Origin of the sequence: Qipengyuania sp. (assembly GCF_048550555.1) — a bacterium.
Classification (GTDB): domain Bacteria; phylum Pseudomonadota; class Alphaproteobacteria; order Sphingomonadales; family Sphingomonadaceae; genus Qipengyuania.
The window spans coordinates 1-221763 of record NZ_JBLYYF010000039.1 but is presented as its reverse complement, the minus strand read 5'-3'; the positions used below and the strand labels follow the sequence as shown (position 1 = coordinate 221763).

At 65.1% G+C, this 221763-nt stretch carries 204 protein-coding genes and 6 tRNA genes; 92 read left to right on the top strand and 118 right to left on the bottom strand.

Going from position 1 to position 221763, the window contains the following annotated elements:
• Nucleotides 1-159: 159 nt before the first annotated feature.
• Nucleotides 160-942, bottom strand: a complete 783-nt coding sequence (locus ACN4E0_RS10540) for an NAD kinase (RefSeq protein ID WP_419567641.1) — start codon at nt 940-942, stop codon at nt 160-162.
• A gap of 128 nt (nt 943-1070) precedes the next feature.
• On the opposite strand from ACN4E0_RS10540, the gene ACN4E0_RS10535 reads away from it, so the two are divergent.
• Nucleotides 1071-2393 carry an EAL domain-containing protein gene (locus ACN4E0_RS10535; RefSeq protein ID WP_419567640.1) on the top strand — a complete coding sequence of 441 codons (1323 nt, stop codon included), beginning with the start codon at nt 1071-1073 and terminating at the stop codon, nt 2391-2393.
• On the opposite strand, the gene mfd is transcribed toward ACN4E0_RS10535, so the two are convergent.
• Both mfd and ACN4E0_RS10525 read right to left on the bottom strand, forming a co-directional pair.
• Nucleotides 2390-5881, bottom strand: coding sequence for a transcription-repair coupling factor (gene mfd / locus ACN4E0_RS10530; RefSeq protein WP_419567639.1), 3492 nt, complete (start codon nt 5879-5881; stop codon nt 2390-2392). The genes ACN4E0_RS10535 and mfd overlap by 4 nt on opposite strands.
• Before the next feature lie 116 nt (nt 5882-5997).
• On the bottom strand, nt 5998-6276 hold the full coding sequence (locus tag ACN4E0_RS10525; protein ID WP_419567638.1) for a succinate dehydrogenase assembly factor 2: 279 nt from the start codon (nt 6274-6276) through the stop codon (nt 5998-6000).
• A gap of 140 nt (nt 6277-6416) precedes the next feature.
• Here ACN4E0_RS10525 and recG point away from each other — a divergent pair, with 140 nt between their 5' ends.
• Nucleotides 6417-8480 (top strand): ATP-dependent DNA helicase RecG, encoded by a 2064-nt coding sequence (recG, locus tag ACN4E0_RS10520; protein WP_419567637.1) that lies wholly within the window; start codon nt 6417-6419, stop codon nt 8478-8480.
• On the opposite strand, the gene ACN4E0_RS10515 is transcribed toward recG, so the two are convergent.
• From ACN4E0_RS10515 to acs, 4 genes are all read right to left on the bottom strand, one after another.
• On the bottom strand, nt 8477-9283 hold the full coding sequence (locus ACN4E0_RS10515) for a fructosamine kinase family protein (RefSeq protein WP_419567636.1): 807 nt from the start codon (nt 9281-9283) through the stop codon (nt 8477-8479). The two genes, recG and ACN4E0_RS10515, sit on opposite strands and share 4 nt — an antisense overlap.
• Nucleotides 9270-9743 carry a low molecular weight protein-tyrosine-phosphatase gene (locus ACN4E0_RS10510; protein ID WP_419567634.1) on the bottom strand — a complete coding sequence of 158 codons (474 nt, stop codon included), beginning with the start codon at nt 9741-9743 and terminating at the stop codon, nt 9270-9272. Before ACN4E0_RS10510 ends, ACN4E0_RS10515 begins: the two co-directional genes overlap by 14 nt.
• Before the next feature lie 39 nt (nt 9744-9782).
• Entirely contained in the window at nt 9783-10982 is a 1200-nt protein-coding gene (locus ACN4E0_RS10505; protein WP_419567633.1) for a diguanylate cyclase, read from the bottom strand.
• Nucleotides 10983-11071: 89 nt separating this feature from the next.
• Entirely contained in the window at nt 11072-13021 is a 1950-nt protein-coding gene (gene acs, locus ACN4E0_RS10500; protein ID WP_419567632.1) for an acetate--CoA ligase, read from the bottom strand.
• 106 nt (nt 13022-13127) lie between these two features.
• Here acs and ACN4E0_RS10495 point away from each other — a divergent pair, with 106 nt between their 5' ends.
• The 3 genes from ACN4E0_RS10495 (at nt 13128) to ACN4E0_RS10485 (ending at nt 19587) form a co-directional block, all read left to right on the top strand.
• Complete coding sequence (locus ACN4E0_RS10495; protein WP_419567631.1) at nt 13128-15137, top strand: TonB-dependent receptor plug domain-containing protein; 2010 nt, start codon at nt 13128-13130, stop codon at nt 15135-15137.
• 170 nt (nt 15138-15307) lie between these two features.
• Complete coding sequence (locus tag ACN4E0_RS10490) at nt 15308-18823, top strand: PAS domain S-box protein (protein WP_419567630.1); 3516 nt, start codon at nt 15308-15310, stop codon at nt 18821-18823.
• Between the two features lie 119 nt (nt 18824-18942).
• Nucleotides 18943-19587, top strand: coding sequence for a response regulator transcription factor (locus tag ACN4E0_RS10485; RefSeq protein ID WP_419567628.1), 645 nt, complete (start codon nt 18943-18945; stop codon nt 19585-19587).
• 546 nt (nt 19588-20133) lie between these two features.
• Here the strand turns inward: ACN4E0_RS10485 and ACN4E0_RS10480 are convergent.
• From ACN4E0_RS10480 to ACN4E0_RS10460, 5 genes are all read right to left on the bottom strand, one after another.
• Nucleotides 20134-20961, bottom strand: coding sequence for a hypothetical protein (locus tag ACN4E0_RS10480; protein ID WP_419567626.1), 828 nt, complete (start codon nt 20959-20961; stop codon nt 20134-20136).
• Nucleotides 20958-21644 carry a hypothetical protein gene (locus ACN4E0_RS10475; protein ID WP_419567625.1) on the bottom strand — a complete coding sequence of 229 codons (687 nt, stop codon included), beginning with the start codon at nt 21642-21644 and terminating at the stop codon, nt 20958-20960. Before ACN4E0_RS10475 ends, ACN4E0_RS10480 begins: the two co-directional genes overlap by 4 nt.
• A 246-nt stretch (nt 21645-21890) precedes the next feature.
• Nucleotides 21891-22451, bottom strand: coding sequence for a hypothetical protein (locus ACN4E0_RS10470; protein WP_419567624.1), 561 nt, complete (start codon nt 22449-22451; stop codon nt 21891-21893).
• The gene (locus tag ACN4E0_RS10465; protein WP_419567623.1) at nt 22448-23347 is read right to left on the bottom strand and encodes a hypothetical protein; all 900 of its coding nucleotides are present in this window, start codon (nt 23345-23347) and stop codon (nt 22448-22450) included. The genes ACN4E0_RS10470 and ACN4E0_RS10465 overlap by 4 nt, the downstream gene beginning before the upstream one ends.
• Before the next feature lie 88 nt (nt 23348-23435).
• The gene (locus ACN4E0_RS10460; protein WP_419567621.1) at nt 23436-24323 is read right to left on the bottom strand and encodes an exonuclease domain-containing protein; all 888 of its coding nucleotides are present in this window, start codon (nt 24321-24323) and stop codon (nt 23436-23438) included.
• Between the two features lie 991 nt (nt 24324-25314).
• Between ACN4E0_RS10460 and ACN4E0_RS10455 the strand changes: the two genes are divergently transcribed.
• Nucleotides 25315-27708, top strand: coding sequence for a hypothetical protein (locus tag ACN4E0_RS10455; RefSeq protein WP_419567620.1), 2394 nt, complete (start codon nt 25315-25317; stop codon nt 27706-27708).
• A gap of 158 nt (nt 27709-27866) precedes the next feature.
• Here ACN4E0_RS10455 and ACN4E0_RS10450 read toward each other — a convergent pair whose 3' ends face one another.
• From ACN4E0_RS10450 to ACN4E0_RS10440, 3 genes are read right to left on the bottom strand one after another with little or no spacing between them, the layout of a single operon-like run.
• Nucleotides 27867-29141, bottom strand: a complete 1275-nt coding sequence (locus ACN4E0_RS10450) for a Y-family DNA polymerase (RefSeq protein WP_419567619.1) — start codon at nt 29139-29141, stop codon at nt 27867-27869.
• Nucleotides 29138-29539, bottom strand: coding sequence for a LexA family protein (locus ACN4E0_RS10445; RefSeq protein WP_419567618.1), 402 nt, complete (start codon nt 29537-29539; stop codon nt 29138-29140). The genes ACN4E0_RS10450 and ACN4E0_RS10445 overlap by 4 nt, the downstream gene beginning before the upstream one ends.
• A gap of 35 nt (nt 29540-29574) precedes the next feature.
• The gene (locus ACN4E0_RS10440) at nt 29575-29808 is read right to left on the bottom strand and encodes a hypothetical protein (protein ID WP_419567617.1); all 234 of its coding nucleotides are present in this window, start codon (nt 29806-29808) and stop codon (nt 29575-29577) included.
• A gap of 638 nt (nt 29809-30446) precedes the next feature.
• Here ACN4E0_RS10440 and ACN4E0_RS10435 point away from each other — a divergent pair.
• Nucleotides 30447-31142, top strand: a complete 696-nt coding sequence (locus ACN4E0_RS10435) for an SOS response-associated peptidase (protein WP_419567616.1) — start codon at nt 30447-30449, stop codon at nt 31140-31142.
• Nucleotides 31143-31148: 6 nt separating this feature from the next.
• On the opposite strand, the gene ACN4E0_RS10430 is transcribed toward ACN4E0_RS10435, so the two are convergent.
• Nucleotides 31149-31946, bottom strand: a complete 798-nt coding sequence (locus ACN4E0_RS10430; RefSeq protein ID WP_419567614.1) for a S1/P1 nuclease — start codon at nt 31944-31946, stop codon at nt 31149-31151.
• Between the two features lie 77 nt (nt 31947-32023).
• Between ACN4E0_RS10430 and ACN4E0_RS10425 the strand changes: the two genes are divergently transcribed.
• Nucleotides 32024-32959, top strand: coding sequence for a DNA N-6-adenine-methyltransferase (locus ACN4E0_RS10425; RefSeq protein ID WP_419567613.1), 936 nt, complete (start codon nt 32024-32026; stop codon nt 32957-32959).
• 408 nt (nt 32960-33367) lie between these two features.
• Here ACN4E0_RS10425 and ACN4E0_RS10420 read toward each other — a convergent pair whose 3' ends face one another.
• The 3 genes from ACN4E0_RS10420 to ACN4E0_RS10410 are packed head-to-tail and all read right to left on the bottom strand — an operon-like array spanning nt 33368 to nt 38209.
• A complete protein-coding gene (locus tag ACN4E0_RS10420; protein WP_419567611.1) occupies nt 33368-35158 on the bottom strand; it encodes a UvrD-helicase domain-containing protein in 1791 nt (596 codons plus the stop codon).
• Nucleotides 35158-37290: an ATP-dependent nuclease gene (locus ACN4E0_RS10415; RefSeq protein WP_419567610.1), complete on the bottom strand. Its 2133-nt coding sequence runs from the start codon at nt 37288-37290 to the stop codon at nt 35158-35160. The genes ACN4E0_RS10420 and ACN4E0_RS10415 overlap by 1 nt, the downstream gene beginning before the upstream one ends.
• A gap of 34 nt (nt 37291-37324) precedes the next feature.
• Nucleotides 37325-38209 carry a 3'-5' exonuclease gene (locus tag ACN4E0_RS10410; RefSeq protein WP_419567609.1) on the bottom strand — a complete coding sequence of 295 codons (885 nt, stop codon included), beginning with the start codon at nt 38207-38209 and terminating at the stop codon, nt 37325-37327.
• A 330-nt stretch (nt 38210-38539) separates the two neighbouring features.
• Here ACN4E0_RS10410 and ACN4E0_RS10405 point away from each other — a divergent pair, with 330 nt between their 5' ends.
• On the top strand, nt 38540-38851 hold the full coding sequence (locus tag ACN4E0_RS10405; RefSeq protein ID WP_419567608.1) for a hypothetical protein: 312 nt from the start codon (nt 38540-38542) through the stop codon (nt 38849-38851).
• A 251-nt stretch (nt 38852-39102) separates the two neighbouring features.
• Nucleotides 39103-45309, top strand: a complete 6207-nt coding sequence (locus tag ACN4E0_RS10400; RefSeq protein ID WP_419567607.1) for a DUF3320 domain-containing protein — start codon at nt 39103-39105, stop codon at nt 45307-45309.
• A gap of 129 nt (nt 45310-45438) precedes the next feature.
• Here the strand turns inward: ACN4E0_RS10400 and ACN4E0_RS10395 are convergent, their stop codons facing one another.
• From ACN4E0_RS10395 to ACN4E0_RS10375, 5 genes are all read right to left on the bottom strand, one after another.
• Nucleotides 45439-50235, bottom strand: coding sequence for a hypothetical protein (locus ACN4E0_RS10395; RefSeq protein ID WP_419567606.1), 4797 nt, complete (start codon nt 50233-50235; stop codon nt 45439-45441).
• A 104-nt stretch (nt 50236-50339) separates the two neighbouring features.
• Nucleotides 50340-50477, bottom strand: a complete 138-nt coding sequence (locus ACN4E0_RS10390) for a hypothetical protein (RefSeq protein ID WP_419567605.1) — start codon at nt 50475-50477, stop codon at nt 50340-50342.
• A gap of 50 nt (nt 50478-50527) precedes the next feature.
• Nucleotides 50528-51187 (bottom strand): hypothetical protein, encoded by a 660-nt coding sequence (locus tag ACN4E0_RS10385; RefSeq protein WP_419567603.1) that lies wholly within the window; start codon nt 51185-51187, stop codon nt 50528-50530.
• A gap of 97 nt (nt 51188-51284) precedes the next feature.
• Entirely contained in the window at nt 51285-53348 is a 2064-nt protein-coding gene (locus ACN4E0_RS10380; RefSeq protein ID WP_419567601.1) for a hypothetical protein, read from the bottom strand.
• A gap of 109 nt (nt 53349-53457) precedes the next feature.
• Nucleotides 53458-53534 (bottom strand) — tRNA-Pro (locus ACN4E0_RS10375).
• A 108-nt stretch (nt 53535-53642) separates the two neighbouring features.
• On the opposite strand from ACN4E0_RS10375, the gene thyA reads away from it, so the two are divergent.
• The 5 genes from thyA (at nt 53643) to ACN4E0_RS10350 (ending at nt 58982) form a co-directional block, all read left to right on the top strand.
• Complete coding sequence (gene thyA, locus ACN4E0_RS10370; protein WP_419567600.1) at nt 53643-54617, top strand: thymidylate synthase; 975 nt, start codon at nt 53643-53645, stop codon at nt 54615-54617.
• Between the two features lie 79 nt (nt 54618-54696).
• A complete protein-coding gene (locus ACN4E0_RS10365; protein ID WP_419567599.1) occupies nt 54697-55998 on the top strand; it encodes a 3-methyl-2-oxobutanoate dehydrogenase (2-methylpropanoyl-transferring) subunit alpha in 1302 nt (433 codons plus the stop codon).
• Between the two features lie 56 nt (nt 55999-56054).
• On the top strand, nt 56055-57053 hold the full coding sequence (locus tag ACN4E0_RS10360; RefSeq protein WP_419567653.1) for an alpha-ketoacid dehydrogenase subunit beta: 999 nt from the start codon (nt 56055-56057) through the stop codon (nt 57051-57053).
• Between the two features lie 5 nt (nt 57054-57058).
• Nucleotides 57059-58360, top strand: a complete 1302-nt coding sequence (locus ACN4E0_RS10355) for a dihydrolipoamide acetyltransferase family protein (RefSeq protein WP_419567598.1) — start codon at nt 57059-57061, stop codon at nt 58358-58360.
• A 34-nt stretch (nt 58361-58394) separates the two neighbouring features.
• The gene (locus ACN4E0_RS10350; RefSeq protein ID WP_419567597.1) at nt 58395-58982 is read left to right on the top strand and encodes a YdeI/OmpD-associated family protein; all 588 of its coding nucleotides are present in this window, start codon (nt 58395-58397) and stop codon (nt 58980-58982) included.
• Nucleotides 58983-59024: 42 nt separating this feature from the next.
• On the opposite strand, the gene ACN4E0_RS10345 is transcribed toward ACN4E0_RS10350, so the two are convergent.
• Nucleotides 59025-59159 carry a hypothetical protein gene (locus ACN4E0_RS10345; RefSeq protein ID WP_419567595.1) on the bottom strand — a complete coding sequence of 45 codons (135 nt, stop codon included), beginning with the start codon at nt 59157-59159 and terminating at the stop codon, nt 59025-59027.
• 180 nt (nt 59160-59339) lie between these two features.
• On the opposite strand from ACN4E0_RS10345, the gene ACN4E0_RS10340 reads away from it, so the two are divergent.
• Nucleotides 59340-59416 (top strand) — tRNA-Asp (locus ACN4E0_RS10340).
• A gap of 11 nt (nt 59417-59427) precedes the next feature.
• Here the strand turns inward: ACN4E0_RS10340 and ACN4E0_RS10335 are convergent.
• The 6 genes from ACN4E0_RS10335 to ACN4E0_RS10310 form a co-directional block, all read right to left on the bottom strand.
• The gene (locus tag ACN4E0_RS10335; RefSeq protein WP_419567594.1) at nt 59428-60507 is read right to left on the bottom strand and encodes an MBL fold metallo-hydrolase; all 1080 of its coding nucleotides are present in this window, start codon (nt 60505-60507) and stop codon (nt 59428-59430) included.
• Nucleotides 60508-60511: 4 nt separating this feature from the next.
• The gene (locus tag ACN4E0_RS10330) at nt 60512-61936 is read right to left on the bottom strand and encodes an MFS transporter (RefSeq protein ID WP_419567593.1); all 1425 of its coding nucleotides are present in this window, start codon (nt 61934-61936) and stop codon (nt 60512-60514) included.
• A 52-nt stretch (nt 61937-61988) separates the two neighbouring features.
• The gene (locus ACN4E0_RS10325; protein WP_419567592.1) at nt 61989-62204 is read right to left on the bottom strand and encodes a DUF2842 domain-containing protein; all 216 of its coding nucleotides are present in this window, start codon (nt 62202-62204) and stop codon (nt 61989-61991) included.
• Nucleotides 62201-62773 (bottom strand): 5-formyltetrahydrofolate cyclo-ligase, encoded by a 573-nt coding sequence (locus ACN4E0_RS10320; protein WP_419567591.1) that lies wholly within the window; start codon nt 62771-62773, stop codon nt 62201-62203. Before ACN4E0_RS10320 ends, ACN4E0_RS10325 begins: the two co-directional genes overlap by 4 nt.
• A gap of 244 nt (nt 62774-63017) precedes the next feature.
• A complete protein-coding gene (locus tag ACN4E0_RS10315; protein WP_419567590.1) occupies nt 63018-63341 on the bottom strand; it encodes a cell division protein ZapA in 324 nt (107 codons plus the stop codon).
• Nucleotides 63338-63544: a hypothetical protein gene (locus tag ACN4E0_RS10310; RefSeq protein ID WP_419567588.1), complete on the bottom strand. Its 207-nt coding sequence runs from the start codon at nt 63542-63544 to the stop codon at nt 63338-63340. Before ACN4E0_RS10310 ends, ACN4E0_RS10315 begins: the two co-directional genes overlap by 4 nt.
• A gap of 179 nt (nt 63545-63723) precedes the next feature.
• Here ACN4E0_RS10310 and tkt point away from each other — a divergent pair, with 179 nt between their 5' ends.
• From tkt to ACN4E0_RS10270, 8 genes are all read left to right on the top strand, one after another.
• On the top strand, nt 63724-65703 hold the full coding sequence (gene tkt, locus ACN4E0_RS10305; protein ID WP_419567587.1) for a transketolase: 1980 nt from the start codon (nt 63724-63726) through the stop codon (nt 65701-65703).
• A 16-nt stretch (nt 65704-65719) separates the two neighbouring features.
• Entirely contained in the window at nt 65720-66727 is a 1008-nt protein-coding gene (gap, locus tag ACN4E0_RS10300) for a type I glyceraldehyde-3-phosphate dehydrogenase (RefSeq protein WP_419567585.1), read from the top strand.
• A gap of 10 nt (nt 66728-66737) precedes the next feature.
• Nucleotides 66738-67937, top strand: coding sequence for a phosphoglycerate kinase (locus ACN4E0_RS10295; RefSeq protein ID WP_419567584.1), 1200 nt, complete (start codon nt 66738-66740; stop codon nt 67935-67937).
• Entirely contained in the window at nt 67934-68389 is a 456-nt protein-coding gene (locus ACN4E0_RS10290) for a PaaI family thioesterase (RefSeq protein ID WP_419567583.1), read from the top strand. The genes ACN4E0_RS10295 and ACN4E0_RS10290 overlap by 4 nt, the downstream gene beginning before the upstream one ends.
• 5 nt (nt 68390-68394) lie before the next feature.
• On the top strand, nt 68395-69474 hold the full coding sequence (locus tag ACN4E0_RS10285; protein ID WP_419567582.1) for a serine hydrolase domain-containing protein: 1080 nt from the start codon (nt 68395-68397) through the stop codon (nt 69472-69474).
• Between the two features lie 12 nt (nt 69475-69486).
• Nucleotides 69487-71010, top strand: coding sequence for a tryptophan halogenase family protein (locus ACN4E0_RS10280; protein ID WP_419567580.1), 1524 nt, complete (start codon nt 69487-69489; stop codon nt 71008-71010).
• Nucleotides 71007-72353, top strand: a complete 1347-nt coding sequence (locus ACN4E0_RS10275; RefSeq protein ID WP_419567579.1) for a tryptophan 7-halogenase — start codon at nt 71007-71009, stop codon at nt 72351-72353. Before ACN4E0_RS10280 ends, ACN4E0_RS10275 begins: the two co-directional genes overlap by 4 nt.
• Nucleotides 72354-72460: 107 nt before the next feature.
• On the top strand, nt 72461-73348 hold the full coding sequence (locus tag ACN4E0_RS10270) for a fructose bisphosphate aldolase (RefSeq protein WP_419567577.1): 888 nt from the start codon (nt 72461-72463) through the stop codon (nt 73346-73348).
• A 3-nt stretch (nt 73349-73351) separates the two neighbouring features.
• Here ACN4E0_RS10270 and ACN4E0_RS10265 read toward each other — a convergent pair whose 3' ends face one another.
• On the bottom strand, nt 73352-73741 hold the full coding sequence (locus ACN4E0_RS10265; RefSeq protein ID WP_419567575.1) for a hypothetical protein: 390 nt from the start codon (nt 73739-73741) through the stop codon (nt 73352-73354).
• Nucleotides 73742-73822: 81 nt separating this feature from the next.
• On the opposite strand from ACN4E0_RS10265, the gene thiE reads away from it, so the two are divergent.
• Genes thiE through ACN4E0_RS10250 form a run of 3 tightly spaced genes read left to right on the top strand, consistent with a single transcriptional unit; the run spans nt 73823 to nt 76425 of the window.
• On the top strand, nt 73823-74458 hold the full coding sequence (gene thiE, locus ACN4E0_RS10260) for a thiamine phosphate synthase (protein WP_419567574.1): 636 nt from the start codon (nt 73823-73825) through the stop codon (nt 74456-74458).
• 54 nt (nt 74459-74512) lie between these two features.
• Nucleotides 74513-75742: a L,D-transpeptidase family protein gene (locus ACN4E0_RS10255; RefSeq protein ID WP_419567573.1), complete on the top strand. Its 1230-nt coding sequence runs from the start codon at nt 74513-74515 to the stop codon at nt 75740-75742.
• 17 nt (nt 75743-75759) lie between these two features.
• Complete coding sequence (locus ACN4E0_RS10250) at nt 75760-76425, top strand: M23 family metallopeptidase (protein WP_419567572.1); 666 nt, start codon at nt 75760-75762, stop codon at nt 76423-76425.
• Between the two features lie 4 nt (nt 76426-76429).
• Here ACN4E0_RS10250 and ACN4E0_RS10245 read toward each other — a convergent pair whose 3' ends face one another.
• On the bottom strand, nt 76430-76798 hold the full coding sequence (locus tag ACN4E0_RS10245) for an elongation factor P (RefSeq protein ID WP_419567571.1): 369 nt from the start codon (nt 76796-76798) through the stop codon (nt 76430-76432).
• A 141-nt stretch (nt 76799-76939) separates the two neighbouring features.
• Here ACN4E0_RS10245 and efp point away from each other — a divergent pair, with 141 nt between their 5' ends.
• The 5 genes from efp (at nt 76940) to ACN4E0_RS10220 (ending at nt 79270) form a co-directional block, all read left to right on the top strand.
• On the top strand, nt 76940-77503 hold the full coding sequence (efp, locus tag ACN4E0_RS10240) for an elongation factor P (protein WP_221603728.1): 564 nt from the start codon (nt 76940-76942) through the stop codon (nt 77501-77503).
• 4 nt (nt 77504-77507) lie between these two features.
• On the top strand, nt 77508-77858 hold the full coding sequence (locus ACN4E0_RS10235) for a hypothetical protein (protein WP_419567569.1): 351 nt from the start codon (nt 77508-77510) through the stop codon (nt 77856-77858).
• Between the two features lie 10 nt (nt 77859-77868).
• Entirely contained in the window at nt 77869-78690 is an 822-nt protein-coding gene (locus ACN4E0_RS10230; protein WP_419567567.1) for an inositol monophosphatase family protein, read from the top strand.
• 93 nt (nt 78691-78783) lie between these two features.
• Complete coding sequence (locus ACN4E0_RS10225; protein ID WP_419567565.1) at nt 78784-79119, top strand: hypothetical protein; 336 nt, start codon at nt 78784-78786, stop codon at nt 79117-79119.
• A gap of 66 nt (nt 79120-79185) precedes the next feature.
• Nucleotides 79186-79270 (top strand) — tRNA-Leu (locus tag ACN4E0_RS10220).
• A 229-nt stretch (nt 79271-79499) separates the two neighbouring features.
• Here the strand turns inward: ACN4E0_RS10220 and ACN4E0_RS10215 are convergent.
• Entirely contained in the window at nt 79500-80303 is an 804-nt protein-coding gene (locus ACN4E0_RS10215; RefSeq protein ID WP_419567563.1) for a hypothetical protein, read from the bottom strand.
• 471 nt (nt 80304-80774) lie between these two features.
• Here ACN4E0_RS10215 and ACN4E0_RS10210 point away from each other — a divergent pair, with 471 nt between their 5' ends.
• Both ACN4E0_RS10210 and ACN4E0_RS10205 read left to right on the top strand, forming a co-directional pair.
• Nucleotides 80775-82574: an SLC13 family permease gene (locus tag ACN4E0_RS10210; protein WP_419567562.1), complete on the top strand. Its 1800-nt coding sequence runs from the start codon at nt 80775-80777 to the stop codon at nt 82572-82574.
• Nucleotides 82575-82697: 123 nt separating this feature from the next.
• Entirely contained in the window at nt 82698-84023 is a 1326-nt protein-coding gene (locus ACN4E0_RS10205; RefSeq protein WP_419567561.1) for an amidohydrolase, read from the top strand.
• Between the two features lie 83 nt (nt 84024-84106).
• On the opposite strand, the gene ACN4E0_RS10200 is transcribed toward ACN4E0_RS10205, so the two are convergent.
• Complete coding sequence (locus ACN4E0_RS10200; RefSeq protein WP_419567560.1) at nt 84107-84295, bottom strand: hypothetical protein; 189 nt, start codon at nt 84293-84295, stop codon at nt 84107-84109.
• 19 nt (nt 84296-84314) lie between these two features.
• A complete protein-coding gene (locus tag ACN4E0_RS10195) occupies nt 84315-85913 on the bottom strand; it encodes an isocitrate lyase (RefSeq protein ID WP_419567558.1) in 1599 nt (532 codons plus the stop codon).
• A gap of 149 nt (nt 85914-86062) precedes the next feature.
• Between ACN4E0_RS10195 and ACN4E0_RS10190 the strand changes: the two genes are divergently transcribed.
• From ACN4E0_RS10190 to ACN4E0_RS10160, 7 genes are all read left to right on the top strand, one after another.
• On the top strand, nt 86063-87445 hold the full coding sequence (locus tag ACN4E0_RS10190) for a helix-turn-helix domain-containing protein (protein ID WP_419567557.1): 1383 nt from the start codon (nt 86063-86065) through the stop codon (nt 87443-87445).
• 84 nt (nt 87446-87529) lie between these two features.
• Nucleotides 87530-87823, top strand: a complete 294-nt coding sequence (locus tag ACN4E0_RS10185) for a hypothetical protein (protein WP_419567556.1) — start codon at nt 87530-87532, stop codon at nt 87821-87823.
• Between the two features lie 138 nt (nt 87824-87961).
• Nucleotides 87962-89347, top strand: a complete 1386-nt coding sequence (locus ACN4E0_RS10180; protein ID WP_419567554.1) for a TIGR03013 family XrtA/PEP-CTERM system glycosyltransferase — start codon at nt 87962-87964, stop codon at nt 89345-89347.
• Nucleotides 89347-91455 carry an XrtA/PEP-CTERM system histidine kinase PrsK gene (gene prsK / locus ACN4E0_RS10175; RefSeq protein ID WP_419567552.1) on the top strand — a complete coding sequence of 703 codons (2109 nt, stop codon included), beginning with the start codon at nt 89347-89349 and terminating at the stop codon, nt 91453-91455. The genes ACN4E0_RS10180 and prsK overlap by 1 nt, the downstream gene beginning before the upstream one ends.
• A complete protein-coding gene (gene prsR, locus ACN4E0_RS10170) occupies nt 91455-92822 on the top strand; it encodes a PEP-CTERM-box response regulator transcription factor (RefSeq protein WP_419567550.1) in 1368 nt (455 codons plus the stop codon). Before prsK ends, prsR begins: the two co-directional genes overlap by 1 nt.
• On the top strand, nt 92806-94566 hold the full coding sequence (locus ACN4E0_RS10165) for a tetratricopeptide repeat protein (RefSeq protein WP_419567548.1): 1761 nt from the start codon (nt 92806-92808) through the stop codon (nt 94564-94566). The genes prsR and ACN4E0_RS10165 overlap by 17 nt, the downstream gene beginning before the upstream one ends.
• A gap of 41 nt (nt 94567-94607) precedes the next feature.
• Complete coding sequence (locus tag ACN4E0_RS10160) at nt 94608-95609, top strand: bile acid:sodium symporter family protein (RefSeq protein ID WP_419567547.1); 1002 nt, start codon at nt 94608-94610, stop codon at nt 95607-95609.
• Here ACN4E0_RS10160 and ACN4E0_RS10155 read toward each other — a convergent pair.
• Nucleotides 95542-96609: a DUF475 domain-containing protein gene (locus ACN4E0_RS10155; RefSeq protein WP_419567545.1), complete on the bottom strand. Its 1068-nt coding sequence runs from the start codon at nt 96607-96609 to the stop codon at nt 95542-95544. The two genes, ACN4E0_RS10160 and ACN4E0_RS10155, sit on opposite strands and share 68 nt — an antisense overlap.
• 16 nt (nt 96610-96625) lie before the next feature.
• The gene (gene panB, locus ACN4E0_RS10150) at nt 96626-97498 is read right to left on the bottom strand and encodes a 3-methyl-2-oxobutanoate hydroxymethyltransferase (RefSeq protein WP_419567543.1); all 873 of its coding nucleotides are present in this window, start codon (nt 97496-97498) and stop codon (nt 96626-96628) included.
• A 129-nt stretch (nt 97499-97627) separates the two neighbouring features.
• On the opposite strand from panB, the gene ACN4E0_RS10145 reads away from it, so the two are divergent.
• Nucleotides 97628-99058 (top strand): sodium-dependent transporter, encoded by a 1431-nt coding sequence (locus ACN4E0_RS10145; protein ID WP_419567542.1) that lies wholly within the window; start codon nt 97628-97630, stop codon nt 99056-99058.
• 105 nt (nt 99059-99163) lie between these two features.
• Nucleotides 99164-100732 (top strand): amino acid permease, encoded by a 1569-nt coding sequence (locus ACN4E0_RS10140; protein WP_419567541.1) that lies wholly within the window; start codon nt 99164-99166, stop codon nt 100730-100732.
• Between the two features lie 78 nt (nt 100733-100810).
• Here the strand turns inward: ACN4E0_RS10140 and ACN4E0_RS10135 are convergent, their stop codons facing one another.
• Complete coding sequence (locus tag ACN4E0_RS10135) at nt 100811-101296, bottom strand: pyridoxamine 5'-phosphate oxidase family protein (protein WP_419567540.1); 486 nt, start codon at nt 101294-101296, stop codon at nt 100811-100813.
• Nucleotides 101297-101444: 148 nt separating this feature from the next.
• Here ACN4E0_RS10135 and ACN4E0_RS10130 point away from each other — a divergent pair, with 148 nt between their 5' ends.
• Nucleotides 101445-102227, top strand: a complete 783-nt coding sequence (locus ACN4E0_RS10130) for a hypothetical protein (RefSeq protein ID WP_419567538.1) — start codon at nt 101445-101447, stop codon at nt 102225-102227.
• A 62-nt stretch (nt 102228-102289) separates the two neighbouring features.
• Nucleotides 102290-103795, top strand: a complete 1506-nt coding sequence (locus tag ACN4E0_RS10125; protein WP_419567651.1) for a DUF6504 family protein — start codon at nt 102290-102292, stop codon at nt 103793-103795.
• On the opposite strand, the gene ACN4E0_RS10120 is transcribed toward ACN4E0_RS10125, so the two are convergent.
• Nucleotides 103792-104139: a PilZ domain-containing protein gene (locus ACN4E0_RS10120; protein WP_419567537.1), complete on the bottom strand. Its 348-nt coding sequence runs from the start codon at nt 104137-104139 to the stop codon at nt 103792-103794. The genes ACN4E0_RS10125 and ACN4E0_RS10120 overlap by 4 nt on opposite strands.
• A 193-nt stretch (nt 104140-104332) precedes the next feature.
• Between ACN4E0_RS10120 and ACN4E0_RS10115 the strand changes: the two genes are divergently transcribed.
• The 5 genes from ACN4E0_RS10115 (at nt 104333) to ACN4E0_RS10095 (ending at nt 112088) form a co-directional block, all read left to right on the top strand.
• Nucleotides 104333-105577, top strand: coding sequence for a putative DNA modification/repair radical SAM protein (locus ACN4E0_RS10115; RefSeq protein ID WP_419567535.1), 1245 nt, complete (start codon nt 104333-104335; stop codon nt 105575-105577).
• The gene (locus tag ACN4E0_RS10110) at nt 105574-107022 is read left to right on the top strand and encodes a UdgX family uracil-DNA binding protein (RefSeq protein ID WP_419567533.1); all 1449 of its coding nucleotides are present in this window, start codon (nt 105574-105576) and stop codon (nt 107020-107022) included. The genes ACN4E0_RS10115 and ACN4E0_RS10110 overlap by 4 nt, the downstream gene beginning before the upstream one ends.
• Before the next feature lie 145 nt (nt 107023-107167).
• Nucleotides 107168-110719 carry an error-prone DNA polymerase gene (locus ACN4E0_RS10105; protein ID WP_419567532.1) on the top strand — a complete coding sequence of 1184 codons (3552 nt, stop codon included), beginning with the start codon at nt 107168-107170 and terminating at the stop codon, nt 110717-110719.
• An 11-nt stretch (nt 110720-110730) separates the two neighbouring features.
• Nucleotides 110731-111366, top strand: coding sequence for a LysE family translocator (locus ACN4E0_RS10100; protein WP_419567531.1), 636 nt, complete (start codon nt 110731-110733; stop codon nt 111364-111366).
• Nucleotides 111363-112088 carry an extensin family protein gene (locus ACN4E0_RS10095; RefSeq protein WP_419567530.1) on the top strand — a complete coding sequence of 242 codons (726 nt, stop codon included), beginning with the start codon at nt 111363-111365 and terminating at the stop codon, nt 112086-112088. The genes ACN4E0_RS10100 and ACN4E0_RS10095 overlap by 4 nt, the downstream gene beginning before the upstream one ends.
• 1 nt (nt 112089) lies before the next feature.
• On the opposite strand, the gene phoB is transcribed toward ACN4E0_RS10095, so the two are convergent.
• The 11 genes from phoB to recJ all read right to left on the bottom strand — a co-directional run bounded on the left by phoB (nt 112090) and on the right by recJ (nt 122911).
• On the bottom strand, nt 112090-112776 hold the full coding sequence (phoB, locus tag ACN4E0_RS10090) for a phosphate regulon transcriptional regulator PhoB (protein ID WP_221603756.1): 687 nt from the start codon (nt 112774-112776) through the stop codon (nt 112090-112092).
• A 70-nt stretch (nt 112777-112846) separates the two neighbouring features.
• Nucleotides 112847-113518 (bottom strand): phosphate signaling complex protein PhoU, encoded by a 672-nt coding sequence (gene phoU / locus ACN4E0_RS10085; protein WP_419567650.1) that lies wholly within the window; start codon nt 113516-113518, stop codon nt 112847-112849.
• A 13-nt stretch (nt 113519-113531) separates the two neighbouring features.
• Complete coding sequence (pstB, locus tag ACN4E0_RS10080; RefSeq protein ID WP_419567649.1) at nt 113532-114278, bottom strand: phosphate ABC transporter ATP-binding protein PstB; 747 nt, start codon at nt 114276-114278, stop codon at nt 113532-113534.
• Between the two features lie 38 nt (nt 114279-114316).
• A complete protein-coding gene (gene pstA / locus ACN4E0_RS10075; RefSeq protein WP_419567528.1) occupies nt 114317-115567 on the bottom strand; it encodes a phosphate ABC transporter permease PstA in 1251 nt (416 codons plus the stop codon).
• A complete protein-coding gene (pstC, locus tag ACN4E0_RS10070) occupies nt 115560-116945 on the bottom strand; it encodes a phosphate ABC transporter permease subunit PstC (protein WP_419567527.1) in 1386 nt (461 codons plus the stop codon). Before pstC ends, pstA begins: the two co-directional genes overlap by 8 nt.
• A 16-nt stretch (nt 116946-116961) precedes the next feature.
• The gene (locus ACN4E0_RS10065) at nt 116962-118008 is read right to left on the bottom strand and encodes a substrate-binding domain-containing protein (RefSeq protein WP_419567526.1); all 1047 of its coding nucleotides are present in this window, start codon (nt 118006-118008) and stop codon (nt 116962-116964) included.
• A gap of 120 nt (nt 118009-118128) precedes the next feature.
• Complete coding sequence (locus ACN4E0_RS10060) at nt 118129-119469, bottom strand: OprO/OprP family phosphate-selective porin (protein ID WP_419567524.1); 1341 nt, start codon at nt 119467-119469, stop codon at nt 118129-118131.
• A gap of 131 nt (nt 119470-119600) precedes the next feature.
• Nucleotides 119601-120788 (bottom strand): ATP-binding protein, encoded by a 1188-nt coding sequence (locus tag ACN4E0_RS10055; protein WP_419567523.1) that lies wholly within the window; start codon nt 120786-120788, stop codon nt 119601-119603.
• A gap of 63 nt (nt 120789-120851) precedes the next feature.
• Nucleotides 120852-120926: transfer RNA gene (locus tag ACN4E0_RS10050), tRNA-Glu, on the bottom strand.
• A gap of 47 nt (nt 120927-120973) precedes the next feature.
• Nucleotides 120974-121048, bottom strand: a tRNA-Glu gene (locus tag ACN4E0_RS10045).
• Between the two features lie 84 nt (nt 121049-121132).
• On the bottom strand, nt 121133-122911 hold the full coding sequence (gene recJ / locus ACN4E0_RS10040) for a single-stranded-DNA-specific exonuclease RecJ (protein ID WP_419567521.1): 1779 nt from the start codon (nt 122909-122911) through the stop codon (nt 121133-121135).
• Nucleotides 122912-122991: 80 nt separating this feature from the next.
• Here recJ and ACN4E0_RS10035 point away from each other — a divergent pair, with 80 nt between their 5' ends.
• The 3 genes from ACN4E0_RS10035 (at nt 122992) to ACN4E0_RS10025 (ending at nt 124915) form a co-directional block, all read left to right on the top strand.
• Nucleotides 122992-123477, top strand: a complete 486-nt coding sequence (locus ACN4E0_RS10035; RefSeq protein ID WP_419567520.1) for a flavodoxin family protein — start codon at nt 122992-122994, stop codon at nt 123475-123477.
• 92 nt (nt 123478-123569) lie between these two features.
• Nucleotides 123570-124376, top strand: coding sequence for a hypothetical protein (locus ACN4E0_RS10030; RefSeq protein ID WP_419567518.1), 807 nt, complete (start codon nt 123570-123572; stop codon nt 124374-124376).
• A 50-nt stretch (nt 124377-124426) separates the two neighbouring features.
• Nucleotides 124427-124915, top strand: a complete 489-nt coding sequence (locus ACN4E0_RS10025; RefSeq protein ID WP_419567517.1) for an AHH domain-containing protein — start codon at nt 124427-124429, stop codon at nt 124913-124915.
• On the opposite strand, the gene ACN4E0_RS10020 is transcribed toward ACN4E0_RS10025, so the two are convergent.
• Nucleotides 124912-125880 carry an NAD(P)H-dependent flavin oxidoreductase gene (locus ACN4E0_RS10020; protein ID WP_419567516.1) on the bottom strand — a complete coding sequence of 323 codons (969 nt, stop codon included), beginning with the start codon at nt 125878-125880 and terminating at the stop codon, nt 124912-124914. The two genes, ACN4E0_RS10025 and ACN4E0_RS10020, sit on opposite strands and share 4 nt — an antisense overlap.
• Nucleotides 125881-125962: 82 nt before the next feature.
• Nucleotides 125963-127012, bottom strand: a complete 1050-nt coding sequence (locus ACN4E0_RS10015; protein WP_419567514.1) for an amidohydrolase family protein — start codon at nt 127010-127012, stop codon at nt 125963-125965.
• 314 nt (nt 127013-127326) lie between these two features.
• Between ACN4E0_RS10015 and ACN4E0_RS10010 the strand changes: the two genes are divergently transcribed.
• Complete coding sequence (locus ACN4E0_RS10010; protein ID WP_419567513.1) at nt 127327-129141, top strand: diguanylate cyclase domain-containing protein; 1815 nt, start codon at nt 127327-127329, stop codon at nt 129139-129141.
• Here the strand turns inward: ACN4E0_RS10010 and leuA are convergent.
• Nucleotides 129138-130820: a 2-isopropylmalate synthase gene (leuA, locus tag ACN4E0_RS10005; RefSeq protein WP_419567512.1), complete on the bottom strand. Its 1683-nt coding sequence runs from the start codon at nt 130818-130820 to the stop codon at nt 129138-129140. The two genes, ACN4E0_RS10010 and leuA, sit on opposite strands and share 4 nt — an antisense overlap.
• Nucleotides 130821-131041: 221 nt before the next feature.
• Between leuA and ACN4E0_RS10000 the strand changes: the two genes are divergently transcribed.
• Both ACN4E0_RS10000 and ACN4E0_RS09995 read left to right on the top strand, forming a co-directional pair.
• Nucleotides 131042-131464, top strand: a complete 423-nt coding sequence (locus tag ACN4E0_RS10000; protein WP_419567511.1) for a PaaI family thioesterase — start codon at nt 131042-131044, stop codon at nt 131462-131464.
• A 2-nt stretch (nt 131465-131466) separates the two neighbouring features.
• Entirely contained in the window at nt 131467-132594 is a 1128-nt protein-coding gene (locus ACN4E0_RS09995) for an epoxide hydrolase family protein (RefSeq protein WP_419567510.1), read from the top strand.
• On the opposite strand, the gene ACN4E0_RS09990 is transcribed toward ACN4E0_RS09995, so the two are convergent.
• From ACN4E0_RS09990 to miaA, 9 genes are all read right to left on the bottom strand, one after another.
• A complete protein-coding gene (locus ACN4E0_RS09990) occupies nt 132591-133739 on the bottom strand; it encodes an alpha-hydroxy acid oxidase (RefSeq protein WP_419567509.1) in 1149 nt (382 codons plus the stop codon). The genes ACN4E0_RS09995 and ACN4E0_RS09990 overlap by 4 nt on opposite strands.
• Before the next feature lie 18 nt (nt 133740-133757).
• The gene (locus tag ACN4E0_RS09985) at nt 133758-134399 is read right to left on the bottom strand and encodes a YceI family protein (protein ID WP_419567507.1); all 642 of its coding nucleotides are present in this window, start codon (nt 134397-134399) and stop codon (nt 133758-133760) included.
• A 99-nt stretch (nt 134400-134498) separates the two neighbouring features.
• Nucleotides 134499-135089 (bottom strand): DUF6151 family protein, encoded by a 591-nt coding sequence (locus ACN4E0_RS09980; protein ID WP_419567506.1) that lies wholly within the window; start codon nt 135087-135089, stop codon nt 134499-134501.
• Complete coding sequence (locus ACN4E0_RS09975) at nt 135086-135436, bottom strand: DUF2200 domain-containing protein (RefSeq protein ID WP_419567505.1); 351 nt, start codon at nt 135434-135436, stop codon at nt 135086-135088. The genes ACN4E0_RS09980 and ACN4E0_RS09975 overlap by 4 nt, the downstream gene beginning before the upstream one ends.
• A gap of 13 nt (nt 135437-135449) precedes the next feature.
• Nucleotides 135450-136484 carry a ketol-acid reductoisomerase gene (gene ilvC / locus ACN4E0_RS09970; protein WP_419567504.1) on the bottom strand — a complete coding sequence of 345 codons (1035 nt, stop codon included), beginning with the start codon at nt 136482-136484 and terminating at the stop codon, nt 135450-135452.
• A 125-nt stretch (nt 136485-136609) separates the two neighbouring features.
• Nucleotides 136610-137125 (bottom strand): acetolactate synthase small subunit, encoded by a 516-nt coding sequence (gene ilvN, locus ACN4E0_RS09965; protein ID WP_419567503.1) that lies wholly within the window; start codon nt 137123-137125, stop codon nt 136610-136612.
• Nucleotides 137122-137421, bottom strand: a complete 300-nt coding sequence (locus tag ACN4E0_RS09960) for a hypothetical protein (RefSeq protein ID WP_419567502.1) — start codon at nt 137419-137421, stop codon at nt 137122-137124. The genes ilvN and ACN4E0_RS09960 overlap by 4 nt, the downstream gene beginning before the upstream one ends.
• Entirely contained in the window at nt 137421-139172 is a 1752-nt protein-coding gene (ilvB, locus tag ACN4E0_RS09955) for a biosynthetic-type acetolactate synthase large subunit (RefSeq protein WP_419567501.1), read from the bottom strand. Before ilvB ends, ACN4E0_RS09960 begins: the two co-directional genes overlap by 1 nt.
• A gap of 107 nt (nt 139173-139279) precedes the next feature.
• Nucleotides 139280-140233, bottom strand: coding sequence for a tRNA (adenosine(37)-N6)-dimethylallyltransferase MiaA (gene miaA / locus ACN4E0_RS09950; protein ID WP_419567500.1), 954 nt, complete (start codon nt 140231-140233; stop codon nt 139280-139282).
• Here miaA and serB point away from each other — a divergent pair.
• Nucleotides 140226-141119 (top strand): phosphoserine phosphatase SerB, encoded by an 894-nt coding sequence (gene serB / locus ACN4E0_RS09945; RefSeq protein WP_419567499.1) that lies wholly within the window; start codon nt 140226-140228, stop codon nt 141117-141119. The two genes, miaA and serB, sit on opposite strands and share 8 nt — an antisense overlap.
• 57 nt (nt 141120-141176) lie before the next feature.
• Nucleotides 141177-142025, top strand: coding sequence for a Coq4 family protein (locus ACN4E0_RS09940; protein ID WP_419567498.1), 849 nt, complete (start codon nt 141177-141179; stop codon nt 142023-142025).
• A 2-nt stretch (nt 142026-142027) separates the two neighbouring features.
• Here ACN4E0_RS09940 and ACN4E0_RS09935 read toward each other — a convergent pair whose 3' ends face one another.
• The 6 genes from ACN4E0_RS09935 to ACN4E0_RS09910 all read right to left on the bottom strand — a co-directional run bounded on the left by ACN4E0_RS09935 (nt 142028) and on the right by ACN4E0_RS09910 (nt 146929).
• Nucleotides 142028-142699 carry a nitroreductase family protein gene (locus ACN4E0_RS09935; protein WP_419567497.1) on the bottom strand — a complete coding sequence of 224 codons (672 nt, stop codon included), beginning with the start codon at nt 142697-142699 and terminating at the stop codon, nt 142028-142030.
• A gap of 27 nt (nt 142700-142726) precedes the next feature.
• Complete coding sequence (locus ACN4E0_RS09930; RefSeq protein WP_419567495.1) at nt 142727-143104, bottom strand: argininosuccinate lyase; 378 nt, start codon at nt 143102-143104, stop codon at nt 142727-142729.
• Nucleotides 143105-143181: 77 nt separating this feature from the next.
• A complete protein-coding gene (locus ACN4E0_RS09925) occupies nt 143182-143589 on the bottom strand; it encodes a hypothetical protein (protein ID WP_419567494.1) in 408 nt (135 codons plus the stop codon).
• 3 nt (nt 143590-143592) lie between these two features.
• Nucleotides 143593-145839, bottom strand: a complete 2247-nt coding sequence (gene purL, locus ACN4E0_RS09920) for a phosphoribosylformylglycinamidine synthase subunit PurL (RefSeq protein ID WP_419567493.1) — start codon at nt 145837-145839, stop codon at nt 143593-143595.
• A 10-nt stretch (nt 145840-145849) separates the two neighbouring features.
• Nucleotides 145850-146530 (bottom strand): hypothetical protein, encoded by a 681-nt coding sequence (locus ACN4E0_RS09915; protein ID WP_419567492.1) that lies wholly within the window; start codon nt 146528-146530, stop codon nt 145850-145852.
• 3 nt (nt 146531-146533) lie between these two features.
• Nucleotides 146534-146929, bottom strand: coding sequence for a DUF2177 family protein (locus ACN4E0_RS09910; RefSeq protein ID WP_419567491.1), 396 nt, complete (start codon nt 146927-146929; stop codon nt 146534-146536).
• 64 nt (nt 146930-146993) lie between these two features.
• Here ACN4E0_RS09910 and ACN4E0_RS09905 point away from each other — a divergent pair, with 64 nt between their 5' ends.
• From ACN4E0_RS09905 to queA, 5 genes are all read left to right on the top strand, one after another.
• Nucleotides 146994-147251 carry an exodeoxyribonuclease VII small subunit gene (locus ACN4E0_RS09905; RefSeq protein ID WP_419567490.1) on the top strand — a complete coding sequence of 86 codons (258 nt, stop codon included), beginning with the start codon at nt 146994-146996 and terminating at the stop codon, nt 147249-147251.
• 5 nt (nt 147252-147256) lie between these two features.
• Nucleotides 147257-148156, top strand: coding sequence for a polyprenyl synthetase family protein (locus ACN4E0_RS09900; RefSeq protein ID WP_419567647.1), 900 nt, complete (start codon nt 147257-147259; stop codon nt 148154-148156).
• Nucleotides 148153-148665, top strand: coding sequence for a pantetheine-phosphate adenylyltransferase (gene coaD, locus ACN4E0_RS09895; RefSeq protein WP_419567646.1), 513 nt, complete (start codon nt 148153-148155; stop codon nt 148663-148665). The genes ACN4E0_RS09900 and coaD overlap by 4 nt, the downstream gene beginning before the upstream one ends.
• Nucleotides 148666-148748: 83 nt before the next feature.
• Nucleotides 148749-149453, top strand: coding sequence for a peptidylprolyl isomerase (locus ACN4E0_RS09890; protein WP_419567645.1), 705 nt, complete (start codon nt 148749-148751; stop codon nt 149451-149453).
• Between the two features lie 37 nt (nt 149454-149490).
• On the top strand, nt 149491-150519 hold the full coding sequence (gene queA / locus ACN4E0_RS09885) for a tRNA preQ1(34) S-adenosylmethionine ribosyltransferase-isomerase QueA (protein ID WP_419567488.1): 1029 nt from the start codon (nt 149491-149493) through the stop codon (nt 150517-150519).
• Here queA and ACN4E0_RS09880 read toward each other — a convergent pair.
• On the bottom strand, nt 150511-151086 hold the full coding sequence (locus ACN4E0_RS09880) for a WHG domain-containing protein (RefSeq protein WP_419567487.1): 576 nt from the start codon (nt 151084-151086) through the stop codon (nt 150511-150513). The genes queA and ACN4E0_RS09880 overlap by 9 nt on opposite strands.
• A 45-nt stretch (nt 151087-151131) precedes the next feature.
• On the opposite strand from ACN4E0_RS09880, the gene ACN4E0_RS09875 reads away from it, so the two are divergent.
• The 7 genes from ACN4E0_RS09875 to ACN4E0_RS09845 all read left to right on the top strand — a co-directional run bounded on the left by ACN4E0_RS09875 (nt 151132) and on the right by ACN4E0_RS09845 (nt 159287).
• On the top strand, nt 151132-152562 hold the full coding sequence (locus ACN4E0_RS09875) for a carotenoid oxygenase family protein (RefSeq protein ID WP_419567486.1): 1431 nt from the start codon (nt 151132-151134) through the stop codon (nt 152560-152562).
• Nucleotides 152563-152568: 6 nt separating this feature from the next.
• Nucleotides 152569-153510: an ABC transporter ATP-binding protein gene (locus ACN4E0_RS09870; RefSeq protein WP_419567485.1), complete on the top strand. Its 942-nt coding sequence runs from the start codon at nt 152569-152571 to the stop codon at nt 153508-153510.
• The gene (locus ACN4E0_RS09865; protein WP_419567483.1) at nt 153507-154271 is read left to right on the top strand and encodes an ABC transporter permease; all 765 of its coding nucleotides are present in this window, start codon (nt 153507-153509) and stop codon (nt 154269-154271) included. The genes ACN4E0_RS09870 and ACN4E0_RS09865 overlap by 4 nt, the downstream gene beginning before the upstream one ends.
• Nucleotides 154272-154328: 57 nt before the next feature.
• Nucleotides 154329-155276: a DUF481 domain-containing protein gene (locus ACN4E0_RS09860; RefSeq protein ID WP_419567481.1), complete on the top strand. Its 948-nt coding sequence runs from the start codon at nt 154329-154331 to the stop codon at nt 155274-155276.
• Between the two features lie 2 nt (nt 155277-155278).
• Complete coding sequence (gene tgt, locus ACN4E0_RS09855; RefSeq protein ID WP_419567480.1) at nt 155279-156403, top strand: tRNA guanosine(34) transglycosylase Tgt; 1125 nt, start codon at nt 155279-155281, stop codon at nt 156401-156403.
• Nucleotides 156404-156428: 25 nt separating this feature from the next.
• Entirely contained in the window at nt 156429-157190 is a 762-nt protein-coding gene (locus tag ACN4E0_RS09850; protein ID WP_419567479.1) for a M50 family metallopeptidase, read from the top strand.
• A 351-nt stretch (nt 157191-157541) separates the two neighbouring features.
• Nucleotides 157542-159287, top strand: a complete 1746-nt coding sequence (locus tag ACN4E0_RS09845; protein WP_419567478.1) for an alpha/beta hydrolase family protein — start codon at nt 157542-157544, stop codon at nt 159285-159287.
• Nucleotides 159288-159380: 93 nt separating this feature from the next.
• Here the strand turns inward: ACN4E0_RS09845 and ACN4E0_RS09840 are convergent, their stop codons facing one another.
• Together ACN4E0_RS09840 and rpsD are read right to left on the bottom strand one after the other, a co-directional pair.
• Complete coding sequence (locus ACN4E0_RS09840; RefSeq protein WP_419567477.1) at nt 159381-159551, bottom strand: hypothetical protein; 171 nt, start codon at nt 159549-159551, stop codon at nt 159381-159383.
• A gap of 123 nt (nt 159552-159674) precedes the next feature.
• On the bottom strand, nt 159675-160289 hold the full coding sequence (gene rpsD / locus ACN4E0_RS09835; protein WP_419567475.1) for a 30S ribosomal protein S4: 615 nt from the start codon (nt 160287-160289) through the stop codon (nt 159675-159677).
• A gap of 204 nt (nt 160290-160493) precedes the next feature.
• On the opposite strand from rpsD, the gene ACN4E0_RS09830 reads away from it, so the two are divergent.
• Entirely contained in the window at nt 160494-160811 is a 318-nt protein-coding gene (locus ACN4E0_RS09830; RefSeq protein ID WP_419567473.1) for a chorismate mutase, read from the top strand.
• Between the two features lie 6 nt (nt 160812-160817).
• Here the strand turns inward: ACN4E0_RS09830 and ACN4E0_RS09825 are convergent, their stop codons facing one another.
• The 8 genes from ACN4E0_RS09825 to rpiB form a co-directional block, all read right to left on the bottom strand.
• A complete protein-coding gene (locus ACN4E0_RS09825; RefSeq protein ID WP_419567472.1) occupies nt 160818-161039 on the bottom strand; it encodes a hypothetical protein in 222 nt (73 codons plus the stop codon).
• 153 nt (nt 161040-161192) lie between these two features.
• Complete coding sequence (locus ACN4E0_RS09820; RefSeq protein WP_419567471.1) at nt 161193-161486, bottom strand: hypothetical protein; 294 nt, start codon at nt 161484-161486, stop codon at nt 161193-161195.
• Nucleotides 161487-161591: 105 nt separating this feature from the next.
• Nucleotides 161592-161903 carry a hypothetical protein gene (locus ACN4E0_RS09815; protein ID WP_419567469.1) on the bottom strand — a complete coding sequence of 104 codons (312 nt, stop codon included), beginning with the start codon at nt 161901-161903 and terminating at the stop codon, nt 161592-161594.
• Nucleotides 161904-161963: 60 nt separating this feature from the next.
• On the bottom strand, nt 161964-162692 hold the full coding sequence (locus tag ACN4E0_RS09810; protein WP_419567468.1) for an RNA methyltransferase: 729 nt from the start codon (nt 162690-162692) through the stop codon (nt 161964-161966).
• Nucleotides 162679-163149, bottom strand: coding sequence for a transcriptional regulator NrdR (gene nrdR / locus ACN4E0_RS09805; RefSeq protein WP_419567467.1), 471 nt, complete (start codon nt 163147-163149; stop codon nt 162679-162681). The genes ACN4E0_RS09810 and nrdR overlap by 14 nt, the downstream gene beginning before the upstream one ends.
• Nucleotides 163150-163374: a hypothetical protein gene (locus tag ACN4E0_RS09800; protein ID WP_419567466.1), complete on the bottom strand. Its 225-nt coding sequence runs from the start codon at nt 163372-163374 to the stop codon at nt 163150-163152.
• Between the two features lie 11 nt (nt 163375-163385).
• On the bottom strand, nt 163386-164663 hold the full coding sequence (gene glyA / locus ACN4E0_RS09795; protein ID WP_419567644.1) for a serine hydroxymethyltransferase: 1278 nt from the start codon (nt 164661-164663) through the stop codon (nt 163386-163388).
• Between the two features lie 37 nt (nt 164664-164700).
• Complete coding sequence (gene rpiB, locus ACN4E0_RS09790) at nt 164701-165138, bottom strand: ribose 5-phosphate isomerase B (protein ID WP_419567465.1); 438 nt, start codon at nt 165136-165138, stop codon at nt 164701-164703.
• A 169-nt stretch (nt 165139-165307) separates the two neighbouring features.
• On the opposite strand from rpiB, the gene ACN4E0_RS09785 reads away from it, so the two are divergent.
• On the top strand, nt 165308-166072 hold the full coding sequence (locus ACN4E0_RS09785) for a right-handed parallel beta-helix repeat-containing protein (RefSeq protein WP_419567464.1): 765 nt from the start codon (nt 165308-165310) through the stop codon (nt 166070-166072).
• Between the two features lie 172 nt (nt 166073-166244).
• Here the strand turns inward: ACN4E0_RS09785 and ACN4E0_RS09780 are convergent, their stop codons facing one another.
• The 5 genes from ACN4E0_RS09780 to ACN4E0_RS09760 all read right to left on the bottom strand — a co-directional run bounded on the left by ACN4E0_RS09780 (nt 166245) and on the right by ACN4E0_RS09760 (nt 172058).
• Entirely contained in the window at nt 166245-166835 is a 591-nt protein-coding gene (locus tag ACN4E0_RS09780) for a DUF2059 domain-containing protein (protein WP_419567463.1), read from the bottom strand.
• Between the two features lie 24 nt (nt 166836-166859).
• Nucleotides 166860-168878, bottom strand: coding sequence for an RNA polymerase sigma factor RpoD (gene rpoD / locus ACN4E0_RS09775; protein WP_419567462.1), 2019 nt, complete (start codon nt 168876-168878; stop codon nt 166860-166862).
• 52 nt (nt 168879-168930) lie between these two features.
• Nucleotides 168931-170778 carry a DNA primase gene (dnaG, locus tag ACN4E0_RS09770; protein WP_419567461.1) on the bottom strand — a complete coding sequence of 616 codons (1848 nt, stop codon included), beginning with the start codon at nt 170776-170778 and terminating at the stop codon, nt 168931-168933.
• 93 nt (nt 170779-170871) lie between these two features.
• Nucleotides 170872-171609: a hypothetical protein gene (locus ACN4E0_RS09765; RefSeq protein ID WP_419567460.1), complete on the bottom strand. Its 738-nt coding sequence runs from the start codon at nt 171607-171609 to the stop codon at nt 170872-170874.
• The gene (locus ACN4E0_RS09760) at nt 171606-172058 is read right to left on the bottom strand and encodes a GatB/YqeY domain-containing protein (protein WP_419567459.1); all 453 of its coding nucleotides are present in this window, start codon (nt 172056-172058) and stop codon (nt 171606-171608) included. Before ACN4E0_RS09760 ends, ACN4E0_RS09765 begins: the two co-directional genes overlap by 4 nt.
• Before the next feature lie 149 nt (nt 172059-172207).
• Between ACN4E0_RS09760 and carA the strand changes: the two genes are divergently transcribed.
• Nucleotides 172208-173386 carry a glutamine-hydrolyzing carbamoyl-phosphate synthase small subunit gene (carA, locus tag ACN4E0_RS09755; protein ID WP_419567458.1) on the top strand — a complete coding sequence of 393 codons (1179 nt, stop codon included), beginning with the start codon at nt 172208-172210 and terminating at the stop codon, nt 173384-173386.
• Complete coding sequence (locus ACN4E0_RS09750; RefSeq protein WP_419567457.1) at nt 173383-173739, top strand: hypothetical protein; 357 nt, start codon at nt 173383-173385, stop codon at nt 173737-173739. Before carA ends, ACN4E0_RS09750 begins: the two co-directional genes overlap by 4 nt.
• A gap of 154 nt (nt 173740-173893) precedes the next feature.
• On the opposite strand, the gene ACN4E0_RS09745 is transcribed toward ACN4E0_RS09750, so the two are convergent.
• Nucleotides 173894-174193, bottom strand: a complete 300-nt coding sequence (locus ACN4E0_RS09745) for an endonuclease domain-containing protein (RefSeq protein WP_419567455.1) — start codon at nt 174191-174193, stop codon at nt 173894-173896.
• A gap of 114 nt (nt 174194-174307) precedes the next feature.
• On the opposite strand from ACN4E0_RS09745, the gene carB reads away from it, so the two are divergent.
• Nucleotides 174308-177634: a carbamoyl-phosphate synthase large subunit gene (gene carB, locus ACN4E0_RS09740; RefSeq protein WP_419567453.1), complete on the top strand. Its 3327-nt coding sequence runs from the start codon at nt 174308-174310 to the stop codon at nt 177632-177634.
• A 115-nt stretch (nt 177635-177749) separates the two neighbouring features.
• Nucleotides 177750-178217: a transcription elongation factor GreA gene (gene greA, locus ACN4E0_RS09735; RefSeq protein ID WP_221603836.1), complete on the top strand. Its 468-nt coding sequence runs from the start codon at nt 177750-177752 to the stop codon at nt 178215-178217.
• Here the strand turns inward: greA and ACN4E0_RS09730 are convergent.
• From ACN4E0_RS09730 to ACN4E0_RS09705, 6 genes are all read right to left on the bottom strand, one after another.
• Complete coding sequence (locus tag ACN4E0_RS09730; protein WP_419567452.1) at nt 178210-178698, bottom strand: GNAT family N-acetyltransferase; 489 nt, start codon at nt 178696-178698, stop codon at nt 178210-178212. The genes greA and ACN4E0_RS09730 overlap by 8 nt on opposite strands.
• Nucleotides 178699-178705: 7 nt before the next feature.
• Complete coding sequence (locus ACN4E0_RS09725; protein WP_221603838.1) at nt 178706-178936, bottom strand: DUF4170 domain-containing protein; 231 nt, start codon at nt 178934-178936, stop codon at nt 178706-178708.
• A gap of 108 nt (nt 178937-179044) precedes the next feature.
• Nucleotides 179045-179575, bottom strand: coding sequence for a hypothetical protein (locus tag ACN4E0_RS09720; RefSeq protein WP_419567450.1), 531 nt, complete (start codon nt 179573-179575; stop codon nt 179045-179047).
• Between the two features lie 60 nt (nt 179576-179635).
• The gene (locus ACN4E0_RS09715) at nt 179636-179944 is read right to left on the bottom strand and encodes a hypothetical protein (RefSeq protein ID WP_419567449.1); all 309 of its coding nucleotides are present in this window, start codon (nt 179942-179944) and stop codon (nt 179636-179638) included.
• Nucleotides 179941-180375 (bottom strand): phage holin family protein, encoded by a 435-nt coding sequence (locus ACN4E0_RS09710; RefSeq protein WP_419567447.1) that lies wholly within the window; start codon nt 180373-180375, stop codon nt 179941-179943. The genes ACN4E0_RS09715 and ACN4E0_RS09710 overlap by 4 nt, the downstream gene beginning before the upstream one ends.
• A gap of 22 nt (nt 180376-180397) precedes the next feature.
• Nucleotides 180398-181042, bottom strand: a complete 645-nt coding sequence (locus ACN4E0_RS09705) for a hypothetical protein (RefSeq protein ID WP_419567445.1) — start codon at nt 181040-181042, stop codon at nt 180398-180400.
• A 161-nt stretch (nt 181043-181203) separates the two neighbouring features.
• On the opposite strand from ACN4E0_RS09705, the gene eno reads away from it, so the two are divergent.
• Together eno and ACN4E0_RS09695 are read left to right on the top strand one after the other, a co-directional pair.
• Nucleotides 181204-182493 (top strand): phosphopyruvate hydratase, encoded by a 1290-nt coding sequence (gene eno / locus ACN4E0_RS09700; RefSeq protein WP_419567444.1) that lies wholly within the window; start codon nt 181204-181206, stop codon nt 182491-182493.
• 113 nt (nt 182494-182606) lie between these two features.
• Complete coding sequence (locus tag ACN4E0_RS09695; protein ID WP_419567443.1) at nt 182607-184685, top strand: M13 family metallopeptidase; 2079 nt, start codon at nt 182607-182609, stop codon at nt 184683-184685.
• A gap of 22 nt (nt 184686-184707) precedes the next feature.
• Here ACN4E0_RS09695 and ACN4E0_RS09690 read toward each other — a convergent pair whose 3' ends face one another.
• On the bottom strand, nt 184708-184959 hold the full coding sequence (locus tag ACN4E0_RS09690) for a hypothetical protein (protein WP_419567442.1): 252 nt from the start codon (nt 184957-184959) through the stop codon (nt 184708-184710).
• Nucleotides 184960-185037: 78 nt separating this feature from the next.
• Between ACN4E0_RS09690 and ACN4E0_RS09685 the strand changes: the two genes are divergently transcribed.
• Nucleotides 185038-186096: a phosphotransferase family protein gene (locus tag ACN4E0_RS09685; RefSeq protein WP_419567440.1), complete on the top strand. Its 1059-nt coding sequence runs from the start codon at nt 185038-185040 to the stop codon at nt 186094-186096.
• Nucleotides 186087-187178, top strand: a complete 1092-nt coding sequence (locus tag ACN4E0_RS09680; RefSeq protein ID WP_419567439.1) for a hypothetical protein — start codon at nt 186087-186089, stop codon at nt 187176-187178. Before ACN4E0_RS09685 ends, ACN4E0_RS09680 begins: the two co-directional genes overlap by 10 nt.
• Here the strand turns inward: ACN4E0_RS09680 and ACN4E0_RS09675 are convergent.
• The 5 genes from ACN4E0_RS09675 to ACN4E0_RS09655 all read right to left on the bottom strand — a co-directional run bounded on the left by ACN4E0_RS09675 (nt 187175) and on the right by ACN4E0_RS09655 (nt 190293).
• Nucleotides 187175-188005: an EamA family transporter gene (locus ACN4E0_RS09675; RefSeq protein ID WP_419567438.1), complete on the bottom strand. Its 831-nt coding sequence runs from the start codon at nt 188003-188005 to the stop codon at nt 187175-187177. The genes ACN4E0_RS09680 and ACN4E0_RS09675 overlap by 4 nt on opposite strands.
• Before the next feature lie 4 nt (nt 188006-188009).
• A complete protein-coding gene (gene ribH, locus ACN4E0_RS09670) occupies nt 188010-188432 on the bottom strand; it encodes a 6,7-dimethyl-8-ribityllumazine synthase (protein ID WP_419567436.1) in 423 nt (140 codons plus the stop codon).
• Between the two features lie 5 nt (nt 188433-188437).
• Nucleotides 188438-189682, bottom strand: coding sequence for a 3,4-dihydroxy-2-butanone-4-phosphate synthase (gene ribB, locus ACN4E0_RS09665; RefSeq protein WP_419567435.1), 1245 nt, complete (start codon nt 189680-189682; stop codon nt 188438-188440).
• Nucleotides 189683-189797: 115 nt separating this feature from the next.
• Nucleotides 189798-189873 (bottom strand) — tRNA-Lys (locus ACN4E0_RS09660).
• Nucleotides 189874-189972: 99 nt separating this feature from the next.
• Entirely contained in the window at nt 189973-190293 is a 321-nt protein-coding gene (locus tag ACN4E0_RS09655; RefSeq protein ID WP_419567434.1) for a hypothetical protein, read from the bottom strand.
• A 212-nt stretch (nt 190294-190505) separates the two neighbouring features.
• Between ACN4E0_RS09655 and ACN4E0_RS09650 the strand changes: the two genes are divergently transcribed.
• Entirely contained in the window at nt 190506-191186 is a 681-nt protein-coding gene (locus tag ACN4E0_RS09650) for a LuxR C-terminal-related transcriptional regulator (protein ID WP_419567433.1), read from the top strand.
• Here ACN4E0_RS09650 and rodA read toward each other — a convergent pair.
• Genes rodA through ACN4E0_RS09625 form a run of 5 tightly spaced genes read right to left on the bottom strand, consistent with a single transcriptional unit; the run spans nt 191183 to nt 196853 of the window.
• The gene (gene rodA / locus ACN4E0_RS09645) at nt 191183-192301 is read right to left on the bottom strand and encodes a rod shape-determining protein RodA (RefSeq protein WP_419567432.1); all 1119 of its coding nucleotides are present in this window, start codon (nt 192299-192301) and stop codon (nt 191183-191185) included. The genes ACN4E0_RS09650 and rodA overlap by 4 nt on opposite strands.
• The gene (gene mrdA / locus ACN4E0_RS09640) at nt 192298-194355 is read right to left on the bottom strand and encodes a penicillin-binding protein 2 (RefSeq protein ID WP_419567431.1); all 2058 of its coding nucleotides are present in this window, start codon (nt 194353-194355) and stop codon (nt 192298-192300) included. Before mrdA ends, rodA begins: the two co-directional genes overlap by 4 nt.
• Complete coding sequence (gene mreD / locus ACN4E0_RS09635) at nt 194355-194906, bottom strand: rod shape-determining protein MreD (RefSeq protein ID WP_419567430.1); 552 nt, start codon at nt 194904-194906, stop codon at nt 194355-194357. Before mreD ends, mrdA begins: the two co-directional genes overlap by 1 nt.
• Nucleotides 194906-195796 (bottom strand): rod shape-determining protein MreC, encoded by an 891-nt coding sequence (mreC, locus tag ACN4E0_RS09630; protein WP_419567429.1) that lies wholly within the window; start codon nt 195794-195796, stop codon nt 194906-194908. Before mreC ends, mreD begins: the two co-directional genes overlap by 1 nt.
• A 13-nt stretch (nt 195797-195809) precedes the next feature.
• A complete protein-coding gene (locus ACN4E0_RS09625) occupies nt 195810-196853 on the bottom strand; it encodes a rod shape-determining protein (protein ID WP_221603856.1) in 1044 nt (347 codons plus the stop codon).
• Nucleotides 196854-197046: 193 nt separating this feature from the next.
• Here ACN4E0_RS09625 and mutL point away from each other — a divergent pair, with 193 nt between their 5' ends.
• The 3 genes from mutL (at nt 197047) to ACN4E0_RS09610 (ending at nt 199946) form a co-directional block, all read left to right on the top strand.
• A complete protein-coding gene (gene mutL / locus ACN4E0_RS09620) occupies nt 197047-198885 on the top strand; it encodes a DNA mismatch repair endonuclease MutL (RefSeq protein WP_419567428.1) in 1839 nt (612 codons plus the stop codon).
• A 122-nt stretch (nt 198886-199007) separates the two neighbouring features.
• Nucleotides 199008-199229 (top strand): hypothetical protein, encoded by a 222-nt coding sequence (locus tag ACN4E0_RS09615; protein ID WP_419567426.1) that lies wholly within the window; start codon nt 199008-199010, stop codon nt 199227-199229.
• A gap of 231 nt (nt 199230-199460) precedes the next feature.
• Nucleotides 199461-199946, top strand: coding sequence for a hypothetical protein (locus ACN4E0_RS09610; RefSeq protein ID WP_419567425.1), 486 nt, complete (start codon nt 199461-199463; stop codon nt 199944-199946).
• On the opposite strand, the gene ACN4E0_RS09605 is transcribed toward ACN4E0_RS09610, so the two are convergent.
• From ACN4E0_RS09605 to ACN4E0_RS09570, 8 genes are all read right to left on the bottom strand, one after another.
• On the bottom strand, nt 199947-200153 hold the full coding sequence (locus tag ACN4E0_RS09605) for a helix-turn-helix transcriptional regulator (RefSeq protein ID WP_419567424.1): 207 nt from the start codon (nt 200151-200153) through the stop codon (nt 199947-199949). It lies immediately after the preceding gene.
• A complete protein-coding gene (locus ACN4E0_RS09600) occupies nt 200146-200568 on the bottom strand; it encodes a hypothetical protein (RefSeq protein WP_419567422.1) in 423 nt (140 codons plus the stop codon). Before ACN4E0_RS09600 ends, ACN4E0_RS09605 begins: the two co-directional genes overlap by 8 nt.
• Nucleotides 200569-200638: 70 nt before the next feature.
• On the bottom strand, nt 200639-201097 hold the full coding sequence (locus ACN4E0_RS09595; RefSeq protein ID WP_419567420.1) for a MaoC family dehydratase: 459 nt from the start codon (nt 201095-201097) through the stop codon (nt 200639-200641).
• 16 nt (nt 201098-201113) lie between these two features.
• Nucleotides 201114-201854, bottom strand: a complete 741-nt coding sequence (locus ACN4E0_RS09590; RefSeq protein WP_419567418.1) for a MauE/DoxX family redox-associated membrane protein — start codon at nt 201852-201854, stop codon at nt 201114-201116.
• 36 nt (nt 201855-201890) lie between these two features.
• Nucleotides 201891-202688 carry a DUF1206 domain-containing protein gene (locus ACN4E0_RS09585; protein ID WP_419567417.1) on the bottom strand — a complete coding sequence of 266 codons (798 nt, stop codon included), beginning with the start codon at nt 202686-202688 and terminating at the stop codon, nt 201891-201893.
• A 63-nt stretch (nt 202689-202751) separates the two neighbouring features.
• Nucleotides 202752-204023 (bottom strand): ectonucleotide pyrophosphatase/phosphodiesterase, encoded by a 1272-nt coding sequence (locus tag ACN4E0_RS09580; protein ID WP_419567416.1) that lies wholly within the window; start codon nt 204021-204023, stop codon nt 202752-202754.
• Nucleotides 204024-204033: 10 nt separating this feature from the next.
• The gene (gene ychF, locus ACN4E0_RS09575) at nt 204034-205134 is read right to left on the bottom strand and encodes a redox-regulated ATPase YchF (protein WP_419567414.1); all 1101 of its coding nucleotides are present in this window, start codon (nt 205132-205134) and stop codon (nt 204034-204036) included.
• Nucleotides 205135-205198: 64 nt separating this feature from the next.
• Nucleotides 205199-206194, bottom strand: a complete 996-nt coding sequence (locus ACN4E0_RS09570; RefSeq protein ID WP_419567413.1) for an SDR family oxidoreductase — start codon at nt 206192-206194, stop codon at nt 205199-205201.
• Nucleotides 206195-206343: 149 nt separating this feature from the next.
• On the opposite strand from ACN4E0_RS09570, the gene ACN4E0_RS09565 reads away from it, so the two are divergent.
• Nucleotides 206344-207375, top strand: coding sequence for a magnesium transporter (locus ACN4E0_RS09565; RefSeq protein ID WP_419567412.1), 1032 nt, complete (start codon nt 206344-206346; stop codon nt 207373-207375).
• On the opposite strand, the gene ACN4E0_RS09560 is transcribed toward ACN4E0_RS09565, so the two are convergent.
• The 6 genes from ACN4E0_RS09560 to ACN4E0_RS09535 form a co-directional block, all read right to left on the bottom strand.
• The gene (locus ACN4E0_RS09560; protein WP_419567411.1) at nt 207372-207878 is read right to left on the bottom strand and encodes an AAA family ATPase; all 507 of its coding nucleotides are present in this window, start codon (nt 207876-207878) and stop codon (nt 207372-207374) included. The genes ACN4E0_RS09565 and ACN4E0_RS09560 overlap by 4 nt on opposite strands.
• Nucleotides 207879-207882: 4 nt before the next feature.
• Nucleotides 207883-208452, bottom strand: a complete 570-nt coding sequence (pth, locus tag ACN4E0_RS09555; protein ID WP_419567410.1) for an aminoacyl-tRNA hydrolase — start codon at nt 208450-208452, stop codon at nt 207883-207885.
• A 38-nt stretch (nt 208453-208490) separates the two neighbouring features.
• Nucleotides 208491-208925 (bottom strand): DUF1330 domain-containing protein, encoded by a 435-nt coding sequence (locus ACN4E0_RS09550; RefSeq protein WP_419567409.1) that lies wholly within the window; start codon nt 208923-208925, stop codon nt 208491-208493.
• A 78-nt stretch (nt 208926-209003) separates the two neighbouring features.
• Complete coding sequence (locus tag ACN4E0_RS09545; protein WP_419567408.1) at nt 209004-209690, bottom strand: 50S ribosomal protein L25/general stress protein Ctc; 687 nt, start codon at nt 209688-209690, stop codon at nt 209004-209006.
• Nucleotides 209691-209813: 123 nt separating this feature from the next.
• The gene (locus ACN4E0_RS09540) at nt 209814-210701 is read right to left on the bottom strand and encodes a TraB/GumN family protein (protein ID WP_419567407.1); all 888 of its coding nucleotides are present in this window, start codon (nt 210699-210701) and stop codon (nt 209814-209816) included.
• 68 nt (nt 210702-210769) lie between these two features.
• Nucleotides 210770-211705 carry a TraB/GumN family protein gene (locus tag ACN4E0_RS09535; protein WP_419567406.1) on the bottom strand — a complete coding sequence of 312 codons (936 nt, stop codon included), beginning with the start codon at nt 211703-211705 and terminating at the stop codon, nt 210770-210772.
• Between the two features lie 197 nt (nt 211706-211902).
• Here ACN4E0_RS09535 and ACN4E0_RS09530 point away from each other — a divergent pair, with 197 nt between their 5' ends.
• The 3 genes from ACN4E0_RS09530 (at nt 211903) to ppdK (ending at nt 217944) form a co-directional block, all read left to right on the top strand.
• The gene (locus tag ACN4E0_RS09530; protein ID WP_419567405.1) at nt 211903-212802 is read left to right on the top strand and encodes a glycine--tRNA ligase subunit alpha; all 900 of its coding nucleotides are present in this window, start codon (nt 211903-211905) and stop codon (nt 212800-212802) included.
• 115 nt (nt 212803-212917) lie between these two features.
• Entirely contained in the window at nt 212918-215164 is a 2247-nt protein-coding gene (gene glyS / locus ACN4E0_RS09525; RefSeq protein WP_419567404.1) for a glycine--tRNA ligase subunit beta, read from the top strand.
• A 113-nt stretch (nt 215165-215277) separates the two neighbouring features.
• A complete protein-coding gene (gene ppdK, locus ACN4E0_RS09520; protein WP_419567402.1) occupies nt 215278-217944 on the top strand; it encodes a pyruvate, phosphate dikinase in 2667 nt (888 codons plus the stop codon).
• Here ppdK and ACN4E0_RS09515 read toward each other — a convergent pair.
• Entirely contained in the window at nt 217941-218699 is a 759-nt protein-coding gene (locus ACN4E0_RS09515) for a class I SAM-dependent methyltransferase (protein ID WP_419567400.1), read from the bottom strand. The two genes, ppdK and ACN4E0_RS09515, sit on opposite strands and share 4 nt — an antisense overlap.
• Before the next feature lie 54 nt (nt 218700-218753).
• On the opposite strand from ACN4E0_RS09515, the gene ACN4E0_RS09510 reads away from it, so the two are divergent.
• From ACN4E0_RS09510 to ACN4E0_RS09495, 4 genes are all read left to right on the top strand, one after another.
• Nucleotides 218754-219506, top strand: a complete 753-nt coding sequence (locus tag ACN4E0_RS09510) for a double zinc ribbon domain-containing protein (RefSeq protein ID WP_419567398.1) — start codon at nt 218754-218756, stop codon at nt 219504-219506.
• Nucleotides 219507-219856: 350 nt separating this feature from the next.
• Complete coding sequence (hisI, locus tag ACN4E0_RS09505) at nt 219857-220231, top strand: phosphoribosyl-AMP cyclohydrolase (RefSeq protein ID WP_419567643.1); 375 nt, start codon at nt 219857-219859, stop codon at nt 220229-220231.
• Nucleotides 220232-220263: 32 nt separating this feature from the next.
• Nucleotides 220264-220722 carry a MerR family transcriptional regulator gene (locus ACN4E0_RS09500; protein ID WP_419567396.1) on the top strand — a complete coding sequence of 153 codons (459 nt, stop codon included), beginning with the start codon at nt 220264-220266 and terminating at the stop codon, nt 220720-220722.
• Nucleotides 220723-220774: 52 nt separating this feature from the next.
• A partial coding sequence (locus ACN4E0_RS09495) for an acyl-CoA dehydrogenase family protein (RefSeq protein ID WP_419567395.1) occupies nt 220775-221763 on the top strand: 989 nt, incomplete at its 3' end.

The following is a 221763-nucleotide window of genomic DNA, read 5'->3' as shown; positions in this document are numbered from 1 at the left end:
TGGATTCGAACCAACGACCAAGTGATTAACAGTCACCTACTCTACCGCTGAGCTATCGGGGAGCAGCCCGCTGGGCAGGGGTGCGCCTATATGGGCGCGATTCCGGTTTGGCAAGCGGGCAATTGGCAAAAATTGTGCGGCGCCGCGCGGAGCGGCCGATCAGACCACGAATTGCTCGGCGACGATGCGTTCGTCGAGCGCGTGGCCGGGGTCGAACAACAGCGTCAGTTCGCTGTCGCGGGCGATTTCGAGGTCGACCTGCGCGACGTCGCGCAGCTCGCGCTGGTCCGCCACGACCGACACCGGCCGCTTGTCTTCCTCGAGCACGCGCAGCGAGACGCGGCTGCGATCGGGCAGGATCGCGCCGTGCCAGCGACGCGGGCGGAAGGGACTGATCGGGGTGAGCGCGAGGAGGTTCGAATCGAGCGGCAGGATCGGCCCGTCGGCGGAGAGGTTGTATGCGGTCGAACCCGCGGGGGTCGCCAGCAGCACGCCGTCGCAGACTAGCTCGGGAATTCGCACCTTGGCGTCGACCATGACCTCGAGCTTTGCCGTCTGGCGCGTTTCGCGCAGCAGGCTGACCTCGTTGATCGCGCAGAAGGTGTGTTCCTCGCCGTCCTGCGTCACCGCGCGCATCCGCAGCGGGGCGATGTGATGCGGCTTGGCCTTGCCGATCCGCTTGACGAGCGTTTCGGGATTGCGGTTGCGGTTCATCAGGAAACCGACAGTCCCGAGGTTGAGCCCGTAAGCGGGAATGATCCGGCCGCTGTCGAGCATGGCATGCAGCGTCTGCAGCATGAAGCCATCCCCGCCGAGGACCACGACGGCCTCGGCCTGGTCGAGCGGAACCCAGTCGGCGATATTGGCGAAATCGCGCTCCGCGACTTCCTGCGCACGCGGGGAATCGGAGGCAAGCAGGGCCAGGCGGCTGAATTCGGACATGGTCCCCTTGCATCGCTCCGCCCCGGCCGAGGCGCCGGGCAAGGCGCTACCTATGATCGCACGTCTCATTTGGCAACAGCACGGAAAAACTGGTAACTCTTTGCAGCCAGCGCGATAAGGACCGTCTCATGGCGAGCATGCCCGACGATACTTTCGACGATATGCGCGACGCGCTGACCGGCCTGGGCAACCAGGCGCTGGCGCGCGAGACGATCGCACGATGGCAGCGCGACTGGCCGCGCGATACGATTGCCTGCCCGATCCAGGCGATGCTGATCACCCTCGGACGGATCGATACCGTCAATGTCGCCTTCGGGGAATCGGCCGGCGACGGCGCGCTGGTCGAGGTCGCGCAGCGGATCAAGCATTTCGCCGCCGACGAGCTGGAAAGCAGCAACGCCTGGCTGGCGGCACGCCTGAACGGCGGCAATTTCCTTCTTGTCGCGCGGCAGCAATGCAGCCGCGAGCGCTGGCAGTGGCTCGCAGAGGCGCTGGCCGATGCCATTGCCGTTCCCATTCCCAATCCCGAAGGCGGCGCAAGCCTGCGGCTTTGGCCGCGCATCGCGCTGATGCGGATGACGCCCGCCGACGATCCCGACAGCGTGCTCGACCGGCTATCCGAACTCGCTACCAGAATGCGCGAGAGCAACCGCCGGAGGATCGACTGGTCGACGGGTGAACAGGCGCGCTCGGGCCGCTCCAACCAGCAGCTCGAGGCGGACCTGCTCGAAGCGATCGACCGCAACGAGATCGAGATCCTGTTCCAGCCGCAATATGCGCTCGATGGCGACCGTCTGATCGGGGCGGAAGCGCTGGCGCGGTGGGACCATCCCGTGATCGGCCGGATCGGCGGGGGCACGCTGTTCCAGATCGCCGAACGCGCCGACCAAGTCGCGCATATGTCGCGGCACATCGCCACGCGCGCGCTCATTCAGGCGGTCCAGTGGCCGGGCGATCTGCGGCTGTCGGTCAATATCACTCCGGCCGATCTCGCGGCGGAGAATTTCGCGATCGAATTTGCGCATCTGGCGGAAATGACCGGCTTTCCGCTCGACCGCATCACGCTCGAAATCATCGAGCAGGTGCTGCTTGCCGATCTCGACCGGGTGAGCCGGGTGCTCGACCAGCTCAAACTGTTCGGCATCCGCATCGCGCTCGACGACTTCGGCGCCGGCTTCTGCAACTTCCGCTACCTCAAGGTCCTGCCGATCGACTGCATCAAGCTCGACCGCTCAATGCTGGACGGCGTCCTCGAGGACGAGCGCGACCTCGCGGTGATACGCGCGATCGTCGCGATGGCCGAGGCTCTCGGCCTCAAGGTGCTGGCCGAGGGAGTCGAAACCGAGGCGCAGCGCGACCTGCTGCGTAGCGAAGGCTGCGAATACTATCAGGGCTTCCTGCGCGCGCAGCCGATGGCCGCGGATGACTTCCTCGCGCTCGCCCAGGGTTAGGCCGCCGCCTTCGCGCCCTTGCTCGCCTTGCGGACGATCCCCGACAGCCCCTTGGTCAGCTGGAAGAGCCCGTTGAGGCGGCTCTCGGGCGAATTCCACGCGCGCGAAATCACCAGTTTCATGTCCGGGCGCAGCTTGGCGGTGCCCTGCAGCCGGTCGACATAGCCGAGCAGGCCGGCCGGATCGGGGAAATCGTCCTGGTGGAAGGTCACCAGCGTGCCCTGCGCACCGACGTCGATCTTGGCGATGTTGGCCTCGATCGCCTGGTGTTTGATCTCGATCAGGCGGACGAGGTTGGCGGTGGCGGGCGGCAGCTCGCCGAAGCGGTCGATCATCTCGGCCGCAAGCGCCTCGATCTCGGCCTTGTCGGCGGCATCGTTGAGGCGGCGATAGAGCGCCATGCGCACCGCGAGGTCGGGGACGTAATCCTCGGGGATCATGATCGGCGCATCGACGGTGATCTGCGGGCTGACGGTCTCGCGCTTGGGCTCGAGGCCCAGCTCACCCGCCTTGGCGGCGAGGATCGCATCCTCCAGCATCGACTGGTAGAGTTCGAAGCCGACCTCGCGGATATGGCCCGATTGCTCGTCGCCCAGGAGGTTGCCCGCGCCGCGGATGTCGAGATCGTGGCTGGCGAGCTGGAAGCCCGCGCCGAGGCTGTCGAGATCGCCGAGCACCTTGAGCCGCTTTTCCGCCACCTCTGACAGCTGCGTGTCGGGAGCATAGGTGAGATAGGCATAGGCGCGCAGCTTCGATCGGCCCACGCGGCCGCGCAGCTGGTAGAGCTGGGCGAGGCCGAAGATGTCGGCGCGGTGGATGACGATTGTGTTCGCGCTCGGCAGGTCGAGCCCGCTTTCGACGATGGTGGTGGCGAGCAGCACCTCGTACTTGCCCTCGTAGAAGGCGCTCATCCGCTCCTCGATCTCGCCGGCCGACATCTGCCCGTGCGCGGCGACGAATTTCACCTCGGGCACGTTCTCGTGCAGCCAGTCGGAGATCTGTTCCATGTCGGAAATGCGCGGAACGACGATGAAGCTCTGCCCACCGCGATGGTGCTCGCGCAGCAGTGCCTCGCGCATCACCATGTCGTCCCATTCCATGACGTAGGTGCGCACCGCGAGGCGGTCGACCGGCGGAGTCTGGATCGTCGAGAGCTCGCGCAGGCCGGTCATTGCCATCTGCAGCGTCCGCGGGATCGGCGTGGCGGTGAGCGTGAGCATGTGCACGTCGGCGCGCAGCTGCTTGAGCTTTTCCTTGTGCGTGACGCCGAAGCGCTGTTCCTCGTCGACGATGACGAGCCCCAGGTTCTTGAACTTGGTCTGCTTCGACAGGATCGCGTGAGTGCCGACGACGATGTCGACCTGACCGCTTTCCAGCCCCTCGCGCGTTTCCTTGATCTCGCGCGCCGGGACAAGTCGAGAAAGCCTGCCAATTTTGAGCGGAAAGCCCTTGAAACGATTGGCGAAGTTTTCGAAGTGCTGGCGGGCAAGCAGAGTGGTGGGGGCGACCACAGCGACCTGCTGGCCGTTCATCGCCGCGACGAAGGCGGCGCGCAGGGCAACCTCGGTTTTGCCGAAGCCGACATCGCCGCAGACCAGCCGGTCCATCGGTTTGCCGCTTTCGAGATCGCGCAGCACGTCCTCGATCGCGCGTTCCTGATCGTCGGTCTCTTCATATTGGAAACGGTCGAGGAACTGGTTGTAGGCGCCGTCTTCGACCTCGAGCACCGGCGCCTTGCGGAGAGCGCGCTCTGCCGCAACCTTGAGCAGTTCGCCGGCGATCTCGCGGATGCGCTCCTTGAGTCGCGCGCGGCGCTTCTGCCAGGCTTCGCCGCCGAGCTTGTCGAGCTGGACGGCTTCCTCGCTACTGCCGTAGCGGCTGAGGACGTCGATGTTCTCCACCGGGATAAACAGCTTGTCGCCGCCGCGATATTCGAGCTGGACGCAGTCGTGTTTCGACTTGCCGACCGGGATCGCTTCGAGGCCGAGATATTTGCCGATACCGTGCTCGGTGTGGACAATGAGGTCGCCGACCGAAAGTGCCTGGAGTTCGGCGAGGAAGGCGTCGGCGTCGCGGCGCTTCTTCTTCCGGCGGACGAGACGGTCACCGAGCACGTCCTGCTCGGTCAGCAGCTCCATCTCGTCATTGGCGAAGCTCGCCTCGATCGGCAGCACCATCGCTGTCGGCTTGCCCTTGGCCGAGAGGCCCAGCGCTTCCTGCCAGGTATCGGCCAGCTGCACGGGCGTGCCGGATTCCTCGAGGATCGAGGCGATGCGCGAGCGGCTGCCCGTCGAGTAGGCCGCGAGCAGCGGCCGCTTGCCTGCCTTGGCGAGCGCATTGAGGTGTGCGGCGAGAACCGGATAGACATTGTCGCCGCGCGCGCGCTCGGGGGCGAAATCGCGGCCCGAGCGGAAGCCGAAACCGACGACACTATCGCTTTCGGGCTCGTCGAAGGGCGTGGCGCGATGCGCGGGGAGGGCGGCGAGTGCGGACTTGAATTCGTCGGGCGACAGATAGAGCGCGTCGGGTTTCAGGGGGCGGTAATTGCCCTTCGCCTGCCCGGTGATCGCCTTGCGCTGCTCGTAATAGTCGGTGACGTCCTTCACCCGCTCGTCCGCGGCGGCGAGCGCGGCCTGGTCGACCACCACCAGGTCGTCCTTGCCGAGATGGTCGAACAGGGTAGCCAGCTTCTCCTCGAACAGCGGCAGCCAGTGCTCCATGCCGGCGAGGCGACGTCCCTCGCTCACCGCCTCGTAAAGCGGGTCCTGCGTGGCGTGCGCACCGAACATTTCGCGATACCGGCTGCGGAAGAGCTTGATGCTGCCTTCGTCGAGCAGCGCTTCGCTCGCGGGCAGCAGCAGGTGCGAGTCAAGCCGCCCGGTGCTCATCTGGGTGGTCGGATCGAAGCTGCGCAGGCTTTCCAGCTCGTCGCCGAAGAAGTCGAGCCGCAGCGCTTCCTCCATCCCGCTGGGGAAGATGTCGACGATCGATCCGCGCACCGCATATTCGCCCTTGTCGATCACCGTGTCGGTGCGACTGTAGCCCTGCTTCTGCAGCAGGAGCGAAAGGCTTTCGCGTCCGATTTCGGTGCCCGGCCCGAACTCGCGCACACTCTCGCGGATACGGAAGGGCGTCAGCACGCGCTGAATCACGGCATTGGCGGTGGTGACGACCAACTGCGCCCTGGCCTTGCCTGCCTGCAGGCGATGCAGCGCCGCAAGCCGCCGTGCGCTGATCGACAGCGCCGGGCTGGCCCGGTCGTAGGGCAGCGAATCCCAGGCCGGGAATTCGATCACTTCGAGCTCGGGAGCGAAGAAGGCGGCGGCGTCGACCACTCCGCGCATCGCCGCATCGTCGGGTGCGATGAACACCGCACGCCCGCTGCTGGCCCGCGCGAGGTCGGCCATCACCAGCGGCTGCGCACCCCGCGCGACCTGCGCCAGCGTGAGCGGATGCTTGGCTTTCAGGATACGGGAGAGGTCTGGCATGGTGTTCCTAGCGTTCGAGCGTGCGCGGCGTTCCGCACACACGGCATTGCCCCCTGCCCGAAGGGGAAGGGGGTGCGGGCGATATGGAACGCGAAATAGGCGCTAGCGCCGGTGCGTCAACGCGGAATGTCGACGTAGTCGAGCTGCTGCATCGCCTCGATGAGCCGGCCCCTGAAGCGCGGCGGGGTCGGCTGGGTCTTCAGCGCCCAGGCCATGACGTCGACATCGTCTTCCTCGAGCACCGCTTCGAACCAGGCGAGTTCTTCCTCGCCCCACTCGGCGTGATAGCGGTCGAAGAAGCCGCCGATCATGTAATCGGCCTCGCGCGTGCCGCGGTGCCAGGCGCGGTACTTGGCACGCTGCTTGCGGCCTTCGATGGTGAGCAGATCGGGCATGCGGCGCGGGTAGTGCAGGCACGCGCGCCTTTCAACCGTCATCGCGAGGAGCCGCAGGCTCCGCGGCAATCCACAGCTCGACAATGTGGATTGCTTCGCTGCGCTCGCAATGACTTTTGAGATTGGGCATAGCGCACGCCATGCGCCCCGAGATCCTCAACCCGCTGTTCGCCGAGACCGAGACGCTCGACGGCGTCGGGCCCAAGCTCAGGAAGCCGCTCGACCGGCTCGGGCTGACGCGGGTACGCGATCTCGTCTACCACCTGCCGGAACGCTTCGTGACGCGCCGCGCGGTGGAGAATGTCGACGAGGCGGGCGAGGGCGAGCAGATCGTGGTCAAGCTGACGGTCACCGAACACCGCGGCGGCCGCTCTCCACGCGCGCCCTATCGCGTGCTGGCGCAGGATGGCGTGGGTAATATCATCGCGCTGACATATTTCGGACGCGCGTCCTATACGGCGAAGAAGCAGTTGCCGGTGGGCGAGGTGCGCTGGGTGGCGGGCAACCTCGAACGCTTCGGCGATATGCTCCAGATCGTCCACCCCGACCACGTCGTCGAGGAGGGCGGCGAGACGCTTCAGCGCCTGTGCGAGCCCGTCTATCGCTTGTCCGAAGGATTGACCCAGCCGAGAGTGGCGGGGCTGATCGAGCAGGCGCTGGCGCGTACGCACGAGCTGCCCGAATGGATCGAGCCGTCGCAACTGGACAAGGAAGGCTGGCCCGTGTGGCGCGACGCGCTGGTGCTGGCGCACAAGGGCGAGAACGCCGGCGCGCGCGACCGGTTGGCCTATGACGAACTGCTCGCCAACAGCCTCGCCCTGATGCTGGTCCGCGCCGACAATCGCAAGCGCAAGGGCCAGCCGCTCGCCGGCGATGGCAGCTATCGTGGCCGGCTTTCGCTGCCGTTCCCGCTTACCGGCGCGCAGCAGCGCTCGATCGCCGAGATCGAGGGCGACATGGCGCAGGAAGCGCCGATGCTGCGGCTGCTTCAGGGCGATGTCGGCGCGGGCAAGACGGTTGTTGCGCTCGAAGCGATGCTGATCGCTGTCGAGGCCGGGGCGCAGGCTGCGCTGCTCGCACCCACCGAATTGCTCGCCCGCCAGCACTACGAAACGCTTCGCCGGATGGCCGCGCCCACGGGGGCGGAGGTCGTGCTGTTCACAGGCCGCGACAAGGGCAGGGCGCGCGAGAGCATTCTCATGGGCCTGCTCGACGGCAGTATCGACATCGTCGTCGGCACCCATGCGATCTTCCAGGACAAGGTCGCCTATCGCAATCTCGCCATGGTGGTGATCGACGAGCAGCATCGCTTCGGCGTCGGCCAGCGGCTGATGCTGGCGAGCAAGGGCCGGCGTGCGCCGCACGTCCTCGCCATGACCGCGACGCCGATCCCGCGCACGCTGACCCTGGCGCAATATGGCGAGCTCGACGTCAGCAAGCTCGACGAACTCCCGCCCGGCCGGCAGGCGATCGACACCGTGGTGATGGGGCAGGCCAGGATCGGCGCGCTGGTCGAGCGGCTGGCAGCACAGATCGCCGAGGGGCGACAGGCCTATTGGGTCTGCCCGATGGTCCGCGAGATGGACGGCCCGGAGGAGATCGCCGCTGCCGAGGCGCGCTACGCGGCCTTGAAGGAGCGGTTCGGGGACGACGTCGTGATGGTCCACGGCCAGCTCGCGCCCGAAGTGAAGGACGCCGCGATGGAGCGTTTCGCGCGCGGCGACGCCAAGCTGCTGGTCGCGACCACGGTGATCGAGGTCGGCGTCGACGTGCCCAATGCGACGCTGATGGTGATCGAACAGGCCGAACGCTTCGGCCTCGCGCAATTGCACCAGCTGCGCGGGCGCGTGGGGCGCGGGAGCGAGAAGAGCTTCTGCGTCCTCCTGCATGGCGAGGCGCTGTCCGAAACCGCGCAGAAACGGCTCGCCCTGATGCGCGAATCGCAGGATGGCTTCTTTCTCGCGGAGGAAGACCTGCGCCTGCGCGGCGGAGGCGAACTGCTCGGCACGCGGCAGTCGGGCGACACGCCGTTCAGCGTCGCCAGCCTCGAACAGATCACCGCTCTGCTACCCAAGGCTTATGACGATGCCCGCCTGCTGATGGAGCGCGACGGGGGGCTGGAGGGCAAGCGCGGCGAAGCGGCACGAGTCCTGCTGTATTTGTTCGAGCGCGATTTCGGCGTGAAGACATTGCGCGGCGGCTAGAAGCCGAGCCGGTCCAGATCGCCTTCGGCCGCCGGGCGATACCCCTCGCCGAACAGGCGGATGTGGATGAGCCACAACCACAGGCGATAGACCGGCAGCCGCTCGCGCCACCCCGGAGCAAGGTCGAGACGATCGAAGAGGGCCTTCGGCGGGCGGTCGAAAACGGTCATCGCCGCGGCATCGACCTCGCGGTCGCCGTAATAGGCGCAGGGGTCGATCAGGCAGGCCCTGCTGCCATTCCAAACCACATTGCCGCCCCACAGGTCGCCATGCACGAGCGCGACCGGCGGATGGTCGGGAATGAGGTCGCCGAGCCGGGCTGCCAACGCCTCCACCCGCCGCGCCAGTTGGGGAGCGAGTTCGGGGAGGTGACACAGCAGCCGGTTCTCCCGCCAGAAGTCGACCCAGCTCGACTGGCGCGCGTTCGATACCCTCACGCGATGGGAGCCGTAGTCATCCGGCCAGCCGAAATCCTCGTTTGGGGGCGCGCCGCGGAGCGGGTCGAGCGCCTCGGCGATCGAATCCCAGGCGGGGCCGTCGAGAGGGCGCGATGGACCGAGGTCTTCGAGCACCAGCCAGTCGTCCTTCTGGCCGACGATTGCCGGTACAGGCGCGCCCAGTGCCCCGATCGCCGTGAGCATCCGGGCTTCGCGATCCACCAGGGGTCCGCCTTTTGCGACCAGTGTGCTTCCGTCGGACAGGATTATCCGGCTGGCTCCCGTGATGTCGCCGCCGACGAGTCTTTCCGAGCCGCGGACCGTTTGTCCGCAGATGTCCGCTATGGCTTGCTCAAGCGTCGGCATCGATCAGGATTGCGACGAGTGCCTCCGCCCCGGCCTTCACGTCGAGCCAGGTCGCCTTGAAATTGTCCTCGCCGCCATACCAGGGATCGGACAGTTCCCGGCCCTGCTGTCCCGGCACGATATCCAGCAGCATCGCGGTCTTCGCTTTCCCGTCGCCCGGGTCGACCCGGGCAATATTGGCCATGTTCTGGCGATCCATGCCGAAGATGAAGTCGAACTCGTGGAAATCCCGCGCGGTGAGGTGCCGCCCCCGGTAACCCGAGATGTCGATCCCGTGGCTCTGCGCCTCTTCGATGCTGCGCGGATCGGGCGCTTCACCGACATGATAGTCGGCCGTTCCGGCGCTATCGACCTCGACCTCGATACCGGCGCGATTCGCCGCATCGCGGAACGCCGCTTCGGCAAGGGGGGAACGGCAGATGTTGCCGAGGCAGACGAACAGGACACGTGGAGTGGGCATGGTGTCGACCTTGTCCGCCTGCGGCGCGAAGCGCAAGCCTCAGGCGGCGCGGCGGACCTGGTTGCGTCCGCCGATCTTGGCTTCGTAGAGCGCCGCATCGGCGCGCGCCATCAGGTGGTCGAGGTCGTCGCCGGGCTTGAAGTTCGCAACGCCCACGCTCGCAGTGAACGGGATGATGGCATCGCCGTGGACGACCGGGCGGTCGGCGATGCCGTGCCGGAGCCTTTCGCACACCATGCCGGCCGTATCCAGATCGGCCTGCGGGAAGATGATCGCGAATTCCTCCCCGCCGATCCGCCCGACGAGATCTCGCTTGCGCAAGCTCTCGCCCGCGCGCCGGGCAACCTCGCGGATCACTCCATCGCCCGCCGGATGGCCGAAGCGATCGTTGATCTGCTTGAAATGATCGATGTCGAAGATGGCCAGGCTGAGGGGGCGTGCAGGGTCGGTCGCTGCCCGTTCGAGCGAGCGCTGGAGTGCGTCGATGAAACTCCTCCGGTTGGGCAGCCCGGTCAGCGCATCCGTGGACGCGCTGCGCTGCAGTTCGCGCCGGGCGTAGGCTTCCGAATGCAGCGCCTGGCGTACATAGATCGTGGCCAGCACGGTAAGGGTCAGCAGCAGGACACCGATAGCGGTAAGTACGTACTGGTAGCGCTCGTTCGCCACTGCGAGTTGCCGTGCTCTCAAGGTCCGTTCCGCCAGCAAACGGCGCTCGTTGTGTTCGATCGTGTCGAGCGTGGAAAGGATCCGGTCGAGAGACGTCTTGCCTGCGCCTCGCCTGACGCGAGCGATCGCCTCGGCCTTGCGCCCACTGGTTTGCAGCGCGACGATCCCTTCCAGCGTGGCGTCGAACGATGAGAGCTCGCGCTTGAGCGCGCCGACACGCAGCTGCTGCTCAGGATTGTCGGCAGTCAGCGCGACCAGCCTGCCGAGGCTGGTTTCACCTTGCTCGACCCCTTCGAAATAGGGTTCGAGGAAACGCCTGTCGTCGGTCAGCAGGTAACCGCCTTCGCCGCGCAGCTTGGAGAGCGAGGCGGTGCGCAGGCGATCGGATTCGATCAGGACTTCGAGCGTGTGAATCTGCCATTGCTCGGCAACCCCGCGCTCGCGCGCGGCGCGCGTTGCACTGACGCTTGCGCCGGCGAGCAGGATCGCCAGCAGCGCGACGCAGGCAATAAGAAAATAGCTCCGCCAGTCCGAACGCTGCGAGCGCCGCGCAACCTGTTTGGCGAGCCACATCAGATGAAGATCCCGGGCATGTCACCGCACTGTGCGCCGCGTGGTTAAAGTCGTACTAATGCCATGGGCGGAAAGCCGGGAGCGGCCGCTCAGCGGTTGCGCCGCCCTTCGATCAGCGCATCCACCACACCCGGATCGGCAAGCGTCGACGTATCGCCGAGCGAGCCGAACTCGTTCTCGGCGATCTTGCGCAGGATACGGCGCATGATCTTGCCGCTGCGGGTCTTGGGCAGGGCAGGCGTGAAATGCAGGTGATCGGGGGTCGCGATCGGGCCGATCTCGCTGCGCACATGCGCGCGCAATTCGTCGGTGAGATCCTCGTGCTCCTCTTCGCCGGCATTGAGCGTGACATAGCAGTAGATGCCCTGGCCCTTGATGTCGTGCGGGAAGCCGACGACGGCCGCCTCGCTGACCTTGGGGTGGAGGACCAGCGCGCTCTCGACCTCGGCGGTGCCCATGCGGTGGCCCGAAACGTTGATCACGTCGTCGACCCGGCCGGTGATCCAGTAGTAGCCGTCCTCGTCGCGGCGGCAGCCGTCGCCCGTGAAATACTTGCCCTTGTAGGTACTGAAATAGGTCTGCACGAAGCGTTCGTGGTCGCCGTAGACGGTACGCGCCTGGCCGGGCCAGCTGCGGGTGATGCACAGATTGCCCTCGGTCGCACCGTCGAGCACCGTGCCCTCGTTGTCGACCAGCTGCGGGCAGACGCCGAAGAAAGGCCGACCCGCGCTACCCGGCTTCATGTCGTGTGCGCCAGGCAGGGTGGTGATCATGCAGCCGCCGGTCTCGGTCTGCCACCATGTATCGATGATCGGCAGCTTACCCTTGCCGACGGTCTCGTGATACCAGCGCCAGGCCTCGGGATTGATCGGCTCGCCCACGCTGCCGAGCAGGCGCAGGCTCGAGAGGTCGTGCTTGGTGACATGCCCGTCGCCCTCGCGCATCAGCGCACGGATCGCGGTGGGGGCGGTGTAGAAGATGTTGACCCCATGCTTCTCGCACACCGCCCAGAAGCGGTCGTGGTCGGGATAGTTGGGCACGCCTTCGAACATCAGCGCGGTGGCGCCGTTCTGCAGCGGGCCGTAGACGATGTAGCTGTGCCCAGTGACCCAGCCGATATCGGCGGTGCACCAGAAGACTTCGCCCTCGCGATAGTCGAAGATGTAGCGGAAGGTGGTCTCGGTCCATACCGCATAGCCGCCGGTGGTGTGGAGCACCCCCTTGGGCTTGCCGGTCGATCCCGAGGTGTAGAGGATGAACAGCGGGTCTTCCGCGTTCATCGGTTCGCAGGGGCAGGTGTCGGAAACGTCGGTGGACAGCTCGTGATACCAGTGATCGCGGCCTTCGGTCATCGCAATTTCGCCGCCGGTGTGGCGCAGGACGAGCACGGCCCTGGCGGAGACCTTCTTCAGCGCGGCATCGACATTGGCCTTGAGCGGAATGCGCTTGCCGCCGCGCAGCCCCTCGTCGGCGGTGACGATCCAGTCGCTCGCGCAATCCTCCACCCGACCGGCGATCGCCTCGGGACTGAAGCCACCGAAAATGACCGAATGCACCGCGCCGATCCGCGCGCAGGCGAGCATGGCGAAGGCGCCTTCGGCGACCATCGGCATGTAGATGGTGACGCGGTCGCCCTTCTCGACGCCCATTTTCTTGAGCGTGTTGGCCATGCGGACGACTTCGGCCTGGAGCTCGGCATAGGTGATCCGGCGGACCTCGCCTTGCGGATCGTCGGGCTCGAAGATCAGTGCGAGGCGCTCGCCGTGGCCGGCCGCGACATGGCGGTCGACGGCGTTGTGGCAGATGTTGAGGACACCGTCCTCGAACCACTTGATCGAGACCGGGTCAAAGGACCAGCCGGCGATGGTGGTCGGCGGGGTGAACCAGTCGAGCCGCTCGGCCTGTCCCGCCCAGAAGGCGTCGCTGTCCTCGATGCTGCGGGCGTAGAGCGCCTGATAGTCCTCGAGCGTGCAATTGGTGCCCTCGATCGCCGCCAAGGGGCGCCGTACCCACTCCGAACGATCCGTCGCCTCGGTCATGCCGTCTTTCTCCTCTTCCGGAAGCCATCTCTAGGCATTCGGCGCCGCAGTGCAAACGCCCAGCTTTGCCTCGCCTTCTGTAAATCGACCCGTTAGGCACGCCCGGATGGCTCGTTCGCAAAAGATTCCCCCCCTCGGTGTACTCGTTCTGGCGGTCGCCCAGCCTGCGCTGGCGCAGGGTGAAGAGCCGGTCATCGTGGTGACGGGGGAGGGCCTCGAGGATACGCCGGCGGTCCCCGCTTATGCCAGCCAGACCATCGACCGCGAGCAATTGCTCACGGTCGCCTCGGGACGGATCGAGGACGCGCTTTCCTCGGTTGCGGGATTCCAGCAGTTCCGCCGCTCGGACAGCCGCTCGGCCAATGCCTCGGCGCAAGGGGCGACGTTGCGCACGCTGGGCGGCAATGCCACCAGCCGCGCGCTGGTGCTGCTCGACGGCGTGCCGATGAGCGATCCCTTCTTCGGCTATGTCCCCTTCAGCGCGATCGCGCCCGAACGGTTGGCGCAAGTCCGCGTGACCCGGGGCGGGGGATCGGGACCCTTCGGGGCTGGTGCGCTGGCGGGCACGATCGAGCTGACCAGTGCCGGGATCGGAGATCTATCCGGGCTTGCCGGGCGGGTTCTTGTCAACGATCGCGGCGAGAGCGAGGCATCCGCCAGCGTTGGCACGCAACTCGGCAGCGGTTTCGCCGTGGCCTCGGTTCGCTGGGATCGCGGCGAGGGCTTCTTCACCACGCCCGAGGCCGACCGTGTGCCGCAGAGCGCGCGGGCCGCCTTCGATGGCTGGTCGGCGCAGTTGCGTGGCGTCGCGCCGCTGTCGGAAGACATCGAGTTGCAGGTCAAGGGCCTTGCCTATCGCGACGAACGGGTGCTGCGCTTCGAGGGGGCGGACAGCAGTATCGAGGGGCAGGATGCGAGCCTGCGGCTGGTCGGCCGGGGCGCCTGGGCCTTCGATGCGCTGGCCTATGTCCAGGCGCGCAACTTCACCAATGTGGTGGTCAGCTCGACGCGCTTCGTGCCGGTGCTCGACCAGCGCAACACTCCCGCGACCGGCCTCGGCGGCAAGGTCGAGTTGCGCCCGCCGGTAGGCGGGGACCATGTGCTGCGGCTGGGCGTCGATTACCGGCGCTCGGACGGCGAATTGTTCGAGACCGCGCTCAGCGCCTTTTCGGGCCAGGTCACCGCGCGGCGCCATGCGGGGGGAGCCAATACCGATCTCGGGCTCTTCGTCGAGGACGACTGGAGCCTCGGTGCGCTGACGCTGACCGCCGGCGCACGGCTCGATCGCTGGACCATCCGCGACGGCTTCTACAGCGAGCGCGATGCGGAGGGGGTGTCGGTCATTTTGGAGACCTATCCGGACAGGGCCGGCTGGGAGGCTTCCTTCCGCGGCGGCTTGCTCTATCGCGCCAGCGATGCGCTCGCGCTGCGCGCTGCGGCCTATACCGGCCTCCGCCTGCCGACGCTCAACGAGCTCTACCGCCCCTTCGTCGTCTTTCCCGTGGTGACGCAGGCCAATGCCTCGTTGCGGAACGAGCGGCTCGAGGGTTTCGAGGCGGGGATCGAGCTCACTCCCGCGAGGCAAGTCACGCTCTCGCTCACCGGTTTCGACAACCGGGTGCAGGACGCGATCGCCAATGTCACGATCGGCCCCAACTTGCGCCAGCGGCAGAATATCGACGCGATCCATGCGTGGGGGATCGAGGCGGGGCTGAAGGCGGAATTCGGCAGGCTGGGCCTGAGCGCCTCGGTCGCCTGGACCGATGCCGAAGCGCGGGGGTCGGGCCTCGCTGCGGCGCTCGACGGCAATCGCCCCGCGCAGACGCCGCGCTTCACGGGTGGGGCGACGCTGACATATCGTCCGGCGCAGGACTGGCTGTTCTCGGCCACGCTACGGCACGTCGGGGCGCAGTTCGAGGACGATCTCGAGACCGATGTCCTCCCGTCCGCGACGACGCTCGACGCCTATGCGCAGCTCCCGCTCGGACGGCAGGTCGCACTGGTGCTGCGCGGCGAGAACCTGATCGACGAAGCCATCGTTACGCGCAATCAGGGCGGATCGATCGACCTCGGCGTGCCCCGCACGCTGTGGGCGGGCCTGACGTTCGGTCTCTAGCCGCGGGTCGAACTTCTGCTCGTATCCAGCGCGAGCGCGTCGCCGGCATCTTGCGACAGCGTCGAAGGCGTGCCACCCGTGTAGCGCCGGTGCCGCTGGGCTGCCGATCTGGCTGTCGTGAACCGTGATCGTCCGGCGGCCATGCGGGACGGACAAGGAGGGGTAGAGGGATGACCGGCTTCGTGCGGCGCGATCTCGTGCCGATCCTCATCGTGGCCGCGCTGTTCGCCGCGACCGCCTATGCGGGGATCGTGCTGACCCGCGAGAACAGCCGTATCGCCCTGCTCTGGCTGCCCAATGCGATCGTTGCCGCGTGGCTGCTGCGCAACGACGGAAACCGCGCGCTTGCGACCGTGGCCGTCTGCGCTCTCGGAAATATCGCGGTGAACCGCATCGTCGGCGATCCCTGGCCGACCGCCCTGAGCTTGGCGTTGGCAAATGCGGTCGAGATTTTTGTGGTCGTTTCGCTGATGCGCCGCACCTGCGGACCACGCCCCGACATGGCGGCGATCGCCAGTCTGGGATGGCTGTTCGTGGCGGCAATCGCAGCCTCGGCCCTGTCGGGCACGATCGCGATGCTGGCGCTCTCTTCGGAGGGTGACTTCTCTTCGCTGACGAGCTGGCAACGATGGCTCCTGGCCGACGCGCTCTCCCTGCTGATCGTCCTGCCGATCATCCTCATCGCGATCGACACCATTCGCACCCGGCGCATGCCGAGCCGTCTGAGGATGGTCGAATGGCTTGGCATGGCGGCATTGGTGACTGCGGGGACGACGCTCGTGTTCGTCCAGTCGCGCTTCCCGTTCCTTTTCCTCGTCGCCCCCCTGATCATCTACGCCGCCTTTCGTACGGGCGTGGCGGGTACAGCGGCGGCGGTGCTGATCGTAACGACGGTTGCAACAGTCGCGACGGCGCAGGGTCACGGGCCGATTACGCTGGTCCGGGGTGACACCGAAGCGGTGCTGATCGCCTTTCAGGTGTTTCTGGCTTCGAATTTCATGATCGGGCTTCCGGTCGCCGCAATGCTGGCCGAGCGGGTCAGGGACCGCGAAGCGCTGAAGCAGAGCCGCGACGAGACGAGGGAGATCCTCGACAATGTCCGCGAAATCATCTTCCGCGCAGACGCGCACGGGCGCTGGACCTCGCTCAATCCCGCGTGGGAGGAACTGACCGGCTACACCGTGGAGGAAAGTCTCGGATGGCCGACCACCCGGTTGCTGCATCCCGAGGATTATGCCGAAACCCGCTCGGTCTACCCGAAGATATTCTCGGGCGAGATCAAGGAAGTGGACCTCGTCCAGAGATTCGTGCGCAAATCGGGCGAATTGCGGACGATCGAGGTTGGGATCAGGCGTCTGGCCGACGACGAGGGCCGGTTCGCCGGAACGATCGGGAATATCCGGGACGTCACCAAGCAGAAGGCGCAGGAACAGGCGCTCGCGGCCAGCGAGTCGCGGTTCCGGATGATCGGCGAGACCGCCCCGGTGGGCATCTTCCTCGCCAATGCGGATGGCGAGCTGACCTATATCAATCCGTGGTGGGCGGAGAAGGTCGGGCGCACGGTCGAACAGATGCTCGGGCGCGGCTGGCTGGAATCGGTCGCGGACATCGAAGACTTCACGAGCGATCCGCCCTTCCGGAATTTCGAGCCCGGGATGATCCGCCGACGCCAGGTCCATTTCCGCGCGGTGGACGGATCCGACCTCTGGATGGAAACCTACAACGCCGCCGAATTCGACGGGGCCGGCCGGGTGAAGGGCTTCGCCGGTGCCGGCGTGGACGTTACCGCGCAGCGCCAGATGAGCGAAGAACTCGCCGAGCGCGGCCGGCAACTGACCGAACTCGCCGACAATGTCACCGACGCCATCATCAGGCTCGCGCCCGACGGCTCCTGCCTCTATGCCTCGCCGTCCACCGAACAGGTCTTCGGGCTGCCGGTCGAGCAGGTCGTGGGGAGCCATCTGGGCGACGCGATCGATCCCGAAGACAAGCCTCGCGTATTCGGCATGCTCGAACGGCTGGTGAGCGGACGGCAGGAGCGCGCGCTGGTCGCGTTTCGTACGCCTGCGTCGGCGGAGGGCAGGGAAGGGCGCTGGTTCGAGGCCAGCTGCGCGGCGATATCGCACCCGGACGATCCCGCGAAGGATCACATACTCGCCTCGGTCCGCGACATTTCGCACACCAAGCGTCTGGAAGCCGAATTGCGCGCTGCACAGCGTGAGGCAGAGGCGGCTGCTCAGGCGAAATCCGCCTTCCTGGCCAACATGAGCCATGAAATCCGCACGCCGATGAACGGCGTCATCGGCTTCACCGACCTGCTCGACCAGAGCGAGCTCGACCCGGACCAGCGCCACCACGTGCAGATGATCGCCGAGTCCGGGCGGACCATGATGCAGCTGCTCAACGACATCCTCGACGGTTCGAAAATCGAATCCGGCCAGATGACGGTGTCCTCCGAACCGCTCGACCTGCGCGAGAAGATCACGGCGATGGGTCGTCTCATGCAGCCGCTGGCGCAGCAAAAAAACGTGGTGCTGGAAACCGAGGTCGATCCGGCCTTGCCAGCCGCCGTTCTCGGCGATCGGCTGCGGCTGCGCCAGGTGATGCAGAACCTCATCGGCAATGCGATCAAGTTTACCGAGAACGGCAAGGTCACCGTGGCAATCAAGGTCGTCGAAGATGCGCGCGGGGTGGAGCTTTCGGTAACCGATACCGGCATCGGCATCGCCCCCGAAAACCTCGAGCGGATCTTCGAATCCTTCACCCAGGCCGATGCCACCGTCGCCCGGCGCTATGGGGGCAGTGGATTGGGCCTCGCCATCACGCGACAGTTGGTCGAGTTGATGGGAGGGAGGATCGAGGTCGCCAGCACGCTCGGAGAGGGCTCGACGTTCGCCGTGACGCTGCCGCTGGTGGCGGCGAGCGAGGAGGCCGCAAGCGATTCTCCCGAACCGCCAGAAGCTGCGGCGATCCGATCTTTCGAAGGTCTGCGCGTGCTCGTCGCCGAGGACAACGAGATCAACCAGCATCTCATCCGCACCATGATCGGCAAGATCGGCGGCAGCTCGCTGATCGTGGGCGACGGCGCGGCTGCGATAGCGGCGGTCGAGCGGGCCTGCGAGGTCGGCGAACCATTCGACTTGGTTCTCATGGACCTGCAGATGCCCGGGCTCGACGGGCTCGAGGCCACGCGGCTTCTGCGCGAGCGTGGGTTCGATGCGAAACGCGTTCCGATCGTGGCGCTGACGGCCAACGCCTATGACGACGATGTCGAGGCGTGCCATGCGGCGGGCATGCAGGGCCATGTCGCGAAGCCGCTGACACTCGGCGCGCTGTCCCGCGTACTCAACCGTTTCGCGAAGCACGGCGATGGGGGAACGCCGGCGCCGGATGCCAATGGCGGAGCCGGATTGGCGCAGGATCATCCGCTGCGTCGGCTCTATGCGGAGCGCAAAATGGGGTTGCGTGAACTCGCGGGGTCGATCGATGCCGGCAATGTCGCCGAACGCTCGGCCGAGATGGCCCGCGCGCTGCACCAGCTGGCGGGAACTGCGGCGGTTTTCGGACAGGAGGAACTGGGGGAATACGCGCGCCAGCTCGAGCATCGTCTCGTCAACGCGGGAAGCGACCGCGAGCGGTTGGACCTCATTTCCGCAAGCTATGCGCGCCTTGCCGGCGCCCTGTAAAGCGTGGCAGCAGCGGGGAAAGCTGTGGGCCGAATGCGCGGCAAGCTTGTGCCCCGGTTCAGGACAACTGCATACGGAATCGATTAGAGGGTTCGGATGCAACCGACGAGAGAGGACCGATGGCCCGGCCAGTCCATATCATTGACGACGACGCCTTGTGGCGCGCAATCGTCGCCGAAATGATTCACGCATCACCCGGCTTCGCGGCGGTCGAATGGGAATCGGGTAATGCATTTCACGATAGCCCTGACAAGGCGCCGGGGATTGCGTTGATCGACGTGAAGATGCCGGGCATGTCCGGCGATGAACTCCTGGTCGCACTCGATCATGATCGCTACCTCCCGATCATGATGTCCGGCAGTGCGGACATCGCGCTGGCGGTGGAAGCGGTCAAGCGAGGGGCCTTCGACTTTCTCGAGAAACCCTGCTCGGCACAGAAGTTGTCGGACACCGTCGGCAAGGCCTCGAAAGAGTTCGAAGGGCGCTATCGCAAATCTCTGGAGCGGGAGCGGGACCGCGCGCGTTTCGAAGCGCTTTCGCAGCGCGAGCGCGAAATCCTTGCAGAGATCGCGAGCGACAGCAGCAATCGCGAGACCGGAGAAAAGTTCGGCATCAGCGTGCGGACGGTCGAGGCGCACCGGGCGCGGATCATGCTGAAGCTCGGCATGTCGAGCTTCGCCGAGGTCGTCAGCCTCGCCCATGGGTGTGGATTTGTGGCGGAGAGACGCAGGCGACCCGACGCGGGCGTGAAAAGCGCAGTCTAACCCTTCGGTATCGAGCGCCGCACCAGGCGCACAAACGGTTCAATCGGCGGAGCACTCGCCGACGATGTGGCTGGCACGGTTGCCGGCGCTATCCGGTCGAGATCGAGGGACGCAGAATCCTGATCGATTGCGGGCTGTTCACGAGCTCAAGCAATTGCGGTGGCGTTACTGGAAGCCGTTCGCCGGTCCGCCCGAGACGGGGACGCGAAACGCGCCGAGGCCGGCCCATGCCCCGCGTGCCCAGCGCGATCTCGCTTGCGCGATAAAATGGTCGGGGAGAGAGGATTCGAACCCAGAATAGCTCTCAGCCGCAACCGCAGATTTCCGCGGGTTTCGCAGGATTGCCTGCATCTTGTGCAGGGGTTGTGTGCGGTTGTCCAGTGTCCGCTTATCGGTGTCTACAACGTCCACAACGAGCAACGGGCTGCTCGCAGTTCCGATGAGCCTGGTCTGCTGTCCGACAGGCGAACGACTGGAACGGGGCTTCGCGAATGCGGACGCAAAAAAGGGGGCGGGGCGGCCGCAGCAGGCCGCCCCAGTATCGTTTCATTCGCCACCGATCTCACGATCGGCGAACGCGAGCTGCATCAGGCGCTCGCTTAGCGCACGGGCGCCCTGCCGGTAGGCAAGCTTGCCCCAGTCCGGCCACCGGTCGATCCGCTCGTGAAGCCAGAACAGCATCCTGTCGCGCGCGTAGTCGTCCGCGAACGTGATGGACCACAGAACGCGTGTGAGGGGGATGTTCGGTCCCAGTTCCACTCCTGCCAGTACGATCGCAGGCTGCCCTGCGATGTCCTTGCGTCCGAACCGGTATTGCAGGTGCAGGGTCGCACGCTCCTGAGCCGCGATCAGGCGATCCCGTTCGTCCTGGTCCGGCGTGCTCGCAAGACCGTGGAACGATTTGAGCGTGGGCAGCCCGATCGCGAGCGGCGCCGCGTCGGGACTACGGGTGGAGGCGAGCATGAGCAGCACCGCGTGGCCCTCGGGGGACAGCTCGGCGTTCGGATCGGCCACCGTCTGCGGCATCAGCAGCTTCTGGCCGGCGAGCCAGCTGAGGTAGTGCCGGCTCCGGTCCCAGCTGCCGAACAGGTCGAGCGCGCGTTCCTCGGTGTGGATCACGCGGCGATCGAGCGAGACCAGCGTGGCGAGCATAAACTCGAGCTCTTCGTTGCGGGTATCGTCGCGCGGGATCGGTGCCATTCCAAGCCGCGAGACCCAGAAGTATTCGCGGACGCTGCGCCACCGCTGGCCCGTGTGGTCGGTCAGCGGCGGCAAACCGTCGAGTTCGCCCTGCGCGACGAGCCAGTAGCCCCAAGGCAGGTTGGGATTGAACCGTTCGGTGTAGGGGATCTCGTCCCAGTCGCGCGCGCTCACCGGAGGCGCTCCGGATCGAGACCGACCGGCGGCGGGGATGCCGGATCGAGCTGGATGTCGCTGTCGCTTGTGCCATCGACGGCGGCCCTGAGCTGGCGGGCGAGCCTGCAGGTCTGTTCGTAGACATAGGCGAGGTCACGGTAGACGCGGCCATTTTCAGCACCAAGGTCGTTCGCATTAACTCGACGACCGGGGATCAGATCGTGGTTCCGGTCGCACAGGAACCCGAACCACCAGAGCGGTTGGTGATTGCTATGGCCGTCATCACCATCCTCGCTCCGGCCGGGGCGTTTCGGAGCAGCCGCGATCGGATGGCAAATGGTGATCTCCGCAGGCCCGTCCTCACAGGGCGCCGCGTAGTCGAGCCCGCCGTGCGGGCTGATGCCAAGCGCACCCGGCACGGCGTCGACCTCAAAGCCGAACAGGGGATGATCCTCGCCCACTCCGACATAGCCTCCCAGCACCCCGTCCTGCTGCCGTAGGATGGTGCATGCGAGACCTGTAGAGCCATCGACCCAGGCGAGCTTGTCCGGCTCCTCCTGCCACGGTCCGTCGCCCGAAGGATGGCGTGCAGGGACATGGAACACCTGCGTTGCATCGATCTGCGTGCTCGCGATGGGGTAGGTTCTGGTTTCGCCGACCGGCACGAGCGCCTGGCTGGCTGTGGTTTTCTTCTTGGCCATTTCGATAAGTCCTTCTGATAAGAAAAAAGCCGCTGTCCCGATTGGACGAGCGGCTGCTGATCGCCCGCCAGATGGTGGGCGCGGATGGCACGGTAGATTGCGAACGACAGGCCGTGCCGGCTCCCGCCGTTCTGCTGGATCAGGTCATCTTTTTTCCTCCCTCTTCATTCCATCGTCATCGTCGTCATCACGGCTGCCGATCTGATCGACGCTCCACCGCTGCGGCGAGGCGATGCTGCTTGGCTTTCAGAGCGGTGCGTTGCGCGCTCGTTCGATCGCGCGCCACGCTTCCCATGCCGAAGCCAGCCAGTCGCGCTGCTGCGACCAGCAATGGGTCCACAGGAAGAGAAGCCAGAGCGCCTGCGCATCGCGTGCGGCTTTGGCTTCCAGCGTCGTCCACATCGGGCCGCTCTCGGCGACGATGTCATAGGCGGCGGCGACCTCTGCGAGTTCGCGTTGTCCGCACGGATGGCAGATCGTCGTCAGATCGGGCCGGTAGCGTGCGGCCAAGCCCGGCGGGTAGGGCGCCAGCGATTCATGTGGCAAAGCGCTGTGCCGCTTCGCGTGGTCCGGCATGCGCCGGGTATGCGACAGCACCGTCGCATCGCGCGGGATCCGCTCGGCGATAGACCGGGTGATCTCGGCTTGCGTCTCGCCGGATCCGAAGGAACGTCGATCGAGTTCGAACCGCGCGCCGTTCGACGGGTCTGTCCTTACCAAGAGCAGGGCGGCGCCCGGCGTCTCGCCGCGCTCGATACAGACCGACACCAGAATGTGGGGATGCGACCTGCGGCGGTTCACGATCATGCCGCCTGCTCCATCCGGTAGACATTCCCGCGCAATGCGGCTTCGCGCAGCCGGTCACGAGCCCACGGCTTGAAGTCGCGGATCACGAATGCGCTGTCCGGACAGACCGCCAGTGCCGCATCGGCGATAGCCATCGCGCTGCGCTCCCGGTCGCAGCAGATCTCGCCCGTTGCCGCCAGCCAGCGTAGGCCGATGATCGTGGTGGTCATGACGTCGGCGAGGACGTGATCCTTAACGTCGTTCCACTTGTCGGCTTCGACCAGTTTCCCGATGGCTTCGGGCGGCGAGGGCTTGGCAGGTATCCCGCACCCCGCGGCATACTCGTCGAGATGGACCGCGTCGGCCTGCACTGCGGTCGAGCGGCACAGGTCGATCCGCTCGCGGGCATGAGGCGAGGTGTCGAGCAGATGGGCCGGCAGGCTAAGGCCGTGGCGGGAGGCCTGGTACCGCAGCACGGCGAGGTCGCGTGCCTCTCCGCCCCAGGTCAACATCCGCGCATCACGCCCGATCGCATCGAGTGCATCGAAGAAGCCGCGCAGGATGTCGGTCTCGGTGTAATCCGCGAGCGTCATGACGACCGGTTCGCTGATTTCGGGAAGGTCGCTCTGGCCGTCGAACCGCACCACCATCCAGGCGGCGGCGGCAATCATGTGAAAGGGCCAGCGGATCTTCTCTTCCTTGCGCCGTCCGCGCTGGTCGTATTTGGGCTCGCGGCCGTAGGCCCATGCCTCGTGTGCTTCGCGCCGGAACTTGTACTCGAAATCGCAGACGAGAAAGACGCGCGGACCAGTTGCCTCGTCCTGCGCCCGCGCGGCGAGCCAGGCGTTTGCCTGCCGCTCGAGCGTGCGCTCCCATGCGGCAAGATCGGTGGCGATGGTGTGGATGTTGTCGGTCATGTGTTTTCTTCCTGTGCAGATGCACGAAGGCCCGCCGGTTCGGGCGGGCCTTCGCGAAGGTCGTGATGGGTGGATTGGTGAGCTGCGATCAGCGGTGCCGTTCGTGCGCGGTCATGGTGCTCAGCGTGGGCTCCGGAAGGCCGCTGCGATAGAACCAGGCCCGTTCGTGATCGACGAGTTCGGGCTCGATCTCCTTCTCCCAGACGCTCGCGCTCGCATTCCAGCGATATTGCCGCGCTTTCAGCAGATCCTTCTTCCCGATCGGCGAGCCGGTCGCGTGCACAAGCGTGGTGGTCCGGTCGGCTCCTTCCAGCAGGCGCTTGAAGTGGGTGCGTTCGGGATCGGCACCCCAACCGCTGCGACGCTGCTGGAGAAGCCAGAAGAGGCTCCAGACATCGTCGCCCGCGCGGTGGGCGGTGCTGTGCCAGCCTTCCTGTGCCAGGAGCCATTGCTGTGCGCGTCCGTCCATACCCGCGCGCAGCCAGTCGATGTCCTTCATCGAGCAGCCCCAGGCGGCACCGGCGATCTGCGGATAGCGTCGTTCCAGCCAGGCGATCTCGAACGACGCATTATGCGCTACGAGCAGGTCCGCACGTTTCAGCATTGCCAGGACCGTATCGTCGGGGATCGACTTGCCGATCAGCTGGTGGTTCGCAAGGCCCGTGAGCCAAGTGATGCGCGGGTCGATCATGATGCCCGGATCTTCCTGCCAGACGCGCGGTGCGGCGTGGTTCACGACCTCGCCATTCTCGTCCACCCAGACGAGCATGATCGCGAGTTCCATGATGCGATCGCTGGCGGGATCGAGACCGGTCGTTTCCAAGTCAATCAGCGCAAGGCAGCGCGCATCGGGAGGCGTGCCTTTTGGCGCATTGAAATAGGGCCGCGGCACCGCGCGCAGGACGCGGTAATTGCAATCGGTTGCGAGGCGATGCGCGAGTGTCTCGCTGTCAGGATTGAGATGTTCGGTTTTCATGTAGACTTGCCTTTCGGTTCGTTGCCGAACCGGCGAGGCGAGAGCCGAGCGTTTACACTCTTTTCCTTTCACCCTGCCGGTTCACCCGACAGGTCTCCCTAAAGCGATCGAAAAATTCCTCCCGGCCCGCAGCTGTCAGCGCAGGGTCCGCAACCTTCCAAGGCGTCGCGACGCCGCCCCAAGGACGATGGTTCGTCCGCACAAAATGCCGCGCAGGATTTGGCCTATCGAATGAATCGATACCGTCGACCGGATGGGAGGCTGGAAGAGGAGGACGGCTGTGGCCGGACGACGTGTGAGCGTAGCGAACTACTCCTTGCAGCCCGGCACGGGCGGAAAGGCGCAACAGACTGGCTGAACCGATAGGTGCGGCAATTCTGTGGTATTGCGCCTCAAACAGGGGTGGCATTTTGCACCCCTTTTTGAGGTATTGCGCCTCGAAAATTCACCGCGATTGTTAACCTAAATCAGGTTCGCGGTGCCGGGTTTCGCCGGTCTCGGTTCAATTTCCATATGCGAGAGCATCTGGGTGCCTTGTGATTTTCGGCATTTGTTCCGCCTGAAACGGTCGGAAACGGGAAGTCGGATGCTCTCGCATACTCCCTGAATACAGCGCATTTGCGTCATTTCCCGTGAGGGTCGACAGAAAGTATGCGAGAGCATCGGGTCTGGGGACACGAACACACCGAAATGCCGATTTTTGGCGGGTGGGGAACTTTATGCGAGAGCATATGGAGAAACACATAAAACCGGGTCTTATGCGAGAGCATCGGGTCTGTGGACACGCATTGAATGGCGGAAAACCGTCGATGAAGATGATATGCGAGAGCATTGGGTAAATTTTTAAATTGCTCGATTTAAATATTGAAACACGGGTGGACCCAATTCCGAGCGGATTGGTGTCGATTCAAGGTGCTTATGCGAGAGCATCGGGTGTTGTGATTCGGTCTGAAGCCCCTCGAACGGGACCGAGTTTGATGCGGGATTGATGATGATCGAAGAGAATTCTGACGAAATTTCCGGAACCGATGAGGGTGCGGAAGACACCTCGGACGCGATGTCGAACAGCAATCCGGAGAGCCTTCTGGAGTCGCTCGAACCCTTTCCGGAGGATGCACTGAACGCGTCTCCGGAGATGGAAGAAGAGGCGGTCCCGGCAGCGGAGAAGCGGCGTGCGAAGCGTCGTCGACAGCGCATGATCGAGGACCTGGCGAATATCTATGGGCTGGATGATGAGGATGCGATCCAGACCATGACGCTCATCGACGAACTGCTGCCGGAAAGGGCGCGCATGTCCACCGCGAAGCATGTGGGCCAGCGTCTCGAACTGGCGATGAAGGGCCTGAAAGACCGTCATCCGAGACTGCTTTTCACCCGGGAGGGGAAGGGGCTCGATGTCACGGATCCCTCGCGATACTTCTATCCGACGGGAGCATTCGCCAAGCTGCTGGACGATGAGGAGGGCATCCTGCGTGCCATCATCGTGAACCGCCGCGCCCGCGCCGGTGCAGAACGCATGGCACGGGAACATGATGCGGTGGAGGAACTGCTTCTGACTGAATACGTCCGGCGTTCCACGCTGGTAGAGCAGTGGCGGTATCTGCTGCCGAAATACATGCTGCCGTTCTTCTCCATGATGGAAGCGGCGGGTGTGAAGGCGGATCAGGCCCGGGTCGACACGGCGCTCTTCAACCGCATCCGGGACGTCATCGTGGAGTGGTCGGGTGGCATGGTCTCGCGTGAGGACATCATGTCCGCGGCGCGTCGGACGGAGGAGGAGTTCCTCCATGCGCTGAAGGATGACGATCCCTCCGAGACGCGTAAACCGGTCGAGGAATCCTTCGATGAATACCGCGAGAGGTTGCGCTTGGCCTTGCAAGAGGCGCGTGCCGACCTGGCGGGTTTGGACGATCTGGGCGCCGAGGAGAACGACATATCCGAAGCGAGGATACGGGTCGATCATCTGATGAGGGCGATCAGTATTGATGCCGGGATGGATGCCGCAGGGCGGCTCGTGTTTCCTTCGCTGGGCACTTTCATGGAAGCGATCGCTGCTCGCTCCCGTGCTGGCCGCGGCATCGTGACCGAGGATTTCGGGCATGCCGATCAAGATGGATTTGTCGCTGACGAGGATGCTGTAACGCTAGTCGCGAACGTGTCCTTGGATGGGGCGGTCGAAGACGGAGGGGATGATGACGTTACCCGGGCACGGGAGCACGTGGTCGATGCCGATGTCGATAATCTGGTTGACGTAGCGATTGATCCGACCGGGGACGTCTATGCGCAGGCGGAGGTCCTGAATGGGCCTTCCGCGGAGGATTACGGTCCCGACATTCCGGACGACCTGTTCGGTCCGGAAGCTCTGGTTGCAGATGATGATGATCCGGATGGGAAGGGTTCGCCGGGGCCCTCGGACGACGATCATTCCTTCGCTGATGCCGGCACCGTAGCCGGAAGCGGTGGTGGTCTGGAGGATGGCGCATCGCGGAAAGAAGAGGGCGGCGAGGTGCTCCCTCCCGTGGGTGAGGGAGCACCAGCATTCGATCTTTCGGGCGTGACGAACTGGCCGTCGGAAAACATGGAGGTGCGGCGTATCGCTCCGGGGTTGGCGAGGTCGACAGGTCTATCCCGCTCGACGTTCGACAGGCCCTTTACGATGTGGCGCCCGTCCACGGAGCCGCCACCGTTCTGCTTCATGGGCTTCCGATTGCAGCCGGATATCTCCGCACGTCAGGGACGGGAGGGCCCGATCGAACCGGTCGATCTGAGTCGCCTGGAGATCGGGGATGGTCAGTGGAAGGCGGCGACGGTGCCAGGGTGTTCACGGATCTTGGGTCAGTCCCATCCGCTTATGCTTCCCCCGCATTCGAGGCTCAGCTGGTATGGTAGGAGGCTGGGCTGGAGCGAGCTCGACATCCGTTCGCTGGACGACTTTGGCTCCCCTGCCAAACCGGAGACGGTGGCCCCCAAGGGTGATGGCGGGAAGCTGGCAGACGCTATGCGAGGGGTGGCCGCTATGCGCCTGGCCGAGCTGGTCCAGAGGGTGCCCGGGCACTTCCTCGCCGACACAGGGGTTGGTGCCGAGCGTCGTGCCGAGGCCGTCGAGGATCTTGCTCGTTACTGGATCTTCGTGCTGCTGGCTCGGCATGATCAGGCGAATTTCGACCAGATGTTTATAGACGGGTTTTTTCAGGGGATCCACGGTCCGGATTTTGTGGTGGATGCTGCGGGTGCCGCCGATTTCGGTGCAGCGGACCGGGGAGGACACATCGGTATCTTCTCCCCTAATCTTATCAGGAAGCTGCCACCAGTTGTTACGGGCGAGCCGTTTCGGGGGGCGATCGGTGCGGGCGTAGTGTCCGGTATGAGGCGTCAGGCTGTGTAAACCATCCTTGCACCTTGGCATGATATTGGAAGGGGCGGACCCGTCTGCTGGGTCGGGCCCTTTTATTTCGTCTCTATTCTGGTGGAGACGAGCTGTTTTGTCTTCCTGCGCTCGGGTTGTATCGGTGCGCGAGGACACCAGTCGGGCGTTCAAGATTATCAAGCCGCCACCCGCGGCACCTCATCGATCCGCGTCGTCCAGGCCGGCGATTTCATATCGGCCCGCGTCGTCCAACTGCGCTTGAATCCCTGCACGCCGGGCACAACCGTGAACTTTCCGTAGCGCGTGTTGATGGCATCGAGCGCATCCATAAGCCGTTCGCGGCGCTCGATACCGTCGGCACATTCGAACAGCGTGCGCGGTCGAAGATCAGCGCGCTCAAGGTGTTCAATCATGATCCCGGCTTTCGTATAGGCGAACCCATCACGCCATGCGGCCTCCGCACCGCGCCGGGCTGCCGCGATCAGCAGGAAGCCGTCATCGCTCATCGGATGTAGGGTGAGCGTGCGGCTGGCGCTGTATTGCGGGCGGTCTGGACGATGGCGGTTGGTGTGGAAGAACACGGTCAGCCGTCCGGCGACCAAGCCATGCTGGCGCAGCTTCTCTCCTGCTCGCATGGCGTATTGCGCAATTGCGCCCATCAACACCTCAAGTGTCGTGATTGGCGTGCCGAACGAGCGGGTCACCGCCATGCCCTTGCGCTGCGGTTCGAGCACTTCCACCACTTGCGCAGGGACGCCGTTAAGTTCAGCGACGAGTCGCCCCAGCACCACTGTGCCGAGCCCGCGAGCCTGCCGAAGTTGCATGTCGCGAAGCTGGCCGGCGGTATGGATTCCGAGCGCGGCCAGCTTGCCTGTAGTAGCGCGACCGACACCCCAGACATCCCCAACCGGGAACCGGTCCATGACCCAGCGTGCAATGGCAGGATCGCGCATGTCGGCGACCCCGCCGAAGATAGGGTTTCTCTTCGCCACGGCGTTGCCCAGCTTCGCCAGAGTCTTGGTCGGACCGATACCGACACAGGTCGGGATCGTCGTCCACTGCTCGACCCGCTCACGCAGCGCCTGGCAGTGGGCGACCAGATCGCGATCCTCGAATCCGGCAAGGTCGAGGAAGTTTTCATCGATCGAGTAGATCTCCACGTCGCGCGCGAAGGGCTCGATCGCGGCGAGGATGCGGCGCTGCATGTCGCCGTAGAGCGCGTAGTTGGACGAGCGCACCGCGATACCGTGCGCCTTCACCTTATTGCGGATCAGATGGATGGGGTCGCCCATGCGGATGCCGAGCGCCTTGGCTTCGGCGGACCGGGCGATGGCGCAGCCGTCGTTGTTCGACAGCACGATCGCGGGGACGCCGCGCAGCGAAGGATCGAACGCGCGCTCGCAGCTGACGTAGAAGTTGTTCGCGTCCTGAAGCGCGATGGCGCCGGTCATGGGTAGCGGCGGGCGAGGCCGACGACCACACCCCAGATCTCGACATACTCGTCCACCAATGTGTGCGGATAGCCCTCGGCCTCCGGCACCAGCCAAAGCCGGTCGTCCATCTTCCGCAACCGCTTCAGCGTGCGTTCGCCATGGACCAGCGCAACCACGATCCGGCCCGGCACCGGCCGCTCCGCGCGGCTGACAACGATCAGGTCACCGTCGGCAATACCCGCGCCTTCCATCGAATGACCATCGACCCGCATGACATAGGAGGCGGCCGGCTTCTCCATGAGCCAGGCACCCAGATCGATCGGCTCCTCCATGTCGTCCTGCGCGGGCGATGGGAAACCGGCCGGAGTGCTGACCAGCAATAGCGGCATCTCGCGCGGGACTGCGGTCCAGTCCAACTGGGTTAGGCGAATGGCGGGCACGGGGACTGCGCTCAGTCGAAAGCGAACGCGCGTTGCTGGCGCAGGGTGTTCTCCTCGCCGGGTAGCTCGCGTTCGAGCAGCGTCAGAAGGTCCCAGGTCGCATCGCGCAGTTCGATCAAGCGGGCAAAGCTATCGCTGTCACGCTCCGCAATTTGGCAGCGATCATATGCGGTGCGGACTTCGCGGATCATGTCGATCCGAAGCTGATCGGGGTTGCCGGACTGCTGCGTCGAATCATCGGTCATGCCGGAACATTATGGGAACATTCGGTGGCTTACAAGATGTCCGGTGTGGCTGACGGTGGCGGAAGGACCGGCATCGTTCAGCGCACTTCCAGCTATTTACCGCGCATTAGCGGTTCAGGAGGCGAGGTAACCGTAGGCCGTCCCACCGATCAGCAGGATGTAAAATCCGACCGACAGGCTCCAGGCACCGAGAGACCTCAGCCGCTTAGCCACCGCGCGTTCCGCAGCGGTGATTTAGCCAATAGCGATCCCAGCGTAGAGCCGTGCCGCTGGCGACCATCGCACAGCTAATGTCGCCACCGAGAGGCGACACGCACCATGCCGCAGTCCGATTGCCACCGCCGCCGCCGACCGAGAGGCAGTGCATTGCGGGGCCCTCGACGAGCGTGTGCCCGTGTCGACTAGTACCGACCGGGCGACCGAGGAGAGCGACCAAGGCGCGTTTCGCTTCTTCGGCGGAAGCATCGGGGCAGGGCTGATTGGAGCGGCAGGTGCCGTCGCTCTCTCGCGCGGCGATCCCGCTCAGGCGAAGACGCGGTCCCTCTTCGCACCAGACCGGACCGTCGCCATCCCACACGTGGGTGGGCGTGCACTCGAAGGTCGTGCCGGGAGGCACGACCGCGACGGAAGCCAGAAGCGTGAGCCAGATCATGGGTCTTGTATTCCGTACTGTCGTACGGAGAACAAGCACGTTCGGCTATCGCCGCGACCAAAGACTTGGCGCCTTCGGCGATCAGAGCCATACGGGATACATGTGCAACCTCTACCGCATGCGGGCCAGCGTTGATGAACTACGCCAGGTGTTCGGCGCGTTCGACGGGGATCGATCCAATCTCGGACCGCGCGGCGAGATCTACCCCAGCCAGAAGGCGCCAGTCCTGCGACTGATCAAGGGGATGCTGACGCTGGACGAGATCGAATGGGGCGTGCCGCCGCCGGCGAGCGCAAGCCGACCGGTCACAAACGTCCGCAATCTCTCCAGTCCGTTTTGGCGACCGATGCTGACGAACCCACAGCAGCGCTGCCTCGTCCCTTGGACGCAGTTCTGCGAGTGGACCGGACCAAAAGGATCGAAGCGCAAGGTCTGGTTCGAGCGAACCGACACGGGAGTCTCGGCGTTCGCAGGTCTGTGGCGAAACACAAGCGAAGGGCCGCGGATGGCGTTCCTCACCACTGAAGCGAACGACACCGTTGGCGCGATCCATCCCAAAGCAATGCCGGTGATTCTTGAGGCGGACAGCCACGAGAAGTGGCTGAACGGTGACTATGATGTGGCGGCCGGACTTGCGCTGCCGTTCGACGACTCACGCATGGTGACAATAGAAGAAAACTGAGGCCAGCTACTCGCCTGCGAATACCCAGTCGAGATAGGCGGCAAGGCGCACGCCGCCCTGCTGCAAACGCCGCTCGGCAATGCCGAGATGCTTATACTGATAGGCGTAGCCAAGCCGCGGTGGCTCAGAGCCATCGGTCTCGGGGTAGATCGTATCGCGGATCGCGGTGCTCTCGCCAATCCAGACCAGCGGATCGAAAGTCCACCATTCGATAGTCTGTTCGGGCGTGATGCGGCGACCGAGCCAGTTGGAGTATTCGGTATAGGAGAGGTTGCGGCTGTCGATCAGACGGCTGTCCCAAACCGAATGCAGGTTCGTCGCATCGCCGAACCAAGTGACGCGCACGTCGTTGGCGCCTCGGTCCGTGCCGTTTCCGTTATGGAGCGGCTGATGAAGATCGCCGACAATATGGACAATGAAGTGCAGCGCCAGCGCCTTGTCTTCACGGCTCGCCGCCGGATTGCGCAGGGTGTCCGTGAATCGCTGCAGCGCGGTGAACGCATCCCCTTCGGGCGGCGCGCCGACCTCGGTATAGGCCTGCCCAGCGGGTACGGTCACATAGTGCCATGGGCCAGCCTCTTCCTGCCAGAACTGGTTCGGGTTCGATCGCTCCTCGTCTGCCCACGTCGACACTTCGGCGAGGTCCTCGCTGCCGAGGATGATTTCGATCTCGGCGCGTGTCCTGCCGCTGATCCGTTGGTCGGCGAGCTCGCCAATCACCCGGTGCCCGGTCTGACCCCACGCCTGCGCGGCGCTCGGAATGCAAACGGCAAGCGCGGCGCTCGCTATAAGAAATACCTTCATGGCCGGAAGCGATAGCCCGGTTCGGTTGCGGTTGCGAGACTACGGCGGCGAGATGGAGCCTCGCGGAACGGTCGGTCTTGTCCAATTGCTCGCCATGCAGCATCTCTCGGATAGAATATGATGGTGGGAGACATCCGATATTACTCGACGATCTGCGGAACGCCCGGCGCGACAAGGGCTGGACCCAGAAGACGCTTGCCGACCGTTCGGGAGTGAGCGAGCAGGCAATCTATCGGCTCGAGCGCGGCATCGGTTCGGTAGCGACGCTGGACGCGGTCATGACCGCGCTGGAGTTCCGGCTGACCGGTATCGGACCCGGGAGAACGTTGGCGGAGCAGTTCCGCGCTCGTCGTCTCAAGCGCGGAATCGCACTCGATGCACTGGCGGTCAGGACTGGCCTGACCCGCAAGACGATCTCGAATATCGAGAAGGGTGGCGGTTCGATTGCCAGCCTAATGCGTTTGATGGAGGCACTGGCTCCGAACGCGAAGCGCCGGGCTCCCGAACGCGCCTACTGGGGCCAGGGAGACAAGGAGGACCGCGATAGCCGGTTCACGCCACCCGAGTTCATGGAGAACATCTACGCGGCATTCGGCACGATCGATATCGACCCTTGTGCACACCGGCTCAGCCCGGTCATCGCGAAGCGGCGCATCTTGCTGGATGAGGGCGGCGACGGGCTAATCGACGACTGGTCCGGCCGGCTGGCGTTCGTCAATCCGCCGTTCTCCGCCCAGCTGAAATGGCTGCAACGCGCGCACGAGCAATGGCTGGTAGGAAACGTCGAAGCGGTGGTGTGTCTCGTTCCTGCCCGGACGGACTCGGTCTGGTTTCACGATACTCTGACCCAAGCTGCGGACATATGCCTCCTACGGGGCAGGGTGCGCTTTCTGGACCCACGGGGTGGGGCCCAACCAACACCATTCTCTCTCATGCTGGTAGCGCTCGGCGTGACCGCGAAAGAGAAAGCAGCGTGGAGCGATCTGGTGAGCGGATACTGGTTAGCTCGTTAGCAATTGAGACTCGCTCGATCGACGGCATTCTGCTGCAAAATGGCGCACTTGTTGGTTTAGCGTTCGCTGATCCTAATTTGGGCCAACCACCGCAGAAGGTGAAGCGAATGCTGACTTCGGTACAGCTCGAAATCGGTCTTTCGCTCGCAGCCTGAGGTTCGGCGGGTGCTGGGCCGTTAGCCGACAGGCAGCTGTTGGTTTACAATCGCAAAAAGCTGCCTTCTGCGTGGAACGCCCGACTGTTAATGGAGTGGCATAATGTGGGGAGTTTGGGAGTGAAGCCGCTTCCCCACGGCTGATCATGGGGAGCGGATTCTTGACCCGGCAACATGCGTCGCTCGATGCCGGGTTTCCCGCAGTCGGAAAGCGGCGGTGCTAATTTCATGCGAGCACGAGCCACAATTCTAGCTAGGGTACGAGATCGTACGCGTGTGTGCACGCGAGGAGCACATCGGTTGGATAATATGGGGCGCGACGATAGTTCATGCGCCCCGTTTCCGATATCAAATGGAGGTTCTTCTTGGCGCGCGAACAGATTACATAAAGCAGCTTGTTGGCCGCAGCGTGCTTATCCACCTCGCTATTATGCGGAACCATCCCCTCGAGAAGGCCGAAAGCAATCACGGCCTCGAACTCCGCGCCCTTAACGCCGTGTATGGTAGATACAGTGATCCCGGTCTTCTCATCGAACACCTTCCGGAACATCGCGACCTCGGCGATCGCAGCGGCCCCGTCCGCCACGAGTTTGTCGATCCGGCGCTGAGATGCTTCGACGAACGCGTCATAATGCTCGACCAGCATCGGAAATGCTGTGCGATCGATCTCGAGCGCCGCGAACAAGGCGTCGAAGCACTCGAGAAGATAAGCAAGGCCGTCGGTTTGGGTCGAGGTGATGGCGTTAGACGTGCGCAGCAACGACTTTCGGGAAATAGCGGATGTGGACACGCCGGCCAGATCGAGCGCGGCGATCACCTCGCCTGCCCAGCGGTAGCGTCGGATATAGAGTTGTGGCGATGCCTCGGTTAGGACGATCCGCGACAGCTTGTACCAGAAATTGTCGATGTCACGCGCGAACGGAACCATGCCGGGACCGGCAAAGCTGTATTCCGGGAGTGCGGCCACCAGCTGACGCGTCATGCTGGCGAGCGGAACCCATTGCGGACCGACAATGCAGACTTCGTGCGGCGCAATTCCCTCGGTCACGATATTGTAGCGGATGAGGCGGACGAGTTCGTTTACCAAGGCCGTGCGGTCGGTCGAGCAATCAAACGAGATTACACTAGGGAACGCTTTGAATTTGCCGTCCGCGGTGATCTTCGAGGTCAGCAGATTGAATTTCTCGAAATAGCCGACGATCCGGGCCGACGACCGGTAATTGCGTGACAGCTCAAGCTCCTTGAACGTCAGTCCGCAGAGCGAGCCAAACTCTTTCGGCGTGATCGCGTAGCCGCCTAGCGACCCGTAGATCGCCTGATTGGGATCCCCCACGATGAAGGCCTTCGCCTTTCCTTGCCCGGCTTTCAGGATTGCGCCGAGAATCGCGTACTGGATTTCCTTGGTGTCCTGATATTCGTCAACCAACACGGTTGCGAATATCGAGCCGAGCAGCACAGAGATTGATGGTACATCGCGGATTAGCTGATAGGCATACCAGAGGATCAGCTCGAAATCGATCTGACGGTTGGCTCGCAAGTCCCGCCAATATTGCTTGAGCAATGCTAGGACGTGCGGTTGCTTGCGCTCCCAGCAGCTCAGGACACAACCCGACGAAGTAAAGTAGTGATTGCAATCAAACGGGCTCAGTCGGGTCGCGGCCCGCCCGCACAGCGCTTCTTGCGCACGCTCGGTGTCGTGGGCGTTGATCACTCGGAAGCCGTTCTTCAAGTCGGGATGGTATATCGCGTAGGGCCGCAAGATCCATTCGATGCAGAAGGCATGGATCGTGCCGATCCAGAGCTGGCTGGTGTCGACGCCGAGCTGTTCGATCCGTTCGTGGATCTCATCGGCAGCGCGGTGCGTGTAGGTGATTGCTACCACGCGCTGCTTGTCGGACGTCAGCAAAGAGAGCTCTCGCGCGATCTTGTAGGTGAGCGTCCTTGTCTTGCCACTACCCGGGCACGCCGTCAGGAACACGCTGCCCGGCGTCTCGATCGCCGTGACCTGCTCGGCATTGAGATCATCGGGCGCCCAGACGAACACTAAAAGCTCGCCAGAACAGCGTTGATGCGATCGCTCGGAAACGCGGTCAGCATCTCGGTGCGGATCGTGTCGAAGTCGAGATCGCCGGCGCAATACTGCCGGACCTTAGCAAGCATCGGCTCGACGTCGGCGAGCGGTGTTCCAGAGTCGAGTTGCATTCGCAGCCGATAGTCAAGGATACTGGCGAAGATCTCGGGTGACACCGGCCGGTGCGCTTGAAACAGCGCGTCGAGGATGTAGTCCGGCACCTGCACGTCGGGCGCAATCGCCTTGGCGAGGATGATTGCGAACCATCCTTTGCCCTTGTTTTCGGCCATCGTGAGCATGCGGGCACCGTAGCGCGCGACCTCGCCGGATTCGAGGTCATCCTTGGCGGACGCAATTGTCAGAGCATCGCTGTAGACATCGTCTAGGATGGAAACCACAGCGGCAGCATTCCCGGCCTTTATGAAATCGACCTCGAACGTGTGCTCTGCGAAATGCGCGCTCAGCCAGCTGTTGCCCGTACAGAAAGCGGTTAGCCGCGTTTCCCGCCTCGCTCCTGAGGCTTGCGAGGCAAGAGCGCGCTTCTTGGCCTTCGCTAATTTCGCACTGTCGAGCGGATCCGTAGTGACGTCGATGAACGCAAGATCGCGATCGGTAATGATCGCGCAATTCTTGCGTATGCGGCGATCGTGGAACAGGATCGCGACGTTCTCGAAGCCGGTACTGCGAATGTTAATCAGGCTGATGCCCAGTTCGTCGAGGCTGAGCCCGAGCAGTTGCTTGATGAGGACCGGGATCAGGATTTCCTCGGCGTCGCCTTCGACAAGAAGCACGCTCTTGGCGAACAGGAGATTGCTGCGCACGGCGTCTAGGTAGCGTTGGATCGTGCGGATCTGCCCCGGGTCGAGCTCTGCCGAGGGTTGATAAACCTCGCAGGCGCTGCCGCAACGGCCGAGAATATTGATGTTCTCGACGTTGCTAACCTCGGAGATGTAGGTCGAATGCGTCGAGTAGATGATCTGGGTCTCGTCGTAGTTCAGCCGGTCGAACAACGTCTTCTGGATGTGAGTGTGGATGTGCGCCTCGGGCTCTTCCACCACGAGGAAATTGGCGAACGTCTGTTTGACCTTCTGATATTTGAACTCGAGCAGTTTGAGGGTGAGGTAGATAAGATTGGCGCCGCCGAGGCTCAGCTCGTGGATGCCGCCCTCATAGCCGATCTCCGCTTCGCCGACGAACAACTTGAGCGACTGGAACAGCCGATCTGCCTCATCCGACAGGTCGGAGCGGATCGACAGCGACTTGGGCGAATATGTCTCGCCGGCCGCGTCGGTAATGGTATCGCGGATATCAGTGCGGATCGCGCGAACGTCATCGAGGTCTTGGATCGCTGAGTTGAGATTGCTGACCAATTCGGTGATCGGCTCGAATGCGGTGGGATCGATCTCTCCGCTCTTGCTCTTTAGCAAGGCGAGCAGCGGATTGGTGCGGTTGTTCTGAAATTCGGCAACGACATCACGCAGCGCCTGGATAAATGTAAAGCCGATCTCGCGTGAGAGCGAGAAGGAGCCGGGGACGATGCCGCCAATTTCCGCCGGCGTCATCTCAACCGGAAAAACGACGAGGTCGAAATCCCCGACAAACCTTTTATAGGTGGTCGGATCAGTGAGATCGGCGCTGCTTTTTCCGGTGAAGATCGTTTCATAGTCGGCGAGCGTGATCTCGCTGCGGATCGCTTCCAGCCCGGCAGTGTCACCGGTTTCAAGCTCGGCGAGCTTGAGGCGAATCGCAGCATTGGGGCGGAAAATCAGATTATAGGTCGCACGGTCGATGTGGGAGCCGCTGATGTTGCCCGCCCCATGTAGAAACAACGACTGGATCGTTTCGTCCTGCGATACATCGGAAAATTCGAGGCTGATGACAATCCAGTGCCCGCGCCAGTCGTCGAGCCCGCGATGGAAGTCCTTATCGTCGAGCCGATAGGCCATGCGAAGTAAGCTGTCGTCGAGCAAAAGGCGGATCGCGCGGAAGACATTGGTCTTGCCCGACCCATTCTCCCCGATGATCGTATTGACGCCCTTTTCGAACGCGAGAGTGGCGCGGCTGAAGTTGCGATAATTGACCAAACGCAGTTTCGAAATGTGCATTCTTCCCCCCGGATTCGGTGCTTCGATACAATGCTCAGATGCGGTCGGAGAACCGGTTGAACGCGGTCACTTCGCGCACCGGCAAATCAACCTCCCGCAGATAGATTTCCTTGCAAAGAAAGCCGATTTCCGCCTCCCGCTGACCGTCATCGACATCGATGTACCAAGCGCGCGGATTGGGATTGTCATCGCCATTCCAGCGATAGCCCCGGGCCTTGAGGACATCCTTTAAGTCGAAGGGCGAGTTCTCCGCCCATATCCGCCAACTCGGACGCCTCGCCTTTTCCAACATCTTTTCCATTGCCGGCACGCCGCTTATCGGCAGCGGTGCGGCGAGTAATTCGATAGCGGCCCGACAATCGTGAACGGCTCTATGCCGGTCGTAGAAAAAGCCGGCACCGGTGGCTAGATAGGCAAGCTTTACCCCATCATGCCCTTCGTCGATCCAATCGACCTGCGACATCGAACAGGCCCAGGGCTTGAACACGAACACATCGCTCAGGCGTTCGAGAAAACGCCGATCGAAACTCGCATTATGCGCGATCACGAGCGAAGCTCGCTCGACTAGTGCTCGGACCGCGTCAACATCAATTCGCTTCCCGGCCACCATCGCGTCGGTGATTCCGGTCAGTCGTGTGATTGCAGGCGGGATCGGCGATGTCGGCTCCTGAAACCGCTCAAACGGTAGACCAATGTCGCAGATAAGTCCGTCTGGTAGATAGCTGAACGGGATCATGCCGAGTTCGATGATCTCGTGTTGCGTCGGGTCGAGCCCGGTCGTCTCAACGTCGACAAATAGACCAAGCTTTGTTGGCGCGCCCCGCGAATCGTTGATGCGGAGCCGCGTTTGTAGACGGCGTTGTACGCGGTACTGCCCACTTGCCTTTAAGGCCGCCGCCATCGCTTCAAAATCGTGCATTCGGCTCCCTGCCCCGTTTAAAGTCATAGCCGATTTTACGAGCACAACTATGATTTTAACGCCGATACTCCATGGTTAAACCTGTCTCGACCTTCGCGGTGGCTTTGAGGCTGTAACGGCAGAAGTTAGGAATCCAACTTAAGCGATCCAACGGCTGAATTTGGGGCGCATTTCGGACCGTCGCTAGCTGACCGCGAAGATCGTCAGCATTTTAGTAGATCGTTGACCAAGTCGCTCGGAGCGTTGAATGGGCGGCGATGCTTCTGGCGGTCATGATCTGGCGTGGCCCTTTCAAGCGCCGTGTCCGAATAGCAAGGGTAAGGAGATAGGATGACGAAGAATGCTGGTGATCTCTACATTGAGATGGTCAAAGTGATCAACAAGGCCGCAACCGATCACAACATTTATGATGTGCCGAAAGCCGCAGAGGCCGCAGGTATGGCGGGCGGCGAGACAAAGTCTGGCGGTTTCAGCCAGCATTGGGATTTTAGCTACGAGGACGAGCACGGCGACAAAGTGGAGGTGAATTGCTATTGGCGAGACAAGTCAAAGCCATTTTCAATCCAGCCAGACCATCACGTTATGTCTGTTAAGCTTAGCGGCTCCCATACGGCCAGCCACACCAACACCTACGACGAATAAAGAGATCGACGGAAGGGCGGTTTTTAGGCGCAACTTCGCGGCGGCTAAACGACCGACATTGGGGCGCTTTGCGGTCAGTCTGAAACTGGGCTGGTTGCACACCGTCGGCTCTGAAACGATTAGGCGCGAAAGCAAACGCTCTTTCGAATGCTTAGGCGAGTCGAAAATCCCGCCCTTTAGCTTGTGACCGTGAAATTGCTTCACGGATCGTAAGGATCGGCTGGCTAAATTCGATCAACGAATTCTATGCTATGAAGCCTTATCCGGCGGGGCTTAGCCCGAACTCTATGGAAGATGCGAATGCTGGACGTGAGGAGAATTTTTCCCTCTTATACAGTAATAGCAGGGGGATGAGTGTGGCAACCGATCCGATTCGACCAGTGGAAGAACAGGCCGCGTCTGTACTTCAAAGCAACCTGCCCGTTCACGAAAAGCTCGATCGGGCGCGAACCGAGCTGCTCGATCTTTCCGCACGAAACAGACTACTCAATATGCCTCGCGGCGCGCGGGGTGCGAAGTCCGTCACGATCATCGACGAACTCAGCGACGAGGTCTACGCGGCCCTCGTGGGCAAGGGCCGTCCCTTCACCTTCCTGCCCGGTCGGTCGGAAGCGGGCGAGGGCGAGGCGCCGGAAGGCGACGAGCTTCCCGAGCTCGCCCAGCCCGAGGATGACGAGGTCGACGAGAACGGGGTGGCCGCGCGCCATACCGACACGAGGCTCCAGACCCGGCTCACCCCGTCGGGCCTACAGAAGCGCCTGCTCGAGCTGTACTTCGACGCCCGCACGCTGGAGGAGGAGCAGGGGGTCAACATCCTCTTCCTGGCCCTCGGCGCGCTCAAGTGGATCGACCCGAACAATTCGGCCAACATCCGCCACGCCCCGCTGATCCTCGTCCCCGTCTCCCTCGAACGCGGCAACGCGGCGGAGAAATTCAAACTGCGCCTTCGACAGGAGGAGGTCGCCTGCAACCTCTCGCTCGAGGTTATGCTCGACCGGGTGCACGGCATCAGGCTCCCCGAGTTCGATGCCGACGACGACTTCGTGCCCGGGACCTACTTCAACCAGGTCGCCGATGCGGTCGCCTCGAAGGAGGGATGGGAGGTACTGCACGACGAGATGACCCTCGGGTTCTTCTCCTTCGCCAAGTTCCTAATGTATCGCGACCTCGATCCCGAGACCTGGCCGGAGGGCCGCTCGATCCTGGATCGTCCACTCGTGCTCGGCCTGCTGCGTGACGGTTTCGAGGCATCCGAGGACATGATTCCCGAGGACGCCAACATCGACGGGCACATCACGCCGGCCGACATGCTGCACATCGTCGACAGCGACAGCAGCCAGGCCCTGGCCGTGCACGAGGTCCGCCGCGGCCGCGACATGGTCATCCAGGGGCCGCCCGGCACCGGCAAGAGCCAGACCATCGCCAACATCATCGCGGCCGCCATCGGTGACGGGAAGCGGGTCCTGTTCGTGGCCGAGAAGATGGCCGCGCTCGAGGTGGTGAAGCGCAGGCTCGATGCGACAGGCGTCGGCGACGCCTGCCTCGAACTCCACAGCAACAAGGCCAACAAGCGCTCCCTCCTCGACGAACTGCGGCGGACATGGGAGCTCGGCGCGCCCCGCCGCAACGACATTGGCACGCTGCACACCCGTCTCGAGGAAGCGAGGGATACGCTCAATGCGCACGCCCGGCGCATGCACGAACCGCACGAGCCGTCCGGGCTAACGCCCTTCCAGGCGATCGGTCAGCTGAGCCGCCTGAAGCTCGAAGGGGAACGCCCCAACGACATCGCGCTCGAGGGCGCGACCGGCTGGTCGAAGGACGAGTTCGAGGCGCGGCGCGGGGTCATCTCCGAGCTGGTCGAACGCATCGAGGCCGTGGGCACACCGTCGCTGCATCCCTGGCGCGGCGTCATGCTGACGCGTGTCCTCCCCAACGATGCGGACCGACTCATCGAACGGGTCTCGGATCTCCACGGCCGTCTTGGCGATCTCGCGCGGAGCGCGGACGAACCGGCTACGCGTTTCGAACTTCCACCCCCCGAGACGCTCGAAGCACTCGATACGCTGGCCGAACGCGCCGCGCTCCTCGCAAAAGCTCCCGACATCGGCGCGGCGTCCCTCGCCAGCGCGGCCTGGAGCGAGCGCAAAGACGACGTACTCGGCCTGCTCCGATCGGGACGGCGCCATCGCGAGATCCGCGAGGGGCTGCGCGATGTGGCCACCGCCGAGGCCGATGACGAGGACCTCAGCCAGGCGATCGAAACGCTCGACGAGTTGCCTCAGCAGCTGGATACCGACGCCCTCGAACGCTTCGAGGAACTCGAAGCTAGGCTTCCCGCGCTGCGCCGGGAGGCCGAAGGCTTGGCGGCGAGCATCGGCCGCGAGCAGCCGACGACCCTCGACGGGGTGGAGACGCTCGTCGCCGTAGCCGAACGAGTGGGCGCAGCGCCCGACGCGGATCCGGCCGCCTTCGCCGCCGACCTGTGGGACGGCGGCGTGGACCGAGCGACCGATCTCGCCGGACACGTGCGCGAACTTGAGGAGGCCCGGGAGCGCATCGGCGACCGCCTCACGGACACGGCATGGGACCTCGACCTCGCGAACGCCAGGGCGGTGCTCGCCTCGCACGGCACCGGCTTCATGCGGTACTTCAGCGGCGAATGGCGCAGCGCGAACAGGCTGGTGCGTTCGGTCCTCGCCGATCCGAACACAGGGCTCGAGGAGACGCTCGTGCTCCTCGACGCGGTCACCAAGGGGCGCAAGGCCGCCGCACTTGTCTCGTCCGAGAACGAGTTCGGAGCCAGCGCCTTTGGCTCGGGCTGGCGCGGCGACCGCTCGAGCAGCGCGTCGCTCCTGTCGCTCGCCGAGTGGATGCGTTCGCTCCGTGGCCTCGGCGCAGAACCACGCCTCATCGCCTCGCGCGGACCCGACAGACGCGACGTCGCCGAACGCGCACGGCGCACCAGGCTCGCTATGGACGAGGTCGGTACGTTGGCCGCAGCGGTCTGGGACGATCTCCGCACCGGTCCGCCGCCGGCCCTCGCCGGGGCCACGAGGCCGGGCGACATCGACCTGCCGGGCCTCGAGACGCTCTCGGGCCGTGTCGCGGACCCCTGCGGGAAGGGACGCCGCGTGCTCGCGTCGATGCCCCAGGACGTGGCGACCTTGCGGGACCGCTTCGCGACGATCGACGAAGGGCAGCGGCTTCGACGGGACCTTGAGGCGGGCGAATCGCTCGGTAACGAAGCCTTCGGCCCGATGTGGCAGGGTCCCGACAGCGACTGGGACGTCCTTGATCGTGCCTACGGGTGGATCTCCGAGAACCCGGAACTGCGGCATCTCGCCAGCAGGATCGACGACCGCGCCGGGATGGACCGGCGGGTCCGTGACCTGATCGCAAGACGCGACGGGCTGGTCGGCGACATCGAGGCGGTGTGCGAGACCCTCGAGCTCGACCGCGAGGCCGCGTTCGGGACGATTGACCCGGCCGCCGTGCCCCTGGCCGATCTCGATGACAGGCTCGGCGAATGGTCGCACTCCGGCGAGGAGCTCTTCCGCTGGGTCGCCTATCGTGAGCGCGCTGAGCGCGGGCGCGCCCTGGGCTGCGCGGACGTCGTCGACCGCCTCGCCGACGGACGACTGGTTCCCGGTTCGACGATGTCTGCATTCGAGATGGCCTATTTCGAGGCGGTCTACGCCGACATGGTCGAGCGGGACGAACAGCTCGGGTCATTCGACGGGACTCTCCACGGCCGCCTCGCGCGCGACTTCGCCGACATGGATCTCCAACGAATCGAGGCCGCCAGCTACGAGGTGGTGAAGAAGCACCACGAGGCCGTGCCGCCGAGGGACGGCGGATCCGTGGGCCCGCTCGGCGTGCTGCGTTCCGAGATGGCCCGCAAGCGCGGCCACATGCCGATCCGCAAGCTCATGGAGCGCGCGGCACCGGCGATCCAGGCACTGAAGCCAGTGTTCATGATGAGCCCGCTCTCTGTGGCGCAGTTCCTCGCGCCGGGGGTCTTCGACTTCGACCTGCTCGTGATGGACGAGGCGAGCCAGATCCAGCCGGTCGACGCCCTGGGCGCGGTCGCGCGCGCCAAGCAGGTCGTGGTCGTCGGGGATCCCAAGCAGCTGCCGCCGACCGCGTTCTTCTCCAAGCTGACGAGTGGCGGAGACGACGAGGACGACGGCGATGATGCGGGGCGCGTCGCCGACATCGAGAGCATCCTCGGACTTTTCACCGCGCGGGGGCTCCCGACCCGCATGCTGCGGTGGCACTACCGCAGCAAGCACCAGTCCCTCATCGCGGTCAGCAACCGGCAGTTCTACGAGAACAAGCTGTTCATCGTCCCCAGCCCCTACACCGCGGAGGCGGGCATGGGGCTGCGCTTCCATCACGTGGCCGACGGAATCTTCGATGCCGGGGGGACCCGAACGAACCAGGTCGAAGCGCGCATCGTGGCGCAGGCCATCGTCGCGCATGCGCGGTCGAACCCGCAGCTCTCGCTAGGCGTCGCGGCGTTCTCGGCGGCGCAGCGCCGGGCGATCCTCGACCAGCTCGAACTGCTGCGCCGCAACCTCCCGCCGGAAGTGGAGGCGTTCTTCCAGGCGCACCCGTCCGAGCCGTTCTTCGTCAAGAACCTCGAGAACGTGCAGGGCGACGAACGCGACGTCATCTTCATCTCGGTGGGTTACGGTCCTACGGTCCCCGGAGGCCGCGTCCCGATGCGCTTCGGTCCGCTCGGCACCGATGGGGGCGAGCGCCGCCTAAACGTGCTCATCAGTCGCGCCAAGCAGCGCTGCGAGGTCTTCGCGTCGATGACCGACGAGGACATCGATCCCGACTTCGCCCAGACGCGCAAGGGCGTCTTCGCCTTCCGCCTCTTCATGCACTACGCTCGCACCGGACGCATGACCATGGCCGAGAGCACCGGACGCGACCACGATAGCGTGTTCGAGGAGCTGGTCGCCAAGGCCCTGCAGCAGCGCGGGTACCAGGTGCATCGCCAGGTCGGACTTGCCGGATTCTACATCGATCTCGCGGTGGCGGATGAGAACCATCCCGGGCGCTACCTCGTCGGTATCGAATGCGACGGTGCCTCCTACCACGACGCGCGCTCCGCACGGGATCGCGATCGCCTGCGCCAATCGGTCCTCGAAAGCCACGGATGGACGATCCTGCGCGTCTGGAGCACCGACTGGTTCCAGAGGCCCACCCAAGAGACCGATCGTCTCGTCGCCAGCATCGAAGCCGCGAAGGAGGAAGCGGCAGCTTCCCAAGCCAAGGGTGCGCGGGCCGTTCCCTACGAGATCGTCACGATCGAGCGGGAGGACGTCACGGAGATTGGACTCGAGGGGGCCGGTAGCGGCCCCGCCGCCAGCGTCTACGTCGAGGCGGATCCATCCGTCCCGTCCCATCTCAACTGCGAACTGCACGACGCGCCCTCGGGCACGCTCGCAGCGATGGGCGAGGAGATCGTGGGCATCGAGGGCCCGGTCCACGTGGACGAGGTCGTCGCCCGCATCCGCAGCGCCTGGGGCCTCAAGCGGGCCGGCGCGCGGATCCAGCAGGCCGTCGAGAGCGCGATCGCGGGCCCGGTGCGTGCCGGACGCCTCGCACGCTCGGGGGACTTCCTCTCGGTCCCGGGCAGGATACCGGTGGTCCGCGACAGGTCCGACGTCGCGTCCGCCACACTGCGCAAGATCGACAACCTGCCGCCTGAGGAATTGGAACGAGCGATCCTCGATGTCGTCTCGGCGAACTACGGGGCGACCGCTGACCAAGTCTGCCTTGCGGTGTCACGAGCTCTCGGGTTCAAGTCCACAAGCGCGCAGTTGCGCACCGCGATTGACGGCGCGGTCGAGGCCGCCGTGGCAAAGGACTGGCTGGTGCGCCGTGACGGGCTGCTCGTGGCGGGGGACGCTGCGCCGGCCCCGTCGCCCAAGTGTCCCGAACCGTCCCCGCTGGCGCACCTGCTCGAACAGGACGAACACGAGGGACTCGAGTTCAAGGAGACGCTGCGCTGGGACGTTCGCGCCGGACAACCGAACAAGAAGCTCGAGGACGTCGTGATCAAGACGCTTGCGGGCTTCTCGAACCGGGCAGGGGGCACGCTCCTGATCGGCGTGACCGACGAGGGGGAGCCCGTGGGTCTCGACCGGGACTACGCGTGCCTCGGCGGCAACCGCGACAAGTTCGAACTGCACCTCACGAACCTGATGGCGAAGCACTTCGGACACGCGGACCGCGCATCCAGGATCAGGGTCGGCTTCGCCCGTCACGACGAGGCGGAGGTCTGCCGGATCGACGTCGAACGCGCGCGGCAGCCCACCTTCGTCTCGACCGCCGATCGCAACGGCGCGGTCGCCGAACGCTTCTTCGTGCGCTCCGGGAACTCGACGCAGGAACTCGCGCCCAGCGAGTGCGCCCGCTACATCAGGGAACACTTCGAATGATCGGAGCCGGCGGCGTGCCGTTGGTCGGGGGGCTGGGGACCTAGAAGGGGCTCGCCGGGCCACCGTAGAGCGGGCCGACCCGCGGTCTCCTTCGTGGATCGTCCGTCGGGATACGACGGGTGCGTCGCCTCAGCGGCCATCCGCGAAGTCGGCGATCAGTTCGCGGGCGGCGGTTCCGCCGGCATCGGCGAGTATGCCCAGGATCCTGCGCACCGCCCGACGCACGTCCTGCGGCTCGGAGCGGAGCGGCCTGAGATACGCTGCCGCCCGGTCACCGAGGCCGGCATAGCTCCAGAAGGTCTCGTCGCTCCCGTGTCCTGCGACCCAGAGCTGCAGCCAGGCGACGAAGTAGCGGCTGCGCTGGGGGACGTCCATTCTCTCGACGATGGCCAGCGACGCGACGGCGGCCGCCGGGAGATGCGCGGTCTCGCGGACCCAGACATCGATGTCCTTCAGGACATGACCCAGGTGCGGCCAGTCCGGCGGCAGCGGGGTCATGTAGGGTCCCATCATCCCCGCGGCCGTCAGTCCCTGCGGCAGGTGGTCATGCGATCCGCGCCGCTTCGGCATGGCGTTGTCGATTAGCCACCGGGCGGCCGGGCGCCATGCGGACCAGAAGCCTTCGTCCGGCGGGCCGCCGCTCTCGACGAGCGCGGTCGCGAGGGCGTCGAGGTATTCCCCGATCAGGTCCTCGGGCCGGTCGCGGTATCCGAAACGGGTGAGGGCGGTCCACTCATCCCCCCCGTGCGTGAAAGCGAAGCGTCCCATCGTCCTCGCAAGCTCGTGGGCCCATTCGTAGGGGAACTGGCGATCGAAGCGCTCCGTGTCCTCGCTGTAGAGGCGCGTCCATTCGGCGAGTGCGGCGAAGTAGCGCGAGAAGCGCGCCCGATCCTCCTCGTCGTGCACGATCCGGGCCCAGTCGATCACCTTGAAGAGCGCCGGCGCCCTGGTCCAGTCCAGCATGCGCTTCGCCGGCATCAATGCCACTTCGGCCGGCAGCGGCCACTTGCCGGTCCAGATGAGCCTTCTGCCATGGGGCGGCGGCGGGAGGCGGGGAGGGCGCTCGAGACCGATGCGCGGCACCGAAGCCGCCAGCCCCCGTCGGTCCTCGACCGTCCGGCGCAGCGCCTTCTCCCGCTGCGCGTCACGCCACCACCACCCGACGTGGATGACACACGTATCGAGTGCGGCGACGTGCAGGCGACGAACGAGATCCGGGCGCCGATCCCAGTCCAGTCCGGCGAGCAGGGTCGCGCAGACCGCATCGAGCCGGTGGACGGCCAGCCTCGCCGCCATCGCATCGATCCTCGCGTCCTGGGGCTCGCGCGAGACCAGGGCGGCGATCCCCCAGGCGGCGAGATCCTGGAAATCATCGAACAGCATGGAAGAGGGGATCATGTCCTCGCGGTCGCCCGCACCCGCCGCGTGGAGCAGCCAGTCCGTGACCCACTCGCGCTCGTGCCCGAGGGCAGCGTCATCGAGATGCCGCGCCGCCACGGCGGCCGTCCCGACGATCGCGGACCCGCCGAGCCGCCGCGCGAACTCGATGTGCTCGTTCTGCGTCTCCAGATCCTCGGCGAGCCGGCGCGCCTGCTCGATCGCGCCCTCCACCGTGAACCCGTCGGCCACGCTGCCGTCCTCGCGCGTCTTCCTGACCCAGTTGGAGAGAGCCATCGCCCTTCCGGTCAGTTCCGAAGCCTCCTCCTGCTCCTCGATGTCGGCGACCACCTCGTCCGGCGGGGTGATGCTGACGCTGATGCCCTCCTCCGCGCTCTCGAACGTGATCCGGCTGCGGTCGGCATCCGAACGGTACCGCTCGATCCGGGCCGACCGCTCCTCGACCAGTTCGGGAACCCCGAGCTCCTCGCGGAAGTCGGCGAGATCCTCGTGCGTCCAGGCGAGCCGCGCTTCCTCGAGCATCTCCTGCGCGGCGCCGCCGGCCATCAATCGGAAAGGGAGCAGCAGCGCATGGTGGAGAGGCCGCCGTGCGGCGTGACGCCGGTAGTTGGCCTCGATCGCCTCGACATGCTGCGGGGCGCAGTTGAAGTAGCCGATCCGGTGCGCGGAACCCTGATCATCGAGATGCCGACGGATGTCGTATTCCCACAGGCGGGGCCGGGCGAGGAAGGGCGCGGCGGCGTCGATGACGCCTTCCTCGTTGACCCGCTCGTGCATCAGGCCGAGCAGGGGCGAGGCGGTCGCGACGAGGCCGTGATCGGCGAGGACGAGATCGATGAGCTCGGCGACCGGTCTGCCGGCCGCCGCCTGCTCCTCCAGCCAGTCGTCCAGCGCCAGATAGGCCGAACCGAGCGCGTGGGGACCGAGCACACCGCGCGCCCAGCGATAGACCGCGTCGTAGCCCCACAGCCGCACCTCGCGGTGGCCGAGATCGATGACGAGCGGGATCGGCCGCTTGCCGTCGTGGCACTTCATGAACCAGCGCCAACTGACGCTCGCCCGCCGTTCGAGCGCATGGAAGACGCGCAGGGCCTCGGCCTCATCGGTGCGGAAAAGCTGGTCGAAGCCCGCGCGCAGCGGCGATGAGGGTGACGTCTCGCGCTCTCCGCGCAGTCCCGCCGTGTTGTGATCCAGCCAGGAGAAGAGCTGGGGGCCGAGGACGCCGTCCCTGTAGGTCCGTCGGCGGGGTGGAACGAACTGCGCGATGCACATGTCCGCCCACTCATGGGGGAAGAGTTCCGGCAGGATACCGGGGTCCTCGAGCAGCTTGCGCCGTTCCTCCCGCAGGCGTTCTACAGCGGCCAGGCGGACCAGATACTCCCTCGCGCTGTCCGGAGAGGACCGTGCGCAGTTCGCGACGGTCTCGCGCAGGCGGTCGCCGATCTTCTCCCAGGCATCGTAACCGGCGAGCTCCAGTCCGAAGGGATCGCGCCGGTCGTTCCAGTCGGTGGGGTGTTCCGCGTCCTCGATCTCGGTCAGCCAAGACAGGGCGATGCGCGCCATGCGCTGCGACAGGCCGTTCGGCATGCGCGCCATGGCACGAGCGAACAGGCCGGAGATCTCGGACAGCCGCGACACGAGGGAGGCGGGCCAGGATTCCCACTTGGGAAGCGACCAGTGCAGGAACGGCGCCCATGCGGCGAGCTTGGGCTGGCGCCAGTACGCCGCGATCCGGTACCGCGTCGCCTCGTCGCGATCGGCGAGGAAATTCAGCACGTTCTCGTCGAGAGCGGTCTCGAACACGAGGAGCGTGTCGAGCATCCGTCGGAGCAGCCCGGCGTCCTCGGCCAGGAGATCGTCCTCCAGCGCGTCGAGGACGGTTGAGCTGCCCTCGGAACGCAGCGGTGCGGAAAGCACCGCCCTGCTCCACGAAGGATCGAGATCGGGCGCCGCGTCCAGATCCGCGAGGAGCGCCGCCCACCCTTCGCGGTCGCCGCTCTCGAGGTGGCCCCTCGCGAGCAGACCGATCGCCTTCAGCCACCAAAGCGGTTCACCGGCGCCCGCCAGGACGGCGGCGGTCTCGCCCCGGCGCGCGGCGAGCCGGCGGGCGATCAGCCAGTCCTCGTGCACGTCATGGGTGAAGCGGACGGCGTCCGTGCCCGGGACCGCACTGATCGCGCCTTCCTCGAGAAGGGTGCGGAGCCCTTCGGGATCGAGCGAGGCCCGCGAGACGGGACGCTGGGGCGCGTCGAGCAGCCGCTCCCCCATCTCGGCGAGCGCACGGCCGCGCCTCTCGACCTTTCCGGGGCTGACCCAATCCCCCGTCGCCCAGGCTTCGGCGACATCGAGCTCGCCGAACCGTCCGGTCGGCGGAGCATCACGCTTCAGCAGTTCGCGGATGAGGAACAGGGACCTGTTCTGACCGCCCAGGTCCCTCCGTCCCAGGACCGCCGAGAACTGACCGAACGCACGGGAGAGTTCCGCGCATTCCTCGTCGTCGAGCGTGCCGACATCGATGCGTCGACCGGCGCCCGCGAATCCGCACGCCGCCAGTGCATCTGCGACAGCCTCGCGATCCTGGTACGCCCTCGCGCTGGCCAGGATCCGGAAGTCCTCCCGGTGCGGGCTGGCGGCGATCTCACGCAACAGATCCAGGACGACCTCGCGCCGCTCGGAGGTCAGGAGCCTGTCGGCGCCGTCGATCACTATCAGCGACGGACCCTTCTTCGCCATGCCTTCGAGCAACGCGGACACGGGGGAGGTGACCCCCAGCTGCGCCAGGTGGGACGACAGCGAGCGCGCCGAGATCCTGTTGTCGCGCAGGACGAGGCTGGGGCATTCGAAGCGTTCGGCGAGCCGGCGGACGAGGCCGGTCTTGCCGCTTCCGCCTTCGCCGACCAGGCGGACGATCCGCTGGTCGGTAAGGGCTTCGTCGGCGGCCTTCCAGATCCGGCTCCGCAAGAGCGTCAGGCTCGTTCCCGCATGATGTAGGACATCGTCCATCCCCGCCACGGCGATCCTGCCGTCCTCGTGCAGACGCTCGAGGTCGTCGCTCAGAGCGAGCTGCTCGGGATAGAACTCGCGGATGACCTCCTCGTGCTGTGCGATGTGAGCGAGGAGAGAATCCCAGCCGAGGATGTCGACCGCGAAGCCGCCTCCCTTCACGCGAGCGGTGGAGACCGTCCTCGCATGCTTCTGCAGGTTCTGGTCGTCTTGCGCGGTCGTCACGAAGATCCAGCGCTTCAACGGAGGCCGGAAACCCTCGGCTTTCGCGAGCTCCTCATCGAACTCCGCGGTCGTCGCCTTGGCTCCGAAACGCCCGTCCTTGCCCTTGCACTGGACGCCGATCCACTCACCGCTGCCGACAGGATGCTCCACGAACACGTCGACGCCGTGCTGGGCCTGGCCTTGGCGGCCGTTCTTCGCCGCCAGTGGGTTGTCATAAATAGCCGCGAACAGCGCACGGGTAAGATCCTCGAACTTCGCCCAGTCTCGCGGTGGCGGTATCTGTTTGTCGAGGAAATCCATCAGGCCGGTTCTGGCAGCTCGACGCGGCCACGCCAAGAATGCCGGTGCTGGTCATGACCCGATATCCTTCACCAAAGGACGGAGGTGTCGCGGAGAACGGCGGATCAATCGAGTGCGCGACGGAACGCACTGCTCGCGAGAGCCGCGATCGCGAGAAACCGCTCGCGGTGATGGCCTTGGCGCGTCTTGACGGACAGGCCGATCAAGGTGGCGCTCACGAAGTCCGCGACCTGACCGGCCACCTCGCTACGATGCGCTCCCACGAAACGACGGATGAGTGCCTTTCAGCAAGCTACGCTTCGGAGATAGATGGGTAAATTTTCAGGGCAGTGAGATCGGAGGGGTAGGGGATCAGTATTTCGGCTTCACCCCGGTCGTTAAGAAAGGCGAACGCTTCACTCTCGTCGACCCTGGCAGACAAAATCACTGGTTCCGCTGTGATGCCCCAGCGTCGCGGCCACTCATGTGCATAGAATGATGCGACCTCACGATTGAGTGTCCAACTGACGCCTGATGCGACCTTGTTAATTACGCCGGTTCCTCCACGATAGACGGTCAGCGGGAAATTCATAGTGTTGAACTCCCGCTCTTCCGTTGACGACATCAAGTGTGCGCCCCATTCTTCGATGAATTCTTCCAACGTGAAAAACGTGGCATCCTCAAGTGATGAGACGGCGCTGCTAATGTATGAACCAATTCTGATGCCGCCGACGTAAGGTTCGCTATCCCAAGCGTGGCGTAGTGCGCCACCTGCCATTGCTCTATTTAAATCGCCATCTTCAAGCCACGTGTCGATAATAGAAGCAATCAATGCTATTCTTGCATGATCGCTAAGACTTAGAAAGATCGAAGAACCTTTTTCGCGGTCTCTTGTCCATGCTTTCATGCCTGCGGGGTTGAGTCGGAAAAAGTCGGCAGTGTTTGGCAACTCGTGCCAATTCTTGTCGTTCATGATCCAGCTCCCATTGAGAAAGGCACATTGGCCGCAAGGGCCAAACGCGGGGTAATCGGCGCTACCCGCAAAAGACGCGCTCAGAACGCACTAAACATCACTTTCTGAGAATGCCCGAATCAGAACGGAGACGCCGATGGCGACCTGAACCAACGCGGGAGCGCGCCTCAATCGGAAGAAGCCGGATAGGTCTGGGATCGAGGTGGTTGGTAATTACCGGCACGTATCGTTTCAGAAACTCCATCCGCTCGCGAAGCACGACATCAAGGCCCTCAGTCTTGATGCGCTTCGAATAGTGCTTGGCGTTCGTCCCGGAACGGGCATGTCCCATGATGTCAGCTCGAATGATTTCGTTGACTCCATCCACCTCATAGAAAGAAGAGCCTAGCGCCCTGATGGAGTGGATATCAGGCCCTTTGCCCTTGTTGTTCACTTTGACCTCCATGCGATCGAAGATCCACTGGACCATGAACCGCCATGCGCGATCGTAAAACTGGGCACCGCCTCGTTTAGTCTCGAAGAGGTAGAGTTCAGGGAAGAGGGCGACATGGCCTTCTCTGCGGATGGCTTCGACGTAGTCTAAGAATCCGAGGCGAATGAGTTCGGCGTGGAGAGGTATCTTGCGGCGGCGTGCCAACCTCTTCTCACCGCCCTTTTCTCCGTCCCTGCCTCGAGTGAGGTTGTCCCTGATATGGATGTGAGGGACCGGATGATCGACTAACACGTCCGCGATCTCCAGGCCGCAAACCTCCTCCCGGCAGGCGTGGGTATAATACCATATCAGAGGCGCCCAATAAGCAGCATCGTGCCACACTTGGGGGCTTAGGCTGTCTGTTTTTAGCCGCTTCTTTCCTGGACCGCCGCCGCAATAGAGCGGTGATCGGAACAGGCATTCAAGCTGTTCCTTCTCCCAAGGGGGCCGCAGGTCACTGGTGTCTTCCTGCGGGATAGCCATAGTCGCTGCGGCGAAGTTCATTACAACGGCACCCGGAATTCTGGGTTTCCACGCCGAGCGCTCCAAGTGCTTCGCTACCGTGCTCATTGTGCTCAGATCGCGGTTCACAGTTTTGAGGCTGCGCTCGAGCTCAGGGGTCAACTTCGGCAGTTCCTCCTGAACCTCTTCGAAGGGTCGCGACATGTTCCCCTTCTTCAGCGTCCCAAACCTGAAACCCCTTGCCGGGATGAGTAGCAATCTCTGCACATATGTCTCGACGTCGCGATGATCGTAAGAGCCAAGTTCACGGTCGCCGGTCATCCAGGCGAAGCATTCCATGATCATCCGCTGCTGTTTCAGGTCCCCTTTCCACACCTTCTTTCGCTTCAGCGTAGCGAGAGTATCTTCGATGACTTCGCTGAAGCGGCGGCTATCGTAGATTGCGAACGGGCAATCCGTAGTTGGCGAGGGCAAGGGCAGGCCTGGCTTTGAGGCCAGAGCTATCGCAGCGTTGGCCCGGCAGAGAAGAGCTTTCACCTCGGGAGAAAGCTCGCCCAGGTCCGCCATCATAGTCCGCAAAGGGTCGGCCGCGTCCAGGACGTCCTCGTCGAATACGCGTTGCGCCCGCGTGCTGGCGGAAGCGCCCGCACGGATCATGTGGGTCCGAGCAGCAGCAATGTTGGATTCGGTAGGCGTCGCGCCAATCGCTGTCAGGGCAGCACTGACGTATTCGTCGGATAGATCACCGCGTATCTGTTCGACCAGGGGGCGTGCCCATTCGGGCGTCAGGTCCGTTCCGCACTGTGCCGATTTGGCGGCGTCGAGCCTGTCAATCTCAAAGGGATCTATATCGTAGCGCGGATCAGGAAGGCGAAGCTGCCGGTAAGCCTCGCCATGGCGGGCTGCTTCTTCCGTAACCGAGGAGGACCATGGGGCGTTTTCGTAGGCGGCCGAAAGCCAAGAGCCGAGTTGCTGCTCGAGCTCCCGCCGAAAGATCGCTTCGATCTCAATGCCGGTCAGGTTGCGCTGGCCTTCCAGCATTGTCTTCACATCCGCCCTAACAATTACGAAACGCGCCGAGAGGATCGCCACGCGCTCACGCGCGGCGCCTGGATCGGCAGTCTGCAACGCCAAGGTTAGCGGCTTGGAGATAATATTTCGGAAATGTATTCGGCGGCGGAACGAATAGCGGCCCTCAATCCGGATGGTGAAGGGTATACGGCTCATCGATAACGACCTTCCCGCATGTGCTTCCGCTATGTGTGTTGGTCGTGTGACCAACACGGGGCGGAAACCCATGCTAAAAGGCGGAAATCTGCGGCTTAGCGCGCTAAAATGGTCGGGGAGAGAGGATTCGAACCTCCGGCCCCTGCCTCCCGAAGACAGTGCTCTACCAGGCTGAGCTACTCCCCGACCGGATCGGCCCGCCGCGTTTCTGGCGCTGCGGGTGCGAAGCAGGCGCGCCCTATAGGTGTGGATTGCGAGGCACGCAAGCGGGCATTTACGACAAATTCGGGTTAGATGCCCGGCATCGACCAAGTGAGCCCCGAAGCCGTGTCCCAGCCGCATTACGAACAGCAGTATCTCGACCTGATGGAGCGCATCTGGCGCGAAGGCGATCAGCGCGAGGACCGCACCGGCGTGGGCACGCGCTCGGTGTTCGGCGCGATGCTGCGATTCGACCTGACCGAAGGCGCCATGCCGCTGGTCACCACCAAGCGGGTCTATTGGAAGACCGCCACGCGCGAGCTGCTGTGGTTCCTCACCGGCAACACCAACATCCGTCCGCTGGTGCTGCAGGGGGTGAAGATCTGGAACGAGTGGCCGCATGCCCGCTATGTCCGGGAAACCGGCGAGCAGCTCGCGCTCGAGGATTTCGTCCAGCGGATCGCCGAGGACGAGGGTTTCGCCGAACGCTGGGGCGATCTCGGCCCGGTCTACGGCAAGCAATGGGTCGACTGGCCGACCTACCAGCCGGTTGCCGGCGGGCTGTTCCGCAAGGGGCGGGGGATCAATCAGGTCGCCGAGGTGATCGAATCGCTCAAGGCCAATCCCGGCAGCCGGCGCCACATCATCGAGGGATGGAACGTCGCCGAGCTCGAGGCGATGGCGCTGCCGCCGTGCCACAAGACCTACCAGTTCCAAGTCGCGGGGAGCGAAACCGGGAGGGGGCGGCTCAACTGCCTGCTCTACCAGCGCAGCTGCGACGTCGCGCTGGGCCTGCCCTTCAACCTGTGGTCGGCGGCGCTGCTGACGCGGATGATCGCGCAGCAAGCCGATCTCGAGCCGGGCGAACTGGTGTGGACCGGCGGCGACACGCATCTCTATCTCAACCACCGGCACCTGGTGGAGGAACAGCTCGCGCGGGAACCACGCGGCCACCCGCGGCTTGAGATCATGCGGCGTCCGCCGACGATCTTCGACTATGCAATTGAGGATTTCGCGGTTCACGACTACACGCCGCACGGGCCCATCAGCGCGCCCGTCGCGGTGTGATCCGGCGCTGACTTGACCGTATCCCACTCGTGAAATAAAATAACGCGCAAGCGTAAGATTGCGTCTGGGAGACGATTCTATGGCCGACAGGCCCGAGGGTAGTGCAGCGAAGGGGGGCAATCGCCCCAAACTTTCGCTGCATGTTCCCGAACCCAAGTTCCGACCGGGCGACACGGTCGATTTCTCGCATATCGATGTGCCCGAGGCTGGCAGCATGGCGCGGCCCGACGAGGCCTGCGACCCCGCCGAGATGCGCGACATGGCCTATGGCCTGGTGCGCGTGCTGGGCGAGGACGACAAGGCGCACGGTCCGTGGGACCCCAAGCTCGATCCCGATACGCTGCGCGCGATGCTCGGCCACATGGCGATGACCCGCGCCTTCGACGAGCGCATGTTCCGCGGGCAGCGACAGGGCAAGACCAGCTTCTACATGAAGTGCACCGGCGAGGAGGCGACCAGCGTTTCCGCCAGCATGGCGCTCGCCGCCGACGACATGGTCTTTCCCAGCTATCGCCAGCAGGGCATATTGATCCAGCGCGGCTATCCGATGATCGAGATGATCAACCAGATCTACTCGAACAAGGGCGACAAGCTGAAGGGCCGCCAGCTGCCGATCATGTATTCGAGCCGCGAGCACAGCTTCTTCACCATCTCCGGCAATCTCGCCACGCAGACCCCGCAGGCGGTGGGCTGGGCGATGGCCAGCGCGATCAAGGGCGACAGCCGCATTGCCGCGACCTGGGTGGGCGAGGGCAGCACCGCGGAAGGCGACTTCCATTCGGCCTGCACCTTCGCCACCGTCTACAACGCGCCGGTGATCCTCAACGTGGTCAACAACCAGTGGGCGATCTCGAGCTTCAGCGGGTTCGCCGGGTCCGAACGGACCACCTTCGCCGCGCGCGCGCTGGGCTATGGCCTCGCCGGGCTGCGGGTCGACGGCAACGATCCGCTCGCCTGCTATGCCGCCGAGCAATGGGCCGCCAACCGCGCGCGCGCCAATGCCGGGCCGACGCTGATCGAATTCTTCACCTACCGCGCCGAGGGGCATTCGACCTCGGACGACCCGAGCGGTTATCGCAGCGCGCAGGAGCGCAGCGAATGGCCGCTGGGCGATCCGGTGATGCGGCTCAAGAACCACCTTATCGCGATCGGCGAGTGGGACGAGGAGCGGCAGGAACAGATGGACCTCGAGGCGGCCGAGCACGTCAAGAAGGTCACCAAGGAAGCCGAGGCCAACGGCATTCTCGGCCACGGCCTCCACCACCCGTTCCGCACCATGTTCGAAGACGTCTTCGAGGAACTGCCTTGGCATCTCAAGGAGCAGAGCGAGCAGGCGATCCACGAGCGCGAGACCAAGTTCCCGGGAGGGCTCGACCTGTGAGCACCGAGGTCAAGGAAACCGAAGCGGCGCCGCAGGGCACCGAACGCCGCCTCAACATGATCGAGGCGATCAACGACGCGCTCGACGTGACTATGGGTCGCGATCCCGACGTCGTGGTGATGGGCGAGGACGTCGGCTATTTCGGCGGCGTGTTCCGCTGCACCGCCGGACTGCAGGAGAAATACGGCAAGACGCGCGTGTTCGACACGCCGATTTCCGAATGCGGGATCATCGCCGTGGCGGTAGGGATGGGGGCCTATGGCCTGCGTCCGGTCCCCGAAATCCAGTTCGCCGACTATATCTATCCCGGGCTCGACCAGCTGATCAGCGAAGCGGCGCGGCTGCGTTACCGTTCGGCAGGCGAATATATTGCGCCGATGACGGTGCGTTCGCCCTTCGGCGGCGGCATCTTCGGCGGCCAGACGCACAGCCAGAGCCCCGAAGCGATCTTCACCCATGTCTCGGGCCTCAAGACGGTGATCCCGGCCACGCCCTATGACGCGAAGGGCCTGCTGATCTCGTGCATCGAGGACAACGACCCGGTGATCTTCTTCGAGCCCAAGCGGATCTACAACGGTCCGTTCTCCGGCTATTACGACAAGCCGGTCCAGCCGTGGAAGAAGTTCGACGCGAGCCTGGTGCCCGAGGGCCATTACACGATCCCGCTGGGCAAGGCGCGGCGGGTGACCGAGGGCGAACAGCTGACCATCCTCGCCTATGGCACCATGGTCCATGTGGTCGAGGCCGTGTGCCGCGAGAAAGGCGTCGAGGCCGACATCCTCGACCTGCGCACGCTGGTCCCGCTCGACATCGAGGCGATCGAGGCCTCGGTCGAACGCACCGGGCGCTGCCTGATCGTCCATGAGGCGACCCGCACCAGCGGCTTCGGCGCGGAGCTTTCGGCGCTGGTGACCGAGCGCTGCTTCTTCCATCTCGAAGCGCCGGTCGAACGCGTGACCGGCTTCGACACGCCCTATCCCCACAGCCTCGAATGGGCCTATTTCCCCGGCCCGATCCGCATCGGCGGGGCCATCGACAAGATTCTGAGCGAGTAACGCACATGGCGAAATTCACCTTCAAAATGCCCGATATCGGCGAAGGCATCGCCGAGGCCGAGATCGTGCAGTGGCACAAGGCTGTCGGCGACACGGTCAACGAGGACGAGGAATTCGTCGACATGATGACCGACAAGGCGACCGTGCCGATGGAAAGCCCGGTCACCGGCAAGATCCTCGAAATCGCCGGCAGCGAGGGCGAGATGGTCTCGATCGGCTCGATGCTGGTGGTGATCGAGGTCGAGGGCGAAGTGCCCGACGAGGTCATCGAGGAGAACGAGGCGGCGAGCGACGCGGCCCCCGCCCCCAGGGATGCGGATGTCGAGGAGCGGATCGAGGTCGAAACCTCCGACGCCGGCGATGCTGACGATGCCCTGGCCGCCGATCCCGAACCCGAGCCCCTGCCCGCGCCGACCCCGGCGCCCGAGCCCGCGGCGCATGCGAAGGTGCTTGCCACCCCTGCGGTGCGCAAGCGCGCCAAGGACCTCGGCATCGACCTGGCGCAGGTGAAGCCGGCCGAGGACGGTCGCATCCGCCACGGTGATCTCGACGCCTTCCTGTCCTACAGCGGCGGCTATGCGCCCGCTGCCCGCCCGCGCGGCGACGAACAGGTCAAGGTCATCGGCATGCGGCGACGGATCGCCGAGAACATGGCCGCGTCGAAGCGCAACATCCCGCATTTCTCCTATGTCGAGGAATGCGACGTGACCGAACTCGAAGCGCTCCGCGCCCAGCTCAACCGCGAGCGCGGCGACCGGCCCAAGCTGACCATCCTGCCGCTGCTGATCGCCGCGATCTGCAAGACGCTACCCGACTTCCCGATGATCAACGCCCGTTACGACGACGAGGCGGGCGTGGTCACGCGTCACGGCTCGGTGCACATGGGCATGGCCGCGCAGACCGATGCGGGGCTGATGGTCCCGGTGATCAAGGACGCGCAGGCGAAGAACCTGTGGCAGCTCGCCAACGAGATCACGCGTCTCGCCGAAGCGGCGCGGACGGGCAAGGCGAAGAGCGAGGAACTGCAGGGCGGCACGCTGACCGTGACCTCGCTCGGCCCGCTCGGCGGCGTTGCCACCACGCCGGTCATCAACCGTCCCGAAGTCGCCATTATCGGCCCCAACCGGATCATCGAACGGCCGATGTACGTCACCGGCAGCGACGGGATCGAGCGGATCGAGAAGCGCAAGCTGATGAACATCTCGATCAGCTGCGACCACCGCGTGGTCGACGGCTGGGATGCGGCGAGCTTCGTCCAGGCGCTGAGGAAAATGCTCGAAAGCCCGGCGCTTATCCTCGTCGCCTGATTGGTCTAGCATGGCACCTCATACGGAGGGTGCCATGAAGTCCGATCCGCGAGTCGATGCCTATATCGCCAAGGCTGCGCCCTTCGCGCAGCCGATCCTCGCGCGCATTCGCGAGCTTGCCCATGCCGCGCTTCCCGAGGGCGAGGAAGGGATCAAATGGGGCATGCCGCACTTCATGCTCGGCGGAAAGAACGTCGCCGGGATGAGTGCATTCAAGGCGCATTGCGCCTTCGTCGTCCACGGCGAGGGTCGGCAGGGCGCGAAGGAGGGCATGGGCGCCTACGGCAAGATCGCCGCGCTAGACGACCTTCCGCCGCGCGAGGAGATGATCGCCAGCATCGTGGCCGCGGCCGAAAGGGTGGCGACGCAGGGGAGCGCGACGGCCGGAACCAAGCGTACACCGAAGCCCGAACTGCCCGTACCCGACGATCTCGCCGCGGCGCTCGAGGAGCGGCCCGCGGCGAAGGCGGTGTTCACAGAATTCGCGCCCTCGCACCGGCGCGACTACATCGAGTGGATCACGGAAGCCAAGCGCGAGGCGACGCGTGCCAGCCGGCTGGCGCAGGCAGTCGAGTGGATCGCCGAAGGCAAGCGGCGCAACTGGAAATACGAGAACTGCTAGGGGGCTAGGAATGTGCTGTGGCGGTCGGTCTGCGTTGGCGGGCTAGGGCGCGACCGGCGCGATGACGGGCACCGAATAGGCGGACTGCTGGATGGCCATGGCCGATTGTGTGGCGCAGCCGCCGGCCCCCAGCATGGCGATCGAAAGGCCGAGAAACAGCTTGGTCAGCATGGTCATCCCCGCGCCGTTCCCGATGGGGAGCGACCATCCAATTCTCACGGAGAAATGTGAAAATGGGGTAAAATCGACGCCCCCAAACGGCTTGCGGGAAAAGTGCAAAAAAAGCGCAATATCTTCCATTGACAGGAATCGGACCCTGCCTTAGTGGCGCGGCTCCCAAGCGGTGCAACGCTTCAAGCGGGTGTAGCTCAGTTGGTTAGAGTGCCGGCCTGTCACGCCGGAGGTCGCGGGTTCGAGCCCCGTCACTCGCGCCACTTGGGACATTTCACAAGAGATTGTCGAATGTGATTTCCCTGCCCTTTGAGGGCAGGGAAATCAGCATGCCGTCCTCCGCCAGTTCCAGCCTCCCGTCGAACTCTTCGGCCGCATCCTCGAGGAAGGCGGAGCCGATGATCGCCGCCGGCGGGGCGGGCACGAGGTGATAGAGCACGAGCGCCTCGACGCCTGCTTCCTGCGCCAAAGCCGCCGCTTCGGCCGGTGTCGTATGGTAATCGGGAATATCGGCCATGATCTTCGCCCCCGCGCGATTGCCGCGTGCGCCAAGCGCCGCGCCGATCTTCCCGACCATCCGCGGGTTGAGCGCTTCGTGGAACAATATGTCGGCGCCTTCGGCGAAGCGGATCAGCGCGGCGGTGCGCTTGGTATCGCCGCTGATGACGATCGCCCGGCCGCCGTAATCGATGCGATAGGCGAGCGCGTGATCGACCGGGAAGTGGTCGACCTCGAGCACGCGGATGGTCACGCCGTCCGCCTGGTAGACGGGCGTGCCCGCAGGGTCTTCCGCGGCGAGATCGATGATCCTGGCCTCACCGCCGAAACCCTTCGGGCGGGCGACCTCGGGGCCGTGATGGGCGATGCGATATCCGCGATCGGGCGCATAGGCCTGGGCAAAGCCCGCCACCACGCGGTCGGTGCCCTCGGGGCCGTAGATCGGCAGCGGTGTGTCGCGCTGGCCCGCGATCCAGGCCTGCAGCATCAGCTCGCCGAGACCGTCGATATGGTCCGAATGGAGGTGGGTGAGGAAGGCCGCATCGAGCCGGTCCATGGGGAAGGCGCGCGGCTGGAGCTTGCGGATCGCGCCCGAACCGGCGTCGAAGATGAAGGCGCGCTGGCCCGCGATCACCGCGATGCAGGGCCCCGCGCGCTGCGCGTCGGGCAGGGGCGAGCCGCTGCCGCAGACATAGGCGTGGAGGCCGTCGGGCCAAGCCGCGACGCGGTCGACCCCCGCATTGGCCTCGACCGCGCGATCGAACAGGCGCTCGCCGATCTGCCGCTGGGCCAGCAGATAGACCAGCAGGATGGTGACGACCGCCACTCCCAGCGCGATGGCGATCTTCCTGCCCATGGTCCTATCCTCCCTGTTCGGCGAGCCTGCGCAGATTGTCCTCGTGGCTCTGCTTGTCGATCCGGTAGCGCGTGACGAAGGCGAGTGCGGCCAGCCACAGGAACAGCAGCGCGGGCGCATAGAAGGCGCCGAGGCGCCACAGCGTATCGGGATCGACCGTCGCGGGATCGGCCCCTTCGGGGAAGTCGATCAGCGACAGGATCAGCCCCGCGGCGAGCACGCCGAGCCCCTGCGTCGTCTTCCGCGTGAAGGTCATCGCGGCATAATAGACGCCTTCGGAACGCCGCCCGGTGCGCAGCTGGTTCGATTCGACGAGGTCGGCGATCATCGAATAGGCCACCGCCTGGACCGCGATGATCAGAGCGAGGTCGATCACGTTGATCCCCAGCACGAGCGGGAAGAGCAACGGATCGCCGTTCTCTGGCATCAGCCCCACCAGCCGCAGCAGCACGGGGGCGGGCTGGATGGTGAAGGCGAACAGGCCGAGCACGATGGTTGCGCGCTTCTTCCCGAGTTTCCGCGTCGTCCAGGGTGCCAGGAGGAAGCCGAGCAGTGCCGAGAAGAAGACGGTACAGGTCCAGATGAAGATCTGGAATTCGCTGAACCCCCAGAAATAGTTGAGCATCAGGAAGGCCAGCGCGGCCGACAGACCGGTGGCGATGGCGAACAGCACGGTGGCGAAGAATAGGGCGAGAAAGCTCTTTTCACTCAGCGTTTCGACCATCTCGCGGAATATTCGCCGAAGGCTGTAGCGCTCTCCCGTCTCGACCGGACGGTGGAGGTAGGGAATCCGGCTATGCGTGCCCAGTGCGGAGATCATGATGGTGGCGAAGATCAGCAGCGAGGCCACGATGCCGTAGGTCGCATAGGCGTGCGGGTCGCGCATGCCGAGCGGCCCGGTCAGCAACGCACCGAACATCACGACGCTCATCAGATTGCCGCCCGACCAGCCGAAGAACAGGCGATAGGCCTGCAGGCTGGTGCGCTCCTCGTAATCGCGCGTGAGTTCGGGAATGAGCGCCGAGCTGGGGGTTTCGTAGAAGGTGATGAAGGTGCGGATCAGCACCGCCAGCGCGGTGAGATAGAAGAACAGCCCGGTCTGGCCCCAGTCGGGCGGGTTCCACAGCAGGAAATAACTCAGCGCCACGGGCAGTGCGGCGGCGTACATGAAGGGATGGCGGCGGCCCCAGCGGCTGCGCAGATTGTCCGACCAGTAACCGACCAGCGGGTCGCTGATCGCATCGGCCACCAGCGCGATCAGGATGGCGAGACCGACGAGTCCCGGCTCGAGCCCGATGACCGTGCCGTAGAACAGCAGCAGGAAATAGTCGAAGCCGTTGTTCTTGATGCCGAAAGCTGCCGCGCCCGATCCATGCGCCAGCTTGAGCCATACCGATGGTTTTTCGGCCATCGCCGCCTGTGTCGCCATATCCGCTCCCTCTCCCGGCAGTGAGGCTAGGGCAGGGTGGGCGGCTTGGCAATCAGCCCCAGCGGCCGGTTTCCATCCAGATCAGGAAGCGGCGCAGCGGTAGCAGCCAGATCAGGCCCAGCGCGACGTAGACGAGCGTCTGCACCAGCGTCGGCCAGTCTCCGATGAGGGCCGGGGCATAACGCGCGATCACGAGACCGTAGATCGCCAGTGCCAGCAGCAAGCCGAGGATGCCGACGGGGATGCGCCAGGTGGGTTCTTTCCTCATGCGAACGGTCCGTAAAAGCGGGTTGGGGTGACCACGGCGGCGAGCGGTACGTCGTGCGGTTCGACCGGCAGGGCCTCGACCAGCTGGCAGTCCCAGGCCAGCCCGATCGCGGTCGTACCCGGATGACCGGCGAGCCAGCGATCGTAATGCCCGCCTCCCTGGCCGAGCCGCGCGCCTTTCGCGCCGAAGCCGACCAGCGGCACGAACAGGACCTGCGGTTCCGTCACCGCAGCCGCGGATTTCGGCTGGAGCAGCCCGAACGGTCCCGTCTCGAGATCGCTTTCCTCGAACGGATCGGTGAAGCATGCAAACTCCATCGCGGCGCCCCTGTGGGCGAAGCGCGGCAGGGCAAGCTCGTGGCCCTGTTCGAAGAAATGCCGGGCATAGGCGGCTGTCGGTGCTTCGAAGGGATCGGCGCGATAGAGGCCGATCGTGGCCCCCTCGGGAACGAGGCCGAGCAGGGGACCGGGCGGACGCCTGAACACCAGCGTGCGCATGCTCTCGGGCAGCGCATTCACATGCTGGCGCCGGGCGGTGCGCAGCTGCTTGCGGAGATCGGATTTGGTCACGGGGGCGCTCCTAAACGCTGGAATTCGGGGCGTCCATCCGCGGCATATAGGTTGCAGGCAAGTGGCGGGACCACCATGGGTCGTTTCCGGCGAAATCCTCTGACGCCTAAACGTCAGGTGGGTACCGTATGCCCCAATCCCACGGCCGAACCGGTGGACCAGGGCAGGGACAGCTCCCTTGGATTGCTTATAGCCTCAGGGATGTTCATGCGGCTCGTGCCGGGCAGCCCCGCCGATACTGTATCTAGGAGCCCTGAGCCCCACCCTCAAGGGTCGATGCCGCATTCTCCAGCGCGGCCGCGATGTGTTCGAGCTGCGCCGCGAGGCGTTCCGTATCGACAACGGGTTGCGGAGGCATACTCGGCTCCTCCTTCGCCTCGTCGAGTTCGTCGGCGAGCAACAGGGCGGCGAAGAGCAGGTTCTTCGCCTCGTTGGTCGAGAGGTTGGCGCCCATCGAGGCGAGCTTGTCGTCGACCATGCGGGCGAGCCGCCGGACGTTGTCTTCCTGTCCGTCGGCGCACGAGACGGTGTAGGTGCGGCCGCCCACGTCGAGCCTGACGTCGCTCACTGGCCGAGCCCTTCGATCAGCGCATCGAGTTCGGCGATGCTGGACGAAACCTTTTCGCGCAACGCCTCGTGACGGGCGACGAGTTGGGCGTTGTTCGAGGCGCCCGCCCCTCCGGCGTGCGTAGCGAGCGCCGCCTGCGTTTCGACCCGTGCCAGCGCGCGATCGATCCGGTCGATGGCATTTTGGATGCGTTCGGAACTCATGACCGCGCGAGAATACCAAAATAGTTTCAAGATGGCAAAGGTTTGAGCCTCTCTGTTGATAAGTGGGATGAGGGAGGGGGCGGCTGTGCATGGCGGCGGGCCCGGGTTGACCTCGCGCGCGCGCTCCGCGAAGGCTTCGCGCGCGTCGAATCGGCCCCTTTTCCCGGAGAATTTTTCCTATGAGTCTCGACACCGCTCGCATGGTCCAGATGGCCAATGCCATCAGGGCGCTTTCGATGGATGCGGTGCAGGCGGCCAATTCGGGACATCCCGGCATGCCGATGGGCATGGCCGATGTCGCGACCGTCCTGTGGAGCGAATATCTCAAGCACGATCCCGCGGCGCCCAAATGGGCCGATCGCGACCGCTTCGTGCTCTCGGCCGGCCACGGCTCGATGCTGATCTACTCGCTGCTTCACCTCTCCGGCTATGCGCAGCCGACGATGGAAGACATCCGCAATTTCCGCCAGATCGGCAGCCCCTGCGCGGGCCATCCGGAAAACTTCCTCCTCGAAGGCGTCGAAAGCACCACCGGACCGCTGGGCCAGGGTCTCGCCATGGCGGTCGGCATGGCGATGGCCGAGCGCCATCTCAATGCCGATTTCGGTGACGACGTGGTCGATCACCGCACCTGGGTGATCGCCGGCGACGGCTGCCTGATGGAAGGCATCAACCACGAGGCGATCGGGCTTGCCGGGCACCTCAAGCTGGGTCGGATGATCGTGCTGTGGGACGACAACAACATCACCATCGACGGTTCGACCGACCTGTCGACGAGCGAGGACATCAAGGCGCGCTACGAAGCGACCGGCTGGCACGTGGTGAGCTGCGACGGCCATGATTTCGACGATATTCGCCGCGCTATCGACGAGGCCATCGCCCATGAGCGCCCCTCGCTCGTCGCCTGCAGGACTGTGATCGGCAAGGGCTCGCCCAACAAGCAGGGGACCAGCGCCACGCATGGCGCCCCGCTCGGCGAGGACGAAATCTCCGCCGCGCGCAAGGTCCTCGGCTGGGATGCAAAGCCGTTCGAAGTTCCCGAGCAGGTCCTTACCGACTGGCGCGGCACGGCCGAGCGCGGCGCGAAGGCGCATGCCGATTGGGATGCCCGTGTCGCCGGCCACGCGCGGAAGGGCGAATTCGAACGCCGCATGGCGGGCGACCTGCCCAAGGGCTTCAGCCTCGACAACTATATCCAGTCGCTGATGAAGGAGCCGGTCAAGGTCGCCACCCGCAAGGCGAGCGAAATGGCGCTGGCGCAGATCAACGCCAAGCTGCCCGAGACCATCGGCGGCAGCGCCGATTTGACGGGGTCGAACAACACCAAGGCCGGCGGCATCGGACCCTTCACCGCCGACGATTATGCGGGCCGCTACGTCTATTGGGGCATCCGCGAATTCGGCATGGCCGCGGCGATGAACGGCATGGCGCTGCATGGAGGGGTAATCCCCTATGGCGGCACATTCCTCGTCTTCACCGACTATTGCCGCGCGGCGATCCGCCTGTCGGCGCTGCAGGAACTGCGCGTGATCTACGTGATGACGCACGACAGCATCGGGCTGGGCGAGGACGGTCCGACGCACCAGCCGATCGAACATGTCCAGTCGCTACGCATGATGCCCAACCTCCTTGTCATGCGCCCGGCCGATGCGGTCGAGACCGCCGAGTGCTGGGATATCGCGCTGCGCCAGACCGATCGTCCGACCGTGCTCGCGCTGAGCCGGCAGAACCTGCCGCAGGTGCGCAACGCGCCCGACGAGACCGACATGTCCTCCAAGGGCGCCTATCGCCTCAAGAAGGCGGGGGCGAAGCGCCAGGTCGTGCTCGTCGCCACCGGCTCGGAAGTGCATATCGCGCTCGACGCGGCCGCCGCGCTCGAAAAGCAGGGCGTCGGTGCGGATGTCGTCTCGATGGTCTGCACCGCGCTGTTCGACGAGCAGGACGCGGCCTATCGCGCTGAGATGCTGCCTGCCGATGCGCTCAAGGTCTCGGTCGAGGCCGGCACCACTTTCGGCTGGGAACGCTATGTCGGCAGCGACGGGCTGACGATCGGCATCGACCGCTTCGGGGCCAGCGCCCCAGCTGAGGATCTGTACCGCAAATTCGGCCTCACGGCGGACGCCATCGTTCCGCAAATCATGAACAAATTGAACGGTTAAGCAGGAGTTCTTACCCATGGCGACCAAGGTTGCAATCAACGGTTTCGGACGTATCGGGCGCCTCGTGGCGCGCGCCATCCTCGAACGTGACGACCACGATCTCGAGCTCGTCAGCATCAACGACCTGGCCGACACCAAGTCGAATGCGATCCTGTTCCAGTACGATTCGACCCATGGCCGCTTCCCCGGCACCGTCGAGGTCGGCGACAACGCCATCATCGTGAACGGCAAGTCGATCGCGGTGACCAGCGAGCGCGATCCCGGCAACCTGCCGCACGGCGAGCAGGGCGTGGACATCGTGCTCGAATGCACCGGCTTCTTCCAGTCGGACGAAGCCTGCCGCCCGCATCTCGCGGCAGGCGCCAAGCGCGTGCTGATCTCGGCCCCGGCAAAGGGCGTCTCGGCCACGATCGTCTATGGCGTGAACCACGAAGTGCTGACCGCCGAGGACGTGATCGTCTCGAACGCCAGCTGCACCACCAACTGCCTCTCGCCGATGGCCAAGGTGCTGCACGAAACCGTGGGCATCGAGCGCGGCTTCATGACCACGATCCACAGCTACACCAACGACCAGCGCATGCTCGACCAGATGCATTCGGACATGCGCCGGGCCCGCGGTGGTGCGCAGAACATGATCCCGACGACCACCGGCGCCGCGCGCGCGGTCGGTCTCGTCCTGCCCGAACTGGCCGGCAAGCTAGACGGCTCGAGCGTGCGCGTCCCGACACCCAACGTCAGCCTCGTCGACCTGGTCTTCACCCCCGGCCGCGATACCAGCGCCGAGGAGCTCAACGCCGCGCTCAAGGCAGCCGCGGAAGGCAAGATGAAGGGCGTGCTCGACTACACCGACCAGCCGCTCGTCAGCAGCGACTTCAACCACTATCCGGCCAGCTCGACCATCGACAGCCTCGAAACCAGCGTGATGGAAGGCAAGCTCTGCCGCGTCGTCAGCTGGTACGACAATGAATGGGGCTTCTCGAACCGCATGATCGACACCGCCGGCGTGATGGCGAAGTTCCTCTGAGGACGGAAATATGAGCAGTTTCAGGACCCTGGACGACCTTGGCGACGTAACCGGCAAGGTAGCGCTAGTACGCGTCGATCTCAACCTGCCGATGCAGGAAGGCCGTGCCAGCGACGTGACGCGGGTCGAGGCGGTCGCGCCGACTATCCTCGAGCTCGCCGACAAGGGCGCCAAGGTTCTGCTGCTCGCCCACTTCGGCCGCCCCAAGGGGCAGCGCCATTCGACCATGAGCACCAGCATGGTGCAGGGCGATGTCGAGCGCGTGCTGGACAAGGAGATCATGTTCATTCCCGAGGTCATGGGCCCGGTGGTCGAACAGTCGATCGGCATCCTCGGCAATGGCGACATCGGCCTGCTCGACAATGTCCGCTTCTGGCCCGGCGAAGAGGCCAATGATCCAGAATTCGCCAGGGGCATCGCCGCCCATGGCGATTTCTACGTCAACGATGCCTTTTCCGCCGCGCATCGTGCGCATGCCTCGACCGAGGGACTGGCGCATTTCCTTCCCGCCTATGCGGGTCGCGCGATGGAAGCCGAACTGAAGGCGCTCGACGCCGCGCTCGGCAATCCCGAACCGCCCGTCGCGGCGGTGGTCGGCGGGGCCAAGGTCTCGACCAAGCTCGACGTGCTCGAGAACCTCGTCGGCAAGGTCCAGCACCTCATCATCGGCGGGGGCATGGCCAACACCTTCCTCGCCGCCAAGGGAGTCGATGTCGGCAAGTCGCTGTGCGAGCACGACCTCACCGCGACGGCCAACCGCATCATGGACGAGGCCGACCATTCCGGCTGCACCGTCCACCTGCCCTACGATGTGGTCGTGGCGAAGGAATTCGCCGCCAACCCGCCGTCCTTGCGCACCTGCAACGTCCACGAGGTCGCCGAAGACGAGATGATCCTCGATGTGGGCCCGCTCGCGGTCGAGGCCCTGGGCGACGTGCTCAAGACCTGCCGCACGTTGGTGTGGAACGGACCGCTCGGCGCCTTCGAGATCGAACCCTTCGACGCGGCCACCGTCGCGCTCGCACGCACCGCTGCGGCGCTGACCGAGGACGGCTCGCTGATTTCTGTCGCCGGGGGCGGCGATACGGTCGCGGCGCTGGCGCATGCCGGTGTGAAGGACGACTTCACCTTCGTTTCGACCGCGGGCGGGGCCTTCCTCGAATGGATGGAGGGCAAGGACCTCCCGGGCGTCGCGGCGCTGAAGGCATGAGCGAGAACGAAGCCGTCGGGTCGAGCGGTGGGCTCGCGCCCATCACCGAAGGCGAATGGGCCGGCTGGTCGACCTGGCAGAGCGACGCTTTCGAGCAGCGGGCGGGGCCCTTCTACGAACGGCGCGAGGATGACGGCACGATGGTCGCCGCCTTCCGCGCCGAAGAGCGCCACATGAACGGCGCCGGCTTCATGCACGGCGGCTGCATGATGACCTTCGCCGACAGCGCGCTGTTCACCATCGCCACCGATGCGCTGGCCGGTTCGCACGGCGTGACCATGCACCTGGCGGGCGATTTCCTCGATCCCGCGCGTGTCGGCCAGCTGATCGAGGCGCGCGGCGAGGTCGTGCGTGCGGGCGGCAAGACGATCTATGTCGTCGGCATGATCCGCGCCGACGGCGCGCCGGTGCTGAGCTTCAACGGCATCATCCGGAAAATCACCAGGAGATAAGACCCTTGCGTTTCCTCTGCCTGTTCGCTCTGTTGCTGGTGTCCTCGGTCGCGGGGGCCCAGACGAGGGAACCGGTGGACGAATTCGCAGGCTTCGACGCTTTCCTCTCCGGTTTCCGTGTGGAGACCGGAACACCCGCGCTGAGCGCGGTGATCATCCGCGACGGCCAGATTGCCTGGGAAGGCTATTATGGCTGGTCCGACGACGAGGGAGAAGTTCCGACCTCCGCCGACACCACCTACAAGATCGCCTCGACCACCAAGCCGATCGCCGCGACCGCTATCATTGCCGAGGCGCTGGCGGGCGGTCTGTCGCTCGACCTTCCCATGTCGTCGGACGACGGTTTTGCCGACACCTGCGAATGGCTGAGCGGGTCGCCGATACCCTTCGGCAGCGGCGGGGAAGACCGCCATGGCAACGCCATTGCGCCGATGGATTGCGCAAAGCCGCTGACGCTCGCGCAGATGCTCGACATGCGCGCCAATGGTGACGCCTTCGTCTACAATCCGATCGCCTATGCGCGGATCGACCGTGCGATCAGCGGTGCGGGGGGCCGGGACTTGCGCGCGATCGTGCGCGACCGGGTCGCGGAGCCGGCGGGCATGCGCAACACCGCGCTCGGTTGGCGCGATCCCGAAGGCGGCGATGCATTGCGCTTCCTCGCGCCGCCGTTTCACGTGGTCGACGGGCGCCCGGTCAAGCAGGTGCTGCCCGACGACGATTTCCGTGCCGCGGCAGGGATTATCGCCAGCCCGCGGCAAATGGCCGCTTTCGACATCGCCTTCGATGCGGGCGCGCTGATCCCGCCGACGATGATCCGCGAACTGGTCGAGGCCGAGATCGGCCCGCTGGGCGACTATCGCCGCGGCTGGTGGCTCGAAGACTGGGACGGCCAGCGGCTGATGTGGCATTCGGGCTGGAACGAGCAGAAGGGCTCGGCACTCTATCTCAAGGTCCCGGACAAGCGCCTGACGCTGATCGTGCTCGCCAACACCGAGGCGCTCTGGTGGGGGAATTCGCTGGTCAAGGCCGAGGTCGTCGAAAGCCCCATCGCACGGCGCTTCCTCGAGGAGTTTGCGCGCTAGCGCGGGGCGCCGATGGGGGAAGGGGGCGAACCGGTCCAGAAGGTCGTGATCGTTGGTGGCGGGACCGCCGGCTGGATGACCGCCGCCGCGCTTGTCCGGCTGCTGGGACGAAGCGGGCTGTCGATCACGCTGGTTGAATCCGCCGCCATCGGCACGGTCGGCGTGGGCGAGGCGACGCTGCCGCAGATCCGCAGCTTCAACCGCCTGCTCGGCATCGACGAGCGCGAAATGATGGCGCGCACCGCGGCGACCATCAAGCTGGGGATCGAGTTTCGCGACTGGGGCCGGGTGGGCGACCGCTACGTCCATCCTTTCGGGACCTATGGCGAGGCGATCGGCCCGGCGGCCTTCATCCACTACTGGGCGCGGGCCAATGCGTCGGGCAACGCAGCGCCGATCGGCGAATATTCGCTGCCGATCGTCGCCGCGTGGCAGGAGCGCTTCGAGCCTCCGCGCGAAGATGATCCGCGCCAGCCCTATGACTACGCCTTCCAGTTCGACGCGGGGCTCTATGCCGCCTGGCTCGCCGAATTGGCGCAGGCTGCGGGCGCGGTTCGGCACGAAGGCAGGATCGTCGATGTCCGGCGCGACGGCGCGAGCGGCGATGTCGCCGCCGTGGTGCTCGAAAGCGGCGAGGAGATCGCGGGCGATCTCTTCATCGACTGCTCTGGCTTTCGCGCGCTGCTGATCGGCGAGACGCTCGACACCCCGTTCGAGGACTGGAGCCACTGGCTCCCCTGCAACCGCGCCTTTGCCGTGCCTTGCGCCAATGGCGGCGAGCACGGCCCCTACACCCGCGCCACAGCCCGCGCGGCGGGCTGGCAATGGCGTATCCCGCTGCAGCACCGCGTGGGTAACGGGCTGGTCTATTGCGACGCCTACTGGGATGACGGGGCGGCACGCGATTTCCTGATGGCCAGTCTCGAGGGCGAGGCGGGCGGCGAACCGCGCCAGCTCCGTTTCACCACCGGGCGACGCCGATCGCTGTGGCGCGGAAATTGCGTCGCCATCGGCCTTTCGGGCGGCTTCCTCGAACCGCTCGAATCGACCAGCATCGACCTGATCCAGAGCGGCATCCTCAATCTCGTCGAGCTGTTTCCCTGCGCGGGAATCGAGGACGCCGACCGGCGCGAATACGATCGGCTGATGGCGCTAGAATTCGAACGCATCCGCGATTTTCTCGTGCTGCACTATGTCGCCAACCAGCGCGAGGAAGAGTTCTGGCGGGCGATGCGCGCCATGCCCATTCCCGACAGCCTCGCCGAAAAGATCGAGGACTTCCGCGTGCGGGCGATCCTGCCCGACTATGCACATGGCCTGTTCCAGCCGGTCAGCTGGATCGCGGTCTTCCTCGGCCAGAATATCGTGCCGCAGGGCTGGGACCCTCGCGCCGGGGCGATGGGCGAGGACGAGCTGCCCCAAGGGCTCGCGCAGCTTCGCTCGCGAATTGCCCGCGACGCCGCGGAAATGCCCGATCATCGCGAATTCCTCCGCGCGTCTGGTGCCGCCTTCGTCGGGCACGAGGCAAAGCCATGACCCGCCCGCTCGGTTCATACCTCCTGTTCGGTAACACGGTCGATGTGTGGCCGGTCGCTGCCATGCTAGCGGCGCACCTTCCCGCGGCGGTCGCGATCACCGTCGTCGAGAGCCGTCGCTGCCCAGCCGAGGCGATCGCGATTCCGCTTCAGGACCCCTACTTCCGTGCTCTGGGCATCGGTGCGTCCGAGCTGGCAGATGCCGGCGCGCGTTTCGCGCTCGGCTATGCGCTCGAGGGATTTGGTGGTGCGGGGACGCGCACGATTGTCGCGCCTTCGGGTGACCTGCCGGCGATCGCCGGCCTGCCCTTGCACCAGGTGCTGCACTGCGTCGCCGGACAGGCCGGAGCGCTCGACCGCTTCGGCGAGCACTACGCGGGATTCCGCTTCTGCGCCCGTGCCGCGGCCGCGGGGCGGATGGCGCTCCCCGAGGATGCGCCGGAATCGCCCTTCGCCATGCTTGGCCCCTTGGCAATCATCGACCGCATGGCGCTGGCGAATTTGCTGCGCAATCGGATTGCGGCCGCGCGCATCGTGAGCGTCGAGGGCGAGGTTGCCGACTTGGTCCGCGAAGGAAGCGGCGGTGTGACGTCCGCCCGGCTTGCGGACGGTCGGCAGCTGGAGGCCGATCTATTCATCGACCTGCGCACGCGAGGCGACAGGGCTTGCGAGGGCCAGAGAATTGCGCTGCCGCTGCTCGAAGCGCTGGCGACGTCGCACATCGGCATCGCGGTCGATCCGTCGGAGAGCGCCATGCCCACCTTTTCCGCCTCCTCGGCAAGGGCATCTGGGTGGGAACCCCATGCGATCGAGGCACCCTGGGCCGCGAACCTGATCCCGCTTGGTCCCGCCTCGGCTGAACTCGGTCCACTGTTCTCGGCAGACTCGCGCCTGTTGTTGACGCAAGCCGTACTGTTGGCCGAATGCCTGCCCGCGACGGAGGACACGACCGTCGAGGCGCGGCGCTTCAATCGGCTCCACGCTGGTGCGGTCCAGCGCCTCTACGAATTGGTCGGCGCTCCGCTGTATCTCAACCGACGTGGCGAGGAGGCGTGGCAGGCCCTTCGCAGCATCGCGCCGCCCGAGTGCCTCGCGCTGCGCATCGATCAGTTCCGCAGCCGTGGGCGGATGCCAGAGTTCGATGGCGAGGTTGTCGACCGCCAGTTGTGGATCGACATGTTCATCGCATTCGGCGTGCTGCCATCTCGCCATGATCGCCGGGCCGACGCATTCGACGCGCGACAGCTGGACGCTGCGCTCGGCACCATCCGCGGGCAGATCGAGCAAGCGCTCGCGGCCATGCTTACGCAGGGGCAATTCATGAAGCGTTTCGGCAACGCTTGATTGCGCCCTGACAATAAGTTGCCCGTCCCCGTTGCAGGTGCGAAAGGGCTTTTGTATGCGCCGCGCATACGAATGCACGACCATCACCAAGCGACGGGGTTTTCCAGATGACTTTCGATGAGATGACGGCGCGTATCGCCGAGGGCCAGGGCTTTATCGCGGCGCTCGATCAGTCGGGCGGTTCGACCCCGAAGGCCTTGAAGGGCTACGGCATCGAAGATGGCGCCTGGTCGAGCGAGGAAGAGATGTTCGGCCTGATCCACGAAATGCGCCAGCGCATCATCGAGGCACCCTGTTTCGGCAACGGCAAGGTGGTCGGTGCGATCCTGTTCGAGAAGACCATGGAAGGCGCCAGCGGCGGCAAGAGCGTGCCCGCGCGGCTCAAGGAGCGCGGCATCGTGCCCTTCCTCAAGGTCGACAAGGGGCTGGAAGACGAGCGCGATGGCGCGCAGCTGATGAAGCCCAATCCGGGCCTCGAGGACATGTGCAACCGCGCGCGCGAACTGGGTGTCTTCGGCACCAAGATGCGCAGCGTCATCAAATCGGCCAACCCGGTCGGGATCAAGGAAGTCGTGCGCCAGCAGTTCGCCGAAGGTGCGCGCATCCTGTCCTGCGGTCTCGTGCCGATCCTCGAACCCGAATACGACATCGCCGCGGCCGATCGCGCCGAGGGGGAAAAGATCCTGCTCGAAGCGATCGAGGAAGGCCTCGACGCGCTGCCCGAGGGCCAGCAGGTGATGCTCAAGCTCTCGATCCCTAAGGAAGCGGGCCTCTACGGCGGGCTGATCGGTCACCCCAAGGTGCTCCGCGTGGTGGCGCTCTCGGGTGGCTATTCGACCGACGAGGCCTGCGCCGAGCTGGCCAGGAACCCCGGCATGATCGCCAGCTTCAGCCGCGGGCTGCTGCAGGACCTGCGCGCGACGCAGAGCGACGAGGAATTCGACGGCACGCTGTCGGGCGCGATCGACCAGATCCACGCCGCCAGCGTGGCGTGACGCTCAGCGGCGCTCGATGACGAAGCGATATTCGCGGGCGGGGATTTCCCGGTCCGTGGTCTTCTCGGGCGTCGCCGACACCAGCACGTAACTGCGCCCCATGACCGTATAGGGTTCGCCCAGCGTCAGCGGGGCGGTCTGCGTCCAGTGCGTGGCGGCGATCCTCGTCGACACGGTCAGCCTGCCCGCCCAGACGCAACGCGCGTTCATCGGGCAGCGGCTGTCTTCGGTGACCGCGAGCGGGGTGACGATGGTGTCGCCCGCCCAGACCGGTTGATCGATGCCGACCGCGGTGCCCTGCGCGGCAGCATCGCCATTCGCCATCGGTGTGTCAGGGACGATAGCACAGGCGGAGAGCGGGGCGAGGAGCGCGGCGGCGAGATAGGCTTTCATATCGGCTGCTAGACCCTCGTCAGGCTTTCGCGGTTCTGAACGCGTGACGAAATGCGATCGGCACAGTAGAGAGCGCGACCGATGACCGATATCCTGCCTCCGACCCAGCTCTACCTGATCTCGCCGCTCGATGTGTCGGGCGATTTTCCCCAGCGGCTCGAGCGCGCGCTCGATGCGGGTCCCGGCCTCGTGACCGCGTTCCAGTTCCGCGTGAAAGGGATGGACCAGCACGAGGCGGCGGCGCTTGCCGAACCGCTGCAGGCGATTTGTGCGGCGCGCGATGTCGCCTTCATCGTCAACGATGACATCGGCCTGGCGAAGCGGCTCGGGGCGGATGGTGTGCATTTGGGGCAGGGCGACGGCGACCCGCAGGACGCGCGCGAGGAACTGGGCCGAGAGGCGCAGATCGGCGTGACCTGCCATGCTTCGCGCCATCTCGCGCTCGAAGCGGGCGAGGCGGGTGCGGACTATGTCGCCTTCGGCGCATTCTTCCCGAGCACGACCAAGGAAACCGAACATCGCGCGGAGCTCGAGCTGCTCGAATGGTGGAGCGAGATGGTCGAACTCCCCTCGGTCGCGATCGGCGGGATCACGCCCGAGAACTGCCGCCCGCTGGTCGAGGCCGGGGCGGACTTCCTCGCCGTGTCGGGCGCGGTGTGGAACGGCGACGAAGTGGCTGCAATCAAGGCTTTCGCGGAGCAAATCGCCGCAGCATGAGTTGGGTCTCCTGAAGGGGCGGATCGGCGTCCCGTGATTCAGGAGCATTCTTTCATGCGCAATCTCGTCCTCGCCGCGGTTTCCTCGCTCGCCCTCGCTGCCTGCGGCATGCAGGGGCAGGACAACGAACGCGAGAGCGATACCGTCGCAAGCGCGGAGGGCGGCAAGGACTACGGCTACGAGACCTATGGCGACGGTAATCTCGCCGATACCATGGCCTCGAACGACGATCGCTATCTAAGCGGCACTGGCGACACCCAGCCTGCCGAGATCGAGGATTCCGAGGAGCGCCCGATCATGCAGGCGCAGGTCGTGCTCGACCGCGTGGGCTTCGGCCCCGGTGTCATCGACGGCAAGATGGGCATGAGCACGACCAATGCCCTCGAGGGTTTCCAGGAAGCCAACGACCTCGACGTCACCGGCAAGCTGGACGAGGCCACCAAGACCGCGCTGGCCGAGTGGGAGCGCATTCCCGCCACCCGCGTGGTGACGATACCGGCAAGCTGGGGCGAAACCGACTATACCGACATGCCCGAGGACGTCGCCGAGAAGGCCGAGCTGGATCGGCTTGGCTACGCATCGCTCGACGAGCGTCTGGCCGAGCGGTTTCACACGACCGTTGAGGTGCTCAAGCAGCTCAATCCCGGGGGCAGGCCTGCGGGGATGAAGCAAGGCTCCGCTTCCGGGACTCCCGGAGCGACTTCCACCCCGAGCGCTACTCCCACGAAGCCGGACGATGCCAAGGGCTTCTTCACCGCCGGGCAGCAGGTCCGCGTGCCCAATATCGGCGGCGACCGGATTGCGCCGGGCTCGGTGGACGACGGCGACTGGCAGCGCACGCTCGCCTCGCTCGGGGTAGGGACCGAGCAGACAAAGGTCGACCGCATCGTGGTGAGCAAGGCGGGCAAGACGCTCAAGGCCTATCAGGGCGACAAGCTGGTGGCGCTGTTCACGGTAAGCTCTGGCTCGAGCGAATTTCCGCTGCCGCTGGGTGAATGGGACATTGTCGGCGAAGCCTATAACCCGCCCTACAGCTACGATCCCGAAGTGCTCGGAAAGAAGGACGGCAAGGACGAGACCCACCGGCTCCCCCCGGGCCCGAATTCCCCGGTCGGCGTCGTGTGGATCGATCTGAGCAAGGACCACTACGGAATCCACGGTACGCCCGACCCCGAAACCATCGGGCGCGCGCAGTCGAGCGGCTGCGTCCGCCTGACCAATTGGGATGCGGCGCGGCTGGCCGGAATGGTTTCGCAATCCACCCAAGTGATTTTCGAGGCGTGACAGGGTAGGCTGTGCGCATGAAATTCGTAGACCGCATCCTGACGATCGTCATTACCGCTACGCTGACCAGCGCCGTCTGGATCGTGCTCGGCGGCAGCCTGATCGAAAATGCGACTGGCGTGAGCCAGCGCGAGGTCACGCGGCCCGCCGAAGCGGCGCCGAGCCCGTCACCTTCCGCGGATAGGGGTGGCGGGAAACTGGACCAGCTCGACACCGGCGGGGCCGAAGCGCCCAGCGACGCACAAGCGCGGCAATTGCTGATTCCGGTGCAGAACATCCGGCCCTCCGACCTCACCGACACCTACAGCGACTCGCGCGGCGGCGGATCGCGATTGCACGAGGCGATTGATATCATGGCGCCCAAAGGCACCACTGTGCTCTCTGCAGCGCCGGGGATGGTCGAAAAGCTGTTCCGCTCGGACGCCGGCGGCAAGACGATCTATGTTCGCTCTACGGACGGCGAGACGATCTACTACTACGCCCATCTCGAAGACTACGCGAAGGGGCTCAAGGAAGGGCAGCGCGTGCGGCGGGGTCAGCGGCTGGGCACGGTGGGCAGTTCGGGGAATGCCACTGACGAGGCCCCGCACCTCCATTTCGCGATCCTGCAGACGACCGGGGACTCCGAGTGGTGGGAGCCCGCCAATGCGGTCAACCCCTATCCCATGCTCACCGGACGCTAGGACCTCAGTCGCCGAGCGGGCCCGAGCGATGGCAACGCATCCGGCCGAGCTTCCCGTCGCGCCCCACCTGCTGGAGCAGGCCGGAACCTAGCAGCATGAACTTCGCCCCGCGCATCGGCCCGCGGGTGAAGGTGACCAGCTTGCCTTCCATCAGATAGGTCCCGCTGCCCTGCGCGGTGCGATAGCTCGATCCGCCGGTAACCGCGAATTCGCGACCCTCCTGGACCATCCAGGCGGCGCCCGTCGCGTCGCCGGGCAGGGCGCAGACATATTCGCCCTGCGCGAGCAGCGAGAGACGCCCCTGCGCCAGGGCAGGGGGCGAGGCGAGGCCCGCCAGCGCAGCGAGCAGGATGAGTTTCTTCAGGTCGATCATCAGTTCCGTCCGCGACCTACATAGCGATGCCTGCGGCCTTTTTCCACTCGCTTGCCCGCACGGCCTCGCTCGGCTAAGGCGCGCCGCACATGTCCACCCCGCGGGCGGACTGGCTCTTTTACAAGTCGAAGGTAGCTTCCCATGAAGATCAGCGGCGTGGACATCCGTCCGGGCAACATCATCGAATACGAAGGCGGCATCTGGAAGGTCGCCAAGATTCAGCACACCCAGCCGGGCAAGGGCGGCGCCTACATGCAGGTCGAGATGAAGAACCTGCAGGACGGCCGCAAGACCAACGTCCGCTTCCGCAGCGCCGACACGGTCGAGAAGGTCCGGCTCGACACCAAGGACTACCAGTTCCTCTACGAGGACGGCGACATGCTGGTGTTCATGGACAAGGATACCTACGAGCAGATCCACCTGCCTTCCGACCTTCTCGGCGATGCCCGCCCGTTCCTGCAGGACGGAATGGAAGTCATGCTCGAGCTGTGGGACGAAAAGCCGATCTCGGTCGAACTGCCGCAGCAGGTCGAAGCGACCATCGTCGAGGCCGACGCCGTGGTGAAGGGGCAGACCGCCTCGTCCAGCTACAAGCCCGCGGTGCTCGACAACGGCGTGCGCATCATGGTCCCGCCGCATATCGAGAGCGGCACGCGCATCGTCGTCGACGTCTACGAACAGACCTACGTCGGCAAGGCCAGCTGATCCGGTGGGCAAGTCCATCGCCAGCCGGTTCGAGAACGTCGATCTCGTCCGCAGCGTGCTGCGGGCGGTGATCATCAACGACGACGAGCTGACGCTGGAAATGGATTTCTGCCTTGAGGAAGCCCATCCCGACTACGAGGCGCCGGGCGTGGGCGAGGACTGCTGCTTCCACCCCGGCCTGCTGAAATTCGCCGGGATTTCGAAGCTCAGCCTCGAACGCGCGGAACATTCGCCCGCGGCGGTGCGCCGCTACGCCATCCAGTCGTTCCATATCGAGGGCAGCAGGTTCGACATGGCCTGCGACTGGGGCACCATCCACCTGCAGGCGCGTTCGATCCGCGTCCTCACCGAATAAGAGAGTTTTCATGGCCGTTCTATCGGGTGTCATCCGCGTTATGGAGAAGGCCGCGCGCAAGGCGGGCGGCCGGCTGCGTCGCGATTTCGGCGAAGTCGAGCACCTCCAGGTGAGCCGCAAGGGCCCGGCCGACTTCGTGTCCAAGGCCGATCGCATCGCCGAACGCACGATCTACGACGAGCTGCTCGCCGCGCGTCCCGACTGGGGCTTCGTGATGGAAGAGGCCGGGATCATCGAGGGCGACGAGACCAAGCCGCGCTGGATCGTCGACCCGCTCGACGGCACCAGCAACTTCCTCCACGGCATTCCGCATTTCGCGATCAGCATCGCGGTGCAGGAACCCAAGCTCGGCGGTGGCGGCTGGGACGACGTGACCGCCGCAGTGGTCTACAATCCGGTGACCGACGAGACCTTCTGGGCCGAAAAGAGCCGCGGCGCCTGGCTGCACGACGGTCGCCTGCGCGTCTCCTCGCGGCGCCACCTGTCCGAGGCGCTGATCGCCACGGGCATCCCCTTCCAGGGCCATGGCGATTTCGCCGACTGGACCAGGATCTTCAGCGCCATCGCCCCGCAGGTCGCGGGGATCCGACGCTTCGGCGCGGCCTCGCTCGACCTGGCATGGCTCGCCGCCGGCCGGTTCGACGGCTTCTGGGAAAGCGACCTCAAGGACTGGGATACGGCGGCCGGCTGCCTGATCGTGCGCGAGGCGGGCGGCTTCGTCTCGGACTTCCGCGGGCGGTCGCAGCCGATCCATGCGAAGCAGGTGCTCGCGGCGAACGACGCGCTGCATTCGAAGCTGCACAAATTGCTGGCGGGCGCGCTCAAGGCCTGAGCCGAGCCTTCCGGCCGCAAGGCCGGGCAGGTCGGGAACCGACTGCGGGATTCGCACGTCTTTCTTGCATAAGAGAGACTTGGAAGGTCGCGCATGTTCAAGGCATTGGGAATTGCGGTATGTTGTGCCGTCTGCGCCTCCCCCGCGCTGGCGGGGCAGCGCGCGAAGGCAAAGCCGCAAGTGGCGCCCATGCCGCATGATTTCGACCTCGCCAGCCTTCCGCGCAGCGGAGAAATGGCGCGCGAGGATGCCTGCCCTCCCGAACCCGTCCTGCCGCGCCTGACCGATACCCGCGACTTCACGCCCCCGGCTGTCCAGTTGTCGCTGTCCGACGAGCGCGGCGGCCCCGTGCTCGCGCTCGGCGCTCTCGGCGCGAAGCACAAGGATGCGCCGCGCCTCGCGCATGTCGCCGTGTTCATGGATTTCTGAGCCAAGCGCAACGCGCCGCTTGAACGCGTCCCCCGCACGAGCTATCCGCCGCGCTCCCGACCCAGTGCCCCTGTGGCGGAATTGGTAGACGCGCTCGACTCAAAATCGAGTTTCTTACGAAGTGCCGGTTCGAGTCCGGCCAGGGGTACCACGCATGGGTTTGATCGTCTGACTTGCCGGGATTTTCCAAGGGTCGAGCAATCGACTGGGGTGGCGGCTAGATCAAACTAGGGTCAAGCCGCGTGCCGCAGCTTCGCGTCAGCCCAGACCCAAAGCGGAATTTCCGCCAATGCCCCCAATTGCGGGTACCGCTGCTACGCTGGGACCATGCCCAAAACAGCACGTAGCTCCCGACGGATCGATGGGGGTACCCCCCTAAGTCAAATTGACGGATTCATGCCTTGATCACAAAACTGAACAGATTCAATATACAGCCCGGCATCAACGAGCTCTTGAGGAAATTTGTAGTTCGGATCTTCGGCGGCAAAGACACCGGTGCCGCGTTCTTGATCCATCTCCTTTAGAAAAGCACGCAACTCGGCTTCATCTGGGAAGTGCGCCTCCTTAAACTTCCATCCGAATTGCCTGAACAGAGCCTCATTGGGGATGTAAAGCTCCGCTTCTGTAATCATTCGCAGTCGGGTGACATCCCCGCCTTCAGGGTTCCTATCAACCCCTATGCAATTAATTCGATGGAATGCCGCAAGGGCAACGAAGAAATCGGGGTTGATGCCTGATCGCTTGTAGATGGAAATAACCTCGTCCGAATCACGGTATACCTGAAAACCGGCAATCGAAAAATCTTCATTATTTTGAAGATATTCCTCAAAATAGTGCCAAAATCCAACCATGTTGTGAAAGGCTATTAAAGAACCGCTCTTTATTGATACATTTGTACTAGATGCGAGCAGTATTGACGCGCAAGCTGAGTAACATTTTCCATCTACAACTAGCTCTATGTTATTGTCGAAAATCAAATTCGCTGCATCAATTGCGTCCCGGTAGGTTCCGCCCGGGCTATCAATAACGATGGTCTTGAGCTGAGACTTTGGAAATTTTTCGATTCTTTCCACGAAATCGCGATCAATCTTACCGTTCAGGTAGAGTGTCCCTCGATCCAGCCAAATTGATATAAGCGCAAGAAATACTGCAACGAGCAAGGCTCCAAGGAAAAACTTTCTCATCTGGCGTTGTCACTTAAGTTCATTCGAGTTTTCCGCATTTTCACTCTGGCTTAGCATCAATCGTCCCATGAACCCGCCCATCTTAGATTTCGTATATCGGCCTAGGCGAACGCTCATTAGACGATAACGTATTGATCATTGGCAGCACTGAAATTGGGCTCATGTAGAATGGCACTCCTGGATTTTGAAAGTGATGTGCTGAGCCAAACGACCACTCTCCACTCAATTTATGCCAAAGACTAGCATCGGTGTTTGCAGAAATGCCGACATTTCAAATCCGGTCTGAAGATGCGTCAAATCGCAAACACAAATGGTTGGACATCGCTCTGCGGGATGCGACGGTTGCCGTGGGGTGCCTCGGCAGGTGGCATATCGCCAAAGCGCTGGTTCGATAGAATTCAGGCACTTCGGCCAAGGGTGCCAAACTAAAGCCTTGCGCATCGCGGGATAAACTGGGAGTTCCGGCGCCGGATGATCGGGGTTCCTTCATACCACGCGATTGCGGCGATGGCGGTGACCATCGCCATGTTCGTCGCCTTCGCCCGCGGGCGGATGTCGGTCGAGATCATCTCGCTGCTGACGATCGCGGTGATCGCGGTCGGGCTCTATTTCTTCCCGCTCCCCGATACCCAGCCGATCGACGGGCTCAGCCTCGCCTTCTCGGGCTTCGGCCATTACGCGCTGATCACGATCTGCGCGCTGATGATCATGGGGCGGGGGCTGGTGGTGACGGGCGCGCTCGAACCCGCCGCCCGCTTCCTCGAGCGGCTGTTCAAGGTCAATCTCCAGCTCGGCCTGCTGTTCTCGCTCGCGGTGACCTTCATCCTCTCGATGTTCGTCAACAACACACCCGTGCTGGTGCTGCTGATGCCGATCTTCGTCCAGCTCGCCATGCGCGGCGCCATGCCCGCTTCGAAGACGCTGATCCCAATCAACGCCGCTTCGCTGATGGGCGGCATGGCGACCACGATCGGCACCTCGACCAACATTCTCGTCGTCTCGATCGCGGTCGATCTCGGGATGAAGGAAATGGACGTGTTCCATTTCACCCCGATCGTTCTGATCGCCTCGCTCGTCGCGCTGCCTTTCGTGTGGATCGTCATGCCGCGCATGTTGGGCGACAATCGGGTCGAGGCGGTCCATGCCCAGCGCCTGTTCGAAACGCGCCTGCGCGTGACCGAGAACTCGGTGCTCAACGGGCGCGAGTTGTCCGAGCTCGCCTCGCGCCTGCCTGCGGGAATCGAATTCCACGACGTGCCGCCCGGCCTGATGCGGCCGCAGCACCGTCTGCGGATGACCGGCACGCACGAGGCCATCGAGGAGGCGATGAACGTGCTGCGCGGCGATGCCGCGCCGAGCTGGGTGATCGATCGCATCCGGCGCCGGTCCTCCGAAACCGGCGCCGACATCGCCGTGGGCGAGATGATCGTCACCGCCGATTCGCGCCTGATCGGGCGGACCCTGCCGAGCTCGGGTATCGCCGACCTCTATGGCGTCGCGGTCATCGGCACGCATCGCCCCGATCGCCTCGTCGGCGAAAAGGAGCAGTTCTCCGAAGGCGGCGACCACCGCTTCGCCGAAGGCGACGTGCTGCTGGTGATGGGGCTGCCCGACGACATGGAGCATTTCGCCCGCGCCGATAGCCTGCTTCTGCTCGAAGGCATGCGCGAACTGCCGCGTCGCTCCAAGGCGGCGCTGTCCGCCGCGATCATGGGCGGTTCGATCGCTGTCGCCTCGGTCGGGCTGGTGCCGATCGCCATCACCTCGCTCGCCGGCGCGATCCTGATGTTCGTCACTGGCTGCGTGAAGTTCGACCGCGTCGGCCGCGGGCTGTCCGCCAGCGTGATCGTACTGGTCGCCGCGAGCATCGCACTGGGACGGATCATCCTCGACAGCGGCGCGGCCGACTGGGTCGGCACGGTGATGGCGACGGGGCTCGACTATCTTTCGCCCGCTGCCGCGCTCGCCGCGATCATGCTGGCAATGACCTTCCTGACCAATTTCGCGTCGAACGCGACCGCGGCGACGGTCGGCACGCCGATCGCCTTCGCGATCGCCAGCAAGCTGGGCCTGCCGCCCGAACCGCTGGTGCTGGCGGTGCTGTTCGGCTGCAATTTGTGCTACGCCACGCCGATCGCCTACCAGACCAACATGCTGATCATGGCCGAGGGATCCTACGAATTCCGCGACTATGTCCGCACGGGCGTGCCGCTGGTCCTGATCATGGTCACCATGCTGTCGCTCGCGCTGGTGGTGACCTACCGGCTGTAGGGCTTTCCTACTGCGCGTGGCTCTGCAACACAGGGCCAGACCACATCGGCCCCGCAGCGGGCAGTGGCGCTTTTGCCCATGGACAGTGGTCCATGCGGTCCATGTCTCGGGAGAACAGAGGGTATGCACAGAACCTTTCCAACAAGTCTCGCCGCGCTGGCGATGGTCCTCGCCGCACCGGCCCAGGCCGACGATCTCCGCAGCGATGTCGCGGCGGACATGCCCGAGCTGATGGAATTGTACCGCGATCTTCACGCGCATCCCGAACTCAGTTTCCAGGAACACAAGACCGCTGCCAAGCTGGCCGAACGCATGCGCAAGCTCGGCTTCGAAGTGACCGAGAGCGTCGGCAAGACGGGTGTCGTCTCGGTGATGAAGAACGGCGACGGCCCGACCGTGCTCATCCGCGCCGACATGGACGGACTGCCGGTGGTCGAGCAGACCGGGCTGCCCTTCGCCAGCAAGGAAACCGCGACGCCCGCCAGCGGCGTCACCACCGGGGTGATGCACGCCTGCGGCCACGACACGCACATGACCGGTTTCATCGGCGCGGCGCAGCTGCTGGTCGACCACAAGGATGAATGGCAGGGCACGCTGGTGATGATCCTCCAGCCCGCCGAAGAGGCGGGCGGCGGCGCACGGGCGATGCTCGCCGACGGGCTCTACACGCGCTTTCCCAAGCCCGACTACGCGCTCGCCTTCCACGACGCCGCGGCTCCGGCGCCAGCCGGAACCATCGGCATCACGCCGGGCTATGCGCTCGCCAATGTCGACAGCGTCAATATCCAGGTGAAGGGCATCGGCGGGCACGGCGCCTATCCGCACACGACCAAGGACCCGATCGTGCTCGCCAGCGCCATCGTCATGCGGTTGCAGACGCTGGTCAGCCGCGAGCTCTCTCCGCTGGACCCGGGGGTGGTAACGGTCGGCAGCTTCCTGTCCGGCGCCAAGCACAACATCATCTCGGACGAGGCGAAACTGCAGCTGACGGTGCGCAGCTATTCCGACGAAAACCGCAAGCTGCTGCTCGACGGGATCGCGCGGATCGCCAGGGGCGAGGCGATCGCCGCGGGGCTGCCCGACGAGCTGATGCCGGTGGTCGAGGTGCAAGAGGATTTCACCCCCTCGACCTATAACGATCCCGACTTCACCGAGCAGCTGCTGGCGGGTTTCGGCGAGCGCTTCGGCGAGGGGCGCGTCGCCACCATGCCGCCGGTGATGGGGGGCGAGGATTTCAGCGAATATCGTCGGGCCGACCCCGATCACATCAAGTCGGCGATCTTCTGGATCAGCGGCACGCCGGCCCCGATGCTCGAGGCCCTAGAGAAGGACGGCAAGCCGCTGCCTTCGCTGCATTCGCCCTTCTGGGCGCCCGATGCGGAAAAGGTCATCGCCACCGGTGCCGAGGCGCTGGCGAGCGCGGCGATGGGGCTGATGCCGGCGGGCTGACGCCGCCCAGAAAAGTGGCCGCCGGAGCGTTGGGGACGCTCCGACGGCCGTATTCTCCTCCCCAGGAGAAATCGCGAAACGGGTCACTCGGTAGGGACGTAGGTCCCCAGCCGGTGGTGCAGGGCATTGATCTTCGCCAGTTCCTCGCGATCGTCGGTCGCCTTGGCGTAATGCGTCAGCGCGGTCCGCAGCAGGCGGAAATCGGCGGTCGAGAACAGCGCTCGGGCACGGCCGGGCTCGGTCTTGGGCATGTCGTCAGTCATCGTCGTCATCCTCTCTTCCTCCCGGGTGTCACGCCGCAGCGAACTGGTTCATCGTGTTGTCCTTGCCGCCCGCCTTGAGCGCGGCTTCGCCGGCAAAGTACTCCTTGTGGTCGTCGCCGATGTCGGATCCGGCCATGTTCTGGTGCTTCACGCAGGCGATGCCCTGGCGGATCTCCTCGCGCTGGACGTTCTTGACGTAGCCCAGCATGGCCTGCTCGCCGAAATATTCGCGGGCGAGGTTGTCGGTGCTCAGCGCGGCCGTGTGATAGGTCGGCAGCGTGATGAGGTGGTGGAAGATGCCCGCGCGCTTCGCGGCGTCGGCCTGGAAGGTGCGGATCTTCTCGTCGGCTTCGGCGGCGAGATCGGTCGCGTCGTAGTCGACGCTCATCAGCTTGTCGCGCTCGTAGGCCGACACATCCTTCCCGGCTTCAGCCCATGCATCATAGACTTGCTGGCGGAAGTTGAGCGTCCAGTTGAAGCTGGGCGAGTTGTTGTAGACCAGCTTGGCATTGGGGATCACCTCGCGCACCCGGTCGACCATGCCGGCGATCTGCTCGACATGCGGCTTCTCGGTTTCGATCCACAGCAGGTCCGCGCCGTTCTGGAGCGCGGTGATGCAGTCGAGCACGCAGCGGTCCTCGCCGGTGCCCGTGCGGAACTGGTAGAGGTTCGAGGGCAGGCGCTTGGGTGCCAGCAGCTTGCCGTCGCGGCTGATGAAGACCTGTCCGTTGGTGATGCTCGCCGGATCGACCTCGTCGCAATCGAGGAAGGCGTTGTACTGGTCGCCGAGATCGCCCGGTTCGGTCGAATAGGCGATCTGCTTGGTCAGGCCGGCGCCGAGGCTGTCGGTCCGGGCGACGATGATGCCTTCGGGGACGCCGAGCTCGAGGAAGGCGTAGCGGATCGCGCGGATCTTCTGGAGGAAGTCCTCGTGCGGCACGGTGACCTTGCCGTCCTGGTGGCCGCACTGCTTTTCGTCCGACACCTGGTTCTCGATCTGCAGTGCGCACGCGCCCGCCTCGATCATCTTCTTGGCCAGCAGATAGGTCGCCTCGGCATTGCCGAAACCGGCATCGATGTCGGCGATGATCGGCACGACATGCGTTTCGTGCTCGTCGATTTCCTTGAGCAAGCGGTGCGTGTTGACCGCGTCGCCGGCTGCCTTGGCGTCGTCGAGCTGGCGGAACAGGCCGCCGAGTTCGCGCGCATCGGCCTGCTTGAGGAAGGTGTAGAGTTCGCCGATCAGCGCGGGAACGCTGGTCTTCTCGTGCATCGACTGGTCGGGCAGGGGGCCGAACTCGCTGCGCAAGGCGGCCACCATCCAGCCCGAGAGGTAGAGGTAACGGCGCTTGGTGCTGCCGAAATGCTTCTTGATCGAGATCATCTTCTGCTGGGCGATGAAGCCGTGCCAGGTGCCGAGCGACTGGGTGTAGTTCGCCGGGTCGCGGTCATAGGCTTCCATGTCCGCGCGCATGATCTTGGCGGTGTAGCGCGCAATGTCGAGCCCCGTGCGGAAGCGGTTCTGGACGACCATACGCGCTGCGCTCTCGGCATCGATCGCACCCCAGGGCGCACCGTTGGCGGTGATGGTTTCGTTCAGTTCGTTGATCCGGGCCGAATAGGTCACGGGGTATGCTCCTTGTCGTCATGGGGCGTGATCGCCTGACCCTCTTGTGGGCACGTAGAGGTACGATCGATAGGGATATTTACAAAATATCTTGTCTCTGTTGCCGAGAAGTGGCTAGATGACTTGTAAAGAAGTCAAGAAAGTTACAAATGGCTGAGGACGCACTCTTTGCCGGACCTGCGGTCCGCCGTCTCCGCAAGCGCGACGGGCTGACGCAGGCCGCCGCCGCCGCGCGGCTGGACATCTCGCCGAGCTATCTCAACCTCATCGAACGCAACCAGCGCCCGGTCAGCGCACGGGTAATGATGCGGCTCGTCGAACAGTTCGATTTCGATCCGCGCTCGCTACGCGAGGACGAGGCGATCGGCGGGCTGGACGGCCTCGCCCGGCGCTTTGCCGACGAGCGCTTCGTCGATCTCGGCATCGATCGCGAGGAACTGCAGGAATTCCTTGCGTCGTCTCCGCAGGTCGCGGCCGCCTTCGCGCGCCTCTATGACAATGCCGCACCTGCCACGGGCGGGAGTGAGGACCCGCTGACCGCCTCGCGGCGCGAGATCGAGCGCTGGCGCAACCATTTCGCCGATCTCGATGCCGCGGCGGAAGATCTCGCCGACGACATGCGCCTGTCGCGCGGCGACATCGGTCTCGGACTCACCGAGCGCCTGCGCGAGCGCCATCAGCTGTCGGTCCGGATTCTGCCGCGGGAGATAATGCCCGACAGCCTCAGGAGGCTCGACCTTCATGCGCGTCAGATCCAGCTGTCGGAAATGCTCAGCATGCCGTCGCGCAACTTCCAGCTGGCGCTGCAAATCGCGCAGCTCGAATTCGCCGATGTGATCGATGCGGTCGCCAAGGGAGCTAAGTTCGACGACGAGGCGGCCCGCGCGCTCTTTGCACGCCATCTGACCGGGTATGTCGCGGCCGCGCTGATCATGCCCTACGGGCGCTTCCTGCGGGCCTGCGAAGCCACGGGCTACGACCTCCCCGTGCTCGAGCGGCGCTTCGGGGTCAGCTTCGAACAGCTCGCGCATCGCCTCACGACCTTGCAGCGCGTCGGCCAGCGCGGACTTCCCTTCTTCATGATCCGGCTCGATCGGGCGGGGCAGTTTTCCAAGACCTTCACCGGAGCGAGCACTGCCCGCTTCATCGAATCGGACGCGAGCTGCCCGCTGTGGCACGCCCACCGCGCCTTCGATCGCGCGGGCGAACTGCAGGTCCAGTTCGTCGCGCTCGACGAAAGCGGCGAGCGCGATGGTGGCTGGCTGACAATGGCGCGCACGGTCGAGGGGAGCGGCGCGCCCGGCGAGGCGCAATTCGTCGTGGTCGTGGGGGTCGAGGCGGTTCTCGCCGGAGATCTCGCTCAGGCGCGCGACATCTCGCTGCGACCCGCCGATTCGCAACCGATCGGCCCCGGCTGCGCCCGGTGCCACCGCAGCGGCTGCAGGCAGCGTTCGCTTCCGCCGCGCGGTCGCAAGCTGGCCTTCGACAGGATTCGCCGGGGAGTCACTCCCTTCGAATTCGAAGAGGGTTAACCATTCCCGACACTTGCTGGCGGAACCCACTGGCAGCGAACGGCGTTTTCAGGGCCATGATCCAAAATGCAGGGACGTGATGACATGACCGAAGAACGCATTACCGAAACCACCGATGCGGTGGGCAACACCCATACAACGCATACGGTCGTCACCGATGGCGGGACGCGCTCGGGCGGGACCAACTGGGCCCTGATCCTGCTGGTGCTCGTCATCGCCGTGGTGGGCATCTTCTTCCTCACCCAGATGAACAACGCCGAGGTGACCAAGGACAATGCCATCGCCGGCGCCGCAGACGAGGTGGGCGAAGCGGCCAACCAGGTTGGAGAAGCCGCGCAGGGCGCGGGCGAAGCGGTCGAAAACGCCGTCAACAACTGAGCTTTCACGCGCGTTCGAAAAATGGGACGATGCGCCGTTCGCATCGTCCCCTTTTTGGCGCGGTGTAAAATTTACCGACGGTTCACCCCTCTCTGCTAGTCAAGGATTCCGACACCAGCAATTTGCGAGCCGGACCGGATGATCCGCCTGTTCAAGCACTACATCTCCTACAATGTCGTGCTGCTGTCCCTGATCGACCTCGTTCTGCTCGCGCTCGCGGGCGAAGCGGCCTGGCGCCTGCGCGTGATGCAGATCGGCGTCGGCGTCGGTCAGATATCGGATCGCGCGGTCGAAATCGGCATTTTCGCAGCTGTCATCTGGCTCGGGATGATCTCCGTCGGAACCTACGGGCCGCTGGCATTGCGATCGATCCGTTTCGCCACGGCGCGACTGCTGGTCGCAGTCAGCCTCGGGGTGCTGGCGATTTCGCTGATGGACTTCATCCTTCCCGGCGCGGCGCTGTGGCGCTCGGTGCTGCTCTACGCGATGGGCATTGCGATCCTGGTGCTCGTTGGCAACCGGCTCGTCGCGGGCAAGCTTCTCGGGGTCGAAGCATTTCGCCGAACCGTCATCGTGCTCGGCGCAGGCGAACGCGGACAGCGACTGCGGCGGCTCTCGCAGCGACCGGAAAGCGGATTTATCGTCGGGGCTTTCGTCGCCATGGGCGAGTCCACTCCGGTCATCGAAACCGCCGTACCGCGCGAATCGATTCCCGATCTGGGGCGGTTCGTCGAACGTGCGGGAGCGACCGAAGTCGTGCTCGCGCTTCAGGAGCGGCGCAATTCCCTGCCGCTGAAGGACCTCCTGCGGGTCAAGACCCAAGGGGTCTACGTCTACGACTTCTCCAGTTTCCTCGAACGCGAGATGGGCCGCGTCGATCTCGACACGCTCAATCCCAGCTGGCTGATCTTTTCCGACGGATTTTCCGCCGGGCGACGGCTGTCGAGCATCGGCAAGCGTCTGTTCGATATCGTCGTCAGTGTCGCAATCCTGATCGTCGGCCTGCCGCTGATCGCGCTCTTCGCGCTGCTGGTGAAGCTCGACAGCCCAGGGCCCGCCTTCTTCCGCCAGAAGCGTGTCGGTCTTTACGGACAGAATTTCACTCTCACCAAGCTGCGCTCCATGCGGACCGACGCGGAAAGCGCGGGGGCGAAATGGGCTGAAAAGGACGATCCACGGATCACCGGCGTGGGGCGGCTGATCCGCAAGGTACGGATCGATGAGCTGCCCCAGGTATGGAGCGTCCTCAAAGGGGACATGAGTTTCGTCGGGCCGCGGCCCGAAGTGCCCGCAATCGTGGTCGATCTCGAACGGGAAATGCCTTTCTATGCCGAACGGCATGTCGTCAAACCCGGCATCACCGGCTGGGCACAGATCAACTATCCCTATGGCGCCAGCATCGAGGACGCACGCCACAAGCTCGAATACGACCTCTATTATGCCAAGAACTACACGCCGTTCCTCGACATACTGATTCTGCTGCAGACTGCGCGGGTCATCCTGTGGCCGGAGGGAGCGCGGTAATGGATTGGATCGGAAGCCTTTCCTATGTCGCCTATACGACGGGCGCGATCATCTGCGCGCTCGCCGCGATCTGGCTCGCCCGGAAGGGAGACGCGGCGCGCGGCGACCGCATTCCGGCGGTGGTCGCGGTTGCGCTGACCGCCAACTGGTGCTTTGCCGCAGCCAGTTTCGAACCCGGCCGGGCGATCGTCGAACTGACCGAGATCGCGCGCAATCTCGCCTGGCTGTTCATGCTGTTCCGCCTGTTCGGCAATGACGGCCGCGACGAGACGCTGCGGCTGGTGCGTCCGGCGGTCTTCTCGCTCGCCTTCGTCGAAGTGCTCCAATTCGCGCTGCTGGTGATCGCGCGGCGCTATGCCGTGACGGCCGATCTGGTCGAACTGACCTACGAAACTGCGGCACTGTTCCGGGTGATGGTCGCGGTCGGCGCGCTGGTGTTGCTGCACAACCTCTATGCCGGCGCGGCGACCTCTTCGCGCCAGATCCTGCGTTGGAGCGCGGCGTCGCTGGCGGGCATGTGGGCCTTCGACCTCAACTATTTCACCATCGGCTATATCACCGGCGCCTATCCGCCCGAACTCGCTGCGTTGCGGGGAATTGCCGCCGCCGTCTTCGCGATTCCCTTTGCGATCGGGTTCAACAGCCACTCCTCCCACCTGGAATTCCGCCCTTCGCGAGCGGTCACCTTCCGGTTCCTCTCGCTGCTGGTCATCGGTGGCTACTTCGCCTTGATGCTGGCCCTGGCGCGCTCGCTCGACATGCTGACCGGCGATCTGACGCGCATGACCCAGGTCGGCCTGATCATCGCCGCCGGCGCGTTGGCGCTGATCTGGCTGCCCTCGGACCGCCTGCGCGGATGGCTGCGCGTGACCGCGATCAAGCACCTGTTCAAGTATCGCTACGACTATCGTACCGAGTGGATCCGCTTCACCGAGACGATCGGGACCACCGGCTTCGACAACATTTCGCTGCAGGAACGCGCGGTGAAGGCGCTTGCCGATATTACCGACAGTCCCTCGGGCATTCTGCTCGTAGCGGACGAGGAGGGCGCGCTCGAACTGGCGGCGAACTGGCGCTGGGCGTGCATCGAGATCCCGTCGCAGGCCGTGCCCACGGGGCTTGCGGGCCTGCTCGAACGCAGCGAGTTGATCATCGATTTCGACGAGCTGCGCGCGGGGATCGATCGCGAGGGCGAACAGGCGCTGGTGCCCGAGTGGATGCGCGAGGACCCGCGGGCGTGGGCGGCGGTCCCCCTGCTCCATTTCGACCGGCTGGTCGGGCTGGTGCTGCTCGCCCGGCCGGTCATCGAGCGAAAACTCGACTGGGAGGACTTCGACCTGCTGGGGGTCGTTGGACGCCAGCTCGCCAGCTACCTCGCCGAACAGGCCAGCCAGACAGCCCTGCTCGAGGCCGGGCGGTTCGACGAATTCAACCGGCGCATGGCCTTCGTCATGCACGATATCAAGAATCTCTCGAGCCAGATGGCACTGCTGTTGCGGAACGCCGAGAAGCACGCCGACAAGCCGGAATTCCGCAAGGACATGCTGGTCACGCTGAGGAACAGCGTCGACAAGCTCAACACGCTGCTGGCGAGGCTGGGACGTTATGGAGCGCCGGAGAACTTTGCTGCGCGCGAATTCGACCTCGCCGAGTCGACGCGGCAGGTGGCGGAGCGCCTGAGCGCGGTCCATCCGGTGGCGCTCCTGCACAGCGAAAAGGTAATCGTGGAAGGCAATCCCGAAGCGCTTGACCAGGCGCTGGTCCACCTCGTCCAGAACGCGATCGAAGCCAGTACCCCGTCCAGCCCGGTCATGCTCGAGGTCCTGAGAGATGGCATTTCGGGCAAGATTCACATCATCGACAATGGCTGCGGCATGTCGCCGCAATTCCTGCGCAACGGCCTGTTCAAGCCCTTCGTGTCCTCGAAGAGCGGCGGCTTCGGCATCGGTGCCTTCGAGGCGCGCGAGCTGATCCGTTCGATGGGCGGTCGAATCGACGTCGAATCGCGCGAGGGCCTGGGCACGCGCTTCTCCGTCAGCCTGCAGCTCAAATCGGCGAACTCGGTCCTCCGCCGGGGTGCGCCGGGAATCGAAAACGAGGTCGCATAATGGCAGATACCAAGCCCAAATTGCTGGTCGTCGAGGACGACGAAGGCCTGCAGGCCCAGCTCAAATGGGCCTATGAGGATTTCAACGTCGTGCTCGCGGGCACCCGCGAAGCCGCCCTGGCGGCCTTGCGTGCCGAAGAGCCGGCCGTGGTGACGCTGGACCTTGGCTTGCCGCCGGATCCCGATGGTACCAGCGAAGGTTTCGCCGTGCTCGAAGCGATCATGGCGCTCAAGCCCGACACCAAGGTCATCGTGGCGTCGGGCCACGGCGCACGCGAGAGCGCGCTGCGCGCGGTCGAGCAGGGCGCCTATGATTTCTACCAGAAGCCGGTCGACATCGACACGCTGGGGTTGATCGTGCAGCGCGCCTATCGGCTGCACCGCCTCGAGCAGGAGAACAGGAGCCTTGCCGAAAAGGTCGGCGAGGACCGGACCGTACTCGGCTCGATGGTCACCGCCGCGCCGGAGATGGCCAAGGTGGCGCGCACCATCGAACGTGTGGCCCGGACCAATGTCTCGGTCATGCTGCTCGGCGCCAGCGGCACGGGCAAGGAATTGCTCGCTCGCGGGGTCCACGAGTCCAGCGATCGGAGAAACGGTGCCTTCGTCGCGATCAACTGCGCGGCGATCCCCGAGAACCTCCTCGAAAGCGAGCTGTTCGGGCATGAGCGCGGGGCCTTCACCGGCGCGGTCAAGATGACCGAGGGCAAGATCGAGATGGCCCATGGCGGCACGCTGTTTCTCGACGAGGTCGGCGACATTCCCCTGCCGCTGCAGGTCAAGCTGCTGCGCTTTCTCCAGGAACGGACGATCGAGCGGATCGGTGGACGCAAGCCGATCGCGGTCGATACGCGGATCGTGTGCGCCACACACCAGAACCTCGAGGCGATGATCGGCGAGGGGATCTTTCGCGAGGACCTTTTCTATCGGCTCGCGGAAATCGTTGTAAAGGTGCCGACGCTGACCGAACGGCCGGGGGATGCGGTGCTGCTGGCCAAGCATTTCCTCACCGGCTTCGCCAAGGAGATGAACCCCCAGGTCAAGGGATTCGCGGCGGATGCGCTCGCCGCCATCGACGGGTGGGGCTGGCCGGGCAATGTCCGCGAACTCGAGAACCGGGTGAAGCGCGCGGTGATCATGGCCGACGGCAAGCTCATCAGCGCCGAGGATCTCGACCTGCCGCAGTCCGACGAGGATGGCGCTGATCTGGCGCTCAATCTCAAGGCCGCGCGCGAGCAGGCTGACCGGCGGATGATCCGCCAGGCCCTGGCACGCAGCGAGGGAAATATCTCCAACACCGCCAAGCTGCTTGGGATCAGCCGCCCGACTTTGTACGATCTTCTCAAACAGTATGATCTTCAGACGTGATCGGGGACCGGTCGCGGGTCTTCTGCTGGGGCTGGCGATCTTGGGGGGATGCGGGGAGCCGGCGCCGGAGCTTTCGCCGCTGGACGCCGCGCGTGCCCAGCTGGCGCGCGGCGACCCACTGGCCGCGCGCGTGTTTCTCGAGCGTGCGCTCGAACAGGGGACGCCGCGCGAAGACCTCGCGGCGCTGCTCGGCGAGGCGGCGCTGGTGGCGCGGGATCTCCCGACCGCACGCAAATGGCTCGGTCCCGGCAAGTTCTCGGAAGACACCCGCGCGATCGGCTTCAGGTTGCTTGGCCGACTCGAGATGGCGCAGGGCAATCTGCCCGCAGCGGGGGCGGCCTTCGACCAGTCCTACCGGGTTGAGCCCGACAGTTCCGATCTGTGGGTCGATATCGGACGGTTGCGTTATCGCGGTGGCGAGCAGGTTCAGGCGATCGAGGCAGCCGACCGCGCACTGACGCTCGATCCCGACAATGGGGAGGCGCTGCAGTTCCGCGGCCAGCTCGCACGCGATGCCGAGGGGATGGAGGCGGGAGCCGCGCTGCTGGCGAAGGCTCTCGAGCGCCGGCCAGACGATCTCGAGCTGCGTGTCGAATATGCCGCGACATTGGGCGATTCCGGGCGCGCGCCCGCAGCGCTCGAGGCGCTCCGGGCGGCAGGCGGACATGCGGCGGTCACGCCGCGCGGCCTGTTCGTCCAGGCGGTCATCGCTGCGCGCGGGGATGACTTTCGCCTTGCCCGGGGCCTGCTCGAAAAGTCCGATCTGGAGAGGTCCGGAGTGGCCTCGGCACAGCTACTGTCGGCGATCATCGACCTCGCCGAGGAGAATTACGCGAGCGCCGCCCTGACGCTCGACCGCCTCTATTCTCGCCAGCCCGACAACCGCCGCGTACGCGATCTGCTTGCCTATGCGCTGTCGCGCAGCGGGGGTGAACGCGAGCTCGTCCATCGGTTTGCCGACGCCGCCGGGGGCAGGGCAGCCTCGGCCTATCTCCAGCTGCTGGTCGGTCGTGCCTACGAAACGCTCGGCGATCGCCGGAGGGCTGCGTTCTTTCTCGATCTCGCTGCACTCGACGGAACCGGCCTGACGGTTCTGCCCAGCAGAAGTCCGCAAGCGGCACCCGCTGCTTCGACCTCGCTCGGCGGTGTGCAGCTACGCGATTACGTGCGGGCGGCGATCGCCGGGCGCGAGACTGCGGCAGCGGTGAAGCGCGCACGCGCCTTCGCGCAGCGCTTCCCCGGCTCCGCCGACGCGCAGGCGCTGCTTGGCGATGCCGAGTTCGCGCAGGGTAACAAGGTGGCGGCGCGGGCGGCATATGAACGATCTTCGCGGGTTCGGCGGCCCTGGCCGCTGGCGCTGCGCCTCGCCGGTGTCCAGGACGATCCGGCAAGCGCGCGCCAGATGCTCGCACACTATGTCCGCAACAATCCGCTGAACGGCGAAGCCGCCGCAGTCCTTGCCGATGCGGTCGCGGCGCAGGGCGAATGGAACCGGGCCGCGCAATTGCTCGATCATGCGATGGTGCTGGGGCAGGCCCGCGTGCCCTGGGTGCTCGCAGCGCGCAGCATCGCAGCGCTCCAGCTCGACGACCGCGGGGATGCGCTCGACTATGCGCTGGCGGCGCACGAACTCCAGCCGATGAACCCGCTCGCGATCTCCGCGCTTCTCGCCGCCTTGCCCGATACAGAGGCAGCGGCGAAGGCCGAACTCGAAGCGAAGCTGCAGTCGCTGACTGCGGGCTGAGACATCTCGACAAGGGCTGCCGCTCAGGGCAGGGGCGGCTGATGGCGCTGCGATCCGTTTTTGCCGACCCGATGGTGCGCATGCTGGTCGCGGCGATCGCGCTGGCGATTCTGCTGCCCGCCACCGGCGACGCCCGCGGCGCGGCGCAGGCGATCGCCAATGCGGCGATCTTCGTCCTCTTCCTGCTCAACGGCATGCGCATCGCACGGCGCGATATCGCGGCCGGAATCGGCAATTGGCGGTTCCTCCTCCCGCTGGTGCTGTGGGTGTTCGGGGTCATGGCGCTCGCAGGCCTGGGCATCGCGGTGATCGGTGCCGGTGTACTCGCCCCTTCTGTGGCGCTCGGCTTTCTCTATCTCGGCACGCTACCCTCGACCGTGCAATCGGCAACGTCCTACAGTTCGCTGGCCGGGGGGAATGTCGCACTGTCGGTGGTTGGAGCGGCGCTGCTCAACATCCTCGGTGTGTTCGTGACGGTGCCGCTGTTCCTGGCGCTCGGGGGCAGCGGAACCGGTGCGGTGGGCATGGACGTGGTGGGCAAGATCATGCTCCTGCTGATCCTGCCCTTCGCCATCGGCCAGGCGATCCAGGGCTACACGCGCGATTTCACCGCGCGCCATCGCCCCAAGATCGTCTGGATCGACCGCTTCGCCATCGCCGCGGCGATCTACGTCGCCTTCTCCGGCGCGGTCGAACAGGGCATCTGGTCGCGTGTCGATCTGGCAGACTGGCTGGTGATCGGCGCGCTGGTCGCCGGTTTCCTGCTCATCGGCAATGTCGGGGCCTGGATGGCGGGCGGAGCCTTGCGCCTTTCCCGGCCCGACCGCATCGCCTTCCTCTTCGCCGGAGCGCAGAAGAGCGCGGCTGTCGGCGCCCCGCTTGCCACCATACTGTTTCCGCCCGCCGAGGCCGGCTTCGTAGTGATCGCGTTGCTGCTCTACCACTTCTTCCAGCTGGTGGCGGCAGCGCCGATCGCTAGTCGGCTGAAGCAGTCGCCGCTTCCGGATGGCGCCGGTTATAGCGGACCGACCACCAGAAGCTGAGCCCGATCAGGACCGCGCCGATCAGCCCGGTGACGGTTTCGGGAATGGCGTACTTGGCGGAAACGAGCATGATCCCGCCCAGCACGATGATCGCCCAGAAGGCGCCGTGTTCGAGAAAGCGATAGGCCGCCAGCGTGCCCTTGCGGACTAGGTGGATGGTCATCGAGCGCACGAACATCGCACCGATCGACAGGCCCAATGCGATCACGATCATGTTGTTCGATAGCGCGAAGGCCCCGATCACGCCGTCGAAGCTGAAGCTCGCGTCGAGCACGTTGAGATAGAGGAAGCCGCCCAGGCCGCTTCTGACAACCGCACCATGCAGATGGGCCGCCTCTTCCTTGCGTTCGAGGATTGCATTGACCCCTTCGACCGCGATGAAGGTGACGAGGCCGAGGATGCCGGCGACGAGGAAGGTCAGCGCCTCTTCGGGTTCGAGCAGGGTCGAAATCCCCCACAGCGCGAGCAGCAGCAGCGCGATTTCGGCTGCGGGCAGGGCGGCGAACTTGCTCAGCCATTCCTCGATCGAGCGGATCCAGTGGATGTCCTTGTCCAGATCGAAAAAGAACTTGAGGCCGACCATCGCCAGGAATGCGCCGCCGAAGCCGGCGATGCCGACATGGGCGGAGGAGACGATGCGTTCGTACTCGGCCGGTTCGTTGATCGAGAGGCGGACGGTTTCCATCGGTCCCAGCCCGGCCGCGATCGCGACGATGGCCAAGGGAAAGACGACGCGCATGCCGAATACCGCGAAGGCGATGCCCCAGGTGAGGAAGCGCCGCTGCCAGACCTCGTCCATGTCCTTCAGCACGCTGGCGTTGACCACCGCGTTGTCGAAGCTGAGCGAAATCTCGAGCACCGACAGCACCACGACGATCCACAGCAACGAAAGCGTGCCGGTGACCGAGCCGGTGCTGGCCCAACCATACCAGCCCGCCAGTGCGAGACAGATCAGCGAGAAAGCGAAGGAGAAGCCGTAGAAGCGCCAGAAGCTTGCCATATCGGAGGTCCTGAGTTCAGCCCTTCGGCTGGTAGGTCTGATCGGAGGTCGGGAAACTGCGCGCGCGCACTTCCTCGGCATATTGCGCGACGGTCTTCTCGATCACCCCGGCGATGTCCTCGTACTTCTTCACGAAACGCGGCACGCGATCGAACATGCCGAGCATGTCTTCGGTGACCAGCACCTGCCCGTCGCACTGCGCCGAGGCGCCAATGCCGATCGTCGGGCAGGATACGCTCTGGGTCGCTTCGATCGCAATCGGTTCGAGCACGCCTTCCAGCACAATGGCGAAGGCCCCGGCCTCGTCGAGCGCCTTGGCATCGCCGACGATCTTCCTCGCCTCGGCATCGTCGCGTCCGCGTGCGGCATAGCCGCCCAGAACATTGACCGCCTGCGGGGTCAGGCCGACATGGCCCATCACCGGGATCCCGCGCTGATTGAGGAAGGCGACGGTCTCGGCCATCTGTTCGCCGCCCTCGAGCTTCACCGCGGCCGCCCCCGACTGCTTGAGCAGGTAGGCGGCGCTTTCGAAGGCCTGCTGCGGCGATTGTTCGTAGGATCCGAAGGGCATGTCGACCACCACCACCGCATGGTAGCTGCCGCGTACCACTGCGGCGGCATGATTGGCCATCATGTCTATCGTGACGGGAATGGTCGTCGGCAGGCCGTAGATGACCTGCGCCAGCGAATCGCCGACCAGCAATATGTCGCAATGCGCATCGAGCAACTGGGCCTGCCGCGCGGTATAGGCGGTCAGCATGACCAGCGGTTCGCGGGTCTCGCCGTCGGTCTTGTGCGCGCGGATCTTGGGTACGGTCAGGCGCCGCATCGGCTGCGGAGTCGGATTGGCGCGGCTGGTGCTCGTATCGAGCTGGAAGGTCGTCGACATGGCGCATGCACTAGCAAGCGGGTGAGGGATGGCAAAGCGAAGCTTGGAATTGGGCGGCTTTGCGTGTTTAAGGGCGCCCCACAGACACGCGGCAGCGAATGCCGCGGCAGAGGAGGGGACACGCAGAGCATGGTCGCAAATACAACTTCCACCGGCGAGGGCTGGTCCTCCCGTACCGCATTCATCCTCGCAGCGGTCGGGGCTGCCGTGGGACTGGGCAATATCTGGCGCTTCCCGACCCTTGCGGGGGAAAGCGGGGGCGGGGCCTTCGTGATCTTCTATATCGCCTGCGTGTTCCTGCTCGGGCTGCCGCTGGTTCTGGCGGAAATCTTCATCGGCCGGGTGGGGCAGACCGATGCGGTCGGTTCGATCCGTAGGGTGGCGGCGCAGTCGAAATCGTCGCCCGGCTGGTCGATCTTCGGCGCGATCGGCGCGCTGGCGGCGTTTCTGATTCTGTCCTTCTATTCGGTCGTTGCTGGCTGGGTGCTCTATTATGCCGGGATCATGGGTGCCGACCTCGTTCAAGCGATCATGGAGGGCAATCCCTTCCGCGGCGCGCTGGCGGGCGAGAGCCAAGAGCAGATCCAGCAACGGCTCGGCGACATGTTCGCCAATCCCGGCTTGCTGATCACCATGCATCTGCTCTTCATGGGATCGACGCTCTTCATCATCGCGCGCGGGGTTCATTCGGGGATCGAAAAGGTCGCGACCTATCTCATGCCGGCTTTCTTCGTCTTGCTGGTCGGCCTGGTCATCTATGGAGCGATCGAAGGCGATATGGCGGGCGCCGTCAGCTTTCTCTTCACCCCCGACTGGTCGAAGCTGACCCCGCAGGTGATGAATGCGGCGCTGGGCCAGGCGCTGTTCTCGCTCTCGCTCGGCGTGGCGGGGCTGATCACCTACGGCTCCTATATCAAGGAAGGCAGCGGGCTCGGCCCGACTTCGGCGATGATCGCCTTTGCCGATACCGGTGTGGCGCTGCTTGCCGGGCTGATGATCTTCCCGGTGGTGATCGCGGTCGGCCTCGATCCGGCGGCAGGACCCACGCTGGTGTTCCAGACGCTGCCCTTCGCCTTCCAGACGATGCCTGGCGGCGCGCTGTTCGGCTTCCTGTTCTTCCTGCTGATCCTCGTCGCGGCAATCACCAGTTCAATTTCGCTGCTCGAGGTACCGACCGCCTACGGCATCGGGGAACGCGGCTGGAGTCGCCCGAAGTCGGCGCTGATTTTCGGCGGCGGGGCCTTCCTCATCGGGATCGCCTGCCTGCTTGGCTACAACGTCTGGGCCGATGTGCGCCCGCTGGGGTTCTGGCCCCTGTTCGAGAACACCGACATTCTCGATACGGTCGACGGCTTCACCGGCAAGGTAATGCTGCCGCTCGGCGCGCTGCTGACGTCGATCTTCATCGGCTGGAAGACCGACGAAACGCTGTTGCGCACCACGACCGGACTGTCGCCCTGGGCTTTCACCCTGTGGCGTTTTCTGATCGCCTGGCTGTGTCCTCTCGCAGTCGCGATCATCCTGGTTACCGGGCTTTTCCCCGGCATTCTGGGCACCTGATCCAAATTCGCTTTTACAGGGGCGGTTTGCGGCCTAACTAACGCCGATCCGGCTGGCGGTGCGGGGAGGTCCCGTGGCGGGCCTTGGAGGGAGGCACCGCCCCTAATGATCCTGGATAGAGTGAAGCCGCTCGATGCCATTCTGGCCACGGCGCAGAACAAGTCGCTCCACCGCAGTCTCGGTTGGCTGCAGCTGACCCTGCTTGGCATCGGATGCGTCATCGGTACGGGGATCTTCGTCCTCACCGCCGTCGGCGCCCAGAAGGCGGGGCCGGGCCTCATGGTCGCCTTCGCGATCGCCGGCACGGTCTGCATCGTCGCCGCGCTCTGCTATGCCGAGATCGCCGCAATGATCCCGGTCGCCGGCAGCGCCTATACCTACAGCTATGCGACCATCGGGGAATTCTTCGCATGGACGGTCGGCTGGGCGCTCATCATGGAATATGCGATCGCTGCCAGCGCTGTTTCGGTCGGTTGGTCGGGTTACTTCAGCGGGACCGTACTCGGCGGCTTGGGTATCCACCTGCCGGTATGGCTCAGCGCCGGCCCACTCGCCCTTGGCGGCGTGGAGGGCGGGCTCATCAACCTGCCCGCACTGCTCATTGCGCTGCTCGTCACCGGCCTGCTGGTGATCGGCACCAGCGAGAGTGCCAAGGTCAATGCCGTGCTGGTCACGATCAAGGTCACCGCGCTGACCGCCTTCGTCGCGCTGACGCTGACGAGTGCCGATTTCGATACCAGCCACTTCAATCCCTTCCTTCCCGCCGGCGTGTTCGGGGGCTGGGGCACCGGGGTTGGTGCAGTCGGTGCCGCGGCGACTATGTTCTTCGCCTATGTCGGCTTCGACGCGGTCTCGACCGCCGCCGAGGAGACCAAGGACCCGCAGCGCAACGTGCCGATCGGGCTGGTCGGTTCGCTGCTGTTCTGCACTGTATTCTACATCCTCGTCGCGGCGGGTGCGATCGGCACGCTCGGCGGCCAGCCGATCATGGATGCGATGGGCCTCCCGCTCGAAGCCGGTTCGCCCGAGCTGGCGCGCCAGTGCGCTCTGCCGCAATTCGCCGACGCGCTGGTCTGTTCGAACGAGCCGCTGGCGCATGTGCTCAAGGTGCTGGGCTTCACTGCCGTCGGCAATGCGATCGGGCTTGCGGCCTTCGTCGCGCTTCCTTCGGTGATTCTGGTGCTCATCTTCGGACAGACGCGCATCTTCTTCGTGATGAGCCGCGACGGCCTGTTGCCCGAGCGCCTGAGCCGGGTTCATCCGCGTTTCCGTACGCCGCATATCGTGACGATCATCACCGGGCTTGCGGTCGCCATCGGGGCGGCCTTCTTCCCGGTTGGCCAACTCGCCGACATTTCCAATGCCGGGACGCTCTATGCCTTCGCGATGGTGGCGATCGCGGTGATGGTGCTGCGGGTGAAGGATCCCGCACGCAAGCGGCATTTCCGGGTGCCGCTGGTGTGGCTTGTCGCACCCGCGACGATCATCGGCTGCGTGCTGCTGTTCTTCAACCTGCCGACCGCGGCGATGCTGTTCCTGCCCGGCTGGGGCGCGCTGGGCGTGGTGATCTATTTCGCCTACAGCCGCAGCCGCAGCCATCTCGGCAAGGGCATCGTCGAGGTGGTCGACGATGTCGCGGGCGAGGAGACCATGGTGCCGATGGCGCCCGACTGAGGCTCCGGTGAAGGCAAAAAGAGAGGACCGCTCCCCGGTGGGAGCGGCCCTCTTTGTTTCTTCGCGCTATGCGTTGGGTCAGATGTCGACAGATTCGGCGTGGCGTTTCTCGGCCTCATCGTGGACATTCATGCCGAGCGCCATCTTGGCGGTGTTGAGCAGGCCTATATCGCCGCTCCAGATTTCCGCCTCGCCGAGGTCCATGCGCAGGAAGAGGATGTCGGGATCGTCCTTGCCGCCGTCGTACCAAGCCTCGACGAAATTGTTCCAGAACTGGTCGAAACGTTCCTGGCTGGTTTCGACCGCCAGTGTGCCGTCGAAGCGTGCAAAGATATCGTGGTCCTTGCCGACGAAGCTTGCCTTGACCTTGCCCAGCTGAGCGAAGTCCGATTTCTTCTGCGTGAAGAACCAGATCGTGCTGTTCGCATCCTTGTCGAGCTGCGCGGTCATGGGAACGGAAGTGTCCGAACGACCATCGAGTTCGAGGAACAGGAAGGGCGAATCGGCGAGCGCCGTCCAGAACTTCTGCGTTAACGCGTCGGGGTTGCCTTGCGAATATTTCATGGGTCACAGCCTTTCGAATTGCGTTTGATTTTCAAACAACTGAGGGCGCCTTGCGGTTCCTGGCCATACGCCGGGGCGAGGGCGTCGAAGGACGAATTGCGAATCGCGCGCGAATGGAACATAATGGGAACAGAAAAGTCGTTCCCCTATGCCTTCACCCGATCTTGCCTCGCTGCCGCTTGCGGCCTTCGAAGACCTTGCCGCGCTTTCCGCGCAGCGCAGCGCGCGCTGGCGCCCCGGTCTGGCGGCGCAACAGGGGCTGACGCTGCATAGCGAGATTTTTGCCTCCTCGCGCGATGGGGCAGGGACGGGTGCTGCGCTGGCACTGGCGCTCGACGACTGGCGCAGCCTTCCGCAGCACGACGCAGGCGAGGCCCGCGACGCGCGCAGCGTGCTGTGGGTCCAGACACGCGAGGCGGCACGGCGCGGGGGGCGTCCCTATCGCGCCGGGCTTCCCGGGAATCTCCAGTCACGGGTGATCCATGTGCTGGCCGAAAAGGCGGAGGATGCGCTCTTCGCGCTCGAGGAGGGATTGCGCTGCCGCGATCTCGCCTTCGTCGTGGGGGAGATCGCGGGCAATCCGCGGGCGCTCGATTTCACCGCCTCGCGCCGGCTGACGCTGGCGAGCGAACAGCACGGCGTGCCGCTGTTCCTCGTCCGGCTCGATGCCATGCGCGATCTCTCCTCGGCGCGGATGCGGTGGGAGGTTGCCTCGCTGCCGTCGCCTGCGCCGCGCTGGAATGCGCAGGCGCCCGGTCCGCCGCGTTGGCGCGCGGAGCTGTTCCGCGCCCGTGCGCATGCGCCGGGCGAATGGACCCTGGGCGAGGAAGGCGGCAGGCTCGGGGCGAGCAAGGCCCGACGCGAGGTCGACGAGGCGGTGGCAGGCTGGACGGCGGGATTGCGCCTCAGGCAGCCGCCGCGCCGGGCGTGAGCGCGGACCGGGCGGGGGTGCGGCCGCGCCGCATCCTCTCGCTCTGGCTTCCAGCGCTGGCGATGGATCGCTGGCACCTGACGGTGGCGGAGCGGGGCGGCACGCCTGCTGCGGGGCCGCTGGTGCTGATCGCCGACACAGCGCACGGCCCGCGGATCGAGGCGGTCGATCGCGCCGCGACGGCTGCGGGTGCTAGCAAGGGCATGATGCTCGCCGACGCGCGCGCGCTGTGCCCCGAGATCGCCACCGCGCCCGCCGACCCGGCGGGGGATATCGCCTTTCTCGAACAGCTGGCTCTCTGGGCACAGCGCTGGGGGCCGTGGTCCGCGCTCGATACGCCCGAGGGGCTGCTGGTCGATGTCACCGCGGTTCCGCATCTGTTCGGCGGCGAGGAGGCGCTACTGGCCGACGTCCATGCCGCCTTCGCGCGGCGCGGGCTGGCCCTGCGCGCGGCCATCGCCCCGACCGCCGGGGCAGCCTGGGCGCTGGCGCACTATGGCCCCGAGGGCGCGATCGTGGAAGGGTGCGAGGGTATCATGCGAGCGCTGGCCGAACTGCCGGTGGCGGCGCTGCGGCTCGATCAGGATGTCGTCACCGTGCTGCGCCGGCTCGGCCTCAAGAGGCTCGGCAATATCGCCGGTATTGGGCGCGATGCGATCCAGCGGCGCTTCCGCAACCGCAAATCGCCCGCTGCCAATCCGCTTGTCCGGCTCGACCAGTTGCTCGGCCGCGTGCCCGAACCGCTGCTGCCGGTCATCCCGCAAGTCATGCCGTTGGTCCAGCGGCGGCTGCTCGAACCGATCCGTCACCGGCAGTTGCTCGACCGAGTGGTCGCCGATCTCGCCGGGGACATGGCGCGCGAACTCGAAGCGCAGGGGCAGGGCGCCCGGCGGCTCGAACTGGGTCTGTGGCGAGTCGATGGCGAGGTCGTCGTCCGGCGGCTCGAACTGGCCGCCGCCACGCGCGATCCGGCGCATATGCTGCGCCTCTTCGCCGCCCGTCTCGACGATATCGACGCCGGTTTCGGGATCGAGATGCTGCGTCTGCGTGCCAGCTGGACCGAGCCACTGACGCTCGATCAGGGCGACATCGAGGCGGGCTCCGAAAGCCGCGGCACCAGCCTGGCCTCCTGCATCGACCGGCTGAGCGTGCGGCTGGGCGCAAAGGCGGTCAGCCGGCCGGTTCCCTACGCCAGCCATCTCCCCGAACGTGCGCAGCGCTGGCAGCCTCCATTGGAACCCGAACCTGCTTCGCAAGAACTATTGGAATTCTACTCCAGGCCTCAGAAATTGCTCGACAAGCCCGAGAAGATTGCGGTCCTCTATGCCACCCCTGACGGCTATCCGCAGCGCTTCCGCTGGCGTGGCGAGGTGCATGATGTCGCGCGGGTGGAGGGGCCCGAACGCATCGCCCCCGAATGGTGGCGCGAGCGCGGCGCCGCGCGGCTGCGCGACTATTACCGGATCGAGGACGGGCAGGGGCGGCGCTACTGGATCTACCGTCGGGGCCTGATCGGTGACGGACGCGGCGGCGCGCCCGACTGGTACCTGCAGGGGCTGGGTGCCTAGCTCGCGACAAGCCCGCGGCGGCCGCGCTGGGCGATCGGGATATTGCCGAAATTGGCAGCGGGACCGGTGGACTTTTCCAGCCGGTTAATCGAATCCTGAAGGATCGCCTGGGGAAGCGGTCGCTCGAACACGATCCCGCAGCTGTCTTCGTTGGACCAGGCAACCTTGCCGAAGAATTCGTGGCCGCGCCACGAGAGAAGGCCCGATACACCCTTGGCAGGCGGCGTCGGCGTGTCGAAGCGGGCGCCGGTTTCCGACAGGTCCGAAAGCCTTCCCTCGCATTCGCGACCGAGCAGCATCAGGCTGGCCGGGCAGTCGACCGGGTGACGTTTGGCGCTGCGCATGTCGGGTTGGGAGGCGACCTGCTTTTTCTGGAACAATCCCACTGTGCGTCCTCTTTTATCGGACGGTCTTGGGAGCTTGAGGGTTAAGCGCGATTTCCTGCCCAGGGTAAACGACGCGGAAACCATCGCGAATTTCCGCTCCTATGTATCATTCGACATTGGCAGGATGCGCGTCAGAACATATAAGGAACACATGGCCGTTCTCACCATCCTGCAGAAGCTCGAGATTCTCGCCGATGCGGCGAAATACGACGCTTCCTGCGCCTCGTCGGGAACGGCCAAGCGCAACTCGCTGGGCGGGAAAGGGCTGGGGTCGACCGAGGGCATGGGCATCTGCCACGCCTATGCCCCTGACGGGCGGTGCATCTCGCTGCTCAAGATCCTGCTGACCAATCATTGCGTGTTCGACTGCCATTATTGCATCAACCGCAAGAGCTCGAATGTGGTGCGCGCGCGGTTCAGCCCGCAGGAGGTGGTGGACCTCACGCTGGCCTTCTACCGGCGCAACTATATCGAGGGGCTGTTTCTTTCCTCGGGGATCGTCAAAAGCTCGAACCACACGATGGAACAGCTCGTAGAAGTCACGCGTATCCTGCGGGAAGAACACGATTTTCGTGGCTATATCCACCTCAAGACCATCCCCGAGGCGGATGCCGAGATCGTCCATCAGGCGGGGCTCTATGCCGACCGTGTCTCGATCAATGTCGAGCTGCCGACCGACAGCGGGCTCACTCGTCTCGCCCCCGACAAGGATGCGCGCCAGATCGAAGGCGCGATGGGCCGGGTCAAGAGCGACATAAGTGAGCTCAAGGACGCGCACAAAAGGTTCAAGCACGCCCCGCGCTTCGCCCCCGCTGGCCAGTCGACGCAGATGATCGTCGGGGCCGATGCCGCGACCGATGCCGACATCGTCGGCAAGGCCAGCCGACTCTACGACAGCTTCGGGCTGCGGCGGGTCTATTACAGCGCCTTCTCGCCGATCCCCGATGCCAGCGCGGTGCTACCCTTGAAACGCCCGCCGCTGATCCGCGAACACCGGCTTTACCAGTCCGACTGGCTGATGCGCTTCTACGGCTACAAGCCGACGGAGGTGATGCAGGCGACCGAGGCCGACGGGAACCTGCCGCTCGATATCGATCCCAAGCTCGCCTGGGCCCTGAAGTTCCGCGAGCAGTTCCCGGTCGACGTCAACCGCGCGACCAGGGAACAATTGCTGCGCGTGCCCGGGCTCGGGGTGAAGGCGGTGGGCCGGATCCTCGCCAGTCGGCGCCACCGCAGCCTGCGGCTCGACGATGTCGCGCTGCTCACCCAGTCGGTCACCAAGGTGCGGCCGTTCATCTGCACCGTCGACTGGCGCCCCGTCCTGCTGACCGACCGCGCCGACCTGCGGAGCCTGCTCGCACCCAAGACCGAGCAGCTCGAACTGTTCGCGGCATGATGGCGCTCGAACATGCGAGGCCTGCGAGCGATTACGTGGTCGATCTTCCCGAGGCGGACGATTTCGAGCTCTGGCGCGAGCGCGCGCGGGCGCTGGTGCAATGCGCGGTGGCGCCCGACCGGATCGCCTGGGTCGAGCCGGGTGGCAGCGGCGACCTGTTCGCCGCCTCTGCCGCGCAGGCGGGGCAAGGCATACCCGTGCCCCCGGCGGATGCCCGCCTGGTACGCGCCAACCGCCGCTTCGTCAGCCTCGCGCGCAATGCCATCCTCCATTCGGATCCCGGGCGTTTCGCGCTGCTCTACCGCCTGCTGTGGCGCCTGCAGTCGACCCCGGGGATCATGGAGGACAGGGCCGATCCCGACGTGCGGCGGGTTGAGGAACTCGACAAGGCGGTGCGCCGCGACAGCCACAAGATGCATGCCTTCGTCCGCTTCCGCCTCGTCGAGAATGCCGATGACGAAGCGCGCGAGCATTACGTCGCCTGGTTCGAGCCCGAGCATCATATCCTGCGCGCCAATGCGGGCTTCTTCATGCGCCGCTTCGCCAATATGCGCTGGTCGATCCTGACCCCGCGCGGCAGCCTCCATTGGGACGGCACGACCATGTCCGAAGGCCCGCCCGCGCAGCGCAGCGATGCGCCCGGTGGCGACCCGATGGAAGATCTCTGGCGCGGCTATTACGCCTCGATCTTCAATCCCGCGCGGTTGAAGGTCGGCGCGATGCTCAAGGAAATGCCGAAGAAATACTGGAAGAACATGCCCGAGGCCGCGCTCATCCCCGAACTGGTCGCCGGCGCGCAGAAGCGCGAGAGCGCCATGGTCGAGAAGGGGGCGCTCGAATTCGAGGAACGGCCCGCGACGCTCGCAGCGATCGGGAAGGCGATTCATGCCTGCCGCAAGTGCCCGATCGGCCAGCTCGACAACCACGCGGTGATGGGCGAGGGGCCGCAGGACGCCGCGCTGATGATCGTCGGCGAACAGCCGGGCGACCAGGAGGACCAGGCCGGGCGTCCCTTCGTCGGCCCCGCCGGACAATTGCTCGATGCGCATCTGGAGAAGGTCGGGATCGACCGCCGCGCCGCCTATGTCACCAATGCGGTGAAGCATTTCAAATATGTCCAGCGCGGGAAACGGCGACTGCACCAGAACCCGGGCGCGAAGGAGATCGACACCTGCCGCTGGTGGATCGAGAGCGAGCGCGCGATCGTCCGGCCCAAGCTTGTGCTGGCGATGGGCGCCAGCGCGGCGCGGGGCTTGCTGGGCAAGACGGTGAGCATCTCCAGGGTCCGCGGCCAGCCGATCGCACTCGAGGACGGCAGTGAATTGTGGGTGACCGCGCACCCCTCCTACCTGCTGCGCCTCGACGGCACGGCGCGCGAGGAGCAGGCGCGCCTGTTCGATGCCGACCTTGCCGCGGTCAGGGCCCGGCTGAGCGAGTTGGCATGATCGGCCTCCCCCCATGGGGGAGGGGAACCATCCGCAGGATGGTGGTGGGGCACGCTAGCACGGCTCGATACTTCGTGGTCCGAAGCCACCACTGGTGCCCTTCCACCGTCTTCGACGGTCCCCCTCCCCGTGTCGGGGAGGTCTGATGCCCGAAAACGACCACCAGATCCCCAAGCGGACGATCGAGCTCGATCCGGAACTGATCGAGGCGCCGCCGCGCGCACCCTTTGTCGAACTCGGGCTTGTCTCCTGTTTCAGCTTCCTGCGCGGTGCGAGCGATGCGGTCGATCTCGTGCTGCGCGCGCGTGCGCTCGGATACGATGCGATAGGGATTGCCGACGCCAACAGCATGGCGGGCGTGGTGCGCATCCATACCGAAGCGAAAAAGCTTAAACTCAAGCCACTTATCGGATGCAGGATAGAAACGGTCGAGGGTCTGTGCTTCCTCGCCTATCCGCGCGATCGCGCCGCCTATGGCCGGCTCTGCCAGCTGATTTCGGCCGGCCGGATGCGGAGGCTCGACGGGGGATGGCAGGACAAGGGCGCCTGCGACATCGATCTCGCCCTGCTCGCCGCGCATGCCGAGGACGTGCAGCTGATCCTCCTCCCCCCGCGCGACCTAGACCAGCCATTCACCATTCAGGTCGAGAGCAACATCATCCCCTTCCGGCTCGCGGGCCGGGACGACGTCGAGGAAAGGGCCGACTTCACCGGTGCCTTAGAGCAAATCCTCCCGCATCTCGTTTCCCTGCTGCCGACGCTGCGCCATATTGCCGCGAGCTATCTCCACATCGGCGACGACATCGCCCGGATCGAACGGCTCGATGCGCTGGCGAAGACCCATGGACTTTCGCTCCTCGCCACCAACGACGTGCACTATGCCACGCCCGACAAGCGCCCGCTGCAGGACGTGATGACCGCGATCCGGCACAGGACCACCGTCGCCGCTGCCGGGCATCTGCTCCACGGCAATGGCGAGCGCTACCTCAAGCCGCCCGTGACCATGGTGAAACTTTTCGAACGCTGGCCGCATGCGATTGCCGCGACGCGCGAAGTGGCCGATGCCTGCAGCTTCAGTCTCGACGAACTGCGATACGAATATCCGCAAGAGATCTATCCCGACGATCTGAGCCCGCAGCGCTATCTCGAACAGAAGGTCTGGCTGGGAGCCAAGAAAGATCGATATCCCAAAGGCTTGCCGCCTGCTGTGAAGAAAACGCTCAAGCGCGAGCTGAAGCTCATCGGGGAACTCGACCTGGCGCCCTATTTCCTGACGATCAAGGACATCGTCGATTTCGCGCGGAGCAGGGATATCCTGTGCCAGGGCCGGGGATCGGCGGCCAATTCGGCGGTGTGCTTCTGCCTCGGCATTACCTCGGTCGATCCGGCCAAGCACCAGCTGCTGTTCGACCGCTTCATCTCGAAGGAGCGCCGCGAGCCGCCCGATATCGACGTCGATTTCGAGCATGAGCGGCGCGAGGAGGTGATCCAGCACATTTACGAACACTATGGCCGTGATCGCGCCGGCCTGTGCGCGACGGTGATCCATTACCGGCCCCGCATGGCGATCCGCGAGGTGGGCAAGGCGATGGGCCTGTCGGAGGATGTCACGGCGGTTCTCGCCCGCACCGTATGGGGCTCCTGGGGCAAGAATATCGATGAACGGCACATCCGCGAGGAAACCGGCCTCGATCTGGCCGATCCGCATCTGCGCCGCGTGCTCAGGCTCACCGAGCAGATGATCGGCATGCCCCGCCATCTCAGCCAGCATGTCGGCGGCTTCATCCTCACTGACGGCCCGCTGACGGCAACCGTGCCGATCGGCAATGGCGCGATGCCCGACCGCAGCTTCATCGAATGGGACAAGGACGATATCGACGACCTTGGCATTCTCAAGGTCGATGTGCTCGCGCTCGGAATGCTGACCTGCATCCGCAAGGGACTGAAACTGCTCGAGGACCACCATGGGCAGAGCTACGATCTGGCCACCGTCCCGCGCGAGGACCCGGCGGTCTACGACATGCTCTGCAAGGGCGATTCGCTGGGCGTGTTCCAGGTCGAAAGCCGCGCGCAGATGAACATGCTGCCCCGGCTCAGGCCGCGCGAATTCTACGATCTGGTGGTCCAGGTGGCGATCGTCCGTCCAGGGCCGATCCAGGGCGACATGGTCCATCCCTATCTCAAGCAACGCCGACGGGCACGCGAGGGCAGGACCGATTTCAGCCTTCCCTCGCCATCGCCCGAACATGGCCCGGCGGACGAACTCTCCTCGATCCTCAAGCGGACCTATGGCGTGCCGATCTTCCAGGAGCAGGCGATGAAGATCGCCATCGACGCGGCCAGGTTCTCGCCCGCGGAGGCCAATCGCCTGCGCAAGGCGATGGCCACTTTCCGCAGCCGCGGGATGGTGCACGAGCATCAGGAGATGATGGTCGGACGCATGATCGCGCGGGGATACGATCCCGCATTCGCCGAGCGTTGCTTCGATCAGATCAAGGGGTTCGGCGAATACGGCTTTCCCGAAAGCCACGCGGCCAGCTTCGCGCATCTCGTCTATATCTCGAGCTGGATGAAGTGCCACTATCCGGCGGCCTTCGCCTGTGCGCTGCTCAATTCGCAGCCGATGGGATTCTATGCCCCGGCGCAGATCGTGCGCGATGCGGCGGATCATGGCGTCACGGTGCTCCCCGCCGACGCCAATCTGTCCGACTGGGATTGCACGCTCGAGGATGTCGGCGGGACGATGGCGCTGCGGCTCGGGCTGCGCCAGGTCGACGGATTACCGGAACACGTGGCGGCAAGGCTGATCGCCGAACGGGAGACCAACGGGCCTTACGATGACGTCACGGCGGTGCGCGACCGTGCCCGCATTGCGCCTTCACACGTCGAGCGGCTCGCCAGTGCCGATTGCTTCGGTTCGATCGGCCTGGGGCGGCGCCAGGCGCTGTGGGATGCCCGCAGCCTGATCGCCAGCGCCGACCTGCCGCTTTTCGCCGCCGCGGCACAGCGCGACGAAGGTGCCGAAACCTCGCCCGCCATGCTGCCCATCATGCCTTTGTCGGAAGAGGTCGTGGCGGATTACCAGACGACCCGGCTGAGCCTGAAGGCGCATCCGATGTCCTTCCTGCGCAACGATCTGAGCGAGCGGGGTTTCGTGCGCGCCTGCGATCTGCGCAACCGCAAGTTCCGGTCCATGGTCCAGGTTGCGGGAGTGGTGCTCATCCGCCAGCAGCCGGGCAGCGCCAAGGGCGTGTGCTTCATCACGCTCGAGGACGAGACCGGGGTGGTCAACCTTGTCGTCTGGCCCGATCTCAAGGAAAAACAGCGCCGTGTGGTGATGGGTTCACGGCTGATGGAGGTACGCGGCCGGGTGGAATACGACGACGAGGTGATCCACGTCATCGCGCATCACATGGAGGATGCTTCGCACCAGCTCTACCGCCTGTCCGACGACATGCTCAATGCGCCGGTCGCGCGGGCAGACCATGTCACCTCGCCGTTGCCAGCCAAGTCCAATTCGCGCGATCCTGCGGCAGGAACAGGACAGGCGAGGGAGGGCCCTGCGGATTCCTATCGCCCGGTCGAGCCGTGGGAGGAACCGCCACCGGGCAATCGCGAATGCGGGTGGTTCGGCCCGAGTGCCGGCGGGCATCCGCGCGACGTGCGGATCATTCCCCCGAGCCGCGACTTCCACTAGGGGCTGGCGGCATGATCGACGCCGAGAAACTCGCCGCCTTCGCGCTGGTGACTGCCACCACCAGCCTGGTCCCCGGCCAGTCGATGCTGTTCGTCATGGGGCAGGCGATCTGGCGCGGGGCACGATCGGGCTGGGCGGCGCTGCTCGGCATGCAGATCGGCTATATCGCCTGGTGGCTGCTCGCCGCCTTGGGGCTGGGGACGCTGGCGAAGGCCTATCCGCTGGCCTTCCACCTGCTCGCGCTCGCCGGTATCGCCTATCTCGCCTGGCTCGGCGTGGCCGCGATCCGCCATTCCTTCCATCCGCTCGACGATCCGGCGAGGCCGGCGCGCGAACCCTCGCGCCATGCCTTTCGCGACGGGATCTTCGTCGCCATCGGCAATCCCAAGTCGCTGATCTACATGGTCGCGATCATCCCGCCCTTCGTCGATGCCTCCGCGCCGGTGGGCTGGCAGATTCTCGTGCTCGCGGGGGTGGCGCTCGTGATCGACCTCGTCGTCGGTGCGCTCTATATCGGGGCGGGGCAGAGCCTTGCGCGGACGATGCAACGGACCGCGGCGCGTCGCTGGATCGACCGCGTCATCGGAATCCTTTTCCTGATGATCGCGGTGCTGGTCATGGCGGAACTCCTGGAGAGCGGGGTGTGAGACCGCTCATATCGCGGTATGTCGGGACCTTCGCGGGCGACAAGCGCGCAGCCTTGCTGCTCGTCCTGCTTGCCGTGCTGCTCACCGGGCGGGTGTGGCTCGCCGAGCATCCCGAACACGATCCCTGGGCACCGCTCGACCTGCGCGATCCGCCCGGATGGGCGACCGAGGCCAAGCTGCTCGCGCTACGCGACGATGTGGCTGCTTGCCGCGCCGTGCTCACCCGCAGCGCCGTCGCCCATCGGGTGCTCGATCCGGTCGGGGAGGGTGCCTGTCGCCGCGAGGATCGAACACGCCTCGGAGACTTCCCGCTGGTGCCCGACACGCCGGCGGTCACTTGCCCGGCCTCGATCGCACTGCTGCTATGGCAGCGCGAGGTGCTGGACCCGGAGGCGCAGGCGCGCCTGGGCTCACCGATTGCGCGGATCGAGCACCTGGGCGCCTATTCGTGCCGTCGCCTCTATGGCCGCGATACCGGCCCCTGGAGCGAGCACGCGACCGCCAATGCGATCGACATCGCCGGTTTCGTGCTCGAGGACGGAACGCGCATCAGCGTGTTGCGCGACTGGGAAGGCGATGGCCCGAAGGCGCGCTTCTTGCGCAGGGTGCGCGACGGTGCGTGCGACGGCTTCGCCACGGTCCTCTCACCCGACTACAACGCGGCGCATGCAGACCACCTGCATCTCGACATGAGCCCGCGCTGGCGCGGCGTCTGTCGCTAGCTCAGGCCTCGAGCGAATAACCCGCGCTGCGGACGGTGCGGACCGGGTCCTTCGCGCCCTCGATTTCGATCGCCTTGCGCAGGCGGCGGATATGGACGTCGACCGTGCGCAGTTCGATCTCGCTCTCGGTGCCCCAGACGCCGTCGAGCAACTGCCCGCGGCTGAACACGCGGCCGGGGCTTTCCATGAAGAACTTGAGCAGGCGGTATTCGGTCGGGCCGAGCTGGAGCGTACGGCCGCGGCGCGAAACCTTGTGCGCCACCGGATCGAGCGTGATGTCGCCGACCTCGATGCTCTCGCCGGCCAGCGCCGGACGGATGCGGCGCATCACCGCCGCCACGCGCGCGAGCAGCTCGCGCGGAGAGAAGGGCTTGGTCAGGTAGTCGTCGGCGCCGGTGTCGAGCCCGCGGACACGATCGTCCTCCGCCTCGCGCGCGGTCAGCATGATGATCGGGACGTGCGCGGTATCCTTGTCGCGGCGCAGGCGGCGACAGACTTCGATTCCGCTGGTGCCCTCGATCATCCAGTCGAGGATCACGAGATCGGGCACGTCCTCGGCCGCCAGCAGCAGCGCCTCATCGCCATCGGCGGTGGTGCGAACCTGGTAGCCTTCGTTGGCGAAGCGATATTCGAGCAGTTCGGAGAGGGCGGGATCGTCCTCCACCAGAAGCAGTTTAGCGGCGTGCAAATCCTTGCCTTTCCGGGAATTGTCCGTCTCGGTCGACAAGGCTTTATGACCCTCGCGCTACAGTTTTGTGTCAGCCGTCGTCGTCGACCGGATAAGTTCCGGTCGCCGCGAAATGCACCATTTCGGCAACATTGGTCGCATGGTCGCCGATGCGCTCGAGATTGCGCGCCACGAAGAGCATCTGCGCCGCGCTCGAAATGGTCGAGGGGTTCTCGACCATATGGCTGACGAGATTGCGGAAGATCGAATTGTAGAAGGCATCGACCTTCTCGTCCGCCGCAATCACCTCGCGCGCCAGCTCCGCATTGCGAGCCGCGTAGGCAGTGAGCACGTCGTGGACCATCTCGGCGGCGACGTCGGCCATGGCGGGAAGCAGGGTGAGCGGCTCGAACTGCTTGCGGTTGGGGCCGATTTCCTTGCTCGCCTTGGCGATATTCTTCGAATAGTCGCCGATACGTTCGACCACGCCGGCGATCTTGAGCGCGGCGATCACTTCGCGCAAATCGTCGGCCATCGGCGCACGTAGCGCGATGATCCGTACCGCGAGCTTGTCGATCTCGCTTTCGAGCGCGTCGATCCGCTTGTCGCCTTTGACCACCTTGTCGGCGAGTTCGTCATCGCCCTTGACCAGCGCCTCGAGCGACTGGGCGATCGCAGCCTCGGACAGACCGCCCATCTCGGCGATCAGGCCACGCAGGCGGGTGATGTCTTCGTCGAAGGCCTTTACCGTGTGTTCTTGCATTGTATTCATGGCCTTATCCGTAGCGTCCCGTGATGTAATCCTGGGTGCGCTGTTCAAGCGGATTGGTAAATATGTCAGAAGTGCGACCATATTCCACCATTTTCCCGAGGTGGAAGAAGGCTGTGCGCTGGCTGACGCGGGCGGCCTGCTGCATCGAGTGCGTCACGATGACGATCGCATAGCGGCCGTTGAGCTCGGCGATCAGTTCCTCGATCTTGGCGGTCGCAATGGGGTCGAGCGCCGAACAGGGTTCGTCCATCAGGATCACTTCGGGATCGACCGCGATCGCGCGGGCGATGCACAGGCGCTGCTGCTGGCCGCCCGAGAGTGCGGTGCCGCTGTCCAGCAGGCGATCCTTGACCTCTTCCCACAGGCCGGCGCGCCGGAGCGACTTCTCGACGATCGCGTCGAGCTCGTCCTTGCCCTCGGCGAGACCGTGGATCTTGGGGCCGTAGGAGATGTTCTCGTAAATCGACTTGGGAAAGGGATTGGGCTTCTGGAATACCATGCCGACGCGCGCGCGGAGTTGCACGACGTCCATGCCCGACCGGTAGATGTCCTGGCCGTCGAGTTCGATCGCGCCTTCGACGCGGGCCGAGGGGATCGTGTCGTTCATCCGGTTGAGCGTGCGCAGGAAGGTCGACTTGCCGCAGCCCGAGGGACCGATGAAGGCCGTGACATATTCGGTCGGGATGTCGATCGAAACGCCGTCGATGGCCTTCTTGTCGCCGTAGAAGACGGAGACGTCCTTGGCGCTCATCTTGGCTTGGGTCTGCTCGAGGTTGTCGTGGACTACGGTCACCAGGTTTTCTCGAATTTGTTACGCAGGTAGATGGCGAGCCCGTTCATCACGAGCAGGAACAGCAATAGCACGATGATCGCCGCGCTGGTGCGTTCGACGAAACCGCGATCGATTTCATCCGACCACAGGAAGATCTGCATCGGCAGCACCGTCGCCGGCGAGGTGAAGCCGTCGGGCGGAGTGGCGACGAAGGCGCGCATGCCGATCATCAGCAGCGGAGCGGTCTCGCCCAGCGCGCGCGCCATGCCGATGATGGTACCGGTCAGGATACCGGGCAGCGCCAGCGGCAGGACGTGGTGGAACACCACCTGGACGGGCGAGGCGCCGATCGCCAGCGCGCCGTCGCGAATGCTCGGCGGTACCGCCTTGATCGCATTGCGCCCGGCGATAACGATCACCGGCATGGTCATCAGCGCCAGCGTCATCCCGCCGATCACGGGGGCGGAGCGGAGATTGGGGAACAGCGTCAGAAAGACCGCCAGGCCGAGCAGGCCGAAGATGATCGAAGGCACCGCGGCGAGGTTGTTGATCGACAGTTCGATCATGTCGGTCCAGCGGTTCTTGGGCGCATATTCCTCGAGGTAGAGCGCGGCGAGCACCCCGATCGGGAAGGCCAGCAACAGCGTGACCAGCATGGTCAGCATCGAGCCTTTGAGCGCTCCCCAGATTCCCACCTGCTGCGGATTGGTGGCATCCGAGCGCGAGAGGAAGCCGGGGTCGAAATTCTTGGCGATCCGCCCCTCGGCGTCGAGCCGTTGGGCGAGGGCGCGCATATCCTGCGATCCTTCGCCTTGGTAGCCCGATGCGAGATCGGCCGAGGCGGGGAGCGAGAAGGTCACCTGTTCGCGCAGAATCGCAGGGTCGGCGATGATAGCCGCACCGACATCGCGCCAGGCTTGCGCGCCGAGTTCGGCAGCAGCCTCTTCGCCCAGTTCCTGTTGGGCGAAGAACTGGACGACATCGCGCAGCCCCTGAGCCTCGAGTGACTGGATCGCGCCCGGCTGCTGCATTGTCGCCGGATCGGCGGCAATGCCTGCCTGGGTGAAATCGATCGGCACGTCCATTTCGACGCGCTGGAAGCCGCCCAGCCCGTTCAGCGCCATAGTGCCGAGCAGGAAGACCAGCACGGCGACCGAGAACATGATCGCGCCGAGGCCGAGCGCCTTGAACCGTCGCTCGGCTGCATAGCGCTTCTTCAGCCGCGCCTCGAAGGCGGGGGTGCGCGTGGGGGCGATGCGCTCACTCATAAGCTTCGCGATACCTTTTGACGACACGCAGCGCGATGAAGTTGAGGCCGAGGGTGACCATGAAGAGAACGAACCCGAGCGCAAAGGCACTGAGCGTCGCGGGATGGTCGAAGCTGCCTTCCCCCGTCAGCATGGCGACGATCTGGACGGTGACCGTGGTCATCGCCTCGAGCGGGTTGGCCGAAAGATTGGCTGCGGTGGAGGCGGCCATCACCACGATCATCGTCTCGCCGATCGCGCGGCTGACCGCCAGCATGATGCCGGCGACGATGCCGGGCAGGGCGGCGGGCACGAGCACGCGGCGGATCGTCTCGCTCTTGGTCGCGCCCATCGCCAGGCTGCCGTCGCGCATGGCCTGCGGCACCGCGGCGATGCTGTCGTCCGCCATCGACGACACGAAGGGGATGATCATCACGCCCATGACGAGGCCCGCGGCGAGCGCGCTTTCGCTCGAGGGATTGGCGGCGCCGAGCGACAGCGCGAGATCGCGGATCGCGGGCGCAATGGTGAGGGCGGCGAAATAGCCGTAGACCACGGTCGGGACGCCGGCGAGGATCTCGAGCGCCGGCTTGATCCACTTGCGCAGCGCCGGATTGGCATATTGCGTAAGGTAGATCGCGCTCATCAGGCCGAGCGGAATGGCCACCACCATGGCGATGATCGCGCCGATGAACAGCGTTCCCCAGAACAGCGGGATGGCGCCGTAGCGACTGGCGTCGGGATTGGCGGCATTGGCCATGGGGTCCGGGCCCCAATGCGTGCCGAAGAGAAAGTCGAGCGGCGAAACCATGCCGAAGAAGCGCACGGTTTCGAACACGAGGCTGGCGAAAATGCCGATTGTGGTAAGGATCGCCACCAGCGAGGCGCCGAGGAGGATCGCCATCACGATCCGTTCGACCCGCGTGCGGGCTGCGAAATCGGGCTTGAGCCGGAGGAAGGCGAAGGTGCCCCCCAGAAAGGCGATCAGCAGCGCCACGACGATGCCTATGACATTGTAGTGGGACAACGCCTCGCGGTAGGGTTCGACGAGCGCAGCCGCCTGCGGATTGAAGACGGCGTTCGATGCGCCGGTAGCGACTGCGCGTGCTTCGTTGAGCATAGTCTGGCGCTGGAAGCCGAATTCGGGCAGTTCGGCGGCGGCCGGGGCGGCGAGCACCTGCTGGGTGACCAGATCGGGCGCGATCGCGCTCCACAGCGCGATGAAGGCGGCCATGGGCAGCACGATCCACAGCGCCACGTACCACGCGTGATAGGTCGGCAGGCTGGGCAGGCGGCCATCGGCGCTTTCGCGCCGGAATGTCCATGCACGCGCGCGAGCCGCCAACCATCCGGCGAGCCCGAGCCCGAGGGCTAGGAGGAACAGGATGGCTGGCGACATGCGTTAAATTCTGGCCTTACTTGAGGGTGCTGCCGTCGAGCGTCGTGTACTCGGTGGCGGCTTTCTGGCTGGTCGCCATAACGTCATCGGGCGAAGCCACAAGGCCGATCTTGGCCAGATCGCCGCCCTTTGCCCACATCTTGGTCCACTGGGCGAGGTATTCCTTCAGGCCCGGGATCGCAGCGAGGTGCGCCTTCTTGACGTAGACGTAGAGCGGACGGGCACCCGGGTAGGCGAAGCTCGAGATGTTCTCATAAGTGGCTTCGACACCGTTGATCGGGAGGTCCTGGAGCTTGTCGAGGTTTTCCTCGAGGTAGCTGTAGCCGAAGACGCCGACCGCCTTGGGATTGCCTTCGATCTTCTGGACGATCAGATTGTCCTGCTCCCCCTGGTCGACATAGGCGCCGTCCGAGCGCACTTCGGTACAGATCTGGCCGTACTTGTCCTCGTCGGTTTCCTTGAGCGCCTTCATTTCCGGGTCGCTCTTGCAACCGGCTTCGAGGATCAGCTCCTTGAGCGCGTCACGCGTGCCCGAGGTGCTGGGCGGACCATAGACGAGGATCGGCTCGTTGGGCAGCGAGGGGTCGACGTCCGACCAGGTCTTGGCGGTCTGGTCCTTGCCATAGGGCTTGGCGGCGAGCGCTTCGTAGATCTGCTGCGGGGTGAGGTTCATGGTGATGCCGCCCTTGGTCGACGCGAAGGCGATGCCGTCGAGGCCGACCTGGATTTCGATCACGTCGGTTACGCCATTCGCCTGGCAGTCGGCGAATTCGCTCGCCTTCATCCGGCGCGAGGCATTGGCCATGTCGGGCGTATCGGCGCCGACGCCGGCGCAGAACAGCTTCATGCCGCCGCCGGTGCCGGTCGATTCGATGATCGGCGACTTGAAGTCGGGATTGGCGCGCACGAAGGCTTCCGAAACGGCCTTGGCAAAGGGGAAGACGGTCGACGAACCGACGGCGCGGATCGAATCGCGCGAAGCGGCATCACCCCCGGCGCTGCCGCAAGCGGCGAGTGCGGCGGACGAGACGGCAGCAAAGACGAGGGATTTGAACTTGGTCATGGTAAGCCTCTTGGGTTGATAGCTAGCGGCGCCAAAGCGCCTCAATGTTACATGCTTGCGACAAGAGTTTGACTCACGCTGCCGGCGGCCGGGTTTCACCGGCCCCTAGCGCAGGCCGGATCAGAAATCGACCTGGGCGCGGACGCCGAAGGCATCGACGCCGTAACTGGTGTCGCCGGAGGCCGTCGGGATGAGGGCATCGGTGTACTGCAGGCGACCGTAGTTGACCGCGAGCGCCGTGTAGTCGGTCGGCTTCCAGATCAGCGAGGCGAAATAGCCGTCCTGCGTTCCGCCGACGATCCCCGCATCGTTGAGGTCGAGATAGTCGTAGCGCAGGTTGAACTGGAGCGAGCCGAAGCCGCCCTTGCCGACCGGCTTGCCGGGCTTGGTGCGGTCGAACTTTCCGCCCTTGTAGCCGCGGGTGTCGTCGGTGAGGAAGACGCCCGCTTCGACATAGCCGCCGAAGAAGGTCGGGTCGTTCGCGGTCGCCGGCATGTCGACCGACTGCCAATAGGCTTCGCCGGCGGCATGGAACCGGCCCGAGATGGCGGCGGCCTCGAGCCCGTAGCCGGTCTCGCTGTCGGCACCCATGCTGCCGGTGTCGATGAAGCGCTGCGACGTGAAGTGGACCAGCGGGCGCTGGCGATAGCGGACTGTCGCGGCGGGATCGTCGAGATCGTTGTAATGGACCGAGCCGCCGAAGTGCAGCTGGGTGTCGCCGAGCTGGGGCATGAACACCAGCCGCGCGTCGGCGCCGCGGTTCTTGCTCGAGGTGTCGTCGAGATTGTCGGTGAAGACGCCGGCCTGGACCAGGATCGGGCCCTCGGCGTACTGGACGGAGGCACCGATACGGCGCTCGAAGCCGAAGGCGTCGGTGAAGGCCGCGCGCTCGATGAAGGTCGTGTGCAGGCTGCTGGTGAGCTCTTCCAGCGACTGGAAGTTGTTGTGCTGGCCGACGATGACTTCGATCGGTCCGTCGCCATAGGAGAGGTAGGCGTCGGCCGCCTCGACCTCGTTGCCGGCAAAGTCGAGCTCGAACTTGTAGCCGAAGCCGCCCGGGATGTCGCCCGAGGCGCCGAGGCGGGCACGGCGGACCTCGTTGCCGAAACCTTCACTGGCGCCAGTCGAATCGGGAGCGTTGGTAAAGCCGGCATCGAACATCAGGCGGCCGCGAGGCTTGAAGCTCCAGCCGTCCTTCGTGGAGAGTTCGCCGACCGGGGCGGGCTTGGCAGCGGTCGCTTCGGCCTGCGCGGCGATCGCGGTATCCTGCGCCTCGTTGGCGGCCTTGGCACTGGCCAGTTCACCCTCGAGCTGGTCGATGCGAGCGTTCATGGCCGAAAGCTGCGCGCGCATGGCGGCCAGTTCATCGGCCGAGACGGTGACGTCCTGGGCAAACAGCGGGGTTGCCATGGTGCAGCAAAGCGCGGCCGCCGCCACGGAAAGGCGGTAGGTGCGGGTCATCGTTACGAATCCTTTGAACGTGAGGTTACGTGCTGGCGACGCCACTATGACCAGCAAATTACACTATTGTGACATTCTCCCGGCGCATGTCCTGCAGCTGTGGATAAGCTGTGGGCAGGCGGAGGACAATTCTAGGCGAGCTGGTCTTCGCGTTCGACCGGCAGAGTGACGGTGACCCGCGTCCCTTCGCCGAGCGTGCTCTCGATATCGAGCCGTCCGCGATGGCGCTCGACGATATGCTTGACGATGGCGAGGCCGAGCCCGGTCCCTCCCGAAGCGCGGCTGCGGCCAGGATCGGTGCGGTAGAAGCGTCGCGTGAGGTGCGGGATATGTTCGGGTGCGATACCGTCGCCGCGATCGCTCACCGTCAGGCGGACCCGCGACTCACCTCGTGGATGCAGACGGACGGTCACGGTATCCTCGGCCCCGCCGTACTTGAATGCATTGTCGACGAGATTGCGGACGAGCTGTTCGAGTTGCTGGTTGTCGCCCTGGACGACGAATTCGCCCGCAGTCTCGTAGTCGAGCCGTGCGGTGCGCTCACCCGCGGCGACGTCGTGCGCGGCGCGTTCGACCAGCTTGCCGAAGTCGAGATGTTCGTTCGGGAGATCGTGCTTTTCCGCCTCGATCCGCGACAGCGACATCAGGTCGCTGACCAGATCCTGCAGCCGCTTCGCCTCGCGCTGGATCGTGGCGAGGAACTTGTCGGCCATCTTCGGATCTAGGTTTTCGACGTCCTCCCGCAGCGTTTCGACATAGCCGATGATCGAGGCGAGCGGGGTGCGAAGCTCGTGGCTGGCATTGGCGACGAAATCGGTATGCGCGCGGGCGATGTCCGCCTCGGCGGTGCGGTTGACGAACTCGATCACCGCCAGTTCGCCCGGCAGGGTCTTGCGGTTGATACGCCAGATGTCGGTCCGCCGGGCGAGGCCGCGGACCACCGCGCCCCCGTCGCTCCCGCGCTCGAGCAGGCGGATCGCCTCGGGCTGGCGCAGGGCCATGCGCACGTCCTGGCCGAGAATATGGCCGCCGAGCAGCTTGCGCGCCGCGAGATTGGCGATGATCACGCGGTCGCGCTCGGTGATGACCACGGGCGTTTCCGAATGTTCGAACAGGTCGGCCATGCTGTCGCGCGAAAAGGCCGGCCCGGTAGGGGTGGACCGGGCTTCGGCCGGGCGTCCGGCGACGAGATAGAGCGAACCCGACCAGACCAGCAGGACGATGGCGACGAGGAGGAAGTCGGTGCCCAGCGTCGCCAGGATGATGCAGGCGACCAGCGCCAGCACGAATCCGGACCAGGGAAAGCTACGCTCGGTCATTGCGGGGCGGCTTAGCGAGGCGCGCCGCGGCGCGCCACCTGCTTTTCATGACAAGGGAGGAAGTGGTGACCCGTACGGGAATCGAACCCGTGTTTCAGCCGTGAAAGGGCCGCGTCCTAACCGCTAGACGAACGGGCCACAGGAGTGGCACTTTTGTGCGGATTGCAAATGCAATACCGCCACCGTGGTGACCCGTACGGGAATCGAACCCGTGTTTCAGCCGTGAAAGGGCCGCGTCCTAACCGCTAGACGAACGGGCCACACCCGCTGAGCGGGTCGGTGGCGTGGCGGGCCAATTAGGCGTGGGGCTGCGAGGCGTCAAGCCTCGAATGCACCCAATTTCGTCAATCGGCCCAGGCGGCGTCCTCAAGGTGCAATTCCGCTTGCGGGCGGCTGCCCCAATCGTCGATCTTCACCCGACCGGCGAGCCATAGCCGGCGACCCCGTGCGCCATGGAGCAAGGCCTGGCCCATATCGCTTTCGGCGGCGCGGAAGGCGATGCCCTTGAAGCTCTTGCCGTCGTCGCCCGCCGCGATGAGGCGGACATGGTCGGTGCCGACGATATCGCATTTGACCAGCCGGACCGGGCCCACTGCCACGCGCGGCCCGGGCCAGCCGACGCCGTAGGGGCCGGCACCTTCGAGCGATTCGACCAGTTCGGGGGTCAGTCCGCCCGGTGCGACCGCCAGGTCGAGCGCCATTTCGCGGCTCGCCGAGGCGCGCGCGACCTGCGCCTCGAGCGTCGCGTCGAGCCATTCGGCGAAGTCGTCGATCCGTTCGCTGGCCACGGTCAGGCCCGCAGCCATGGCATGCCCGCCGCCCGCGACGAGCAGGCCTTCGTCGCGCGCGCGGATGATCGCCGCGCCGAGGTCCACCCCCGCGATCGAGCGCCCCGAGCCCTTGCCGGTCTCGCCGTCGAGCGCGATGACGAGCGCGGGCTTGCCGGTCTTCTCCTTGATCCGCCCAGCGACAATGCCGATGACGCCGGGATGCCAGCCTTCGCCAGCGAGCAGGTGGACCGCGCGGTTGTGCTGCCCGGCAAGTTGTTCCTCGGCGGCTTCTTGCACCTCTGCCTCGATCGCGCGGCGTTCCTCGTTGAGTGCGGAGAGCTGTGCGGCGATTTCGCGGGCCTCCTCCGGGTCCTGCGTGGTGAGGAGGCGAACGCCGAGCGTCGATTCGCCGACCCGCCCACCGGCATTGATCCGCGGTCCGAGAGCGAAGCCGAGATCGGAACAGGCGGGCGCGCGCTTCAGGCGGCTCGCATCGATCAGCGCGGCCATGCCGATATTGTCGCGCCGGGCCATGACCTTCAGCCCCTGCGCCACGAAGGCCCGGTTGAGCCCGTGAAGCGCGGCAACGTCGGCCACCGTCCCCAAGGCGACGATATCGAGCAGCGCGAGCAGGTCGGGTTCCTTGCGGTTTGCGAAATAGCCGCGCTCGCGCAGCGTGCGAACGAGCGCGATCGCCAGCAGGAAGGCGACACCGACTGCGGCGAGGTGGCCGTGCGATGCGGCCTCGTCTTCCTCGTCGAGCCGATTGGGATTGACCAGCGCCACGGTCTTGGGAAGTTCGGCGGCACATTTGTGGTGATCGACCACGATCACGTCGATGCCGGCGTCATGGGCCATGGCCAAAGCCTCGTGCGCCATCGCCCCGCAGTCGACCGTGACGATCAGGCTCGAGCCCTGTTCGCCGAGCTTGACCAGCGCCTCGCCAGAGGGGCCATAGCCCTCGAGCAATCGGTCGGGGATGTAGTAGCCCGCCTCGACCCCCAGATCGCGCAGCAGGCGGATCAACAACGCCGAACTGGTAGCGCCATCGACATCGTAATCCCCGTAGATGGTGATCGTCTCGCCTGCGATGACCGCCTGCGCGATGCGGTCGGCGGCGGCGTCCATATCGCGGAACCGCGAGGGGTCGGGGAGGAAGTTGCGCAGCGTCGGAGTGCGATGGCGGTCGATATCCTCGGGGGCGACGCCGCGCGACAACAGCAACTGGCGGACGATATCGTCGCCTAGCGCCCGGTTGTTGCCGAGTTCCATATTGCCGCCGCGCCAACGCCAGGCGCGCCCGGTGAGCGACTGCGAAACGCCGAAGACGTGGGAAAGGGCTCGGGATGCCATGCGGTCACCATAGCCCCTGCCTGTGGGCGGTGAAAGTTGCGCCGATTGACAATCGACAGGCGCGGGCGATGCTGGCCGATATGTCCACCGGCCCACTCCTGATCGTCTGGCACAGCCGCACCGGAGCGAGCGAGCAGTTGGCTGCGGCGGCTGCGGAAGGTGCAGGTGAGCGCGCTCGCCTGCTGCGCGCCGGCGAAACCGTGCCCGACGATTTGCTCGGTGCCGGGGGCTATCTGTTCTGCTGTCCCGAGAACCTCGCCAGCATGAGCGGCGAAATGAAGGAGATGTTCGACCGCTGCTATTACCCCGTGCTCGGGCGGATCGAGGGGCGGCCCTATGCCACGATGATCGCCGCCGGGTCGGATGGCGAGGGCGCGCAGCGGCAGATCGATCGAATTGCGACGGGCTGGCGGCTGAAACGCGTGACCGATCCGTGGATCGTCATGATGCATGCGCAGGAACCGGCGGAAATCCTCGCCCCCAAGACCGTCGAGGGGGAAGATCGCGAACAGGCGCGCGAACTCGGCGCGGCGCTGGCCGAAGGCATCTGCCAAGGGATCTTCTAGAGTTGCCTCCGATTTCGAGCGAAGAGCCTGCCATGGCTCGACGCGCCCGCGCTTTGCCGCCAGATACGATAGCCGGGAGGATGGCGGACAGGGTGACGGCACAGGGAGGAAGCGGCGCACGGGCGGACCCCAATCGACCGGGGCTGATACTGATATTCGATCGCGGCGCGGCGCCCGACCGCGCCGCTGTGGCGACCGCGCTCGCGGCGATTCCCCGTGCTGCGATCAGTCACGACCCGGCGACCGTTGCCAGTCCTACGCATGCCGCCAGTCGGGCGGCTGCGCCCGAAGACGAGGCCGGGTGGCTCGAGCTTCTGGTCGACGGCCTGACCTTCGATCTGGTCGGGTTGGCCCCCGGACCCGCCCTCGACGAACCGGATCTCGCATATGCCTACGATTGCGCCATCGGCGAGCTATCAGGGGGGGAGGCCGTCGGATTGTTTCCCGGCCCTCATATCGCAGCGGGCGCCAGCAGCCTGCCGATCCTGCGCATGCTTCTCGGGCTCGGTGCGGGACTTGCGGAAACGCTTCCGGGGATTCGCGCGGTCAGCTGGGTGCCCGCGCGCTCGGCCATGGGTCCGCAGTTCTTCGTCGGGACTGTACGCGCGTGGCTGGACGGCGGCCCCTTTCCCGCGCTCGGCCTGGTTGGACTGCGCGTCGACGAGGCCGGCGCGCTGCGGAGCGAGGGTTTGACGTTCCTCATCGGTTACGAACTGGCGGTCGATTCAGCACTGGCCGAAGACCGCGTGGCAGCGACGCGGCTTGCAGTGCGAGTGGTGCACGAGCTGATCGGAGCGCAGGCACCCCGGGCGCGCCATGAGTTTGTGGCGGAGGACGGCACGAGGCTTGCACTCGAACCCGATCCTTCCGCACGCCTTATCAGGATCGGGCCTCTCTAGGCCGCGTGGGCGAGGGGGGACTTCCTGCAGCCTGCGGGGATCGGCCCCGGTTGCCGTTTCGCGCGGTCAACCGGTGCGGGACCCCGCAGCACGATCCGGCGCTCCAGCGACACCATCTGCTCCCGCGGCAATTGCTCGGACAAGCCTGCTTCAGTCCGCTGTTCGAGACGCTCGGTCGGGAGAGGATCGGTTTCGACGACTTTCGCCGCAATGGAATGCTGTTGCCCGCTCGCGAGGAGGCTGCGCGCCGGCTTGCCCTGCCGCTGCATCGCGGGCCGCATCGCAACTACAACCAGATGGTGATCGATCGCGTGGGCCGGATCGAACGGCAGTGGTCGTGCCAGAGCCGAGCCCACCCGCGCAAGGCCGCCGAAACCGCGCTCATGCGCCTCTCGCTGCTCCAGCGGGCGCTACGCCAGCGCCTGCTCGACGAGCGCCAACCATTGCGGCTCAATCGCAAGGACCCGCTCGGACGGGGGATGGACTTCTCGGAGCTCGACGCAATGGCCGAATTCCTCTGGGGTGCGACCTCCGCCTAGGCGATGGCCTTGGCGAGCGCTTCCTTCGCCGCGATGTATTCGCGCTCGAGCCGGGCTACGGTGGCCTCGACCGGCGCGGTTTCGGTCACCGTGCCGATGCCCTGACCCGAACCCCAGATGTCCTTCCACGCCTTAGCCTTGGTGTTGCCGCCGCTCCCGAAGTTCATCTTGCTCGGATCGCTGACCGGCAGATTGTCGGGGTCGAGCCCCGCGCCCTCGATGCTCGACCGCAAATAGTTGCCGTGCACGCCGGTGAAGAGGTTGGTGTAGACGATGCCGTCCGCGCGGCCCTCGACGATCGCCTGCTTGTAGCGCTCGTCCGCATTGGCCTCGGTCGCGGCAATCCATGGCGAGCCGATATAGGCAAAGTCCGCTCCCAACGCCTGCGCCGCGAGGATCGAGCGACCGTGCGCGATGGAACCCGACAGCGCGACCAGCCCGTCGAACCAGCTGCGAATCTCCTGCATCAGCGCGAAGGGGCTGAGCACGCCGGCATGGCCGCCGGCTCCCGCGGCGACGGGGATGAGGCCCGTCGCGCCCTTCTCGATCGCCTTATGCGCGAAGCGGTCGTTGATCACGTCGTGCATCGTGATGCCGCCCCAGCTATCGACGGCTTCGAAGATGTCCTCGCGCGCGCCGAGCGAAGTGATCACCATAGGCACCTGCCACTTGGCGCAGGTGGCCATGTCGGCCTCGAGCCGGTCGTTCGACTTGTGGACGATCTGGTTCACCGCATAGGGCGCGGCGGGGCGATCAGGATTGTCGCGATTGTGCGCCGCCAGTTCCTCGGTGATCTGGTGCAGCCACTCGTCGAGCTGGCTCTGCGGACGCGCGTTGAGCGCGGGGAAACTGCCGACGATGCCCGCCTTGCACTGCGCGATGACCAGCTCCGGCCCGGACACGATGAACAGCGGCGAGCCGATGACCGGCAGGCGCAGTCGGTCGAAAGGGACGGGCAGGGGCATGCGGCAATCTCCGTTGCGTTTCGAAACCGGTGGAGGCTTATGGAGGGCGGGGCGACTTGTCGAGCGTGACGTTACGTAACGTTCAGCCGGTCGGGATCAGGTGCTCGATGTCGTAGATCCGCGCGGCGGTGCCGGCGAACAGCGCGCTCTTTTCGTCCGCACTATGTCCCGAGGCGAGCCGCTTGAAGGCGTTCCAGAGTACTGGATAGCTCGCGCCCCAGCGATCGACCGGATAGTTCGATTCGAACATCGCGCGGTCGGCGCCGAAAGCCTCGATGCAGGTTTCGACATAGGGCCGCCACAGCCCCGCGAGGTGCTCCGATCCCGTGCCCTTGGCCGGCCCTTCCTCGGGCAGCCCGCAAAAGGCCATCGCGAGGCCCCCGAGCTTGATCGCGACGTTGGGACATTCGGCAATGGCATGGATCGAACGGCGCCAGGTGTCGAAACGCTCGTGCAGCCGACCGCGATAGCTGGCGATGCCCAGCGGCGTGCCGCAATGGTCGAGCACGATCTGCTGGTCGGGGAATTCCCTGGCCAATTCCCGCACGTCGCCGAGTTGCGGTTCGAGCAGCCAGGCGTCGAAGGTCAGACCGTAATCGGCATAGGCGGCGAAGCCGGCACGAAACGCGTCCGAGCGATACAGGCCCTCGGGCGCATGGAACGGCGGCCCGAGCACGTCGGGATCGGCGTCCCAGGCTGCGGCATGGCGGATGCCCTTGAACCGCCCGTTGCCCGCTGCCACCAGCGCCTCGACCACCGGCTTCACCGCATCGCCGAGCGTCAGATCGGCATGACCGACGATAGCCGCGCAGGGACGATAGTCGCCGTAAAGTCCGCTCGCGCCCTGCGCGGCGACGCCGTTGACGAATTCGACCTCGCCGACCGGTTCCATCGCCTCGTCGCGTCCGGCATCGTAAAAGGCGCCGCATTCCATGAAGACGGTGCCGACGACGTTGTGGCCCGAGTGCGTATCGGCGTGAAGCGCATCGAATGTGTAATAGGCTGCGCCCGCAATCGCCTCGATGAAGGCGTGGCGCGGCTCGGGAAAGGAGGGCAGCAACGGGCGCAGGTCCCACAAGTGATGGTGCGGGTCGATGATCGGTAGATCGGGTTCGAGAATTTCTTCGGTCATCGGCGGCACTCTCCCTTGCTCTCTCAACGCGATTCCGGTCCGGTCGGGCCGGAGGTGGCGATGGAACACGGGGAGGACATGGCTGACAAGGTTAATCTCGCGGCGGGGCCCCGCGATTCATGGAAGTCTGTTCCGAACATTCTGAAATGGCGTAGAAATCCCGTCACTCAGACGGGGTGTCGGCACTGCCTGACGCCGGCTGGGGTAACAGCCTTTCCAAAATCTTGACGATCACCTACGTAGCTGCACGGAGCCGATTTCCGGACTCCCGTTAACCTTGTCGAGGTACCAGTTTACCACGAACGGGGAGTTCCATGACGCATCCAATGTGGCGCATTGCCACCTATGGCGCAGTGTTTTTCGGCGTCACTTCCTTCACTATCTTCTCGACGCGCTTCGCGGGCGGGCTGGCGCTCGTCTGGCCGGGCACCGCTATCGCCGCCGCGCTCTTCCTGACACTCCCGCACTCGCGCCATCCGCTGGCGGCCGCCGCCATGGTCGCGCTCAGCACGCTCGCGACGAGCCTCTTCGGCTTCGGCCCCACCTGGGCCTTCCCCCTCGCGCTGGTCAATGTATTCGAGGCGTGGCTCATCGCCTGGTTGCTGGTCCGGTTCCGGCCGGAGCGCGACTATGTCGAGAGCGCGGCCGGTATCGTGAGCCTCGGGTTCTTCGCGGGGTTCATAGGGCCGGCTACTGCTGCAATTCCCGGTGCCGTCATCGTGAGCCAGATCGTCGGCGGGCATTTCGCGACTCACGCGCTGTCGTGGCTGGTCGGCCATGGCCTCGGTACCATGCTGGCGATGCCGCTCGCGCTGCTGCTGCAATCCTACAAGCGGCTCAATTTTGCGCCCTTGCGCGAAGCCGGCCGTACATTGCCTTTCGCAGGCTTGATGCTGCTGACCATCGGCATCTCTGCGATTGCATTCTTCCAGTCGACCTTCCCGTCGCTCTTCTTGCCGGTGGTTCCGCTGGTGCTCGCCAGCTTCCGTTTCGGACGGTTCGGAGCGTCGGTCGTGGTGCTTCTGATCTCGGTGGCCGCGGCGGCTTCGCTCGGCATGGAAATCGGAGTTTTCGCCGGGCTCGAGATTCCTCTTTGGCAAAAGGCCCTGTTCGTACAGTTCTACCTGGCCACGCTGTTGCTCATCTCGTTGCCCCTGGCCGTAGCGCTCAAGCAGCGTCAGCGCTTTCTCGAGGAACTCATCGATCGCGAGGCCATGCAGCGGCTGATCGCCGACCATTCGGACGACGCTCTGCTGCATCTCGACCAGCACGGGACGATCCGTTTCGCCTCTCCTGCCTCGGCGCGCCTCAGCGGCCGGGAAAACACGGATGGCCTGCACCTCGGCGCCTTTTTCAGCGATTTCGACAAACAAGTGGTGTCGGATGCGCTCGATGCCGCCGCAGAATTCCCCGGGCGTACCGAGATCGTCGAGCGGTCGGTGGAACGCGATGGCAAGACGAAGTGGCTCGAAGCCAAGCTCCGGGCGATCGAAACCTCGAAACAGCAAACCTCGGCCTATGTCGTCACCATCCGCGACGTGACCGATCGCAAGCTCGAGGAGATACAGGCTTCGTTCGAAGCGCGCACCGATGCCCTGACCGGCCTGCCGAACCGTCGTGCCTTCCTCGACGAGCTCGAAGGAAGGCTCGAAGTGGCCGAGAAGCAACCCTTCGCCTTTGCCCTGATCGATCTCGATCACTTCAAGCGGGTCAACGATGCCTACGGTCACGCGGTAGGCGATTCCGTTCTCAAGGAAGTGGCCGAGATTATGCGCTCGAGCGCCAACCAGGACTGTTTCTTCGCCCGCCTCGGCGGGGAAGAGTTCGGGGCCATTGTTGCGGGTCCCGCGCTCGAATCGTCGGCAATCATCTGCGAACGCCTGCGGCGGGCCATCCAGCAGCATGTCATGACCGATGTAGACGGCGGGGATTTTTCGGTCACCGCGAGTATCGGCATAGCGGTCATCGGCGAACGTTGCAGCACCTCGATGGCCATGCAGGCGGCCGATGGCCCGCTCTATTCCGCCAAGGCCTCGGGTCGCAACTGCGTGCGCCACGCGCAGGATCTGAAGAGGTTCACCCAGATCGACGAGCCGCCGCGGAAAAAGCCCATCGCTGCCGCCAACTAGGTCTTTTCGAAGGCCGAGTTCGCAGCGCTCAGCACCGCCCTGACGCTGGCCGTGGCGATGTCTTCATCGATCCCGCAGCCCCAGATCGTCCGGCCGTCCGCGGTACGGCATTCGAGATAGGCAGCGGCGCGACTGTCGCGGCCGGTGGTCAGCGCGTGCTCGGTGTAGTCGACCACTTCGAGACCGAGCCCGAAGGCGTCCTCAAGGGTGGTCAGCACGCTGGAGATCAACCCGTTGCCCCGCCCCGAGACGGTCCGTTCATGGCCGTCGACGGCGATGGTTCCGGTGAACAGGCGCGTGCCGTCGCTCGCGCGGCGTTCCTCGTAATCGACCAGCTGGAAATGCTTGGGATGGGTCTGGACGTGATAGGCACTCTTGAAGGCGCTCCAGATGTCCGAAGCGTTGAGCTCGCGGCCGAGCTCGTCGGCCATGCGCTGGACATGAGGGCTGAAATCGGCCTGCATCTTCTTGGGCAGCTTGAGCCCCTGGTCCTGTTCCAGCACCCAGGCGAAACCGCCCTTGCCGGACTGCGAATTGACGCGGATGACCGCTTCGTAGCTGCGCCCCAGATCGGCGGGGTCGATCGGCAGGTAAGGTACGCGCCAATGCGGGTCGTTCTGCGTTTCGAGCGCGGAAAACCCCTTCTTGATCGCGTCCTGGTGACTGCCGGAAAAGGCGGTGTAGACCAGCTCGCCGCCATAGGGATGGCGCTGGTGGACGGGCAGTTCATTGCAAAACTCCACCGTCTCGATGACGCGGTCGATGTCGGAGAAATCGAGTTTTGGATCAACACCTTGGGTGTACATGTTGAGCGCCATTGTCACCAGGCAGCAATTGCCCGTGCGCTCGCCATTGCCGAACAGGCAGCCTTCGACCCGGTCGGCGCCCGCCATCAGCGCCAGCTCCGCCGCCGCCACGCCGGTGCCGCGGTCGTTGTGGGTGTGGAGGCTGATGACCGCACTCTCGCGGTTGGGCAGGTTGCGGATGAAGTATTCGACCTGGTCGGCATAGATGTTGGGCGTCGCCGCCTCGACCGTGGCGGGCAGGTTGAGGATGATCGGATGCTCGGGCGTGGGGGCGAGGACCTCCATCACTGCCTCGCAGACCTCGAGGCTGAAATCGAGTTCGGCGGTCGAGAACGTCTCGGGCGAATATTCGAAGTACCAGTCGGTGTCGGGCTGCCTGGCCGCCTCGTCGCGCATGACCTTTGCGCCCAGCACGGCAATCTCGCGGACCTGGACCTTGGTCATGCCGAAGACCACTTCGCGCCAGGCAGGGCTGACGGCGTTGTAGAGGTGGACGATGGCTGCCCGCGCGCCTGCGAGACTGGCAAAGCTGGTGCGGATCAGATCTTCGCGGCTCTGGGTGAGAACCTGCACCAGCACGTCGTCCGGAATGCGGCCGGACCGGACGAGGCCGGAGATGAAGTCGAACTCGGTCGCGCCGGCGCTGGGAAAGCCGACCTCGATCTCCTTCACGCCCACCTCGACCAGCAGGTCGAAGAAGCGGGTCTTCTTGTGCGCGTCCATCGGATCGACGATCGCCTGGTTGCCGTCGCGCAAGTCGGTGCTGAGCCAGCGCGGCGGGGCCGTGATCGTGCGGTTGGGCCATTGCCGGTCGGCCAACGGCACCTGCGGGAAGGGCGAATATTTGGTGCTCGGGTCGCGGAGCATGGCCATCGGAATTCTCGGTTCTTGCGGGAAGCTTGCGGGCGGTGGTTGATCCCTTGAGCGCTCAGCGCGCCGGGGCAGGCACGCAAGCTATCACGCCCAAGGGCGTGTAAGTCGCAGAATAAGGCCGAGCGCGGTGTGCATGGCTTAAGCTATGCTGCCCATCGGCAGGGTTGTAAAGCAAAACAAGCTTGGGCATCCCGAGACATAATCTTTCGCGTGGAGAGGGCATGGCAGAGGGACATTCGCTATACGAGACGATGGGGCTGGTGCGGATCGTCTCGACCGATCCCGAAGGCCGCGCCAGCCTCGAATACGAGGCCAAGCGCGAGCAGTGCCATTCGGGCGGGGTAGTGCAGGGCGGCTTCATCAGCGGGTGGATCGACGCGGCCATGGCGCATGCCGCAATGGCCAGGAACGGGCAGGGGATCGTTCCGATGACGTTGGAGCTGAAGGTCAGCTTCTTCGCGCCGACGCGGCCAGGGCTGGTAGTGGCCGAGGCCTGGGTCGAGCGCCACGGCAAGCGCACCAGTTTCTACGAAGGCCATCTCAAGGATGCGAACGGGACGGTGCTGGCCAAGGCGACCAGCACGATCCTGCTCGCCGACATGTCGCGCGTGGTCGAGGCATCGCGGAAGGCGACGGGAGAATAGCGATGGGCGAGATCAGGCCATTCACCCTGGATGTTCCCGAAGACGAACTCGTTCGCCTCGCGGACCGGCTCGACCAGACGCGCTGGCCCGAGGAGGAACCGGTCGACGACTGGTCGCAGGGCACCAGGCTGGCGGCGTTGAAGGAACTCGTCGCCTATTGGCGGATCGAATACGACTGGCGCCGCTGCGAGGCGAAGCTCAATGCGATCGGCCAGTATTTGACCGAGATCGACGGGCTCGACATCCATTTCCTCCACAAGCGCTCGTCGCGCGCCGATGCATTGCCGCTGGTCATCACGCATGGCTGGCCGGGGTCGGTGGTCGAATTCCTCGGGATCGTCGAGGAACTGGCAGAGCCCTCGGACCCCGGGGTGCTGGCCTTTCATGTCGTCGCGCCCTCGTTGCCGGGATACGGTTTTTCGCAGAAGCCGTCGTCCACCGGCTGGGGTGTCGAGCGGATAGCTCGGGCATGGGGGGAGCTCATGCGGCGGCTCGGCTATGGCGAATGGGTGGCACAGGGCGGCGACTGGGGCGCCGCAGTCACTACCGCGATCGGACAGCTCGCGCCGGACGGGTGCAGGGGCATCCACCTCAACATGCCGATCGGTCGGCCGGGCCCCGAAGACATGGCGAGCAAGGATCCCAAGGTGCTCAAGGCCCTACAGGCGCTCGGCTTCTACCAGGAATGGGATTCGGGCTACTCGAAGCAGCAGAGCACTCGCCCGCAGACGATCGGCTATGCGCTGGTCGATTCGCCGGTCGGGCTTGCGGCATGGATCCTCGAGAAAATCCATTTCTGGACCGATAACGACGGTTCGCCGTGGGACGCGCTGTCGATGGATCAGATGCTCGACGACATCATGCTCTACTGGCTGCCGGCGACGGGGGCCTCCGCGGCGCGGCTCTATTGGGAGAGCTTCGCCAGGTTCGGCACCGGGACGGTGGCGATCCCAGCGGGGGCGAGCGCCTTTCCCAAGGAAATCCTGCCGGCGCCGCGCGCCTGGGTCGAACGCACGCTGACCAATCTCGTCTATTGGAACGAGCTCGACAAGGGCGGCCATTTCGCCGCATGGGAGCAGCCCGAGCTGTTCATCGGCGAGCTGCGCGCCTGTTTCGCGCGGATGGCCTAGCGCCAGCGCAAGCGATCGCGCGTGAGCTGATCGACCGAAGTGACACCCATCAGCCGCATCCCACGCTCGATCTCTTCCTTGAGGATGCCGATCGCGCGTTCGACGCCCGGCTGTCCTGCCGCGGCGAGAGCGTAGAGATAGAGCCTCCCGCCAGAGGCCGCGGTCGCGCCGGCAGCGAGGCTCTTCAAGACATGCGTCCCGCGTCGCACGCCGCCGTCGAGCACGATTTCGATCTCGCCGCCCACCGCGTCGACGATTTCACTTAGCTGATCGAAAGGAGCGCGGCTGCCGTCCAGCTGTCGTCCTCCGTGGTTCGATATCCAGATCGCATCGGCCCCGATTTCGACCGCCCGGCGCGCATCGGCGGCGCTCATCACGCCCTTGAGCGCGAAGGTTCCGCCCCAGTCCTGCCGGATGCGCGCTGCCGTGTCCCAGTCCATGCCCGTGTCGAGCATGGTGTTGAAATAGTCCTGAATGCTGACCGCCTTGCCGCTCCCTTCCTGCACGTGCCCGTCGAGATTGGGCAGGCGGAACTTCGGCCCGAAGATGTAGTCGAGCGTCCAGCGCGGTCGGGTGGCGTAGCTCCATAGTGCGCTGGCGGTAAAGCGCGGCGGGGTGGTGAAGCCCGAACGAAGGCAGCGTTCGCGCTTGCCCGAGACGATCGTGTCGACCGTCAGTGCGAGCGCATCGAACCCGGCCGCCCGGCAGCGTTCGATCATGTTGGCGTTGAGGCCCCTGTCCTTGTGAACGTAGAGCTGGAACAGCTTGGGCCCGCTGGTCAGCGCGGCGATTTCCTCGATCGAATGCGTCGCAAGGCTCGAGATACCGAACCACACGCCGAACTTCTCCGCCGCCCGCGCCACCGCGCGCTCGCCATCGCGGTGGAAGGCGCGCTGCAGGGCCGTAGGGCTGAGGATGAGCGGCAGCGCGCTCTTGCGGCCCATGACCGTGCAACTGGTGTCGATCGATGACACCCCGGCGAGCACGTCGGGGACCAGATCGACCTGGTCGAACGCGCTCGTGTTGCGCGCCTTGGTGATCTCGTCATCCGACGCGCCGTCGATATAGTCGAACACCGGCCAGGGCAGGCGCCGCTTCGCGAGCAGCCGGAAATCCTCGATATTGTGGCAGTCGGTGAGCTTCATGCCGGGCGGTGCCGCATTCTACTGCTTCTCGAAGGCTGCAGTGATGGTCAGCGCGACATCGTCCGACACCATAGGAATACCGTAGCCGATGCCCCATTGCGAACGGCGGATGGTCGTCTGGGCGGAGAAGCCGATCGTCTCGACCTTGCTCATCGGGTTGCTGCCCGCGCCGGTAAACCGGGCGGCGAGCACCACCGGCGCGCTCTTGCCGTTCATCGTCAACGTGCCTTCGATGATTGCCTGCTGCGTCCCGGTCGGGGTGACCTTGCTCGACACGAAACGCGCCATGCCGGCATCGGCCCCGAAGAAATCGGGCGCTCCGCCATCCTTGCCCGGTCGGGTCATGTGATCGCGCAGGCCCTTGCTGACGACCGTCAGCGAGGAAATCGGCAGGCTGATATCGACCTCCGCCTGGTCGAGCGCCTGCGGATCGATCGTCAGCGAGCCCTCCGCATCGCCGAACAGGCCGAAATAGGGATTGAAGCCGAGGTGATCGACCTGCCACTGGACCAGCGTGTGGTTGGGATCGACTGCATAGGTCCCCGCGGTGACGCGCGATGCATCAGCCACGCCCGGCACCGCGACGTCCTGCGCCGCGAGATAGGCAGCGGGAGCCGCGAGAGCGCAGAGCGCGGCGGCGGTCAGGGCGAGCTTGTTCATGGTCGATCCTCGAAATGGCCGGGAAAACCGGACGATATGCGCCGCAGACGATGGCGGCAAGAAGCGGTTTGAGCGGTGTTGCGATCGGTTGGCGATCGCCTAGCTCGCGCGGCCGAGCGCCGCGCGTTCCGTTGCCGTCAGCCGGCGGGGTGGGACGATCGGTTCGAGCGTCTTCGGGTCGAACAGCGCGCTGCGCCGCCGGTCGCCTGAAAGGATGTCCTTCATCATCCGGCGGAAAAAGCGACGCATGAGGTGGTTCATCGAGAGCGGTTTGAGGTGGCTCGTATCGCCCGTCGCATCGTCGAGGAAGAGGTGGCCCAGCGGCTCACCGAGGCTTGTCCGCGCTGCCGCGTCGCAATTGGCGAGCAACGTCGTGACATAAGGGATGCGCCCGTTGCGGTAGGTGTTGAACAGCGGCGTGCCGCAACATTCTGCATACCAGCGCAGCGTCGGGCCTTCGGTCATGTGGAGCCCGGCGAGCTTTTCGCGTCCTTGGTCGACCCGCACCCGCGCGCAGCGCGACTGGTAGAGCGCCGTGCCGCCATGGGCATCGAGCACGCGCGATTCCTTCCCGAAGTTGCGAACGAGATCGCGGCAGTCGGTGCAGTGGCACACGACATGATCGCCCTCGGCCACGGTCGCCTTCTCGATTTCGCCGGCGACGGCACCGCATTCGCAGGCGAATTTCACGGCTTGCGGAGGATCTTGTCCATCGGCCGCCCCTTGGCCAGCTCGTCGATCAGCTTGTCGAGATAGCGGATCTCGCGCATCAGCGGCTCCTCCACCGTCTCCACCTGAACGCCGCAGACCTTGCCGGTGATGAACTTGCGGTCGGGATTGAGCGGTGCCTCCCCGAAGAACTCGGTGAAAGCGGTGCCCTGCTCGACACGGCGGTCGAGTTCCTCCTGCGAATAGCCCGTCAGCCAGCGAATGACTTCGTCGACCTCCTCGCGCGTGCGGCCCTTCTTCTCCGCCTTGGCGATATAGGCGCGGTGCACGCCCGCGAAGGGCATGGCGTAGATGCGATGTCCGGCCATGCCCCTCGAAATATCAGTTCCTGTCCTTGTCGACCAGCTTGTTGGCACCGATCCAGGGCATCATTGCGCGGAGCTGCGCGCCGGTCTTTTCGATCGGATGCGCGGCGGCGGCCTTGCGGCTGGCCTTGAGCTCGGGCTGGCCGGCCTGATTGTCGAGCACGAAGTCCTTCACGAAGCGGCCCGACTGGATGTCCTTGAGCACGCGCTTCATTTCGGCCTTGGTCTCGTCGGTGATGATCCGCGGGCCGGTCTTGATGTCGCCGTATTCGGCGGTGTTCGAGATCGAGTAGCGCATGTTGGCGATGCCGCCTTCATAGAGCAGGTCGACGATCAGCTTGGTCTCGTGAAGGCATTCGAAATAGGCCATTTCGGGCGCGTACCCAGCCTCGACCAGCGTTTCGAATCCGGCCTGGATCAGATGAGTGATGCCGCCGCAGAGCACCGCCTGCTCGCCGAAGAGATCGGTTTCGCATTCTTCCTTGAAATCGGTCTCGATAATCCCCGAGCGGCCGCCGCCGACCGCGCTGGCATAGGAAAGTGCGAGCTGCTTGGCATAGCCTTGGCCGCCCGACTGCTCGCTCTCTTGATGGATGGCGATGAGGCAGGGGACGCCGCCGCCCTTGATGTATTCGCCGCGCACGGTGTGGCCGGGGCCCTTGGGCGCGATCATGATCACATCGACATCGGCGGGCGGATCGATCAGGCCGAAGTGGATGTTGAGACCATGCGCGAAGGCGAGCGCGGTACCGGGACGCATCTTGCCCGCGACCTCGTTGGAGTAGATCGCCGCCTGGTGTTCGTCGGGCGCGAGGATCATCAGCACGTCGGCCCATTCGGCGGCCTCGGAAACGGTCTTCACGGTGAAGCCCGCACCCTCCGCCTTCTTCGCGCTGGCCGAGCCGGGACGCAGAGCGATCGCGACCTCGCCCACGCCGCTGTCGCGCAGGTTCTGGGCGTGGGCATGGCCCTGGCTGCCATAGCCGACAATGGCGACCTTCTTGTCCTTGATCAGCCCGGTGTCGCAATCGGCATCGTAGTAAACTTGCATCTTCGCACCTTCATAAAATGGGCCGTCATGCTGAACTCGTTTCAGCATCCATTCCTCGGCTCAGACGGCGTTGCCGGGGGATGGATGGACCCTGGACCAAGTTCAGGGTGACGAATAGAGGATAGTCAGTCCGACCCCGCTCCGCGCATCATACCGACGATTCCCGAGCGGCCGACCTCGACCAACCCAAGCTCGCGCATCAGGGTGATGAAGCTGTCGATCTTGTCGGGCGAGCCGGTCAGTTCGAAGACGAAGCTCTGCGTTGTGGTATCGACCACATTCGCACGGAACAGTTCGGCGATGCGCAGCGCCTCGACTCGGTTGTCGCCCCTGCCGGCGACCTTCACCAGCGCGAGTTCGCGTTCGACATGCGCACCTTCCTCGGTCAGGTCGATGACCTTGTGCACCGGCACCAGCCGTTCGAGCTGAGCGCGGATCTGGTCGATCACCGGCTCGGGGCCGCGGGTCACGATGGTAATGCGGCTGATCGCGTGGTCTTCGGAAATGTCGGCCACGGTCAGGCTGTCGATATTGTAGCCGCGCGCGGTGAACATGCCCGATATCTTGGCGAGGATGCCCGCCTCGTTGTCGACGATGACGTTGAGGACGTGCCGTTCGCTGGCCTGCTGTGCGATCTTCACGGCGTGCGCTCCTGCCAGACGGGTTCGAACATGCGTTTGTCCCCGTCGTAGTCGCGCAGGAAATCGCGCCCGCGGCGGACCGCCTCGAAATTGTCGGTCTGGCGGCTCAGGTCGAGCCGGTCGGGCAGCAGCGTCCAGCTCTCGTCGTCCTGCTTCTCGGCCACTTCCATGCCGATGAAGCGGTGGCCGTCCTCCTCGAGCCAGTCGAGCACCTGTTCGGCATCGCTGCGGCTGAACCAGCGGCGACGCTCTGCGCGCGTGGCAAATTCGGTCGGGATCGTACTGTGCATGCCCATCACACCAGTGCCTTCGCTTCGTCGTCCATCGTGCCGCCCACCTGGTCGCCGTACAGCAGCATGTCGGTGTGCGCCGCGCCGCTCGGGATCATCGGAAAACAGTTCGCGTCCTTCGCCACCTGGCAATCGACCATCACTGGCCCGTCATGCCCGAGCATGGCTTCGATCCCGGCATCGAGCTGGCTTTCGTCCTCGATCCGGATGCCCTTCCAGCCATAGGCTTCGGCGAGCTTCACAAAGTCTGGAAGCGAATCGCTGTAACTGTTCGAATAGCGGCTCTCGTAGGTCAGCTCCTGCCACTGGCGGACCATGCCCATGTATTCGTTATTGAGGATGAAGACCTTGACCGGCAGGCGATACTGGCTCGCCGTGCCGAGTTCCTGGATGTTCATCTGGATGCTGGCTTCGCCCGCGATATCGATCACCAGTCGGCCGGGATTGCCGAGCTGCGCGCCGATCGCGGCGGGCAGGCCATAACCCATGGTGCCCAGGCCTCCGCTGGTGAGCCAGCGATTGGGGGCGGAGAAGCCGAAATATTGGGCAGCCCACATCTGGTGCTGGCCGACCTCGGTGGTGATGATCGGATCGCGATCCCGCGTCAGCGCGAAGAGCCGTTCGATACTCTTCTGCGGCATGATCAGGTCACCGGCGCGATCGGGGTAGGCGAGGCAATCGCGCGCCTTCCAGCCGAGGATGCGCGCCTTCCATTCGGAGAGGTCCTGTGGCTTGCGACCGCCCCAGCATTCGAGCAGTTGGTCGAGCACGTGGCCGCAATCGCCGACGATACCGAGATCGACGGGGACGATCTTGTTGATGCTCCCCCGGTCGATATCGATGTGAATCTTCTTGGCTTCGGGCGCGAAGGCATCGAGCCGCCCGGTCACCCGGTCGTCGAAGCGCGCGCCCAGGGCGACGATGAGGTCGGCGCGGTTCATCGCCATGTTGGCTTCGTAGGTGCCGTGCATGCCGAGCATGCCGAGCCAGTCGGGATGGTCGGCTGGGAAGGCGCCGAGGCCCATCAGCGTGCTGGTGACGGGCGCACCGGTGGCATCCTGGAGCCGGCGCAGCAACTCGCTCGCGCGTGGCCCGGCATTAATCACGCCGCCGCCGGTGTAGAGCACGGGGCGCTCGGCTGCCGCGAGCATCGCGACCGCCTCGGCGATCTCGTCCGCCGCACCGACCATGCGCGGTTGGTAGCGATGCGAGGGCAGGGGTGTTCCATCCTGCTCGGTCCAACTCGCCAGCGCGATCTGCACGTCCTTGGGAATGTCGACCACGACCGGGCCCGGGCGACCGGAGGTGGCGATACGGAACGCTTCCTCGATCGTCGCGCCGAGGCGCTCGGGGTCCTTCACCAGATAATTGTGCTTGGTACAGTGGCGCGTCAGACCGACTGTATCGGCTTCCTGGAAGGCGTCGGTCCCGATCAGCGCGGTCGGTACCTGGCCCGTGATCACCACAAGCGGGATCGAATCCATATAGGCGTCGGCGATGCCGGTGACCGCATTGGTCGCGCCCGGGCCGCTGGTTACGAGCACCACGCCCGGCTTGCCGGTCGAGCGGGCATAACCTTCCGCCGCGTGCGCCGCACCGGCTTCGTGACGCACGAGGATGTGGCGGATATCCTCGTCGGCGAAGAGCTCGTCATAGATCGGCAGCACTGCGCCGCCGGGATATCCAAAGACGAATTCGACATCCTGCCGCTTGAGGCATTCGATCAGGATTGCAGCGCCGCTGCGCTCGGTACTCACACCAACCTCCGACCCGTTCGGGGCATTGAAAGACACAAATCGGCCCGGCGCTGGGGTCTGGAGCGCCGGGCCGACTGGTCTCGAAATAGGCGCGGTGAATTACGCGGTCAAGCGTTGTGGCGAAATAAAGAAACAAAATAATCGCGTTGGCCGATAGATTTGTTATCAGCTCGCGGCCAGTCTGCGGGGGGCTGGTTGCGGAACCAGGTGTATTGTCGCTTGGCATATTGGCGGGTGGCGGTCTGGCCCGCAGCGAGGGCCTCGGCGCGCGATATCTCGCCGCGGAGAAGGGCGGCAACCTCGGGCACGCCGATCGCGCGCATCACGGGGAGCGCTGGGTCGAGAACGCGCGCGAGCAGCGTTTCCACTTCCTCGAGCGCGCCTTCGTCGAGCATGATCTCGAAGCGCAGGTCGCAGCGCGCGTAAAGCCACTCGCGCTCGGGCAGCAGCACCAGCGGGTGGAGCGCGATCTCGGTGCCGATCCCGCCTTCCTGCCGGTCCTGCCAATCGACCATCGGCCGCCCGGTCGAACGCACAACCTCGAGCGCGCGGGCCATGCGCTGGATGTCGCGCGGGCCGAGCCTGCCCGCGCCCTCGGGATCTTCCTCCAGCAGGCATTCGCGCAACTCTTCGGCGGAAAGTGCGCGCACCGCACGGCGTATCTCGGGATCGATCGCGGGGATCGGGGAGATCCCGTCGAGCAGCGTGCGCATGTAGAGGCCCGTGCCGCCGCACAGGATCGGCACCCCGCCGCGTGCATGGACATCGGCGATGGCGCGCTTGGCCGCGTCGGCCCAGTCGGCGGCGGAGCACGCCTCGGCTCCGTCCCACGAACCGAACAGCCTGTGCTCGACGCCGCGCATCTCTTCCTCGCCCGGCCGCGCGGAGAGCACGCGGAGGTCGCGATAGACCTGCTGGCTGTCGGCATTGATCACCACGCCCGGTCGACCTTCGCGCGCCAACCGCTCGGCGAGGCGCACCGCGAGATCGCTCTTGCCGCTGGCGGTCGGCCCTGCAATGAGCGCGACCGGTTTATTTTCGGGAGGTTTCCTGGTGCTCATTGCCCGGCTGATAGCAGACATGGACGCGGTGGAAACACGGCTCGAAGCGGCGATCGCGGCGGCCTCGCAGGCGGACATGCCCGTGGCCATGGCGGGGATGCTCGATTTCTGCGGCGACGTGCTCCAGCTCTCGCTTCCGCATGGGGACCGGGCGCGGCTCTCCGCCATTCTCGACGAACATTTCGGCGATTGCGACCTGCTGATCGCGGACCATGCGATCGAGCTGCCGCGGCTCTTCGTCTCGGACATGGATTCGACCATGATCGGGCAGGAATGCATCGACGAGCTGGCCGATTTCGCGGGTATCAAGGAGCAGGTCGCCGCGATAACCGAGCGCGCGATGCTCGGCGAATTGGATTTCGAGAGCGCGCTGAAGGAGCGCGTCGGTCTGCTCGAAGGGCTCGAGGAAGAGGCTATCGACCGCTGCCTGAGCGAGCGGATCCGCCCGGTCGAGGGCGCGCGGACGCTGGTGGCGACGCTGCGTAGCAAGGGCTGCCGAACCGTGCTCGTCACTGGCGGCTTTCACCACTTCGCCGATCCGGTCGCCGAATCGCTCGGCTTCGAGCGGGTTGTCGGCAATCGCCTCGCCGTCGTCGGCGGCAAGCTGACTGGCGGGCTCGCGGGGCCGGTGAGCGACGCTTCGACCAAGCTCGCGACGCTGGTCGAGGAACGCGACAGCCTGGGCGAGGGCGCCCGCGTGCTGGCGACCGGCGATGGGGCCAACGACATCCCGATGATCGAGGCGGCCGATTACGGCATCGCCTATCGCGCAAAGCCCAAGGCGCGCGCGGCGGCTGCCGGGCGCATCGCGAACCGCGACCTGACCGCCGTGCTCAAGCTGTTCGGTATCCCCCGAAGCGAATGGGTCGAGGACGTCACCACCTGACCGCTTGGCGCGCATTTCCAATTGCGCAATGTCGGTTTCTGTTAAAGACTGACGGCTATGAGCAGAAGCATGGCCAGCAGCGCATCCACCCCTTCCGGTTCAGACACCGCCCGCGACGGGACCCCGCTGCGCCATCCGCGGCGGCCCAAGGCGCGCTACCGCCCGCTGACGGCGCTGAAACACTTCCGCGAGTTGCTCAAGGACAAGGAAAACACGGCCGAGGTCTTCAAGATCTACGACGCGCTGCCCTCGGGCAAATTCATTCCCCGCGTCCGCGCCCTGACACTGAGCCAACAGGGCGAGACGCTGCGCGCGAGCGAACCTTTCCTGCCGACGATCCTCGACGATCACGCTGCGCTGCGCCGGCTGCCCGAAGGCTCGGTGGGGCAGGCCTATTGCGATTTCATGGAGCGCGAGGGGCTGTCCGCCGCCGGACTGGTCGAGGAATTCGCCAAGGCCGGACGGCCGACCTATGACGATCTCATCCAGTGGTTCGGGTTCCGCCAGCGCGACACGCACGATCTGATGCATGTGCTGACCGGCTACGGCCGCGACGCATTGGGCGAGCAATGCGTATTGCTGTTCACGCACGGCCAGGCGCCGAGCCAGGGGCACCTGCTGCTCGGCTATGCCGGTTCGCTCCATCTCAAAAAGCTGGTCAAGAGCGAGGCGCCGGTGATGAAGGCGGTGCGCCAGGCGCATCGCACCGGCAAGGCCTGCCCGCCGCTGGTCGGCCTGTCGATCCGCGAACTGCTCGCCAAGGATCTCCAGCAGGTCCGCGCCGAACTGAACATTCCCGAGCCGCACTGGTATCGCGAATGCCACCGTGTGTGGCGCGAGGAGGGGATCGATCCCTACGACCTGCTCGCGCAGGAGCGCGATCCGGAGATGGCCGCGGCCGCCTGAGGTCAGAGCCAGCTGGCGATCTGCTCCAGCGGTTTCTTGTCGAGCGCATGGGCGGGCACGGTCGCGTCCTCCGCCGGGTGCCCCACCACGACGACCATCAGCGGTTTCTCGTGATCGGGCCGGCCGCAGATTTCGCGCAGGAATCCCATCGGCGAGGGCGTATGCGTCAGCGTTGCCAGTCCGGCCTCGTGCAGCGTCGCGATGAGGAGCCCGCAGGCGATCCCGACGCTCTCGGTGACATAGTAGTTCTGCGTTTGGCCGTCCTCGGCGATCCCGCCCTTGCGCTGCGCGAAGACCACGATCAGCCAGGGCGCGGTCTCGAGAAAGGATTTGTCCTCGTCGGTGCCGAGAGGGGCGAGCGCCTCGAGCCATTCCGCGCCGGCCTTGCCGGCGTAGAACCTGCGCTCTTCCTCTTCTGCTGCCTCACGGATCGCGCGTTTCCTGTCGGGCGAGGACACGGCCGCGAAGTGCCAGGGCTGGTGGTTGGCGCCATTGGGCGCGGTGCCCGCTGCCTCGATCGCCGCAGCGATCACCTCGCGCGGCACCGGCTTGTCGGAAAAATAACGGCAGGTACGGCGTTCTTTCAGCCGGTCTCGCATGTCCTGGGCAAGGGCAATGCTCACGGCCTCCGGGAGGTTTGGGAGCGAATAGGGGACGGTCTCGTGGTCGCGCATGACACCGTCCCTAACGCATGCGTGCGATCAATGCGATGCGGTCAGGTGGGTATCCCCGGAGCGCGCATTGTAGAACAGCTCGAAGTGCCAGTCCTCGCACAGGTCTAGCCCGTCCCAGATCGCCTCCTCGCCATCGTCATAGACCACTTTCAGGTCCCAATCGCAGGTGTTCGCGGAGCGGCGGAAATCGACTTCGAACTCCTGCCCGTCCTCGAGCACGTCCCAGTCGAGCACGTCCTCTTCCCAGCTGCGCGAGGATGCGGGCGAGATGTAGATTTCGGAAATCGTGTAGCCGGTGGAATTCACCAGCGTGATCTTTTCGTACATTTGCGCGACTGCCGCGCTCGCGGTGCCTATTGCGAGCGCCACGCCCGCGCAAAGCTTCAGCCAGGTCCGATTGGTCATGTCGACATCTCCCCCGTCGATGAACAACGATTGCCTATACTAGGCGCCAATCGCAGGGGCCGAAAGCCGAATTCGGATCAGCGCAACTCCTTGCGAATGACCAGCTTCAGACCGGACCAGACCTCGTCGACCGCGCAGACCTTGGTATCGACCAGGCCGAGCGGGAGACAGACCTCGCGGATCGTGTCCTCGGTGATATCGGACGGGACCTTCGACGCCTTCTTGGGCCAGCTGACCCAGATATGCCCGTCGCGCGCCATCGTGTCGCGCAGAGTCGCGAGTTTCGCTTCCATCGCGCTTCGCTCGGTCACGAAGATATGCGCCGCGTCGGGCCGCTCTTCGGGGCCTGCGACGAAGATCAGCTCGAGCGCATATTCGCCGATCTCGTCCTGCACGCTCTCGGGCATGGCATCGAACCACACCCGCTGCCCGTCTCGCAGGCTGAGCTTTTTCGCCAGCGGCGTGCCCGAATAGCCGACCGTCACGGCTCAGGCCTCCATCCACTCGGCGAAGAAGCTGCGGTGTGCGGTGCGCATGGCCGCGACGGTGTTGCCGAACAGCGTGTCGCCACCGGTCTTGCCGATGCGGCGGAAGCCGATCGAGGCGGTTTCGTCGCTCTCGGTGCCTTTGGCGAGCGCTTCGTTGAGCGCCGCGGTATCGGGCACGGTCACGACATAGCGGCCCTGGTCCTCGCCGAACCACCACTGCGCCCGCGTGTAATCGCGGTGCCATTCGACCTCGGCCCCGATGCCGCCAGCCATCGCCATCTCGGCGAGCGCCACGGCGAGGCCGCCGTCGGACACGTCATGCACGGCGCTGACGAGACCGTCGGCGATAAGCTGGCGAACGATCTTGCCCGCATTCTTCTCGACGGTGAGGTCGGTCGGCGGGGTCCGGCCCTCGTCGCGGCCGTGGATCTCGCTGAGCCACAGCGACTTGCCGAGATGCGACCGCTCGGGATCGGGGGTCGCCCAATGCTCGGCTCGAATGAGGTAGATCGCCTCGCCTTCGGCCTTGAAGGGCATGGTCATCATCCTGGCGTAATCGTCGATGAGGCCGACCCCCCCGATCGCCGGAGTGGGAAGGATGGCCGAGCCGCCGCCGGTCGCCTTGCTTTCGTTGTAGAGGCTGACGTTGCCGCTCACGATCGGGAAGTCGAGCACGCGGCAGGCGGCGCCCATTCCCTCGAGCGCATGGACGAATTGACTCATGATCTCGGGCCGCTGCGGATTGCCGAAATTGAGGCAATTGGTCGCCGCCAGCGGCCGCGCGCCGACCGCGCAGAGGTTGCGATAGGCTTCGGCGATCGCCTGCTTGCCGCCCTCGTAGGGATCGGCATGGACATAGCGCGGGGTGCAGTCGGTGCTGATGGCCAGCGCCTTCTTCGTGCCGTGCACGCGGACGACGCCCGCATCGCCGCCGGTCTGGAGCGTATCGGCGCCGACCTGGCTGTCGTACTGTTCCGCAATCCACTTGCGCGAGGACAGGTTGGGCGAGGCCAGCAGCTTCATCAGGTCGCCGCCGACGTCTTCGGTGTCGGGGCGCTCGGTCATGGGCTTGATGCCCGCCCAGGCGGTGTAGTCGTCCTTCGAAAGGTAGGGACGGTCGTATTCGGGCGCATCGGCGGCGAGCGGGCCGAGCGGGATGTCGCAGACTACTTCGCCGTCGAATTCGAGCACCATGTGGCGCGTGTCGGTGACCTCTCCGATGACCGCGAAATCGAGCTCCCACTTCTCGAAGATGGCCTGCGCCATGTCTTCCTTGCCTGGCTTCAGCACCATGAGCATGCGCTCCTGGCTTTCGCTCAGCATCATTTCGTAGGGGGTCATGCCCTCTTCGCGGCAGGGCACCTTGTTCATGTCGAGCCGGATGCCGGCCTTGCCGTTGGTCGCCATTTCGACGCTGGAGGAGGTGAGGCCGGCCGCGCCCATGTCCTGGATCGCGACGATCGCGTCGGTCGCCATCAGCTCGAGGCAGGCTTCGATCAGCAGCTTCTCGGTAAAGGGATCGCCCACCTGCACCGTGGGGCGCTTGGCGTCGGCATCTTCCTCGAAATCGGCGGAGGCCATGGTCGCTCCGTGGATCCCGTCGCGTCCGGTCTTCGATCCGACATAGACGATCGGATTGCCCACGCCCGTGGCGGCCGAATAGAAGATCCTGTCGGCATCGGCGACGCCCACGGTCATCGCGTTGACCAGGATGTTGCCGTCATAGGCGGGATGGAAATTGGTCTCGCCGCACACGGTGGGCACGCCCACGCAGTTGCCGTAGCCGCCGATGCCCGACACCACGCCCTGGACGAGATGCTTCATCTTGGGGTGGTCGGGCCGTCCGAAGCGCAGCGCATTGGCGTTCGCGACCGGGCGGGCGCCCATGGTGAAGACGTCGCGCAGGATGCCACCCACGCCCGTCGCCGCGCCTTGATAGGGTTCGATATAGCTCGGGTGGTTGTGGCTCTCCATCTTGAAGATGGCGGCCTGGCCGTCGCCGATGTCGATCACGCCGGCGTTCTCGCCCGGGCCGCAGATCACCCAGGGGGCCTCGGTCGGAAGCTTCTTCAGGTGCAGGCGCGAACTCTTGTAGCTGCAGTGCTCGGACCACATGACCGAGAAGATGCCCAGCTCGACCAGATTGGGCTCGCGGCCCAGCGCGTGGAGGACGCGGTCGTATTCTTCGGGGCTGAGGCCGTGCTGTTCGACGACTTCGGGGGTGATCGCGGATTCGACTGTTGCCATGCGCGCGCGCTTAGCGCTGCACGCTCGCTACCGCCAGTCCCACCTTGTTTTTATGCCACCGCGTCGTCTGCACCCAGAAGGCCAGCGCGGTGAGGATCGCATAGCTTAGCAGGGCCAGCAGATACATCCCCACACCCGCCTGTTCCGGCTTGGCGCCGAACCAGTCGATTGCCTGGAACAGCAGCAGGGCCACGAGCAGGATCAGCGGCGGAACCAGCGGCCCCTTCGTGCGGCGGATGTAATAGCAATAGGCCAGCAGCACGAGACCGATCTCGAGCGGCATTTCGATCCAGGGCAGGTTCCACAGCCCCAAACCGTAACGGCTTTCGCCCCCGGCGATGGTCAGGTCGGGGCGATGAACGAGGAGGTCGAGAAGCCAGTGGCTCACCACCACGATCGCGCCCCAGGTAGCGGCCACCGGATTGCGTGTGACGAGCCACACTACGAAGCCGAAGCCGAGGGCCCAGAGGGCGCTGGCCAGCAGGCTGTGCGTGTAGGGCATGTAATAGAGGTCGAGCGGGTTCATCGCGGTGATCCCAGGCACCAGCCGCACCCTCTCGATCCCGACGATGGCCAGCGTGAAGAAAACCCAGTCGATGAATTGCGCCGCAACGAAGAGCGTGCCGAGCTTGGGCGCCTCGTCGGTGATGCCGCGGGCTGCGAAGGCGGGGGCGAAATGGCCGATGAACATCGCTCAGCCGACCCTCTCTGCGACGAAGGTCGCCGCACCGGCGGCGAATGCGGTGGCGAAGGCGCCCCAGGCGATATCGGCCAGCGTCACAGTGGTCGACCAGTCGCGCAGAGTCGCCTGGTTGGTGAGGTCGTAGGTCGCATAGCAGATCGCGCCCAGCAGTGCCCCGTTGAGCGCGGCGGCGCCGACCCCGCCGGCGAGACCCGGCCGTACGGCGAACCAGACGATCGCCGCGATATAGGCGGCATAGAAGATCAGTGCCGGGACCAGGCGGAACTCGTCCGCCAGCAGCTCGCCGAGCCGGGGACGATAGAAATTGGGCCCGGCCCAGCTCAGCCACACCGCGTCGAGCCCGCCGAATACCAGTGCGGCGACTACGACGGCCACAATCCACGTCATATTGCCCGTCCCCCTTTTTGGTTTACTTGACCGCGCGCAGGCTGGCCGTCAATGCTTGCCCGCGATGGCAGAGGAACAGTCACAGATCCCCGAGATGAGCTTCGAGCAGGCATTGCGCGAGCTCGAAGGCGTGGTCCGCAGGCTCGAAAGCGGCGACGTGCCGCTCGACGAGAGCATCGATCTCTACGAACGCGGCGAGCAGCTGCGCAAAGCCTGCCAGGCACGGCTCGATGCGGCACAGGCACGGATCGAGAAGATCGTGGCTGGCAGCGACGGCAAGCCGACCGGCACCGAACCGTTCGATGCGGGCGCCTCCGCGTGAGCGTGATGACGGCGATGCCCGACCTGCTAGGCGATGCCTTCGAACGGATCCAGGACGAGGTCGACAGCGCCTTCGACGCCTTCCTGCCGGTGCCGCAGGATACGCGGGCGCGGCTGGTGGAAGCGATGCGTTATGCCGCGATCGGCGGGGGCAAGCGCGTACGTCCGCTCCTGGTGGTCGCCACGGCCGAGCTTTACGGCGTCAACCGCGACGCGGCGGTCAACGCCGGCTGCGCGATCGAGGCGATCCATGCCTATTCGCTGATCCATGACGATCTGCCCTGCATGGACGATGACGAGTTGCGTCACGGGAAGCCGACGCTGCACCGCAAGTTCGACGAGGCGACCGCGGTCCTGGCGGGCGACTGCCTTCATGCGCTCGCCTTCGACATCCTGACCCAACCCGATACCAGCGCCGATCCCTTCGTGCGTGCCGAACTGGTCGCGACGCTCGCGCGCGCCAGCGGTCACGAGGGCATGGCTGGCGGGCAGATGATGGACATCGTGTCCGAAGAACAGGCCTACGACCTGCAGCAGATAACCCGTCTCCAGCAGCTCAAGACCGGTGCGCTGCTCGCCGCCAGCGTCGAGATGGGCGCGGTTCTCGGCCGCATCCCGCCCGAGGGGCGCACCCACCTGCGCGCCTATGCCCGCGACATCGGGCTCGCCTTCCAGATCGCCGACGACCTGCTCGATGTCGAAGGCGACGAGACCAAGGCGGGCAAGGCGCTGCGCAAGGACGCGGGGCAGGGCAAGCAGACCTTCGTCACGCTGATGGGCGCCGAGCAGGCGCGCGCGCAGGCGGAGATGCTGGTCGAGCAGGCGGGGCGGCACCTCGCCGGGCATGGGGAGGACGCGCGGCTGCTCGTCGAATTGGCGCAGTTCATCGTCAGGAGGGACCACTGATGGCCCGGCGCATCGGCATCTACCCGGGGACTTTCGACCCGATCACGCTCGGTCACATGGACATTATCGAGCGCGGTGCGAAACTGGTCGACGAGCTCATAATCGGCGTCACCACCAATATCGCCAAATCGCCCATGTTCGACGACGACGAGCGCATCGCCATGGTCGAACGCGAAGTCGCACGCATAGAAAGCGACTCCATTCGCGTGGTGGGCTTCAATTCGCTGCTGATGGATTTCGCGGAGCAGATGGACGCCGGGATCGTCATCCGCGGGATACGCGGAGTGACCGATTTCGAATACGAGTATCAGCTCACCGGCATGAACCGTCAGCTCAACGACCGGATCGAGACCGTCTTTCTGATGGCCGATGTCGAACTCCAGCCGATCGCCAGCCGGCTGGTCAAGGAAATCGCGTTCTACGGCGGGCCGATCGACAAGTTCGTCACCGCCAAGGTTCGCGAGGATGTGGAGACACGGGTTCGCGAGCAAGGTCGCAAGGGTGGCTGAGGGCGTATCCCAACCTATTCATTGAACGGACAGTCGCCCCTCGCTAGACGGTCCGCCATCCAGGACATTGCTACGGAATGACGATGCTCAAGACTTCGCTTGCCCTTGCCGCCGCGTTGACCCTCGCCGCGACGCCCTTTGCCGTCCAGGCGCAGGATGAACCCGCGACGGAAGAATCCGCCGCGGCTACCGAACCCGCCGCCGATACGCGGGTCTATTCGCCGGTCAATTTCAACGTCGAGGAAGATCTCGAGAACATTCTCCTGCTCGATCTGTCGAATGGCCAGCGCGTGGCGATCCGGCTGAAGCCCGACTGGGCACCGCACCATGTCGAACGGATCAAGACGCTGACCCGGCAGGGTTTCTACGACGGGATCATCTTCCACCGCGTGATCGACGGTTTCATGGCCCAGACCGGCGACCCGACCGGGACCGGTACGGGGGGATCGGAGCTGCCCGACCTGGCCGAGGAATTCAACCCGATGCCGCATGTTCGCGGCACCGTCTCGATGGCACGTGCCGCGAGCGAGGACAGCGCGAACAGCCAGTTCTTCATCATCTTCTATCCGCGCTTCAACCTCGACACCAATTACACCAATTTCGGGCGTGTGATCTCCAACATGGCCGCGGTCGATGCGATCCAGCGCGGCGAGCCGCCCGCCAATCCGACGCGCATCCTGCAGGCCTCGATCGCCGCCGACCGCAAACCAGTCCCGGCGATGCCCGCACCGCAGGCCGCCGGCGAGGAAATCACGGCCGACGATCTGAACGCGCCGCTCGGCAACTGACTTTCCATCGCGCCGCACCCGGACTAGGGGCGGCGCGATGAAAGTCGACCTTTTCGATTTCGAACTCCCGCCCGAACGGATCGCGCTACGCCCGGCGCGGCCGCGCGATGCCGCGCGCATGCTCGTGGTGCGCAAGGATGGTCCGTTCGAGAATCGCGGCGTGCGCGACCTGCCGCAGCTGCTGCGCGCAGGCGACGTCCTCGTCTTCAACGATACGCGCGTCATCCCGGCGCAGCTCGAAGGGCGTCGCGGCGAGGCGAAAATCGGTGCGACGCTGCACAAGCGGATCGATCTGCGGCGTTGGCAGGCCTTCGTGCGCAACGCCAAGCGGCTGCGCGTCGGCGATGTCGCCGAATTCGGCGGCGGGGTCACCGCAGTGGCCGAGGAGCGGCTGCTGGACGGCAGTTTCCTGCTCTTCTTTGAGGGCGAGGAACCGGTCGAGGTGCTGCTCGAGCGCGCCGGGCGCATGCCGCTGCCGCCCTATATCGCCGGCAAGCGCGGGACCGACGAGCGCGACCGCGAGGACTACCAGACCATGTTCGCGGCTGAGGACGGCGCCGTCGCCGCGCCGACCGCTGCGCTGCATTTCACGCCGGAGCTGATCGCGCTGCTCGAGGAGGCTGGCGTCGGCCGCGAGACGCTCACGCTGCATGTCGGAGCGGGGACCTTTCTCCCGGTCAAGGCCGAGGATACCGACGACCACGCGATGCATGCCGAATGGGGCCGGATCGAACCCGAGACTGCGGATCGGCTGAATGCCGTACGCGCCGCCGGAGGCCGGGTCATCGCCGTTGGTACGACCAGCCTGCGCCTGCTCGAAAGCGCGACGGGCGAAGATGGCGCGATCCGTCCCTTCGCGGGCGACACCGCCATCTTCATCACGCCGGGATACCAATTTCGCGCGGTCGACGGACTGATGACCAATTTTCACCTCCCCAAGTCGACGCTGATGATGCTGGTCAGCGCGCTGATGGGACGCGAGCGGATGTTGGCGGCCTACGAACACGCGATCGCCGAGGAATACCGTTTCTACAGCTACGGCGATTCCTCGCTGCTGCTACCCTGATCTGGGAAACAGACTACGCGTATCGAGCATCCGCTCGATCAGCGCGTCATCGGCGGGGATCCTTCCGTCGAGCATGAGCATGGCGATGCCATGCGCTATCGACCAGGCCTGCAGTGCCAGCGTCTCCGCACGCTCTGGGTCGCCCGCCAGCGCCCGTGTATTCGCTGTCAGCAATTCGCGCGCGGGATCGGGCTGGTCGTTGTGCTCGATCGGCTCGCCTTGTGTGAACATCAGCCGGAACAGCGCCGGATGCGCCAGGGCAAAGCGGACATAGGCGCGGCCGGTTTCAGCAAAGCCCGCACTTCCGCCACCGACCTTCTCGGCCGCCTCTGCCTGTTCCTTCCCAAGCAGCTGCAATCCCTCCATCGCCAGCGCCTTGTCGAGCGTGCGCTTGTCGGGGAAGTGCCGATAGACCGCGGTGGCCGAAACACCCACGCTCCGGGCCAGTTCGCGCAGCGAGGGCGCCTTGCCGCCGGGACCTTCGAGCGCGGTCAGTCCCGCCGCAAGGAGAGCGTCGCGCAGGTTCCCGTGATGATAGGCTTCATTCGATGTTGACACTGTTATCATTGGCCCTATGTTTACAGCGTTCACTTTAATCGGAGCGAGTCGGTTATGGCAAGCGTCATCGAGAAAACCATCCGCAAGGCAGTCACCCCGGCGATTCAGGCCGTCGCCACCATCAACCGTACCCGATTGCCGGGAGCGCAGAAGAATCCCTTCCTTCATGGGGTCCACACGCCGCTGACCGAGGAATTCACGTTCGAAGACCTGGCGGTAGCCGGGACTATCCCCGCCGAGCTCGACGGGCGCTATGTCCGGATCGGTCCCAATCCCTTCGGCGAAGGCAGCAAGGGCCACCACTGGTTTATCGGCGACGGCATGGTCCACGGTGTGCGGCTGCAGGGCGGCAAGGCCGAATGGTATCGCAACCGCTTCATCCGTTCGCGCGATCTCGAGGGGAAGGGCGGACCGCCCGCGATCGGCGGCCCGCGCCGCGGTTTTGGCGATACGGTCAACACCAACGTCCTCGACATCGGCGGCAAGATCATGGCGCTGGTCGAGGCGAGCAGCTTTCCCGTCGAACTCGACGGCAATCTCGAAAGTGTCGCCTATTCTGACTTCGGCGGCGGGCTGACCGGATCCTTCACCGCGCATCCGCACCAGTGCCCGACGACCGGCGAATTCCACGCCATTTGCTATGACGGGGTGTCGGCCGACACGATCCGCCATGTCGCGCTCGACGGTATGGGGCGCGTGCTACGCGAGACCCCAATCGCGGTGCAGGACGGGCCCTCGATCCACGATTGCGCGCTGACCGAGAATTACGTGGTGATCCTCGACCTGCCGGTGACATTCTCGATGCAGGCGCTGATCGGGGGGCACAAGTTCCCCTATCGCTGGAACCGAGCGCACCGCGCCCGCGTCGGCCTGCTGCCGCGCGGCGGATCGGGCCGCCAGGTCGTCTGGCACGAGGTCGATCCCTGCTATGTCTTCCACGTCGGCAACAGCTTCGAGGACGAAGCCGGTCGCGTCGTGGTCGACCTCTGCGCCTACGAGACCATCTTCGACGGCGCGATGGCCGGGCCCTATGGCAAGTCGCTCGGGCTGGAGCGCTGGACGCTCGACGGCAGTGGCGGGAAGGTCGTGCGCGAAACGCTCGATGCGTCCGGACAGGAATTCCCGCGCCCCGACGAGCGCTATTTCACCCGCGCCTATCGCTATCTCTGGGCCATGGGCCTTCCCGCGGACGGCGACCTCGAATTCGTTGCGCCCATGCCGCTCTACCGCCACGATCTCGCCACCGGCGAACGCGTCCAGCGCGATTTCGGCGAGGGCCGCATTCCGGGCGAGTTCGTGTTCGTTCCGCGCAGCGCCGACGCTCCCGAGGGCGACGGCTGGGTGATGGGCTATGTCATCGATCGCAATGAAGGCACCAGCGCGCTCGAGATCCTCGATGCCATGAGCCTCGACCCGGTCGCTGCGGTCCATATCCCGCATCTTATCCCCCCGGGCTTCCACGGGAACTGGATCGCCGCTAGCTAGGAGCGTGTGGATCCGATTCTCGAACTCAGCGGCCTGTCCAAGGTCTATCCCGGCGGGCTCAAAGCGCTGGACGACGTCGATCTCACGATCAGAAGGGGCGAGATATTTGCGCTGCTCGGGCCCAACGGTGCAGGCAAGACGACGCTGATCGGCGCGGTCTGCGGCCTGGTGCGTCCAACCGGCGGCACGATCCGCGCCTTCGGGCACGATATGGCGAAGGACTGGCGCCAGGCGCGCAGCCGCATCGGGCTGGTACCGCAGGAACTCGCCACCGACATGTTCGAGCCGGTCGAGCGCGCCGTGTCCTATTCGCGCGGCCTGTTCGGGCTGGCGCCCGACAAGGCGCGGATCGAGGAAATCCTCCGCTCCCTGAGCCTGTGGGACAAGCGCGACGAGCGCATCATGGCGCTGTCGGGTGGGATGAAGCGCCGCGTGCTGATCGCCAAGGCGCTGGCGCACGAGCCCGACCTGCTGTTCCTCGACGAGCCCACCGCGGGGGTCGACGTCGAACTGCGCAAGGGCATGTGGGCGATCATCGACGAGATGCGCGGACGCGGCGTGACCATCATCCTCACCACGCATTACATCGAGGAGGCCGAGATGATGGCCGACCGCGTCGGGATCATCAACCGGGGCAAGCTGCTGATGGTCGACGAAAAGGACGCCATGATGGCGCGGCTGGGGCGCACCGAGGCGCATATCACGCTCGCCGCGCCACTGGGATCGCTGCCACCGGAGATCGCGCGCTTCCCCGTAGAACTGGAAGCGGGCGGCACCTCGCTCTGCTATCGCGGCGGCGACGGGACCGGCAAGGGCAAGGCCGAGGTCGCCGAGCTGACCAAGGCGCTGATCGCAGCGGGGATCGACTATGCCGGCATCGAGACGCGCGAGAGCAGTCTCGAGGACATCTTCGTCTCGCTGCTCGGCGAAGGGGAGGGCGCAGAATGATTTCCTGGCGCTCGACCTGGTCGATCTACACGCGCGAGCTGATGCGTTTCCTGCGCACCGCCTTCCAGTCGGTCCTCGCGCCGGTGCTGACCACTTCGCTCTATTTCGTCGTCTTCGGCGCGGCCATCGGCGGGCGCATGCCCGATCTCGGCGGAGTCGACTACGGCGCCTTCATCATCCCCGGCCTGCTGATGCTCACCCTGCTCGGCGAGACCACCAGCAATTCCAGTTTCGGCATCTACATGCCGCGCTTCACCGGCACGATCTACGAGCTGCTCAGCGCGCCTGTCGGAGTCGCGGAGACACTGCTCGGCTTCGTCGGCGCGGCAATGACCAAGAGCCTGATCCTCGCCACGATCATCCTCGTCACCGCGCGGCTGTTCGTCGACTATTCGATCGCCCACCCGTTCCTCGCGCTGATCTATATCATGCTGGTCGCCGCAGCCTTCAGCCTGTTCGGCTTCATCCTCGGGATCTGGGCCGACAATTTCGAGAAGCTCGGCATCATCCCGATGCTCTTCCTCACCCCGCTGACCTTCCTTGGCGGGACCTTCTACTCGATCGAGATGCTGCCCAAGCCGTGGGACACGATCGCGCTGGCGAACCCGATCGTCTACCTCGTCAGCGGCTTGCGCTGGACTTTCTACGGCAAGGCCGATGTTGACATCGGCCTGAGCTTCGCGATCACGCTTGGCTTCCTTGCCGCATGTATCGGGGTGATTACCTTTATCTTCCGCACCGGCTGGCGCCTGCGCGCCTGACCCCGCGCATACGATTGCGGGTTGGCGCGCAGGCGCACAAGACGCTAGGCGCGTGCGATGCGTTTCCTCCTGCTGCTTCCTCCCCTGCTGCTGGCCAGCACTGCCGTTCCGGCGCAGGCCGAACTCCCCGAAGGCGCGCGAGCGATGATCGACGCAGCGTTGGCGACGGGGGACAAGGCGAAGGTCGCCACCGTGCTCGACCTCGCGCGCAGCACCTGGCCCGATGACTCCGCCGAGATTGATGCGGTAGCATCCGCCTTCGACGCCTCTTTCGCCGCCAGGCAGGCAGAGGCCGAGAAGAAGAAGGAGCAGACCATCCGCAATGCCGGCCTGTTCGATATGTGGAAGGGCGAGGGCGAACTCGGCGGCTTCCAGTCGAGTGGCAACAGCGATACCGTCGGCATCACCGCAGGGCTCAAGCTCAAGCGCGAGGGGATCGACTGGTCGCATCGGCTGCGGGCCCGCTTCGACTACCAGCGGCAGAACGGCGTCACGAGCCGCGAGCAGATGTTCCTTTCCTATGAACCGCGCTGGCAGTTCGACGAGAATCTCTTTGCCTATGGCCTGTCGCAGTTCGAGCGCGACCAGATCCAGGGTGTCGATGCGCGCTATGCGGTCTCGGGCGGTCTCGGGTATCAGGTGGTCGCCACGGATGGCCTCAGCCTGTCGCTCAAGGCCGGCCCGGCCTATCGCGTGACCGACTATACCGACGGCCGAAAGGACAGCCGCATCGCAGCCCTCGCCGGGCTCGATTTCGACTGGAAGGTCTTCGACCGCGTGACGCTGACGCAGGATGCGAGCGCGGTCGCCGAGACGGGGGGCGAGGCGGTCGTCCTCATCGACAGCGCGAACACGACGATCAACCTCGTGACCGGGCTCGATTTCGTGGTCAGCGACCGCTTGCGCGCCCGGATGTCGTACCAGCTCGATTACGACAGCAGTCCTCCCGCCGGGAAGGTCGCCACCGACACGCTGACCCGCGCGACCCTGATCTACGGCTTCTGACCATGTCCGAACGTTTCGCCTTCACCATCCACGCCACCGATGGCGCCGCCCGCACTGGCCGCATCGAGATGCACCGCGGCGATATCCGCACGCCCGCCTTCATGCCCGTGGGCACTGCCGCGACGGTCAAGGCGCTCAAGCCGGAGACGGTGCACAAGACCGGCGCGGATATCATTCTCGGCAACACCTATCATCTGATGCTGCGCCCCGGCGCCGAACGCATCGCCCGACTCGGCGGGTTGCACCAGTTCATGAACTGGCAGCGCCCGATTCTGACCGACAGCGGCGGCTACCAGGTGATGAGCCTGTCCGAGCTCCGCAAGCTGACCGAGAAGGGCGTCGAATTCCGCAGCCATATCGACGGCTCGAAACACATGCTGACGCCCGAGCGCAGCATGGAGATTCAGCGCCTGCTCGGCAGCGACATCGTCATGGCCTTCGACGAATGCCCGCGTGCCGACCGGCCGCGCGATGAGATCGCCGCGAGCATGGAAATGTCGATGCGCTGGGCGAAGCGCAGCCGCGACGGCTTCGATGCTGGCGGGGAACATGCAGCGCGCGCGGCGCTGTTCGGAATCCAGCAGGGCGCGCTCGACGAGGAGCTGCGCAAGGTCAGCGCCGAGAAGCTCGCCGAGATCGGCTTCGACGGCTATGCGATCGGCGGGCTCGCGGTGGGCGAGGGGCAGGAAGCGATGTTCGCGACGCTCGATTTTGCCCCCGGCCAACTCCCTGCCGATCGCCCGCGCTATTTGATGGGCGTGGGCAAACCCGACGACCTCGTCGGCGCGGTCGAGCGCGGGGTCGACATGTTCGACTGCGTCTTGCCGAGCCGGTCGGGTCGCAACGGCCAGGCCTTTACCTGGGATGGCCCGATCAACCTCAGGAACGCGCGTTTCGCGGAGGATCAGGAGCCGCTCGACAGCCGCTGCGCCTGTGATACCTGCGGCACCTACACGCGCGCCTATCTCCACCATCTGGTGAAGTCGCAGGAAATTCTCGGCGCGATGCTGATGACCGAGCACAACATCGCCTTCTACCAGCAGCTGATGCAGGCGATGCGCGATGCGATCGGTGACGGGCGCTTCGCGGCCTTTGCGACGAATTTCCGCAGCGATTACTTGCGTTAGGACCATCCTGCGATAGGCTGGAGCAATGGAAAAGAAATCCCACCAGCTCGTCGTGCCCGCCAAATGGGGCCTGCCCTATGCGGAGGACGAGATGAAGCCGGTCGTCAAGCGCGAACAGACCTATATCGTCGCCTTCGCGGTGCTGACCATCATCGCCTGGCAGACCGAGATCGGGACGCTGGCGCTGCTGCCGTTCACCCTGCTGTCGACCTGGTGGCATGAAATGGCGCACGGCCTCACCGCCGCGCTGCTGGGCGCGAATTTCGAGCGTCTCGTGATCTTTGCCGACGGGTCGGGCTTTGCCGAGCATTCGGGCGGGCTTTGGGCTGTAGGGCAGGCGATCGTCGCCGCGGCAGGCCTGCTCGGTCCGAGCGTCGCCGGCTGCACGATGATCGTTGCGTCGCGCTCGCGCCGGGCGACCCGCCTGGCGCTGCTCGCCCTCGGCACCGCGCTGCTCGTGACCACGCTGATCTGGGTCCGCTCGGTGGCGGGCTGGATCGTCCTTCCCGCCTTTGCCGCCGCCGCGCTCTATATCGCCGCACGCGGTAGCGCGAATTGGCAGCGCATCGCCGTCGAGTTCCTCGGTGTCCAGGGCGCGGTCGCCGTCTATCAGGACCTCGGCTACCTGTTCAGCCCGGGTGCCGTGGTTGGCGGCCATGTCGCCCTGTCGGACACCGGGCGCATCGCCGATGCGCTGTTTCTGCCCTACTGGTTCTGGGGCGGGGCGATCACGATCGCAATCGTGGCGATGGTGTGGAAGTCGCTCCAGATCGCCGGGCGATACTGAATTCGATTGCTGGAAATTCGACGGAATTAGTCATCCTGTGCGGTTGCGCTGCGAATAGGCTTTGCTAGTCTTCGCCCGACTTGGAAATAGGGGTCTACATTCATGAAAAAGCTACTCTCCGGCGTCGCCGCCGTGTCCTTTTGCGCGTTTGCTTCGTCGGTCTCCGCCGGCACTGCGGAGGAAGATGCGACTGCATTCGGGGCGCGCCAATCGATCTTCCATGCAAGCCTTTCCCCTTCGGGCAAGAAGCTGGCCTATGTCGGTACCGTCGGGGCCGGGGGCGAGGCGCTCTACACGGTCGATCTCGAAGCGGGTACGCCGCCCAAGCGGGCGCTGGCAGCGCTCGACCCGATGAGCGACCTTTCCTATTGCAACTGGATTACCGAGGAGCGGCTCGTCTGCCAGACGATTGTACGCCGCAAGGACGATTCCATCGGGCGGTACATCGCAGCCACCAGGATGATCTCGGTCAACGCCGATGGCACCGATCCGAATGTGATCGAGGGTCGGAAGTCGATGCGCGCCTATGGCAATATCTACTTTGGCGGAGGTGTTATTTCACTGAATGCCGAAGGAGATGACTCTTCGGTCCTCGCGACGCGCAGTTATGTGAAGGAATCTTCTCTCAACACCCGTCTGGCCAACCAGGCTGAAGGTTTGGGCGTGGTGTCGCACGATGTTGTCACAGGCAAGGAAAAGCTGGTTGAGGCTCCGGACAAGGATGCCTTCGAATATATCGCTGACGATGCGGGAAGCGTGCGGATAAAGGGCACACTCAACAGCAACCCGCGGGGCTACGCGCAGGACACGCTCGCCTATTTCTATCGCGAGCAAGGAACCAAGCGCTGGAGCCCGCTTTCCCGTGCCGAAATCGACAGCCAGACGATCGACGGCTTCGAACCTTACGCAGTCGACACTGCTACCAATGCCGCCATCGGTTTCGACAACGATGACCGCGGATTCAAGACGCTTTACGCAATCTCGCTCGACGGCACGCTGGCACGCAAGGAGCTCCTCGCCGCGGAAGGCGCGGACGTCGATTCGCTCGTGACGATCGGACGGCGCCAGCGCGTGATCGGCGCCAGCTATGCCACCGAAAAGCGTCTGGTGAAGTACTTCGACCCCGCATTCCGTGACTTGGCTGGCGCGCTGAGTGGCGCTCTGCCCGGCAAGCCTGTGGTGAGCTTCGTCGGTGCCAGCGAAGACGAGCGGCAGGTGCTGCTTGTCACGGGTTCGGATGTCGATCCTGGCATGCTCTACAAGTTCGATCGCGACACGAACCAGCTCAATCCGCTTCTGCCGATCCGCGAGACCACCGAAGGGCACAAGCTCGCCGAAATGAAGCCGGTCGTATTCCCCGCTGCCGACGGAACGCAGATACCGGGTTACCTGACGCTGCCGGTGGGCTCGACGGGCAAGAATCTGCCTGCGATCGTCCTGCCGCACGGCGGCCCTTCCGCCCGCGACGAATGGGGCTTCGACTGGCTCGTGCAGTTTTTCGCCGCGCGTGGCTATGCCGTTCTTCAACCCAATTTCCGGGGATCTACGGGTTATGGTGCCGAATGGTTCGGCAAGAATGGGGTCGCGGCATGGCGGACCGCGATCGGCGACGTGAACGACGCCGGTCGTTGGCTGGTGTCGCAGGGCATTGCCGAGCCTGACAAGATGGCGATCGTGGGATGGTCCTATGGCGGGTACGCCGCTCTCCAGTCGCAGGTAGTCGATGGCGACCTGTACAAGGCGGTGGTGGCGATCGCCCCGGTCGCCGACTGGCGTCAGTTGCTCGAAGAGGAGCGTAACACCACGAACTATCGCCTCGTCCAGAAATTCGTCGGAGATGGACCTTATCTCGACGAAGGCAGCCCTATGCGCAACGCGGCCACGTTCGAGGCTCCCGTGTTGCTGGTTCATGGCACTGCGGACAACAATGTCGACGTAGAGCAGTCGCGCAATATGGAAGATGCCCTGCGTAGTGCTGGCAAGCAGGTCGATTATCTCGAATTCGATGGGCTGGCCCATTCGCTACACGATGGTGCCGCACGCAAGCAGATGCTTGTGAAGATCGACAGCTTCCTGGCCGCCAATCTCGGCTCCTGAGTGGGATCGGGCATGGCCCAACGGAAAAAGGCGGCCTCGCAAGGGACCGCCTTTTTTTGTGCGGCGCTGCAGTCACCGCTCCACGCGCGAGCGCTAGGCGGGCTCTTTCTCGCGCAACTCCAGCACGGTTCCCCGATAGGCGACGAAATTGCCGGCGGTATCGAGATAGCCCGCCCCGATAGCGTTGGCCCGGGCCTGTGCGTCGCGCAGGCTGGGATACCATTTTCCGCGCCGGTTGGGCGTGATGAATCGGTATTGGGTCATAGCAAAAACTGAACCGCGAATGGGGCGGCGCGTTCCCATCAAGCGACTGAATAATTGCAGGTAATCCAAAAAAAAAGCGGCCCCGCGAGGGACCGCCCTTTTCTGTCTCGTTCCAGCCGAAGCTTAGCGCGAGTAGAACTCGACCACGAGGTTCGGTTCCATGGTGACCGGATAGGGCACTTCGTCGAGCTTCGGCACGCGGGTGAAGGTCACCTTGTCGTTGCCGTCGGGCGCGACATAGTCGGGAATGTCGCGCTCGGGCAGGCTCTGCGCTTCGATGACCAGCGCCATTTCCTGCGCCTTCTTGCCCAGCGAAACGACATCGCCGACCTTGACGCGGGCCGAGGCGATGTTGGTCTTCACGCCGTTGAGGTAGATGTGGCCGTGGCTCACGATCTGGCGGGCGGAGAAGATGGTCGGCGCAAACTTGGCGCGATAGACGACCATGTCCAGACGCTGTTCGAGCAGGCCGATCAGGTTCTGACCGGTGTCGCCCTTCATCGCCGACGCTTCCTTGTAGGTGCGCTTGAACTGCTTCTCGGTGACGTCGCCATAGTAGCCCTTGAGCTTCTGCTTGGCGCGCAGCTGCAGGCCATAGTCGCTCATCTTGCTCTTGCGGCGCTGACCGTGCTGGCCGGGACCGTAGGAACGCTTGTTGACGGGGCTGTTCGGGCGACCCCAGATGTTTTCACCCATCCGGCGGTCGAGCTTGTACTTGGCGCTGGTGCGCTTCGTCATGGTATTTCCTTCAATTTGCTGGACTGCCCCAGTGGCAGCCATCGAACCCGGCATCGCACCACCGAACCTTGGTTCGATGCGGCCTCCGCTTCACCGGGGTGCGGGACCAATTCGCGAAGGCGCGCCAATAGCAGTATCGCGCGCTTCGTCAAGGGAGAAGATAGGTGCTCGACAAGCGCACGCAAGCGCGGCAGGGCGCGCGCCATGAGCGAAGAATTCAAGCTGCCCGCAGACTGCAACGACATGCGCGAAGTGCGCGCCGGCGTGGACCGGACCGACCGCGAACTGATGGAATTGCTCGACCGGCGCTTCGCCTACATGCGTGCAGCCGCCCGGATCAAGACCGACCGCAAGGTCGTGCGCGACGAGGCGCGCAAGGCCGAAGTCATCGAAAATGCCCGCGCCGACGCGGAGAAACGCGATCTTCCCGCCGCGAAGATCGCCCAGATATGGGACGACCTGGTGGAAACTTCGATCGCCTACGAACTCGTCGAGTGGGATCGCCTGCGCGATCCCGATTGAGAGCGATCAGCCCTGGCGGGTATTACCCGTCGCGCTGCGCTCTTGCCGTTCGCGAGCGGCGTCACCGGCCATTTCCTGTTCGAGGCGCCATGCTGCGTTGGTCTTGCAGACCTTCTTGCCCATGATGCGCGTACCGGCCGGGGGCGGTTGGCGCTTGCAAACGACGGTCGCAGGATCGTCGGCGGCCTCGTCGTTCTCGTCGACGATCCGGGCACGTTCCTGGTCCAATGCCGATACAGCGGATGCCGGTAGCGCCGCAATCAAAGCCCCGCCGAGCGCGAGGAAAAATGCAGAGTTCTTCATAATCGCCTCCTGCAGGGGCTTATAGCATAGCGGGGCCGAAACGTGAAAATGCACGATTCGACCCTCGCCCCCCGGGATCTAGCCACTGGTGCGCAGGTTGCCCGTGCCGCTGCGATCCTGGTTCTCGCGGGCTGCCTGAGCGGCAGCTTCCTGTTCCAGGCGCCATGCAGCGTTGGTCTTGCAGACCTTCTTGCCGCCCATGCGCGAACCGACCGGCGGGGGCAGGCGCTTGCAGCGAACCGTTGCGTCATCATCGGCCTTGGCATCGTTTTCGCTGACGACAACGCCTTTTTCGCCGGCCACGGCCGAAGCGGCGGGCACGAGAAACAGTGCAGCCGCACCGGCGGCGAAAGCAAGATTGAAGCTCTTCATAAATCCTCCTGTTGATCCAGCATACCATCCTAGGCGGTAAATCTGAACCCCAAATGGATGGGCGACGGACGGACTACGTCGCTCGACGATTGTCGCGGTCGCGCGTCAGCCTCGATTACGGATCAGGCCCATGCGCTCGGTATCGCGCATTTCTTCCTTCGTGTTCTCTTCCCATTGTTTCCATTGGAAGAGGGTGAGGCATACTCGGCGGCCGGGAATGCGGGTGCCCACACGCGGTGCCAGATTGCGGCACTCGATCGTTTCGTCGTCGCGCTGTTCCGCAACGTCTTCGTCCGAGGCCTGCTGGATCTCCGCTTCGAAAGTAACAGCATCGGTCTCGCCCGCTTGCTGAGCGACGACAGGCGGCGCAAGCGATGCGGAAATGACGGCGATGAGGGCAAGGGCGCGAGTATTCATGCAGACTCTCCTTCGCCTGCAGGATACATTATCGTATTCGAATAACAATCGCGCCGGATTTTACTTGCGCGGTTCGCGCTCCAGTGCGGACAAGACCCCGCGAAGGGTGCGAACTTCGAGGTGATTCCAGCCCGGTTTGGTCAGCACGCCCCTCAGCGTGCGCCGCGTCGCCTCCCGGCGGGTTTCGGGCAGGTAATAGCCCTTGGGGTCGAGCATGCCTTCGAGATGAGCAATCAGGCCTTCGAGTTCCTCCTGAGGGGCCGGCGGCAGGAGATCCTCCTGCGTGGGCTGCACCAGCCGTTCGTGCTTCGACCATTCATAAGCGCACAGGATCACGGCCTGGGCGAGGTTCAGTGACCCGAATTCCGGATTGATGGGAACCGTCAGGATGGCCCGGGCCAGCGCGACGTCCTCGGTTTCGAGGCCCGAGCGTTCGGGACCGAAGAGGATGGCGCTGCGCCCCGCTTGCCCTGCCATTTGCCGGCTTGCTTCCTCGGGCGTCAGGACCGGCTTGGTGACGCCGCGCTTGCGGACGGTGCTGGCATAGACATGCGCGCAATCGGCCACGGCTTCCGCGGTGGAGGCATAGACCGTCGCCTGTTCCAGTACGATGTCCGCTCCGGAGGCGGCGGGGCCGGCCGAAGGATTGGGCCAACCGTCGCGCGGCTCGACCAGCCGCATTTCGGCCAGCCCGAAATTGAGCATGGCGCGGGCCGCCTTGCCGATGTTCTCGCCCAGCTGCGGCCGGACGAGGACGATCACGGGTTTGCGCAGGTCAGCTGCGCTCATGAGCCGCCGCTTCCTGCACGGTACTGGCGAATTCCTCGAAATCGCGCGCTTCGCTGAAGTCGCGATAGACGCTTGCGAAGCGGATATAGGCGACGCTGTCGAGGCCCTTGAGCCCGTCCATCACCATCTCACCGATGCGCTGCGAGGGGATCTCGGCTTCGCCGGCGGTCTCGACCTGTCGCTGGATGCCCGAGACGAGTTGATCGATCCGCTCCTGCGGCACGTCGCGCTTGCGGCAGGCGAGTGAGATCGACTGTTCGAGCTTGCCGCGATCGAAGGGTTGCCGCCGGTTGCCGGACTTGACCACGGTGACTTCGCGCAATTGGACCCGTTCGAAAGTGGTGAAGCGTGCGCCGCAGCTCGAACATTGGCGGCGACGACGGATCGAGGTCGAATCCTCGGTCGGACGACTGTCCTTTACCTGGCTGTCGTCATGCGCACAGAAGGGACACCGCATTTACGGTCGGAGGCGTTTGTACAGCATGAACCCGGCCCCCGCGACGAGGCCTATCGGCCAGGTAAGCACGGGCAGGATCCCGGCGGCGATCGCGCCCACCGCAGCGCCGGTCAGCACCGGCTTGGTCGAGGGATGGTTCATCCCTTCCTTCGCCATGCCCTTGATCTCGTTGCCGGCGTCGGAAATCAGGTCGTGATCCTGATGGTTGGGTTCGTGCTCGTCCATCGCTCGTCTCCTCAGCACCCGGGATAGACGGGGAAGGCAGCGCAGAGTTCGGCCACCTTGCCGCGCACCTGCTCTTCGACCTGCCCGTCGCCTTCGGGACCGTTGCGCGACATACCGTCTACCACTTCGCAGATCAGCGCGCCAATCTTTCGGAACTCGTCGGGGCCGAAGCCGCGTGTCGTGCCGGCGGGCGTGCCGAGGCGGATGCCGCTGGTCACGAAGGGGCTGCGCGTGTCGTAGGGGATGCCGTTCTTGTTGCAGGTCAGCCAGGCGCGGTCGAGCCCGGCTTCGGCGGCCTTGCCGGTGACGTCCTTGGGCGACAGGTCGACCAGCATCGAGTGGTTGTCGGTGCCGCCGGAAACGACGCGCAGGCCGTTGGCCTCGATCCCTTCGGCCAGCGCGCGCGCGTTTTCGACCACGCGGCGGGCATAGTCCCGGAAATCGGGGCGCAGCGCCTCGCCGAAGGCGACTGCCTTGGCGGCGACCACATGCATCAGCGGGCCGCCCTGCATGCCCGGGAACACCGCCATGTTGATCGGCTTGGTGAATTCCTCGTCGTCCCACAGGATGACGCCCGAGCGAGGCCCGCGCAGGCTCTTGTGGGTGGTGGTGGTGACGATATGCGCATGCGGGAAGGGCGAGGGGTGCGCGCCGCCCGCGACGAGCCCCGAAATATGGCTCATGTCGACCATCAGATAGGCACCGACCTCGTCGGCGACCTTGCGGAAGGCTTCCCAGTCCCACACGCGCGAATAGGCGGTGCCACCGGCGATGATCAGCTTGGGCCGGTTGGCCCTCGCGATGGCCATCACTTCGTCCATGTCGATCAGCTCGTCGTACTTGCGCACGCCGTAGCTGACCGGATTGAACCACTTGCCGCTCATGTTGACCGGCGAACCGTGGGTCAGGTGACCACCCGAATTGAGGTCGAGCCCCATGAAGGTGTCGCCCGGCTGCAGCAGCGCGAGGAAGACCGCCTGGTTCATCTGGCTGCCAGAGTTGGGCTGAACATTGGCGAAGGCGCAGCCGAACAATTGCTTGGCCCGCTCGATCGCCAGCGTTTCGACCACGTCGGCATAGTCGCAGCCGCCATAATAGCGCTTGCCCGGATAGCCTTCGGCATATTTGTTGGTGAACACCGAGCCGGTGGCTTCGAGAACGGCGGTCGAAGCGATGTTCTCGCTCGCGATCAGCTCGATCTTGTCCTGCTGGCGCGCGAGTTCCTTGCGGATCGCGCCGTAGATCTCGGGGTCGGCCTCGGCGAGCGTATCGTGCCAGAAACGGTCCATCGGGCTGCGGTCGGTCGATGCGGGCTGGGTAGCCAAGTCAGATCTCCGGATTGGATAGCTTGTCCACGCGGCGCTGGTGGCGGCCGCCGGCGAATTCGGTGTCGAGGAAAGCGGCGAGGCACGCCTTGGCCATGTCGCTGCCGGTTAGCCGCGCGCCCATGGCGATGCAATTGGCATCGTTGTGCTCGCGCGCGAGGCCGGCCGAGAGCGGCTCCGACACCAGCGCGCAGCGGACGGCGGGGTTGCGGTTGACGCTCATCGAGATGCCGATGCCCGATCCGCACAGCGCGACTCCGCGCTCGGCGGTGCCGTCGGCGACGACTGCGGCCAGCTTGTAGCCGAAGTCGGGATAATCGACGGAGTCGGTTGTCTCCGGGCCGAGGTCTGCGACCTCATGGCCCCGCTCGATCAACCAGTCGCGCAACTCGGCCTTGAGGTCGATGGCGGCATGGTCGGAGGCAATGGCGATACGCATGGGCAGTCTCATAGGCGAGGGCTAGCGAATCCTCCACCCGCAAGTGGCAGATTGCCACAAGGGAATGCTGGACAATTCCCGGGGGTGGGCTCAGCACCCGTTGCGGGCGACTGCAGCGCGCGAAACGCAGGGGCGGAACGGCGCGAGTCGCTGTGTGGGGAGTTGGATCATGAGAAGACTGTTCAAGCGATTCGTCGCGGCCGCCGTGCTGTCCCTTTCGTTGTTCGCGGTCCCCGCTTCGGCGCAGGCGAGCCGCACCTGGGTTTCGGGGGTCGGCGACGATGCCAATCCCTGTTCCCGCACGGCTCCGTGCAAGACCCTGGCCGGAGCGATTTCGAAGACGGCCGCGGCGGGTGAGATAAACATCCTCGACCCTGCGGGCATCGGCTCGGTGACCATCACCAAGTCGATCACCATCCAGGGCGAGGGAACCTTGGGATCGATCCTTGCCAGCGGGACCAATGGCATCATCATCAACGCTGCGACGACCGACCGGGTGGTGATCCAGAATATAGAGATCGAAGGCTTTGGCGGGAGCTGCGTTTCGGGGATCAAGATCCTCAGTGCCAATCAGGTCTCGGTGATCAACACCACAATACGGGCCTGCCAGAACGGCATCGAGGTCGCCAATACCAACGACGTGATGATGACGATCGACCAATCGGAATTCATCGCCAATACGGGTTATGGCATCAACTACACCACCAGTGTGGGTCGATCGCGGGCCTGGGTGACGCGCAACCTGTTCGCCTTCAACGATCTCGGCCATGTGCGGATGAACGCTCCGCAGCAGAAGATGAGCATCGACGACAACAAGTTCGCCGGCCCATCCGGCACCTTCTCGCTCAATAACGGGGCGCAGCTCACGTCCTACGGCAACAACCTGTTCGACGATGTGCCGCCGACGGGTTACCAGCTCAAGCAACAGAACTAGCAGGAAAGAAGCCGCCCGGTCGTGTGCCGACCGGGAGGCTTCGCAACTACCCACGCAAGGCTGCCGCCGCCTTGCTGGTCCATGAACGAGCGGATCGCGTAGCTGCGGCTCGGGTGCGGTTTTTGCCGGGCCGCTCACTGTGGCCGTCTATGCTACCGCGAACCAAGCTAGGCTACTTCTTCGCTGCAGGCGCCCGAAGCTTTTCGACGACCTCGGGGTGAGCTTTGAGGTATTCCAGCGTCTTGGTCCTCAGTTTTTCGGTTTCGCTGGCCTGCAACGCATGCACTGCGGTCATGTAGGTTTCGTTCGCTCTGGCGACAGCCGGATCGCCTAGCAGGGCTGTTGCCCGGCTGAAGTAATGCTGACCGGCAGGAGTTTGGGCGAAGGCATGGATTTCCTTCAGTTCGTCAAGCGAGAATTCGCGTGTGTATGCGGTAGCCGTCGCTTCGAGAATGTCGGGAAAGTGTTGCCTTACCAGCGGCATCAGCGCGTCGGGCACGGATTCCAGGAAATCGCTGGCAATCTTCGCCATGCCCGGATCGGCGAATACCGGATTCTGCATGACCCCGGTGCGCATCTGTTTGACGATATCACTCATCATCTGGCGCATCTGCTGGTCACGTGTCGACGGTGGAAACATCGCGTCGATGATCGCCTTGGCTTCGACCATTTCCTCGGCAGGAGGCGTATAGTCCTGTGCCGAGACAGCGCCCAACGGAGCGCAGGCAAGCAAGGTTGCTGCCAAGGCATGCGAAATTCTCATGACGTGACCCTCGGGAACAAGCAGTTACTGGTCGAGGAAGCTACGCATCTTGCGGCTGCGGCTCGGGTGCTTGAGCTTGCGCAGCGCCTTGGCCTCGATCTGACGGATACGCTCGCGTGTCACCGAGAACTGCTGGCCGACTTCTTCCAGCGTGTGATCGGTATTCATCCCGATCCCGAAGCGCATGCGGAGCACGCGTTCCTCGCGCGGGGTCAGGCTCGCAAGGACGCGGGTGACCGTTTCCTTGAGGTTCGCCTGGATCGCCGCATCGACCGGAATGATCGCGTTCTTGTCCTCGATGAAATCGCCCAGGTGGCTGTCTTCCTCGTCGCCGATCGGCGTTTCGAGGCTGATCGGCTCCTTGGCGATCTTCATCACCTTGCGCACCTTCTCGAGCGGCATGGAGAGCTTCTCCGCCATCTCTTCGGGTGTCGGTTCGCGGCCCTGATCGTGAAGGAACTGGCGGCTGCAGCGGACCAGCTTGTTGATCGTCTCGATCATGTGGACCGGGATGCGGATCGTGCGCGCCTGGTCGGCGATCGAGCGGGTGATCGCCTGGCGGATCCACCACGTCGCATAGGTCGAGAACTTGTAGCCGCGGCGGTATTCGAACTTGTCGACCGCCTTCATCAACCCGATGTTCCCTTCCTGAATCAGGTCGAGGAACTGCAGGCCGCGGTTGGTGTACTTCTTGGCGATCGAGATCACCAGGCGCAGGTTCGCCTCGACCATTTCCTTCTTGGCGATACGCGCCTCGCGCTCGCCCTTCTGGACCATGTTCACGATGCGCCGGAATTCCTCCAGCGCCATGCCGGTCTGGCTGGCGATGTCGGAAATCTCGGCGCGGATGCGCTCGACGGCTTCGGCTTCCTTCTCGGCGAAGGCGGCCCATTTCTTGTCCTTCTTGGCGCGCTCCTTGAGCCAGCCGTCGTCGAGTTCGTTGCCGATATAGGCGTCGAGGAAGTCGAGGCGCTTGACTTTGTGGCGCTCGGCGAGGCGCAGCATCTGGCCACCGAGAGCGGTCAGGCGGCGGTTGAAGGCATAGAGGTTGTCGACCAGGAATTCGATCTTGGTCGCGTGGAACTGGACGCTTTCGACCTCGGCAGTGAGCTGTTCGGAGAGCGCTTCGTACTTCTTTTCCTTGGCGCCGCCGAAGGCTTCGCCCCTGGCCATGAGCTCGACGCGCTCCTTCTGGAGCTTTTCGAACTTGCCGAACAGGTCGGTGATGCGGGCGAAACGTTCGATGGCGTCGGGCTTGAGCGCCGCCTCCATCTGCGCGAGCGACATGGTGTTGTCCTCGTCGTCGTCTTCGTCGCTTTTCGACGAGCCTTCCTCGCCGTCCTCGCTGTCCTGGTCGGAATCGTCGTCCTCGTCATCCTCGCGGATCGAGGGGCCGGCGGTTTCTTCCGAGATTTCGCCGTCGTCGTCCTCCTCTTCCTCCGCCATCTTCTCGGGCGGGGGTTCCTTCGACAGCATGGCGTCGAGATCGAGGATCTCGCGCAGCTGCATTTCCTCGGCGTTGAGCGCCTCCGACCACTGGATGATGGCGTGGAAGGTGATCGGGCTCTGGCACAGGCCCATGATCATCATGTCGCGACCGGCCTCGATCCGCTTTGCGATGGCGATCTCGCCCTCGCGGCTGAGCAGCTCCACCGCCCCCATTTCGCGCAGGTACATGCGCACCGGGTCGTCGGTGCGTTCGCCGGTGGCGGTCTTCTTCGCCGCCGCGGCGGCGGCGGTCGTCTTCTTGGCTTCCTTCTTGCCGTCGGCAGCCTCGATTTCCTCGACCTCTTCGGCTTCCTCGGCGGCGGCCTCGGCCTCTTCGTCGCTCTCGACGATCTGCACGCCCATGTCGGACAGGGCCGACTGGATGTCCTCGATCTGGTCGGAACTCATCTCGCCCTGCGGCAGCGCGTCGTTGAGCTCGTCATAGGTGACGTAGCCGCGCTTCTTCGCCTTCGCGATGAGCTTCTTCACCGATGCCTCGTTGAGGTCGATCAGGGGAGCGTCGCCGTCGTCCTTGGTCTTCGACTTGGTTGCCATGAGGTGTTTCAGTCCAGTCTTTTTCTTTTCCACGGGTCGCGCACCCGGGGGATCATGATTCCGATTCGCCGATCGCTGCAGCTCTCCTACGCCCGAAACGCTTCAACCGCTCGTTCAGTGCCAGCAATCGCTCGCGCAACCGGGCCTGTTCGGCGATGGAGCCTTCCGGATCGCGCTCGAAACGCGCCGTGGCTGCGGCGAGCGCAGCCTCCAGCGCAGGTCTTTCGACCAGCAACGATACGGCCTCGGCCAGATCCTCGCGCGCATCACCCGGGTCGGTGCCCTCATCAAGGAAGGCGAAATGAGCTTTTTCCGGTGGGGCGGGAAGGCCTCGTTCGAGCGATATGGTCGATTGGGCGGACAAATCAAGCGTCTCGGCGGCTTCGAGCAGCAAATCGATCGCGGAACCGACATTTTGGTCACGCCTGGCGAGGTCGCCGAGGGCCTCTTCGTGGCGCAGGATCTGGTCGGGAAAGCGGACGAGCCCGGCAATCACCGCGCGGGTGAGCGCGTCGCGCGCGCCGCCCTGCATCGCCCGGGTCAGGCTCGCGCGGGCTTCGGGTGCTAGCGTGGGAGCGGGCCGGCGGAAATTGCCCTTCTTCCAGTCGCCACGAGGCTGGAATTCGCGCGGCGGGCGCGGCGGGAAAGCGAAGGCGGAAAAGCGCTCGAGCAGTTCGCGCTTATAGAGGGCGCGGATATCGGGGTGCTGGATCGCGTCGACATGGTCGAGCAGGCGCGCCTTTAACCCGGCCTTGTCCTCGGGCGTATCGAGCGGGCCGGCCGCCTTCTCGAACTCCCACAGCGTGTCGAGCAGGCTCGCGGGTCGCGCCAGCAATTCCTCGATCGCGCCGACGCCCTTCTCGCGGATCAGGTCGTCGGGATCCTTGCCCGCGGGCATCCGCACGATCGTCAGCGAATGCGCCGGACGCAGCATGGGTAGAGCGCGGGCGATCGCGCGCATGGCGGCGCGCTGGCCGGCATTGTCGCCGTCGAAGCACAGGATCGGGCGTTCGACCTGGCGCCACAGCAGCTCGAGCTGGTTCTCGGTCAGCGCGGTGCCGAGCGGAGCGACCGCCTCGCGGATCCCCGCATTGGCGAGCGCGATCGCGTCCATATAGCCCTCGACCACGATCATCCGCCCGCTCTGCCGCGCGGCGGGGGCCGCACGGTGCAGATTGTAGAGCGTGCGCCCCTTGTCGAACAGCGGCGTGTCGGGGCTGTTGAGATATTTGGGCTTGCCTTCGGGATCGAGCACACGGCCACCGAAGGCGATCACGCGCCCGCGCATGTCGTGGATCGGCAGCATCAGCCGGCCCCGGAAGCGGTCGTAGGGCTCCTTGTCCTCGACCGAGATGCGCATGCCGGACTCGATGAGCATCGGCTCGTCGAAATTGGCGAGGGCGCGCTTGAGCGCCTGACGATCCTCCGGCGCGTAACCGAAGCCGAATTCGCGGATTGTCGCATCGGAAAAACCGCGCCGGCCGAGATAGGCGCGTGCCTGCGCCCCGTCGGGGGACTTGAGATTGTCGGCGAACCAGCCCTGCGCCGCGGCGGTCACATCGTGCAGGCTGGCGCGCTTCTCCGCCCGTTGCGCGGCGCGCGGGTCGGGGGCGGGAACTTCCATCCCGGCCTCCGCCGCCAGTTCCTTGACCGCGTCCATGAAAGGCATGCCGCGCTGGTCGGTCAGCCAGCGGATCGCATCCCCATGCGCCTCGCAGCCGAAGCAGTGGTAGAAGCCCTTCTCGTCGTTGACGTAGAAGCTCGGCGTCTTCTCGTTGTGGAAGGGACAGCAGGCCTTGAACTCGCGCCCCGCCTTGGTCAGCCGCAGGGTACGACCGATCACCGCGGACAGCGTGGTCCGCATGCGCAATTCGTCGAGCCATTGGGGAGACAGGGCCATAAGGTCGCAGACCTTATCGCTCCCGCCTGTTGGCGGCTAGCCGGTGGCAGAACCCTCCACAGGCTTATACCCGCATGTTACGCGCTGGAAGCCTCAGCCCTTCGCGTTGGGAGCCTCGCAGGCGTTGGTCGCGGCCGCTGCTTTGCCGGGATAGGGACCGCTGCCCGTCGCCTGTGTGTAGTTCGCTGTGATCGCATAGGCGGAGGCTGGCCCGGCGGGCGGCACGGTCGACTGCCACCAGAAGGTCAGCGGTTCGGCCTGTTCCCACTGGTCGCCGCCATCGCCCGCGCTCACGGTCCACACCAGCGCGCCTTCGTCGCAGGTGATCACGACATCGGCCTTGGGTCCGATCGCCGCCATGGCCTCATCCTTCGAATAGCCCGCCGCGCCGGTGAAGCCCGTTGCGGGGCGGGTCATGCGGAAGACGGTCGCGCGCTCGACGTTGGAGGAATCATTGCCGGTGCCGCTGCCGCTGTCGTCCTCATTGTCCTCGCCGGGATAGACGACATGGACATAGGTATAGACCGTTCCCTCCGGCGCGCTGGCCGGGTCGCAGGTCTTCATGCTCGCCGGGCAGGCGACGAAGCTGCGCATGTCGGCGAAATTGCCCTCGGCGTTCGACAGCGCGCTCTCAACCTCCTCGCCCTGCGGCCCGGCGATCTTGGCGCCGAACTGCAGGTCGAAGAAATCGCCCGCCTCGATCTGGCGCGCCAGCGCCTCGGCCTCGCCGTCGCTCACCGCCACATCGAGATCGGTCGGCGGCTCGTCGGCATCGCTGCCGCAAGCGCCGAGCGCGAGAACGAGGGGGAGGGCGACGGCGATACGGTTCATGACAGCGCTTCCTTTACCAGCCCGCTGGCCTTGGTCATGTCGAGAGTAGCGCCGTGGCGAGCCTTAAGTTCCCCCATCACGCGGCCCATGTCCTTCATCCCCTCGGCGTTCAGGTCGGCCTTGATCGCGGCGATGGCGGCGCGGGTCTCGTCCTCGCTCATCTGTTTCGGCAGGAATTCCTCGATCACCGCGAGCTCGGATTTTTCCTTGTCCGCGAGTTCCTGGCGCCCGCCGTCCTCGTACATCTCGATCGACTCGCGGCGCTGCTTGGCCATCTTCAGCAGCACGTCGGTGACGAGTTCGTCGTCTTCCGGCTTTGTGTCCGACGTGCGCAGTTCGATGTCGCGATCCTTGATCTTGGCCCCGATCAGGCGGAGCGCGGCGGTGCGATCCTTGTCCTTGGCCTTCATGGCGGTGACGGTCTCGGCCTGGATTTTTTCGCGCAGCATGGGGATTCCCGATGGTTGGTGTCTGGGGTTCGCAGCCCATTTAGAACAGTGCGCCGATAAGCCAAGGGTTCCGCTTGACGGGAATCGCTGGGGTCCCTAGCGGCTGGGACTTAGCACACATCGCTGGAAACCTTTTACCCGGAGCGCCCATGGCCCTGTCCGCATCTTCGCACGCGCAGCCCAAAGGAGCGACCGGCGTTCTGGTCCTCGGAGACGGCACCGTCATCTGGGGCAAGGGCTTCGGCGCCAGCGGCAGCGCGGTGGGCGAAGTCTGCTTCAACACCGCGATGACCGGCTACCAGGAGGTGATGACCGATCCCTCCTACGACAGCCAGATCGTCACCTTCACTTTCCCGCATATCGGCAATGTCGGCGCGAACGAGGAAGACCACGAGAGCCGCGGGCTCGGCGCGGTCGGCTGCGTGGTACGGCAGGAAGTGACCGCGCATTCCAACTTCCGCGCGCAGAACGAATTCGTCGAATGGATGCGCGAGCACGGCAAGATCGGCCTTTCGGGCGTCGACACGCGCGCGCTGACCCGCCGCATCCGCCTCTCGGGCGCACCCAATGCGGTGATCGCGCACAGCCCGCGCGGGGAATTCGATCTCAAGGCGCTGAAGAAGCAGGCCGCCGAATGGAGCGGGCTCGAAGGGCTCGATCTGGTCCCCGGCGTCACCCGCAGCGAGCGCGAGGACTGGCGCGGCGGCCACTGGCAGCTCGGCTTCGGCTATACGAACGGCGGTGCAGACAAGCCGCACGTCGTTGCAATCGACTATGGCGCGAAGGACAATATCTTCCGCAACCTCGTGAAGGCGGGTGCGAAGGTCACCGTGGTGCCCGCGCGCAGCTCGTTCGCCGAGATCATGGCTCTCGAGCCCGACGGCGTGTTCCTCTCGAACGGTCCGGGCGATCCGGCGGCGACCGGCGAATATGCGGTGCCGGTGATCAAGGCGCTGCTCGACAACGACGTGCCGCTGTTCGGTATCTGCCTCGGCCACCAGATGCTCGGCCTCGCGGCGGGCGCGAAGACCGCCAAGATGTTCCAGGGCCACCGCGGCGCCAACCATCCCGTCCAGCGCGTCGGCGAGGGCTGGGGCGAGAGCACGGGCCTGGTCGAGATCACCAGCATGAACCACGGCTTCGCGGTCGATGTCGACACGCTGCCGCCCGAGGTCGAACAGACCCACGTCTCGCTGTTCGACGGCACCAATTGCGGGATCAGCATCAAGGGCAAGAAGGCCTTCGGCGTCCAGTACCACCCCGAGGCAAGCCCCGGCCCGCAGGACAGCTTCTACCTGTTCGAGAAATTCGTGGGGATGTTGGGGTGATTGAATTTCCGCCGCACTACCCTGAAGAGAAACTGCTCAAGAAGGCAGTGCGTTGGTCGTTCCGCAATAGTGATCACATTCCCTCGCTGACAGACTTGTTTCGAAACCACGACCTAGAATTTCTGACCAATCTTGGGAAGGAGTGGCAGAACTCTGGTCTTGGGAGAATGATTGAAGTTTCGGAGGAGGGGCAGCGGTCAGTGCACTTTGCATTCAATGATCAGGCAGTCATTGCAGTGAAGCGCTTTGACCAAAGCTCGCTAATTGGGCGCTTCAAGGCCGTAAATTGGTCAAATTGGATAGCCCTTGGCGCGCTCGTCGTATCAATTATAGCACTGTTTAAAGGCGACTAATGCCCAAACGCACTGACATCTCCTCAATCCTCGTCGTCTCCCTTCCCCTTGGGGAAGGGGTGGGGATGGGGGCTCGGCGGTGAGCGGACAGGGCTCCCTTTCGGGTGGCGTACACCCATCCCCCTACCCCTTCCCTCGAGGGAAGGGGGGCGTGTTAGTCTTCGTTCCGGGCGAGGCGGATCTCGCGCATGATTGCCTCCAGCACGCCGTCGGTGTTGCCGAGGATGTCGTGATTCCAGAAGCGGATGACTCGGTAGCCATGCGCTTCGATGCTCGCGGTGCGCGCGGCGTCGGTGTCGGCGGAATGCTGGCAACCGTCGCACTCGATTGCGAGCTTCAGCCCGCGGCAGGCGAAATCGACCACATGATTGCCGATCGGGAACTGCCGCGTGAATTTCGCGCCGAGCGGCCTCGCGCGAAGATGCAGCCACAGGTGTCGTTCGGCATCCGTCATGTCGCGTCGCAATCGGCGTGCGATGCCGCTCAATCGCTTTTCAGCCAAGGCCTTACACCCATCCCCAACCCCTTCCCTCGAGGGAAGGGGCCTTCAGTAGCGAAGTTGAGCTAGATGCCAAAGCGTACAGATATCCAATCCATCCTCGTCATCGGCGCCGGGCCAATCATCATCGGCCAGGCCTGCGAGTTCGATTATTCCGGCACGCAGGCGATCAAGGCGCTGAAGGAAGAGGGCTACCGGGTCATCCTGGTCAACTCCAACCCCGCCACGATCATGACCGATCCGGAAATGGCCGACGCGACTTATGTCGAGCCGATCACGCCCGAGATCGTCGCCAAGATAATCGCAAAGGAACGCCCCGACGCGGTGCTGCCGACGATGGGCGGGCAGACGGCGCTCAACTGCGCGCTGGCGCTGTTCAACGACGGCACGCTGGAGAAGTTCGGCGTGCAGATGATCGGCGCCGATGCCGATGCCATCGACAAGGCCGAGAACCGCCAGCGCTTCCGCGAGGCGATGGACGCAATCGGCCTCGAAAGCGCGCGCAGCGGTGTCGCCAACACGGTCGACGAGGCTTTCGCGGTGCTCGAGACCACCGGCCTGCCCGCGATCATCCGCCCGAGCTTCACGCTCGGCGGCACCGGCGGCGGCATCGCTTACAACAAGGCCGAGTTCGAGCGTATCGTCCGCGAGGGGCTCGACGCCTCGCCCACCACCGAGGTCCTGATCGAGGAGTCGCTCCTCGGCTGGAAGGAATACGAGATGGAGGTGGTGCGCGACCGCAAGGACAATTGCATCATCATCTGCTCGATCGAGAATGTCGATCCGATGGGCGTGCATACGGGCGATTCCATTACCGTCGCGCCTGCGCTGACGCTGACCGACAAGGAATACCAGATCATGCGCACCGCCAGCATCGAGGTGCTGCGCGAAATCGGTGTGGAAACAGGTGGTTCGAACGTTCAGTTCGCAGTCAATCCGAAAGATGGCCGGCTGATCGTGATCGAGATGAACCCGCGCGTTTCCCGGTCTAGCGCGCTGGCGTCGAAGGCCACCGGCTTCCCCATTGCCCGCGTCGCGGCCAAGCTGGCCGTGGGCTACACGCTCGACGAGATCCAGAACGAGATCACCGGCGCGACCCCGGCAAGCTTCGAGCCGACCATCGACTATGTCGTCACCAAGATCCCGCGCTTCGCCTTCGAGAAGTTCAAGGGGGCGAAGAACGAGCTCTCGACCGCGATGAAGTCGGTCGGCGAGGTCATGGCGATCGGTCGCTGTTTCGCGGAATCGATGCAGAAGGCGCTGCGCGGTCTCGAAACCGGGCTCGACGGCTTCAACCGCATCACCGAGTTCGAAGGCGTCAGTCGCGAGGTCATCACCGCCTCGCTGAGCAAGCGCACACCCGACCGCATCCTCAAGATTGCGCAGGCCTTCCGCGAGGATTTTACGGTCGAGGAAGTGGCGAAGATCACCGGTTTCGACCCGTGGTTCCTGCGCCAGATCGAGGCGATCATCTACGAAGAGAAGATGATCGGCCACCAGGGCCTGCCGCGCGACGCCGCCGAAATGCGCCGATTGAAGGCGATGGGCTTCTCCGACAAGCGGCTCGCCACGCTGGCGGTGCGCTCGGTCGGCGTGGCGGGCGGTCTCGGCGAGACGCAGGCCAAACGTTCGGGCCTGCTCCACGATGCGCTGCGCGCCATGGCGGGCGCCACCAGCGAACAGGAAGTGCGCGACCTGCGCCGCAAGCTCGGCGTCTATCCGGTCTACAAGCGGATCGACAGCTGTGCGGCGGAATTCGAGGCGGTCACGCCCTACATGTACTCGACCTACGAGGCGCCGAGCTTCGGCGAGTCCGAGGACGAGGCGATGCCCTCCGACCGCAGGAAGATCGTCATCCTCGGCGGCGGCCCCAACCGCATCGGGCAGGGCATCGAGTTCGACTATTGCTGCGTCCACGCCTGCTTCGCGCTGAGCGAGGCCGGGTTCGAGACGATCATGGTCAACTGCAACCCGGAAACGGTCTCGACCGACTACGACACTTCGGACCGGCTCTACTTCGAGCCGCTGACCGAGGAGGACGTGCTCGAGATCATGCGCGTCGAGATGTCGCAGGGCGAGGTCGTCGGCGTGATCGTCCAGTTCGGTGGGCAGACCCCGCTGAAGCTGGCCGCCGCGCTCGAGCGCGAAGGTATCCCGATCCTCGGCACCAGCCCCGATGCGATCGACCTCGCCGAAGACCGCGAGCGCTTCGCCAAGCTGGTCAACCAGCTCGACCTCAAGCAGCCGATGAACGGCATCGCCAAGAGCCGTGACGAGGCCGCCGCGGTCGCCGCGCGGATCGGTTACCCCGTGCTGCTACGTCCGTCCTACGTGCTCGGCGGGCGGGCGATGGAGATCGTCGACAGCGAAGCGCAGCTCGACGACTACATCGCCACCGCGGTCAACGTCTCGGGCGACAGCCCCGTTCTGGTCGACCAGTATCTGCGCGACGCGGTGGAATGCGACGTCGATGTCGTCGCCGACGGCACCGGCGAGGTGCGGATCGCGGGCGTCATGCAGCATATCGAGGAGGCCGGCGTCCATTCGGGCGATTCCGCCTGCACGCTGCCGCCCTACAGCCTTTCAGCCGACATCATCGCCGAGATGGAGCGCCAGGGAACCGAACTGGCGAGGGCGTTGAAGGTCTGCGGGCTGATGAACGTCCAGTTCGCGGTCAAGGACGGCGAGGTCTACCTGATCGAGGTCAATCCGCGCGCCAGCCGCACCGTGCCCTTCGTCGCCAAGGCCATCGGCCGACCGATCGCCAAGGTCGCCGCGAGGGTGATGGCCGGCGAGCGGCTCGACAGCTTCGAACCCTTCGACCTCAATCCCAACCATATGGCGGTCAAGGAAGCGGTGTTCCCCTTCGCGCGTTTCCCCGGTTCGGACCCGGTACTCTCGCCCGAGATGAAGTCGACCGGCGAGGTGATGGGGATCGACCGCAGTTTCGCGCCCGCCTTCCTCAAGTCGCAGCTTGGCGCGGGAATGAAACCGCCGCAGTCGGGTACGCTGTTCGTGTCGGTCAAGGATAGCGACAAGGCGGCGATCGTCCCGGCGGTCGAGACACTGCTCGACAAGGGCTTCCGCGTCATCGCCACCGGCGGGACGCAGCGCTACCTTGCCGAACAGGGTCTGGCGGTGGAACCGGTCAACAAGGTCGCGGAAGGGCGCCCGCACATCGTCGATGCGATCATCGACGGCGAGGTGCAGCTGATCTTCAACACCACCGAAGGCTGGCAGTCGCTGCTCGACAGCAAATCGATCCGCGAGGCGGCGCTCGAAAAGAAGCTGCCCTACTATACCACCGCCGCCGCTTCGCTCGCCGTGGCGCAGGCAATCGCGGAGGTTTCGCCGGACCAGCTTGAAGTGCGTTCGTTGCAAGACTATTATAGCTGACAGAACACACGACACCGCTCCCCCAGACATTCGAACCGATTGGGTTCCGCACTTCGGCGGACCGGGTTCGAATTGTCCCGGGAGACCGGTTGGAACAGGAAGGACAAGAGGTCCTATGGAAAAAGTGCCGATGCTGGCCGAGGGCTACGAGAAGCTCACGGCGGACCTGAAGATCCTGCGTGCCGAACGCCCCAAGATCGTCGATGCGATCGAGGAAGCGCGCGCGCATGGCGACCTTTCGGAAAACGCAGAATACCACGCCGCCAAGGAACGCCAGGGCCAGGTCGAAGCCATGATCGGCGAGCTGGAGGACAAGATCAGCCGCGCGCAGATCATTGATCCAACCACGTTGAGCGGCGACAAGGTGATCTTCGGCGCGACCGTCACCCTGCTCGACGAAGACGACAAGCCGGTGCGTTACCAGATCGTCGGCCAGACCGAAGCCGATGCCTCGAAGGGGCGGATCAGCTACAATTCGCCGATCGGGCGGGCGCTGATCGGCAAGCAGATCGAGGAAGAGGTCGAAGTGACCGTCCCCTCGGGCGACAAGTTTTACCTGATCGACAAGATCGAGTTCATCTGATCCGTTTTTCCATCGCCCAATTGTGGATCGGGACCTCCCGACCCTCGTGGGCGATGGTGAACTCGCGCTTCTTCGTCGCAACGTAACCCGCCCGCTCGAATGCCGGGCGGGCAAGATCGCTCGCCTCGGTGTAGAGGCATTCCACACCCAGCGCCGCGGCATGCGCCTCGGCCGTCGCCAGCAATTGCGTGGCGAGCCCCTGCCGCGTGTGCGCGGGGTGGTTGTAGAGATGGTCGAGATGGCCGTCGGGTTCGATCAGCGCATAGGCGACCGGCCTGTCCTCGGCATCGGCGGCCACGAAAATCGCATGGCCTGCAGCGATGCGCTCCCGGAACCTTTCGGGACCGGGATGGCGCGCGGACCACGCGGCAACCTGTTCGGGCGAATAGGCGTGCGGGCCGATTTCGGCGATAGCCGCCGCGTTCACCGCGGCGAGGGCCTCGGCATCGGAGTCGCGATAGGGCCTGATCGAATAGGCCACTGCGGAATTATGCGCCGGGATCGAGCAGCTTGTGCAGGTGGACGATGACGTATTTCATTTCTGCGTCGTCGACCGTGCGCTGGGCATTCGAGCGCCACGCATCTACCGCGAGGTCGTAGCTGCTGAACACACCGGCAACGTGGATGCTCTCGGGATCGGCAAAGGTCACGCTGCGCGGATCGGTGACGCGGCCACCCATGACCAGGTAGAGCGTCTGCTTGCTCTCTTTTTCTTCCATCGGACGTCTTTCTCTCGGGGGAGGGGAGGATTGGCTGCGCCACATAGCGAAAGCGGCGCAACAGGCAAGCCCGTCACGCCGCTACGGCAAGTCCCGTTTCGGGAGATGTCAGTGCGTCAGGCGGGTGCGCAATGCGCGATAGGCGCGGCTGCCCTTGCGGCCGGCCTTGCGCCCCGAAGCGCGCAGCGCATCGCTGGCGGTATCGAGCTTATAGGCCGCATCGCGGCGCAGTCCGCGCGCGGTGGTGGCTGCGCTGTCGCCGAAATCCTCGAACCGGTCGCCGGCATATTGCGCGCCGTCCATCACGCCGTCGATCATCCGCGCGCCATACGCCAGCGCGGCCTCGGCCGCGAGGCCGGCGAAGACTCCGCCGCGCCGGCCAAGGCGACGGCCCCTGCGCGTCATCGCACCGGCGGCAAGGCCGAGCACGAGCACGCCGCCGACCACGGCGAGCGGATGCTTGCGGGTGAAATCGAGCGCGGAGTCGGCCACGTCCTTCGCCTGATCGGCGATGCTGCGCTGTTCATTGCGCTCCTCGCCGGCTTCGATTCGGGCGCGGAGCTGGTCGCGCTTCTCGGAATCGCTCAGCTTGCTGTCGGCGCTGATCGGGGTGACGTTGCTTTCGGCTGCATCGGCCATGGTACTCTCCGGAAAAATGTGTTCGTGCAATCAACGAGTGTCGGCGGCCCGATGTTCCGGCTATTCGACCAGATCGTCGTCATCCTGCTCTTCGGGTGCGAAACCGAGCAATTCGAGGATCGGGTTACGCGCGAACCAGACCACTATTGCTGCGACCAATGCGGCGAGGGCGCCCTTGTTGTCCTCGGCCATGTCCACGGCTTCGTCGTAAAGATCGCTCGCGCCGTCCATGACGCGGTCCATCGCCCGTTCGGTGAGGCTCTTGTGGGTGAAATCGGCCTTGAGGTGCTCGATATCGGCTTCGACAAGCGCGCGGGCGGAATCGCGCAGGTGACGGTCTTCGATCATGCGCGCGCGGCGAGTGCTCACGAGGCGTCCTCCTCGTCGAAGGCGGCGCGGATGTCGTCGAGACGGCTCTTGAGCAGGCGCAAAAGGATTACGCCGGCAATGACGAGCACCACCGTGACGAGCGCGGTTGCGCCCCAGGCACCGATAATCGGTACCAATGCGATGACGAGGCCGACGGTCGCGGCGATGAGCGCGAGATGGAGGACGCCGAAGGCGCCGAGCCCGAAGGCGATTGCGCCCTTGGTGCGGTTGGCGATGAAGGCCGCGCGGCTCTTCTGGAACCGCAGCTCGGCCTCGGCATAGGTCTTGCCGTCCTCGATCAGCGCAAGGACATCGTCGGTCAGCGAGAATTCGTGACCGTCGTCGCCCTGCTGATCGGGAGCATCATGCTCGTCAGGCAGATCCAGCGGGCCGGCGAAATCGTCCCTACGCTCGGGTTCATCGTCCCGCATTCAGTCCCCCGTAGCCCTTCTCTCAGCGCGAGCTGCGGAATAGACGCGAAAACATGAAGCCGACAAGCGCCGCGATTCCGAGCGCCTTGCCAGGGCTCTTGCGGACGAATTCGCGACCGTCCTCGACCAGGTCGTCGACGCTCTTTTCGTCGAGCCGACTGGCATAGCCGTCGAGCGACTTGGAGGCGCTGCGCGCGTAGTCGCCGTATTTGGCGCCCAGTTTATCATCCACCTGATAGGCGTTGTCGCTGACCAGACGGCTGAGCGAGCGAAGGCCTTCGCCGGCCTTGACCTTGCCTTCGACCGCAAGTTCGCGGCCCTTGACCTTGGCTTCTTCGCCATAGGCCTTGGCGTCGGTAACCCAATCTTCGCTCTTGCCCTTGGCCTGCTCGCGATAGGCGACGGCGCGATCGCGGCCTTCCGCCTTCAGCGCGGCGGCACCTGCCTTGGCCTCTTCGAGCGCGGCGTTGAAACGCGACTTGGCTTCGGAGCGGTTGTCGGTGGTGGCAGTGGTCTTGTCGGTCACGGGAACGGTCTCCTTGGGTGCGCTCTTCGAAGCCGCGGCCTTGCGCGGCGTCTTGGCGGAAGTGGTCTTCTTCGCTGCGGGTTTCTTGGCTGTGGCGGCTTTGCGCTTGTTGGGTGTGCCACCGGAAGTTGTGTCTGCCATGCTTTTCGTCCTTGCCCTCGGTCAATCTCGAACAGGCGATTCCGCCTTCCATGTTGCAACGCAACTTGCACACCAATGTTCCGGCGCATAGAGCGCTGCGGACTCCCCATCTGGGGGTGTTTTAGTCAATTACAACACCTTTCTCCGGAGCGCCAGCACCCATGACCGCGATCATCGACATCCATGCCCGTGAAATCCTTGATTCGCGGGGCAATCCCACGGTCGAAGTCGATGTGCTGCTCGACGATGGCAGCTTCGGCCGGGCCGCCGTGCCCAGCGGCGCCTCGACCGGCGCGCACGAGGCGGTCGAGCTGCGCGATGGCGACAAGACCCGCTATCTCGGCAAGGGCGTGCTCAAGGCCGTCGAAGCGGTCAATACCGAGATCCGCGACCTGCTGGTCGGCGCCTTCGACGCCGAGGACCAACGCGATATCGACCTGTCGATGATCGCGCTCGACGGCACCGCCAACAAGGGCCGGATCGGCGCCAATGCCATCCTCGGCACCAGCATGGCGGTGGCCAAGGCCGCGGCAAACGCGCGCGGCCTGCCGCTCTACAGCTATATCGGCGGGGTTTCTGCACACCTCCTCCCCGTGCCGATGATGAACATCATCAACGGCGGCGAACATGCCGACAACCCGATCGACATCCAGGAATTCATGATCATGCCGGTGGGGGCGGACAGCCTCGCCGAGGCGGTGCGGTGGGGTGCGGAAGTGTTCCACACGCTCAAGAAGAAGCTGCACGAAAAGGGCCTCGCCACCGCGGTGGGCGACGAGGGCGGCTTCGCCCCCGATCTCGCCAGCACGCGCGACGCGCTCGACTTCATCATGGCCTCGATCGAACAGGCCGGGTTCAAGCCGGGCGAGGACATCGCGCTGGCGCTCGATTGCGCCTCGACCGAGTTCTTCAAGGACTGCAAATACGAAATTACCGGCGAGAAGCTGTCGCTCGACGGGCATGAAATGGCCGAATATCTCGACAAGCTGTGCCGCGACTACCCGATCCGCTCGATCGAGGACGGCATGGCCGAGGACGATTTCGAGGGCTGGAAGGCGCTCACCGATCGCATCGGCAACAGCGTCCAGCTGGTCGGTGACGATCTGTTCGTGACCAATCCGCAGCGCCTGCGCGAAGGGATCGACCAGGGCCTCGCCAACTCGCTGCTGGTCAAGGTCAACCAGATCGGCACGCTGTCGGAAACGCTCGACGCGGTGAGCATCGCCAATCGTGCGGGCTATACGGCGGTCATGTCGCACCGTTCGGGCGAAACCGAGGATGCGACCATTGCCGATCTCGCGGTCGCCACCAATTGCGGGCAGATCAAGACCGGCAGCCTCGCGCGGTCGGACCGGCTCGCGAAATACAACCAGCTCATCCGTATCGAGGAAGAGCTCGGCGATAGCGCGGCCTATGCCGGGCGCGCCTGCTTCGGCCGGCTCGCCGGCTGACCATCGACCGGACGGTCTTGCGCGTCGATCAGTGGCACTGGTCGGCGTGCGCTCCTGCGCCTATCACCCGCGCGTTCAACTGAGGGCGCGGATCGCGCCGTGGGAGTAGCCTGATGAAAAACCGCCTGATCGCCGCGCTCTTGCTCGGCACCGCCGTCGCCACGATGGGGCCGGTGGCGTGCCAGCAACTCGGCGAGGACACGCAGCTTGCCGCCGGTACCGAGCTGGGCATCCGCACCGACTGGATGGACACTTCGGTCAAGCCGGGCGACGATTTCTTCCGTTTTGCCAACGGCGGATGGTTCGACAAGACCGACATTCCGGCCGACCGTTCGAACGTCGGCGGGTTCTACATCGCGGACCAGCAGACCGAGAAGAACCTTGCCGCGCTGATCGACGAAATCGTGAAATCGGAGCCGGAGGAGGGGAGCGACGCCTATCGCGTGAAGACTTTCTACGAGGCGTTCCTCGACACCAAGGCGATCGACGCGGCCGGTCTGAAGCCGGTCGAAACCGATCTCGCGCGGTTCGGCAAGATCGCCGACAAACAGGCTCTCGCACAGGTGCTCGGCAGTCAGGTCCGGGCGGATGTCGATCCGCTCAACGCGACGAACTTCGAGACCGAGAACCTGTTCGGCGTATTCGTGACCCAGGCCCTCAAGGGCGGCGAGGTGGTGCCCTACATCCTGCAGGGCGGTCTCGGCATGCCCGAGCGCGAATATTATCTATCGGCCGACGAGAAGATGGCCGGGCTGCGCACCGCCTACCAAGGCTACATCGCCGATCTGCTCGAAGCTGCGAACGTCGCCGATGCCGAGGCCAAGGCGGCGCGCATCTACGATCTCGAGATGAAGATCGCCCAGGCCCATGTGAGCCGCGAGGACAGCGACGACTGGACCAAGGCGAGCACGCTGTGGTCGCAGGCCGACTTCGCCAGCAAGGCGCCCGGGCTCGACTGGAGCGCCTTCTTCAAGGCGGCCGAACTGGACGGGTTCGAGACCTTCGACGCCTATCATCCGACCGCGATCACGAAGATCTCCGCGCTGGTGGCGTCCGAGCCGCTCGAGGCATGGAAGGACTGGCTGGTCTTCCACCAGATCAATTCCAACACCGCCGTGCTGCCGAGCAAGCTCGATAACCTCCATTTCGCCTTCTACGGCAAGAAGCTGTTCGGGCAGGAAGAACAGCGCAGCCGCGACAAGCGGGCCCTCTCCGCCATCAACGCCTATATGGGCGATGATCTGGGCAAGCTCTATGTCGAGAAATACTTCCCGGCCCGGGACAAGACCGATATCCAGGGCATGGTCGACAACATCAAGTCGGCCTTCGCCAAGCGGATCGACGCGCTCGACTGGATGGCCGAGGAGACCAAGTCAGAAGCGGTCAGGAAGGTCGAGACGATGGAAGTCGGTGTCGGCTATCCCGACCAGTGGCTCGACTATTCCTCGCTCACGGTAAAGCCGGGGGATGCCTATGCCAATGTGCAGGCCGCCGAGCGGCTGCGGTATTCGCAGCAGCTCGCCAAGATCGGCAAGCCGCTCGACAAGCGCGAGTGGTGGATGAATGCTCAGCTGGTCAATGCGGTCAACCTGCCGGTGCAGAACGCGCTCAACTTCCCCGCCGCGATTCTCCAGCCGCCGTTCTACGATCCCAAGGCCGATGCGGCCTTCAACTACGGCGCGATCGGCGCGGTGATCGGGCACGAGATCAGCCACAGCTTCGACAACAACGGCGCCGCCTTCGACAGCACCGGCGCGATGCGCAACTGGTGGACCGACGCCGACAAGGCGAAGTTCGACGAGGCGGGCAAGGCGCTGGCCGACCAGTTCGACCAGTACGAACCCTTCCCGGGGCTGCATGTCCGGGGCGATCTGACGTTGGGCGAGAATATCGCCGACGTCGCCGGTCTCGCCGCTGCCTACGACGCCTACCGCGCCTCGCTGAACGGCAAGGAAGCGCCGGTGATCGACGGCTATACCGGCGACCAGCGCTTCTTCATCGCCTATGCCCAGGCCTGGGCCAGCAAGTTCCGCGAGGAAGCGCTACGCCAGCGTATCGCCACCGACGGCCATGCACCGGGCCAGTACCGCGCGCTCACGGTCCGCAACCTCGATGCCTGGTACAAGGCCTTCGACGTCAAGGAAGGCGACAAGCTCTATCTGGCTCCGGAAAAACGCGTGAAGGTCTGGTAAGTCTCCCCCGGCCGGGCGCGGGTCAGTCCTGCGCCCGGTTCTTCGGGTGGAACCAGTATTGCCACACGCCCCAGGCGTTGATCAGCAGCAGCACGGCATTCATTGCCGCTAGCGGGAGGGCATCGCTCGTCAGCCCGATGTAGATCCACAGCGCGGAGACGAGGCAGAACAGGACGAAGCCCCAGGCGGTTGCGCGGCGCCCCATGTCGAAGGCGATCATCGCTGCGGCTAGCACGGTGCCGATCGATGTGATCCATTCGAGCGGTCCGTTCATTCTCTTGTCTCCTGCATGATTGTCAGGACGCACGGCTCTCGCTAGCGTTCCGGCAATTGCTCTTTGTGGGAGAGGGGCTTGGCGGATTTTCCGGCACATCCGGACCAGGTGAACGCTGCGTGGCTCGGCGAGCAACTGCGCGCGCGCGTCGATGCGATCCACTGGGAGCCGATCGGCACCGGCCAAGTCGGCGACAGCGCGCGCTTTCACCTCGAGGGCGCGGGGGTACCACCGACGTTGGCCGGCAAGTTCGCCGCTGCAGACCCCGCCAGCCGCGGCACGGCTGCAATGTTCGGGCTCTATCGGAAGGAAGTGGAATTCTACCGCCAGGTTGCGCCCCTGCTCGACGTCCGCGTGCCCCGGGTCCATTTTTCCGCGGTCGACGAAACCGGGACCGAATTCGTCCTGCTGTTCGAGGACATGGGGCCGGCGCGGCAGGGCGACCAGATCCGCAGCTGTGGCATCGCCGATGCGCGGGCGGCGATCCGGCAGGCCGCGGCGATCCATGCACCGAGTTGGGGGCGCACGGAGCTGATCGAGGCGGCGTGGATCGCCCCGCCTCCCGACCTGCGCGAAAGGCTCGGCGCCATGTATCCGCAGGCGCAGGCGATCTTCCGCGAACGCTATGCCGACACGCTCGAACCCGAATTCATGGCGTTGTGCGAGGACCTTGCCGAGGCGAGCGCATACTGGTTCGAGCGCGGCGAGCCGCCGCAATGCGTGGTCCATGGCGATTTCCGCCTCGACAACATGCTGTTCGACATTCGCGGCGGCGCGGAGCCCATCGCCGTGCTCGACTGGCAGACGGTGGCGGCGGGCAGGCCGATGACCGATGTCGGCTATTTCATCGGCTGCGGCTTGGGCGAAGCGCTGTGGCGCGACCACGAAGAGGAATTGCTCGAGTTGTGGCTAGGCGAGATGCGGGGGCGTGGCGTCGCGCTGGAGCGTGACGAGATCGAGCGCGACTACCGTCTCGGCATCCTGCACGGCGTTTCGACGGCGGTCTTCAGCGCGGCCTTCGTCGAGCGGACCGAGCGCGGCGATGCCAATTTCCTGTCGATGGCGCGCGGGGCCTGTTCGCTGGCGCTGGCGCGCGATAGTATCGGTGCCTTGAGGGAGACGAACCAGTGGTTTTGAGCCGCGGCGACGATTATCCGATCCACCAGACGCCCGAGCCGGTCGCCTATGCAGGCACCGACCGCAATTTCTACGACCGCTATTTCTTCAACGGCTACGCGCCCGATGGCAGCGGTTTCTTCGCGGTCGCCCTGGGCATCTACCCGCATCTCGACGTGATCGATGCGCATTTCAACGTCGTCCGCGACGGGGTGCAGCACTGCATCCACGCCAGCGCGGAGCTGGGGATGGAGCGGATGGCGATGGCGGCGGGTCCGCTCTCGGTCGAGATCCTCGAGGCGCTCAATATCCTGCGGATCCGGCTCGAGCCCTGCGAGGGCATGGCAGCCGACATCACCTTCACCGGTCGGGCCTTCCCGATCGAGGAGCCGCGCTTCATCCACCGCATCGGCCCGCGTGCCTTCATGGACTATACGCGGCTGACGCAGAATGGCGGTTACCAGGGCTGGATCGAGGTCGATGGGGACCGCCGCGACCTTGCCAGTGGGACGATGGGTACACGCGACCGGAGCTGGGGTGTGCGGCCCATCGGCGCGCGCGACACGCAGCCCATGCCAGGACACACACTGCCTGGTTTTTTCTGGCAGTGGACGCCGGTCAATTTCCCCCAGGGCAGCCTGTTCTTCCACGTCAACAACGACCAGCATGGCGAGGCGTGGAACACGCGCGCGGCCTGGGCTGGGGAGGGGGCCGGACCCGACGAGCTCGCCGAAGGACACGGCAGCATGCGCACCCGGCTTCAGCAGGGAACCCGCTGGCCATCCGGAGGGACGCTCTCGCTGGCGCTACCCGGCGCACCCGAGCAGGTGAGCTTCGAACCGCTCGGCCGCTTCCAGATGCGCGGTCTCGGCTACACCCATCCCGAATGGGGCCACGGCATGTATCACGGGCGGTTGAAGGTCGCGCGCGAGGATATCGAGCTGGCCGATCTCGATCCGCTGGCGCCGGAGAACCTCCACGTGCAGGTTCCCGTTCGCGTGACCGCCAGTGACGGGTCGGATGGTATCGGCGTGTTCGAACAGCTGATCATCGGCCCCTTCGCGCCGCTGGGCCTGGCCGAGTTTCTCGACGGGGCGGGTTAGCGCGCCAGTAAGAGCGTCACGACCCCGGCAAAGATCAGGGTTCCGCCTGCGATCTTGAGCCTGTCCGCCTTCTCGCGGAGCAACAGGATCGCGATAACCAGCGCAAAGAGGATCGAGCTCTCGCGCAGCGGCGCGAGCCGGGGAAGGTCGCCGATCGAATAGGCGAGGATGGCAAGTCCGTAGCTGACCACGCCCAGCGCTCCGGCCGCGACGCAGCTGCGCCAGTTGCTGCGGGTGTATGCCAGGAAGGCGCGGCCGCGCCATGCGCCGAATCCGGCTCCGACCCCCGCGCCGAGAATGAAAAACGCCCAGGCGATATAGGACATGGGACTGGGGGCGTGGCGCGCTCCGCCGGCATCGAGCACCGTGTAGCAGGCGACGGCCAGCCCGGTCAGGAGCGAGTAGCCGAGCGCGGCGCGCGTCAGGTTCCGACCGATGGCGCTGAGAAGTATGCCGCTCGTCACCAGGCCCATGCCCACCGCCACCGGCAAGGTGATCGCGTCGCCGAGGATAACGACCCCGCCCAGCGCCGCGAACACCGGGGCGGTGCCGCGCATGACCGGATAACTCGCGCTCATGTCGGCCACTTCGAAGGCCCGCACCAGCGCCAGGAAATAGACCGCATGAACGGCGAGCGACCCCGTCAGCCATCCCCAAGCGCCATGCGGCGCGGGGAAGACGAAGATCGCCGGAAGAACCAGCAGGCCGCCGCTGAGATCGATCAGCGCGCGCCTGGCGAGCATGTCGTCGCCCGATTTGAGAACGGCGTTTACCACCGCGTGGATCGCCCCGGAGGCGATCATCATCAACGCGGCGATTTTGACCATCCGGTCAGGCGGCGAAGCGCTGCTGCAGGGCGAGCAGGGCCATGGCCGCCTGCGCCGCCTCGCCGCCCTTGTCCTTCTGTTCGGGATCGGCGCGGACCAGCGCCTGCTCCTCGTTCTCGACCGTCAGGATTCCGTTGCCGATGGCCATGCCGTCCATCGTCAGCGCCATGATTCCGCGCGCGCTTTCGCCGGCGACGATTTCGAAGTGATAGGTCTCGCCGCGGATGACCACGCCGATACCGACATAGCCGTCGTACCGACCGCTTTCGGAAGCGAGCGCGATCGCGCCGGGGACTTCGAGCGCGCCGGGCACGGTCAGCACCTCGACCTCGTGCCCTCCGGCTTCCAGCGCCGCGCGCGCGCCGGCGACCAGCATGTCGTTGAGGTGGTCGTAGAAACGGGCTTCGACGATCAGGAAACGGGCCATCGGGGTCACTCCGGAATGGGTTTGTGGTCGACGATGTCGAGGCCGTAGCCCTCGATCGCGACGACGTTGGGTTGCGAATTGCTGAGCAGGATCATGTCCTCGATCCCGAGGTCGGCGAGGATCTGCGAACCGATGCCCACATTGCGCTGCGCATCGCTCTCGCTGTAGCCGCTGTTCGACGCCGGGCGCCCGGTGATGAGAACGATCACGCCCGAGCCGTGGTCGCCGACCGCCTGCATCGCGCGCTGGAGCGTGCGCTTGCGCGGGCCGGGCTTGCCGAGCAGGTCGTCGAAGATCGAGATCGGGTGGACGCGGGCGAGGGTGGGCTGGCCTTCGACGACATGGCCCTTCTGCAGGACGTAGCTCTCGCTGCCGTCGACCGTGTTGCGATAGGTCAGCAGACGCCAGTCGCCGCCGTAGTCCGATTCGAAGCTGTCCTCGCCGACCCGCTCGACCAGGTGGTCGTGCCGCATGCGGTATTCGATCAAGTCGCGTATGGTGCCGATCTTCATGTCGTGCCGGCGCGCGAAGCCGATCAGATCGTCGAGGCGCGCCATGGTGCCGTCCTCGTTCATGATCTCGCAGATCACGCCCGAGGGGTTGAGCCCGGCGAGGCGCGAGATGTCGACCGCGGCCTCGGTATGGCCGGCGCGGACGAGTACGCCGCCATCGCGGGCGGCCAGCGGGAAGACATGGCCGGGGGTGACGATGTCGTCGGGACCCCTGGTAGCGTCGATCGCCACCGAGACGGTGCGTGCGCGATCGGCGGCGCTGATGCCGGTGGTGACGCCTTCCTTGGCCTCGATCGAGGTAGTGAAGGCGGTCTGCATGCTTTCGCGATTGTTGCGGCTCATCGGCTCGAGCCCGAGCGCTTCGACACGCTTGCGGTCGAGCGCGAGGCAGATCAGGCCGCGGCCGTGCGTGGCCATGAAGTTGACCGCGTGCGGCGTCGCCATCTGTGCAGGGATGATGAGGTCGCCTTCGTTCTCGCGATCCTCGTCGTCGACGAGGATGTACATCCGCCCGTTACGTGCCTCGTTGATGATCTCCTCGGCCCCGACGATGACCGGTGTCTCGTCGTTCGCCTCGAGGAAGGCGGCGAGCTTGGCGAGCGTATCGGCAGTGGGGTTCCAGCTGTCTTCGCCGCAATCTCGCAGCGTGTTGGCATGGAGCCCGGCGGCGCGGGCGAGCCCGGCGCGGGTCATGAGACCCTGCGAAACGAGCGTGCGAACTTTCTCGATCGTATCCATTCCGGGGTGCCTATCACATCATAATGTGACTGCCAATCCGTCAGATCACACTCAATGTGATTCACGTACGACAAGCCCTTGCGGGGCTATCGATTGCTTGTCGAAAGGGAGGAAATGGTGGACGCACTAGGGCTCGAACCTAGGACCCGCTGATTAAGAGTCAGCTGCTCTACCAACTGAGCTATGCGTCCACACTGCGGCTTGCCGCGGCCTCGTGGAAAGAGGCGTTCCCGACTCGGGAGGCGCTCATATAGCGGGCTCGCCGAAGATGAAAAGCCCTAATTGCCCGATCAGGCCACACGCTGCATTTCGACCCGCCGCGTTCCCTCTTCGCGAACCCTCAGCGTCGCACCGAAGGGGTCGGTGAGGTTGTCGTCGATCACGACGAAGCGGCCGAATTCGAGCGTTCTGACGGCGGCAAAGGCCGCGTGCAGGGGCATGCCGGTAATCTGCGGAAGGTCCCAGATGGTGATGGGCGAACCGCGCCGGTTCGCGAGGCATATTTCGGTCAGTACCCGGTCGCAGGTATCGTCGCCGACCTTTCTCGCCGGGTCGGCGCAATCGAGTTCGCTCCGGTCCTCTGACCGGCGGCGGGGTGTATCGGGTTCCATGATCATCAATCCCTTTCGGACCAGCGACTTCCCCCACCTGTCCATCGCCGGACATTACTTGCGTGGGTCCCTACATGAGTAAATCAAGCCGGTCAGTCCCTCACCTTGGGGACGTGGCTGCTAGTTGCGGAACGCCGTCGAAATTGACGGTTTAGATCAAAAGTTCTAGACTTCTTAAAACAATGCGGAATTTCTCGGCCCATATCGCCAGAATGTCGGATTGCGAGGCGATCCTTGAATACGTATACGCTGCCTGCCGCGAAGAGGGGGCGGTCGGGTTCGCCTACCACTTCACATCGGCGTTCGATTCGCCGACGTCGAAAAGGACCGCCATCTGGGCGCGCGATTATCCCCTGGAACACCAGAAGCTCTATGTAACCGAAGACTGGCGTAGCCAGGACCCGCTCCCGCGCCTGACCTTCAAGCACGGACCGATCATGACCCGGAACCGCGCTCGCCGATTCGCGCGGCGCGAGCGGCCAGTCCAGAATTTCCTGGAACTGCTGGAAAAGCACGGAATCGACAGGTGGGCCTGTTTCGCCCTGTACGGGCCGCGCAATCGCGATGGCTATGCCTCGATGCGATTTTCCGAAGAACCCGATGGTTTCGACGACGGTCGCCTGGAGTCGGTCCACACGCTGCTCACCGCCGCCCATCTCCAGATTTGCGCAATCATGGCAGGCGGGAGCGCATCCGTAACGCTTTCGGACCGCGAACACGAAGTGCTCGAGTGGATGGGACAGGGCAAATCCTCGTCCGACATCGCGACGATCCTTGCCATCTCGCCCGAAACCGTGCGCACCTATACGCGCAGGATCTACGACAAGCTGCAGACCAACGATCGGGTGACCGCCACCGTCAGGGCGCTCAAGCTGGGACTGGTCGACCTTTAGCGCATCAGGCCCGAACGCGGCGCCTTGCGGTTCCAGCGGTCGACCATCATCAGCGATCCGATGCAGATCATGTTGGTCAGCATCGAACTGCCGCCGTGGCTCATGAAGGGCAGCGGGATGCCGACCACGGGGGCGAGCCCCATCACCATCATCAGGTTGATCGCGACATAGAAGAAGATCGTGGCGGTCATGCCCAGCGCGATCAGCTTGCCGAACCGGTCGTTGCTCGCGCGGGCGACCGACAGGCCCCAGGCGAAGATCATGGCAAAGGCGCCGATCACCACCAGACCGCCGAGAAAGCCCCACTCCTCCGCCATCGTGGCGAAGATGAAGTCGGTGTGCGGTTCGGGCAGGTAATGCAGGTGGCTCTGCGAGCCTTCGTTGAAGCCCTTGCCCGAGAAACCGCCCGAACCGATCGCGATCTTCGACTGGGTGATGTGATAACCGTCGCCAAGCGGATCGCTTTCCGGATCGAGGAAGGTGAAGACGCGCTTCTGCTGGTAGGGCTGGAGCCCGACGAAGAAGGCGACCGGGGCCAGCACCGCACCGGCCAGGCCCGCGCCCAGGAACCAGCGCAGCGGGAGGCCCGCGGCGAACATCACCACTGCGCCGCCGAAGAGAATCGCCAGCGAGGTGCCGAGGTCGGGTTGCAGCAGGACCAGCGCGACCGGTGCCAGGATCAGTCCGCCGGCCGGGATCAACGAGCGCCAGGTCGGGATCATGCCGACGGGCAGCGTGGCATAGAACCGCGCCAGTACCAGGACGATGGCGGGCTTCATCATCTCGGACGGCTGCAGCTGGATGATGCCGAGGTCGAGCCAGCGTTGGCTGCCGCCGCCGACGAAACCGATCGCTTCGACCCCGACCAGCATTACCAGCAGGACGGCATAGATCGGAAAGGCGAAAAACATCGCCAGTTCGCGCGTGAACCGCGCCAGCACGAAGGCCATAACCAGAAAGATGCCGAAGCGAAGGACATGCGAGGACGCGTAGGGGGACCAGCTCCCCGCCGTCGCCGAATAGAGCACCAGCGCACCGAAGGCGATCAGCACGAACAGCGGAAACAGCATCTGCCAGGGTTGGCGCGCAATCGGCGCGGGGACGATTCCGCTCATTCGCTCACCTGTCCCGAAGAGGCGGCCGTATCGAGGCGCGGATCGACCTTCTTGTCGGCAATGCTTTCCTGCTGGCGTACCGCGAGCCGCGCTTCGGCCTCGACCTGGTCGAAGATGTCCTCGTCGCGCGCGGGCACCGGCTTGACCGATTCGCCGGCCGCGGTGGCGAAGGCGCGGTATTTGGCGTCGAGCCGCTGCTGCGCGGTGCCGCCCCACTGTTCCTCGAAGCCGCGCAGCATCTCCATGCCCTTGGCCGGGTCGAACAGGAAGGTCATCACGTCGCGCGCGATGGGATAGGCCGAGCCCGAACCGCCGCCATGCTCGATCACGACTGCGCAGGCGTAGCGCGGGTTGTCATAGGGCGCGAAGCTGATGAACAGGCCGTGGTCGCGGTATTTCCATGGGCCCGTCTTGCCGTTCGACAGGTTCAGCCCGACGACCTGCGCCGTGCCGGTCTTGCCGGCGAGCAGCACATCGTCGATCGGCAGGCGCGCGCGCCCTGCAGTGCCGGGGCCATTGACCACGTCCTTCATCGCTTCGCGCACCAGATGGACATGCTCGGCGGAGAAATCGGCAGGCGCGAAAGGCTGGCGCGTCTTCGACTTGATCAGCTTGGGCTCGAGATGGCGCCCCGAAGCGATGCGCGCCGCATAGACCGCCAGCTGGAGCGGGTTGAACAGCATGTAACCCTGGCCGATCGTCGCATTGACCGTGTCGTAGGCCTGCCATTCGCGACCATATTTCTTCAGCTTCCACGCCGGATCGGGAACCGTGCCGTAGAACTGGCTCAGCACCGGCAGGTCGAATTCCTGGCCCAGGCCGACCCTGCGCGCCATAGCGGCGATCGGGTCCATCCCGATCTGCTGGGCGAAGTGGTAGAAATAGACGTCGCAGGACTGGTAGATACCCTTGGCCATGTCGACCCGGCCGTGCCCGCGGCGCTGCCAGCAGTGGAACACGCGGTTGCCGACGCGCAGGCCGCCGTTGCAGGTGACCGAATCTTCGGGCTTGAGGCCCTCCCTGAGAAAGCTCATCGCCACCATCGGTTTGACCGTCGATCCAGGCGGATAGAGCCCCTTGAGGACCTTGTTGCGCAGCGGCACGCGCTCGTCCTGGCTGAGCATCGAATATTCGACGCGACCGATCCCTTGCGAAAAGCTGTTGGGATCGAAGCTGGGCATCGAGGCCATGCACAGGATGTCGCCGGTGAGGCAGTCGATCACCACCACCGAACCGCTTTCGAGGCCGATCCGGCGCGCGGCGTAGTCCTGCAGCGGGCCGTCGATGGTCAGCTGGATTGGATCGCCCTGCGTGTCTTCACGCGTCTCGAGTTCGCGGACGATGCGGCCCGCCGCGGTTACCTCGACCCGGCGCGCACCGGGAATGCCGCGCAATTCCTGTTCGAACTGCTTTTCGAGCCCGTCCTTGCCGATCTTGTAGCCTGGCGTGACGAGCAGCGGGTTGCGATCCTGCTCGGCATATTCCTCGGCATTGGCGGTGCCGACATAGCCGATCAGGTGGCCCACGCTGGGCCCGGTGGGATAGAAGCGGGAAAAGCCGCGTTGCGGAACCACGCCGGGCAGGTCGGGCAGCCGGACGCTGACCGCGGCAAAGGCGTCGTAGGTGATCCCCGATGCGACCTCGACGGGCTGGTAGCCGGGGCCATCGGCGATGCGCTTGCGAATATCGGCCGCCTGATTCTCGTCGAGCTTGAGAATGCGGGTCAGCGTGGCCACCGTGGCATCGGGATCGGGCGTCCGTTCGGGCACGATATCGACGCGGAAATCGGCCCGGTTCGATGCGAGCGGCGCGCCATTGCGGTCGAGAAGCCACCCGCGGCGCGGGGGGATGAGCGAGAGGTTGACCCGGTTGCTCTCGCTCTCGAGCTTGTATTTCTCGTTCTCGGCGATGGCGATGTAGCCCATCCGCGCGGCAAGCAGCACACCGACCCCGCCCATCGCCGTGCCGATCACGAAGGTCCGGCGGTCGAAGGCGTTGTCGAGGGTCGACTGGGTGACGACCTCGCGCGGCTTGGCCCGTTTGCGCCAGCCCATCAGACGGCCCTCCACCGGTGCAGCCGCAAGCGGTCGAGCTTGGCGACCAGGCGGGCCGCGACCGGGAAGAGGAGGATGGTGATCACGAGCTGCGGGACGAGGGCGACGAGCGAATGGATGGTGGGTTGGCCACCCGAGAGCAGCCAGCCCGAAAAGAGATAGGCGGTGATCAATATACCCGCGGTAAACCAGTCCTGCCAGAAGGCGCGCCAGGGCATGCGGGTCTCGATCAATTCGATCGCGAGCATGATCAGCGACCAGGTGAAGATGGCAAAGCCGAAGGGCTGGCCCGAATAGAGATCGTCGACCAGGCCCAGTGGCATACCCGCCCAGACCGGCAGCAGGCCCGGACGCACCAGTCGCCAGCCGAGCAGCATGAGCAGGCCCAGCGGAGGGATCATCGGCAGCGCTGCGGCGATCGGGAAGATCGGCAGGATCGAGCAGATCACGATCGATATCCACGGCACGACATTGGCGAGCAGCGGGGAGTGCGAACGGTTTATCCGGCTGCCATAGGCATCGCTGCGCGAGCGGGGGTCGTTGCGCTCCATCAATCGCCCAATTCGCGTTCGATCGGAGTCGCCGCACCGATCGCCGCCTCGGGCTCGTAGATCGGTTCGACGCTCACGAAATCGGTCGCGGCAGGATCGCTGACGATGCGGGCCAACCCGCCATCGTCGGTGATCTCGGTCACGATGGCGACCGCTATCCCGGGCGGGTAGTAGCCGCCGGCGCCGCTGGTGACGAAGACGTCGCCCGGCTCGAGCGGATTGATCCCGAGATTGATCAGCTTGATCCGCAGCAGGCCGTCGCCACGCCCTTCGGCGAAGGCGACCACCTCGTCCTTCGCGCGGCGGACGGGGAGGACGCTTTCCGTGTCGGTCAGCAGCAGCACACGCGCGCTGTTGTCGCTGACTTCCAGAATACGCCCGACTATCCCGCGCGGGGAACGCACGGGCATGCCGATGGCGACGCCCTGGTCGGAGCCGGCGCCGAGATAGGCGAAGCGGCGGGTGCTCGACGCGGTCGAACCGACGAGCCGCGCCACGGCCACGGGCTTGACCTCCCTGTCGCTGAGCTCGAGGAGCCCCTTGAGACGGACGTTTTCCTGCTTCACCGCCGCCGCTTCGGCGAGGCGGATACGGGCGATTTCCATCTCGCGCTCGAGCGCGGCATTCTTCGATCCGGCGCGGTAATAGCCGGTGATCGTGTCCCAGAAGCCCTTCGAGCCGGTGCGCACGGTGGCGGCGGTTTCGGTCGCGGGCGACACGCTATCGTGCGCCGCACCGCGCAGCCCGCCGAACAGCTGGGGCTGGAAGAACGACAGGGCGAGCAGGATCGCACCGACCAGCGCTCCCGCGCCGGCGATGACGTATCCGGTGAAGAGATTGTACTGCGCCCTACGCGAATAGCCCGAGCGCCGTGAGCCTGTCGGCGCCATTCCAATGCCTTCCTTAAGCCGTCATCAGGACGCCGCGATAGATCGGATCCTCCATCGCGCGGCCGGTGCCGAGCGCGACGCAGGAGAGCGGATCTTCCGCGATCGTCACCGGCAGGCCGGTTTCCTCGCGCAGATATTCGTCGAGTCCGCCGATCAGCGCACCGCCGCCGGTCAGCACGATGCCCTGGTCGACGATGTCGGCGGCCAGTTCGGGGGCGGTGTTTTCCAGCGCAATGCGCACGCCTTCGACGATCGCGCCGATCGGTTCGGACAGCGCCTCGGCGATGTGGCCCTGGTTGATCGTGATTTCCTTGGGCACGCCGTTGACGAGGTCGCGGCCCTTGATGGTGATGCTTTCACCCACGCCGTCCTCGGGCTGGCGCGCGACTCCGAAGTCCTTCTTGATCCGCTCTGCGGTGGCGTCGCCGATCAGCAGGTTGTGGTGTCGGCGGACATAGGAGACGATCGCTTCGTCCATCTTGTCGCCGCCGGTACGGACCGAAGTGGTATAGGCGAGACCACGGAGCGAGAGCACCGCGACTTCGGTCGTGCCGCCACCGATGTCGACGACCATGCTGCCGACCGGCTCGGTCACGGGCATGTCGGCGCCGATCGCCGCGGCCATGGGTTCGAGGATCAGATAGACCTGCGAAGCGCCGGCGTTCGATGCCGCGTCGCGGATCGCGCGGCGTTCGACGCTGGTCGAGCCGGAGGGCACGCAGATGGTGATCTCGGGATAGCGCATCAGGCTCTTGCGGCCGTTCACCTTGCGGATGAAATGCTTGATCATCTCTTCGGCAACGTCGAGGTCGGCGATCACGCCGTCGCGCAGCGGACGGATGGCCTCGATGGAATCGGGCGTCTTGCCCATCATCATCTTGGCATCGTCGCCCACGGCCTTGACGCGTTTCATGCCGTTGATCGTCTCGAGCGCGACCACGCTCGGCTCGTTCAGGACGATGCCTTGGTCCTGCACGTAAACGAGCGTGTTGGCGGTCCCGAGGTCGATCGCCATGTTCTGCACGCCGAATTTGAAGAGATTGTTCCAGAAGCCCATTGTAACTCGATTTTCCGTTTGTGCGGGGTCAGGCGAGGGGGGCTGCGACCCGCTCGCACCTCCCCGAGGGGAATGGTGGCGGTGCCTTAGCGAGATTATGCGGCGAATGCCAAAATTTTCCGCGCTTGGTTCGGGGGAAAGATGAACGCGCCATCTCGGATTCCCGCCGCTTCGTCGCTACCATCCGCGATCCATGCCGCAAATCCGTCGCCTGCCCGAGAATTTGGTCAACCGCATCGCCGCCGGCGAGGTGGTCGAGCGGCCCTCTTCGGCGCTCAAGGAACTGGTCGAAAACGCCATCGATGCGGGCGCGTCGCGGATTGCGGTCAAGCTCGTCGAGGGCGGGCTCGCCAGCCTCGAAGTGACCGACGACGGCTGCGGGATGAGCCCCGATGACATGGCGCTTGCGCTCGAACGGCACGCGACCTCGAAACTGCCCGACGAGGCGATCGAGCAGGTCGCCACGCTCGGCTTTCGCGGCGAGGCGCTGCCGAGCATCGCCAGCGTCGCGCGCTTCTCGATCGAGAGCCGTCCGCACGGGGCGCAGCAGGGCTGGAAGCGCGTGGTCGATCACGGCGACTTGACCGCCGAAGGGCCCGCCGCGCTGCCGCCCGGCACGCGTGTCCGGGTCGAGAACCTGTTCGGCAAGATCCCCGCGCGGCGCAAGTTCCTCCGCACCGCGCGCAGCGAATACGCCGCCTGCAAGGACGTCGTCCTGCGGCTCGCCATGGCGCGGCCCGATGTCGCGATCACGCTCGACCACGGCGAGCGGCGGATCTTCGGCCTGCAGGGCGGGGAAGGGCTGGCCAACCGCGTTGCCCAATTGATCGCGCGCGAACTCAAGGACAACGGCGTCGTGCTCGACATGGAGCGCGGAGCGATGCGGCTCACCGGCATCGCCGGCCTGCCGACCTACAATCGCGGCGTCGCCGACCATCAGTATCTTTTCGTCAACGGTCGCCCGGTGAAAGACCGGCTGCTGACCGGCGCGGTGCGCGGCGCCTATGCCGACATGCTCGCGCGCGACCGCCATGCGGTGCTCGCGCTGTTCCTCGAACTGCCCTGCGAGGATGTCGACGTGAACGTCCACCCGGCCAAGACCGAGGTCCGCTTCCGCGACGCGCAGGGGGTGCGCGGCTTCATCGTGTCGGGTCTGCGGCAGGCGCTGGCGACGGGCGACAAGCGCAGCGCGCAGGCGCCCGATGCCGGTGCGATGGGCCGGTGGCAGCAGGAGCCGGTCACGCGCTCAAGTAGCGAAGCGATAGCGCAGCAAGGACGCGCAGAAGCGGCTCCGGCGCTGCGCTCGATCTTCGAAGGCCGTGACTGGTCAGCCCCGAGTCCGCGCGTGTCCGAGGCAAATGCCGCCTGGCGCGGCGTCGAGGCCGATGTCATGGCGCAGCCGCGTGGCCGTGCCGAGGAAGCGGCGCCGGTGGCCGAGGAGGCGCAGGACTATCCGCTCGGCATCGCGCGCGGGCAGGTCGCCAACACCTATATCGTCGCCGAGGCGAAGGACGGCCTCGTGCTGGTCGACCAGCATGCTGCGCACGAGCGGCTCGTGCTCGAACGCCTGCGCGCGGCCGGGGCCGAGGAAGCGGTCGCACGCAGCCAGGCGCTGCTGATCCCCGAAGTGGTCGAGCTCGACGAGACGAGTTGCGATCGGCTCGAGGAAGCGGCGTCCAAGCTGGCCGAACACGGGCTCGCGATCGAGCGCTTCGGCCCCTCGGCCATGCTCGTGCGCAGCCTGCCCCATGCGATTGCCAGGACCGATCCCGAGAAGCTGCTGCGCGACATCGACGACGATCTCGCGCTCAACGGCGAAGCATTGCTGCTAGGCGAGAAGCTCGACCTCGTGCTCGCGACCATGGCCTGCCACGGTTCGGTACGCGCCGGCCGCGTCCTGCGGGTCGACGAGATGAACGCGCTGCTGCGCGAGATGGAGCGCACCCCGCGTTCAGGGCAATGCAACCATGGGCGACCGACGTGGGTGAAGCTGAGCATGGAAGACGTCGAGAAACTGTTTGGCAGGCACTGAAGCCGCCGATTGAAACGGCGTGGAACAGTCTGCTTTCGCAATATGGGTGCTGCAAGCCGAACTTCGTCTAACGACCCGATTGCAGACATTGACGAAAAGCCGGCCCTCAGCAATCAAATGGCATGTATATCGAGAACGCCTACGCCCAACGCGAGGACTTAACAGACCGTGATCTTGAGCGGCTTTTGATCGCCCTGCGGGAGGAAGTTGAGCAGTATCGATACACGATACGTAATTATCCACCCGATCGCATGGAGAAGCACGGTAAGCCGTTTCTGGCGAAGCTAGAAGAACGCGTGGCCGTGGTGCAAAGATTGGTCGAAAATCGGGGCGCGCGATCCTGAAAGCTCAACGAGCAGATGACCGCTTTCCACCCCAATTTCAGACATAGCCTGGTCTAGCGGCTCGCCGAAAAGCTGACGACCAACCTGTGGATCGAGCGCAATGGACTAGGGCTCAAACTTGCCCTTGCAGACCGGAGGTGGTTTTGAATTCCTCGAATTTCGCCGCTTTTCATGCCTCGACAGCGGTCGGTTTAGCGTGGCAGACGTCGAGAAGCTCTTCGGGAGGAACTGATGCGCAGATTGGTCCTGGTTTGTGCGCTGGCGCTCGCCGCGTGTTCGAATGAACCTACCGAAGAGGAGCGCGCGGCCGCGGTCGCCGAGGTCGAAGCCAACCAGACGCCGCCGCCCGAACAGCTCGAACTCGCGCCGATCCGCTATCGCGAGATCGAGCAACACGACCTGTTCGGGGCGGGGTGCAGCTTTGCGCCCGAAGGAGGTGGCCTTTCCGCGGTTGCGCTGGCGATGGCCGAGACCGGGCATTTCCTGCGCGGCAGCGAGTTGGTGACGATGGCGGCGGACAAGGGAAGCAGGGAACTGCCCTATCTCGCGCGTCGGAAATACGACGGGAAGGCCTATTCGATGGTGCTCGATCTCGACGAGGCGGAGGGCGAGCAATCGGGCGAGGAGACGAGCGACTACCCGGCCACGCTCACGATCCGCGATTCCAATGAACAGGTCGTCTACCGCAAACCGGGCATGGCCCAGTGCGGCGCGTGATCACTCCGCGAGGGTGAACAACCCTTCGACCGGCGTTTCGAGCGCGCGCGCGATCTTCAGTGCGACCACGGTGGAGGGGACGAACACGCCGTTCTCGACCGTGTTGATCGTCTTGCGGCTCACGCCGACCCGTTCCGCCAGCTCGGCCTGCGTCCAGCCCGCCGCCTCGCGCCGCTCGCGGATGCGGTTGACCAGCTGCTCAGCCAAGCGACTTGCGCTCCGCGAGCGCGAAGACCAGCAGGCCCACGGCCAACGATACGGTCACCACGAGATGCGCGGCCCTTTGCGTCGGGATCGGTTCGAAGGGGGCGACCGCGAAGATCAGCACCGCGACCAGCATCGCCGAGACGAAGGCGGCAGCCACACCCTTCTGCCGGTTGCTCTCGCTCAGTTCGTCGTTGATCAGGCTGCGAAGTGCGCGGGTGTGGAGCCACATTCCGCCCGTGAGCAGCGTCAGCGTGGCTAGCAGCGACATCACCACCCAGGCCACCTGGAGAACGATCGCGACCGTCCCGTCGGCGGTGTTGAAGACCAGGAATTGCTGAACGAAGATGATCGCAATGACCGGAAGCATGGTGCTGCGCTTGCGCGCCAACCGGTCGGCATCGTCGATATGGGACATGGCGCTACCTCTCTGTAACCCGCAGGTTACATGTAACCGACAGGTGACATCAAGGTCAAGCGTCCCGTTGCTAGTCGGTCGCTTCCGGGTCGCACGCGCGGATGAGGCCGTTCGAGACCATTTCCATCACCGGTTCGTCGTTCTGGTTGAACACCGTCAACCGGCTCTTGAAGATACCCATTTCGGGGCGCGAGGCGCTGCGTCGTTTCTCGATGACCTCGCTCTCGCAGCGGAGCGTGTCGCCCGGATAGACGGGCTTCTTCCAGCGCAGCTGGTCGACGCCCGGCGATCCCAGGCCGGCCTGCTTGTTGGCCTTCAGGTTCTCGACCAGCATCGACATGGTCATGGCACAGGTGTGCCAGCCGCTCGCCGAGATGCGCCCGAAATGCGTCTGCGCCGCGGCCTCGTCGTCGAGATGGAAGGGCTGCGGATCGTATTTGGACGCGAAATCGATCACCTCCTCGCGGGTGACCTCGTACTGCCCGAAGGCCTGCTTGTGCCCGACGGCGATGTCTTCGTAAAACTGCATTGCAGGTTGCAATGGATCACAAGGTCGGGCGAAGCAACATCCAAATCCCCATGCCAATCATGGCGAGGTTTTCGGTCAGCGAGACGAAGCCGAGCGGGACGTTGCCGCTGCCACCGACGCAGGCGCATTTGATCTCGCGCTTCTGGATATAGACCGCGTAGAACACGCTGACCGCGCCGATCGTGCCGATGACCAGCGCGATCGGGATCGACAGCCAGGGTAGCAGGCGCCCGGCCATCAGCACCGCAGCCGTCGCCTCGAGAAAGGGATAGGCATAGGCGTAGGGGACCCAGCGCCGACCGAGCTGGTCGTAGCCGACGAACATGGTCGAGAACTGTTCGACGTCCTGCAGCTTGAGCATGGCGAGCATGGCCATGGAGAAGGCGACGAACCATTCCGCCGTGCGGACGGTGAAGGGCGCTCCGAAGGCGAACAGGCTGAGCGCTATCGCCAGCGCCGCACCGACCGCGAAGACCGCGATCACCGGCGTGTAGCTGGTGCCGCCTTCGTCTGCCTCGCGACGGCCGAAATGCGCGCGCAGCGCGGTGTAGCCGCCGATCCGCCGGCCATCGATGAAGGTCTGCGGAGTCGTCTCGACCCCGTGCTCTCCCTTGAAGGCGTCGGTCTGCTCGCGCGTGGTGAGGTGATGGTCCTCGACCTCGTAGCCCTCACGTTCGAGCAGCCATTTCGACTTGATGCCATAGGGACAGACATGCTTGTCCATCACCATGCGGTAGAGCTTTGCCGTCTTCGTCATGCCTATAAGATATACCCCCAGGGGGTATCTTTCAAGTCAGGCGCGGAACTGCGGCACCCTTCCGTGCGAGCCCATGTCGGGAATGATCCGATAGCGGGAGAGCACCAGGCTGAAGAGACCGAAGGCGAGCAGGCCGATCGCGACAAGGGTGAAGACGATGCCTTCACCGGCGAGGCTGGCGACCGCGTCGCCGAGCGTTTTCACCTGCTCCGAGCCACCCGACATGAAGCCGGTTTTGAACAGCGACCAACCGATCACGAGGAAGACCACCGCCCGCGCGACATAGCCGATGCTGCCGATCAGCTTGGTCTGGCCGGGAGCCTGCGCGCTGATCCGGTGCATGAAACTGCCTGTCAGGCCCTTCTTCGCCTGGAAGAAGGCGGTAGCGAAGAAGGCGATACCGAGCAGGCCGAGCACCACCCCGCCGAATTCCATCGACAGCACGCCCGAAGCCGCTTCCTGCGCACCACCGCCGCTGTCGCGCCCCGCGGTGGCGAACTTGTAGGCCGAATAGGCGAGCGCTAGATGGCCGATCGCGCTGCCCGCATGGCCGAGGCGATGGGCCCAGCCGGTCGTGTCGCTGCCCTGGTTCTCGATGTCGAAAAAGGTCGAGGCGAAACGGAACAGGGCGTAGGCCAGCAGGCCGACGACCATCAGCCACAGCACCAGCGTGCCCAGCGGAAAGTCGCGGATCGCCTCGAAGATACCGTTGGTGCCCTTGCTGATTCGCCCCGCGCTGGTCAGTGCGATCAGGCCGAGCACCGAATAGAGGATCGCGCGGCTGAAGTAGCCGACCCGGACCAGCGTGCTGAATTTTTCGGACTTGTCGACCACCGATGTCTCCCCGTTGAACTTTGTATGCCAACGGGGAGGGGGCGGGGCTGTTCCTCGACGGGGCTAGTTTTGTGATGCGAGCGCGTCGGCGACGTCCGCGAGTCTGCCGTCGCTGCGCGCAGCCTGCGGCAGTCCGACGAGCTTCCGCAGCAGCGGTGTGACAGCCGTGTTCCGGAAGCTGTCGAGGGTGCGGCCATTGCGGAAGGCCGGGCCGTTGGCGATGAACAGCGCGGCCATTTCGGGCGCGAAGGGATCGTAGCCGTGGTTCCCTCCGCTCCAGCGTCCCTCCGATGCGGTGGGTGCGATCGTCCAGCCCGTGTCGGGCAGGCAGAAATAGGGCGGGATGCGCCGATGCGTGCCGTATTCGAAACGCGTCGGGATCTCGGACTTGCGCCAGCACTCCATATGCTCGTGGGGGCGCAGCAGCGCAGCTTCGAGCGCGGCGGTATTGCCCTCGGTCGGCTCGAATGTCGCGTAGGCGCCGCCTTCGACCAGCCGATAGAGCGATGGATCGACGATATCGGCGAGCACGACCATCTTGTCCGATCCGGTCGTCGCCATTCCGTGATCGGCGACGATCACGAGGTTGGCGGGCTGGTGGAGCGTGTCCAGCCCGGTCACTAGGTCGGCGATGTGGCGATCGATATCGCGCAGGGCGGCATCGACTTCCTCGCTCAGCGGGCCGCCGTCGTGCCCGGCGCTGTCGACCGTGTCGAAATAGAGCGTGACGAATTTCGGGCGGATGTCGGCCGGGCGGCGCAGCCAGTCGAGCACGGCATTGACGCGCTGGGTGTTGGTCACCTGCATGCTGAAGGCCTGCCAGTCGCTCGCCATCTCGCCGTCGGTGACCGGGCCGTAGCGCACCGCCGTGCCGCCCCAGGGAACTGCGGAGCCGGGCCAGAACATCGCCGCGCTGCGAATGCCCGCTTCCTCGGCCTCGACCCAGATGGGCTTGGCCTCGCTCCACCACCAGGGATCGACCGTGGCCATGGTGAAGGTCTCGTCCGGCCTCTCGGAATCTTCCATGCTGTTGGCGGTAATGCCGTGATGGTCGGGGACGAGCCCGGTGACCAGCGTCCAGTGGTTGGGAAAGGTCTTCGACGGGAAGGACGGGCGCATCGAGGCGCGCACGCCCTCCGCCGCGAGACGCGACAGCGTCGGCGTCAGGCCGCGATCGAGATAGTCGGACCGGAAGCCGTCGATCGAGACGAGGATCGTCACCGGTTCGCGCCGTTCGACAGCCGGCGCGCTCGCAAGCGGCGCTTCGGCGTAGGTCGTGCACCCCGAGACCGCCGACACGAGAGCGAGGGCGAGGGCGGCGGCGATCCGGTTCATGGGGTTTTCCTCAGACGTTGAACTTGAACAGCATGACGTCGCCGTCCTGCACCAGGTACTCCTTGCCTTCCTGGCGCAGCTTGCCCGCCTCGCGCGCACCGCTTTCGCCACCGAGGGCGACGTAGTCATCGAAGGCAATTGTTTCAGCGCGAATAAAGCCGCGCTCGAAATCGGTGTGGATCTCGCCCGCCGCCTGCGGCGCCTTGGCGCCGGCGGGGAAGGTCCATGCGCGCGCTTCCTTGGGGCCGCAGGTGAAGAAGGTCTGCAGGCCGAGCAGCTTGTAGCCGGCCTTGATGACGCGGCTGAGGCCCGATTCCTCGAGCCCGAGTTCGGCCAGGAATTCGGCGCGGTCCTCGACCGGCATGGCGACCAGCTCGGCCTCGATCGCGGCGGAGACGACCACCGCTTCGGCACCTTCCGTCGCGGCCTTGGCGAAGACCTGCTCGCTCAGCGCATTGCCGGTGGCGGCGTCTTCCTCGGCGACGTTGCAGACGTAGAGCACGGGCTTGGCGGTGAGCAGCTGCGCCTGGCGGAAGACGCGCGCTTCTTCCTCGTCTCTGGGTTCGGTCAGTCGCGCGGGCTTGCCGTCGCGCAGCAGCTCGAGCGCCTGGCCGAGCACCGAGGCGGTGAGCTTGGCTTCCTTGTCGCCGCCGGTGGCGCGCTTCTGCGCCGCGGGAACGCGCTTTTCGAGGCTTTCGAGATCGGCCAGCAGCAGCTCGGTCTCGACCACTTCGGCGTCGGCCAGCGGGTCGACCTTGTTGGCGACATGCTGGATGTCGTCGTCCTCGAAGCAGCGCAGCACGTGGACGATCGCGTCGACCTCGCGGATGTTGCCGAGGAACTGGTTGCCCAGGCCTTCGCCCTTGCTCGCGCCCTTCACCAGGCCCGCAATGTCGACGAAGGCGAGCTGGGTCGGGATGATCTTGGCCGATCCGGCGATGGCGGCGATCCGGTCGAGCCGCGCGTCGGGCACGGCGACCTGGCCGACATTCGGCTCGATCGTGCAGAAGGGATAGTTCGCGGCCTGCGCGGCCTGCGTCTCGGTCAGTGCATTGAACAGGGTGGACTTGCCGACATTCGGCAGGCCGACGATCCCGCAGCGGAAACCCATCAGAAACTCCGGAAAATGTGTGTGGCGCGCGCCTTAGACGGGGCCTGCGCGAAATGCCAGAGCGTCAGGCGTTGTGCACCGCCTTGATCAGCGGGCCGTAGCCGCTCTCGCCGAGCCAGCCGAGCTGTGTCCTGGCGCAGACCTCGTTGATCGCGACCTGCGGGATCGCGCCGCCGCTGACCGGCAGGCGGACGGGGCGCGTGCCGGGAGCCATGCCGAGGACTTTCGCTATCGCGCGCGGAACGTCCATCGGATCGGCGCTGCGGCCCGATCCGTCCTCGGTTCCCATGCGCGCGACCACCTGCGGATAGCCGTCCAAGTGGAGCGGCGAGGCGCGTTCCTTCAGCTCGCGGGAATAGCGGTTGCGGTTGACCCAGACCTGGGTCGGATAGCCGCCGGGTTCGATCACTGTGACGCCGATATTGTGCGGCACGAGCTCGTAGGCGAGCTGTTCGAACATCGCTTCGACCGCGAACTTGGTCGCCGAATAATGGCCCGCATAGGGCACGATCACGCGGCCGAGCTGGCTTGCGACGGCGAAGATGTGCCCCTGCTGGCGCGCGCGCATTCCGGGCAGCACCGCGCGAGCTAGACGATGGTAACCGAGGACGTTGGTATCGAAGGCCAGTCTGGTCGCCTCCATGTCCTGCACCTCGACCGGGCCGGTGATGCCGATCCCGGCATTGTTGACCAGCACGTCGAGCCCGCGGCCGGCGATGCGCTCGGCTTCGGCCACCGCCTGCGCCACTTCGTCGTCGAGAAGGACGTCGAGCTGCAGCACGTGGATGTCCAGCTTCTCGTCGCGCGCCAGTTGCCGCAGCTCCTCGGCTTCGGGACGCGGAGTGTTGCGCATCGTGGCGAACACTGTCGCTCCGAGGCGGGCGAAGTGTTCGCTTGCAAGTCGCCCGAAGCCCGAAGAAGTGCCGGTGATGAGGACGGCCTTACCGGCCAGGTCGGGCGCGGCTTCCAGAACATCCCGGGCGGCAAGCTTCGTCGTGGAGGCAAGTGCGCCGGTGGCGGCGGCCCCGGCAAGCAGGGAGCGGCGGGTCAGGTCGGGCATGGTTCTCTCCTCTCGGAGGCAGCATGCCGCGCCGGTTCGGATTTTGCCAGCGCCGGAAGTGTTTTGCTTGCGCCCCGCAATGCTCTAATCGTTAAGCATAACAGAAGGGGCCGGGTCGCGAACGAATCGCCAACGGGGGTCCTTAAAATATGTCGACCATGGTTCTGAGCGAAGCAGAGGAGCGGGCCGAGGCGCTTCTGCGCACCGGAAAGACGGAGAATACCGTCGCCAGCCTGATGCAACCCGCGGTGGGCATCTTCGCGCCCACCACCACCGTCGCCGAAGCGACCGAGGTCCTCCGCCAGCAGGTTCGCGCCGCTTTCATCACCTATCTCTACGTCGTCGATGGCTCGAACCATTTGCTCGGCCTCGTGGTTATGCGCGAAATGCTGCTCGCGACGCCGGAGACCACGCTGGAAGAGATCATGATCAAGGATCCCTTCGCGCTGCAACGCGACATGTCGCTCGGCGATGCGCTGAAGGCGGCGCTGCGCAAGCATTTCCCGGTCTATCCCATCGTCGATGCCGATTACCGGCTCGTCGGGCTCGTGCGCGGGGCCGAACTCTTCGCCAATCGCGCGATCGAGCTGTCGGCGCAGGCGGGTGAAATGGTCGGCGTCGAGAAGGAGGAACGGCTGTTCACGCCGCTGCTGACCAGCCTCAAGCTGCGCCATCCCTGGCTGCAGGTGAACCTGCTCACCGCCTTCGTCGCGGCGGCGGTGGTCGGCCTGTTCGAGGATACGCTCAGCCGGCTCGTCATCCTCGCGGTCTTCCTCCCGGTGATGGCGGGACAGACGGGCAATACCGGATGCCAGGCGCTGGCCGTGGCATTGCGCGGCATGACGCTGGGCGAGGTCAATGCCGACAGCGCCCGCCACCTGGTGCGCAAGGAAGGGACGCTCGGTTTCGCCAACGGCCTGCTCGTCGGGGTCACGGCAGGCGCGGGCATGTATGCCTACGCGCTGATCCAGGGTGAGGCCGATCCGGTCTGGTTCGGGATCGTCGTGCTGATCTCGATGGTGCTGGCCTGCACCGTCAGCGGGATCGCGGGGGCGCTGATCCCGCTGACGCTCAAGCGGCTCGGCGCCGATCCGGCGACCGCATCGAGCATTTTCCTGACCACGATGAGCGACGTCGCCAGCATGGGTGTGTTCCTCGGCCTCGCGACATTGCTGCTTTAGGCCGCTTCGAGAGTCGCGAGCCAGGCCGCGGCTTGCCGCGGGGATTTCAGGCGAACGAGTTTTTCGGAATGGGGTGCGAGCCGCTGCTCCAGGCGCTTGCCCGGCCCGGACCGCCAGCGCGCGACATACAAGAAGAAGGCGAGATCGAACCGCTCTTCACACCCCGGAGTCATGTCCGGCCGCGTGCGGCCTCGCCACTTCCTGATGCGCGCCAGCAGGCGCCAGAGGCACAGAACTATCGGATAGTCGAGCAACACGACCGTATCGGCCCGTGGCAGGCGGCGCTCGAGCGAGCCGCCATAGTTCCCCTCGAGCACCCAGCGCTCCTGCGCGATCACCTCATCGATCCGGTCGAGCAGATCCTGCGGGGCGGATTCGACCCAGCCCGGCTGCCAGTTGAGCCGGTCCATGTGGAACAGCGGCAGGCCGAGCCGTTCGGCAAGCGCGAAGCCGAGCGTGGATTTGCCCGCGCCGCATGGTCCGACGACGAGGACGCGTTGCACGCTGCTAGTCCTGCAGCCGCAGCGCGTATTCGCTCATGAAGCGCGCATCGTCGCCGCGCGCGAGCCATTCCGCTTCCGCGCCGATCGCGCCGAGCATGTCGGCGAGGTCGTCCATTTCCGCCTTGGTGTAGTTGCCCAGCACATGGCCGTGGACGCGTTCCTTCGATCCGGGATGGCCGATGCCGATGCGCACGCGGCGAAAATCGGGGCCGAGGTGCTGCGCGATCGAGCGCAGTCCATTGTGCCCGGCCAGCCCCCCTCCGGTGCGGACCTTGACCTTGAAGGGCGCGAGGTCGAGCTCGTCGTGGAACACGGTCAGCGCGTCGGGCTCGAGCTTGTAGAAGCGCAGCGCCTCGCCCGCCGCGCGGCCGCTTTCGTTCATGAAGGTCGCGGGCTTGAGCAGCAGGATCTTCTGCGTGCCGATACGACCCTCGCGGACCCAGCCCGAAAACTTCTTCTGCATCGGGCCGAAACCGTACATGTCGGCAATGACGTCGACCGCCATGAAGCCGACATTGTGCCGGTGCATCGCATATTGCGGTCCGGGATTTCCGAGGCCTGTCCAGATCTGCATGGCGCGCTGTTAGCCGGTGACCGCCGCAAACCCAAGCCCTAGGCGGGCGCGTTTGCAGGCCAGAGCGGCAGCAGGCGCGAATCGCTCAGGGCCGCAGTGCGATGCTGCGTGATGCGCTGAGCCGCCGGGTCGGAGGCGAAGGCCAGGAAGCTGGCCTTGCTCGCCTGCTTCACCAGCATGGCGAAGTCCCATTGTTCGGCGTCGGGGCCAATGAGGAAGGCATCGGCCTTGCCGGCGAACAGCACTTCGCCGCCGCTGGCCGTCAGCAGGGGTTCGAGCTCGGCCATGTAGCGGGCATAGGCCTCGGCGCCGGTCGCGCCCCCCTCGGGTTCGAGATCGCGAGCATGGCTGTAATCGGCGCGGTCGCGAAAGCGCAGGAGGTTGAGCATGACCACCGGCCCGTCGCCGGGCGTGCCGAAAAAGCGCGCGCCCGCCTGCGGCGAGACGTCGAGATAGGTCGGGGCATCGGTCATCGCGGCTCTCCCAACGCAAAACGCCGGCCCCGCTGGGGGCCGGCGTCTCGTATAAGCCGAAACGGCCGGTGGAAAGGATCAGTCCTCGCCGCCTTCGTCTTCGCCTTCTGCTTCTTCCTCGGCGTCCTGCTCGGTGGCGGGCACGTCGGCGGCAGTGGTTTCACCTTCCTGCGTGGTGTCGCCTTCGGCCTTCTTGAGCGCCGAGGGAGCGACCAGCGTGGCGATGGTGAAGTCGCGATCGGTGATCGCGCTCTCGCTGCCCTGGGGCAGGGTCACTTCGCTGATATGGATCGAATCGCCGACGGCCTTGCCGGTGACGTCGATTTCGATCTCGCTGGGGATCTTGTCGGCTTCGCAGACCAGTTCGAGCTCGTGACGGACGATGTTCAGCACGCCGCCCTTCTTGAGGCCCGGCGAAGCTTCTTCGTTGGTGAACACGACCGGGACGCTGACTTCGACCTTGGCGTTCTTCGACAGACGCAGGAAGTCGACGTGCTCGGGGCGGTCGTTGACGGGGTGCAGGGCGACGTCCTTGGGAAGCGTGCGCAGCGTCTTGCCGCCCACTTCGATCTCGACGATCGAGTTCATGAAGTGACCGGTCATCAGCTGACGGATCAGTTCCTTCTCTTCCACGTGAATCAGGGTGGGTTCTTCCTTGCCGCCATAGATCACGGCGGGGACACGGCCTTCGCGACGCAGTGCACGGGAGGCTCCCTTGCCAGCCCGTTCGCGCGTCTCGGCCGGCAGGGTCAGAGCGTCGCTCATGTCACTTACCTTTCGAATGCATATTGGTTACCCGGTCCACCACGCCTCCAGGGATGACCATGGTGCCGGAGGCGCGCGCCTAGCAGGATGCGCGGGAAAAGCAAGCGCGAAGAGCGCGTCGCTCTATTCGATGCGCCGGACCTTGTATCCACGCGCCTCGAGCATGACGGGAAGCCCCGCTTCGCCGAGCAAATGCCCCGCGCCGACCGCGATCAGCGGTTTTTCGCGCGCAGAGAGGAGGTTCTCGATCTGCGCCGCCCAATTGGCGTTGCGATCGACGAGCAGGGCCTGGACAAGTTCGGGATCGGCCAGGATGCCGCGCCGGGTCAGCTGCTGGAGCTGGTCGGTGTCGCCTGCCAACCAGGCCTTGGCGAGCGTGCCGATCCCGTCGTCGTAATCGCGCGATTCCTTGAGCACGGCATTGAGCAGGTCGCGCTGCTCGGTCTCGGGCAGGCCGTCGAAGATTTCGAGTTGCCCGCGGGCGCCCTCCAGTTCGACCACCTCGCGCTTGTCGAAGGCCGCCAGCAGCGCGCGGTCGGCGCCGTTTTCGGACTTGGCCGACTGCGCCACCTGCGCCAGCGCCAGCGCGGCGGCCCAGCTTTCCATCGGATCGAAATAGGCGCGGCGGACCTTGGCCCTGACCAGCAGCGTCTCGAATTCGTCGGTCAGGTCCGGATCGATCCGCTGCGCGATCGGGCCGGCGGGGCGGTCGAAGGCCATCTGCTCGAAGATTTTCGAAAGCTCGGCGCTGTCCTCGAGATTGGCAACCTCGACCACCAGCATGTCGGCCTTGCCGAGAATGCCGTCGAGCCTGGGCGAGCGCCATTTGGTGTCGTCGGGCAGGGCGTGGATCGTGCCGAACATCCAGCCCTCGACCGTGCCCTTGCTGTCGGTGATCTCCCACAAGGCGGGATAGGGGCCTTCGGGCTTGGCATTGTCGGCCTGCTTGCCGCAGGCGGCGAGCAGCAGCGCCAGGGCGAGGCAGAGGGAGGAGAGCGAGCGGGCGGTCACGCTCGCTTCCCTGCATTGTTTGAAGCGCTTGGCAAGATTGGATTTCCGCCCGACCGCCAGCGGGACAATTACTGGAGGCGTGTCACGGTCAGGCCGCGACCGGCGAGATAGTCCTGCACGCTGCGCGAACCGGCGAGATGACCTGCTCCGACCGCGAGGAAGACCGTGCCCGGGGTGTCGAGCCGCGTGTCGATCCAGTCGGCCCAGCGCGCGTTGCGATCAAAGAGCAGCGCGTCGGCGAGCACCTGATCGGTCAGGCCCTGGTTCATCAGCTCGGCGAGGCCGTCGGCATCGCCCTCCATCCACTCGGCCACCATGCGCTTCATCAGCGGCGCGATCTGGTCGATATTGTCCGCCGCGACCATCATGAAGGCGATCTGCGAGTCCTCGGGCAGGCCGTCGAAGAGATTGATCTGGTCGTCGAGCGACTCCAGCCCGGCGCGTTTCGCATCGGCGGGGGCCAGCTTGTCGATCATCGCCTCGACACCGCTTTCGGCGGAATAGCCTTCCTTCATCAGCGGAAGGACCCCCAGGTTCATGCCGGCGAACCACGGTTCGAAGGCGTCGAAGGCTGCGGGCGGCATGCCGAGCGTGCCGAGCGCCGCCTCGTAGCTTGCGCGATCCTCGTCGCTGAGCTGGTCGCGCAGGGTCTCGCCCTGCGGCAGCATGGCCTTGCTCATGACCATCTGCTGCGCCGCCGGGTCCTGCGCCGCCGAGGCGGGGATTTCGGTGATGAGCTCGTCCGCTCCGGAGAGGGCATTCTCGATCGGGCCGCCGTACCATTCGGTGCCCTTGGGCAGCGCGTGGACGGTCCCGAAGAGGTAGATCGTGGTGTCTTCGTCGGCGACCTTCCACAGGGCAGGGCCGGCGCGCTCGGCCGGCTGCTGCTGCGCGACGGTGGGCGTCGGAGCGGAGGCCAGCTCGCTGTCGGATGCCGTCGCGCAGCCCTGCAGCAGGAGCGCAGCGGCAGGGAGCCAGGCGAAGTGGGTGGCGGACAATTTCATGAACATGGTTCCTTACTTGTGCCGACGGATTTGTCAGCAGTGATTTCGGCCCTGACGGGGGTCAGCGGCCCGCACCCTATGTCAAGCATGCTTTCCAATGTCAAACACCCTTTACTAAAAGTCATGCATGCATGTCATCCAACTTCGCATCTTCGCAGGATTGACCCCGTTTCGCGCTTGCGCCATTGCCCGCCGCCATGGACCGCAATCCGCAAAATTCCTTCCAGGACATGATCCTCGCGCTGCACGATTTCTGGAGCGCGCAGAGATGCCTCATCCTCCAGCCCTACGACATGCGCATGGGCGCGGGCACCTTCCACACCGCGACCACGCTGCGCGCATTGGGGCCCGAGCCGTGGAACGCGGCCTTCGTCCAGCCCTGCCGCCGCCCGACCGACGGCCGTTATGGCGAGAACCCCAACCGGCTGCAGCATTATTACCAGTACCAGGTAATCCTCAAGCCGAGCCCCGCGGACATCCAGGACCTCTACCTCGAAAGCCTGCGCGTCATCGGGATCGATCCCTTGAAGCACGACATCCGCTTCGTCGAGGACGACTGGGAATCGCCCACGCTCGGCGCCTGGGGGCTGGGCTGGGAAGTCTGGTGCGACGGCATGGAAGTCACGCAGTTCACCTATTTCCAGCAGATGGGCGGCTTCGACTGCAAGCCGGTCGCGGGCGAGCTGACCTACGGGCTCGAACGCCTCGCCATGTACATCCAGGGCGTCGACAACGTCTACGACCTCGCGTTCAACGATCGCGGCGTGAGCTATGGCGATGTCTTCCTCGAGAACGAGAAGCAGATGTCGAAGTGGAACTTCGAAATCGCCGAGACCGATGCGCTGTTCGACCTGTTCAACAAGGCCGAGGCCGAGTGCCGCAACGCGCTCGACGCCAATGTCCCGATCGCGGCCTACGAGCAGGCGGTCGAGGCGAGCCACATCTTCAACCTGCTGCAGGCGCGCGGCGTCATCAGCGTGCAGGAACGCGCCAGCTACATGGGCCGCGTCCGCGACCTCGCGCGCGGCGCCTGCGAAGCGCATATGGCCAAGGAAGCGCCCGCCTGGGCCGCAAAATATCCGGAGTGGTCGAAATGAGTGTGACCATCCAACCCATGATCCGTCATTGCGAGCGTAGCGAAGCAATCCAGTTCCGCACTTCGTGGATTGCCGCGTCGCCTGCCGCTCCTCGCAATGACGAGGGGGCTGGGCAATGAGCGACTTCCTCCTCGAATTGCGCAGCGAAGAAATTCCCGCCCGCATGCAGGCTGGCGCGCGCGCCGAGCTGGAAAAGCTGTTCCGCCGCGAGCTTGAGTCTGCCGGTGTTGCGGCAGGGGAGATCACCGTCTGGTCGACCCCGCGCCGCCTCGCGCTGATTGCTCGCGGACTGCCGGAGGCGACCGAAGCCGTGAGCGAGGAACTGAAAGGCCCGCCGGTCGGTGCGCCCGATCAGGCGCTCGACGGCTTCTGCCGCAAGGCGGGCGTCGATCGTGCCGATCTGGAAGTGCGCGACGTGAAGGGGCGGGAAACCTACTTCGCGGTGAAGAACGTGCCCGGTCGGGCGACCAGGGACCTGCTCGCCGAGGCGATCCCCGCGATCGTCCGCGATTTCTCCTGGCCCAAGTCGATGCGCTGGGGCGCCGCTTCGATCAGCACCGAGTCGCTGCGCTGGGTGCGTCCGCTGTCGGGCATCGTCGCGCTGCTGGGTGACGAAGTGGTCGAATGCGAGGTGCATGGCGTCACCTCGGGTTCGGTCACGCTCGGTCATCGTTTCCACCACTCGGGCGACATCACCATCGGCAATGCCGACGACTACGCGATGAAGCTCCGCGCGGGGCATGTCATCGTCGACCATGCGGAGCGGCAGGACATTATCCGCACAGGCGCCGCCAAGGTCGCCTCCGATGCCGGACTTGAGCTCGTCGAGGACGAGGGGCTGGTGATCGAGAACGCCGGCCTCACCGAATGGCCCGTGCCGCTGCTCGGCCGCTTCGAGGAGGATTTTCTCGAGGTCCCGCCCGAGACGATCCAGCTCACCGCGCGCGTGAACCAGAAGTATTTCGTCTGCGAGGATGCGCAGGGCGAACTCGCCAACGCCTTCATCTGCACCGCCAATATCGAGGCTGAAGACGGCGGCGCGCGCGTGGTCGACGGCAACCGCAAGGTCCTCGCCGCCCGCCTCTCCGACGCGCGCTTCTTCTGGGACGTCGACCGCAAGAAGACGCTCGCCGAGCACGCCAAGGGCCTCGAACGGATCACTTTCCACGAAAAGCTCGGCACCGTCGCCGACAAGGTCGACCGCGTCGCCAAGCTTGCGCGCTGGCTGGTGGAATCCGATATCGTCACCCCGGACTTGATCCGGGGTGGTGCTTCCTCCGGCGCCGCAGAAGACAAGCACAACCCGGGCTCGGGGGCCGGGGTGACGAAAAAGCAACTGGCGGACTGGGCCGAACAGGCTGCGCGGCTCGCCAAGGCCGATCTCGTCACCGAAATGGTCGGCGAGTTTCCCGAACTGCAAGGCCTGATGGGCGGCTACTACGCCCGCGCCGAGGGACTGCCCGACGAAGTCGCCGACGCCATCCGCGATCACTACAAGCCGGTGGGGCAGGGCGATGAAGTGCCGACCGCGCCGGTGACGGTGGCGGTTAGTTTGGCTGACAAGCTCGACAACCTTCTTTCATTTTTCAAAGTCGATTTGCTGCCTACGGGGTCAAAGGATCCATTCGCCCTACGCCGTGCTGGCTTGGCGTATTTGAGCCTTGTGCGCGCGAACGACCTGCGAATCCATTTGCAGAGCGCTGCACAGGCTTGGGGTGAACCCTTCGACGGAATCCACGGACTTCGCGTCGCTGACTTCCTCTTTGAGCGACTTGGCGTACAGCTCAAAGATGAAGGTGTCCGTCACGACTTCATTCAGGCTTCGCGGGCTTGGGAAGAAGGTTCCGAAACTGACGGCTGCCTAGACCGAGTCGAAGCTCGCGCCCGCGCGCTCGCCGCGTTCCTGGACAGCGAAGACGGCACCAACCTCCTCGCCGGCTACAAGCGCGCCGCCAATATCCTCAAGAAGGAAGACTGGCTCGGCGTCGAGGGTGAAATTGCCCGTACCGGCGAAGAAGACCCGCTGGCGCTGGTCGACGATCCCGACATGAAGGCGGTGATCGACGCCAAGATGGCCGAGCGCCACGCGAAACAGCTTTCCTACACGCCCGAACCGGCCGAAAAGGCGCTGATGGATGCGCTGGCACAGTCGGAACCGGCGGCGGCGCGAGCCATTGAGGCGGAAGACTTCGCGCAAGCGATGGCGGCGCTCGCTTCGCTGCGCGCACCGATCGACCGCTTCTTCGATGAAGTGACGGTAAACGCGGATGAAGAAATGAAGCGGGCCAACCGGCTCGACCTGCTTGCGGCCTTCCGTGCTGCAGTGCACAAAGTGGCCGATTTCAGCCGCATCGAGGGCTGATTTCGCGCCCGCGCCACTGTCCGTCACCTTGCCAAAGGGTGCCGGAATTCAGTGGCTTGTAAGATTTTGATCGGGTGACGGGGTGTAACCTTCGTCACCCCGGAAGGGACACGATGAACGATACGGTCTTCACCTTCGGCGGCGATGCCCCGCATACGAATGCACGACAGAAGGACAAGACCGTTACCGGCGGCAAGGGCGCCAACCTCGCCGAAATGGCGAGCATCGGCCTGCCGGTCCCACCGGGCTTCACCATCGCGACCGAGGAATGCCTCAAATATCTCGCGGGCGGCTCGGATTTCTCCGACAAGCTGCGCAGCGACGTCGCCGAGGCGCTGAAGCATGTCGAGAAAACCGTCGGCAAGGGCTTCGGCGATGCCGCCGACCCGCTGCTCGTCTCGGTCCGCTCGGGCGCGGCGATCTCCATGCCCGGCATGATGGACACCGTCCTCAACCTCGGCCTCAACGACGAGACCGTCGAGGGGCTGGCGAGGACCAGCGGCGACGAACGCTTCGCCTGGGACAGCTATCGCCGCTTCATCCAGATGTATGGCGACGTGGTGCTCGGCGTCGATCACGGCCTGTTCGAGGAAGCGCTCGAAATCGCCAAGGAAGAACAGGGCTATTACGCCGATACCGAATTGAGCGCCGGGGAGTGGAAGGCGTTGGTCGCAGAATACAAGGCGATCGTTCAGCAGGAACTGGGCGCGCCGTTCCCGCAGGACCCGGTCGAGCAACTGTGGGGTGCGATCGCCGCCGTGTTCGACAGCTGGGACACCGACCGCGCCAAGATCTACCGCCGCCTCAACGACATTCCGCATGACATGGGCACCGCGGTCAACGTGCAGGCGATGGTGTTCGGCAATATGGGCGATACCAGCGCCACCGGCGTCGCCTTCACCCGCGATCCCTCGACCGGCGAGAAGGCCTATTACGGCGAATGGCTGGTCAATGCACAGGGCGAGGACGTGGTCGCCGGGATCCGCACGCCGCAATACCTCACCAAGGCGCGGCGCGAGGCGGCGGGAGCCGACAAGCCGAGCATGGAAGAGGCGATGCCCGAGGCCTTTGCCGAGCTGGCGCGCCTGTTCGAGCTGCTCGAGCGGCACTACGCCGACATGCAGGACATCGAGTTCACCGTGCAGCAGGGCACGCTGTGGCTGCTTCAGACGCGCAACGGCAAGCGCACCGCCAAGGCCGCGCTCAAGATGGCGGTCGACATGGTCGGCGAGGGGCTGATCGACGAGAAGACCGCCATCCTGCGCGTCGACCCGATGGCATTGGACCAGCTGCTCCATCCGACGCTCGATCCCGATGCGCCGCGCGACGTGCTGACCACCGGCCTGCCGGCATCGCCCGGCGCGGCGAGCGGCAAGATCGTGCTCGATGCCGACACTGCCGAGACCTGGGCAGGGCGGGGCGAGAAGGTCATCTTGGTACGCGTCGAAACCAGCCCCGAGGACATTCACGGCATGCACGCCGCCACCGGAATCCTCACTGCGCGCGGCGGCATGACCAGCCACGCCGCCGTGGTCGCGCGCGGCATGGGCCGGCCTTGCGTCTCGGGTGCCTCGCAGGTCTCGATTTCGCGCGAAGGGCGGACGCTAACCATCGGCAATCGCGAGCTTTCCGAGGGCGATGTCATCACCATCGACGGTGCCAACGGCCAGGTCATGGCGGGCGAGGTCGCAACCATCGAGCCCGAACTGGCGGGCGATTTCGGCACGCTGATGGAATGGGCCGACAAGCACCGTCGCATGCGTGTGCGCACCAATGCCGAGACCGAGACCGAATGCCGCATGGCGCGCCAGTTCGGCGCCGAGGGGATCGGGCTGTGCCGCACCGAGCACATGTTCTTCGACGCGGGCCGGATCAGCGCGGTGCGCGAGATGATCCTCGCCGACAGCGAGGCCGGCCGCCGCGCCGCGCTCGACAAGCTGCTGCCCGAGCAGCGCAGCGACTTCGTCACCATCTTCGAGGTGATGGCGGGGCTGCCCTGCACGATCCGCCTGCTCGACCCGCCGCTCCACGAATTCCTGCCGCACGGTGATGCCGAGTTCGAGGAGCTGGCCGAGGCGACCGGCGTCCCGATCGAGAAGCTGCGCCGCCGCGCGGGCGAGCTGCACGAATTCAACCCCATGCTCGGCCATCGCGGGTGCCGACTCGGGATCACCTATCCCGAGATCTACGAGATGCAGGCGCGCGCGATCTTCGAGGCGGCCTGCCAGGTGGCGCAGGGCAGCGGTGAAGCGCCAGTGCCCGAGATCATGATTCCACTGGTGGCGACGCGGCGCGAGCTCGAACTGCTCAAGGACGTCGTCGACCGCGTGGCGCAGGAGGTGTTCGCGGCCACCGGAACCACGCTTGAATATCTCGTCGGGACGATGATCGAGCTGCCGCGGGCAGCGCTGATGGCGGGCGAGATCGCCGAAGTCGGCGAGTTCTTCAGCTTCGGCACCAACGACCTCACCCAGACCACGCTCGGGGTGAGCCGCGACGATGCCGGCCGCTTCCTGACGACCTATGTCGAGAAGGGCATCTTCGCCCGCGATCCTTTCGTCAGCCTCGATGTCGACGGCGTCGGCCAGCTGGTCGAACTCGCCGTCGAGCGGGGGCGGGCGACGCGCGACGGGCTCAAGCTCGGGATCTGCGGCGAACATGGCGGCGACCCGGCGAGCATCGCGTTCTGCGAGGCGACCGGGCTCGACTACGTCAGCGCTTCGCCCTACCGCGTGCCGATCGCGCGCCTCGCAGCGGCGCAGGCGAGTTTGAAAGCTTAGTCCTTCCAGCCAGTCAGGGTCAGGATCTCGAAACTTTCGAGGACGCGACCCTTGGTGTTGGCGGTCTTGCGGAAGGCGGTTTCGGCGCGTTCGAGCGCAGCCTTGCCGAGCGCGGGCGGGGCGCTCGCCAGCGCGCCGCCGAGGGCCTGGTCGCGCAGGTCCGAGACCAACCGGTCGAGCGAGCCGAAGGATACCGTCAGCGTCCGGCTGTCGACCACCTGGCGCTTGAACAAGGCACGCTGCAGCAGCGCCGCGGCGGCCTGGTTGTCGACCAGCGGATGCATCCGTGCCGCGGGCCGGTCGGGCTCCGCCGCCAGCATGGCGCGGCGCAAATTGGACAGGCTGCCGGTGCCGAGGAAGCTGGCGATCATCATGCCGCCCTCGGCCAGCGCGTTGCGGATATGGAGCAGCGCACCGGGCAGGTCGTTGACCCGGTCGAGCGAGGCGAGGCTGACCACGAGATCGTAGGGCGCCCCGGCGATCGGCGACTCCTCGTCGAGCGAGGCGACATCCTCCTCCTCGACCTGCGCCCCCGCACCGCGCAGCGACAGCGCGAGCGTCCCGGTCCAGTCGCCGACGACGAGCACGCGCCGCGGGTTCATGCGGACGAATTCGAGCCGGTCGAGCACGTCTTCGACCATGTCGTCGAGGATGTAGCGGGCGGCATTGCGATGCGCCTGGCGGACCCGCGCCCGGCGTAGGCCGGCGATCCGGCGGCGGCGCGAGAAGATGCGGGGCGGGGCTTGCTGGGCCATGGCAGAGCCCCTGCCGCGCTTGCCAGCCCGGCGCAAGCGGTGCAGCCTGCGAAGGTGTCGACAAGCCGCCTCCTCGCCGACAGCCTTGCGCCGCTGATCGATTTCGTCTTCCCGCCGCGCTGCCCAGCCTGCGGTGGCGGCGTCGCGCAGCAGGGCGGCTTGTGCGCCGGCTGCTGGGAAGGGCTGGTCATTCCGGGTGAGCCGGGCTGTGCCGCGTGCCAGCGCCCTTTCGGCGAGGGCGGTCCGGGAGCCGGCGCGATCTGCGCGCCCTGCCTGGCCCAGCCACCACGGCACGACGGGATTGCCGCGGGCACGCTTTACACCGATGTCTCGCGCCAGCTGGTGCTTGCCTTCAAGCACGGTCGCCGGATCGCCCTGGCACCGATGCTGGCCCGCCTGATCGCCGCACGATTGTCTGCGGCCGATCCCGATCGTCTGATCGTCCCCGTCCCGCTCCATCGCTGGCGCCTGTGGCGGCGCGGGTTCAACCAGGCGGCGCTGCTCGCTCGCGAGTTGCAGCAGCTCGGGCATGGAGGGCTCTGCGTCGATGCATTGGTGAGGGCCAAGCCCACGCCCGCACTCGGCGGGCTCGGCAAGAAAGCGCGCGCACGGGCCCTGTCGGGAGCGATCGCGCTCAATCCGCGCCGCGCCAACCTCATTGATGGCCGAGACATAGTGCTGGTCGACGACGTGCTGACCAGCGGGGCGACCACCGACAGCTGCGTCCGTGCACTCAAGCGCGGCGGCGCGGCCAGGGTCACCATCGCCTGCTTTGCCCGCGTCCTCGACGAGGCACTCGACGTCTGACTTGAAAACGAAACGCCCGGGACCTTGCGATCCCGGGCGCCACGTGACGAATATAACCGGACCTGCCTTTCGGCGTCGGTGCAGCCCCCCAGCATGCACCATGGGTCCATCCCTCATCGTTACCGGATGCGCCGCGTAAACCCTCGATCGCGGCAGCGGATCCGTGACCCCCTGAACCTGGCGCTCTTTTGGCACCTGCTCCGGTGGGCAGGCTTCACGTGCCTGCGGAGGCATGTGTCGCTTAAATGGCGTTCCGAACAAACAAGCATTTGCGGGGCAGCCTGATTTTGGGTCGACTTTGTGGTTATCATGCAACAAGTGTGGCCGCCGAGTTCAAGGCGAAAGGTAATATGGTGAGTGGTGTGAACGAGCGCGAGGCGGGCACAAGGTTCATGCCGAAGTTCGACGACAAGGGGCTGCTGAGCGCAATCGTCGTGCACCACGAGACCCGGGATGTGTTGATGCTCGGCTTCATGGATGCCGAGGCACTCGCCGCCACGCGCGAGACCGGTTTCGCGCATTTCCATTCGCGGTCGCGCGGAAGGCTGTGGAAGAAGGGCGAAAGCTCGGGCCACGTTCTCTCGGTGGAGGATATCCTCGTCGATTGCGATCAGGATGCGCTGCTGCTGGTCTGTCGACCGGCGGGGCCGACCTGCCATACGGGTGCGTCGAGCTGTTTCTATCGTCGGCTGGAAGACGGTGTTCTCCAACCCGTCAAGACTTGACGCTTACGTAAACGTGCGATTATGTGCAGTGCATGACCCAGCCGCTGCCCAAGGACTTTGCCGCCGAGAATGGCGACCGCCGCCACGCCGGCGCCCATATCGAGCGACCCGACGAGCTCGGCCGCGAACAATATTCGATCTCGGACCTGACGAGCGAATTCGGCTGCACTGCCCGCGCGCTGCGCTTCTACGAGGACGAGGGGCTGATCGCACCGTCACGGATCGGCCTCACGCGCATCTATTCCAAGCGCGACCGCGCCCGTCTCGCCTGGATCATGCGCGCCAAGAACGTCGGTTTCTCGCTGACCGAGATCCGCGAGATGATCGACCTTTACGACCTCGGTGACGGGCGCGTCGAACAGCGCCGCGTGACGGTCGAGAAGTGCAAGGCGCATGTCGCCAAGCTCAAGGAACAGCGCGACGACATCGACAGTTCGATTCACGAACTCACCGAATTCATCGACCACATCGAAAATCTCGATTCCGACTGACTAGCCTTCCACCGGCGGAATGCCGGCCAAACCCAGACCCAAGGACACGCAGATGCCCAGCTACACCGCGCCCACCCGCGACACCCGTTTCATCGTCAACGAGCTGCTCGACCTCGCCGGCTACGGCAATCTGCCGGGCTTCGAGATGGCGAGCACCGACGTGACCGACGCGGTGATCAACGAAGGTGGCAAGTTCTGCTCCGAAGTCCTCGCCCCGCTCAACCTGCCGGGTGACCAGGAAGGCTGCACGCGCAACGATGACGGCTCGGTCACCACGCCCAAGGGGTTCAAGCAGGCCTTCGACAAGTTCCGCGAAGCAGGCTGGGGCACGCTCGCGCAGCCCGAGGAGTTCGGCGGGCAGGGGCTTCCCCACGTGCTCGGCTTCGTGATGGAGGAATTCATCTCCTCCGCCAACCAGGCCTTCGGCATGTATCCCGGCCTCACCAATGGCGCGATCTCGGCGCTGATTGCCAAGGGCAGCCAGGAACAGAAGGAAATGTACCTGCCCAAGATGGTGTCGAACGAATGGACCGGTACCATGAACCTGACCGAGCCGCATTGCGGCACCGATCTCGGCATGATCCGGACCAAGGCCGTGCCCAATAGCGACGGCTCCTATGCGATCACCGGCACCAAGATCTTCATCTCGGCCGGCGAGCATGACATGAGCGAGAACATCATCCATCTCGTGCTCGCGAAGACGCCGGGCGCGCCGGACAGCACCAAGGGCATCTCGCTCTTCGTGGTGCCCAAGTTCTTGGTCAACGAGGATGGCTCGCCAGGCGAGCGCAACGGCGTGATGTGCGGCTCGATCGAGCACAAGATGGGCATCCATGCGAACTCCACCTGCGTGCTCAATTACGACGGCGCGACGGGCTGGATGGTCGGCGAGGAGAACAAGGGTCTCGCCGCCATGTTCATCATGATGAATGCCGCGCGCCTCGGCGTCGGCATCCAGGGGTTGAGCCAGGCCGAGGTCGCGTACCAGAATGCGGTGGCCTACGCGCTCGACCGGCGCCAGGGCCGCGCACTGACCGGCCC

Excerpts from the sequence above, each read along its gene's own strand:
- ACN4E0_RS10540 (WP_419567641.1), bottom strand. The coding sequence starts at position 942 with ATGTCCGAATTCAGCCGCCTGGCCCTGCTTGCCTCCGATTCCCCGCGT.
- ACN4E0_RS10535 (WP_419567640.1), top strand. The coding sequence starts at position 1,071 with ATGGCGAGCATGCCCGACGATACTTTCGACGATATGCGCGACGCGCTG.
- mfd (WP_419567639.1), bottom strand. The coding sequence starts at position 5,881 with ATGCCAGACCTCTCCCGTATCCTGAAAGCCAAGCATCCGCTCACGCTG.
- ACN4E0_RS10525 (WP_419567638.1), bottom strand. The coding sequence starts at position 6,276 with ATGCCCGATCTGCTCACCATCGAAGGCCGCAAGCAGCGTGCCAAGTAC.
- recG (WP_419567637.1), top strand. The coding sequence starts at position 6,417 with ATGCGCCCCGAGATCCTCAACCCGCTGTTCGCCGAGACCGAGACGCTC.
- ACN4E0_RS10515 (WP_419567636.1), bottom strand. The coding sequence starts at position 9,283 with ATGCCGACGCTTGAGCAAGCCATAGCGGACATCTGCGGACAAACGGTC.
- ACN4E0_RS10510 (WP_419567634.1), bottom strand. The coding sequence starts at position 9,743 with ATGCCCACTCCACGTGTCCTGTTCGTCTGCCTCGGCAACATCTGCCGT.
- ACN4E0_RS10505 (WP_419567633.1), bottom strand. The coding sequence starts at position 10,982 with ATGTGGCTCGCCAAACAGGTTGCGCGGCGCTCGCAGCGTTCGGACTGG.
- acs (WP_419567632.1), bottom strand. The coding sequence starts at position 13,021 with ATGACCGAGGCGACGGATCGTTCGGAGTGGGTACGGCGCCCCTTGGCG.
- ACN4E0_RS10495 (WP_419567631.1), top strand. The coding sequence starts at position 13,128 with ATGGCTCGTTCGCAAAAGATTCCCCCCCTCGGTGTACTCGTTCTGGCG.
- ACN4E0_RS10490 (WP_419567630.1), top strand. The coding sequence starts at position 15,308 with ATGACCGGCTTCGTGCGGCGCGATCTCGTGCCGATCCTCATCGTGGCC.
- ACN4E0_RS10485 (WP_419567628.1), top strand. The coding sequence starts at position 18,943 with ATGGCCCGGCCAGTCCATATCATTGACGACGACGCCTTGTGGCGCGCA.
- ACN4E0_RS10475 (WP_419567625.1), bottom strand. The coding sequence starts at position 21,644 with ATGGCCAAGAAGAAAACCACAGCCAGCCAGGCGCTCGTGCCGGTCGGC.
- ACN4E0_RS10470 (WP_419567624.1), bottom strand. The coding sequence starts at position 22,451 with ATGATCGTGAACCGCCGCAGGTCGCATCCCCACATTCTGGTGTCGGTC.
- ACN4E0_RS10465 (WP_419567623.1), bottom strand. The coding sequence starts at position 23,347 with ATGACCGACAACATCCACACCATCGCCACCGATCTTGCCGCATGGGAG.
- ACN4E0_RS10460 (WP_419567621.1), bottom strand. The coding sequence starts at position 24,323 with ATGAAAACCGAACATCTCAATCCTGACAGCGAGACACTCGCGCATCGC.
- ACN4E0_RS10455 (WP_419567620.1), top strand. The coding sequence starts at position 25,315 with ATGATCGAAGAGAATTCTGACGAAATTTCCGGAACCGATGAGGGTGCG.
- ACN4E0_RS10450 (WP_419567619.1), bottom strand. The coding sequence starts at position 29,141 with ATGACCGGCGCCATCGCGCTTCAGGACGCGAACAACTTCTACGTCAGC.
- ACN4E0_RS10440 (WP_419567617.1), bottom strand. The coding sequence starts at position 29,808 with ATGACCGATGATTCGACGCAGCAGTCCGGCAACCCCGATCAGCTTCGG.
- ACN4E0_RS10430 (WP_419567614.1), bottom strand. The coding sequence starts at position 31,946 with ATGAAGGTATTTCTTATAGCGAGCGCCGCGCTTGCCGTTTGCATTCCG.
- ACN4E0_RS10415 (WP_419567610.1), bottom strand. The coding sequence starts at position 37,290 with ATGCACATTTCGAAACTGCGTTTGGTCAATTATCGCAACTTCAGCCGC.
- ACN4E0_RS10410 (WP_419567609.1), bottom strand. The coding sequence starts at position 38,209 with ATGCACGATTTTGAAGCGATGGCGGCGGCCTTAAAGGCAAGTGGGCAG.
- ACN4E0_RS10405 (WP_419567608.1), top strand. The coding sequence starts at position 38,540 with ATGACGAAGAATGCTGGTGATCTCTACATTGAGATGGTCAAAGTGATC.
- ACN4E0_RS10400 (WP_419567607.1), top strand. The coding sequence starts at position 39,103 with ATGAAGCCTTATCCGGCGGGGCTTAGCCCGAACTCTATGGAAGATGCG.
- ACN4E0_RS10395 (WP_419567606.1), bottom strand. The coding sequence starts at position 50,235 with ATGGATTTCCTCGACAAACAGATACCGCCACCGCGAGACTGGGCGAAG.
- ACN4E0_RS10385 (WP_419567603.1), bottom strand. The coding sequence starts at position 51,187 with ATGAACGACAAGAATTGGCACGAGTTGCCAAACACTGCCGACTTTTTC.
- ACN4E0_RS10380 (WP_419567601.1), bottom strand. The coding sequence starts at position 53,348 with ATGAGCCGTATACCCTTCACCATCCGGATTGAGGGCCGCTATTCGTTC.
- thyA (WP_419567600.1), top strand. The coding sequence starts at position 53,643 with ATGCCCGGCATCGACCAAGTGAGCCCCGAAGCCGTGTCCCAGCCGCAT.
- ACN4E0_RS10365 (WP_419567599.1), top strand. The coding sequence starts at position 54,697 with ATGGCCGACAGGCCCGAGGGTAGTGCAGCGAAGGGGGGCAATCGCCCC.
- ACN4E0_RS10360 (WP_419567653.1), top strand. The coding sequence starts at position 56,055 with ATGATCGAGGCGATCAACGACGCGCTCGACGTGACTATGGGTCGCGAT.
- ACN4E0_RS10355 (WP_419567598.1), top strand. The coding sequence starts at position 57,059 with ATGGCGAAATTCACCTTCAAAATGCCCGATATCGGCGAAGGCATCGCC.
- ACN4E0_RS10350 (WP_419567597.1), top strand. The coding sequence starts at position 58,395 with ATGAAGTCCGATCCGCGAGTCGATGCCTATATCGCCAAGGCTGCGCCC.
- ACN4E0_RS10345 (WP_419567595.1), bottom strand. The coding sequence starts at position 59,159 with ATGACCATGCTGACCAAGCTGTTTCTCGGCCTTTCGATCGCCATGCTG.
- ACN4E0_RS10335 (WP_419567594.1), bottom strand. The coding sequence starts at position 60,507 with ATGGGCAGGAAGATCGCCATCGCGCTGGGAGTGGCGGTCGTCACCATC.
- ACN4E0_RS10330 (WP_419567593.1), bottom strand. The coding sequence starts at position 61,936 with ATGGCGACACAGGCGGCGATGGCCGAAAAACCATCGGTATGGCTCAAG.
- ACN4E0_RS10325 (WP_419567592.1), bottom strand. The coding sequence starts at position 62,204 with ATGAGGAAAGAACCCACCTGGCGCATCCCCGTCGGCATCCTCGGCTTG.
- ACN4E0_RS10310 (WP_419567588.1), bottom strand. The coding sequence starts at position 63,544 with ATGAGTTCCGAACGCATCCAAAATGCCATCGACCGGATCGATCGCGCG.
- tkt (WP_419567587.1), top strand. The coding sequence starts at position 63,724 with ATGAGTCTCGACACCGCTCGCATGGTCCAGATGGCCAATGCCATCAGG.
- gap (WP_419567585.1), top strand. The coding sequence starts at position 65,720 with ATGGCGACCAAGGTTGCAATCAACGGTTTCGGACGTATCGGGCGCCTC.
- ACN4E0_RS10295 (WP_419567584.1), top strand. The coding sequence starts at position 66,738 with ATGAGCAGTTTCAGGACCCTGGACGACCTTGGCGACGTAACCGGCAAG.
- ACN4E0_RS10290 (WP_419567583.1), top strand. The coding sequence starts at position 67,934 with ATGAGCGAGAACGAAGCCGTCGGGTCGAGCGGTGGGCTCGCGCCCATC.
- ACN4E0_RS10280 (WP_419567580.1), top strand. The coding sequence starts at position 69,487 with ATGGGGGAAGGGGGCGAACCGGTCCAGAAGGTCGTGATCGTTGGTGGC.
- ACN4E0_RS10275 (WP_419567579.1), top strand. The coding sequence starts at position 71,007 with ATGACCCGCCCGCTCGGTTCATACCTCCTGTTCGGTAACACGGTCGAT.
- ACN4E0_RS10270 (WP_419567577.1), top strand. The coding sequence starts at position 72,461 with ATGACTTTCGATGAGATGACGGCGCGTATCGCCGAGGGCCAGGGCTTT.
- ACN4E0_RS10265 (WP_419567575.1), bottom strand. The coding sequence starts at position 73,741 with ATGAAAGCCTATCTCGCCGCCGCGCTCCTCGCCCCGCTCTCCGCCTGT.
- thiE (WP_419567574.1), top strand. The coding sequence starts at position 73,823 with ATGACCGATATCCTGCCTCCGACCCAGCTCTACCTGATCTCGCCGCTC.
- ACN4E0_RS10255 (WP_419567573.1), top strand. The coding sequence starts at position 74,513 with ATGCGCAATCTCGTCCTCGCCGCGGTTTCCTCGCTCGCCCTCGCTGCC.
- ACN4E0_RS10250 (WP_419567572.1), top strand. The coding sequence starts at position 75,760 with ATGAAATTCGTAGACCGCATCCTGACGATCGTCATTACCGCTACGCTG.
- ACN4E0_RS10245 (WP_419567571.1), bottom strand. The coding sequence starts at position 76,798 with ATGATCGACCTGAAGAAACTCATCCTGCTCGCTGCGCTGGCGGGCCTC.
- efp (WP_221603728.1), top strand. The coding sequence starts at position 76,940 with ATGAAGATCAGCGGCGTGGACATCCGTCCGGGCAACATCATCGAATAC.
- ACN4E0_RS10230 (WP_419567567.1), top strand. The coding sequence starts at position 77,869 with ATGGCCGTTCTATCGGGTGTCATCCGCGTTATGGAGAAGGCCGCGCGC.
- ACN4E0_RS10225 (WP_419567565.1), top strand. The coding sequence starts at position 78,784 with ATGTTCAAGGCATTGGGAATTGCGGTATGTTGTGCCGTCTGCGCCTCC.
- ACN4E0_RS10215 (WP_419567563.1), bottom strand. The coding sequence starts at position 80,303 with ATGAGAAAGTTTTTCCTTGGAGCCTTGCTCGTTGCAGTATTTCTTGCG.
- ACN4E0_RS10210 (WP_419567562.1), top strand. The coding sequence starts at position 80,775 with ATGATCGGGGTTCCTTCATACCACGCGATTGCGGCGATGGCGGTGACC.
- ACN4E0_RS10205 (WP_419567561.1), top strand. The coding sequence starts at position 82,698 with ATGCACAGAACCTTTCCAACAAGTCTCGCCGCGCTGGCGATGGTCCTC.
- ACN4E0_RS10200 (WP_419567560.1), bottom strand. The coding sequence starts at position 84,295 with ATGACGACGATGACTGACGACATGCCCAAGACCGAGCCCGGCCGTGCC.
- ACN4E0_RS10190 (WP_419567557.1), top strand. The coding sequence starts at position 86,063 with ATGGCTGAGGACGCACTCTTTGCCGGACCTGCGGTCCGCCGTCTCCGC.
- ACN4E0_RS10185 (WP_419567556.1), top strand. The coding sequence starts at position 87,530 with ATGACCGAAGAACGCATTACCGAAACCACCGATGCGGTGGGCAACACC.
- ACN4E0_RS10180 (WP_419567554.1), top strand. The coding sequence starts at position 87,962 with ATGATCCGCCTGTTCAAGCACTACATCTCCTACAATGTCGTGCTGCTG.
- prsK (WP_419567552.1), top strand. The coding sequence starts at position 89,347 with ATGGATTGGATCGGAAGCCTTTCCTATGTCGCCTATACGACGGGCGCG.
- prsR (WP_419567550.1), top strand. The coding sequence starts at position 91,455 with ATGGCAGATACCAAGCCCAAATTGCTGGTCGTCGAGGACGACGAAGGC.
- ACN4E0_RS10165 (WP_419567548.1), top strand. The coding sequence starts at position 92,806 with ATGATCTTCAGACGTGATCGGGGACCGGTCGCGGGTCTTCTGCTGGGG.
- ACN4E0_RS10160 (WP_419567547.1), top strand. The coding sequence starts at position 94,608 with ATGGCGCTGCGATCCGTTTTTGCCGACCCGATGGTGCGCATGCTGGTC.
- ACN4E0_RS10155 (WP_419567545.1), bottom strand. The coding sequence starts at position 96,609 with ATGGCAAGCTTCTGGCGCTTCTACGGCTTCTCCTTCGCTTTCTCGCTG.
- panB (WP_419567543.1), bottom strand. The coding sequence starts at position 97,498 with ATGTCGACGACCTTCCAGCTCGATACGAGCACCAGCCGCGCCAATCCG.
- ACN4E0_RS10145 (WP_419567542.1), top strand. The coding sequence starts at position 97,628 with ATGGTCGCAAATACAACTTCCACCGGCGAGGGCTGGTCCTCCCGTACC.
- ACN4E0_RS10140 (WP_419567541.1), top strand. The coding sequence starts at position 99,164 with ATGATCCTGGATAGAGTGAAGCCGCTCGATGCCATTCTGGCCACGGCG.
- ACN4E0_RS10135 (WP_419567540.1), bottom strand. The coding sequence starts at position 101,296 with ATGAAATATTCGCAAGGCAACCCCGACGCGTTAACGCAGAAGTTCTGG.
- ACN4E0_RS10130 (WP_419567538.1), top strand. The coding sequence starts at position 101,445 with ATGCCTTCACCCGATCTTGCCTCGCTGCCGCTTGCGGCCTTCGAAGAC.
- ACN4E0_RS10125 (WP_419567651.1), top strand. The coding sequence starts at position 102,290 with ATGGATCGCTGGCACCTGACGGTGGCGGAGCGGGGCGGCACGCCTGCT.
- ACN4E0_RS10120 (WP_419567537.1), bottom strand. The coding sequence starts at position 104,139 with ATGCGCAGCGCCAAACGTCACCCGGTCGACTGCCCGGCCAGCCTGATG.
- ACN4E0_RS10115 (WP_419567535.1), top strand. The coding sequence starts at position 104,333 with ATGGCCGTTCTCACCATCCTGCAGAAGCTCGAGATTCTCGCCGATGCG.
- ACN4E0_RS10110 (WP_419567533.1), top strand. The coding sequence starts at position 105,574 with ATGATGGCGCTCGAACATGCGAGGCCTGCGAGCGATTACGTGGTCGAT.
- ACN4E0_RS10105 (WP_419567532.1), top strand. The coding sequence starts at position 107,168 with ATGCCCGAAAACGACCACCAGATCCCCAAGCGGACGATCGAGCTCGAT.
- ACN4E0_RS10100 (WP_419567531.1), top strand. The coding sequence starts at position 110,731 with ATGATCGACGCCGAGAAACTCGCCGCCTTCGCGCTGGTGACTGCCACC.
- phoU (WP_419567650.1), bottom strand. The coding sequence starts at position 113,518 with ATGCAAGAACACACGGTAAAGGCCTTCGACGAAGACATCACCCGCCTG.
- pstB (WP_419567649.1), bottom strand. The coding sequence starts at position 114,278 with ATGAGCGCCAAGGACGTCTCCGTCTTCTACGGCGACAAGAAGGCCATC.
- pstA (WP_419567528.1), bottom strand. The coding sequence starts at position 115,567 with ATGAGTGAGCGCATCGCCCCCACGCGCACCCCCGCCTTCGAGGCGCGG.
- pstC (WP_419567527.1), bottom strand. The coding sequence starts at position 116,945 with ATGTCGCCAGCCATCCTGTTCCTCCTAGCCCTCGGGCTCGGGCTCGCC.
- ACN4E0_RS10065 (WP_419567526.1), bottom strand. The coding sequence starts at position 118,008 with ATGACCAAGTTCAAATCCCTCGTCTTTGCTGCCGTCTCGTCCGCCGCA.
- ACN4E0_RS10060 (WP_419567524.1), bottom strand. The coding sequence starts at position 119,469 with ATGACCCGCACCTACCGCCTTTCCGTGGCGGCGGCCGCGCTTTGCTGC.
- ACN4E0_RS10055 (WP_419567523.1), bottom strand. The coding sequence starts at position 120,788 with ATGACCGAGCGTAGCTTTCCCTGGTCCGGATTCGTGCTGGCGCTGGTC.
- recJ (WP_419567521.1), bottom strand. The coding sequence starts at position 122,911 with ATGGCATCCCGAGCCCTTTCCCACGTCTTCGGCGTTTCGCAGTCGCTC.
- ACN4E0_RS10035 (WP_419567520.1), top strand. The coding sequence starts at position 122,992 with ATGTCCACCGGCCCACTCCTGATCGTCTGGCACAGCCGCACCGGAGCG.
- ACN4E0_RS10020 (WP_419567516.1), bottom strand. The coding sequence starts at position 125,880 with ATGCCCCTGCCCGTCCCTTTCGACCGACTGCGCCTGCCGGTCATCGGC.
- ACN4E0_RS10015 (WP_419567514.1), bottom strand. The coding sequence starts at position 127,012 with ATGACCGAAGAAATTCTCGAACCCGATCTACCGATCATCGACCCGCAC.
- ACN4E0_RS10010 (WP_419567513.1), top strand. The coding sequence starts at position 127,327 with ATGACGCATCCAATGTGGCGCATTGCCACCTATGGCGCAGTGTTTTTC.
- leuA (WP_419567512.1), bottom strand. The coding sequence starts at position 130,820 with ATGGCCATGCTCCGCGACCCGAGCACCAAATATTCGCCCTTCCCGCAG.
- ACN4E0_RS10000 (WP_419567511.1), top strand. The coding sequence starts at position 131,042 with ATGGCAGAGGGACATTCGCTATACGAGACGATGGGGCTGGTGCGGATC.
- ACN4E0_RS09995 (WP_419567510.1), top strand. The coding sequence starts at position 131,467 with ATGGGCGAGATCAGGCCATTCACCCTGGATGTTCCCGAAGACGAACTC.
- ACN4E0_RS09990 (WP_419567509.1), bottom strand. The coding sequence starts at position 133,739 with ATGAAGCTCACCGACTGCCACAATATCGAGGATTTCCGGCTGCTCGCG.
- ACN4E0_RS09985 (WP_419567507.1), bottom strand. The coding sequence starts at position 134,399 with ATGAACAAGCTCGCCCTGACCGCCGCCGCGCTCTGCGCTCTCGCGGCT.
- ACN4E0_RS09975 (WP_419567505.1), bottom strand. The coding sequence starts at position 135,436 with ATGGCCGGACATCGCATCTACGCCATGCCCTTCGCGGGCGTGCACCGC.
- ilvC (WP_419567504.1), bottom strand. The coding sequence starts at position 136,484 with ATGCAAGTTTACTACGATGCCGATTGCGACACCGGGCTGATCAAGGAC.
- ACN4E0_RS09960 (WP_419567502.1), bottom strand. The coding sequence starts at position 137,421 with ATGGGCATGCACAGTACGATCCCGACCGAATTTGCCACGCGCGCAGAG.
- miaA (WP_419567500.1), bottom strand. The coding sequence starts at position 140,233 with ATGAGCACCAGGAAACCTCCCGAAAATAAACCGGTCGCGCTCATTGCA.
- ACN4E0_RS09940 (WP_419567498.1), top strand. The coding sequence starts at position 141,177 with ATGAGCAGAAGCATGGCCAGCAGCGCATCCACCCCTTCCGGTTCAGAC.
- ACN4E0_RS09935 (WP_419567497.1), bottom strand. The coding sequence starts at position 142,699 with ATGCGCGACCACGAGACCGTCCCCTATTCGCTCCCAAACCTCCCGGAG.
- ACN4E0_RS09930 (WP_419567495.1), bottom strand. The coding sequence starts at position 143,104 with ATGACCAATCGGACCTGGCTGAAGCTTTGCGCGGGCGTGGCGCTCGCA.
- purL (WP_419567493.1), bottom strand. The coding sequence starts at position 145,839 with ATGGCAACAGTCGAATCCGCGATCACCCCCGAAGTCGTCGAACAGCAC.
- ACN4E0_RS09915 (WP_419567492.1), bottom strand. The coding sequence starts at position 146,530 with ATGTTCATCGGCCATTTCGCCCCCGCCTTCGCAGCCCGCGGCATCACC.
- ACN4E0_RS09910 (WP_419567491.1), bottom strand. The coding sequence starts at position 146,929 with ATGACGTGGATTGTGGCCGTCGTAGTCGCCGCACTGGTATTCGGCGGG.
- ACN4E0_RS09905 (WP_419567490.1), top strand. The coding sequence starts at position 146,994 with ATGGCAGAGGAACAGTCACAGATCCCCGAGATGAGCTTCGAGCAGGCA.
- ACN4E0_RS09900 (WP_419567647.1), top strand. The coding sequence starts at position 147,257 with ATGACGGCGATGCCCGACCTGCTAGGCGATGCCTTCGAACGGATCCAG.
- ACN4E0_RS09890 (WP_419567645.1), top strand. The coding sequence starts at position 148,749 with ATGCTCAAGACTTCGCTTGCCCTTGCCGCCGCGTTGACCCTCGCCGCG.
- queA (WP_419567488.1), top strand. The coding sequence starts at position 149,491 with ATGAAAGTCGACCTTTTCGATTTCGAACTCCCGCCCGAACGGATCGCG.
- ACN4E0_RS09880 (WP_419567487.1), bottom strand. The coding sequence starts at position 151,086 with ATGATAACAGTGTCAACATCGAATGAAGCCTATCATCACGGGAACCTG.
- ACN4E0_RS09875 (WP_419567486.1), top strand. The coding sequence starts at position 151,132 with ATGGCAAGCGTCATCGAGAAAACCATCCGCAAGGCAGTCACCCCGGCG.
- ACN4E0_RS09865 (WP_419567483.1), top strand. The coding sequence starts at position 153,507 with ATGATTTCCTGGCGCTCGACCTGGTCGATCTACACGCGCGAGCTGATG.
- ACN4E0_RS09860 (WP_419567481.1), top strand. The coding sequence starts at position 154,329 with ATGCGTTTCCTCCTGCTGCTTCCTCCCCTGCTGCTGGCCAGCACTGCC.
- tgt (WP_419567480.1), top strand. The coding sequence starts at position 155,279 with ATGTCCGAACGTTTCGCCTTCACCATCCACGCCACCGATGGCGCCGCC.
- ACN4E0_RS09850 (WP_419567479.1), top strand. The coding sequence starts at position 156,429 with ATGGAAAAGAAATCCCACCAGCTCGTCGTGCCCGCCAAATGGGGCCTG.
- ACN4E0_RS09845 (WP_419567478.1), top strand. The coding sequence starts at position 157,542 with ATGAGCGACCTTTCCTATTGCAACTGGATTACCGAGGAGCGGCTCGTC.
- ACN4E0_RS09840 (WP_419567477.1), bottom strand. The coding sequence starts at position 159,551 with ATGACCCAATACCGATTCATCACGCCCAACCGGCGCGGAAAATGGTAT.
- rpsD (WP_419567475.1), bottom strand. The coding sequence starts at position 160,289 with ATGACGAAGCGCACCAGCGCCAAGTACAAGCTCGACCGCCGGATGGGT.
- ACN4E0_RS09830 (WP_419567473.1), top strand. The coding sequence starts at position 160,494 with ATGAGCGAAGAATTCAAGCTGCCCGCAGACTGCAACGACATGCGCGAA.
- ACN4E0_RS09820 (WP_419567471.1), bottom strand. The coding sequence starts at position 161,486 with ATGAAGAGCTTCAATCTTGCTTTCGCCGCCGGTGCGGCTGCACTGTTT.
- ACN4E0_RS09815 (WP_419567469.1), bottom strand. The coding sequence starts at position 161,903 with ATGAATACTCGCGCCCTTGCCCTCATCGCCGTCATTTCCGCATCGCTT.
- ACN4E0_RS09810 (WP_419567468.1), bottom strand. The coding sequence starts at position 162,692 with ATGAGCGCAGCTGACCTGCGCAAACCCGTGATCGTCCTCGTCCGGCCG.
- nrdR (WP_419567467.1), bottom strand. The coding sequence starts at position 163,149 with ATGCGGTGTCCCTTCTGTGCGCATGACGACAGCCAGGTAAAGGACAGT.
- ACN4E0_RS09800 (WP_419567466.1), bottom strand. The coding sequence starts at position 163,374 with ATGGACGAGCACGAACCCAACCATCAGGATCACGACCTGATTTCCGAC.
- glyA (WP_419567644.1), bottom strand. The coding sequence starts at position 164,663 with ATGGACCGTTTCTGGCACGATACGCTCGCCGAGGCCGACCCCGAGATC.
- rpiB (WP_419567465.1), bottom strand. The coding sequence starts at position 165,138 with ATGCGTATCGCCATTGCCTCCGACCATGCCGCCATCGACCTCAAGGCC.
- ACN4E0_RS09785 (WP_419567464.1), top strand. The coding sequence starts at position 165,308 with ATGAGAAGACTGTTCAAGCGATTCGTCGCGGCCGCCGTGCTGTCCCTT.
- ACN4E0_RS09780 (WP_419567463.1), bottom strand. The coding sequence starts at position 166,835 with ATGAGAATTTCGCATGCCTTGGCAGCAACCTTGCTTGCCTGCGCTCCG.
- rpoD (WP_419567462.1), bottom strand. The coding sequence starts at position 168,878 with ATGGCAACCAAGTCGAAGACCAAGGACGACGGCGACGCTCCCCTGATC.
- dnaG (WP_419567461.1), bottom strand. The coding sequence starts at position 170,778 with ATGGCCCTGTCTCCCCAATGGCTCGACGAATTGCGCATGCGGACCACG.
- ACN4E0_RS09765 (WP_419567460.1), bottom strand. The coding sequence starts at position 171,609 with ATGAACCGTATCGCCGTCGCCCTCCCCCTCGTTCTCGCGCTCGGCGCT.
- ACN4E0_RS09760 (WP_419567459.1), bottom strand. The coding sequence starts at position 172,058 with ATGCTGCGCGAAAAAATCCAGGCCGAGACCGTCACCGCCATGAAGGCC.
- carA (WP_419567458.1), top strand. The coding sequence starts at position 172,208 with ATGGCCCTGTCCGCATCTTCGCACGCGCAGCCCAAAGGAGCGACCGGC.
- ACN4E0_RS09745 (WP_419567455.1), bottom strand. The coding sequence starts at position 174,193 with ATGACGGATGCCGAACGACACCTGTGGCTGCATCTTCGCGCGAGGCCG.
- carB (WP_419567453.1), top strand. The coding sequence starts at position 174,308 with ATGCCAAAGCGTACAGATATCCAATCCATCCTCGTCATCGGCGCCGGG.
- greA (WP_221603836.1), top strand. The coding sequence starts at position 177,750 with ATGGAAAAAGTGCCGATGCTGGCCGAGGGCTACGAGAAGCTCACGGCG.
- ACN4E0_RS09725 (WP_221603838.1), bottom strand. The coding sequence starts at position 178,936 with ATGGAAGAAAAAGAGAGCAAGCAGACGCTCTACCTGGTCATGGGTGGC.
- ACN4E0_RS09720 (WP_419567450.1), bottom strand. The coding sequence starts at position 179,575 with ATGGCCGATGCAGCCGAAAGCAACGTCACCCCGATCAGCGCCGACAGC.
- ACN4E0_RS09710 (WP_419567447.1), bottom strand. The coding sequence starts at position 180,375 with ATGCGGGACGATGAACCCGAGCGTAGGGACGATTTCGCCGGCCCGCTG.
- ACN4E0_RS09705 (WP_419567445.1), bottom strand. The coding sequence starts at position 181,042 with ATGGCAGACACAACTTCCGGTGGCACACCCAACAAGCGCAAAGCCGCC.
- eno (WP_419567444.1), top strand. The coding sequence starts at position 181,204 with ATGACCGCGATCATCGACATCCATGCCCGTGAAATCCTTGATTCGCGG.
- ACN4E0_RS09695 (WP_419567443.1), top strand. The coding sequence starts at position 182,607 with ATGAAAAACCGCCTGATCGCCGCGCTCTTGCTCGGCACCGCCGTCGCC.
- ACN4E0_RS09690 (WP_419567442.1), bottom strand. The coding sequence starts at position 184,959 with ATGAACGGACCGCTCGAATGGATCACATCGATCGGCACCGTGCTAGCC.
- ACN4E0_RS09675 (WP_419567438.1), bottom strand. The coding sequence starts at position 188,005 with ATGGTCAAAATCGCCGCGTTGATGATGATCGCCTCCGGGGCGATCCAC.
- ribH (WP_419567436.1), bottom strand. The coding sequence starts at position 188,432 with ATGGCCCGTTTCCTGATCGTCGAAGCCCGTTTCTACGACCACCTCAAC.
- ribB (WP_419567435.1), bottom strand. The coding sequence starts at position 189,682 with ATGGATACGATCGAGAAAGTTCGCACGCTCGTTTCGCAGGGTCTCATG.
- ACN4E0_RS09655 (WP_419567434.1), bottom strand. The coding sequence starts at position 190,293 with ATGGAACCCGATACACCCCGCCGCCGGTCAGAGGACCGGAGCGAACTC.
- ACN4E0_RS09650 (WP_419567433.1), top strand. The coding sequence starts at position 190,506 with ATGTCGGATTGCGAGGCGATCCTTGAATACGTATACGCTGCCTGCCGC.
- rodA (WP_419567432.1), bottom strand. The coding sequence starts at position 192,301 with ATGAGCGGAATCGTCCCCGCGCCGATTGCGCGCCAACCCTGGCAGATG.
- mrdA (WP_419567431.1), bottom strand. The coding sequence starts at position 194,355 with ATGGGCTGGCGCAAACGGGCCAAGCCGCGCGAGGTCGTCACCCAGTCG.
- mreD (WP_419567430.1), bottom strand. The coding sequence starts at position 194,906 with ATGGAGCGCAACGACCCCCGCTCGCGCAGCGATGCCTATGGCAGCCGG.
- mreC (WP_419567429.1), bottom strand. The coding sequence starts at position 195,796 with ATGGCGCCGACAGGCTCACGGCGCTCGGGCTATTCGCGTAGGGCGCAG.
- ACN4E0_RS09625 (WP_221603856.1), bottom strand. The coding sequence starts at position 196,853 with ATGGGCTTCTGGAACAATCTCTTCAAATTCGGCGTGCAGAACATGGCG.
- mutL (WP_419567428.1), top strand. The coding sequence starts at position 197,047 with ATGCCGCAAATCCGTCGCCTGCCCGAGAATTTGGTCAACCGCATCGCC.
- ACN4E0_RS09615 (WP_419567426.1), top strand. The coding sequence starts at position 199,008 with ATGTATATCGAGAACGCCTACGCCCAACGCGAGGACTTAACAGACCGT.
- ACN4E0_RS09610 (WP_419567425.1), top strand. The coding sequence starts at position 199,461 with ATGCGCAGATTGGTCCTGGTTTGTGCGCTGGCGCTCGCCGCGTGTTCG.
- ACN4E0_RS09600 (WP_419567422.1), bottom strand. The coding sequence starts at position 200,568 with ATGTCCCATATCGACGATGCCGACCGGTTGGCGCGCAAGCGCAGCACC.
- ACN4E0_RS09595 (WP_419567420.1), bottom strand. The coding sequence starts at position 201,097 with ATGCAGTTTTACGAAGACATCGCCGTCGGGCACAAGCAGGCCTTCGGG.
- ACN4E0_RS09590 (WP_419567418.1), bottom strand. The coding sequence starts at position 201,854 with ATGACGAAGACGGCAAAGCTCTACCGCATGGTGATGGACAAGCATGTC.
- ACN4E0_RS09580 (WP_419567416.1), bottom strand. The coding sequence starts at position 204,023 with ATGAACCGGATCGCCGCCGCCCTCGCCCTCGCTCTCGTGTCGGCGGTC.
- ychF (WP_419567414.1), bottom strand. The coding sequence starts at position 205,134 with ATGGGTTTCCGCTGCGGGATCGTCGGCCTGCCGAATGTCGGCAAGTCC.
- ACN4E0_RS09570 (WP_419567413.1), bottom strand. The coding sequence starts at position 206,194 with ATGCCCGACCTGACCCGCCGCTCCCTGCTTGCCGGGGCCGCCGCCACC.
- ACN4E0_RS09565 (WP_419567412.1), top strand. The coding sequence starts at position 206,344 with ATGTCGACCATGGTTCTGAGCGAAGCAGAGGAGCGGGCCGAGGCGCTT.
- pth (WP_419567410.1), bottom strand. The coding sequence starts at position 208,452 with ATGCAGATCTGGACAGGCCTCGGAAATCCCGGACCGCAATATGCGATG.
- ACN4E0_RS09550 (WP_419567409.1), bottom strand. The coding sequence starts at position 208,925 with ATGACCGATGCCCCGACCTATCTCGACGTCTCGCCGCAGGCGGGCGCG.
- ACN4E0_RS09545 (WP_419567408.1), bottom strand. The coding sequence starts at position 209,690 with ATGAGCGACGCTCTGACCCTGCCGGCCGAGACGCGCGAACGGGCTGGC.
- ACN4E0_RS09535 (WP_419567406.1), bottom strand. The coding sequence starts at position 211,705 with ATGAAATTGTCCGCCACCCACTTCGCCTGGCTCCCTGCCGCTGCGCTC.
- ACN4E0_RS09530 (WP_419567405.1), top strand. The coding sequence starts at position 211,903 with ATGGACCGCAATCCGCAAAATTCCTTCCAGGACATGATCCTCGCGCTG.
- glyS (WP_419567404.1), top strand. The coding sequence starts at position 212,918 with ATGAGCGACTTCCTCCTCGAATTGCGCAGCGAAGAAATTCCCGCCCGC.
- ppdK (WP_419567402.1), top strand. The coding sequence starts at position 215,278 with ATGAACGATACGGTCTTCACCTTCGGCGGCGATGCCCCGCATACGAAT.
- ACN4E0_RS09515 (WP_419567400.1), bottom strand. The coding sequence starts at position 218,699 with ATGGCCCAGCAAGCCCCGCCCCGCATCTTCTCGCGCCGCCGCCGGATC.
- hisI (WP_419567643.1), top strand. The coding sequence starts at position 219,857 with ATGGTGAGTGGTGTGAACGAGCGCGAGGCGGGCACAAGGTTCATGCCG.
- ACN4E0_RS09500 (WP_419567396.1), top strand. The coding sequence starts at position 220,264 with ATGACCCAGCCGCTGCCCAAGGACTTTGCCGCCGAGAATGGCGACCGC.